The organism is Streptosporangium longisporum (assembly GCF_039534895.1).
Taxonomy (GTDB): Bacteria; Actinomycetota; Actinomycetes; order Streptosporangiales; family Streptosporangiaceae; genus Streptosporangium; species Streptosporangium longisporum.
In genome coordinates this window covers 572,846-740,245 of sequence record NZ_BAAAWD010000019.1, presented here as the reverse complement: position 1 = coordinate 740,245, position 167,400 = coordinate 572,846, and the positions used below count along the sequence as shown (strand labels likewise).

At 72.4% G+C, this 167,400-nt stretch carries 127 protein-coding genes, 1 tRNA gene and 3 pseudogenes (1 of these 131 running past the window's edge); 77 read left to right on the top strand and 54 right to left on the bottom strand.

Features of this window, described 5'->3' with window-relative positions:
• Positions 1-327 (top strand): HisA/HisF-related TIM barrel protein (locus ABD832_RS35010; RefSeq protein WP_344904421.1); only part of this gene is annotated, 327 nt, incomplete at its 5' end.
• A gap of 22 nt (positions 328-349) precedes the next feature.
• A pseudogene (gene hisF, locus ABD832_RS35005) lies at positions 350-1,121 on the top strand (imidazole glycerol phosphate synthase subunit HisF).
• A gap of 409 nt (positions 1,122-1,530) precedes the next feature.
• On the opposite strand, the gene ABD832_RS35000 reads toward hisF, so the two are convergent.
• Positions 1,531-2,784 carry an FG-GAP repeat domain-containing protein gene (locus ABD832_RS35000; RefSeq protein WP_344904418.1) on the bottom strand — a complete coding sequence of 418 codons (1,254 nt, stop codon included), beginning with the start codon at positions 2,782-2,784 and terminating at the stop codon, positions 1,531-1,533.
• A 331-nt stretch (positions 2,785-3,115) separates the two neighbouring features.
• Between ABD832_RS35000 and ABD832_RS34995 the strand changes: the two genes are divergently transcribed.
• The gene (locus ABD832_RS34995; RefSeq protein WP_344904415.1) at positions 3,116-3,718 is read left to right on the top strand and encodes an LGFP repeat-containing protein; all 603 of its coding nucleotides are present in this window, start codon (positions 3,116-3,118) and stop codon (positions 3,716-3,718) included.
• 182 nt (positions 3,719-3,900) lie between these two features.
• Here ABD832_RS34995 and ABD832_RS34990 read toward each other — a convergent pair whose 3' ends face one another.
• From ABD832_RS34990 to ABD832_RS34975, 4 genes are all read right to left on the bottom strand, one after another.
• Positions 3,901-4,290: a putative Ig domain-containing protein gene (locus ABD832_RS34990; protein WP_344904501.1), complete on the bottom strand. Its 390-nt coding sequence runs from the start codon at positions 4,288-4,290 to the stop codon at positions 3,901-3,903.
• A 635-nt stretch (positions 4,291-4,925) separates the two neighbouring features.
• Positions 4,926-5,087, bottom strand: a complete 162-nt coding sequence (locus ABD832_RS34985) for a hypothetical protein (RefSeq protein ID WP_344904412.1) — start codon at positions 5,085-5,087, stop codon at positions 4,926-4,928.
• A 339-nt stretch (positions 5,088-5,426) separates the two neighbouring features.
• Complete coding sequence (locus tag ABD832_RS34980; RefSeq protein WP_344904409.1) at positions 5,427-5,702, bottom strand: hypothetical protein; 276 nt, start codon at positions 5,700-5,702, stop codon at positions 5,427-5,429.
• A 63-nt stretch (positions 5,703-5,765) separates the two neighbouring features.
• A complete protein-coding gene (locus ABD832_RS34975) occupies positions 5,766-6,398 on the bottom strand; it encodes a TIGR03085 family metal-binding protein (RefSeq protein WP_344904406.1) in 633 nt (210 codons plus the stop codon).
• Between the two features lie 256 nt (positions 6,399-6,654).
• Here ABD832_RS34975 and ABD832_RS34970 point away from each other — a divergent pair, with 256 nt between their 5' ends.
• The 16 genes from ABD832_RS34970 to ABD832_RS34895 all read left to right on the top strand — a co-directional run bounded on the left by ABD832_RS34970 (position 6,655) and on the right by ABD832_RS34895 (position 22,352).
• A complete protein-coding gene (locus tag ABD832_RS34970) occupies positions 6,655-8,442 on the top strand; it encodes an ABC transporter ATP-binding protein (protein WP_344904497.1) in 1,788 nt (595 codons plus the stop codon).
• Positions 8,443-8,494: 52 nt separating this feature from the next.
• Positions 8,495-10,267, top strand: coding sequence for an ABC transporter ATP-binding protein (locus ABD832_RS34965; protein ID WP_344904403.1), 1,773 nt, complete (start codon positions 8,495-8,497; stop codon positions 10,265-10,267).
• Positions 10,268-10,518: 251 nt separating this feature from the next.
• The gene (ppk2, locus tag ABD832_RS34960) at positions 10,519-11,475 is read left to right on the top strand and encodes a polyphosphate kinase 2 (RefSeq protein WP_344904399.1); all 957 of its coding nucleotides are present in this window, start codon (positions 10,519-10,521) and stop codon (positions 11,473-11,475) included.
• Positions 11,476-11,672: 197 nt separating this feature from the next.
• Positions 11,673-12,020 carry a phosphoribosyl-AMP cyclohydrolase gene (hisI, locus tag ABD832_RS34955; RefSeq protein ID WP_344904396.1) on the top strand — a complete coding sequence of 116 codons (348 nt, stop codon included), beginning with the start codon at positions 11,673-11,675 and terminating at the stop codon, positions 12,018-12,020.
• Entirely contained in the window at positions 12,017-12,622 is a 606-nt protein-coding gene (locus ABD832_RS34950; protein WP_344904393.1) for a TIGR02234 family membrane protein, read from the top strand. Before hisI ends, ABD832_RS34950 begins: the two co-directional genes overlap by 4 nt.
• Positions 12,623-12,810: 188 nt before the next feature.
• A complete protein-coding gene (locus ABD832_RS34945) occupies positions 12,811-13,338 on the top strand; it encodes a DUF4190 domain-containing protein (protein ID WP_344904390.1) in 528 nt (175 codons plus the stop codon).
• 174 nt (positions 13,339-13,512) lie between these two features.
• Complete coding sequence (locus ABD832_RS34940; RefSeq protein ID WP_344904386.1) at positions 13,513-13,953, top strand: DUF2752 domain-containing protein; 441 nt, start codon at positions 13,513-13,515, stop codon at positions 13,951-13,953.
• 169 nt (positions 13,954-14,122) lie between these two features.
• Complete coding sequence (gene trpC, locus ABD832_RS34935; RefSeq protein WP_344904383.1) at positions 14,123-14,932, top strand: indole-3-glycerol phosphate synthase TrpC; 810 nt, start codon at positions 14,123-14,125, stop codon at positions 14,930-14,932.
• A 57-nt stretch (positions 14,933-14,989) separates the two neighbouring features.
• Positions 14,990-16,180 (top strand): tryptophan synthase subunit beta, encoded by a 1,191-nt coding sequence (gene trpB / locus ABD832_RS34930; RefSeq protein WP_344904494.1) that lies wholly within the window; start codon positions 14,990-14,992, stop codon positions 16,178-16,180.
• Between the two features lie 59 nt (positions 16,181-16,239).
• Complete coding sequence (gene trpA / locus ABD832_RS34925; RefSeq protein WP_344904380.1) at positions 16,240-17,034, top strand: tryptophan synthase subunit alpha; 795 nt, start codon at positions 16,240-16,242, stop codon at positions 17,032-17,034.
• 269 nt (positions 17,035-17,303) lie between these two features.
• On the top strand, positions 17,304-17,834 hold the full coding sequence (locus ABD832_RS34920; RefSeq protein WP_344904377.1) for a MauE/DoxX family redox-associated membrane protein: 531 nt from the start codon (positions 17,304-17,306) through the stop codon (positions 17,832-17,834).
• A complete protein-coding gene (locus ABD832_RS34915) occupies positions 17,834-18,598 on the top strand; it encodes a DsbA family protein (RefSeq protein WP_344904374.1) in 765 nt (254 codons plus the stop codon). The genes ABD832_RS34920 and ABD832_RS34915 overlap by 1 nt, the downstream gene beginning before the upstream one ends.
• A gap of 26 nt (positions 18,599-18,624) precedes the next feature.
• Positions 18,625-20,037 (top strand): prolipoprotein diacylglyceryl transferase, encoded by a 1,413-nt coding sequence (gene lgt / locus ABD832_RS34910; protein ID WP_344904371.1) that lies wholly within the window; start codon positions 18,625-18,627, stop codon positions 20,035-20,037.
• Between the two features lie 97 nt (positions 20,038-20,134).
• Positions 20,135-20,854, top strand: coding sequence for a VIT1/CCC1 transporter family protein (locus ABD832_RS34905; protein WP_344904367.1), 720 nt, complete (start codon positions 20,135-20,137; stop codon positions 20,852-20,854).
• Positions 20,851-21,690, top strand: a complete 840-nt coding sequence (locus tag ABD832_RS34900) for a hypothetical protein (protein WP_344904364.1) — start codon at positions 20,851-20,853, stop codon at positions 21,688-21,690. The genes ABD832_RS34905 and ABD832_RS34900 overlap by 4 nt, the downstream gene beginning before the upstream one ends.
• Before the next feature lie 38 nt (positions 21,691-21,728).
• Positions 21,729-22,352, top strand: coding sequence for a hypothetical protein (locus ABD832_RS34895; protein WP_344904361.1), 624 nt, complete (start codon positions 21,729-21,731; stop codon positions 22,350-22,352).
• Here ABD832_RS34895 and ABD832_RS34890 read toward each other — a convergent pair.
• A complete protein-coding gene (locus ABD832_RS34890) occupies positions 22,318-24,402 on the bottom strand; it encodes a bis-aminopropyl spermidine synthase family protein (protein ID WP_344904358.1) in 2,085 nt (694 codons plus the stop codon). The genes ABD832_RS34895 and ABD832_RS34890 overlap by 35 nt on opposite strands.
• A gap of 199 nt (positions 24,403-24,601) precedes the next feature.
• On the opposite strand from ABD832_RS34890, the gene gltB reads away from it, so the two are divergent.
• The 9 genes from gltB (at position 24,602) to ABD832_RS34845 (ending at position 42,048) form a co-directional block, all read left to right on the top strand.
• Positions 24,602-29,107: a glutamate synthase large subunit gene (gene gltB / locus ABD832_RS34885; protein ID WP_344904355.1), complete on the top strand. Its 4,506-nt coding sequence runs from the start codon at positions 24,602-24,604 to the stop codon at positions 29,105-29,107.
• A gap of 123 nt (positions 29,108-29,230) precedes the next feature.
• Positions 29,231-30,709: a glutamate synthase subunit beta gene (locus tag ABD832_RS34880; protein WP_344904352.1), complete on the top strand. Its 1,479-nt coding sequence runs from the start codon at positions 29,231-29,233 to the stop codon at positions 30,707-30,709.
• A 155-nt stretch (positions 30,710-30,864) separates the two neighbouring features.
• On the top strand, positions 30,865-32,607 hold the full coding sequence (locus ABD832_RS34875) for a S8 family peptidase (RefSeq protein ID WP_344904349.1): 1,743 nt from the start codon (positions 30,865-30,867) through the stop codon (positions 32,605-32,607).
• Positions 32,608-32,743: 136 nt separating this feature from the next.
• Positions 32,744-33,166: a hypothetical protein gene (locus ABD832_RS34870; protein WP_344904346.1), complete on the top strand. Its 423-nt coding sequence runs from the start codon at positions 32,744-32,746 to the stop codon at positions 33,164-33,166.
• Between the two features lie 275 nt (positions 33,167-33,441).
• On the top strand, positions 33,442-34,872 hold the full coding sequence (gene pyk, locus ABD832_RS34865) for a pyruvate kinase (RefSeq protein WP_344904343.1): 1,431 nt from the start codon (positions 33,442-33,444) through the stop codon (positions 34,870-34,872).
• 315 nt (positions 34,873-35,187) lie between these two features.
• Complete coding sequence (locus ABD832_RS34860; protein ID WP_344904340.1) at positions 35,188-35,475, top strand: acyl carrier protein; 288 nt, start codon at positions 35,188-35,190, stop codon at positions 35,473-35,475.
• Positions 35,472-40,223, top strand: a complete 4,752-nt coding sequence (locus tag ABD832_RS34855) for an amino acid adenylation domain-containing protein (RefSeq protein ID WP_344904337.1) — start codon at positions 35,472-35,474, stop codon at positions 40,221-40,223. Before ABD832_RS34860 ends, ABD832_RS34855 begins: the two co-directional genes overlap by 4 nt.
• Positions 40,220-41,032 (top strand): thioesterase II family protein, encoded by an 813-nt coding sequence (locus tag ABD832_RS34850; RefSeq protein ID WP_344904334.1) that lies wholly within the window; start codon positions 40,220-40,222, stop codon positions 41,030-41,032. Before ABD832_RS34855 ends, ABD832_RS34850 begins: the two co-directional genes overlap by 4 nt.
• Positions 41,011-42,048, top strand: coding sequence for an LLM class F420-dependent oxidoreductase (locus tag ABD832_RS34845; RefSeq protein ID WP_344904331.1), 1,038 nt, complete (start codon positions 41,011-41,013; stop codon positions 42,046-42,048). The genes ABD832_RS34850 and ABD832_RS34845 overlap by 22 nt, the downstream gene beginning before the upstream one ends.
• Positions 42,049-42,372: 324 nt before the next feature.
• On the opposite strand, the gene ABD832_RS34840 is transcribed toward ABD832_RS34845, so the two are convergent.
• From ABD832_RS34840 to ABD832_RS34830, 3 genes are all read right to left on the bottom strand, one after another.
• Complete coding sequence (locus ABD832_RS34840; RefSeq protein WP_344904328.1) at positions 42,373-43,725, bottom strand: DUF1996 domain-containing protein; 1,353 nt, start codon at positions 43,723-43,725, stop codon at positions 42,373-42,375.
• Between the two features lie 374 nt (positions 43,726-44,099).
• Complete coding sequence (locus ABD832_RS34835) at positions 44,100-44,762, bottom strand: DUF2306 domain-containing protein (protein WP_344904325.1); 663 nt, start codon at positions 44,760-44,762, stop codon at positions 44,100-44,102.
• Positions 44,759-45,151 carry a hypothetical protein gene (locus ABD832_RS34830; protein WP_344904323.1) on the bottom strand — a complete coding sequence of 131 codons (393 nt, stop codon included), beginning with the start codon at positions 45,149-45,151 and terminating at the stop codon, positions 44,759-44,761. The genes ABD832_RS34835 and ABD832_RS34830 overlap by 4 nt, the downstream gene beginning before the upstream one ends.
• 108 nt (positions 45,152-45,259) lie before the next feature.
• On the opposite strand from ABD832_RS34830, the gene ABD832_RS34825 reads away from it, so the two are divergent.
• Positions 45,260-46,369, top strand: coding sequence for a sensor histidine kinase (locus ABD832_RS34825; protein ID WP_344904320.1), 1,110 nt, complete (start codon positions 45,260-45,262; stop codon positions 46,367-46,369).
• Positions 46,366-47,019 (top strand): response regulator, encoded by a 654-nt coding sequence (locus ABD832_RS34820; RefSeq protein WP_344904317.1) that lies wholly within the window; start codon positions 46,366-46,368, stop codon positions 47,017-47,019. Before ABD832_RS34825 ends, ABD832_RS34820 begins: the two co-directional genes overlap by 4 nt.
• A 66-nt stretch (positions 47,020-47,085) precedes the next feature.
• Here the strand turns inward: ABD832_RS34820 and ABD832_RS34815 are convergent, their stop codons facing one another.
• Positions 47,086-47,949 carry a LysR family transcriptional regulator gene (locus ABD832_RS34815; protein WP_344904315.1) on the bottom strand — a complete coding sequence of 288 codons (864 nt, stop codon included), beginning with the start codon at positions 47,947-47,949 and terminating at the stop codon, positions 47,086-47,088.
• Positions 47,950-48,019: 70 nt separating this feature from the next.
• Between ABD832_RS34815 and ABD832_RS34810 the strand changes: the two genes are divergently transcribed.
• Complete coding sequence (locus tag ABD832_RS34810; protein WP_344904312.1) at positions 48,020-48,799, top strand: SDR family oxidoreductase; 780 nt, start codon at positions 48,020-48,022, stop codon at positions 48,797-48,799.
• A gap of 94 nt (positions 48,800-48,893) precedes the next feature.
• Here the strand turns inward: ABD832_RS34810 and ABD832_RS34805 are convergent, their stop codons facing one another.
• The 13 genes from ABD832_RS34805 to ABD832_RS34745 all read right to left on the bottom strand — a co-directional run bounded on the left by ABD832_RS34805 (position 48,894) and on the right by ABD832_RS34745 (position 88,613).
• Positions 48,894-49,703: a maleylpyruvate isomerase N-terminal domain-containing protein gene (locus ABD832_RS34805; protein WP_344904309.1), complete on the bottom strand. Its 810-nt coding sequence runs from the start codon at positions 49,701-49,703 to the stop codon at positions 48,894-48,896.
• Between the two features lie 223 nt (positions 49,704-49,926).
• Entirely contained in the window at positions 49,927-51,483 is a 1,557-nt protein-coding gene (locus ABD832_RS34800; protein WP_344904306.1) for an MFS transporter, read from the bottom strand.
• Complete coding sequence (locus ABD832_RS34795) at positions 51,464-55,621, bottom strand: AMP-binding protein (RefSeq protein ID WP_344904303.1); 4,158 nt, start codon at positions 55,619-55,621, stop codon at positions 51,464-51,466. Before ABD832_RS34795 ends, ABD832_RS34800 begins: the two co-directional genes overlap by 20 nt.
• Positions 55,618-62,772 (bottom strand): amino acid adenylation domain-containing protein, encoded by a 7,155-nt coding sequence (locus ABD832_RS34790; RefSeq protein ID WP_344904300.1) that lies wholly within the window; start codon positions 62,770-62,772, stop codon positions 55,618-55,620. The genes ABD832_RS34795 and ABD832_RS34790 overlap by 4 nt, the downstream gene beginning before the upstream one ends.
• The gene (locus tag ABD832_RS34785) at positions 62,765-66,025 is read right to left on the bottom strand and encodes a non-ribosomal peptide synthetase (RefSeq protein WP_344904298.1); all 3,261 of its coding nucleotides are present in this window, start codon (positions 66,023-66,025) and stop codon (positions 62,765-62,767) included. The genes ABD832_RS34790 and ABD832_RS34785 overlap by 8 nt, the downstream gene beginning before the upstream one ends.
• Positions 66,022-66,231 carry an MbtH family protein gene (locus tag ABD832_RS34780; RefSeq protein WP_344904295.1) on the bottom strand — a complete coding sequence of 70 codons (210 nt, stop codon included), beginning with the start codon at positions 66,229-66,231 and terminating at the stop codon, positions 66,022-66,024. The genes ABD832_RS34785 and ABD832_RS34780 overlap by 4 nt, the downstream gene beginning before the upstream one ends.
• Positions 66,228-71,801 carry a type I polyketide synthase gene (locus tag ABD832_RS34775; RefSeq protein ID WP_344904292.1) on the bottom strand — a complete coding sequence of 1,858 codons (5,574 nt, stop codon included), beginning with the start codon at positions 71,799-71,801 and terminating at the stop codon, positions 66,228-66,230. The genes ABD832_RS34780 and ABD832_RS34775 overlap by 4 nt, the downstream gene beginning before the upstream one ends.
• Positions 71,802-71,989: 188 nt before the next feature.
• Positions 71,990-75,583: a condensation domain-containing protein gene (locus ABD832_RS34770; RefSeq protein ID WP_344904289.1), complete on the bottom strand. Its 3,594-nt coding sequence runs from the start codon at positions 75,581-75,583 to the stop codon at positions 71,990-71,992.
• Between the two features lie 4 nt (positions 75,584-75,587).
• Positions 75,588-77,135 carry an amino acid adenylation domain-containing protein gene (locus ABD832_RS34765; protein WP_344904287.1) on the bottom strand — a complete coding sequence of 516 codons (1,548 nt, stop codon included), beginning with the start codon at positions 77,133-77,135 and terminating at the stop codon, positions 75,588-75,590.
• 371 nt (positions 77,136-77,506) lie between these two features.
• Entirely contained in the window at positions 77,507-80,707 is a 3,201-nt protein-coding gene (locus ABD832_RS34760; protein ID WP_344904285.1) for a non-ribosomal peptide synthetase, read from the bottom strand.
• Entirely contained in the window at positions 80,704-87,537 is a 6,834-nt protein-coding gene (locus ABD832_RS34755) for an amino acid adenylation domain-containing protein (RefSeq protein WP_344904283.1), read from the bottom strand. Before ABD832_RS34755 ends, ABD832_RS34760 begins: the two co-directional genes overlap by 4 nt.
• 210 nt (positions 87,538-87,747) lie before the next feature.
• Entirely contained in the window at positions 87,748-88,377 is a 630-nt protein-coding gene (locus tag ABD832_RS34750; RefSeq protein WP_344904281.1) for a GNAT family N-acetyltransferase, read from the bottom strand.
• A gap of 161 nt (positions 88,378-88,538) precedes the next feature.
• Positions 88,539-88,613, bottom strand: a tRNA-Leu gene (locus ABD832_RS34745).
• A 136-nt stretch (positions 88,614-88,749) separates the two neighbouring features.
• Between ABD832_RS34745 and ABD832_RS34740 the strand changes: the two are divergent.
• The 6 genes and pseudogenes from ABD832_RS34740 to ABD832_RS34715 all read left to right on the top strand — a co-directional run.
• Positions 88,750-89,292: pseudogene (locus ABD832_RS34740) on the top strand (ANTAR domain-containing response regulator); the annotation flags it as partial.
• 577 nt (positions 89,293-89,869) lie between these two features.
• Positions 89,870-91,048 (top strand): branched-chain amino acid ABC transporter substrate-binding protein, encoded by a 1,179-nt coding sequence (locus tag ABD832_RS34735; RefSeq protein WP_344904279.1) that lies wholly within the window; start codon positions 89,870-89,872, stop codon positions 91,046-91,048.
• Between the two features lie 160 nt (positions 91,049-91,208).
• Positions 91,209-92,177 carry a branched-chain amino acid ABC transporter permease gene (locus tag ABD832_RS34730; protein ID WP_344904277.1) on the top strand — a complete coding sequence of 323 codons (969 nt, stop codon included), beginning with the start codon at positions 91,209-91,211 and terminating at the stop codon, positions 92,175-92,177.
• Entirely contained in the window at positions 92,174-93,343 is a 1,170-nt protein-coding gene (locus ABD832_RS34725; protein ID WP_344904275.1) for a branched-chain amino acid ABC transporter permease, read from the top strand. Before ABD832_RS34730 ends, ABD832_RS34725 begins: the two co-directional genes overlap by 4 nt.
• Entirely contained in the window at positions 93,340-94,191 is an 852-nt protein-coding gene (locus ABD832_RS34720; RefSeq protein ID WP_413224875.1) for an ABC transporter ATP-binding protein, read from the top strand. The genes ABD832_RS34725 and ABD832_RS34720 overlap by 4 nt, the downstream gene beginning before the upstream one ends.
• Complete coding sequence (locus tag ABD832_RS34715; protein ID WP_344904273.1) at positions 94,181-95,017, top strand: ABC transporter ATP-binding protein; 837 nt, start codon at positions 94,181-94,183, stop codon at positions 95,015-95,017. The genes ABD832_RS34720 and ABD832_RS34715 overlap by 11 nt, the downstream gene beginning before the upstream one ends.
• 137 nt (positions 95,018-95,154) lie before the next feature.
• Here the strand turns inward: ABD832_RS34715 and ABD832_RS34710 are convergent, their stop codons facing one another.
• A complete protein-coding gene (locus ABD832_RS34710) occupies positions 95,155-95,721 on the bottom strand; it encodes a DUF4352 domain-containing protein (RefSeq protein ID WP_344904271.1) in 567 nt (188 codons plus the stop codon).
• Positions 95,722-96,008: 287 nt separating this feature from the next.
• Between ABD832_RS34710 and ABD832_RS34705 the strand changes: the two genes are divergently transcribed.
• From ABD832_RS34705 to ABD832_RS34695, 3 genes are read left to right on the top strand one after another with little or no spacing between them, the layout of a single operon-like run.
• Positions 96,009-96,827 carry an ABC transporter substrate-binding protein gene (locus ABD832_RS34705; protein ID WP_344904269.1) on the top strand — a complete coding sequence of 273 codons (819 nt, stop codon included), beginning with the start codon at positions 96,009-96,011 and terminating at the stop codon, positions 96,825-96,827.
• Between the two features lie 3 nt (positions 96,828-96,830).
• Entirely contained in the window at positions 96,831-97,679 is an 849-nt protein-coding gene (locus tag ABD832_RS34700) for an amino acid ABC transporter permease (protein WP_344904267.1), read from the top strand.
• Positions 97,680-97,684: 5 nt separating this feature from the next.
• Positions 97,685-98,449 (top strand): amino acid ABC transporter ATP-binding protein, encoded by a 765-nt coding sequence (locus ABD832_RS34695; protein ID WP_344904265.1) that lies wholly within the window; start codon positions 97,685-97,687, stop codon positions 98,447-98,449.
• A 404-nt stretch (positions 98,450-98,853) separates the two neighbouring features.
• Here ABD832_RS34695 and ABD832_RS34690 read toward each other — a convergent pair whose 3' ends face one another.
• Complete coding sequence (locus tag ABD832_RS34690) at positions 98,854-99,225, bottom strand: PaaI family thioesterase (protein WP_344904486.1); 372 nt, start codon at positions 99,223-99,225, stop codon at positions 98,854-98,856.
• Between the two features lie 119 nt (positions 99,226-99,344).
• On the opposite strand from ABD832_RS34690, the gene polA reads away from it, so the two are divergent.
• The 6 genes from polA to ABD832_RS34660 all read left to right on the top strand — a co-directional run bounded on the left by polA (position 99,345) and on the right by ABD832_RS34660 (position 108,252).
• On the top strand, positions 99,345-102,086 hold the full coding sequence (gene polA, locus ABD832_RS34685) for a DNA polymerase I (protein WP_344904263.1): 2,742 nt from the start codon (positions 99,345-99,347) through the stop codon (positions 102,084-102,086).
• Positions 102,087-102,365: 279 nt separating this feature from the next.
• Positions 102,366-103,490, top strand: coding sequence for a polysaccharide deacetylase family protein (locus tag ABD832_RS34680; protein ID WP_344904261.1), 1,125 nt, complete (start codon positions 102,366-102,368; stop codon positions 103,488-103,490).
• A 220-nt stretch (positions 103,491-103,710) separates the two neighbouring features.
• A complete protein-coding gene (rpsA, locus tag ABD832_RS34675; protein ID WP_344904259.1) occupies positions 103,711-105,219 on the top strand; it encodes a 30S ribosomal protein S1 in 1,509 nt (502 codons plus the stop codon).
• A gap of 184 nt (positions 105,220-105,403) precedes the next feature.
• Complete coding sequence (locus ABD832_RS34670) at positions 105,404-105,859, top strand: GNAT family N-acetyltransferase (protein ID WP_344904256.1); 456 nt, start codon at positions 105,404-105,406, stop codon at positions 105,857-105,859.
• A gap of 215 nt (positions 105,860-106,074) precedes the next feature.
• Positions 106,075-106,674 (top strand): dephospho-CoA kinase, encoded by a 600-nt coding sequence (coaE, locus tag ABD832_RS34665; RefSeq protein ID WP_344904253.1) that lies wholly within the window; start codon positions 106,075-106,077, stop codon positions 106,672-106,674.
• A 390-nt stretch (positions 106,675-107,064) separates the two neighbouring features.
• Entirely contained in the window at positions 107,065-108,252 is a 1,188-nt protein-coding gene (locus ABD832_RS34660; RefSeq protein WP_344904250.1) for an SLC13 family permease, read from the top strand.
• A 53-nt stretch (positions 108,253-108,305) separates the two neighbouring features.
• Here the strand turns inward: ABD832_RS34660 and ABD832_RS34655 are convergent, their stop codons facing one another.
• Together ABD832_RS34655 and ABD832_RS34650 are read right to left on the bottom strand one after the other, a co-directional pair.
• Positions 108,306-108,746, bottom strand: coding sequence for a PIN domain-containing protein (locus ABD832_RS34655; protein ID WP_344904247.1), 441 nt, complete (start codon positions 108,744-108,746; stop codon positions 108,306-108,308).
• Positions 108,743-108,991 (bottom strand): type II toxin-antitoxin system Phd/YefM family antitoxin, encoded by a 249-nt coding sequence (locus ABD832_RS34650; RefSeq protein WP_344904244.1) that lies wholly within the window; start codon positions 108,989-108,991, stop codon positions 108,743-108,745. Before ABD832_RS34650 ends, ABD832_RS34655 begins: the two co-directional genes overlap by 4 nt.
• A 364-nt stretch (positions 108,992-109,355) precedes the next feature.
• On the opposite strand from ABD832_RS34650, the gene ABD832_RS34645 reads away from it, so the two are divergent.
• A complete protein-coding gene (locus ABD832_RS34645) occupies positions 109,356-110,165 on the top strand; it encodes a hypothetical protein (protein WP_344904240.1) in 810 nt (269 codons plus the stop codon).
• A 364-nt stretch (positions 110,166-110,529) separates the two neighbouring features.
• Here ABD832_RS34645 and ABD832_RS34640 read toward each other — a convergent pair whose 3' ends face one another.
• Positions 110,530-110,847, bottom strand: coding sequence for a DUF4288 domain-containing protein (locus ABD832_RS34640; RefSeq protein WP_344904237.1), 318 nt, complete (start codon positions 110,845-110,847; stop codon positions 110,530-110,532).
• 170 nt (positions 110,848-111,017) lie between these two features.
• On the opposite strand from ABD832_RS34640, the gene ABD832_RS34635 reads away from it, so the two are divergent.
• Together ABD832_RS34635 and ABD832_RS34630 are read left to right on the top strand one after the other, a co-directional pair.
• On the top strand, positions 111,018-111,800 hold the full coding sequence (locus tag ABD832_RS34635) for a class I SAM-dependent methyltransferase (protein ID WP_344904232.1): 783 nt from the start codon (positions 111,018-111,020) through the stop codon (positions 111,798-111,800).
• A gap of 82 nt (positions 111,801-111,882) precedes the next feature.
• Positions 111,883-112,755 carry a GNAT family N-acetyltransferase gene (locus ABD832_RS34630; protein ID WP_344904229.1) on the top strand — a complete coding sequence of 291 codons (873 nt, stop codon included), beginning with the start codon at positions 111,883-111,885 and terminating at the stop codon, positions 112,753-112,755.
• A 195-nt stretch (positions 112,756-112,950) separates the two neighbouring features.
• On the opposite strand, the gene ABD832_RS34625 is transcribed toward ABD832_RS34630, so the two are convergent.
• From ABD832_RS34625 to ABD832_RS34605, 5 genes are all read right to left on the bottom strand, one after another.
• Positions 112,951-113,493, bottom strand: coding sequence for a dihydrofolate reductase family protein (locus ABD832_RS34625; RefSeq protein WP_344904226.1), 543 nt, complete (start codon positions 113,491-113,493; stop codon positions 112,951-112,953).
• A 63-nt stretch (positions 113,494-113,556) separates the two neighbouring features.
• Positions 113,557-114,639 carry a sigma-70 family RNA polymerase sigma factor gene (locus ABD832_RS34620; RefSeq protein WP_344904223.1) on the bottom strand — a complete coding sequence of 361 codons (1,083 nt, stop codon included), beginning with the start codon at positions 114,637-114,639 and terminating at the stop codon, positions 113,557-113,559.
• Between the two features lie 201 nt (positions 114,640-114,840).
• Positions 114,841-115,611, bottom strand: coding sequence for a sporulation protein (locus ABD832_RS34615; protein ID WP_344904220.1), 771 nt, complete (start codon positions 115,609-115,611; stop codon positions 114,841-114,843).
• Positions 115,612-115,667: 56 nt separating this feature from the next.
• On the bottom strand, positions 115,668-116,939 hold the full coding sequence (locus ABD832_RS34610) for an SPFH domain-containing protein (protein ID WP_344904217.1): 1,272 nt from the start codon (positions 116,937-116,939) through the stop codon (positions 115,668-115,670).
• Positions 116,936-118,603 (bottom strand): SPFH domain-containing protein, encoded by a 1,668-nt coding sequence (locus ABD832_RS34605; RefSeq protein ID WP_344904214.1) that lies wholly within the window; start codon positions 118,601-118,603, stop codon positions 116,936-116,938. The genes ABD832_RS34610 and ABD832_RS34605 overlap by 4 nt, the downstream gene beginning before the upstream one ends.
• Before the next feature lie 278 nt (positions 118,604-118,881).
• Between ABD832_RS34605 and uvrB the strand changes: the two genes are divergently transcribed.
• A complete protein-coding gene (gene uvrB / locus ABD832_RS34600; RefSeq protein WP_344904211.1) occupies positions 118,882-120,993 on the top strand; it encodes an excinuclease ABC subunit UvrB in 2,112 nt (703 codons plus the stop codon).
• A 236-nt stretch (positions 120,994-121,229) separates the two neighbouring features.
• Positions 121,230-121,787, top strand: coding sequence for a hypothetical protein (locus ABD832_RS34595; protein WP_344904208.1), 558 nt, complete (start codon positions 121,230-121,232; stop codon positions 121,785-121,787).
• Here ABD832_RS34595 and ABD832_RS34590 read toward each other — a convergent pair.
• From ABD832_RS34590 to ABD832_RS34575, 4 genes are all read right to left on the bottom strand, one after another.
• Complete coding sequence (locus ABD832_RS34590) at positions 121,774-122,295, bottom strand: Uma2 family endonuclease (protein ID WP_344904205.1); 522 nt, start codon at positions 122,293-122,295, stop codon at positions 121,774-121,776. The two genes, ABD832_RS34595 and ABD832_RS34590, sit on opposite strands and share 14 nt — an antisense overlap.
• A gap of 177 nt (positions 122,296-122,472) precedes the next feature.
• Positions 122,473-123,087: a hypothetical protein gene (locus ABD832_RS34585; RefSeq protein ID WP_344904200.1), complete on the bottom strand. Its 615-nt coding sequence runs from the start codon at positions 123,085-123,087 to the stop codon at positions 122,473-122,475.
• Positions 123,088-123,190: 103 nt separating this feature from the next.
• Entirely contained in the window at positions 123,191-123,778 is a 588-nt protein-coding gene (locus ABD832_RS34580; RefSeq protein WP_344904197.1) for a DUF4126 domain-containing protein, read from the bottom strand.
• Positions 123,779-123,856: 78 nt separating this feature from the next.
• Positions 123,857-124,786, bottom strand: coding sequence for an acyltransferase (locus ABD832_RS34575; RefSeq protein ID WP_344904194.1), 930 nt, complete (start codon positions 124,784-124,786; stop codon positions 123,857-123,859).
• 156 nt (positions 124,787-124,942) lie between these two features.
• On the opposite strand from ABD832_RS34575, the gene pyrG reads away from it, so the two are divergent.
• The 11 genes from pyrG (at position 124,943) to der (ending at position 136,660) form a co-directional block, all read left to right on the top strand.
• The gene (pyrG, locus tag ABD832_RS34570; protein ID WP_344904191.1) at positions 124,943-126,613 is read left to right on the top strand and encodes a CTP synthase; all 1,671 of its coding nucleotides are present in this window, start codon (positions 124,943-124,945) and stop codon (positions 126,611-126,613) included.
• 35 nt (positions 126,614-126,648) lie between these two features.
• Positions 126,649-127,287, top strand: a complete 639-nt coding sequence (locus ABD832_RS34565; RefSeq protein ID WP_413224879.1) for an NUDIX domain-containing protein — start codon at positions 126,649-126,651, stop codon at positions 127,285-127,287.
• Positions 127,244-128,227, top strand: coding sequence for a tyrosine recombinase (locus ABD832_RS34560; protein WP_344904188.1), 984 nt, complete (start codon positions 127,244-127,246; stop codon positions 128,225-128,227). The genes ABD832_RS34565 and ABD832_RS34560 overlap by 44 nt, the downstream gene beginning before the upstream one ends.
• 100 nt (positions 128,228-128,327) lie before the next feature.
• On the top strand, positions 128,328-129,275 hold the full coding sequence (locus tag ABD832_RS34555) for a ParA family protein (protein ID WP_344904185.1): 948 nt from the start codon (positions 128,328-128,330) through the stop codon (positions 129,273-129,275).
• Positions 129,276-129,320: 45 nt separating this feature from the next.
• Positions 129,321-130,148: a segregation and condensation protein A gene (locus ABD832_RS34550; RefSeq protein ID WP_344904182.1), complete on the top strand. Its 828-nt coding sequence runs from the start codon at positions 129,321-129,323 to the stop codon at positions 130,146-130,148.
• Positions 130,141-130,743, top strand: a complete 603-nt coding sequence (scpB, locus tag ABD832_RS34545; protein WP_344904179.1) for an SMC-Scp complex subunit ScpB — start codon at positions 130,141-130,143, stop codon at positions 130,741-130,743. Before ABD832_RS34550 ends, scpB begins: the two co-directional genes overlap by 8 nt.
• Complete coding sequence (locus tag ABD832_RS34540; protein ID WP_344904176.1) at positions 130,740-132,833, top strand: pseudouridine synthase; 2,094 nt, start codon at positions 130,740-130,742, stop codon at positions 132,831-132,833. Before scpB ends, ABD832_RS34540 begins: the two co-directional genes overlap by 4 nt.
• A 78-nt stretch (positions 132,834-132,911) precedes the next feature.
• The gene (aroH, locus tag ABD832_RS34535) at positions 132,912-133,271 is read left to right on the top strand and encodes a chorismate mutase (RefSeq protein ID WP_344904173.1); all 360 of its coding nucleotides are present in this window, start codon (positions 132,912-132,914) and stop codon (positions 133,269-133,271) included.
• 46 nt (positions 133,272-133,317) lie between these two features.
• Positions 133,318-134,391, top strand: coding sequence for a prephenate dehydrogenase (locus ABD832_RS34530; RefSeq protein ID WP_344904169.1), 1,074 nt, complete (start codon positions 133,318-133,320; stop codon positions 134,389-134,391).
• Positions 134,392-134,561: 170 nt separating this feature from the next.
• A complete protein-coding gene (gene cmk / locus ABD832_RS34525; RefSeq protein WP_344904166.1) occupies positions 134,562-135,218 on the top strand; it encodes a (d)CMP kinase in 657 nt (218 codons plus the stop codon).
• Positions 135,215-136,660 (top strand): ribosome biogenesis GTPase Der, encoded by a 1,446-nt coding sequence (gene der / locus ABD832_RS34520; RefSeq protein ID WP_344904163.1) that lies wholly within the window; start codon positions 135,215-135,217, stop codon positions 136,658-136,660. Before cmk ends, der begins: the two co-directional genes overlap by 4 nt.
• Positions 136,661-136,799: 139 nt before the next feature.
• Here the strand turns inward: der and ABD832_RS34515 are convergent, their stop codons facing one another.
• Genes ABD832_RS34515 through ABD832_RS34505 form a run of 3 tightly spaced genes read right to left on the bottom strand, consistent with a single transcriptional unit; the run spans position 136,800 to position 139,845 of the window.
• Complete coding sequence (locus ABD832_RS34515) at positions 136,800-138,509, bottom strand: MFS transporter (RefSeq protein WP_344904159.1); 1,710 nt, start codon at positions 138,507-138,509, stop codon at positions 136,800-136,802.
• Between the two features lie 2 nt (positions 138,510-138,511).
• Positions 138,512-139,195 (bottom strand): LppX_LprAFG lipoprotein, encoded by a 684-nt coding sequence (locus tag ABD832_RS34510; RefSeq protein WP_344904156.1) that lies wholly within the window; start codon positions 139,193-139,195, stop codon positions 138,512-138,514.
• Positions 139,196-139,254: 59 nt separating this feature from the next.
• On the bottom strand, positions 139,255-139,845 hold the full coding sequence (locus ABD832_RS34505; RefSeq protein WP_344904152.1) for a MarR family winged helix-turn-helix transcriptional regulator: 591 nt from the start codon (positions 139,843-139,845) through the stop codon (positions 139,255-139,257).
• A 203-nt stretch (positions 139,846-140,048) separates the two neighbouring features.
• On the opposite strand from ABD832_RS34505, the gene ABD832_RS34500 reads away from it, so the two are divergent.
• Complete coding sequence (locus tag ABD832_RS34500) at positions 140,049-141,152, top strand: cation diffusion facilitator family transporter (RefSeq protein WP_344904149.1); 1,104 nt, start codon at positions 140,049-140,051, stop codon at positions 141,150-141,152.
• Positions 141,153-141,408: 256 nt separating this feature from the next.
• Here the strand turns inward: ABD832_RS34500 and ABD832_RS34495 are convergent, their stop codons facing one another.
• The 6 genes from ABD832_RS34495 to ABD832_RS34470 all read right to left on the bottom strand — a co-directional run bounded on the left by ABD832_RS34495 (position 141,409) and on the right by ABD832_RS34470 (position 148,089).
• Positions 141,409-142,818 (bottom strand): aminopeptidase P family protein, encoded by a 1,410-nt coding sequence (locus ABD832_RS34495; protein WP_344904146.1) that lies wholly within the window; start codon positions 142,816-142,818, stop codon positions 141,409-141,411.
• A gap of 243 nt (positions 142,819-143,061) precedes the next feature.
• Positions 143,062-144,342 carry an ABC transporter substrate-binding protein gene (locus tag ABD832_RS34490; RefSeq protein WP_344904144.1) on the bottom strand — a complete coding sequence of 427 codons (1,281 nt, stop codon included), beginning with the start codon at positions 144,340-144,342 and terminating at the stop codon, positions 143,062-143,064.
• Between the two features lie 4 nt (positions 144,343-144,346).
• Complete coding sequence (locus ABD832_RS34485; RefSeq protein ID WP_344904141.1) at positions 144,347-145,474, bottom strand: branched-chain amino acid ABC transporter permease; 1,128 nt, start codon at positions 145,472-145,474, stop codon at positions 144,347-144,349.
• Positions 145,467-146,357, bottom strand: coding sequence for a branched-chain amino acid ABC transporter permease (locus tag ABD832_RS34480; RefSeq protein ID WP_344904138.1), 891 nt, complete (start codon positions 146,355-146,357; stop codon positions 145,467-145,469). Before ABD832_RS34480 ends, ABD832_RS34485 begins: the two co-directional genes overlap by 8 nt.
• Complete coding sequence (locus ABD832_RS34475) at positions 146,354-147,196, bottom strand: ABC transporter ATP-binding protein (protein WP_344904135.1); 843 nt, start codon at positions 147,194-147,196, stop codon at positions 146,354-146,356. The genes ABD832_RS34480 and ABD832_RS34475 overlap by 4 nt, the downstream gene beginning before the upstream one ends.
• 59 nt (positions 147,197-147,255) lie before the next feature.
• A complete protein-coding gene (locus ABD832_RS34470) occupies positions 147,256-148,089 on the bottom strand; it encodes an ABC transporter ATP-binding protein (protein ID WP_344904132.1) in 834 nt (277 codons plus the stop codon).
• A gap of 183 nt (positions 148,090-148,272) precedes the next feature.
• On the opposite strand from ABD832_RS34470, the gene ABD832_RS34465 reads away from it, so the two are divergent.
• Positions 148,273-149,472 carry a PucR family transcriptional regulator gene (locus tag ABD832_RS34465; protein WP_344904129.1) on the top strand — a complete coding sequence of 400 codons (1,200 nt, stop codon included), beginning with the start codon at positions 148,273-148,275 and terminating at the stop codon, positions 149,470-149,472.
• Between the two features lie 93 nt (positions 149,473-149,565).
• Positions 149,566-149,994 carry a CBS domain-containing protein gene (locus ABD832_RS34460; RefSeq protein WP_344904126.1) on the top strand — a complete coding sequence of 143 codons (429 nt, stop codon included), beginning with the start codon at positions 149,566-149,568 and terminating at the stop codon, positions 149,992-149,994.
• Positions 149,995-150,169: 175 nt separating this feature from the next.
• Here the strand turns inward: ABD832_RS34460 and ABD832_RS34455 are convergent, their stop codons facing one another.
• Positions 150,170-153,478 carry a S8 family serine peptidase gene (locus ABD832_RS34455; protein WP_344904123.1) on the bottom strand — a complete coding sequence of 1,103 codons (3,309 nt, stop codon included), beginning with the start codon at positions 153,476-153,478 and terminating at the stop codon, positions 150,170-150,172.
• Positions 153,479-154,131: 653 nt separating this feature from the next.
• Between ABD832_RS34455 and ABD832_RS34450 the strand changes: the two genes are divergently transcribed.
• Entirely contained in the window at positions 154,132-154,386 is a 255-nt protein-coding gene (locus tag ABD832_RS34450; RefSeq protein WP_326638573.1) for a Smr/MutS family protein, read from the top strand.
• A 150-nt stretch (positions 154,387-154,536) separates the two neighbouring features.
• On the opposite strand, the gene ABD832_RS34445 is transcribed toward ABD832_RS34450, so the two are convergent.
• The gene (locus tag ABD832_RS34445; protein WP_344904117.1) at positions 154,537-155,490 is read right to left on the bottom strand and encodes a helix-turn-helix transcriptional regulator; all 954 of its coding nucleotides are present in this window, start codon (positions 155,488-155,490) and stop codon (positions 154,537-154,539) included.
• 304 nt (positions 155,491-155,794) lie between these two features.
• Here ABD832_RS34445 and ABD832_RS34440 point away from each other — a divergent pair, with 304 nt between their 5' ends.
• Both ABD832_RS34440 and ABD832_RS34435 read left to right on the top strand, forming a co-directional pair.
• Complete coding sequence (locus tag ABD832_RS34440; RefSeq protein ID WP_344904114.1) at positions 155,795-156,544, top strand: dienelactone hydrolase family protein; 750 nt, start codon at positions 155,795-155,797, stop codon at positions 156,542-156,544.
• A gap of 1 nt (position 156,545) precedes the next feature.
• Positions 156,546-156,986 (top strand): carboxymuconolactone decarboxylase family protein, encoded by a 441-nt coding sequence (locus tag ABD832_RS34435; RefSeq protein ID WP_344904111.1) that lies wholly within the window; start codon positions 156,546-156,548, stop codon positions 156,984-156,986.
• A gap of 262 nt (positions 156,987-157,248) precedes the next feature.
• Here ABD832_RS34435 and ABD832_RS34430 read toward each other — a convergent pair whose 3' ends face one another.
• Both ABD832_RS34430 and ABD832_RS34425 read right to left on the bottom strand, forming a co-directional pair.
• Positions 157,249-157,557 (bottom strand): GNAT family N-acetyltransferase, encoded by a 309-nt coding sequence (locus ABD832_RS34430; RefSeq protein WP_344904108.1) that lies wholly within the window; start codon positions 157,555-157,557, stop codon positions 157,249-157,251.
• Positions 157,558-157,659: 102 nt separating this feature from the next.
• A complete protein-coding gene (locus ABD832_RS34425; RefSeq protein ID WP_344904105.1) occupies positions 157,660-158,088 on the bottom strand; it encodes a winged helix-turn-helix transcriptional regulator in 429 nt (142 codons plus the stop codon).
• A 79-nt stretch (positions 158,089-158,167) separates the two neighbouring features.
• Between ABD832_RS34425 and ABD832_RS34420 the strand changes: the two genes are divergently transcribed.
• From ABD832_RS34420 to ABD832_RS34410, 3 genes are all read left to right on the top strand, one after another.
• Entirely contained in the window at positions 158,168-159,112 is a 945-nt protein-coding gene (locus tag ABD832_RS34420; protein WP_344904102.1) for an NADP-dependent oxidoreductase, read from the top strand.
• Positions 159,113-159,240: 128 nt separating this feature from the next.
• On the top strand, positions 159,241-159,411 hold the full coding sequence (locus ABD832_RS34415; RefSeq protein ID WP_344904099.1) for a hypothetical protein: 171 nt from the start codon (positions 159,241-159,243) through the stop codon (positions 159,409-159,411).
• Between the two features lie 278 nt (positions 159,412-159,689).
• Positions 159,690-160,052, top strand: coding sequence for a hypothetical protein (locus ABD832_RS34410; RefSeq protein ID WP_344904096.1), 363 nt, complete (start codon positions 159,690-159,692; stop codon positions 160,050-160,052).
• 83 nt (positions 160,053-160,135) lie between these two features.
• On the opposite strand, the gene ABD832_RS34405 is transcribed toward ABD832_RS34410, so the two are convergent.
• From ABD832_RS34405 to dhaK, 3 genes are read right to left on the bottom strand one after another with little or no spacing between them, the layout of a single operon-like run.
• A complete protein-coding gene (locus ABD832_RS34405; RefSeq protein ID WP_344904093.1) occupies positions 160,136-160,507 on the bottom strand; it encodes a PTS-dependent dihydroxyacetone kinase phosphotransferase subunit DhaM in 372 nt (123 codons plus the stop codon).
• 43 nt (positions 160,508-160,550) lie between these two features.
• Complete coding sequence (gene dhaL, locus ABD832_RS34400) at positions 160,551-161,195, bottom strand: dihydroxyacetone kinase subunit DhaL (RefSeq protein WP_344904090.1); 645 nt, start codon at positions 161,193-161,195, stop codon at positions 160,551-160,553.
• Between the two features lies 1 nt (position 161,196).
• Complete coding sequence (dhaK, locus tag ABD832_RS34395) at positions 161,197-162,189, bottom strand: dihydroxyacetone kinase subunit DhaK (protein ID WP_344904087.1); 993 nt, start codon at positions 162,187-162,189, stop codon at positions 161,197-161,199.
• A 261-nt stretch (positions 162,190-162,450) separates the two neighbouring features.
• Here dhaK and ABD832_RS34390 point away from each other — a divergent pair, with 261 nt between their 5' ends.
• Together ABD832_RS34390 and ABD832_RS34385 are read left to right on the top strand one after the other, a co-directional pair.
• A complete protein-coding gene (locus ABD832_RS34390) occupies positions 162,451-163,224 on the top strand; it encodes a cyclase family protein (RefSeq protein ID WP_344904084.1) in 774 nt (257 codons plus the stop codon).
• Positions 163,221-163,475, top strand: a pseudogene (locus tag ABD832_RS34385) (thiamine pyrophosphate-binding protein); the annotation flags it as partial. The gene ABD832_RS34390 and the pseudogene ABD832_RS34385, both read left to right, overlap by 4 nt.
• Here ABD832_RS34385 and ABD832_RS34380 read toward each other — a convergent pair.
• The gene (locus ABD832_RS34380; protein WP_344904504.1) at positions 163,388-163,672 is read right to left on the bottom strand and encodes a hypothetical protein; all 285 of its coding nucleotides are present in this window, start codon (positions 163,670-163,672) and stop codon (positions 163,388-163,390) included. The pseudogene ABD832_RS34385 and the gene ABD832_RS34380 overlap by 88 nt on opposite strands.
• A gap of 176 nt (positions 163,673-163,848) precedes the next feature.
• On the opposite strand from ABD832_RS34380, the gene ABD832_RS34375 reads away from it, so the two are divergent.
• From ABD832_RS34375 to ABD832_RS34360, 4 genes are all read left to right on the top strand, one after another.
• Positions 163,849-164,937, top strand: coding sequence for a thiamine pyrophosphate-dependent enzyme (locus tag ABD832_RS34375; protein ID WP_344904081.1), 1,089 nt, complete (start codon positions 163,849-163,851; stop codon positions 164,935-164,937).
• A gap of 154 nt (positions 164,938-165,091) precedes the next feature.
• Entirely contained in the window at positions 165,092-165,844 is a 753-nt protein-coding gene (locus ABD832_RS34370) for a lysophospholipid acyltransferase family protein (protein WP_344904078.1), read from the top strand.
• Between the two features lie 131 nt (positions 165,845-165,975).
• The gene (locus ABD832_RS34365; RefSeq protein WP_344904076.1) at positions 165,976-166,521 is read left to right on the top strand and encodes a hypothetical protein; all 546 of its coding nucleotides are present in this window, start codon (positions 165,976-165,978) and stop codon (positions 166,519-166,521) included.
• Positions 166,522-166,792: 271 nt separating this feature from the next.
• Positions 166,793-167,400 carry the 5' portion of a hypothetical protein gene (locus ABD832_RS34360; protein WP_344904073.1) on the top strand. 283 nt of this gene lie beyond the right edge of the window, so the window shows 608 of its 891 coding nt (coding positions 1-608); the start codon lies at positions 166,793-166,795; its stop codon lies off the right edge, out of view.

The following is a 167,400-nucleotide window of genomic DNA, read 5'->3' as shown; positions in this document are numbered from 1 at the left end:
ACCACCCTGGCGGCCCGGGGCTGGACCCAGGATGCCGGTGACCTGTGGGAGGTCCTGGAGCGGCTGGAGGGCGACGGCTGCCCCCGCTACGTCGTCACCGACGTCACCAAGGACGGCACGCTGCGCGGCCCCAACCTGGACCTGCTCCGCGAGGTCTGCTCCCGTACGGACAAGCCCGTGGTCGCCAGCGGCGGCGTCTCGTCCCTGGACGACCTGCGTGCCCTGGCCTCGCTGGTCCCGATCGGCGTCGAGGGCGCCATCGTCGGCAAGGCGCTGTACGCGCAGGCCTTCACCCTTGAGGACGCCCTCGCGGCGGTACGTTCGTGATCTGCCTTTCGAGGAGCCTGTGATGAGTGTCGCGGTGCGCGTGATCCCCTGCCTGGACGTGGACGCCGGGCGGGTGGTCAAGGGCGTCAACTTCGAGAACATCAGGGACGCCGGGGACCCGGTGGAGCTGGCCCGCCGCTACGACGCGGAGGGGGCCGACGAGCTCACGTTCACTGGACATCACGGCCTCCAGCTCCGACCGGACGACCATGTACGACGTGGTCAGCCGGACCGCCGAGCAGGTGTTCATCCCGCTGTCGGTGGGCGGCGGGATACGTTCGGTGGACGATGTGAACAAGCTGCTGCGGGCGGGTGCGGACAAGGTCGTCCTGAACACCGCGGCCATCGCCAGGCCCGAGCTGCTGACCGAGGCGTCGCAGCGGTACGGGGCGCAGTGCATCGTCCTGTCGGTGGACGCCCGCCGGGTCGTCGACGGCCCGCCCACGGCCTCGGGGTTCGAGGTGACCACGCACGGCGGCCGCCGGGGCGCCGGCCTCGACGCGGTCGAGTGGGCGCGGCGGGGCGAGGAGCTCGGCGTGGGGGAGATCCTGCTCAACTCCATGGACGGCGACGGCACGCGTGACGGCTACGACCTGGAGCTGATCCGGCTCGTCCGGACCGCGGTGTCGGTCCCGGTCATCGCCAGCGGCGGCGCCGGGGAGCTGGAGCACTTCCCACCGGCGGTGGAGGCGGGGGCGGACGCGGTGCTGGCCGCCTCGGTGTTCCACTTCGGGCAGTTGAAGATCGGTGACGTCAAGGAGACGCTGCGGCTGGCGGGGCATCCGGTTCGCTGATCCCGGTTTTCCTGGATGTGGTGATTCTCAGGGTGGGGCGGCGTCCGGGGTGAGAGCGGGCGGGGTTCGCGCTGCGGCGGGCCGGTGCTCCGGGCGGCCGTCGTGGCGCGCTCCGGCGGTCAGGCCTCCGGCCTGTCGGGCGCGACGGTTACGCTTTCTTATACGCCGCCCGGAACACCGGCCCGCCTCCGCGCACCGCGATCCGGCCGTAGGGGGTGCAGGCCGTAGCCGCTCCGTCTCCGGCCGCCCAGGGTGCGCGCCGACGCTGAAGCCTCCCTGCGGGACGACCCGGGGGAGCCGCCGTAGCTGAAGCGCCCCTGCGGAAAGGAGCGCAGGGTCGGGCCTTTCGAGCGCAGGGCCGGGCCTTTCGGCGACGGTACAGCTCCTGTGACGCGGTGCGGCGCCGCGCTCACCAGCCGCCGGTGCCGAAGACGGTCTCGTCGCGGGTGCCGTCCGTGATCCACCACACCGACACTCCCCGCTCCCACCCCGATTCCTCGGAGTAGTAGGCGGACCAGGTCAGCGCCAGCTCGTCCCGGCCGTCGCCGTCGTAGTCGGCCGCCCCCTGCAGTTCTGCCCGGCGGTTCGAGCCGGACTCCTTCCGGCCGGTCGGGCTTGTGGCCGGCCCGAGCCGCTGGGTCGTCTTCCCGCTGCGACGCAGCCCGGAGCCTCCGCCGTGGAACAGCTCGACGCGGCCGGGGCCGCCGTCCTGGCCGAGGTCGACCGCGAGGTCGTCGTCCCCGTCGCCGTCGTAGTCTCCCGCCACCAGGTCCCGTGCGAACCTGATGTTCCTGAACACCTGTGGCGCACGTCGCGCCCCGCCGAAGGAGACGGTCATCACGCCGTCCACCTCGGGTGGCTCGGTCTCGTGCCCCGGTTCGCCGTGGCGTCCGCCGTCGTCGGCGACCACGACGTCGTCCCTGCCGTCCCCGTCGAAGTCGCCCACGGCCACGGTGCCGCCCTCGTTCAGTGTGGAAGGGGTGCGGGAGAGGCCGGTGGGGCCGCCCTTGAGGAGCCACGGCGCGTTCTGGCCCTCGATGCCCGAGATGTGCTCGACCAGGTCGGTGGCGCGGTGACGGCCGATCCTTCCCGCGATCATGGGGCCGGGCGCCTCTCCGTCGGGTGAGCGCCGGATGTCGTGACGCCGGGCGGTGCCGACCCAGGCGAACGGTCCGTAGAGCAGCGCCAGGTGGGTCGAGAAGAAGGGGGCCGGATTGTCCGTTTCCCGTGCCGGGATCGCCAGGTCGGCGTTGCCGTCGCCGTCGAAGTCCCCCGCGGTCCCCGCCTCCATGAGGGCGATAGAGGCCGAAAGGCTTCCGAGGGGGGTCGGTCTGACCGTGGGATCCACCCCCTTCGGGCCGCCCCACAGGATGTACGGCGCCTCCGGCTTCTTGAGCGTCTTCGCCGGACGGCCGTGGGCGAGGATGTCGGCGAAGCCGTCGCCGTTCAGATCGGCGGTGCTCGTCCCCAGGGTGAATTCCACGTGCGTGGAGGCCACCGTCGTCCGGGTCACGGGATTCAGCCCGTGCCGCGAGCCGTACACGATCACGAGATCGGGTGACCAGCGGTCGTGGGGCACGAGGAGGACCAGGTCGGCGAAGCCGTCGCCGTTGACGTCGCCGGGGTCGCGGCTGCCCTTTCCCTCGGGGGGCGGCAGTGCCACCTGCCTCTCCTGATCCGGCCGGGGGGACGACGACGGTGGTGGTGACGGCGGTTCGGGCAACAGCGCCGACGGGGTCACGTACGGCACCGGGGACGCGTCCCGCTCGGTGACGAGGGTGCATCCGCAGAGCAGCAGGGCGAGGGCCGGGAGTGTCAGGTTTCTCGTCTTTATTTTGACCTCCTATGTATTTATGGATATGTCGGGATATTAGGGCTTTGTAAGGTCGGATATGCGGCTTGCAAGTCATTCTCAAGGCGTGGATGCCGGGGTGAAAGCGGCTCATCGTACATATGAGGGGCAACAGCGAATCCCACCCGAAAGGACCACTTCCATGGGACGCGCCTCTCGTTCACTTCTCGGTCTCGCCGTCGCCGTCGCGGCGAGCGCCACCGTCCTCGCCGTGCCGACCGGCGCGCAGGCCTCGACCGCTCACAGCGCGTGCGACGCGTCACTGGTGGCACCCGAGGGCAGCCTGATCGGTGGTCTGTGGCGCTCCAACGGCGGCCAGGGCAGCGTCTACGGCTGCCCCACCAGCAAGGAGTTCGGCTACCCCGACAAGCGCGGTTCCTGGCAGACCTTCCGCAACGGCAAGATCGTCTGGTCTCCGAACCTGGGCAACGGCACCCTGGTGCGCGCGTACCAGAAGGGGAACAAAGTCGTCTTCAAATGGAGCGGCGTGGGGCGCGACTGGGACTTCTTCAACGTCCGCTGGAGCAAGGACGGCGGCCGGGCCACCCAGGTCAAGGTCGGCCGGCTGACCCCGTGGAGCGGCCAGTACGTCATGACGCCGTACTGCGACGGCGACGTGTGCAGCACCACCAACGGGCACGAGGTCAACAGGTTCGCCTTCGTCGTCCAGGGGTGCGACCGCGGCACGTTCAGCTCCGACTGCGGCCCCTGGAGCATCCCCACCTCCGTCCGTGTCGCGCACTGAGCCGTCGCGTCCGGCGAGCCGCGGGGGAGCAGGTGAGGGTCACGGCGCCGGGGGCGCTCGGGGGCGGGGTCGAGCCGGTCAGCAGGGGTGTTCGGCGGCGGGGTCGAGCCGGTCGGCGGGGGCGGGCTCGATCCCGTGGCCCGCACGGGCCGCTGACGGGCGGGATGTCGGTGGGGACGGGGTCAGGCGCCGGGGGCCTGCGGGGGCGGGGCCGCGCACCGGGGGGTGACGGTGATCGTGACCGTGCCGGTGGTGCAGCCTCCGGCCAGGGTGCACGCCTCGACCGGGACCGTCCAGGTGCCGGGCACCCGGGAGGCGCCGCCGAGCAGGCCGTCGGCGTCGATCGTGATCCCGGCGGGCAGCAGGGTGGGGTCGGGGACTCTGAAGCCGGGCGTCTCGCCTGCCGGGGCGGCCACGGTGATCCTGCCCCTCAGGGGTCGTCCGGCGGGGGCGCCGAAACGGCCGAGGACGGGGTGGGCCGCCGGGGGGCGGGGGACGGGCCGGGGGAGCGACCTGGGGAGGGATCGGGGGAGGGATCTGGGGCGCGACGTCGTCGGGGGCACTGGGGGCATCGGGGCCACGGTGGTCGGGGGGACCGGGGTGGCCGGGGAGCCGGGGAAGGGGAGGGGCGGGGCTGGATCTGGGGCGGGGACGGGGCGGGGGATGTCAAGGGGGGCCTTGAGGGGGAGCTGGAGGGCGGCGGGCCGGGCGGGGAGCGGGGGGTGGCCGGTGGCCGCAGGCGCGGTCGTCGCGGCGGCCGGGACGCTGTACGCCAGGACTCCGGCGATGATCATTCCGGCTCGGAAGAAAACCTGACTGCCCCGCATGGACGATCCCCCGTACGAGAAACGGACCTTGCCCTCACGATGCCGGAAAGATCATCAAGGGAGTGCCTCGATGTCCTCCGCGGTCAGCCATGATCGGGTCAGGGCGTTCGCCGTACGGGTGACGATGTCACGTCGAGCGAGGTGTGTCCGTACCGCTCTGTACGGCGGGGCCGCGCGGCTTCGGGCGGCGGAGGGGGGTGTGGCCTGATACCGGGGTCACCGGCCGGATTGCCGTCGTCGCGATGGCCGCGCGTCGTTTCCGGGAAGGGCTGGGCGATCGTGTGGCGGTCCGGGGGTCCGGGAGAGGTTCGCGCTCCCCCATGGATCGGCCGGGAGCGCGGTGACGATGGTTCAGGGCGGGGCCGGGCCTCGCCCGACGGTCAGTTGAGCACTCGGGTGACGAACAGAGCCAATCGATCCGCTCCGGTCACGATTCCATCGAAGACTCCGTTGACCGCACTCGCCGCTTCGGCGGGTTTGGTGAACAGATAGAAGACCACGAACGCTACCGCGAGGTAGGTGAGGACCTTCTTGACCTGCATGGGGGCCTCCTGGCAGTTCCAATCCCAGCCGTATATACCCGAATTTTATCGATCTTTGGCATCTGCGGCCCGGGTGGCTCCCGGATTTTGATGATCATACCCGGCCCACGGGGACGAGCCGTGGTCCGGTCGTGAGTCTGGCATAGGTCACACCCGCCATGGTGCGGTCGCGAGGCGATCCTGTCCAATGTTCACTGCCAGGTATACCGGTAGGGCTAGGCCTCCGGGGGATCGTGGCCGATCCGGGACGCTCGCGGGGGCTCCGGTGGCCCGCGCGGCTCCGGGTGGGGGCGGCGGGCCGGAGCCCGCCGCCCGGACGGTCCGTCGCGGGGGCAGGGGTCACGCGACGAAGCCGTGGAACCGCGTGACCTCCTGGTCGCGGTGGTGGACCACGACCTCCGTGGGGCCCATCAGGCTCTGGTGCACCTCGGCGCGGACGGCGGAACCGTCCGGCATGGTGCCCTTGAGGGTGAAGTCCCCGGCCGCCTTGGCGCTGTCGATCTCCCGGCCGTCGACCAGGAGGGCCCAGCGGGCGTGGACGGGACCGGTCTTGCCGGTCACCTCCACCGTGTGGCCGTCGATGTGGACGCTGTAGTCATCGCTCGTGAGGCTCATCGCCATCGATTTCCCGGGGGGCGGGGGTCCTAACGCGCATACCGGGATGCTTTCGCGGCGGTCTCAGACGCCCAGGGGGGCGTCCATCAGCCGGGCGACGGCCTCGTCGTCGCCGCTGACGTCGACCTTGGCGTGCGACTGGCGGCCGAAGCAGAACAGCAGCAGTTCCCCGGCCCGGCCGGTCACCTCGACCTGCTGGGTGGCGTCCCTGGGGCCGCCGATGGCGACGCCCCCGCCGATGCGGTGCAGGATCACGCGGACGGGGGAGCGGCGCAGGAACACCCGGATGCCCGCGCGCACCTGCTTCCAGAACCGTTCCTCGAGGTCGCCGGGGAGCTCGCGCGGCTCCCAGACCCGCTGGGCACGCCGTACGTCCTCGTGGTGGACGAAGTACTCCGTCGTGTTGACCACCCCGTCCAGGCCGGGCACCCGGTAGAGCCCGCCCGGTCCGGAGCGCACCAGGTCGACGAGGCCGGTGTAGCCCTTGGTGGACTTGAGAGCCTCCTGCACCCTGGCGGTGTGCCCGGCCAGCGGCTTGAGCAGGATGCCCCCGGCGGCGTCGGGGCGGCGTTCGCGGAGCACGAGGTGGGCGGCGAGGTCGAAGGTGGTCCACCCCTCGCACAGGGTGGGGGCGTCCGGGCCGAGCCGGGTGAACAGGTCGGCGAGCGCGGCGCGCTCGGAGCTGGCGTGGGACATCGGATACCTCCGTGGCGGTCCGGAGCGCGGGCTCCGGGGCTCGAACCCCCGCCTGCAGCAGTAGGGAGGAGGTCGATCGATCATTCTACCAACGCCGCCGCACGGGGTGCCGGGGCGCGGTCCCCCGGAACTTCCGGGACGGGTCCGGGAATAACCGCATGATCATCCGTGATAGGGACTTAGGTAGAAACAAGCGTGAAACAATCTTCTCCGAAGGGACATCCCCCGCGTGTCGAGCAAGGTGACCACCGCAGTCATGCGCCGGGGGCTCGGTGTCCTCGGGGTGGCCGTCCGCGCAGAGAGGTCGATCTTCACCGCGGCGGTCCTGTCCAGCGCCCTGTACGGCGTGATGACCGTCGCCGCGGCGTGGGCGCTCGGCTGGGCCACCGACCACGTCGTGCTCCCCGCCTTCCGCCAGGGGGACATCACCACCGGCACCCTCGTGGCCGGGACGCTCCTCATCCTGGGCGTGTCCCTGCTCAAGGCGCTGGGGGTGGCCGGCCGGCGCTACTTCGCCGGGGTCATGCAGTACCGGATGCAGGCCCGCTCCCGCCGCGACGTCACCCGCCAGTACCTGCGGCTCCCGCTGGCCTGGCACCACCGGCACCCGACCGGGCAGCTGCTGTCCAACGCCAGCTCCGACGTCGAGGCCGCCTGGGCGCCGCTGGCCCCGCTGCCGATGGCGGTCGGCGTGGTGGTGATGCTCGTCACCGCCGCGGTCGCGCTGGTGATCACCGATCCGGTCCTGGCCCTGGTGGGCTTCCTGGTCTTCCCGGCGATCGCCGTGCTCAACCTGGTCTACCAGCGCAGGCTCAACCCGCTGGCGACCCGCGCCCAGCAGCTGCGCGCCGAGGTCAGCGAGATCGCCCACGAGAGCTTCGACGGCGCCCTGGTCGTCAAGACCCTGGGCCGCGAGGACGAGGAGACCGCCAGGTTCACGGCCAAGGCCCACGAGCTGCGCGACGCCAACATCGCCGTCGGCCGGGTCCGCGGCCTGTTCGACCCGGTGCTGGAGGCACTGCCCACCCTGGGCGTGCTCGCCGTGCTGATGATCGGCGCGATGCGGCTGGAGAGCGGCGCGATCGGCTCCGGGGTGCTCGTCCAGGTCGCCTACCTGTTCACCCTGCTGGCCTTCCCGATCCGGGCGCTGGGCTGGGTGCTCGCCGAGCTGCCCCGCTCGGTGGTCGGCTACGAGCGGATCCGGGCCGTGCTGGACGCCAGCGGATCCATGGAGCACGGCACGGCCGACCTGCCCGGCACCGACCCGGCCCGGCTGGAGGTGCGCGAGCTGGCCTACGCCTACGGGGACGGTGACTTCCCCGTCCTGCACGAGGTGAGCCTGGAGGTCGAGCCCGGCCGGACCGTGGCCCTGGTGGGCCCCACCGGCTCGGGCAAGTCCACGCTCGCGCAGACCTTCGTCCGCCTGGTCGACCCGGCCTCGGGTGCCGTCCTGGTGGACGGCACCGACCTGCGCGAGGTCGCCAGGGGAGGCGTCAGCGGCGCGGTCGCCCTGGTGCCCCAGCAGACGTTCCTGTTCGACGACACCGTGCGCGGCAACGTCGCCCTGGGCCTGCCGGTCGCCGACGAGGAGATCTGGGCGGCCCTGCGGCTGGCCCAGGCCGACGGGTTCGTCAGCGCGCTGCCCTCGGCACTGGACACCATGGTCGGCGAGCGCGGCACCACCCTGTCCGGTGGCCAGCGCCAGCGGATCGCCCTGGCCCGCGCGCTGGTGCGCCGTCCCAGGCTGCTGATCCTGGACGACGCCACCTCCAGCGTCGACCCCCAGGTGGAGGCGCGGATCCTGTACGGGCTGCGGGACGCGGCCCAGGTCTCCACGGTCGTCGTGATCGCCTACCGGATGGCCACCATCGCCCTGGCCGACGAGGTCGTCTACCTCGACCACGGCCGGGTCACCGACCGGGGCTCGCACGAGGAGCTGCTCGCGCGCTGCGAGGGCTACCGCAACCTGGTCACCGCCTACGAACGTCAGGGCGCCGAGCGCGAGGCGCTCGCCGCGGAACACGAGGAAGAGGTCAGCGCGTGAGGGAGTACGACCGGGACCCGGCCGCCCACGGCCCGCGGGACGGGGGGCTCCGATGAGCGCGTTCCAGGGGATCGAGCGCTCCGGCCTGGCCACCGTCCGGCACGGGCTGTCGCTCACGCCGGAGTTCCGCCGGGGACTGGCCGGGACGCTCGCGCTGGCCGTGGTCGCCACGGTCGGCAAGATCATCGTGCCGATCGCCGTCCAGCAGACCATCGACACCGGGCTGGCCGGGCCCACCCCCGACCTGGCCTACGTCCGCACCACCGTGCTGATCTGCGCCGCCGCCGTGGTGCTCACCGCGCTGTGCGCGTACCTGATGAACGTGCGCCTGTATCGGGTCACCGAGTCCTCGCTGGCCACGCTGCGGGTGCGCGGCTTCCGGCACGTGCACGACCTGTCGGTGCTCACCCAGAACTCCGAGCGGCGCGGCGCGCTCGTCTCCCGGGTGACCGGCGACGTCGACCAGATCAGCACGTTCATGCAGTGGGGCGGGCTGATGATCATCATCGCCCTGGGGCAGCTGCTGGTCGCCACCGTGCTGATGTTCGTCTACTCCTGGCAGCTCGCCCTGGTGGTGTGGGCCTGCTTCCTGCCGCTCATGGTCGTCCTGCCGCGCTTCCAGCGGTGGCTGTCTGGCGCCTACACCCGGGTGCGCGAGCGCACCGGCGACATGCTGTCGGCCGTCAGCGAGGCCGTGGTCGGTGCCGCGGTGATCAGAGCGCACGGCTCGGAGGCCCGTACGGCCGAGCGGCTGGACGCCGCGATCGAGGCCAACAAGGCGGCCCAGGCCCGCACCCAGCGGATCGTGGCGACCGTGTTCCCGCTGACCGAGATCGTCGCGGCCGTCGCGCTGGCCGCGCTGGTGCTGGTCGGGGTCAGGATCGGGCTGGCGGGCGACATCAGCGAGGGGCGCCTGGTGGCCTTCCTGTTCCTGATCACGCTGTTCGTCTCGCCGATGCAGATGGCGACGGAGGTGCTCAACGAGGCGCAGAACGCCGTCGCCGGGTGGCGGCGCATCCTCGGCGTGCTCGACACCCCGGCCGACGTCGCCGACCCGGGAGACGACGGCGTCGACCTGCCGCGCGGCCCCATCTCGGTCTCCTTCGAGGACGTCGGCTTCTCCTACCCGGGCGGGGTCCCGGTGCTGCACGGGGTCTCGGCCGACATCACGCCGCGCTCGCGGATCGCCGTGGTGGGGGAGACCGGCTCGGGCAAGACGACCTTCGCCAAGCTGCTCACCCGCCTGATGGACCCGGTGTCGGGGCGGATCACGGTCGACGGCCACGACCTGCGCGACGTGCGGTTCTCCTCGCTGCGCCGCAGGATCGTCATGGTGCCCCAGGACGGGTTCCTGTTCGACGGGACCCTCGCGGAGAACATCGCCTTCGGCCGGCCCTCGGCGACCGAGACGGAGATCCGGCTGGCCCTCACCGAGCTGGGGCTCACCGACTGGCTGGAGGGGCTGCCCGCCGACCTGGAGACCAGGGTCGGCCAGCGCGGCGAGTCGCTGTCGGCGGGCGAGCGCCAGCTCGTCGCGCTGGCCCGCGCCTACCTGGCCGACCCGGACCTGCTCCTGCTGGACGAGGCCACCTCGGCGGTGGACCCGGCCACGGAGGTGCGGCTGGCCCGCGCCCTGGAGGGCGCCACCCGCGGGCGTACCGCCGTCTCCATCGCCCACCGGCTCTCCACCGCCGAGGCCGCGGACGAGGTGTTCGTCTTCGACCGCGGCCGGATCGTGCAGCGCGGCCCGCACGCCGAGCTGCTGCGGCAGCCCGGCGTCTACGCCGACCTGTACGCCTCCTGGGCCTCCTCGGCCCGTTCCTAGACGTCCCCTGGACGCCCCGCGGCCGGTCCCGGCCCCGGGACCGGCCGCGGGGGCACGACCGGTCCCGGTGGCGGGGTCACGGCCGGGACCGCTGATGGGGTCACGGCCGGTCCCGGTGACGGAGGCACGACCGGGACCGGTGGCGGGGTCACGGCCGGTCAAGACCGTCCCCGCGTCGAGGATTAGCCTGGTCACGGTGAGGTAGAGGCAGGGACGGACGGATCCCACGTTCCGTCCCGGGGAAGGGACCGATGACAGAGGTAATGGGCGAAGAGCCCATGGGCGGGCAACCGCCCGTCCCGGACGTCCGAGAGGTCATGGAACGCAGTGACCTGCTCGACGAGCTCGCGGACCTGCGGGTCGACGACGACGATGACGACGATCCCGTCCTGGTACGGGTGGACGGGTCTCCGGTCGACACCTGGCGGGAGAGGTATCCCTACTCCGAGCGGATGGACCGGGCCGAGTACGACCGGCTCAAGCGGCTGCTCCAGATCGAGCTGCTCAAGCTGCAGTACTGGATCAAGGACAACGGCGGCCGGCTGGTCGTCCTCTTCGAGGGGCGGGACGCGGCCGGCAAGGGCGGCACGATCAAGCGCTTCATGGAGCACCTCAACCCCCGCGGGGCCAACGTGGTGGCGCTGGAGAAGCCCAACGAGCGCGAGAGCACCCAGTGGTACTTCCAGCGCTACATCGCCCACCTGCCGGCCGCCGGGGAGATGGTCTTCTTCGACCGCTCCTGGTACAACCGCGCCGGCGTCGAGCGGGTGATGGGGTTCTGCACCCCCGAGGAGTACCTGGAGTTCCTGGAACAGGCTCCGGCCTTGGAGCGGATGCTCGTCCGCGACGGCGTCCACCTGGTGAAATTCTGGTTCTCGGTGTCGCGCTCGGAGCAGCGCACCCGGTTCGTGATCCGGCAGGTCGACCCGGTGCGGCAGTGGAAGCTCTCGCCGATGGACCTGAAGTCGCTCGACAAGTGGAACGACTACACCGAGGCCAAGGAGGACATGTTCGTCAACACCGACACGGAGGAGGCTCCGTGGACGGTGATCAAGAGCAATGACAAGAAGCGCGCCAGGATCGAGGCCATGCGGCACGTCCTGAGCCTGTTCGAGTACGACAACAAGGACCACAAGGTCGTCGGCAGCCCCGACCCGAAGATCGTGGTCCACGCCGCCGACGTGCTCGACGACGACCGCTCGAACTGAGCGTCCGCGCCTGCTGCTCGCCCGTACCGGGCCCCCACCCGGGGCGGGACGTGCGGTTCCTGGACGGATGGGCTGGGCCTCGGTCCGGGACGAAGGCGCCGGGTGACCGTCCGGGGGGCGGACGGGCCGGGACGGGCCGTGCCGGGACGGGCCGTGCCGGGCGCCGGGCAGCCCTGGCGGTGCGGCACAATTGCGGCATGCCCCTTGACCCCGTCATCGCCGCCCGGCTGAAGCGCACCGCAGACGGGCTCGTCCCCGCCGTGGTCCAGCAGTACGACACCGGCGAGGTGCTGATGCTCGCCTGGATGGACGACGAGGCGCTGCACCGCACGCTCACCACCGGCAGGGCCACCTACTGGTCGCGCAGCCGCGGCTCCTACTGGGTGAAGGGCGACACCTCCGGTCACGTCCAGCACGTGAGGTCCGCCGCGCTCGACTGCGACGGGGACACCCTTCTGCTCAAGGTCGACCAGGTGGGCGCCGCCTGCCACACCGGCGACCGGACCTGCTTCGATGCCGGAGAGCTGCCGGTGACCCGGGGATGACGGCCGGTTGCGGGCGGTGGATCTGGCCGGCGGCCTGCGTGGCGGGCGCCGTGCCGGTGCTGCTCGCCGCCGGACGCGACTGGTTCACCGTGACGTACGGCACCCGCCAGGTCGCCCTCTCCGCCGCCGAGCTGGTCCCCGCGCTGGGGCCCGCGGCCTGGGCGGCGCTCGCCGCCGCGGTCGCCGTGCTCGCGACGGCCGGCCTCTGGCGCGCCCTCGTCGGCGCGGTGCTGGCGCTCTGCGGCGCCGGGGTGATCGCCGCCTCCTGGTGGGGGAGCGGTACGGACGCCGCGTTGCGCCTCGCCGCCGAGCGGGCGCCGACGGCCGCGGGCACGGCCCCGCAGGTCGCCGCGGTCCCGGCCTGGCCGATCGTCGCCGCGGCCGGGGGAGCGCTCCTGCTGGTCGCGGGGCTGGTGGCGCTCCTGAGAGGTGGCCGCTGGCCGGGCATGTCCGGCCGCTACGACCGTCCGGGAACGGGCCCCGCCACCGGCCGTCCCGCCCCGGCCTCCTCGGCGCGCGGCGTCCCGAGCGAGCGGGCGCTCTGGGACGCCCTGGACGAGGGGACGGACCCGACGGCCGGCCCGGACCCCCGGGGAAGCTGAGGGGACGGACCCGACGGCCGGCCCGGACCCCCGGGAGAGCTGAGCGGGCGGTCCCGATCCGCGGGCCCGTTCCGGTACCCGAAGGCCATGACATGCTCACCGGCCGCTCGTCCTGTCGGCCGTACTCCGCCGTACCGAACGTATTTTGGCTAGTATTTCGCCCGCAACTCGGATAATCGGGAGTCGTTATGAGTTATGGCAATCAGTCCGGTGGTTATGGGCAGCCTCCGGAGAACGGCGGCTATGGCTCCCCGGACAAGGGTTCCTCCGGTTACGGCTCCACGGGCGGTTACGGTTCTCCGGGCGGATACGGTCCGGCCGGGGGATACGACTCCGCGGGCGGGTACGGGCCGGGCGGCTACGGATCGGGCGGTTACGGGCCCGGCGGGGAGTACGGGCCGGGCGGTTACGACCCCTACGGGAACCACGGCGGCTACGGCCCGCCGCCGCAGCGGGGCAACAACGGCATGGCCATCGCCGCGCTGGTCATGGGCATCGTCGGGCTGTTCTCCTGCGGCCTCCCCTCGATCGTGGGCGTCGTGCTCGGCCACATCTCGATGGGGCAGATCAAGCGGACCGGCGAGGAGGGGCGGGGCATGGCCGTCGCCGGGCTGGCGCTGTCCTACTTCGGGGTCGTGTGCTGGCTGGGCCTGGCCCTGCTGTGGCTGGTGCTGGTCGGCACGCTCGGCGGCGCCGCCCTGGTGAGCGGCGCCTGAGGCGGGACCCCATCGGGATCCCATCGGGTCCACGGCGCGGGCCCCGGCGCGGATCGGGGACGCGGCCGGGGGTCGCGGGCGCTTTCACGGGCGCCCCGGTTCACGGGCGCGGGGACCCCGCGCGGGTAGGCTGGCCGGCCGGGAGCCGATCACCGGTGGGAGGTGCTGAGGGGCGTGCCGACGAGCCGGACGGCGGGATCGCGCGCGGCCGTGGCCGCGGCGCTGGGGGTCGCGGCGCTGGCGGGTGCCGCGGTGGCCTTCGTGGCCGCGGTCGACCCCGGCGAGCCCGGTCACTATCCGCCCTGCCCGTTCCTCGTGCTGACCGGGCTGTACTGTCCCGGCTGCGGCGGGTTGCGGGCGGTGCACGCCCTCGCGCACGGCGATCCGCTGACGGCCCTGGGGTTCAACCCGCTGCTCGTGATCATGATTCCGGTGCTGGCCGCCCTCTGGGGACGCTGGACGTTGCGCGCCTGGCACGGTGGCGCCCCGGGCCCGACCGGCGGGCGGAATCCCGGAATGTCCGTGCGACCCGTGTACGCGTGGTCATTGCTCGCCGTGACCTTCGCATTTTGGATAGCACGAAATCTTCCTTTTGGGGAATTCCTAGCCCCATAGTCACCTATAGGTCTCACCCCGTGGCCGGGTGAGTGCGGCCGGGCCGATACCATCGGCGGGACAAGGGCAGTCGATCGGGAGGGGCCTTACTCGTGAGCGAGCGGAGCGAGCGAACCACGGACACGACGGCGTTCGCGAGCCTGGCCTCCGAGCTTCGCGGGGAGGGCAAGTGAACGTGCTCGAAGAGATCCTCGAGGGAGTCCGCGCCGACCTGGCCGAGCGGCAGGAGCGGGTGTCGCTGGCCGAGCTCAAGGAGCGGGCCGCGAAGGCGCCCGCCCCGCGCGACGCGTACGCGGCGCTGGGCGGCGACCAGGTGGCGGTCATCGCCGAGGTCAAGCGCTCCAGCCCGTCCAAGGGGGCCCTGGCGGCGATCGCCGACCCCGCCGCGCTGGCCGGTGACTACGAGTCGGGCGGCGCGCACGTCATCAGCGTGCTCACCGAGCGGCGCCGCTTCGGCGGCAGCCTCGACGACCTGGCGGCGGTACGCGCCGTCGTCGACATCCCGGTGCTGCGCAAGGACTTCATCGTCACCTCCTACCAGCTGTGGGAGGCCCGCGCCTACGGTGCCGACCTGGCGCTGCTGATCGTCGCGGCCCTGGACCAGAACGCGCTGGTCTCGCTCATCGAGCGGGCCGAGTCGATCGGGCTGGCCCCGCTGGTCGAGGTGCACACCGAGGAGGAGCTGGAGCGGGCGCTGGCCGCCGGTGCCCGGCTCATCGGTGTCAACGCGCGTGACCTCAAGACGCTCGAGGTGGACCGCGAGGTGTTCGCCAAGCTCGCCCCCAAGATCCCCGAGGGCATCATCAAGATCGCCGAGTCGGGCGTGCGCGGCCCCCACGACCTGCTCGCCTACGCCAGGGCCGGCGCCGACGCCGTCCTGGTCGGCGAGAGCCTGGTGACCGGCAAGGACCCGCGGGCCGCCGTGGTCGACCTGGTCACCGCCGGTGCCCATCCCGCATCCCGACCCGAGGGGCAGTAAGCAGTGACGACTCACGACGGAACCGTCCTCACCACCGCGGACCTCGCGGGCAACGGCGTGCACGGCGACGACCCCGACGTGCACGGCAAGTTCGGCATCTTCGGCGGGCGCTACGTGCCCGAGGCGCTGATCCCCGCCCTGGACGAGGTCGCCGCGGAGTACGACAGGGCCAAGAACGACGTGGCCTTCCTGCGGGAGTTCGACCACCTGCTGCGCACCTACGCCGGGCGTCCCACCACGCTGACCGAGGTGCCCCGCTTCGCCGAGCAGGCGGGCGGCGCGCGGATCATCCTCAAGCGCGAGGACCTGACCCACACCGGCGCCCACAAGATCAACAACGTGCTCGGCCAGGCCCTGCTGACCAAGCGGCTGGGCAAGACGCGGGTGATCGCCGAGACCGGTGCCGGGCAGCACGGCGTCGCCACCGCGACCGCCGCGGCCCTGATGGGCCTGGAGTGCGTGATCTACATGGGCGCCGTGGACTGCGAGCGCCAGGCGCTCAACGTCGCCCGGATGAAGCTGCTCGGCGCCACCGTCGTGCCGGTCACCAACGGCAGCCAGACCCTCAAGGACGCCATCAACGAGGCGTTCCGCGACTGGGTGGCCAACGTCGACCGCACCCACTACCTGTTCGGCACGATCGCCGGGCCGCACCCGTTCCCCGAGATCGTCCGCGACTTCGCCCGCATCATCGGCGTCGAGGCCCGCCGCCAGATGCTGGAGCTCACCGGCGCCCTGCCGGACGCGGTCGCCGCCGCGGTCGGCGGCGGCTCCAACGCCATCGGCATCTTCCACGCCTTCATCGGCGACCGCGACGTCCAGCTGCACGGCTACGAGGCGGGCGGGCGCGGCCTGGAGAGCGGCGAGCACGCCCTGACCCTCACCGAGGGCTCCGTCGGCGTGCTGCACGGCTCGCGCACGTACGTCCTCCAGGACGACGAGGGCCAGACGGTCGAGTCGCACTCGATCTCGGCCGGGCTCGACTACCCCGGCGTCGGCCCCGAGCACGCCTGGCTCAAGGACACCGGCCGCGCCACCTACCACGGCATCACCGACGCCGAGGCGATGGACGCCTTCTCGCTGCTGGCCCGTACCGAGGGCATCATCCCGGCGATCGAGTCCGCGCACGCACTCGCCGGCGCGCTCAAGCTCGGCCGCGAGATGGGCCCGGACGCCACCATCCTGGTCAACCTGTCGGGCCGGGGCGACAAGGACATGGGCACCGCCATGAAGTACTTCAACCTCTGACGACCGACCCTCTTCCCCTCCGCCACGGCCGGGGAGGACGACCCGCAACGGAAGCAACGATGACGACTCTCCAGACGGTGTTCGCCAAGGCCAAGGCGGACGACCGCGCCGCCCTCATCGGGTACCTCCCGGCGGGGTTCCCCAGCAAGGAGGGCGGCGTCTCCGTCGCCACCGCGATGGTGGAGGCGGGCTGCGACGTGATCGAGATCGGCCTGCCCTACTCCGACCCGCTCATGGACGGCCCGACGATCCAGGACGCGGTCCACCGGGCGCTGACCAACGGCACCCGCATCGCCGACGTGCTGCGCACGGTCGAGGGCGTCGCCAGGACGGGCGCCGCCACCCTGGTCATGACGTACTGGAACCCGATCGACCGCTACGGCGCCGAGCGCTTCGCCCGCGACCTGGCGAACGCGGGGGGGGTGGGCACCATCACGCCCGACCTGACCCCCGAGGAGGCCGGGCCCTGGCGCGAGGCCAGCGCCGCGGCCGGGATCGACACCGTCTTCCTGGTCGCGCCCAGCTCCACCGAGGCGCGCATCCAGGCCGTCGCCGACAGCTGCACCGGCTTCGTCTACGCGGCCTCGCTGATGGGCGTCACCGGAGCCCGCGACTCGGTCGGTGAGGCCGCCCAGGGCCTGGTCGAGCGCACCCGCCCGCACACCTCGCTCCCGGTCTGCGTCGGCCTGGGCGTCGGCACCGGCCGCCAGGCCGCCGAGGTCGCGGCCTACGCCGACGGCGTCATCGTGGGCTCGGCGTTCATCCGCCGCGTGCTGGACGCCCCCGACGAGGCCTCGGGCCTGGCGGCGGTCCGCGAGCTGGGCGCCGAGCTGGCGGCCGGCGTCCGCGGCTGACGGATCCGAAGGTCACGGGCGCGAGGCCCGGTCCCGCGCGTACGGCACCGGCCCCTCGCCCGAGGGCCCGCCGGTGCGGCGTCCGCGCGTGCGGACCGGGCCCTTGTCACGCTCCGTGTCCGTCGGGCAGGCTTATTCAACGCTTATCCGGTCCGTGATGAGGTTTTCCTCGGTACCGTGCGTTCGCCGGAGCCGTTCGTGCCCGGTCCCCGGAAAAGGAGAATGGTGGTCGTGACCGCAAACAGCCCGCGCCCAATAGGTCGCGTATCGTGATTTCAGCGCTACGCTGGGTGACGACCGTCTCGCGGCTGGTGCTGGCGGGCGTGCTGATCGTCGCGGGTTGGGGCAAGATCGGCACCCCGGCGCTCTCGGTCCAGGCGGTCGAGGCATACGAGCTGCTCCCTGAATCGCTCGCCACGGTGGTCGGCTACGGCCTGCCGATCCTGGAGATCGTCGTGGGGGTGTTGCTGGTTGTCGGGCTGCTCACCCGGACGGCGGCCGTCGTCTCGGCACTGCTGATGCTGGCGTTCGTCATCGGCATCGCCTCGGCGTGGGCGCGCGGGCTGCGCATCGACTGCGGCTGCTTCGGCGGCGGCGGCCGGCTGGCGGCCGGTGTGGAACCCGACTACCTGATCGACATCCTGCGTGACTTCGGTCTCTTCGCGCTCGGCGTGTTCGTCGCCTGGTTCCCACCGGGTCGCTTCGCGCTGGACTCCGTGCTGGGGCTGACCCCCGGCCAGGAACCGTACGACGACTTCGAGGGCGACGACGAGGAGCCCCACGAAAAGGAGACGGACTGATGGGCAAGGCCGCGCGGGAGCAGTCGGCGCGTGATCGCATCAAGTCACAGCGCGAGGAGCAGAGGAACAAGGAGCGGCGCAAGCGGGCGGTGACGGCCGGGACGGTGGCGGTCATCGCGCTGGCCGCGGTCGGCGGCGGCTGGTGGTTCGCCGCCCAGAGCAGCAGGTCCGAGCAGGTCGCCGCCGCGCTCGCGCCGGTCACCGTGGCCGCCGACGGCTCGGTGGTCATGGCCAGGCCGGGCGTGGAGAAGCCGGTCCTGGACGTCTACGAGGACTTCCAGTGCCCGGCCTGCAAGGCACTGGAGGAGACCAGCGGACCCACGATCAAGAACCTGGCGGCCGAGGGCAAGGCCAAGGTCGTCTTCCACCCGATCACGATCTTCCCGCAGCAGACCAACAAGGGCGTCACCCGGGCGAACTCGGTGCGCGCCGCCGCCGCGGCCCGCTGCGTCCCCGGGGGAGCCCCCTGGAGCGCGTTCCACGACAAGCTGTTCGAGGAGCAGCCCTCGGAGACCGCGGAGGGCTTCGCGATCCCGGACCTGATCGCCTGGGGCAAGGAGGCCGGCGTGACCGACGCCGGGTTCGACGCCTGCGTGACCAGCCAGGAGAAGGCCGCGGCGCACGCGGCCTACAGCACCAAGGTCATGGAGGGGCAGAAGCTCAGCGGCACGCCGACGCTGAAGCTCAACGGCAGCGAGGTGGACATCGAGGTCGCCTTCAAACCCGCCGAGCTACGCCAGGCCGTTCTGGATGCCGCCAAGTAGCGCGCGACACGGTAACGTCACCTGACATGCCCCTCGCCTCGATTCCCAGCCCCTCCCAGGGGGTCTGGCACCTTTTCGGCGTGGTCCCCATCCGGGCCTACGCACTGTGCATCGTGCTCGGCGTCGTCGTCGCGGTCGTCATCGGCGAACGCCGCTGGCGGGCCCGCGGCGGCCAGCCGGGAACGATCGTGGACCTCGCCGTCTGGGCCGTGCCGTTCGGCCTGGTCGGCGGGCGTATCTACCACGTCCTCACCGACTGGCAGCTCTACTTCGGGGCGGACGCGCCGAACGAGCCGTACGAGGCGCTGTTCATCTGGAACGGCGGCCTGGGCATCTGGGGCGCCGTCGCGCTGGGCGGCGTGGGCGTCTGGATCGCCTGCCGGAGGGCGGGCCTCTCGCTCACCGCGGTGGCCGACACCATCGCCCCCGGCATCGTGATCGCCCAGGGCATCGGCCGCTGGGGCAACTACTTCAACCAGGAGCTGTTCGGCAGCCCCACCGACCTGCCGTGGGGCCTGGAGATCGACCCCGACCGGCCGGGCACGGTGCCGGGCGAGGACACCTACCACCCGGCGTTCCTGTACGAGTCGATCTGGGACCTGGGCCTGGGGCTCATCCTCATCTGGGTGGGCAGCAGGTTCGCGCTCCGCCACGGGCGCCTGTTCGCGCTCTACGTCGCCGGCTACACCGTGGGCCGCTTCTGGATCGAGGGGCTGCGGGTCGACACCGCCCACAACATCCTCGGCCTGCGCCTCAACCAGTGGACCTCGATCATCGTGTTCATCGGGGCGATGATCTACTTCTGGTACGCCAGGAACAGGACCGACGACGAGCCGGTGCTCCCCGCGGGGACCGGCGGGGGCACCCCGGAGGGAGCCGTGGCGCCGGGCGAGGACCCCGGGGACCACGAGGACCACGGGAACCCCGAGGACCTCACCGCCGGCGGCGTCCGGGAGGGCGCCGGGGACGACACCCCCACGGGGACGCCCCCGGGAGGCACCACCACCGGCACCGCCACGAGCGCCACGGGCACGGCCCTGGCCGCTCCCGGTGAGGAGGGCCTCGTCGACCCGGCGCACCCCTCCGACCAGGCCGAGCCCGCCGAGAAGGCCGCGGGAGCGGCCCGGGAGGGGACGCCCGCGTCCGCTTCGAGCGCGTCCGTGCCGTCACCGGGCATGCTCGCCGGAGATGTCCCGGTCACCTCCGCCGATCCGGCGTCCGCGGATCCGGCCCACCCGGCCGACCAGGCGGAGGCCGCCGAGACCGACGGTTCCGCGAGGACCGGCGGGCCCGTCACGGTCGCGGATTCCACGGTGGCCGACGGTGCCGCCGGTTCCGGGGTGGCGCGCGGTGACGCCGTACCGGCCGTGGCCGGGGGCGACCGCGGCGAGCAGGGCGCGGCCGAGACCGTTCCCGAGGGCGGGAAAGAACGACGTTGACGTTCCGTCCAGCCATGGTCCGGGTCACCGGATCGCCCGGCGCGGGGACCTTCCCGTGCCGGGCACGGCACGGGCGCCCCGCACGCCGGAGGGCGGGATGAACGAGGAGGCCCCCCGGCAGGGCGCCGAGATGCACCACCAGCACCGTGACGTCAACGGCGGCTGGCTGCGTCCCTCGGTGTTCGGCGCGATGGACGGCCTGGTCTCGAACTTCGCCCTGATCGCCGGGGTCGCCGGCGGTGGTGCCGGCACCCGGGTCATCGTGCTGGCGGGCGTCGCGGGCCTGGCGGCGGGCGCGTTCTCCATGGCCGGAGGCGAGTACGTGTCGGTGGCCAGCCAGCGCGAGCTGGCCCTGGCCGAGATCGCCATCGAGCGGCGCGAGCTCGAACGCCACCCCGAGGCCGAGCAGGAGGAGCTGGCCAAGCTCTACCGGGACCGGGGCGTCGACCCGGCCGTGGCCGCCGAGGTGGCCCGGCAGATCTCGATGGACCCGGAGACGGCGCTGGAGGTGCACTCCGAGGCCGAGCTGGGGGTGACCTCCCGGGACCTGCCCTCGCCCAGGATCGCGGCCGTCTCCTCGTTCCTGTCGTTCGCCGTGGGCGCGCTCCTGCCGCTCCTGCCGTACCTGCTGGGCGTCACCAGCCTGGTGACCTCGGCGGTGATCTCCTGCCTGGCGCTGTTCGGCGCGGGCGCGCTCGTCTCCCGGGTCACCGCGCGCAGCTGGTGGTACAGCGGGCTGCGCCAGCTCGTGGTGGGTGTGGTCGCCGCGGCCCTGACCTTCGCCCTGGGCACCCTGCTGGGAGGAACCGGACTGTGAGCACCCCCGCGACCCCCCCTCCGGCCCCCGCCCGCAAGCGCCGCCGCTCCTCAGGCCCCGCGGAGTCGTGGAGCATCCCCCGGCTGGAGGAGTGGGGCCTGACCCGCACCCAGCAGCGGCTGCTGCTGATCCTCGGCTCGGTGGCGGGCGTGCTGATCGCCGCGGTCGCCCTCACCATGGGGATCTCCGCGATCGGCAACGACTTCGAGCCCGAGCGGGCCACCGCCTCGGTCATCGGCACCGAGGCACGGCCCGACGCCTACCGGGGCTGGCCCTCCTCGGCGGTGTTCGGGCCCATCGCGCAGAGCAAGGCCGACCCCCGGCCGCTGACGCTCAAGGAGCTCTTCCCGGCCCGGACCCTCAAGGAGGGCAGGACCACGCTGCGGCTGGCGGGCACCCGGCTGGAGAGCGGCTGCGCGGGCGCGGTCTGGGGGCAGGGGGTCGTCGACCTGCTCGCCCGGGGTGGCTGCACCCAGGTGGCCAGGGGCCTGTACGCCAGCGCCGACGGCCGCTACGTCGCCCAGTACACGCTGTTCAACCTCCGCGACGCCGCCTCGGCCGACGCGCTGGTGAACGGCCTGACCACCCTGCACCGGGGCGGCTGGGTACGGCCGCTGGAGTCGGCCAGGGCCGCCTTCCCCTCCGGTGGCCACACCGAGTCCAGCGGTCACGCCATGGGCCACTACGCCGGACTGGTCTGGTTCGGCCGGGTCGACGGCGCCGAGCCGACCCCCAGGGACGACTTCGTCTCCCTGGCCCTGACGGTCCGCGGCACCGAGAAGGCGATCTTCCGCCGGATCGTCGCGGTGGCCCCGGTCCCGGCTCCCTCCAGGTAGTCACCGGTGCACCGCGCGTCACAGTAGGCTCTGTCGTCATGCGCACGTGGATCACCGTCGTCGTCCTGGCCGTGGTCGCGGGGGCCGGGGTCTTCCTGTGGCTGAGGGACGAGCCCGCACCGCGCGCGGCCGTCCTGCGCGCCGAGACCGGCACCGCCCACTACGCGCCCATCGCCACCCGCGCCCTCGACCCCCGGCCGCTGACCGTCGCCGAGCTGTTCGACCGGCCGACGGTGTCGGCGGGCACCACCCGGCTCGCCCTCAAGGGCACCGAGGACCTCGCCGACTGCGCCGAGGCCGCCTGGGGAGGCGCGCGAGACGTGCTCGGCGGCTGCACCCAGGTGCTGCGGGCCCGGTACGAGACCCAGGACGGCACGGTCTGGGGCCAGTTCGTGATCTTCAATCTCGCCGACTCGGCCGCCGCGGACGCCCTGGTGGCGGCACTCGGGCGCGACGGCTTCGTCCGCCCGGCCCCCGGCGCGCCCGGTGGCCTGGACGGCGCGCACGGCTGGGCCCAGGTCCGTGCGCTGGGCCACTTCGTCACGGTGAGCTGGGTGGCCCCCGTGGCCCCGGTCGCCCCGGGGAAGCGGCCCGACCTCACCTACCCGCAGGTGGCGCTGGACGGCCTCAGCCTGGTGATCCAGCGACGGCTGGTGCGCTGAGGGAGTCCCGCACCGCGGCCGGGAGCTCCAGCAGCCGGTGGGCGGGCAGCTCCAGCACGGTGACGTCGGCCGCCCAGGGGGCGACGGCGGCGACGACCGCCCTGGCCTGCTTCTTCGTCAGGTCGCCCCGGGCGCCGATCAGGGCCTCGCGCCAGGTGTTGGCGAGCTTGCCGTGCGCGTTGTCCAGGATCCGGCGCAGGATCCGCTCGGCGTCCCCGGTCCGCGGAGGGTCCCCGGCCCGCGCGGTGTCTCCGGTCGGCGGGGTGTCCCCGGCCCGTTCGGTGTCCGTGGTCGGCTCGGTGTGCGCGGCCGGCTCGGTGTCCTGGGCTTGCCCGGTGTCCGGCGCGGTCGCGGCACCCCCGGGTTTTCCGGCTCCCGGGACGGGCTGCGTCACCCGTACGGCGCGGACGCCGGTGCCCTCGGCGGTGAGCCGGTAGACGGGGGAGAGCAGGTCGGCGGGGAGCTCGCGGGCGGCCGAGGCCAGGATGACGCGCACCTCCCGGGCCCGGGTGGCCAGCAGCAGCCGGGGCAGCGCGGCCTCCAGCCCGGCCGGGACGGAGATCGCCACCCGGGCCGGGTCGCTGGCGTACGGCTTGGCCAGCCAGGTCGTCAGGCGCGCCCGGGGGAGCCTGGGCAGCACGTCCCGCGGCCAGTCGCCCACCAGTACCTCCGGCACGAAACCGTCGTCCGCGCCGGGGCCCCGTTCGCCGGCAGCCGTGGCGGGGGAGGACGCGGACACCGACGCCGTGTCGGGGGAGGACGCGCCGGGGGAGCCGGCCGACTCCACCGACTGCGGGCCCCGGGTGTAGATCGCGGTGGCGGCGGCCTCGACGCGGGCCGCCACGGCGGGCCAGGTCTTCGTGGTGGGGCGCAGAACGTACAGGTCGGCGGCCGAGCCGATCGCCTCGGCGCCGAGGTAGCGGTTGAAGTCGGGGTAGATCGCCTCGTTGACGAGGTTGAGCCCGGACAGGGCCTGCTGCACCTTCAGTGCGAGCGCGGGGGTGCGCTCACTGGCCCCGTACGCCAGCAGGATCCGGCCGCGGTCGCGGTCGCGCAGCCCCTCGGCGCCGCGGGCGACGAACAGCGCGACCCCCTCGGGGGTGTAGGGCGGGTCGGTGATCGCCAGGTCGGCCCAGGCGTGCGCCGAGGCGGGCAGGCCCAGCCGCAGGTCGGCCCAGCGGGTCCGCACGGCCAGGCCCAGCCGGTCGGCCTGGTCGGAGATGTAGGCGAGGATGCGCTCGTCGATGTCGGCCACGGTCACCTCGACGCCCGGGTGCAGCAGGGCGGTGGCCAGCGAGGTCAGGTCGTGGTCGCCCACGCAGAGCAGCCGGGCGCCGTCCAGCCAGAACCGGGCGTCCAGCAGCAGGGCCCGCCGGACCACGGTCTCCCCGGTGGCGGCGACGTGATCCAGCGCGTGGCGGCCCCGGGGCGCCTTGGCGATCAGCTCGTCCATCAGCGTGACCAGGTCGGCGTGGCCGGGCAGGAGATGGGCCACCGGGTCCGCCGGGGAGACGGCGCCGGGCCCCGGCCCCTGCGCTCCCTGCGCTCTCGGCGTTCCCGCCGTCCCCGGGGTCCCGGACGGCGCGGGGGGGAGCCGGAAGCGGGTCCCGGACCTCTCCAGCCGCTCGTCCACCTCGCGCAGCAGCTCCTCGACGGTCCTCCGGGGCGTCGCGGTCTCCCTGACCAGGTCGGCGAGCGTCCACCAGCGACCGTCCGAGAGCGCCACCAGCGCGTTCCGCAGCCGCCTGCCGTCGATGCCCGCCCGCGCGACGAGCGCCATGGCCCCCTCGCCGGGCCCGGAGGCGCAGGGAGGTCCGGCGGAGGCGGAGGCCGCGAGGGCGGCGAGCGCCGGAGCGGGATCGGGTGAGGCGGAGGCTCGATCGGGATCGGAAGGGCGGCGGGTCTGGCCTGAACCGGACGCGGAGGCCCGATCGGGTGCGGGACCCGAGGCGGAGTCCGGGGCGTTCCCCGACACGCCCGAGGGGCCCGCGGTGGTGGTGGTTGTCAGATCGGCGGGGTCGCCCGACGGCACGGGGACGCTCGGTTCCATCAGGCCACCTTAGAGCCCCGACCTGGAATGTCGTGCCGCCGGAGCGCGTTCAATGAAACGGGCGAATCGCCCTTAATTCGCGCTACCAAGACCGGGTAGGCAGTTATCCGGCAGGGTACGGTAACCTCTACCCACCACGCAGCAGGGCCAACGTCGTCCCTTGCTTGTTCCAAAGAAGCAAGACGACGGGAGGGATTCAATGCCTGCTGCCCACCTCGGCTTTCCCGAGCCTCAGGGCCTGTACCACCCCTCGCACGAGCACGACGCCTGTGGCGTCGCCATGGTCGCCGACGTGGCCGGTCGCCGCAGTCACGACATCGTCGCGAAGGCCTTGACCGCGCTGTGCAATCTCGACCACCGGGGGGCCCAGGGTAGCGAGCCGGACACCGGGGACGGGGCCGGCATCCTCACGCAGATCCCGGACACCTTCCTGAGGGTGGTGGCGGGCTTCCCGCTGCCCGAGGCCGGTGCCTACGCGGTCGGCACGGCGTTCCTGCCCGCCGACGGCCAGGCCCGCGAGACCGCGGTGCGGCTGATCGAGGAGATCGCCGCCGAGGAGGGCCTGACGGTGCTCGGCTGGCGGGACCTGCCGACCACCCCCGACCTGCCTGGGCCGAGCGCCCGCGCGGTCATGCCCTTCTTCGCCCAGCTGTTCGTGACCTCACCGAACGGTGAGACCGGCCTGGAGCTCGACCGGCTGGTCTTCTGCCTGCGCAAGCGGGCCGAGCACGAGGCGGACGTCTACTTCCCCTCGCTGAGCTGCCGGACCGTCGTCTACAAGGGCATGCTCACCCCGCTGCAGGTGGAGCAGTTCTTCCCCGACCTGACCGACGAGCGGTACGAGTCCGCCATCGCGCTGGTCCACTCGCGTTTCTCCACCAACACCTTCCCCTCCTGGCCGCTGGCCCACCCGTACCGCTACGTCGCGCACAACGGTGAGATCAACACGGTCAAGGGCAACCGCAACTGGATGCGGGCCCGCGAGGCCATGCTGCAGACCGCGAACCTGCCGGGCGACCTGGCGCGGCTCTTCCCGATCTGCGACCCGGACGGCTCCGACACCGCCTCCTTCGACGAGACGCTGGAGCTGCTGCACCTGGCCGGTCGCCGGCTGCCGCACGCGGTGCTGATGATGATCCCGGAGGCGTGGGAGAACCACACCGAGATGGACCCGGCGCGCCGGGCGTTCTACGAGTTCCACTCCACGATGATGGAGGCCTGGGACGGCCCCGCCTCGATCACCTTCTCCGACGGCACCCTGGTCGGCGCGGTCCTCGACCGCAACGGCCTGCGCCCGGGACGGTTCTGGGTCACCGCCGACGGCCTGGTCGTGCTGGCCTCCGAGGCCGGTGTGCTCGACATCGCGCCGCAGGACGTGGTCCGCAAGGGCCGTCTGCAGCCCGGCCGGATGTTCCTGATCGACACCTCCCTCGGCAAGATCATCGAGGATGACGAGATCAAGGCCGAGCTCGCGGCCGAGCTGCCGTACGCGGACTGGCTGCACGCCGGGCTGGTCCGCTTCGAGGAGCTGCCGGTCCGCGCGCACGAGGTGCCCACGCACGAGGCGCTGATCAAGCGGCAGCAGACCTTCGGCTACACCGAGGAGGAGCTGCGGATCATCCTGGCGCCGATGGCGAAGGCGGGCGCCGAGCCGATCGGCTCGATGGGCACCGACACCCCCGTCGCGGTGCTCAGTGAGCGGCCCCGGCTGCTGTTCGACTACTTCAGCCAGCTGTTCGCGCAGGTCACCAACCCGCCGCTGGACGCCATCCGCGAGGAGCTCGTCACCTCCCTGGCCAGCACCATCGGCCCCGAGGGCAACCTGCTCGAACCCGGCCCGGCCTCCTGCCGCCAGCTCGTGCTGCCCTACCCGGTGATCGACAACGACGAGCTCGCGAAGATCATCCACATCAACGACGAGGGCGCGCTGCCGGGCTTCCACCCGCGTGTGATCTCCGGGCTGTACCCGGTCGCGGGCGGCGGCGAGGCGCTGCTGCACCGCCTGGAGGAGATCCGCGCCGAGGTCTCGGCGGCGATCGAGGGCGGGGCGCGGATCATCGTGCTCTCCGACCGCGGCTCGTCCGAGGCGCTCGCGCCGATCCCGTCGCTGCTGCTGACCGGCGCCGTGCACCACCACCTGATCGCCGAGAAGACCCGTACCCGGGTCGGCCTGGTCGTCGAGACCGGCGAGGCGCGCGAGGCGCACCACATGGCGCTGCTCATCGGCTACGGCGCGGGCGCGGTGAACCCGTACCTGGCCATCGAGACCGTCGAGGACATGGTCGACTCGGGCGTGCTCCAGGCCGACCGGCACAAGGCGGTGCGCAACCTGATCAAGGCGTACGGCAAGGGCGTGCTGAAGGTCATGTCCAAGATGGGCGTGTCCACGGTGGCCTCCTACACCGGCGCGCAGATCTTCGAGGCGCTCGGCCTGAGCCAGGAGGTCGTCGACGCCTGCTTCACCGGGACCACCTCCCGGCTGGGCGGCGTCGGCTTCGACGTCCTGGCCGAGGAGGCGGCGCTGCGGCACCGCCGCGCCTACCCCCGGGCGGAGAACGCCCACCGCCGCCTGGAGGTCGGCGGCGAGTACCAGTGGCGCCGCGAGGGCGAGCCGCACCTGTTCAACCCCGAGACCGTCTTCAAGCTGCAGCACGCCACCCGCTCGCGCCGTTATGAGATCTTCAAGGAGTACACCGGCCTGGTGGACTCCCAGGCGGAGAAGCTGATGACGCTGCGCGGCCTGTTCAGGCTCAGGGAGGGCGTCCGCGAGCCGGTCCCGATCGACGAGGTCGAGCCGGTCAGCGAGATCGTCAAGCGCTTCTCCACCGGCGCCATGTCGTACGGCTCCATCTCGATGGAGGCGCACGAGACCCTGGCCATCGCGATGAACCGGCTGGGCGGCAAGTCCAACACCGGTGAGGGCGGCGAGGACCCCGAGCGGCTGCACGACCCGGCCCGCCGCTCGGCCATCAAGCAGGTGGCCTCCGGCCGGTTCGGCGTGACCTCGGAGTACCTGGTCAACGCCGACGACGTGCAGATCAAGATGGCCCAGGGCGCCAAGCCCGGCGAGGGCGGCCAGCTGCCCGGCCACAAGGTCTACCCGTGGATCGCCAAGACCCGGCACTCCACCCCGGGCGTCGGCCTCATCTCGCCGCCGCCGCACCACGACATCTACTCCATCGAGGACCTCGCCCAGCTCATCCACGACCTGAAGAACGCCAACCCGTCCGCCCGCGTGCACGTCAAGCTGGTGGCCGAGGTCGGGGTCGGCACGGTCGCGGCGGGCGTGTCCAAGGCGCACGCCGACGTGGTGCTCATCTCCGGCCACGACGGCGGCACCGGCGCCTCCCCGCTGACCTCGCTCAAGCACGCGGGCTCGCCCTGGGAGCTCGGCCTGGCCGAGACCCAGCAGACGCTGCTGCTCAACGGGCTGCGCGACCGCATCACGGTGCAGGTCGACGGCCAGCTCAAGACCGGCCGCGACGTGGTCATCGCCGCCCTGCTGGGGGCGGAGGAGTACGGCTTCGCCACCGCCCCGCTGGTCGTCTCCGGCTGCGTGATGATGCGCGTCTGCCACCTGGACACCTGTCCGGTCGGCGTCGCCACCCAGAACCCCGAGCTGCGCCGGCGCTTCACCGGCAAGCCCGAGTTCGTGGTCAACTTCTTCGAGTTCGTCGCCCAGGAGATCCGCGAGTACCTGGCCGCGCTGGGCTTCCGCAGCCTGGAGGAGGCCGTCGGCCACGCCGAGCTGCTCGACACCACCCCGGCGGAGAACCACTGGAAGGCCGCCGGGCTGGACCTGGCGCCGATCCTGCACCAGCCGGAGCTGCCCGAGGGCGCCTCGCTGCGCCGTACGGTGGCCCAGGACCACGGGCTGGACCGGGCGCTGGACAACACGCTGATCCAGCTCGCCGAGGGAGCGCTCAAGACCGGCAGCAGGGTCACCCTCGACCTGCCCATCCGCAACGTCAACCGCACGGTCGGCACCATGCTCGGCCACGAGGTGACCAAGCGGTACGGCGGCGCGGGCCTGCCCGACAACACCATCGACGTCCGCTTCACCGGCTCGGCGGGCAACTCCTTCGGGGCCTTCCTGCCCCGGGGGATCACGCTGCGGCTGACCGGCGACACCAACGACTACGTGGGCAAGGGCCTGTCCGGCGGCCGGATCTCGGTCGCCCCGCACGACGTGGCCCCGCTGGAGGGCCACATCATCGCCGGGAACGTCGGCCTGTACGGGGCGACCTCCGGCGAGGCGTTCATCCGCGGCGTCGCGGGGGAGCGGTTCTGCGTCCGCAACTCCGGTGCCACCGCGGTGGTCGAGGGCGTCGGCGACCACGGCTGCGAGTACATGACCGGCGGCAAGGTGGTCGTGCTCGGCGCGACCGGACGCAACTTCGCGGCGGGCATGTCGGGCGGCGTCGCCTACCTGCTCGACCTCGACACCGACCGGGTCAACCGCGAGATGGTCGACGTCGAGGAGCTCGACGAGGCCGACTCCGAGGCGCTGCGCGAGATCGTCGAGGCGCACCTGACCGAGACCGGCTCCACCGTGGCCAAGGCGCTGCTGGCCGACTGGGACCCGTCCCGCTTCCGTAAGATCATGCCGACGGACTACAAGCGGGTCCTGCGGGCCGCCGAGTCCGCCCGGCTGGAGGGCCGCGACATCGACGAGGCCGTCATGACCGCCGCGGTGCAGGCATGAGGCCGGCACCGGGGCGGATCCGCCCCCTCGGCTCCGGACCGGCGAGGGGAGAGGCCGTGCGCGGCCGCTCCCGCCGGGTCCACATCGTCCAGCTCGAAAAGGGATATCGGGGAGGTACGACCGATGGCTGACCCCAAGGGTTTTCTCACTCACGGACGCGAGCTGCCGGCCCGCCGCCCGGTGGACGTCCGCATCCGCGACTGGCGGGAGGTCTACCAGGACTTCCCCAAGCCCGCGCTGGCCAAGCAGGCCGCGCGCTGCATGGACTGCGGCATCCCGTTCTGTCACAACGGCTGCCCGCTGGGCAACCTGATCCCCGAGTGGAACGACCTGGTCTACCGGGACGACTGGCGCGAGGCCATCGAGCGCCTGCACGCGACCAACAACTTCCCGGAGTTCACCGGGAGGCTGTGCCCGGCCCCGTGCGAGGCCGCGTGCGTGCTCGGCATCAACTCCGACCCGGTCGCGATCAAGCGGGTCGAGGTCGAGATCATCGACCGTGCCTTCGACGAGGGCTGGGTCACCCCCCAGCTCCCGGCGTCCAAGACCGGTAAGCGCGTCGCGGTCGTCGGCTCGGGCCCCGCGGGCCTGGCCGCCGCCCAGCAGCTCACCCGGGCCGGTCACGACGTGGTGGTGTTCGAGCGCGCCGACCGGATCGGGGGCCTGCTGCGCTACGGCATCCCCGAGTTCAAGATGGAGAAGCGTCACATCGACCGCCGCCTCGCCCAGATGCGGGCCGAGGGCACCGAGTTCCGTACCGGCGTCAACGTCGGCGTGGACATCACGGCGGCGCGGCTGCGTGAGGAGTTCGACGCGATCATCCTCGCCGGTGGCGCGACCCGGTGGCGGGACCTGCCGGTCGCCGGGCGCGACCTCAAGGGCGTCCACCAGGCGATGGAGTACCTGCCGCCGTCCAACAAGGTCCAGGAGGGCGACTTCCCGGTCTCGCCGATCAGCGCCGAGGGCAAGCACGTCGTGGTGATCGGCGGCGGTGACACCGGCGCCGACTGCATCGGCACCGCGATCCGCCAGGGGGCCGCCTCGGTCACCCAGCTGGAGATCATGCCCCGGCCCCCGGAGGCGCGTCCCGGCAGCCAGCCGTGGCCCACGTTCCCCATCCTGTTCAAGATGGAGAGCGCCCACGAGGAGCTGGCCGAGAGCGGTGGCGACCGGGTGTACGCGGTCTCCACCACCGAGTTCGTCGGCGACGCCGACGGCAACGTCCGGGCGCTGCGCCTGGTCGAGGTGGAGGGACCGGCGGCCGGGTTCAAGCCGGTGCCCGGCTCCGAGCGGGAGATCCCGGCCGAGCTGGTCACGCTCTCCATGGGCTTCGTCGGCCCGGAGCGCGGCGGCCTGCTGGACGAGCTCGCCGAGGCCGCCGGGGGAGAGTTCTTCGACGGCCGGGGCAACGTGGCCAGGGACAGGGGCTACATGTCCTCGGTCGACGGCGTCTTCGTCGCCGGTGACATGGGCCGGGGCCAGTCCCTGATCGTCTGGGCGATCGCGGAGGGACGCTCGGCGGCCTCGGCCGCCGACGGCTACCTCACCGGCCGTACGGCGCTGCCGGTGGCGATCCCGCCGACCGCGCGGCCGATGGTCTAGATCGTGCGGGGGCCGGTCCGCTCGCCGGGCCGGCCCCTCGCGCGTCCGGAGCGTCCCGACCACCCCGACGAAAGCGCGTAAAGTACGGCTTCCGCTATTTATGATGAATATGACGGAAAAATAAATACTTTGGTCGGGCCAGGTGCGGAGGACGGATGAAGCGCGGTATCAGAGGCCTGACGGGGGCGGCGACCACGCTGACCCTGGCGGCGACCCTCACGGCGGGAGCGCTGGGCGGCGGGGCCACGGCCGCGGCGGGCCAGACCCGCGACTACCTGGTCTTCTACGCCGACGGCGCCCGTGACGGCGCCGCCGCCGCGATCGCCGCGAACGGCGGCACGGTGCTGTCGGGCGACCCCAGGCTCGGCTACCTGGTGGCCGGCGGCCCGGGGACGCGCTTCGTGGAGGGGCTGGCGGCCGTCGACGCCGTCGAGGGCGTCTCCTCCGACCGCAGGATCGGCACCGCCACCGCGCTCACCACCGGGCTCACCCCCGCCACGTCCACCAAAACCTCCACGGCCGTCCCCGCGGCCTCCGGGGGCGGCGCGCCGCTGTCCTTCCCGCCGTCCGACATCCTCGGACAGGCGGGCACGCCCGGCGGCTCCACCTCGGCCGGCGCGCCGGAGCCGCTGGCCGGCCGCCAGTGGGACATGAAGCTGATCGGCGCCACCACCAGCGGGTCCTACGCCACCGCGCCGGGCAAGAAGGAGGTGCTGGTCGGCGTCATCGACACCGGCGTCGACGGCACCCACCCCGACATCGCGCCCAACTTCAACCGCGCCCTGAGCCGCAACTTCGTCACCGACCGGCCCAAGGACCCCAACGGCAAGGTCCTGGACGGGCCGTGCGAGGTCGCGAACTGCAAGGACCCGGTCGACCGGGACGACGACGGCCACGGCACCCACGTGGCCAGCACCATCGCCTCCCCGATCAACGGCGTGGGCATCGCCGGCGTCGCCCCCAAGGTCTCCCTGGTGAACCTGCGCGCGGGCCAGGACTCCGGGCTGTTCTTCCTCAAGCCCAGCATGGACGCGCTCACCTACGCCGCCGACAACGGCATCGACGTGGTCAACATGAGCTTCTACGTCGACCCGTGGCTGTTCAACTGCAAGGCCAACCCCGGCGACTCCAAGGCCGAGCAGGCCGAGCAGCGCGGCATCATCACCGGCATGCAGCGCGCCCTCGACTACGCCCGCAAGCGGGGCGTCACCCTGATCAGCGCCATCGGCAACGGCTCCACCGACCTGGGCAGGCCCAGCAAGGACACGACCAGCCCCGACTATCCCAAGGACACCGAGCGCACCCGCAAGGTCGACAACTCCTGCCTCAACGTCCCGGCCGAGTCCAAGGGCGTCATCTCGGTCTCCTCGGTCGGCCCGACCACGCGCAAGGCCTACTACTCCGACTACGGCCTGGAGCAGACCGACCTGTCGGCCCCCGGCGGGGACGAGTTCGACGGCGGCAGGAGCTACGACCCCGCCAAGGGCATCCTGGCCGCCGCGCCGAAGAACGCACTCCAGGCCAAGGGGCAGATCAGCGCCGACGGCACGCCCAAGGACGACTCGGTCCTCCGGGAGTGCGCGAACGGCACCTGCGCCTACTACCAGTACCTCGTCGGCACCTCCATGGCCGCCCCGCACGCCACCGGCGTCGCCGCCATCCTGATCAGCCGCTTCGGCAAGAAGGCCAAGGACGGCGTCACCATGGCCCCCGGGGACGTCCAGCGCCTGCTGTACTCCACCGCCACGGAGAAGGCCTGCCCCTCCCCGCGCGCCTACACGTACAAGATCGACCTGGTGAAGGACGAGACGCACCGGTGCGAGGGGCCGGCGACGCGCAACGGCTTCTACGGCCACGGCATCGTCAACGCCAAGGCAGCCGCCACCGTCGCCCGCTGAGTCCCAGAGGCGCGCGGGGCCGTCACCCCGCGCGCCCGGCGGGGACGCCAGGTTCAAGAGAGGACCAACAGGCGGATGCCCCGGACGTGAGCGGGAAGGACAACGGTTCCGGCTCCGTCTCGTCACTGGGGGACCCATGAGACTCCTGTCGCGCCCGCACCAGCTCCCGGCCAGGATCGCCGCCGGTGCGATCATCCTGAACTCCGGGCTGGCCAAACGCTCCGCCGGGCCGGAGGCCGCCGAGGGACTGCACGGCATGGCCGCGGGCACCTACCCCTTCCTGAAGGACCTGGAGCCGGCCAGGTTCGTGCGGCTGCTGTCCACCGCGGAGATCGCCCTCGGGGCCGCCCTGCTGGTCCCGGTGGTGCCGTCGCTGCTGGCGGGCGCCGCGCTGACCGCGTTCGCCGGAGGGCTGCTCGGCCTGTACCTGAGGACACCGGGCATGCGCGAGGAGGGCACCCTGCGCCCCTCCCAGCAGGGCCTGACGATCGCCAAGGACGTCTGGCTGCTGGGCATCGGCACCGGCCTGGTCGTGGAGGAGATCACCACCCGCGACTGACGCGCCCGGCACCGTCCCGCGTTCTTTTTCCGGGGTGCCCGGGTCCCCGCGCCCGCCACGGTCCCCGGGACGGGATGTTTCCCGCGGACGCCCCGGCTGTCGGCAGGGCCGGTCCACGCGGGGGTCCCGGCCCGCGTACGGGCAGGTCGCCCCCGGGGCCCGGCACCGATTCGCAACCTGGCGTTCACCGGCGGTAGCGTTATGTCACCGATTTTTTCATCGGCGCTCTGACCAACGTCACGACCAAGTGGTCTGTACCAATTAGGGTGGGATCCGTGACTCGTCGCGCGAAAATCGTCTGCACTCTCGGCCCTGCCACCTCCTCTCCCGAACGCCTACGCGAACTGATCGTGGCCGGGATGGACGTGGCCCGTTTCAACCTCAGCCACGGCAGCCACGAGCTGCACAAGGAGGTCTACGACCGGCTGAGGGAGGCCGCCGCCGAGCTCGGGCGGGGCGTGGGGCTGCTGGCCGACCTGCAGGGTCCCAAGATCCGGGTCGGCAAGTTCGAGGACGGCCCGGTCCGCCTCGGCTTCGGTGACGTCTTCACGATCACCACCGAGGAGGTCCCGGGCGACCGCGAGCAGGTGTCCACGTCCTACCAGGGGCTTTCCAAGGACGTCAGGCCCGGGGACAACATCCTGGTCGACGACGGCCGCGTCCGTCTCGAGGTGACCCGGGTCGACGGCCAGCGCGTGACCACCCGCGTGGTCGTCGGCGGCATGATCTCCGACAACAAGGGCCTCAACCTGCCCGGCGTCAACGTCAGCGCCCCGGTCCTGACCGACAAGGACGAGACCGACCTGCGCTGGGCCCTGCGCGCCGGCTTCGACCTGGTCGCCCTCTCCTTCGTCCGGCGCCCCTCGGACGCCGACGTGGTGCGCAACATCATGGAGCAGGAGGGCATCCGCCTCCCGCTGCTCGCCAAGATCGAGAAGCCGCAGGCCGTGGAGCGGCTCCCCGAGATCATCGAGGCCTTCGACGGCATCATGGTCGCCCGCGGCGACCTCGGCGTCGAGCTGCCGCTGGAGGAGGTGCCCATCGTGCAGAGGCGTGCCATCGAGCTCTGCCGCGAGAAGGCCCGCCCGGTCATCGTGGCCACCCAGATGCTCGAATCCATGATCACCGCCCCGCGTCCTACCCGCGCCGAGGCGTCCGACGTCGCCTACGCCGTCATGGACGGCGCCGACGCGGTGATGCTCTCCGGGGAGACCTCGGTCGGCAACTACCCCATCGAGGTCGTCGAGACGATGAGCCGCATCGCCACGACCGCGGAGAAGAGCTCGCTGCAGGCCACGCACAGCCTCGACCGGCTGCCGGAGACCACCGGCGGCGCCATCGCCCGTGCCGCGGCCGAGGTCGGCGCCATCGTCGGCGCCAAGGCGCTGGTGGCGTTCACCATGTCGGGCGAGACGGCCCGGCGCCTGGCCCGCTACCGCTCGCCGATCCCGCTGCTGGCCTTCACCTCCGCCCGTCACGTCCGCAACCAGCTCGCGCTGACCTGGGGCGTGGAGACCTTCGAGGTGCCGTTCGTGCACCACACCGACGACATGGTCCGCCAGGTGGAGGCCTCGCTGCTGGCCAACTCCCGCCTGGAGAAGGGCGACAAGGTCGTCATCGTCGCCGGCTCGCCTCCCGGCACCGCCGGTTCCACGAACGCCCTGCGTGTGCACACCATCGGGGCGGCGGTCTCCAACCCCGCCTGATTCCTCCCTGTCCGCTTCCGGCCTGTTTCCGGCCCGTACGGCCACCGCTTCGGCGGTGGCCGTACGCGTGTTCGAAGGCATCCGTCCGGTCACGATTCAAAAAGGCGAAAAATATACCCTTGTCGTGTCCGAATAGGTGTCAGAGGATCGGTCCATGGCGTGCCCTGAATCGGGCCGCCCCACGAACTGAACGAGAGGCACCGGATGATCCAGGGCAGTCGGCCGGGAGGAGCGGAGTCGCGACGCGAAGAGGCGGCGGGCAGACCGCCGGGCCTCCCCGGGCACCGCGTCTCGGCCGCCGACACGGTCGCGGAGATGATAGAGGCGCGCCTGGGACGGCCCGTCGACCCCGACGAGAACTTCTTCGAGGCCGGGCTGAACTCCATGGCGCTGGTCGAGCTGCACGCCGACCTCACGGGTGTGCTCGGCCTGGACTTCCCGGTCACGTCGATGTTCACCCGGCCCAACGTGCGGGCGCTGAGCCGCCTCGTCGAGGGCGCGCAGGAACCGGTGAAGAGCGAGCCCCCGCGCCTGCGTCCGGTCGGCGGCAGCCGCCGGGACGTGCGCTCCCGCATCCGCCGCGACGGCGGGTCGCCTCGGTGACGACCACTTCGCCGATCGCCGTGATCGGCACGGGCTCACACGCGTCGCTCCCCGCCTCCCCGGCCGAGGCCGTACGGGGCGCCGGGACGACGGGGGACACCGCGGCGGTACGGAACACAGAGGGCGGACAGGACGTCCGGGGGGCCGGTGGCGTCACGGGCGTCACCGGTGCCGGGAACGGGCCACAGAACGCTCCAGGGGTGCTGGACGCGGCCGTGGAGGCCGCCCTGGAGGACGCCGGGCACGACCCGGCCCGCCCGCCCGGCGTGTTCGCGCTGCACGACACCGCCGAGGCCGCCTGCCTGGCCCTGGCCTCGGGCGCCTGCGACCTCGCGGTGGCCCCGGCCGGGCCGCGCCTGCGCGGTGTCGCCGCACCGGGCGTCCGGATCGTGCTCCGGCGCCTGGACGACGCCCTGCTCGACGGCGACCTGGTACGCGCCGTGATCGACATCCCGGTCGACACCATGACCGGCTCCGGCTCCGGCTCCGCGGCAGGCTCCCCGACAGGCTCCGGTCCCGCCCGCAGCGGGCCCGGATCGCCCGGCCGGGAGCCGTCCGCGTCCGGGGTGTCGCCGGCGGTGCGGGACGGCTTCCCGCCGGTCCACCTGCCCGCCGACTCCCGGCCTCGCGTCGTGGTGTGGTCGGGCCGCACGGCCGAGGAGGCCGAGACCGTACGGGCCGGGCTGGCGGAGTTCTTCGCCGCCCTGCCGGCCGACCGGTTCGCCGACGCCGTGGCCGTCCTGCAGCGGGGCCGCACCGCGCACCCGGTACGGGGAGCGGTCGTGGCCGCGACCCCGGCCGAGGCCGCGCGGGCCCTGGCCTCGGCCTCCGCCGGGGTGGCGGACGGCGCGGCCGGTGCCGCCTTCGTGTTCCCCTCCGGCGGCGCCGGACGGCTGGGCGCCTCCCTCTACGGCACGGAGCGGCTGTTCAGCGAGGCCGTGGACGTCTGCCTGGAGGGCTTCGAGCGGCACGGCGTCGACCTCCACGACGCCTGGCTCGCCGGGGAACGCGACGACGACCCGGTGACGTTCGCGGTCACCCACGCGCTGGCGGCCACCCTGACCGGCTGGGGGATCACTCCCCTCGCCTGCTCGGGGGAGGGCGTCGGCGAGCTCACCGCCGCGGTCCTGTCCAGGGCCGTGGACCTGGACGAGGCGATCGCCCGCCTGGCCTCCTCCACGCCGGTCCCCGCGCCGGTTCCCGCGCCGGCCTCCGGGCCGGGGACCCCGGCCGCGGATCCGGTGCCGTCACCGTCCCTGCTGGTCGGGACGGCCGGGGAGCGCGCCGGACGGGCCGCCGCCGGGACGACCCTCGACTGCGGTGACGACCGGCACGGCCTGCTCGCGGCCGTCGCCCGGCTGTGGACCCTCGGCTGCCCGGTGGACTGGGTCGCGCTCGACCCCGACCACCCCCTGCAGCGCCTGCCCGTCCCCGGCCGGTACGGCACCGCCGCACCGGCCCCCGCCCGGCCGCGGGACCCCGTACCGGCCCGGGTGCCCGTCGCGGCACCGGAGACCGTCGCCCCCGCGCCCGCCCCGCCCGGCCGCGAGACCGGGGACGCGGGGACGGCCGGGGACTCCGGCCTGGAGCCGGGGGAGCGGGCCGCGGCGGCCGGGCTCCCGCTGCCCTCGCCCGAGGGCCTGCCCGAACCCGAGGAGCCGCTGCGCAGGCCCGAGGCGGTCCCGTACTCGTTCTGGGTGCTGGAGCAGCTCGCCGGGTCGAGCGGGGTGTCCAACCTCGCGGTGGCGTTCAGGACCCGCGAGCCGCTGCGCAGGCTCCCGCTGCAGATCGCGGTGAACCGGCTGCTCAAGCGGCACCCGGCGCTGCGCCTGCGGTTCCCCGAGGTGGACGGCGCGCCCGTGCGCCACCTCACCGCCCCCAAGGACGCGCAGATCAAGCTGGTCAACGCCGCCACCACCGAGGAGACGCTGGTCGCCGACCTGCAGGCGTTCCTGGACGTGCCCTTCGACCTGGACCGCGACCTGCTGCTGCGGGCGGGGCACTTCACGCTGCCCGACGGCGGCGGCAGCGTGGTCTGCCTGGTCGCGCACCACATCATCGTGGACGCCACCTCGATGCAGTTCCTCGTGGAGGAGCTGGGCGGCTTCTACGACGCGCAGACCAGCCAGGAGCCGCTCCCGGCCGCGCTCACCGGCACCGCGCCCATGCTGGAGCCGGGACGCGCCTCGCGCGGCTCGCTGGAGTACTGGCTGGACCGGCTCCGCGACGTCGACCCCGCCGCGATGGTGCTGCCCGGCAGCAGGCCCTCGCCCGCCCGGCCCACCTTCGCCGGGCACACCTGCTCGTGGGAGGTGGACGCCGACACCCGCCGGGCCCTCGACACGCTCCGGACGGGCCTGCGCACCACCGACAACATCGTGCTGGCGGCGGCGTTCATGCTCACCCTGCGCGCGCACGGCGCCGGCCCCGACCTGGTGGCCGCGATGCCCGTCACCACCCGCACGGCCGCGATGCGCGGGCACGTCGGCTACGGCGTCAGCACGCTGCCGATCCGGGTGCTCGCCGACCCGGACGAGGACTTCCCGGCCCTGGTCCGGCGGGTCGAGGACGCCTTCTTCGAGGCGGTCGAGCACGCCGACGCCTCGGTGGAGGCGGTACTGGTCGAGCGCGGGCACGACACCGGTGACTGGCGGGTGCCGCTGTTCCGGCACATGTTCAACTACCGGCCGTGGACCGACGAGCAGGTGAGCATCCAGGGCTCGGTCCCCGAGTACGTCGAGGACCTGTTCGACCGCAGCCGCCTGGACCTGCAGTGCATCGCGGTGCAGGAGCCCGGCAGGCTCACCATCCGCGTCTGGCACAGCACCGAGGTCCACGACGAGGCCGAGATCGCCGCGTTCGTCGCCAGGATGACCGCGCTGCTGCGCCGGGCCGCCGAGGAGGGCGGGCGCCCGCAGCGGGCGCTGGAGGCGATGGCCGCGTCCGACCGCGACCTGCTCGACCGGCTCAACGACACCGCGCGGACCTGGCAGGGTCCGCCCACGCTGCCGGAGAGGATCGCCGCCCGTACCGGGACCGCGATCCGCGACGGGGAGCGGGAGGTCGGCTACGACGAGCTGCTCGCCTGGGGGGTCACGGTCAGGGACACGCTGGTCGCGCACGGCGTCGGGCCCGGCGACATCGTGGCCCTCGGCCTGCCCCGCTCGGCGGAGACGGTCGCCGCCGTGCTGGGGGTCTGGGCGGCCGGAGCCGCCTACCTGCCGCTGGACCCGCGCCAGCCCGAGCTGCGCCTGGCCTACCAGGTGGAGGACTGCCGCGCCCGGCTGGTGATCTCCGACGCCGACGCTCCCTGGGCGGGGGAGGTCCCGGTGATCGCGATGCCCGCGTCCCCGGTGACCGGCGCCGGGGACGCGGGGGGTGCGAACGGCGCGTCCGCGCACCGGCCGGACCCGGCCGAGCTCGCCGCGGCGATCACCGGCGACTCCGTCGCGTACGTGATCTACACCTCGGGCTCCACCGGCCGTCCCAAGGGGGTCGCCGTCACCCACGGCAACCTGGCCAACCTCGTGCTGGACTTCGCCGACCGGCTCGGGGCCGGGGCGTCGGACGCGGTGCTGTGGTCCACCACCACCTCGTTCGACATCTCCGCGCTGGAGCTGATGCTGCCGCTGGTCGTCGGCGGGACCCTGGTCGTCGCCTCCGACGACGACCAGCTCCAGCCGCGCAGGTTCCTGGAGCTCATCGTGGCCCGGGACGTGCGGGTGGTGCAGGCCACCCCGACGGCGTGGCGGCTCATCGCCCCGGAGGCGGGCGACGAGCTGGACGGCAGGATCGTGCTCTGCGGCGGCGAACCCATGCCCGCCGCGCTCGCCGCCGACCTGCTCGGCCTGGGCTGCCGGCTGTTCAACGTCTACGGCCCGACCGAGACGACCATCTGGTCCACCGCCGCGGAGATCACCTCCCCGCCGTCCGACCCGGTGCCGATCGGGGTGCCGCTCGCCAACACGCGCCTGTTCATCCGGGACGCGGACGGGCGCGAGGCCCCGCCGGGGGTGCCGGGTGAGCTGTGCGTGGCCGGCGACGGGGTGAGCGCCGGGTACGTCAACCGGCCCGAGCTCACCGCGGAGCGGTTCGGGGAGCACCCCCGCCACGGGCGCTTCTACCGCACCGGGGACATGGCCCGGCTCAGGCACGACGGGGCCCTGGAACTGCTGGGCCGCGACGACCGCCAGATCAAGCTGCGCGGTCACCGGATCGAACTGGGCGAGATCGAGGCGGTGCTGCACCACCACGACACCGTCAAGGTCGCGGCCGTCATCGTGCACGACGAGCGGCTGGTGGCGTTCGTGCAGCCCACGTCCATGCCCGACGAGGAGACCGGCGCGGCCCTGCGCCAGGAGCTGTGGCGCTACGCCGGGACGCGGCTGCCGGACTACGCGGTGCCCTCGGGGATCGTGCTGGCCGGGGAGCTCCCCATGACGGCCAACGGCAAGATCGACCATCGGGCGCTGACCGTTCCCGAGGACGACTCGCCCGCCGCCCCGCAGGCCCCGGCGAGCTCGGAGCTCGCCGAGGGGGTGCTGCGGCTCTGGCGGGAGGCGTTGCGCCGCCCGAACCTGGGCGAGCACGACAACTTCTTCCTCAACGGGGGGCACTCGGTGCTCGCGGTGCGGCTCATCGCCCCCCTGGAGGACCTCGCCGGTCACCCGATCGGCGTGCGCGCGGTCTTCGACCATCCCACCCCGGCCGAGCTGGCCGCCTACATCCAGGAAGGGGCCAGGTCGTGACCTCCTCCCCGTGGTTCGTGCCGGTGGGGGAGCGGCGGGAGGGCCGCATCCGCCTGTACGCCTTCCCCAACGCGGGCAGCGGCCCGGCCTCGCTCACCGGCCTGGCCGAGCGCTTCCCCGACGAGGTCGAGGTGTGGGGGCTGAACCTGCCCGGCCGCCAGGCCAGGCTGGCCGAACCGCCGCCGGACGACCTCGACGCGCTCGTCGACGCGCTGGCCCGCGACCTGCTGGCGACGGCACGGGAGCCGTACGCGCTGTTCGGCTACTGCAGCGGCGCGCTGCTGGCCTACCTGGTCTGCCGCCGCCTGGCCGAGCTCGCGCCATCCCCTGGTTCAGGGCCGGGGCCGGGTTCGGTCTCCGGTGCGGCACCAGGTCCGGGTTCGGTGCCGGTGCGGCTGCTGGTGGGGTCCTTCGCCGCGCCGGACGTCACGCTCCTGCTGCGCAGGCTGCCGTCCCTGCCCTCCTGGCTGTTCTGGGACCAGCTCATCGAGCTGGGCGGGGTCCCGGCGGAGGTCGCCGAGCGCGAGGTGCTCCGGCCCCTCCTGGAGCCCGCCCTGCGGGCCGACTTCGGCATGCTCGCCGGGTACCGGCACCGCCCCGGGCCGCCGCTGCCCACCCCCATCACCGTCCTGTACGGCAGCCGCGACGGCTCGGTGTCGCGCGGCGGGCTGCTCGGCTGGCGCAGGCAGAGCGCCAGGCCGCTCTCGCTGCGCGAGCTGGAGGCGTCACACTGGCTGGCCGAGGAGGTCCCCGACCTGCTCGCCGCCGTCATAGCAGAGGAGATCGGATGCGTCTCGGTTACAGCATGAGCTACTGGGGCGGGGCCGGTCTCGGACCGGCCGACCACCTCGCCCTGGTCCGCGAGGCCGAGCGGCTGGGCTACGAGTCGGTGTGGGCCGCGGAGACCTACGGCACCGACCCGGCCAGCCTGATGGCCTGGATCGCCGGGCAGACCGAGCGGATCGGGCTCGGCACCGGCGTGCTGCAGATGTCGGGCCGCAAGCCCGTGGTGGCCGCGATGACGGCCGCCACCATCGACCAGGTCTCCGGCGGCCGGGCCCGCCTGGGCGTGGGCGTGTCCGGGCCGCAGGTGGTGGAGGGCTGGCACGGTGAGCGGTTCGACCGCCCGCTGGCCCGCGCCCGCGACTACCTGTCGGTGCTGCGCCTGGCCCTGGAGGGCCGTCCGGTGAGCTACGCGGGCGAGACGATGACGCTGCCGCTCCCCGGAGGCCAGGGCAAGGAGCTCTCGCTGGGCGTCTCCCCGGTCCAGAAGCGCCTTCCCGTCTACCTCGGCGCGATGGGCCCGGAGACGACCGCGCTGGCCGGGGAGCTGGCCGACGGCTGGCTGGCGATCCACTTCCCGCCCGAGCACCTGGCCGAGCGCACGGCGCACCTGCGCGCGGGTGCGGCCCGGGCCGGCCGCACCCTGGACGGCTTCGACGTCGCCCCGATGATCCTCACCCTCGTCGACGAGGACGAGGAGCTGGCCTTCGACATGATGCGGCCGATGCTCGCCCTCTACCTGGGCGGCATGGGCTCGCGCCGGACCAACTTCTACAACCGGCTGGCCCGCTCCCTGGGCTTCGAGAAGGAGGCCGAGGCGATCCAGGAGGCGTTCCTGGCCGGACGCCAGGGCGAGGCCATGTCGCTGCTCCCGGACGGCCTGGTCGACGCGATGACGATGTGCGGGCCGCCCGGCAAGCTCCGCGAGCGCGTCGCCGCCTACCGCGAGGCGGGGGCCACCAGCCTGGTCGTCGGCCTGGTCACCCCGACCCTGCGGCTGCGCATGGAACAGCTGGAACTGGTCGCCGACCTGGTGACCTGACGTTTTCCGGATCCCGTCGGGATCGTGCGACCTGTGGGCCGCGCGATCCCGGCGGATCACGAAGCGCCGGATGCTCCGCGTTCACCGGTCGTCGACCGTGTCCCACTTCGGGTTATGACGCGTACCACCCGGCGATACACCGGTACGCCGCTCGCCGTACCGGCTCTGCCCCACCGGCCGGCCGTCGCCTCGGTGCCGGGCCCGACGACGAGGCGGGCGGGGACGGTCCGGCTCCTCTACGGTGGATCGCCGGTCTCCGAGGGGGCCGCGGCCGGGGTCGGGACCCCGGCCGCGGGGTGGTTCAGAAGGTTTCCGCGAGGTGGTTCAGAAGGTTCCCGCGGTGTTGCACTTGGCGCTCTGCACGATGCAGTCCTTGACCCGGTGGCCGAGCGCGCTCTCGTTCCAGGCGTTGAAGAAGTCGCCGTGCATCGAGGAGGCCATCCCCGACGCCAGGCGGAAGCCGTCGGCGCCGCCCTTGGTCGGGTAGGAGATGACGAACGAGACCGAGGGGATGGCGACCGGGTGGTCTCCGCCGCACGCGCCGGTGTAGTTGTAGGCCACGTGCGACTTGTGGTTGGGGCTGTCCAGGTGCCTGCCGTCCCAGCAGTCGGGGAAGACGAGCTGGAACATCAGGTTGGCGGTCGGGGCGCACACCGGCCAGTTGCCGTCGGCGCTGCGCCCGATCTCGCCGCCCGGTCCGGCGCAGTAGAACTGGTTGACCGAGCCCTTGGGGGTGGGCACCTGCGACGTGGCGCTTCCGGCGATCATGCGGAAGCCCGTCGGGAACGGCACCGTCTTGGTCGCGTCCGGCAGGCGCGAGCCGTAGTAGACGATCACGTCCTTGGGCTCGATGGCCTTGCCACCCTCGTACAGGGTCGGGATCCAGTACGCCGACGGGTCCGCGGCCGGTGCGCAGCTCGTCGCGGTGTTGGCGAGCAGGCTCTGCGTGGTGGTGGAGGCGTCGGTGCCGCGGTTTCCCATGAAGGTGTGCATGTGGGAGGCACCGGGCAGGCCGGGGAAGATGATCGGGTCGTCGGGCCTGGAGTGGCTGTAGGCGCAGGTGGCGTTGAACTCCGGCACCCGCACCACGTGGCCGGGCACCGGGGCCGGGGTCATCGCCCTGAACGCCGCGAGCTGGACGTTCCACGCCGCCTGGTCGACGGCGACCCAGCCGTTGCCGGACGGGGCGCCGGTCTCGAAGGAGAACCAGTTGATGTTCACGAAGTCGCCGGCCGTGGTGTTGCGCATGACGGCGAACACCGTCTGCGCGCCGGCCGGGTGGGTGGCGGCGGTCGCGGTCGCGGTGACCCAGTTCTGCCAGCCGGCGTTCGTCGTGATCGGGAGGCTCGCCAGCAGCGGCCCGGTCAGGGACCCGGTGCGCAGCTCGACCGTGCCCGAGCCGACGGCGGAGGCGACGCGGGCGGAGACCGTCAGCGGACCGGTGCCCAGGTCGACGCCGTCGAAGCGCATCCAGTCACCGGAGGCGAGGTAGGCGGCGTTCTGGCCGCCGCCGGTGTCGGCGGTCGCCTCCACCTGCACGCCGGACTGGGCGGCGTACGACTCCGCCTGGACGACGGCGGTGGCGGCCTGCGCGGCGGGATGGGTGAGGGCGGCGGCGCCGCCGGCGGCGAGCACGACCGCCGCCAGGGTGCGCAACAGGACCTGTGGTCTTCGCACGGTGGGTTCCTTCCGGGCACGGGGGGTGAGGGGAGCGACCGGCATGCCCGCCGGTGGGGCGTGGCGAGTGGCGGCGGGACATCCCCCGGCCATGTATCACCACTTATTTTTAACCGTGAAAGAGCGCTCCCGCAGCAAGGATGATTGCGCTGACATCGGCTGTCAACCCTCCTTGCGCGCTTTCCGACCGGGCCGCCGAAACCGCCTCCGGGGAACGTCCCCCGCAGGCGGCACCGGTTCGCCACGCCGCGGGTGGTCGGGGGCTTCCGGCGGAGCGCGGACGTCGACGAGAGCCTCGAACGGCTGATCGCCCTCACCGGCCGGGGCCCGCGCTCCCCGGGAACGCCGCCGACGGCCGCACCCGTCGTGGCGCCCTAAGGCGTGTCCGGCGATCCGGTGTGGTGGCCGTCCCGCCGGCGGCGCCTGATGACGCTCTCCGCCACGACGAGGTCGACGATCCAGCCGAGGGTCTGGCCGACCGGGATCAGGGATCGGACGCGTTCCCCGATCGGTCCGGCGTCGCCGGAGACGAACGGAACCTGGGCCAGGAGCAGCAGCGGGGTGAGGACACGCGAGGTGACGGCGAGGAACGTCAGCGCGTAGTTGCGCGTCATCCAGTCCCGGTGGCCGGAGAAGTCCCGGCGGCGGGCGGCACGGTAGGCGAGTCCACCGGTGACCAGCCAGAGGACGGCTGCGGTGGTGAGGCCGATCTGGGTGACGATGCGGCCGGACCACAACGCGACCGGGATCGCGGTCACCGCGGAGGGCAGGACCCCGGCGACGAGGTAGACCCGGCCGATCGTGCGGTGCAGGGTCCGGCGCGCCCGCACCCCGGGCATGAACTGCAGCGGGCCGAGCACGATCGCGACCGCGGCCGTGAAGATGTGCACCACGAGCATGCGGTAGTGCAGGGTCCCGCTCACCTCCAGGCGGCTGTCGTCGATGTCGAGCCCCAGGTACGGGACGAGGAGGACGACACCGACGACGAGCGCGGCGGCGAACATCGGCCATGCGCCTCGCGGACGCGGCACGGTCATCGCCCGGCCCGGCGTTCCCGTCCGACGGCGATCGAACCGGCCACCAGGGCGACGGCGACACCGGCCAGCTGTGTCACGGTGCCGATCACCCCGCCGGCGCCCGCGTCGCCGGTCAGGTAACCGATGCCGGCCCCGCTGACCACGCTGGACAGGACGAACCCGGCGATCACGAACAGGCCCAGGAACGCGCCGACGCCCGGCGCCCAGGCCCGCTTCACCAGACCGACGAACGCGGCGCCGCCCGCCAGGATCAGCAGACCCGGTGGCGGGTAGAACGGGAACTCGACTCCCGACGCCCACAGCATCGCGATGCCGGCGGCGCCTGTGGCGAGCCCGCAGACCGTGAGCCTGCGGGGTGTGGTCGACGTGGTTGTCACTCGATCGGTCATCGACGCAGCATGCCGGGGCGCGGTGGCGCCGGCATCGGCTCGATCGCGTCGGTGGTCGTACGCAGAATCGCGTACGCGGCACGGTCGCCGGCCTGCCAGGATGACCGGATGGGGTGGATCCGTTCCTCGGCGGCGGACCTGGGCACGGCCGCCCTGCTCGCCGTCGCCGCCGTCGCCGGCAGCGCCGTGGCCGACGAGGTCGGCCGCCCGTCGGTACCGATGGGCACGTGGGGCCATGTCCTGGTGGTGATCGCGGCACTCGGCCTGGCGGCGCGCCGGCGCCGGCCGCTCGTGACGCTGACGACCGCGGCGGTCTGCACCGGCGTGTACCTCGCGCTGGGGTACGCCTACGGTCCCGTCATCCTGGTGCTCATGATCGCGGTGTACAGCGCGGCCAGGCATGCGCCTCCCCGGGCCTTCGCCTGGTGTGCGGCGGCGACGTCGGCGCTGCTCCTGGTCCATCTGCTCACCTCCGACCGCGCGCTGGGGTGGCTGGGCGTGGTGCCGACGGCCGCCTGGGTGGCCGTTCCCGGCGCCCTGGGACACAGCTTGCGCCTGCGGCACCAGGCCGACCGGCGGGCACGGGCCGAGGCGATACGGCAGGGGCTGAGCGACGAGCGTCTCCGCGTCGCCCAGGAGGTCCACGACGTCGTCGGGCACGGCCTGGCCGCCATCAAGATGCAGGCCGATGTCGCCCTGCACGTCATGTCCCGGCGGCCCGAGCAGGCCCGGGTGGCACTGGAGGCGATCAGCCGGAGCAGCGGGCAGGCGCTCGGCGAACTGCGCACCACACTGGCCGTCGTGCGGCACGCCGACGGCGACGACCACGCCCCCGCCGCGGGCCTCGGCCGCCTGGACGACCTGCGCGGGCGGATGGCCGACGCGGGCGTGACGGTACGCGTCGACACCACGGGGACGCGTTCCGGCGCCGTTCCCCCGCAGGTCGACCTGGCCGGGTACCGCATCGTGCAGGAATCGCTCACGAACGTGTTGCGGCACGGACGCTGCGAGCGGGCCGACGTCACCGTCCGGTACACCGCCGACAGTGTCACGATCACGGTCGTGAACCCGATCACCGGCATGCCCGCACCCGGCACCGGCACCGGCATCAGCGGGATGCGGGCACGGGTGGAGGCGCTGGGCGGTGACTTCGCCGCCGGACCGGTGGCCCGGCGGTTCGAGGTCCGCGCGCGGCTTCCCACCGGGGGCGGCACATGATCAGCATCCTGATCGCCGACGACCAGGACCTCGTCCGGCTCGGGCTGCGCACCCTCATCGCCGACGAGGACGGCCTCACCTGCGTCGGCGAGGCCGCCGACGGCCTCGCCGCGGTGGCGACGGCCGTCCGCACCAGACCGGACGTCGTGCTGATGGACATCCGCATGCCGGGCATCGACGGGCTGGAGGCGACCCGCAGGATCGTCGCCGACCCCCGCCTGAGCGAGACACGCGTCATCGTGCTCACCACCTTCGAACACGACCGGTACGTCTTCGACGCCCTGCGGAACGGAGCGAGCGGCTTCCTGCTCAAGGACACCACGCCTGCGGAGATTCTCCGCGCCATCCGCACCGTCGCCGACGGCGGCGCGCTGATGTCACCGTCGGTCACCCGCACACTGCTCCGGGAGTTCGCCACGCTCCGGCCCCGCACGAGGCTGCCCCACCCGGAACTGCACACCCTCACCGACCGGGAACGCGAGGTCATGGTGCTCGCCGCGGAGGGTCTCGCCAACGACGAGATCGGCAGGCGCCTTCGCATCAGCACCGCCACCGCCCGCACGCACGTGAGCCGCGCCATGGTCAAGCTCGGCGCCCGCGACCGCGCGCAACTCGTCGTGTTCGCCTACCGGTCCGGGCTCGTCGACTGAGGCGTGATCCTCTGAGCTCGCGGGCTGCCGCCGGACGTGATCCCGCCGCGAATCGCCGGGCACGTCTCAGAGAGCCGGCACCCTCCGGCCCACCGGGTCTGCGGCGGCGATCTCCGTGCTCGCCCGGACGAAGGCGGCCACCGCCCGCGACCGGGTCCGCTCGGGCCACGCCAGCAGGAGCGAGCTCCTCGGCGGGTCGAGCAGCGGCACGCACACCACCTCCGGCCGCAGGTGGCGCCGCGCCGAGCCGGGGACCACGGCGGTCATCTGGTTCAGGGCGATCAGCTGCACCAGCTGTCCCGGGTCGCGTACCTGCGGACCGTCCGCCTGCGGGCCGGTCCAGACGGGCACCGGGTCGTCGTCGAGGTCGGCCGGCGTCAGGACGGCGCGTCCGGCCAGCCGGTGGTGGCGCGACAGCACGGCCACGTGCTCCTCGGTCAGCAGCAGCTCGGTGTCGAACCCGTCGAGGTCGTCGTAGGGGGCGTGCAGGAAGGCGAGGTCGACGCGCCCGTCGCGCAGCATCCGCGCCTGCTCGCCGATCTCGCACACCACCACCTCGACCTCGACGGCGTCCGGATCCCGCCGGTAGAGGGGGATGATCCGCTCCAGCAGGCCCGCGTCCCCGTCGGACTTCATCGCCACCGTCAGCCGCGGCACCTCCCGTCCGGCCCGCTGTGCCCGGCGCATCGCGGCGGCGGCCGCGTCGAGCGCCTTGCGGCTCTCGGCGAGGAAGACCCTGCCCGCGGGCGTCAGGCTCACCGAGCGGCTGGTGCGCTCCAGCAGCGTCACGCCCATCCGCCGTTCGAGCCGCTGGACGGCCCGTGACAGCGGTGGCTGCGCCATGCCGAGCCGCCGGGCCGCGCGGCCGAAGTGCAGCTCCTCGGCGACGGCCACGAAATACGCGAGCTCCCGCGTCTCCGGTACGTCCATACCTCCAGGGTATCGGTCGATGTGGTATCGGTGTTGGCCCGTGCGGGCCGCCCCGTGGTGCCCTGGAGGCATGAACACCACCGACGACACCATGATCGCCCTGGTCACGGGCGCCAACAAGGGCATCGGCCGCGAGATCGCCGCCCGGCTCGCCGCCCTCGGGCACACCGTCGTGATCGCGGCCCGCGGCGCCGAGCCGGGGGAGAAGGCCGCTGCGGAGCTGCGCGCCACCGGCGCCGAGGCCACCTCCGTCGTGCTCGACGTGACCGACCCGGCCTCCGTCGCCGCGGCCGCGGCCGAGGTCGAGGCCCGGTACGGCAGGCTCGACGTGCTGGTCAACAACGCGGGCGTGGCGGCTCCTCCGGGGAGCGGCCTGGCCGACCAGCGGCCCCGGACCGCGAACCTCGACGTCCTGCGCAGCATCTTCGAGACCAACGTCTTCGGCGTCGTCACCGTCACCAACGCCCTGCTGCCGCTGCTGCGCCGATCGAGCGCCCCGCGCATCGTCAACGTCTCCAGCGGCGCCGGTTCGCTGGGCGCCATGACCGACCCACAGGTGGCCGCCGTCGTCTACGCCGGGCTCAGCGCCGACGACCTGCCCCTGGCCGTGGGCTACGTCCCGTCCAAGACCGCGCTCAACGCCCTGACCGTCCAGTACGCCAAGGACCTGGAGCCCGACGGCATCCTGGTCAACGCCGTCGACCCCGGTTACTGCGCCACCGACCTGAACGGCCACTCCGGCCACCGCACCCCCGCCCAGGGGGCCGTGGCCGCGGTCCGGATGGCCACCGTCCCCGCCGGTGGGCCCACCGGCACCTTCAGCGACGACAGGGGCCCCGTGCCCTGGTAGCAGCGGACCGGACCCCTCGGGACCCGGTCTCAGGACCCGGTCTCACGGGCCGGGCTCACGGGCCGGGCTCGGGGGCCGGGCTCGGGGGCCGGGCTCAGAAGCCCGGGAACACCCGGCGCAGGTCCTCCAGGGTGACCCCGTCGCCGGTCACCGTCACCGGCGCCGGGGTGTGCTCCGGTGCCAGCCTGCCGGTGAGCAGGCGGATCCACGCCTCGGCGGGCAGGGACAGCACCACGTCGGCCCGCTCGGGGGCCTCGCTGAAGCCGACGGTCTCGCCCAGGGTCAGGCCCAGCACGCGCTCGGGGCCGGTGGTCTCCACCCGCAGGGTGGTGGCCAGGCGCGGGTCCAGGGCGTCGGACCTGCCGATGAAACCGATGAGGAAGCCGAGCGGCCCGGCGTGCAGGTCGGTCAGCACCCCGGCGGTCTCCGGCGCCAGGGCGGCCGCGGGGTCGAAGGCGACCCGCACGTCCCAGGTGTGCAGGGCGGTCTCGTTCAGGCGCATCCCGGCCACCAGCGCGACGTCGCCGGGCTCGGGCAGGAAGCCCAGCTTGATCCGCAGCTCCTCGCGGGCGGTGGCGTCCAGGCTCTCGTACGCGGAGACGAGCTCGGCGTCCGCGGGCGCGAAGTCCTCGGCCTGCTCCTTGGGGCCCTTGGCGTTCCAGCGGTCCCAGACCGAGTTCATGAAGTCCGAGTCCGGGGCGTCCCGGCCCTCCTGTGCCGCGCGCAGCGTGGCCAGGCCGATCTCCGCGCCGCTGCCCAGGTGGCTGAGCACCTGGGCGACGGTCCACTCCGAGCAGCCCGAGGGCCGGGTGAGGTCGGCGGCGTCCAGATCACGGACGAAGGCGGTCAGGTCGTCATGGGTGGTGCGCAGGGCCGCGACGGTCCTGTCGGCGAGGGTGGTCATGGGTCTCCTGACGGGATGGCGCGGGGCACGGCGGCCGGGAAGGCCGAGCAGGCCGGGTCGTCCGGCCGCGTGCATCGTATCGGCCCACCGGCGCGTCGCCGGGACGACCGGCCGGTGAGGGGCCCTCCGCGGTGGGGACGACCGGCCGTGGATCGGCCCTCTCGCGACGGAGAGGACCGGCCGGTGACGGGCCCTCCCGCGGTGGGGGAGGGCCCGCGACCGGTCAGGTGCCGGGGATCTCCTTCACCTTCGGGATCGGGGAGAAGACCAGCAGCAGGATGGGCAGGATGGCCCCGGCGACGACCGCGAACAGGATGGCCGTACGCAGGCCGAGGGTCTCGCCGAGCAGGCCCGCGCCCAGGGCGCCGAGCGGCGCCGGGATCAGGCCGAGGGAGTAGATCGTGCCGATCACCCTGGCCTGCAGGTGCGGCGGCGTGATCGACTGGACCAGGGTCATGTTGCTGACGAAGAAGACCTGGTTGCTCGCCCAGACGACGAACTGGGAGAGGCCGAGCATCCCGGCGGCCAGCCAGACCGGTCCGGACGCGAACGGGATCAGCAGCAGCGCGCAGTTGCCGACGACCGTGCTCCACAGCAGTGTCGGGCCGATCCCGATGCCGCGCATGGTCCTCACCGACATGGTCGCGCCGAGGATGGCGCCGACACCGCCGGTCGCCATCACGATGCCCACCCACTCCGGGGGCAGGTTGGGCCCGCCCCGCAGCAGGAACAGCACGTAGATCGACTGCATCGCGCCCATGACGAAGAACGAGTACAGCCCGCTGGCGATGGCCAGCGGCCGGATCATCGGCTGGTCCATGATCCACTTGAAGCCCGCCCAGATCGCCCGGTGCACGCTCCCGGCCGTCTCCTCGTCGGGGACGGGGGCGTCCTCGCGCTTGCGGATGAGCATGATCGCGATCGCGGAGAACAGGTACGTGAGCACGTCGATCATGATGAGCAGCGGCGCGGCCACCACCTTGAGCAGTGCCGAGCCGACGCCCGGACCGGCCGTCTGCGCCAGCGACTCGCTCAGCTGCAGCTTGCCGTTGCCCTCGCCGAGCTGGTGCAGCGGGACGAGCAGCGGGAAGTAGGAGCGGTAGGCGACCTGGAACAGCACCGACAGCAGGCTCAGCAGGAACACGACGACGTACAGCACGCCGAGCGTGAGGGAGTCCATCACGTACATCAGCGGCACCAGGGCGAGCACCGCGGCCCGGCCCAGGTCCGACCAGATCAGCACCGGCCGCTTGCGCATCCGGTCGATGTAGACGCCGAACAGCAGGAAGCCCAGCATCGGCAGCCGGAGCAGCGCGCCGAGGATGCCCATCTCGGTCGAGCTCGCCCCCAGCGTGACGATGGCGATCAGCGGGATCACCAGGTAGGAGATCTGCGAGCCGAACTGGGAGAGGGTCTGGCCGGTCCACAGGCGGAGGAAGTCCTGGTTGCTCCAGAGGCTGCCGCCGCCCCCGCCCTGCCCGGGCCGTTCCCCCTCCCCGGCGTCCTTCGGGTCTCCGGGCTCGCCCGGGCCACCGGGGCCGCCGGAAACGCCGCCGTCGCCGAGCGCGGCGGGGTCCGTCGGTCCCGCGGCCTCCCCGGCGGGGCCGACGACCCCGGCGGGCGCGGCCGGTCCCGCGGGCTCCCCGGGAGGGCCGGTGACGGTCGCTGGCGCCGCCGACCCGGCGGACGGGACGCCGCCGGGGCTCTCGGCGCCGTCCGCGAGCCGGGGCGGCCCCGCGTTCCCGGCGCCCCGGGTGCTCTCAGTGTCCGGTGACACCATGGTCGATCCAACTCCTCAGCTTGGCGGCCGCCTCGGCGACCAGGGGTTCGAACAGGATGACCACGCGCTCGCCGGGGATCGCCTCGATCGCGAGGTTCCCCTTCACCACGTCGCGCCAGCCCAGGTCGGGCCGGTCCCCGGTGGGGGCGAACAGCGCCACGTCACCGTCGTACGGCTCGTGCCGGTAGCGGCCGACCGCGTGCGCGTTGGCCCGGAACACCCGCAGGAAGCGCCGGGCCTGCTCGACGTCGGCGGTGTCGGGGGCCAGCCGCTGCTCCCGGCTCGCCGCGGCGATGACGGCCACCAGCATCTCCTCCGGGCCGAGCCCGGCGAACTCGGCGGCGTCGGCCTCCAGCGGACCTCCGGCCAGCGCGTGGGTCATCAGGGAGGCGTCGTCCTCCAGCGAGCTGTTGATCACGGGCTCGTCGGCGTCGGAGTAGAACAGCACCAGCAGCGGGACCTCCTCGCCGAGGTCGCGCAGCCGCCGGGCCATCTCCATCGCGATGTTCCCGCCGATGCAGAAACCGCCCAGCACGTACGGGCCGTGCGGCCGGACGGCGCGCAGCCGATCGACGTAGTCCTCGACCATGTCGGCCATGGTGGTGTGCGGGTCCTCGCCCGGGGCCAGCCCGGCGGCGGCGATCGCGTAGACGGGCTGGTCGGGCCCGAGCCTGCGGGCCATCGGCTGGTAGCGGAAGACCTGCCCGCCCAGGGCGTGCACCAGGACGATCGGCGGGCGGTCCCCCTCGGCGTTGAGCGTCACCAGCCGCTGCTCGCTCAGGTCCTCCGGGCGGCGCAGCACGTCGGCCAGGCCCGCCACGGTCGGCGAGGCCAGCACGGTGGCCACCGGCAGGTCCCTGCCGAACTCCCGCCTGATCCGCACGGCCAGCCGCAGCGCCAGCAGCGAGTGCCCGCCCATGTCGAAGAAGTCGTCGAACACCCCGACCATGGGGACGTCGAACAGCTCCTCCCAGATCGCCGCGACCCGTCCCTCGACCGGGTCCCTGGGCGGCACCCGGAAGGCGTCGCCGCCCGCCCGCTCCGGCGCGGGCAGGGCCTTGCGGTCCAGCTTGCCGTTGTGGGTGAGGGGGAGCGCGTCCAGCGTCACCCAGGCCGAGGGGATCATGTGCTCGGGCAGCCGGGAACGCAGCCGGGAGCGCCAGTCGACGGTCTCGGCGGTCACCACGTAGCCGATCAGGCGGTCGCCCTCGGCGACGACGGCCGCCGCCCGGACCTCGGGTTCGGCCAGCAGCGCGGCCTCGATCTCGCCGGGTTCGACGCGCATTCCGCGGATCTTGGTCTGGGTGTCGAGGCGGCCGAGGTAGTCGAGTTCGCCGTCGGGTCGCCAGCGGGCGCGGTCTCCGGTGGCGTACAGGCGGGAGCCGGGGGGTCCGTAGGGGTCGGGCAGGAAGCGTTCGGCGGTCAGGGCGGGGCGGCCGAGGTAGCCGCGGGCCACCTGCACCCCGCCGATGAACAGCTGCCCGGGGGTTCCCACCGGGGCCCGGCCGAACCGCTCGTCGAGCACCTCCAGGCGGGTGTTGTCGACCGGGCGGCCGATCGGGACCGTCGGCTCGGACGGGTCGCACCGGTGCCAGGAGACGTCGACCGCGGCCTCGGTGGGGCCGTAGAGGTTGTACAGCTCCACCCCGGGCAGCCGCTCGGCGAAGCGCCGCACCAGGTCGGCGGGGAGCGCCTCGCCCGAGCACACCACCCGGCGCAGGCTGCCCGTACGGGCACCGGCCGGCTCGACCGGCTCGCCTGATTCATCCGATTCGTCCGGCGCGTCCGCGACGGACGCCTTGGCGATGTCCACCAGGAGCGCGGTCGCGGTCTCCGCAGCGTCCGCAGCGTCCCCGGTGTCCCCGGTGTCCCCGGTGTCCCGGGTGCCCGTGCCGTCGGCGGGGACGGGGTCCGCGACGAGGTCGGGCGTGTCGAGGAACGCGTCGAGCATGGACGGCACGAAGTGCGCCGTGGTGACCTTCTCGGTCTCGATGAGGTCGAGGAGGTGACCGGGCTCGTAGTGCCCGCCCGGCCGGGTCACCACCATGCCCGCGCCGGTGAGCAGCGGCCAGAACAGCTCCCACACCGACACGTCGAACGAGATCGGCGTCTTGTGCAGCACCCGGTCGGCCGCGGTGAGCCGGTAGGTCTCCTGCATCCAGCGCAGCCGGTTGACGATCGCCCGGTGCGAGACCCCGACGCCCTTGGGACGCCCGGTCGACCCGGACGTGAAGATCACGTACGCGAGCGCGTCCGGAAGGTCCTCGGCCAGGCCGGCGACGAGGTCGGCGGGGTCGGCGAGATCCGCGGCCCGGCCGGTCGCCGCGGGCGGCAGCACGACGACGCGCACCCCGTCCGGCGCCTCGTCGGCGAGGTCGGCGGAGGTCAGCAGGACCGAGGCCCCGGCGTCGTCGAGCATGCCGCGCATCCGGGCGACCGGGTGGCCCGGCTCCAGCGGCAGGTAGGCGCCCCCGGCCGCGAGCACGCCCAGCAGGGCGGCCGGCAGGTCCGCGCTCCGTTCGAGCAGCACCCCCACCGGCCGGTCGTGCGACACCCCGGCCCGGTACAGCTCGGCGGCGATCGCCGAGGCGCGAGCGGCCAGCTCGCGGTAGGTGACCCAGGAGCCCTCGAAGCCCACCGCCGGGGCGTCGGGGGTCAGCGCGGCCTGCGCGAAGAACAGTCCGTGCAGGGTGCCGCCCGCCGGGTGGGCACGGCCGGTGGCGTTCCACCGGTCGATCGTCTCGTTCTCCGCCGGGTCCGCGCCCGGCTCGCCGGTCAGCGCGTCGATCACCCGCCCGGCCAGGGACTCCATCTGCTCGCGCGGGAACTGCGAGGCGTCGTAGGACAGCGTGAGGGTCAGGCCGCCCCCGGGCAGGCGGACGAAGGCCACCGTGCACGGCATGTCGGTCTGCTCGAAGAACTCCTGCCCGGTGATGGCCACGCCGTCGGACGACCGGCCCCCGTACACGTGGAAGTCCCGGAAGTCGAACAGGGTGTCCAGCAGCGGCGAGCGCCCGGCGGCCTGCTGGATCTCGAACAGCGGGTAGTGCCGGTGGGGCACCGCGGCCACCTCGGCGTCGAACACCCGCCGGATCAGCCCGGCCCGGTCGCCCGCGTCGAGGCGCACCCGCAGCGGCAGCGTGTTGAGGAACAGCCCCAGCACCTCGCCGCCGCCCTCGTTCTCGGGACGGCCGTGGCCGAGGACACCGGCCATCACGTCCCGCTCCCCGGTGACGTGCCCCAGCGCCGTCAGGTAGGCCGTCAGCAGCGTGGTGCGCAGCGGCACCCGCAGCTCGCGGCTCTGCCGCTCCAGCTCCGCGACGGTCCCGTCCGGTACGGGCACGGCCACCACCTGCGCGGCGCGCGGGCCGCCGGTCGGGAACCCGGGCAGCCGGGGCAGCCGGCTCTCCGGGGCGTCCTCGACGCGCTCGCGCCAGAACTCCCGCGCCTGCGCCGAGGCCGTCGCCGCCCGCTCAGCCGCGACCAGGTCGCGGAACAGGGCCCGCGGCGGGGCCGGCTCGGGCGCGGGCGCGGAACCGTCCGCCTGCGCGCAGCCCGCGTCGTAGCGGCCCAGCAGCTCGGTGACCAGCGCCGCGACGCTCCAGCCGTCCAGGATCGCGTGGTGGAAGCTGAGGCTGAGCGCGAACTCCTCGTCGTCCAGCACGTGCGCGTACGCCCGCAGCAGCGGCGGGGACGACCAGTCGAACCCGTTGTGCTTCTCCACCTCCCGCCAGGCCGCCAGCCGCTCCCGCGGGCTCTTCCCGCCGACGCCCGTGCCGCCCGCGACGCCGGTGCCGCTCGCGTCGGCCGAGCCGGTGCCGGTGCCGTCCGTGCCGGGCGCGCCCGGGACGACCGTCGTCGCGGCGCCGTCACACAGGTCCACGACCTCCAGCGGGATCGTCACGACGTCGTGCACGAGCTGCAACGGCTCGCTGAACCCCGTCAGGTCGAAGGAGGTGCGCAGCACCGGATGCCGGGCCGCGACCCCGGCCAGTGCCCCGGTCAGCGCCGGGACGTTCAGGGCGCCGCGCAGCGTGACGGTCATCAGGTCGTGGTAGGTGGGGCTGCCGGGTTCGAGTTCGCTGTGATACAGCATCCCCGCCTGCAGCGCCGCCAGCGGGTACGCGTCCTCGATCATCGTTCGCCCTTCCTGAGCTTGGCCAGATCCGCGGCGCTGAGCAGGCCGAACGCCCCGGAGGGGGCCTCCGGCTCCGGCTCGGCGGCGGGTTCTGCGCCTGGTGTGTCCAGTACGGAGGCCAGCTCGGCCACGGTCTGGTGGGTGAACAGCCGCTGCAGGTCCAGCGTGTAGCCCCGGCGGCGCAGTCCGGCCACCACCGAGAGGCTGAGGATGGAGTCACCGCCGACGGCGAAGAAGCCGTCGTGGCGGCCCACCTTGTCCAGGCCGAGCACTCCCTGCCAGACCTCGGCCACGTCCTGCTCGGCGCCGGGACGCGGGGGTTCCCAGGCCGGGCCGCCGGAGTGCGGCGACGGCGACGGCAGCGCCGCCCGGTCGAGCTTGCCGTTCGGGGTGAGCGGCAGGGCCTCCAGCTCGACCCAGAGGGAGGGGATCATGTGCTCGGGCAGCTCCTCGCGGAGCAGGTCCCGGAGCCGTTCGTGCAGGTCCGGGTCCGCCCCGCCCGGTCCGCCGCCCGGTGCCCGCCCGGAGGGGGTGCCGTCGACGCCGGGGACGGGCCGGCGCACGACGTAGCCGACCAGCCGGGCCCCTCCGGGACCGTCGGTCACGCCGACCGCCGCGGCGGCCAGCTCCGGGTGACGGGCGAGCGCGGCCTCGATCTCGCCGGGTTCGACGCGCATTCCGCGGATCTTGGTCTGGGTGTCGAGGCGGCCGAGGTAGTCGAGTTCGCCGTCGGGTCGCCAGCGGGCGCGGTCTCCGGTGGCGTACAGGCGGGAGCCGGGGGGTCCGTAGGGGTCGGGCAGGAAGCGTTCGGCGGTCAGGGCGGGGCGGCCGAGGTAGCCGCGGGCCACCTGCACCCCGCCGATGAACAGCTCGCCCGGCATCCCCGCGGGCACCGGGCGCAGCGAGCCGTCCAGCACGTACAGGCGGGTGTTGGCCACCGGACGGCCGATCGGCACGGTCGGCTCGCCCGGCGCGTAGCGGTGCCAGGAGACGTCGACCGCGGCCTCGGTGGGGCCGTAGAGGTTGTGCAGCTCCACCCCGGGCAGCCGGCCGGTCAGCCGTTCCGCCGCCGCGGCGGTGAGCTCCTCGCCGCTGCAGATCACCCGGCGCAGCGAACGGCACTCCTCGATCCGCTCCTCGGCGGTGAAGGCCGCCAGCATCGACGGGACGAAGTGCATCGTGGTGATCGCCTGCGCGGTGACGAGGTCGCGCAGGTAGGCGGTGTCGCGGTGGCCGTCGGGACGGGCGAGCACCAGGCGCGCGCCGCTGATCAGCGGCCAGAAGAACTCCCACACCGACACGTCGAACCCGGCGGGGGTCTTCTGCAGCACCGCGTCACCGGCGTCCAGCCGGTAGGTCTCCTGCATCCAGCGCAGCCGGTTCACGATCGCCCGGTGCGAGACCCCGACGCCCTTGGGACGCCCGGTCGACCCGGACGTGAAGATCACGTACGCGAGCGCGTCCGGCGGGGTCCCCGCCCGGCCGTCCTCCTCCCCGGCGCCGGTGGGGCCGGTGGAGGCGGTGGGGTTGGGGGACCGGACGACGTGGTCGAGTTCCACGGCCCCGGCGTCGGCGAGCATGGCCTCCACCCGCCGGTCGGGCAGGCCCGGGTCGAGCGGGAGGTAGGCGGCCCCGGCCTTGAGCACGGCCAGCAGCCGCACCGGCAGGTCGAGCGAGCGCTCCGCCCGTACGGCGAACACCCCGGCGTTCCCGATGTTCCCGGTGCCGTCGGGGCCCGTCGTGGCGCGGAGCCGCGCGGCCAGGGCCTCGGCCCGGTCGTCCAGCTCGGCGTAGGTGAGCGTCTCCCCCTCGAAGACCACGGCGGGGGCACCGGGGGTGCGCGCCACCTGGGCCTCGATGAGGCCGTGCAACGTCTCCGGCGGCGGGTACGCGGTGCCGGTGGCGTTCCATCCGGTCAGCACCAGGTCCCGCTCCGCGGGGGAGAGGAGTTCCAGGTCGCCGACCCGGGTGTGCGGGGCGGCGACGGCCGAACGCAGGAACGTCTCGAAGGACGCGGCCATGCGCTCGACGGTCCCGGCCGCGAACAGGTCGCGGTCGTAGACGAACCTCGCGGCCAGGGCGCCCCCGGTCTCCGAGACGTAGAGCTCCAGGTCGAAGCGGGTGGAGGTGGTGTCGGGCGCGAACGGCTCGGTCACCGTCGCGGCCGTCGTCCCGGTCGTCGTCGTGGTCGGTGTCCCGGTCGTCGTCGCGGACGGTGTCACGGTCGGGACCGTGCCGCCCAGGTAGCTCTGCAGTGCGAAGAGGGCCTGCACCACGGGCGACCGGGTGGCGTCCCTGGCCAGGTCCAGCTCGGCGACGAGCTTCTCGAACGGCAGCTCCTGGTGGGCGTAGACCTCCAGGGCGGCGTCACGGGTACGGCCGAGCAGGTCGGCGAACGTGGGGTCGCCCTCCAGCCGGGCCCGGAGCGGGAGCAGGTTCACGAACAACCCGACCACGTCCTCGAACTCGGCCCGGTCCCGTCCGGCCACCGGCGAGCCCACCGCGAAGTCGCGCTGCCCCGACCAGCGGGAGAGCACGGCCTGGTAGGCGGCGAGCAGCACCATGTAGAGGGTGGCGCCGTTCTCGCGCGCCAGCGCGCCGAGGTCGCCGGTGAGCCCGGCGTCCAGCCGCAGGTCGTACCAGGCTCCCCGGTGACCCTGCCGGGCGGGCCTGGGCCGGTCGAGGGGGAGCTCCAGCGGGGGCAGCGCGGCCAGTTCCCGCCGCCAGAACTCCAGGTGCCCCTCCAGGCGTTCCCCGGTCAGGCGGTCCCGCTGCCAGAGCGCGTAGTCGCCGTACCCGACGGACGGGTCCGCGCGGCCGGTGCGGCCGGAGAGCAGCTCGTCCAGCAGGAGTTCCGCCGACCAGCCGTCGGCCACGATGTGGTGCACGGCGACCAGCAGCACGTGGTCGTCCGGGCCGAGCCTGACCAGGGTCGCCCGGAGCGGCGGGCCGTCGGCGAGGTCGAAGGGACGTGCCGCGTCGTCGCTGACGATCCGGCGCGCCTCGGCCTCGGCCCCGGTGCCGGTGGTCGTGCCCGCTCCGGCGTCGGCGTGGGTGCCGGTGCCGGTGGTCGTGCCCGCTCCGGGGTCGGCGTCGGGGGGCGTCCCCACTCCGGTCCCCACTCCGGTCCCCGTTCCGGCTACGGTCTCCGTCCCGGTTCCGGCCTTCGTTCCGGTTCCGGTCGCGGGGATCGCCTCGACGACGCGGAGCGTGACCCGCGCAGCGGGGTCGTCCGCGGGGACGATCCTCACCTCGGGCCGTCCGTCGGGGGCGGCGGGGAAACGCATCCGCAGGCTCTCGTGCCGCGTCACGGCCGCGTCCAGCCTCGCGGTCAGTGCCGCGAGGTCCAGCGGCCCGCGCAGCCGTGCCGCGGCGGGCAGCACGTAGGCGCTCGTGCCGGGGCTGAACTGCTCCATGAACCAGAGCCGTTCCTGCGCGAACGACAGCGGCGGTGCCGTCCCCTCCGGACGCCGGACCGGGCCGGGCCCCGCGGCGGTGCCAGGACCCTCCGAGGCCAGCTCGTCGAGCGCCTGAGCCAGCCGCCGTACGGACGAGTGGCTGAAGGCCAGCTTCAGCGGGACGTCCAGCCCGGTCGCGGCCGAGAGCCTGGCGATGGTCCTGGTCGCGAGCAGCGAGTGACCGCCGAGCTGGAAGAAGTCGTCGAGCACTCCGACCCGTTCGACGCCCAGCACCTCGGCCCAGACCGCGCAGACCAGCTCCTGCGTGGCGCTCTCCGGGGCCAGGTAGCCCTCGCCGGAGCGGTGTTCGGGGGCGGGCAGCGCCGCCTGGTCGACCTTCCCGCTCGGCGTGAGCGGGATGTGCGCGATCTCCACCACGGCGCTCGGCACCAGGTGCGGCGGCAGTTCCGCGGTGAGGTGCTCGCGCAGGTCCTCGCCACCGGGCCGCCCGCCGACCGGGGGAGCGGCCTTTTGCCCGGTCTGCGGGCCGTCCGTGCCCGGCGCGTCCGTGCCCGGCTCGCCCGTGACGGACTCGCCCGTGACGGACCCGTCAGGGACGGGCTCGGTGGTGACGAGGTCCCGGGGGACGACGTAGGCGACCAGGCGGCGGTCGCCGGGGGTGTCCTCCCTGACCGTCACGGTGGCCCGCGCCACCCGGGGGTGGGCCAGCAGCCGGGCCTCGATCTCACCGGGCTCCACGCGGTAGCCGCGGATCTTCACCTGGCGGTCGAGGCGGCCGAGGATCTCCAGGCGGCCGTCCGGCCGGAACCTGGCCCGGTCGCCGGTGCGGTAGAGACGTGCCCCGGCCGGGCCGTACGGGTCGGGCACGAAGCGCTCGGCCGTCAGCGCGGGCGAGCCCAGGTAACCGCGGGCGAGGCCGTCGCCGCCGATGCAGAGCTCACCCGGTACGCCGACCGGGACCGGTGCCCCGTCGCGGTCCAGCACGTGGACGCGGGTGGCGGAGAGCGGGTGGCCCACGGTGGGCCGCCTGGACGCCTCGGAGGGGTCGAGTTCCCCGGCGGTGGCGATGATCGTCGTCTCGGTCGGCCCGTAGCTGTTGACCAGGATGACGCGCTCGCCGTGCGTCTCGTACCAGGTGGCGAGCACCGGTGCGGGCAGCGGGTCGGCGCCCAGGATCAGCAGGCGCAGCGCCGGGGGCCAGGCGATCCGGGCCGCGACCAGCTCCTGCCAGTAGGAGGTGGGCAGGTCCATCACGGTCAGCGACGCGCCGGCCGGGGTCCGCAGGAAGTCGGGGAGCGGCTCGTCCGGGGCGAGCACCAGCTCCGCCCCCGAGGTGAGCGCGGGGTAGATCTCCTCGGCGTGGGTGTCGAAGCCCACCGAGGCGAACTGGAGCACCCGGTCGTCGGGCCCGACCCCGTACTCGGCGCGCATCCACGCCACCCGCGCGTCCAGCGCCCGCCGCTCGACCTGCACGCCCTTGGGACGGCCGGTCGAACCCGAGGTGTAGATCACGTACGCCAGATTGGCCGGGCGCGTGGAGCCCGCGGAGCTCGCGGAGCTCGGGGCCCGGAGGCCGGTGCCCGTGTCCCCGGTGGACGTCGTGGTGTCGTCGGACGGGCCGTCGGCGACGCCCTCCAGCGAGATCACCGCGCCGGTGCCCTGCCGGAGGTCGGCGCCGCCCTGCGAGCCTGGGCCGTCCTGTGAGCCGGAGCCGCTCTGCGAGCCGGGGCCACCGTGCGAGCCGGGGCCGTCCTGTGAGCCGTGGGAGCCGGGGGCGTCGTGGAGGCCGGGGTCGCCCTGGGAGAGCAGCAGCGCGGCACCGCTGTCGCGCAGCATCCAGCGCAGCCGCTCGGCCGGGTAGGCGGGGTCCAGCGGGAGGTAGGCGCCGCCCGCCTTGAGCACCGCGAGCAGTGCCACGACCAGTTCGAGACCGCGCCGGGCGCGTACGGCGACCACCGTCTCCGGCCCGGCCCCCGCGGCGGCCAGCCGCGCGGCCAGTCGTCCGGCGCGCTCGTCCAGCTCGGCGTAGCTCAGCCGCCGGTCCCCGTGGGTGACCGCAGGCGCGTCCGGCGCCAGCCGGGCCCGCTCCTCGAACAGCCCGACCACACCGGCGGTCCCGTCCGGAGGGCCGGCCACGGCCGTCGCACCGCCCGTACGGGTGCTCCCGTCCGGTGGCCCGGCTGCGGGCCCGGCCACCACGCCGGTCGGGGAGACCGGGGACGAGGAAGAAGAGGAGGGACGCGTGCTCGTGGACAGCGACGCGGTGACCGCGGGCAGCCGGTCCTCGGGGAGCAGCATCGCGGCGCGCAGGCGCGAGAGCGGGATGTCGGGGTCGGCGACCACGGCCTCCAGCGTGCGCTCGTACCGGCGCAGCATCCGGGCCATCGTGTCCGGCTCGAACAGGTCGGCGTTGTAGGACAGCAGCGCGTACAGCGAGTCCGAGCGCGGCGTCACGTCCAGCATCAGGTCGAACTTGGCCTGGCGCGCGCCCGGGTCGAAGACGCCGGTCTCCACGCCGGGGATGGTCAGTTCGGAGGCGTCCTTGTCCTGCATCACGAACATCGCCTGGAACAGCGGCGTGGTGCTCAGGTCCCGCTCCACGTGCAGCTCGTTCAGGAGCCGCTCGAAGGGGATGTCCTGATGGGCGAAGGCGTCCAGCACCGTCGACCGGACCCGGCCGAGCAGTTCCCGGAAGCCCGGGTCGCCCGACAGGTCGGCGCGCAGTGCCAGCGTGTTCGGGAAGAACCCGACGACGTGCTCCAGCTCGGGGTGTTCCCGTCCGGCGATCACCGATCCCACGCACACGTCGTCCTGCCCGGAGTGGGCGCCGAGCAGCGTGTGGAAGGCGGCCAGCAGCACCATGAACGGCGTGCAGCGCTCGTCCCTGGCCAGCCGGTCCAGGCGGGCGGTCAGCTCCCGCCCGATCCGGCGCGCCGCGTAGTCGCCGTTGGACGAGCGCACCGGCGACCGGGGCCGGTCGGCCGGGACGTCCAGCACCGGCACCCCGGCCAGCCGCTCGCCCCAGTAGTCGAGCTGGCGGCGCACGCTCTCCTCGTCCAGGCGCTCGCGCTGCCAGGCGGCGTAGTCGGCGTACTCCAGCACCGGCTCCGGCAGGTCGGCCTCGCGTCCCTCCAGGTGGGCGCCGTAGAAGGTCGCGAACTCGCCCAGCAGGACCTTCAGCGACCAGCCGTCGGCCACGATGTGGTGCAGCACCACGCAGAGCACGTGGTCGGCCTGCGACATGGTGATCAGGTGGACCCGCAGCAGCGGCCCGGCCGCCAGGTCGAACGGGCGGTTGGTGAGGTCGGCGACCAGCTCGGTCGCGCGGGCCTCCCGCTCGCCGGCCGGCAGGCCGGACAGGTCGATCAGGTCCGGCTCGACCGGCACAGGCGGCCCGATCTCCTGCACCGGGCTGCCCTCGCGCGCGGTGAAGCGGGCACGCAGCGTGGCGTGCCGCTCCACCAGGCGGCCCAGCGCATGCCGCAGGGCCTCGGCCGAGACCCGGCCGCGCAGCCGCTGGACCATGAACATGTTGTACGAGGCGTCGGCCGGGTCCAGCTGCTGCAGGAACCACAGCCGTTCCTGGCCGAAGGAGAGGGGCGGCGGCCCGTCGCCCGTGCGCCGGGGGATGCCCCGGGCACGCTGCGGCGACGGCTGCCGCCGCATCCTCTCCTCCAGCGCGGCGCGCTGTTCCGGGCTGAGCCGGGCCAGCCTCGCCCTCAGGTCACTCATTCGCGGGGTCCTCCAGCGACGCCAGCAGCGCCTCCATCTCCCCGTCGTCCTCGTCGAACTGCGACTCCAGGACGACCAGGGCGTGCTCGGCGACCGTGGTCGCCTCGAAGCAGCGCCGCAACGGCATCTCCACCCCGTAGGTCTCCCGGTAGCGGGTGACCAGCAGCACCGCCAGCAGCGAGTGGCCGCCGAGCTGGAAGAAGTCGTCGTCGACGCCGATCCGCTCGCGGCCCAGCAGCTCGCCCCACAAGGCGCACAGCTCGGTCTCCAGCGGGGTGCGCGGCTCGGCGTAGGGGGTGCCGAGGTCGGCGCGGCCCGAACCGGTGGGCGCGGGCAGCGCTCCCCGGTTCAGCTTGCCGCTCGGCCCCAGCGGGACGTGGTCGATCCCGACGAACGCCTGCGGGATGAGCGCGGCGGGCAGCTTCTTGGCCAGTGCCCTGCGCATCTCGGCGGTGAGCGCCGCCGGGTCTCCCGACCAGTCGACGTAGCCGACCAGGCCGCGTCCGCCCGGCGCGTCGTCGCGCAGCGCCACGATCGCCCGCCGCACCTTCGGGTGCTCTGCGATCACGGACTCGATCTCGCCGAGCTCGACCCGCCAGCCGTGCACCTTCACCTGGTCGTCCAGCCGCCCGAGGAACTCCAGGTTCCCGTCGGCGCGGACCCGGGCCAGGTCGCCGGTCGCGTACAGCCGCGAACCGGCGGGCCCGTACGGGTCGGGGACGAACCGCTCGGCGGTCAGCGCCGGGCGCCCGGCGTAGCCGCGCGCCACCTGGATCCCGCCGATGTGCAGGTGCCCGGGGACGCCGACCGGCAGCGGCCGGAGCGCGTCGTCCAGCACGTGCAGCCGGTTGCCCGGCATGGGCGTGCCGATGGGCAGCGTGTGCAGCTCCCGTACCGCGTCCGGGTTCTCGCCGGTCACCTGCCAGGCGGTCACGTCGACCGCGGCCTCGGTCGGCCCGTACAGGTTGTGCAGCTCCACGCCGGGCAGCCGCTCCATGAACCGGGCGGCGACCCGGGGCGGCAGCTCCTCACCGCTGCAGATCACCCGCTTGAGCGACCCGCACGACTCGATGCCGGTCTCCTCCAGGAACAGCGCCAGCATCGAGGGCACGAAGTGCACCGTGCTCACCGAGTGCGCCTTGATCAGGTCGCGCTGGTGGGTGGGGTCGCGGTGCCCGCCCGGCCGGACCGGCACCAGGGAGGCGCCGGTGACCAGCGGCCAGAAGAACTCCCAGACCGACACGTCGAAACTGGTCGGGGTCTTCTGCAGGACCGTCTCGCCGGAGGTCAGGCCGAACCGGCGCTGCATCCAGGCGAGCCGGTTGACGATGCCCCGGTGGGTGTTGACGACGCCCTTGGGACGGCCGGTCGACCCCGAGGTGTAGATCATGTAGGCGGCGTCGTCCGGGCCGGTGACCGGCGGCGGCGACCCCGCGGGCTGCGGCCCCCAGGACTCGGGGGCGTCCAGCAGCACCGGCTTGATCGCGCCCTCGGGGAGCAGGTCGCGCAGGTGGCGCTGGGTCAGCATGACCCGTGCGCCGCTGTCGGACAGCATGAACGCCAGCCGCGACGGCGGGTACTCCGGGTCCAGCGGGACGTAGGCGCCGCCCGCCTTGAGCACCCCGAGCAGCGCCACGACCAGTTCGGCCGAGCGCTCGGCGCAGACCGCGACCGGGCTGCCCCGCCGCACGCCGATCCTGCGCAGCCAGTGGGCCAGCGCACCGGCCCGCTCGTCCAGCTCCGCGTACGTCAGCGTGACGTCGCCCGCGACCACGGCCGGGGCGTCCGGCGTCCTGGCCACCTGCGCCTCGATCAGCGAGGTCAGCGTGACCTGCGAGTCCGGCACACCGCCGGTCCCCACGCCGGTGCCGCGCAGGTCCCGCAGGTCCTCCAGGTCCTCGCCCGTGCCGAGCGCGAGGACGCGCTCGCTCTCGGCCGGGCTCAGCAGCGGCAGCTCGGAGATCGGCGTGTTCGGGTCGGCGATCGCGGCCTCGACCACCGTCTCCAGGCAGGACGCGAACCGCTCCATGGTGGGCCGGTCGAACAGGTCCGTGCTGTACTCCAGGCGCAGGTGCAGCCGCCCGTCGCGCATGTTGATGTCGAGCTGCACGTCGACCTTGGCGGTCCCGTTGGCGATCTGGCCCTCGTTGGTGTCGACGGCCAGGTTGAACATCACCTGGTAGATCGGCGGCACGCTCAGGTCCCTGGTCGGCTGGAGCGCCTCCACCAGCCGCTCGAACGGCAGCTCCTGGTGGTCCAGGGCCTCGGCGACCGTGTTGCGCACCCGTCCGGTGGCCTCGGCGAACGTCGGGTCGCCGGACAGGTCCGAGCGCAGCGCCACCGCGTTGACGAACATGCCGATGACCGGCTCGGTCTCCGGCAGCAGCCGCCCCGCGATGGGGGTGCCCACCACCACGTCGTACTGCCCCGACCAGCGGGCCAGCACGGTCGTGAACGCGGTGAGCATGACGGTGAACAGCGTGGTGTTCAGGTCCTTGGCCAGCCGCTGCACGCCCGCCGAGGTCTCCGGGGAGAACGCGGCCAGGTGCATCTCGCCGCGGAAGCTGCGGCTGCGCGGCCGCGGCCGGTCGGCGGGCAGCGCCAGGTCGGCCGGGATGCCGGCCAGCTGCTCGCGCCAGTGCGCCAGCTCCTGCTCGACGAACTCGCCGGTCAGCCGTCCCCGCTGCCAGACGGCGAAGTCGGCGAACTGGATCGGGACCTCGCCGAGCTTGGGCTCGCGGCCCTCGCCGATCGCGTCGTAGCACTCCTCCAGCTCGTTGACGAAGATGTGGCTGGAGACGCCGTCGAACACCGTGTGGTCGAACACGCAGACCAGCCGCAGGTCGTTCTCGCCCATCCGCACGTGCCGCAGCCGCCACAGCGGCGCCTGGTCCAGCACGAACGGCGCGACGCCGTCGCTCTTGGCCAGCCGGGCGAGCTCGGCCTCACGCTCGTCCGGCGGCAGGTGGGTCAGGTCGGTCTCGGTCAGCCGCACCGGCGGGACCTTGCCGTCGACGATCTGCATCACCTGGCCGTCGCGGAACTCGAAGACGGTGCGCAGCACCTCGTGACGGCGCACCACCTGGGCGATGGCCGCCTCCAGGCGGCGCGGGTCGACCGGCTGGCGCGCGGTCATCGGGATGACCATGCCGATGTTGTAGACGGCGAGCTCGGGCTCGAAGCGGGCCAGGAACCACATGCGCTCCTGACCCGAGGAGGACGGGAAGACGTCCTCCACCTGTCCGGTGGTCATCCCGCGCCCCCGGCCTGCATCGCCTCGCGGAGGCTGCGCGGGCGCATGTCGGTCCAGACCTGCTCGATGTGGGCCAGGCACTCGTCCTTGGTGCCGGTGAAGCCCTCGTCGCGCCAGCCGGCCGGGTTCTCCCGGTCGGCGGGCCAGACGGAGTACTGCTCCTCGTCGTTGAGGACGACCTTGGTGTCGGGAAGGGAGTCGGTCACTGCTGCTCACTCCTGCGGGGGAGACGGGGGATGGCGGTCTGGTTCGCGGCCGGGGCGGTGGTCTCCGCCGCGGGCGCGGCGGCGCGTGCCTGCTCGATCAGCGAGGTGACCCCGGCCACCGTGGGCTCCTCGAAGAGGCTGCGCATCGGCAGCCGGACGCCCAGCTCCTTGCGGATGAGGGCGATGAGCTGCACGGCGATCAGCGAGTTGCCGCCAAGCTCGAAGAAGTCGTCGTCGGCGCCGATGCGCTCGCCGCCGAGCACCTCGCTCCAGAGCCGGGCGATGGCGGTCTCGACGTCGCCGCGGGGCGCGACGTAGTCGTCGCCGTGGCCGGGACGGGCCGGACGGTCGGACACGGCGGCCGGGTCCAGCTCCGTCTCCACCGTCTCCTGGGTGACCGACCCGACGCCCGACAGGTAGTCGGCCACCGGCGTCGCGGCGATCACCACCTGCGGGCCCAGGGGGGTGGCCAGCAGCCGGTGGAACGCCTCGGCCCCCTCGGCCGGGCGGATGCCGACCGCGTCGGGGCCACTGGCGACCGTCGCGACCGCGCCGCCCTGGTCGCCGGTGGCGACCGTGCCGGTCGGCTGGGCGCCGGCGTTGGCCGTCACCCCGGCCACCACCGACTCGGTGTTGATGCGCCGCAGCACGTAGTCGGAGATCTCGACCACGATCGCGCCGTCGTCGTCGATGAGCGTCACGTCGACCGCCAGCACCTCGTCGGTGCCGCTGTCGCGGAAGCGCATGTGGCTCCAGAACGTGCCGGGCAGCCGGTCGGCGACGGTGATGCGGCCGTAGCCGAGCGGCAGGTAGTGGCCGACGACGTCGATCCAGGTGAAGGAGGTCGCGCTGTCCAGCAGGGCCGGGTGCAGTCCCCAGCCGTCCAGGTCCTGCGAGAGCTCCTCGGGCAGTTCGAACCGTCCCAGGGCCTCGTTCTGGCCGATGTACCACTCCTGCATGTGGCCCCAGTGCGGGCCGAGCGTGAGCAGCCCGGACAGCGGCACGCCGCCCTGCTCCTCGGTGGCGGGGGTGCAGCGCTCGATGATCGCCGTCACGTCGGCCTGCCGGCCGGCCGGGGCGTCGACCTTGGCGGCGGTGCCGCGCGCGTGGGTGCGCTGCTGGCCGCCGATGACGCTCTGCACCTGGAACTCCGCGCCGTCGGCCTCGGGGCTGAACATCACCCGCACCTCGGCGTAGGCGCCGTCGGCCACCGAGAGCGGCTCGACGAACACCACGTCGCGCAGTTCCACCGCGCCGGTGCCGGGCAGTCCCGCCTCGACGGCGGTACGCGCCAGCTCCAGGTGACCGGTGCCGGGCAGCACCGGCACCCCGGAGATCCGGTGACCGTCCAGCGCCCAGTGCGTGTCGGGCGACAGGCCGCCACCGGCCCAGCCGAGGCCCTCGCCGTCGGCCTCGTGCCAGGCCGCCAGCACCGGGTGGTCGATGGCCCTGATCCGGTCGCCGCGCTGCAGCGCCACGAACCCGGCCGGGGCGGTGACCTCCGCCGCCATGCCGACCTCGAGCCACTTGCCCCAGTTGGCCGAGACGACGGTGGCCGCGCGCCAGCCGTGCTCGCCCCTGGCGTGCGCGTCCAGGAAGTTGTTGGCCGCGCAGTAGTCGACCTGGCCGAAGCCGCCCGCCACCGCGGTGATCGACGAGCAGAGCACCACGGCCTGCAGGTCGAGGTCGCCGAAGGCGTCGCGCAGCGCGAGCGTGCCGGCCACCTTGGGCGCCAGCACCTGCTCGGCCGCGGCCCGCTCCTTGATCTCGGCCATGCCGCCGCCGGGCAGTCCGGCGGCGTGCACGATCACGTCCACCCGGCCGAAGGCGGCCAGCGTCTCCTCCCTGACCCGGCGCATGTCGGCGGGGGAGGTGACGTCGGCGGCCAGCACCAGGACCTCGGCCCCGGCCTGCTCCATCGTGCGGATCGCGGCGATCGCCCGTCCCTGGCGGCCGCCCGGGTGCGCGTCCCAGGCCGACCGCTCCGGCAGCCCGCTCCGCGAGAGCAGCACCAGCCGCACCCGGGCCCGTGCCGCCAGGTCCTCGGCGAGGGAGATGCCGATGCCGCCCAGGCCACCGGTGATCACGTAGACCTGACCGTCCACCGGACCGGCCTGGCCGGTGACCGCCAGGGCCGTCTCGTCCTGGCCGGGGCCCGCGTGGCCCGCCTCGGCCGGCGCCGTCCCGTCCGCCACGGCCTCGACCGCGGGGACCTCCAGCTGCTCGTACCGCTGCGACCAGCGCCGCCCGCCGCGGATGCTGACCGTGGTCAGCAGCCCGGCCTCGTCCGTCTCGGGCCTGCGGCCCAGCTCGGCCGCGGCGTGCCTGACCCAGTCGCGGGCCTCCACGTCGACGTGCCGCACCCGCAGCCACGGGGTCTCCAGCGGCACCACCCGGGGGAACCCGGCCAGCGTCGCGTGCTCGGGGCGGATCAGGTCGCCGCCGACGACGTCCTGCGCGCCGGAGGTGAGCAGGGACAGCTCCACCCCGTCGGCGGGCTGCACCGCGGTCAGCGCCTGCACCAGCGCCAGCACGCTGAAGAAGCCCAGGTCCTGGGCCTTCCAGGTCTCGTCGACACCGGCGGCGGGCTCGGCGGAGACGGTCCAGGCGTGGACCACCCGGCCGGGCACCTCGCCGACGGCCGCCAGCAGCGCGTCGTAGTCGGCGCGCTCGGCCGGGCGCACGGTGTAGCCCTCGCCCGAGGAGGCGAACTCCGTACCGGGCCTGACCTCGATCACCTCGGTGCCGCCGGCGCGCAGCGCGTCCACCAGACCGGCCGAGCCCTCGTCGGCCAGGACCAGCGCCCGGGTGACCGGCGACAGCGGTGCCGGGCCGGGCGGGGTCTGACGCCACACCGGGACGCTGAACCAGCGGTCCAGCGGCAGGTCCTCCTCGACCGGCGCGGGGTTGGCCACGCCGCCGACGAACGCGCCGTGCGGGTCGGGGTCGATCCAGGCGCGCTGGCGCTCCCACGGGTAGGTGGGCAGCGAGACGCGGCGGCCCTCCTGGCCGAACGCCTCCAGGGCGATGCCGTGCGCCCACAGCGTGCCGTACGCGGCCGACAGCACCCGCACGTCACCGCCGTCGTCCTTGGGACCGGGCAGCGACGGCAGCGGCGCGACCGCGCCCGGCGGGTTCTGCGCCCGCGCCAGCCCGGAGAGCTGCTTGCCGGGACCGCACTCGATCATGATCCAGTCGCCGTCGGCGAGCAGGGCCGCCACGCAGTCGCCGAACAGTACCGGCTCGCGCATGTGCCGGGCCCAGTACGACGGGTCCGTCGCCTCGGCCGCGGTGATCCAGGTGCCGGTCACGTTCGACAGGAACGGCAGGCTCGGCGCCGACCGCTCGACACCGGCCACCAGCTCCCGGAACTCGCCCAGGATCGGGTCCATCATCTCCGAGTGGAAGGCGTGCGAGGTGCGCAGCTCCATCCGGCCGACGCCCTCCTCCTCCAGCATCGCGGACAGCTCGGCGATCGCGTCCGGCGGGCCGGCCACCACGCAGGTGCCCGGGCCGTTGACGGTCGCCACCGACACGCCGTCGGGCAGCAGCGGCCCGATCTCGTCGGGCGCGAGCTGCACGGCGAGCATGGCCCCGGGGGGCATGCCCTGCACCAGGCGGCCCCGGGCCGCCACCAGCCGCAGCGCGTCCGGCAGGCTGAACACCCCGGCCACGGTCGCCGCGACGTACTCGCCGATGCTGTGGCCGATCATGCCGGCCGGCTCGACGCCCAGCGAGCGCCAGAGCGTGGCCAGCGCGTACTCCACGGTGAACAGGGCCGGCTGGGTCAGCGAGGTCTGCCGCAGCCGCTCGTCGGCCTCCTCGCCACGGGCGAAGATCAGGTCGCGCAGGTCCTCGCCGAGCTCGGCGCGCAGGATCTCGGCGCACTCGTCGACCGCGTCCCTGAAGACCGGCTCGGTGCGGTACAGCTCGGCGCCCATGCCCGCGTACTGCGAGCCCTGCCCGGAGAACAGGAACGCCGGGCGCGGGGTGCGGCGCGAGGTGGCGCCGCTGATGAGGCGCTTGGGGTCGCGCAGCGCGGCGACGGCGTCGGCGACGCCGGAGGCCACCACCGCGGTCCTGCGCGACAGCTCCCTGCGCCCCACCCGCAGGGTGTGGGCGACGTCGGCCAGGTCGGCCTCGGGGTTGGCGTCCAGGTGCGCGGCCAGCTGCTCGGCGGCGGCGGCCAGCGCCGAGTCGGTCCTTGCCGACAGGCGCAGCAGGTGCGCCGGGCGCGGGTCGCGCTCCTCGCGGGCCGCCCTGGGCGCCTCCTCCAGCACGATGTGCGCGTTGGTGCCGCCGATGCCGAACGAGCTGACGCCCGCCCGCCGCGGGAAGCCGTTCGGCTCCCACTTGGTCGCCGACGCCGTCACGTAGAACGGGCTCTGCGCGAAGTCGATCTTGGGGTTGGGGCTCTCGTAGTGCAGCGTGGGCGGGATCAGCCCGTTCTCCAGGGCCAGCACGGCCTTGATGATGCTGGCGATGCCCGCCGACTGGCCCAGGTGGCCGATGTTGCTCTTGACCGAGCCGATGCCGCACCACTGGGTGTCGTCGGTGTCCTGGCGGAACACGCTGCTCAGCGCCGCGACCTCGATCGGGTCGCCCAGCGCGGTGCCGGTGCCGTGCGCCTCGACGTAGGTGATGGTGCGCGGGTCGACCCCGCCGACCCCGAGCGCCTGGGCGACGACCGCGGCCTGCCCGTCCATGCTGGGCGCGGAGAAGCCCACCTTGCTGGCGCCGTCGTTGTTGATCGCGTTGCCCAGGATGACGGCCCGGACGTTGTCGCCGTCCTCGATCGCCTCCGACAGCCGCTTCAGCACGACCACGCCGCCGCCGCTGCCCCAGATCGTGCCGGCGGCCTTGGCGTCGAAGGCGCGGCAGTGCCCGTCGGGGGAGACGATGCCGTCCTCGTCGTAGACGTACCCCTGGCCCTGCGGCAGGTCCAGCATGGCGCTGCCGGCCAGGGCCATGTCGCACTCGCCGTTGCGCAGCGCCTCGGCGGCGACGTGGATCGCGACCAGCGAGGTCGAGCACGCCGTGTGCAGCGTGTAGCTGGGACCGCGCAGGTCCAGCTTGTACGACGACAGGGTGGCGCAGTAGTCGACGTGGTTGCCGACCATGACGGCCAGCCAGCCCGCGTTGGCGTGGGCCTGCGCGTTGCTCCTGATGTTGATCCACTGGTAGAAGTCCGAGCCGGAGCCGGCGTAGACGCCGATCTCGCCCGGGTACCTGAACGAGTCGTAGCCCGCGTCCTCCAGGGCGGTGTGCGACAGTTCGAGGAAGAGCCGGTGCTGCGGGTCCCGGATCTCCGCCTCCCTGATCGACATGCCGAAGAACGCGGCGTCGAACCCCTGGTGGTCGTCGAGCATCATCGCGGCCGGCACGAAGTCCGGGTCGTCGAGGATGTGGTCGGGCACGCCGAGCGCCCTTTGCTCCTCGCGGGTGAAGTGGGTCAGCGACTCCACTCCGTCGGAGAGGTTGCGCCAGAACTGCCTGGCGTCTCCTGCTCCCGGCACCCTGCACGAGAGGCCGATGATCGCGATCGGTTCGACGGTGGGCTCCTCGGCCATGCGGGGGTCCCTTTCTTCCTTGCTGGGCGCGGTCGGCGCCGATGCGGGGGGTCTGGCTGTACGGGACGTCGTGTCCGCCGGTGACGCCGGGGACGTTCCCGGTGTCGGTGGCGTGGTGGACGTCGTGGTCCGGGACTCCGGGCCGATCGGTCGTCGGCCCGGATCCGGTCTCGGAGGCGGCAGGGGTTTCAGCTCGGTTTCCGTGAGCGGTCCTTGAGGCGGTCTCGTCGCACGGCGAGCCGCCGGGCGGCGCGGTCGAGGCCGGGGGTGGGGCCTCCACCGTCCAGGTGCGCGGCGAGCGCGCGGATGGTCGGATGGCGGAACAGGTCGACGATCGGGATCTCCCTGCCGAGCGCCGAGCCCAGGCGGGCCTGGACCGCGGCGATGGCCAGCGAGTGACCGCCGATCTCGAAGAAGTTGTCGGCGGCGCCGACCCGCGGGACGCCGAGCACGGCCCGCCACACCTCGGCCACGGCCCGCTCGGTCGGGCCCGACACCTCCCCGCCCGCCCCGTCGCCCTGGCGGGGGGCGGGGCGGCGCAGCGCGGTGCGGTCGACCTTGCCGTTGGGGGTCAGCGGCAGCGCGGGCACCACGATCACCTCGGCGGGCACCGCGTGCTCGGGCAGCACCGAGCGCAGGTGCTCCAGCAGCCGCTGCGGGGCCAGACCGGGCCTGCGGGGCACCGCGTAGGCGTGCAGCACGGTCTCGCGCCCCTCGCCCCGGTCGGCCACCGCGACGGCGGCGCGGACCTCGGGATGGGCGGTCAGCGCGGCCTCGACCTCGCCCGGCTCCACCCGGAAGCCGCGGACCTTGATCTGGTCGTCGCGGCGCCCGGCGATCGTCACCGTCCCGTCCGGGTTGAGCCGGCCGAGGTCGCCGGTGGCGAAGGAGTCCCCGGTGAAGCGGAGCCGGGTCAGCTCGGCGTCGAGGTAGCCGGTCGCCAGGTTGGCGCTGCGCACCACCACCTCGCCGAGCTCGCCCACCCCGGCGCGGGCACCGCGCGAGTCGACGACGACCAGCTCGCTGCCCTCGATGCCGCGCCCGGCCGGGACGGGCTCGGCGCTCTCGCGCACCCGGTGCGGGATCTCGTACCAGGCGTGCGCCTGCGGGGTCTCGGTGGTGCCGTAGAAGGCGACCAGCCGGGCGGACGGGACCAGCCGGCGCAGCCGCGCGGCGTCGGCGTGGGTGAGGCGGTCGCCGCCGGTCGCGACGAGCCGGACGTCGGGCAGCACCGCCCCGGTCCCGCAGAGCATCCTGGCCAGCTGCGGGGTCAGGTGCAGGACGCCGACGCGGTGCTCGCGCAGCCATCCGGCCAGCCGGGCGGGGTCGCGCAGCAGGTCCTGCTCGGGCATGCACAGCCGGGCGCCGGTCGCCAGCGGCACGAACAGGTCGCGCAGCGCCGGGTCGTGCGCCAGGCCCGAGAGCAGGGCGAACCGGTCGTCGGGGGTCACCTCGAAGGTGTCCGCGTACCAGGCGACGAAGTGGGCCAGCGGGCCCTCGCCGGTCAGCACCGGCTTGGGGTCGCCGGTGGTCCCGGAGGTGAGCGAGAGGTAACCGCGCCCCGTCCCCGTCGTCCCCGTCGTCCCCGCCGTTCCCGCCGCGACGGCCTCCGCCGAGGCGTCCTCCGTCGGCACGGTCTCCGGAAGGGTGATCTCCGGCAGTCCTGGCAGGGGCGGCGTCCCCGGGCAGCGCAGCACGGCCACGGCCCCGGCGGCAACGGCCTGGCGGGCCAGCACCGGCTCCGGATGGGCCGGGTCGAGGATCACCCAGCGGGCCCCGGAGGCCAGCACCCCCAGCAGCAGCCCCGGAAGCTCGGGCACCCGTGCCCCGAGCACCGCGACCGCCCGGCCGGGCTCGACCCCGGCCGCGCGCAGCGCCGCGGTCGTGCGGCGGCGCAGCGCGGTCAGCTCCTCATGTCCCAGGCTCCGGCCCGCGCCCTCCACCACGACGCGCGGGTGCAGGGTCTCCAGCGGCCCGGGACCGTCCCAGACCGGCAGCGCGGCGGGAGGCTCCGGCTCGGACAGCCGGACCCGGCGCGCCGCCTCGTCGGGACGCTCCAGCAGGCCGGCCAGCAGGTGCCGGTAGGAGGCCAGCAGGGACTCCATCCTGGCGGCCGAGAACAGGTCGGGGTTGTAGACCAGCTGCAGCGCGTACCCGTCGCCGTGCTCGCTGACGTACATCGTCAGGTCGAACAGCGCGCCCGGCAGCCCGGCCGCCAGCGCCTCGGTCTCGCACCCGGGCAGGTCGAGCTTGGGCTCGGCGAAGTTGTACATGTTGAACATGACCTGCGTCACCGGGTTGCGGCCCAGGTCGCGCGGGACGCGCAGCGCGTCCACGACACGCTCCAGCGGCACCTCGCCGTGCGCCACCACCTCGGCCAGCTCGTCCCGGCAGCGGGCCACGTGCTCCTCGAAGGAGGACTCCGCGTCCTGGCGCAGCCGCAGCGGCAGCACCCGCACGCACATGCCGACCAGCGACTCGAACGCCACGTGCCCCCGGTCGGCGTACGGGGCGCCGACCACCAGGTCGTCCTGCCCGGACAGCCGGGCCAGCAGCTCGGCGAACGCGGCCAGCAGCACCGGGTACGGGGTGACCCCCATCCGCAGCGCCAGCTCCCTGACGTGGCCTCCGACGGATCCGTCAAGCTCGTCTGTTAGGAGCGCTCCAAAAAAGGTCTGCACCGGAGGGCGGGGGGCGTCCCTGGGCAGGTCGAGGACCATGGGGGCGTCCCGCAGGTGCTCGCGCCACCAGTCGACGGCCCCGCCGTTCGAACGCTCCCTGGACCAGGCCACGTAGTCGCCGAGGGACGCGCCGGCCGGTCCCGGCCCGTCGCCCCGGTAGGCGGCGCTCAGGTCGCGGTAGAAGACGTCCTGCGACCAGCCGTCGAAGACGACGTGGTGCACGGTCACCGCGAGCACGTGGTCGTCGACGGCCAGCCGCACCAGCCGGGCCCGCAGCAGCGGCCCGGTCTCCAGGTCGAAGCGCGTCCGGGCCTCGTCCTGCAGCAGAGCCCGCAGGGCGGCCTCGGGGTCGGGGGCCGCCGAGAGGTCGTCGAGCGGCAGCGGCACCTCGCCGGCGGGGGCGACCGTGACGTACGGCGCGCCGTCGCGGGAGGGGATGCGCCAGCGCAACGCCTCGTGCCGGGTCACCACGACCTCCAGGGCACGCCGGAGCGCGTCGTGGTCGAGCGGGCCGCGGACCCGTTCGGCCATCGCGATGTTGTGGGCGGGCGTCTCCGGGGCGAGCCGCTCGACGAACCACATGCGCCGCTGCGCGGGGGAGAGCGACGGCCCCTCGCCACCGGCCGTGCCCGGGGTGCCGGACGCGCCGGACGTGCTGCCGAGGGCGTCCCCGGTGCCGCACGGGGGAGCCTGCTCGACGCCGGACGACAGGGCGCCGTAGGTACGGGCCGTGTAGACGTCCTCGACCGAGATGTCCCGGCCGAGCTCGGCACGGACGGCCGAGACCAGCCGCATCGCCCGCAGCGAGTGCCCGCCGCGCTCGAAGAAGTCGTCGTCGGGACGGGGGGCAGGGGTGTCCAGCACCCGGGCCCAGATGCCCGCCAGGCCGGGGGCCGCGGCGGGGGAGGAGGTGTCAGGGGTGCCGGGGGCCTCCCCGGACAGGGCCCGCAGGGCGGCGAGGTCGACCTTGCCGGAGGAGTTCAGCGGCAGGACCGGGACGTGCACCACCCGGGTGGGCAGCATGTACACCGGCAGCCGCCGCGCGCAGTGCTCGCGCAGCTCGGCCTGCCCGGGCGCGTCCAGCGGCGCGACGTAGGCCACCAGCTCACCGGGGGGCGTCGACCACCGCCTGCTTCACGCCGGGGTGGGCGCGGACGACCGACTCGACCTCGCCGATCTCGACCCGCTGTCCCTGGATCTTCACCTGCCGGTCCAGCCGCCCCATGAAGGCGATCCGGCCGTCGGGCTGCCAGGCCACGTGGTCGCCGGTGCGGTAGAGCCGAGCCCCGGGCGTCGCCGAGAACGGGTCGGGCACGAACCGCCCGGCCGTCATGCCGGGCAGGCCCAGGTAGCCGCGGCTGACCTGCGGGCCGCCGATGTACAGCTCGCCCGGGACGCCGACGGGGCACTCGCGCATGTCCTCGTCCAGGATGTGCGCCCGGCAGCCGCGCAGCGGGAACCCGATCGGCAACGACCGCTCCCAGGTGCCCGACAGCTCGGTGCCGACGACGCACACGGTCGTCTCGGTGGGGCCGTACCAGTTGTGGAAACGGGTCCGCGCCGACCAGCGCTCCACCTGCTCCGGGCCGGGCGGCTCGCCCGCGGTGACCAGGTCGCGCAGGTGCGGCAGCCCGGCCGGGTCGACCAGCGGCAGCAGCGCCGGGGGGATGAACCCCCAGGTGACGTCGTGCGCCTCCAGGAAACGCTGCAGGCGGGCCGGGTCGGTCCTGTCCTCGTCCGGCACCAGCTGCACGCACCCGCCGGAGGCCAGCGGGGTGAACATGTCGAGCACCGAGACGTCGAAGCCGAGCGCGGAGAAGGCGATCGACCGGCAGGTGCCGTCCAGGCCGAAGTGGGCCGCCGAGGCGGTGACGAAGGCCACCGCCGAGGAGTGGTTCACGACCACTCCCTTGGGGCGGCCGGTCGATCCCGAGGTGTACAGCACGTAGGCGGCGTTCCCGGGCCGGGGCACGGCGCCGGTGCCCGCGAGGGAGGCCGCGGTGATCTCGTCCCCGGTGCTCGCGGTGTTCCCGGTGTCTCCGGTGCCCGCGACGTCCCCGGTTCCGGTCGTGCCGCCGGTTCCGGACGTCGTATCACCGGTTTCGGACGCGGTGACGGCGGTGGTGCCGGTCAGGGGTGCGACGGTTGTGACGGCCGAGGCCCCGAGGAGGGTATCGGCGGTAATTTCGGACACGGTTTGGGAGGCCGTATCGATTTCCGGCTCCACCAGGACGCGCCCGGAGCCGTCGAGCAGCTCGCGGCCGCGCCGGTCGGTCACCACCACCGTGATGCCGGCGTCGTCGAGCACCTCGTCCAGCCGCCGGCGCGGGTGCGCCGGGTCCAGCGGGACGTACGCGCCACCGGCCAGCATGATGCCGAGGGCGGCCACGGGCATCACCGGAGTGCGCGCGGAGCAGAGCCCCACCCGGTCCTCCGGCCCCACGCCCAGGTCGCGTAACCGCAGCGCAAGGGCGGTGGCCGCGTCCATCAGCCCGCGGTAGGTCAGACGAGTCTCCCACTGCCGGACCGCGGGCGCGAACGGAGTCCGTGCCGCCTGGGCGGCGATGAGGTCGCACAGGAGCGCCTCCGGAGCGGTGTGCGCCGGGCCGGTCGTCCAGGAGGCGGGAGCGGGAGCCGCCGGCGGCTCAGGCACGGTGAACGGCCCCCCGGTCACCGATGCGGACGACGAGTCCTCCCGCGTCGCTTCGAGCATCCACCCCCCATTGCCCCAAACAGGGTTTTTGCCCTGTCAAGTATTCACAAGTCTCAAGCCAGATCATTCCTAATGTTTACGTCACTGAGCAGTCAAGGGTTGAAAGTTAAACCTGTGTCGGAATGCCGGTTTCGGCTGTCCCCCAAGATCGCCGAGGGGGTTGACGACCCGGAATCACCGCAGGTCACCGTGATCGGTTAGACGGAAGGTGACCGTCCACTTCCCTCTGTCGCGAAGCACGGTGACCCAGCATCACGTGACGTAATGACGCGTTGACCAACAGCAAATGTCCTAAATACGTGTTTCGGTCGTCAGTTCATCACGCTGTCATCCCGGTCGTAGTCACCGGCGATCCGCTCGGCCTCCTCGTCGGTCAGCCGGTCGATCTCCGCGGCCAGCGCCTCCTCCACCACCAGGGCGAGACGGCGGACCGTGCGCGTGTCGAACAGGGCGTTGAGCGGCAGGTCCACGCCCACCGCCGAGCAGATCCTGGCGATCACCTTGGTGCCGAGCAGCGAGTGACCGCCCACCTCGAAGAAGTCGTCGTCGACGCCGAAGCCGTTCCTGCCCAGCACCTCGCACCAGATCTCGTGCACCAGCTCCTCGCTCGCCGTGCCCGGGGCGGCGGGCGGCGCCGTCGCGTCCGGCGCGGCGGCGGCCGGGGAGGGCAGCGCGGAGCGGTCGAGCTTCCCGTTGGGCAGCCGGGGCACCGGCCCCAGCGGCACGAAGAGGCTCGGCACCATCGTGGCGGGCAGCCGCGACGACAGGAACGCCCGCAGCCGCCCGGCGGGCACCCCCGCGCCGACCCCGTCCCCGTCGGCCGCGCCGTCCCCGTCGGCGGCACCGTCCGTGCCGGTGCCGGGGTCCATGTCCACGTACGCCACCAGCGCCCGGCCGCCGGGGGCGTCGTCGCGGACCGCGGCGACCACCCGGCGCACCCCCGGGCAGGCCGCCAGCGCCGCCTCCACCTCGCCCAGCTCGATCCGCACCCCCCGCACCTTCACCTGCTCGTCGGCGCGTCCCAGGAACTCCAGGGTGCCGTCGGCCGACCGCCGCACCAGGTCGCCGGTCCGGTACAGCCGCCCCCCGGGCGTGCCGGAGAAGGGGTCGGGGACGAAGCGCTCCGCGGTCAGCCCCGGCCGTCCCCGGTAGCCGCGGGTCACCCCGTCGCCCCCCAGGAACAGCTCCCCGGCCACCCCGACCGGCACCGGCTCCATGTGCCCGTCCAGCACGTACGCCGTGGTGCCCGCGACCGGCACGCCGATCGACATCGACTCCGCGTCCCGCGGCACCCGGTGCGCCAGCGACCAGATCGTCGTCTCGGTGGGCCCGTAGAGGTTCCACAGCTCACCGGCGACCCGGTGGATCCGGGTGGCGAGCGCCACCGGGAGCGGTTCCCCGCCGCTGAACACCCGTGGCAGCCCGGCCGGCAGCCGTTCGGTGATCTCCTCCAGCACCGACGGCGGCGCCTGCACCGTCGTCACCCCCGCCCGCGCCACCAGCTCGCCCAGGGCCCCGTTGCCGTACGGGGGGGCGAGCACCACCGCGCCCCCCGCGGTCAGCGGCCCGAAGATCTCCAGCGCCGCGATGTCGAACGAGAGCGAGGTCAGCAGCAGCATCCGCTCCCGCTCGGTGAAACCGAACCCGGTGACCAGGTTCACCACCCCCCGGTGCGGCACCACCACGCCCTTGGGCCGTCCCGTCGACCCCGACGTGTAGATCACGTACGCGGGCGCGTCCGGGGAGAGCGGCTCCGGCTCCAGGACGGGCCCGCCGTTCATGGGCAGCGCGTCCAGCAGGATCGCCGGGGGGTGCTCCGGAGGCAGCCGCTCCACCATCGTCGAGCGGGTCAGCAGCAGCGGGGTGCCCGAGTCGGAGAGCATGAACGCCAGCCGGTCCGCCGGGTAGTCCGGGTCCAGCGGCACGTACGCGCCGCCCGCCTTGAGCACCGCGAGCAGCGCCACGATCAGCTCCACGCCGCGCGGCAGGCAGACCGCGACCGGGGTCTCGGCCCGCACGCCGCGCTCGCGCAGCCTCCGGGCCAGCGTGCCCGCACGCCGCTCCAGCTCCCCGTAGGTCAGCTCGCCCTCACCCCAGACGACCGCCGTCGCGTCCGGCGCCCGCCCGGCCCGCTCGGCGATCAGCTCGTGCAGGCAGCGCTCGGGGTAGGAGGCCGCGGGGCCGTGCCAGGACGACAGCACCCGCTCCCGCTCCGCGCCGTCCATCAGCGGCAGCCGGGACAGCGGCAGCTCCGGGTCGGCCACGGCCGCGCCGAGCAGCGTCAGGAACCCCGACACCAGGCGGCGGACGGTCGCCTCGTCGTACAGGTCGGTGCTGTACTCGACCCAGCCCTCCAGGGAGCCCTCGGGGTTGTGCAGCTCCATCGTCAGGTCGGTCTGGGAGGTGCCGTTGCCGAACCGGCCGCGCCCGTCCACCGCGACCTGGTTGAACCCCGCCTGGAACAGCGGCGTCCTGCCGGCGTCGCGCGGCGGGTCCACGGCCTCCACCAGCTTGGCGAACGGCACGTTCTGGTGGTCGAACGCCTCCAGCACGGTCGTGCGGACCCGGTCCAGCGCCTCGGCGAACGACGGGTCGCCCCCCAGGTCGGTCCGGAGCGGCAGCGTGTTGACGAACATGCCGATCAGGCCGTCCAGCTCGGGCAGCTCGCGCCCGGCGACCGGGGAGCCCACCACGACGTCCGTCCGCCCGCTCCAGCGCGCCAGCAGCGCCGAGAACGCCGTCAGCAGCACCATGAACGGGGTCGTGCTCCGTGCCCTGGCCAGCGCGCCCACCCGCTCCGACAGCTCCTCGGGCACCGTGAAGTCCAGCACGTCGCCCAGGTGGCTCAGCCGCGCCGGGCGCGGCCGGTCACCCGGCAGCTCCAGCGGGACGCTGCCGCGCAGCCGCTCCTTCCAGTAGGCCAGGTCGGCGTCGAGCTCGCCGCCGCCCAGCCGGTCGCGCTGCCAGGCCGCGTAGTCGGCGTACTGGATCGGCAGCTCGGGCAGCACGGGCTCGCGGCCCTCGCGCAGCGCGAGGTAGGTCTCGCCCAGCTCCCGCGAGAACACGCCGGACGACCACGCGTCGAAGACCGCGTGATGCATGATCCCCACCAGCCGCCACTCGCCGCCGCCCAGCGTCACCAGCCGTGCCCGCCACAGCGGCGCGGTCTCCAGCCGGAAGGGCCGCCGCGCGTCCTCGGCCGCGATCCGCTCGAACTCCGCCCTGGCCGCCTCGGGCGCCAGGTGCGACAGGTCGGTCCGCTCCAGCGTGACGGGCACCCGGTCCGCGATCGTCTGCACGACCTGCTCGTCGCGCAGCTCGAACGCGGTCCGCAGCGACTCGTGCCGGCCGGCCAGCCTCGCCAGCGTCCGCTCCAGCAGCTCCGGATCCACCGGCCGCAGGGCGGCCAGCTCCGAGGACCAGGCGATGTTGTAGACCGCCAGGTCCGGCATGAGCTCGTGCAGGAACCAGATCCGCTCCTGGGCGAACGAGGCGGGGAAGACGTCTGTCACACTCTCTCCTTCAGGCATTCGCGAAGCTGTTCGGTGATCGCGGGCAGGGCGGCCGTCTCGCCCAGGGTGGCCAGCCAGTGCCACTGCTCCAGGGCGTGGCAGAGCAGGTAGAAGGCCAGGCGCTCGGCCTGGTCGTCCGGCAGGTCGCCGTAGCCCTCCAGCAGGTGCCGCCGCCGCTCCGCGTCGCCCCTGACCGCGAAGTACTCGGTGCGCGCCAGGTCCATCAGCGGGTCGCCGCCCAGCGCGTTCTCCATGTCGATCACACCGGTCATCCGCAGCGCGCCGTCCCGCGTCTCGACCATCACGTTGCGCTCGTGGAAGTCGTTGTGGCACAGCACCGGGACGGTGCAGCGCGCCAGCAGGTGGCGGTCGCGCTCGATCCGGCCGGTCAGCTCCGCGTGCAGCGCGGGGTCGCCGCCGAAGTCGACGAACTGCGCCAGCAGCGTCTCCAGCCGCGCGCCCAGGTAGGCGTCGTTGGAGGGCTCCTGGGGCCCCTCCATCGGCCCGAAGCCCTCCACGCGCACCCCGTGGATCGCCCGCAGCGTCCGCCCCATCTCCCGGTACAGCGGCGCGATCTCCTCGGCCGACAGCCCGGCGGAGACCTCCGACAGCGGCCGTCCCGCCACCTTCGTCATCACCGAGTACGGGTGCGGCAGCTCGCGCCGCGAATCGTCCCAGTGCACCACCTCGGGGCACCGGGCGCCGCTGCCGCGCAGCAGCTCGTAGACGCGCACCTCCTTGTGCAGCCGGGCCGCCAGCACGTTCGGGTAGATCTTCACGATCAGGTCCCGGTCGGCGCACCCGACCTCGTACACCGCGCTGATCTCACCGCCGGTCCGCAGCGTCACCCGGCGCACCTCCACGTCCGGGAACGGCACGCGCAGCAGCGCCCGCGCCCGCTCGGGCGGCAGCGGCATGGTGATCGCCTTGGCGAACGCCGGCGCGGTCCACGACACGCTCACCCGGTTGCCCGCCCGCTCGCGCAGGATCTGCGCGCCCACCAGGTCGTCGGGCTGGGCGTCGGGCATCTCGTCGTCGAACGTGGACAGCACCCGGGTGCGCATCGAGATCAGCACGTGCACCGCGATGCCCACGCCCAGCAGGATGTACATCAGCGCGACCCCGCGGCCGGGACCGACCCCGATCACCGAGCCCACCGTAGCCGCCAGCGCCCCCTCGGGCATCAGCAGCGGGTTGAGCAGCCGCTCGCCCATCGGCGCCACCACCGCCATGCCGATCGGCAGCGTCGACCACGACACCATCTGGTTGAGCGACTGCACCCGGCCGTGGAAGCGCTGCGGCACCTTGGTGTGGATGATCGTCAGGAAGGTCCCGTTGACGATCGACAGGCAGCCCCACAGGCCGAACGCGCCGATCCCCACCACCAGGGGGGACGGGTGCAACCCGGTGATCACCGCGAACACCGACAGCGCCAGCGTCGCCAGCAGCACCCCGCGCATCCGCCGCCGCCGCGGCCCGCCCCACAGCGCGATCACCAGGCCGCCCAGCGCCCCGCCCAGACCGCCGACGAAGGAGATCTGACCGGCGACCGTCAGCGTGGAGAACGACAGCACCAGCGGCGTGATCGACAGCAGCAGCGCGGCGAGCATCACGTTGAGCGTCGCGAAGTAGATCATCGCCGCCCGCAGGTGGCGGTTGCCGATCGACATCCGCAGGCCCTGCGCGATCTCCTTGGAGAGCGGCTCCCTGGGGGAGTGCGCCATCGTGTCCGGGAAGCGGATCAGCAGCAGGGCGCCCAGCACCAGCGCGAAGCTCGCCACGTCGATCACGAGGATGCCGCCCAGGCCGATCGAGGAGAGCAGCGCCACCGCCAGCAGCGGCGCCGCGAACTGCGCGGTGCCGATCACCATCTGGACCACCCCGGCCGCGTGCCCCATGTACTCCTTGGGGACCAGCTGGGGGAGCGCCGTGGTGAAGCCCAGCCGCTGGAAGATCAGGGCGATCGACAGGCACGCCGTCAGCGGGTAGATGTGCCAGATCTCCAGCGCGCCCGTCCAGAACAGCGCGCCCAGGACCAGCTGGGTGCCCCCGGCCATGCAGTTGCCGAGGATCATCATGGCGCGCCGGCTCGACCGGTCCACCACGGCTCCGGCCAGTGGCGCGATCAGCACGCCCGGCATGATGGACAGGGCCACGAACAGGGCGAAGTCCACCAGCGAGCCGGTGGTCAGGTAGATCCACACCGGGATCGCGAAGTCGGTGATCGCGGTGCCCACCATCGACACGAGCTGGAACGCCGCCACGATCAGGAACCGCCGCAGGCTGGGCGGAGGCGCCTTCCCGGCCGTGGCTGCGGGAGCCGTGCGCGCGGGAGTCGTGCGCGCGGGGGCGCTCCTCGCCGTCCGCGCGGGTGCCGTCGTCGTCACCGGCGACGGTCTCACGGGTACGGCCGTGCCGGTCGCCGGCATCGGTGGCGGGGGCGCCGGATCGGCGCGTCCGGGTTCCGTCTCCGGGGAGGGTTCCGCCTGCGGGGTCTCCGTCTCCGGGGAGCGGACCGAGACCTCCTCGACCCACCAGCCCGCCCCCGGCCCCCGGGACGCCCGGTCCAGGGTGTGCGCGGCCTCGTACCCGATGGCGATGTGCGTGTTGGTGAGGATCTCCGACAGCTCAGCCGCCCGATATTTCAGGAAATAGTGGCCTGCTTCATCCAGGATCACCAGCGCCGCGGTGTCGCTCAGGAAGTGCCACTCGCGGTAGCGCTCCATGTAGTAGTCGGTCGTCGGGTCCTGCTCGCCCACCACCGAGACCACCGGCGCCCGCAGCCGCTCCACCTGCTCCGCCAGCGCCTTGGTGAAGATCTCCTCCGCGATCAGCGTGTCCCGCCGCTGGTTGCGCACCATGAACCGGATCTGCTCGTCGTCCAGCCCGGAGATGTCGGTCCCCATGGACTTCATCCGGTTCTCGTACACCCGGTCGCCGCGCAGCCGGTCGTAGCGGGTCAGCCGCGCCAGCGGCCCCGCGATCCGTCCCCGGGGCCGGGCGAACGGGAAGATCGCCCCGATGTACACCGCCTCCAGCGCGCGTCCCCGCGCCTCCAGCCGGCGCGCCACCTCCACCACCAGCGCCCCGCCGATGCCGCAGTGCCCGTACAGCGCCAGCGGGCCCTCCACCTGCGACAGGATCTCCTCCACGCACAGGTCCGCGACCTCCTCGAACGGCCGCGTCTCCTCGTCAGGCAGCCCCGGGTCGTGCCCGGGGAAGGCCAGCGCGTGCAGCGCGCACCCGTCCGGCAGCGCGTCGGCCAGCGGCTGGAAGATCAGCGGGCTGCCGCCGCCGTAGGGCACGCACACGTACGTCATCAGGCGCGGCCCCGGCGCGGTCAGCTCGTACAGCAGGCTCCGCGGCCCCGACGGGCCCGCGGGCCGCTCCACCAGCGCGGCCAGCTCGCGCACCGTCGGGTGCTTGAACAGGTCCATCACCCCGACCGCCCGGCCCCCGGTCACCGGCAGCGCCTTGCGCATCCGCGCCACCGCCTGGATCGCGACCAGCGAGTGACCCCCCAGCTCGAAGAAGTCACCGTCGGCGCCGACCGACTCCACCCCCAGCAGCTCCCGCCAGATGTCGGCGATCGCCCGCTCCACCGGCGTCCGCGGCTCGGCCCCGGCCCCGGCCGGCTCGGCGGGACGGCCCGGCGCGGGCAGCGCGCCGCGGTCCAGCTTGCCGTTCGGGCTCAGCGGCAGCGCGTCCAGCACCACGAACGCCGAGGGCACCATGTGCTCGGGCAGCGTCAGCTTCAGCGCCCGCCGCAGCTCCGCCCCGTCCGTCGCAGCGCCCGCCCCGCTCGCCGCACCGTTCGCCGTCCCGTTCCCTGTTCCGTTCCCCGCCTCCGCCGCGCCGCCCTCCGGGACCACGTACGCCACCAGCCGCCGGTCGCCCGGCGCGCCGTCCTCGCGCACCGTGACCACCGCCTCGCGCACCCCGGGCAGCTCGCGCAGCGCCGCCTCGATCTCGCCCGGCTCGATCCGCTGTCCGCGGATCTTCACCTGGTGGTCGATCCGCCCCAGGAACTCGACGGCACCGTCACGGCGGAACCGCGCCAGGTCGCCGGTCCGGTACAGCCGTGCCCCGGCCTCGCCGAACGGGTCGGGCACGAACCGCTCCGCCGTCAGGCCGGGCCGGGCGTGGTAGCCCATCGCCACCTGCACCCCGCCGATGTGCAGCTCCCCGGGCACCCCGAACGGCACCGGGCGCAGGTGCCCGTCCAGCACGTACAGGGAGGTGTTCTGCACCGGATGCCCGATCGGGATCCTGTCCTCGCCCGGGCGGCACCGCCACAGGCTCACGTCGATCGCCGCCTCCGTCGGCCCGTACAGGTTGTACAGTTCCGCTCCCGGTAATCGGTCGAAGAACCGCGCGGCCACGTGCGGGGCCAGCTCCTCACCGCTGCACACCACCCGCCGCAGCGACGACCCGCACGCCTCGACGCCCTCCTCCTCCAGGAACGCCGCCAGCATCGAGGGCACGAAGTGCGTCGTCGTCACCCCCCGGTGCACGATCAGGTCACGCAGGTACGCCGCGTCCCGGTGCCCGCCGGGACGGGCCAGCACCAGCCGCGCGCCGGTCACCAGCGGCCAGAAGAACTCCCACACCGACACGTCGAACCCCGCCGGGGTCTTCTGCAGCACCACGTCGTCACCGGTCAGCCGGTAGACCTCCTGCATCCAGCCCAGCCGGTTACGGATGCCCGCGTGCGTGTTCGGCACCCCCTTGGGCCGGCCCGTCGACCCCGAGGTGTAGATCATGTACGCCGCGTCCGACGGCGTCGCCGAGGGCTCCACCGGCGTGCCGGGCCCGTCCAGCGGATCGTCCAGCACCACCGTCACCACCCGGCCGGCCCCCACGCCGGTACCCGCGCCGTCCGTGCCGTTCTCCGGGCCCGTGCCGTCCCGCAGTCCGGGGAGCGTCTCCAGCACCGCCCGCTGCGCCAGCAGCACCGGCACGTCCGCGTCGGCCAGCATGAACGCCAGCCGCTCCGGCGGGTAGTCCGGGTCCAGCGGCACGTACGCCCCGCCCGCCTTGACCACGCCCAGCAGCGCCACCACCAGCTCGACCGACCGCTCGGCGCACACCGCCACCAGCGAGCCGCGCCGCACCCCCAGCTCCCGCAGCCGGTGCGCCAGCCGGTTGGCCCGCGTCTCCAGCTCCGCGTACGTCAGGCGCTCGCCCTCGAACTCCACCGCCACCGCCCCGGGCGTCCGCGCCACCTGCGCCTCGAACATCCCGCCCAGCGTCGCCCCGTCCCGGTACGGCTCACCCGGGCCTGCCGCGCACGCCAGCACCCGCTCGCGCTCGCCGGCCGACAGCAGCTCCAGCTCCGAGATCCGTGCCCCGGGGGTGGCCACCGCCGCCTCCAGCAGCGTCACCAGCTGCGTGACCATCCCCTCCACCGTGGCCGCGTCGAACAGGTCGCGGTTGTAGACGAACAGCCCGCCCATCCCGCCCGGCTGCTCGGTCAGGAACAGCTCCAGGTCGAAACGCGTCGCCCTGGCCTCGAACTCGAACGGCTCCACCTCCAGGCCCGGCCAGCGCGTCCCCTTCCTGCTCCCGTAGCTCTGCAGCGCGAAGACCGTCTGGAACACCGGCGAGCGGCTCACGTCCCGCTCCACGCCCAGCTCCCCGACCAGCTGCTCGAACGGCAGTTCCTGGTGCTCGTACGCCTCCACGGTGGTCCGCCTGACCCGCGCCAGCAGCTGTGCGAACGTCGGGTCCCCCGACAGGTCGGCCCGCATGGCCAGCACGTTCACGAACATGCCGATCACGCTCTCCAGCTCCTTGCGGGGCCGCCCGCCCACCGGGGAGCCGACCGCGAAGTCCTCCTGGCGCGCGTAGCGGCCCAGCAGCACCTGGTAGGCCGCGAGCAGCACCATGTACAGCGTCGCGTCGGACTCCCGTGCCAGCCGCGTCAGCCGTTCCGTCAGCCCGGCGCTCAGCGAGAACCCCTTCGAGGCGCCCGCGAACGTCTGCTCGCCGCGCCGCCGCCCGTCCAGCGGAAGCTCCAGCGGCGCCACCCCGGTCAGCCGCGACCGCCAGTACGACAGGCTCGCCTCCGAGGCCGGCCGCTCCCGCTGCCAGAGCGCGTAGTCGCCGTACTGCAGGGCGGGCCCGTCCGGTTCCGTCCCCGCGTAGCAGGCTCCCAGCTCCTCGGCCAGGATGTCGGCGGACCAGCCGTCACCGCAGATGTGGTGCAGGGCCACCAGCAGCACGTGCTCCTCGGCGCCGTCCGTATCCCCGGCGTCCCCGGCGTCCACCGCACCGTCCGTGTCCCCGGCGTCCTTGATGTCCGCCGCGCCGTCTGTGCTCCCGGCGTTCCCGGGGCCGTCCTCGCCCACCCGTACCAGCAGCACCCGCAGCAGCGGCCCCCGCGCCAGGTCGAACGGCGTCGCCGCCGCGTCGCTCACCAGGCGCAGCGCCGTCGTCACGTCGGCCGCCCGGGCCCGCTCCAGCGGGATCTCCACCCGCTCCTGGACCACCGCCGACGGGCGCCCGTCCTCGTCGGAGGGGAAGAGGGTCCGCAGGCTCTCGTGCCGGGCGACCACCTTCGCGACCGCCCGCTCCAGCGCCGCGACGTCCAGCCGGCCCCTCAGCCGCAGCGTCATCGGGATCGTGTACGCGGCGGTGCCCGGAGCGAACCGGTCCATGAACCACAGCCGCTCCTGCCCGAACGAGAGCGGCGCCTCCCGGCCCGGCTCCCGGCGGGGAATCGTGAACGCCGGATCGGGCGCGCGGCGGCGCAACCGTTTCTCCAGTAGTGCTCGCTTGGCCTCGGAAAGCTGGGCGGTGCTCGGGGACGGGCCAGGCGAGGACGTCACACGGATCTCACTTTCCGCAGGAAACGGGCATGCTCCGCGGATGGGGCGCCGGATCGCTACACGAACGCTTCCCTTTCCGTGGAATCAATGACATTCATGCATATCCGTCGAACCGAGTCGAGATCAACCGTAATCAAGATTAAAGACAGGGTTTGTTCACCGCGCGTTCCCGGGACGTTCCGTACCTCCCGCCCGTCTCATGCGTGTCCCCTATGTGCGCAGACCGGATCCCTCGTACTCCCATGTCCGTAATGCCACCGGCCGTCCCTTCTCCTCGGTGGGCACCGGCGGGGCGTCCGTCAGGCGGTACCCGGCCGCGCGGGCCACCGCCACGCTCGCGGTGTTGCCGTCCTCGATCTCCAGCAGCAGCCGCGCCACCCCGACCGTCTCGCGGGCGAACTCCGTCATCAGCCGGACCGCCGCCGACGCCAGCCCGCGCCCGCGCCAGGCGGCCCCCAGGCTGTAGCCGATCTCGGCCACGTCCAGGCCCAGCCCGCTCAGCATCAGCAGCACCTCACCGGCGGGCTCGCCCCCGTCGACGGTGATCGCCAGCTGAACGCGTTCCCCGGCCGCCCGGCGCTGCCGGGACCGCTCCAGGTAGGTCCGTGCCGCCTGCGGGCCGAACGGCGAGGCCAGCGGCGTCCAGTAGGCCACCTCGGGATCGTCGAACAGCCTCACCATCGCGTCGAGGTCGTCGTCGTCCCACTCGCGCAGCACCACCCCGTGCCCGCTCAGCCTCACCCGCCCGGGAAGACGCGACCGGCTCCGGTACGGGTCCTGCCCGCCCTCCGGCACGGTGCGTCCGTCCCGCTCCTCCCGGCCGTCCTCCACGACCTCCACGCAGCCACCTCCCGTTACGGCACCTTCCGGGGACCCCCGGCCCTCCTGGCAACCTACTCGCCGGTGGGCCGTCGCCGTCGTCGCCGCCCGCGCGGGAGGCGGTGCCGTTCGTCTCCGGGAACGAGAAAACCGCCCGGCTGGGAAGCCGGGCGGTCGACATGTGCCCCGGGTGGGACTCGAACCCACACTGTACGGGTTTTGAATCCGCTCCCTCATGCCAATTGGGGTACCGGGGCAGGAATTCGAACGTGTCCGAATTTATCCAAAACGCTTGCCGTGCAGCCTAGCCGATGACGATCCCTTGACCGGTACCGGCGTGGTCCCAATCTAGCGGACGTCGGTACTCTCTTGCTCGTGAGTACGCAGCGGCGAGTGGTGATCGCGGAAGACGAGGCTCTGATCCGCCTCGACCTCAAGGAGATGCTGGAGGAGGAGGGGTATGCGGTCGTCGCGGAGGCCGGTGACGGGGAGTCGGCGGTCACGCTGGCGCTGGAGCACCGGCCGGATCTGGTGATCCTGGATGTGAAGATGCCCATCCTGGACGGGATCTCCGCGGCCGAGCGGATCGTGTCGCAGCGGGTCGCCCCCTGCCTGATCCTCACCGCCTTCTCGCAGCGCGACCTGGTCGAGCGGGCCAGGGACGCCGGCGCGATGGCGTACCTGGTGAAGCCGTTCACCAAGTCCGACCTGGTGCCGGCGATCGAGATGGCGGTCAGCAGGCACCAGGAGATGGCCGCGCTGGAGCGCGAGGTGGGGACCCTCTCCGAGCGGCTGGAGACGCGCAAGCTGGTCGAGCGGGCCAAGGGCCTGCTGATGGAGCGGCACGGCTGGAGCGAGCCGCAGGCCTTCCGGTGGATCCAGAAGGCCTCGATGGACCGGCGGCTGAGCATGAAGCAGGTGGCGCAGATCGTGGTGGCGGACGCGGCCACGACCGCCGCGCCCGCGGCGGGGGAGACGGGCCAGGACGCGGCGCCCGGATCCGGCGCGGCGGGGGCCGGACCGGCCCCGGCGGGAGGGTCCGGCACGGCGGCCGGACCGGGGAGCGCGGCACCCGGGCCGGGCACGGCCGTGCCGGGTGGCGCGGGGCCCGGCGCGGCGTCCCCGGACGCCTGATCGATCTTTTCGGTCTTTCCGGCCCTTTTCGGTTGGGGCGGGCGATGATGGCCGTGACGTGCCCGGAGAGGCCCCCGGGGGACGCGCGTGACGCGGCACCAGGGGTGTGACATGGGGTTCCCGGTGCTCAAGGTGATCTCCAGGTGGCCGTAAGGTTGCCAGTGACCACGGCTTTTGCATCTGATAGCCGAAAAGGATCGGTGCTGTAACGAAGCGGTAACGGCGGGCCGTACTGTATCGACCCGTGACATCCGCTGGTTGTACTAACCGACACAACCCCTGGCCACCCGCCAGGGAGGGCATCTGTGAACCCGGGCCCGACGAAGGGCCGGGCGAAAGGAAGGCAACCTTGCGGCCTAAGACTGCACGCCTCGGTGGAGTGCTTGCCGCCAGTGTGGCGCTCACCCTCGGTCTCGCTGCCTGCGGCGGGAGTGACACTGGTGCGGGGACCACGCCGGCCGAGGGCGGCTCCAGTGCTGCCGCCCCTGGTACCGTCAAGATCGGCTTCATGGGTGACCTGACCGGCGCCAACGCCGGAATCGTCATTCCCCCGCGGAACGGCGCGAAGCTCGCCATTGACGAGTACAACAAGACCAACCCGGCCACGAAGATCGAGCTGGTCGAGTACGACAGCCAGGGAGACCCCTCCAAGGCCGTCGCCCTGGCCCAGCAGGCCATCAAGACCGACAAGATCGTCGCGATGGTCGGCCCTGCCTTCTCCGGTGAGTCCGCCCAGGTGGCGCCGGTGCTGGAAGAGGCGAAGCTGCCGAGCATCTCGCCCTCGGCCACCAACGCCGCTCTGTCGACGAACGGCTGGAAGTTCTGGCACCGGGTGCTGCCGAGCGACAGCATCCAGGGCCCCGGCATCGGCGAGTTCATCGCCGCCGGCGTCGCCGCGAAGAACGTCTTCGTCATCGACGACAAGTCCGAGTACGGCAAGCCCCTGGCCGACGCGGTCCGCAAGACCCTCGGCGACAAGGGCGTGAAGGTCACCAACGACTCGCTCGACCCGGCCGAGAGCGACTTCTCCTCGGTCGTCAACAAGGTCGCGGCGGCCAAGCCCGACGCGGTCTTCTTCGGCGGCTACTACGCCGCGGGCGGCAACCTGCTCAAGCAGCTGCGCGACAAGGGCGTCAAGGACACCAGGTTCCTCTCCGGCGACGGCTCGCTGGACAAGGGCCTGATCGACGGCGCCGGCGCCGCGAACGCCGAGGGTGCCCTGGTCGGCTGCCCGTGCTACATCGCCACCCCCGACGTGACCGACGAGAAGGTCAAGTCCTTCGCCGACGCCTACAAGGCCGCCTACAGCGCCGACCCGGCGATCTACGCGGCCGAGGGCTACGACGCGGGCACGGTCTACGTCAACGCGGTCAAGTCCGGCGCGGTCACCCCCGAGAAGATCAACGAGTTCATCGCCACGGTGGACTTCAGCGGGGTGTCCAAGCAGGTCAAGTTCGAGGCCAACGGTGAGGTCTCGGCCAAGGACATCTACATCTACCAGGTCAAGGACGGCGTCATCGGCCTTCTGGGCAAGTCCGCCGAGGCCAAGGTGGGGTAGTCCGACGCGCTAAGAAGAGTAGGTAGTCGACGCGCCGGGAGCGGGAACGCCGCGTGCGTTCCCGCTCCCGTCGTACTTTCGGCAGGATCCACGAGGTTCTGCAGGAGGTGTCGTCCTACCCGGACAGTGCAGGCGACCCCCGCTAGAAGTGGTAACCCTAGTGCTCAATGACTTCATCAATCAGTTCTGGCCGGCGACGATCGACGGCCTGGCCTTCGGCTCGATCTATGCCCTGATCGCGCTCGGCTACACCATGGTGTACGGCGTGCTCAGGTTGATCAACTTCGCGCACTCCGAAGTTTTCATGATCGGCACCTTCGGCGCGATGCTCGTGCCGTTCGTGTTCGGCATCAACTCGCCACTGACCGGCATCGCGCTGGTCGGCCTGATCGTGGCGATGATCGTGGCCGGCATGCTCGCCTCGGCGGGCACCGCGGTCGCCCTGGAGCGCATCGCCTACCGGCCGCTGCGCCAGCGCGGCGCGTCCCGGCTGGCGGCGCTGATCTCCGCGATCGGTGCCTCGATCTTCCTCCAGGAGCTCTTCGCGCTCCTGGTGATCCCCACCGTGTTCAACCGTCCCGAGCAGGGCCGGATCCAGATGGGCCTGCCCCGCATCATGGAGCGGAGCGAGCTCTTCTCGGTCTTCGGCTATCCGGTCCGGGTCGACCAGGTGTTCGTCATCGTGGCCGCGATCGCCATGATGATCGTCCTGGACGCCCTGGTGAACCGGACGAAGATCGGCCGAGGCATCCGCGCCACCGCGCAGAACCCCGAGGCCGCCGTCCTGATGGGCGTGGACATCAACAGGATCGTCCGGATGACCTTCCTCATCGGCGGTGGCATGGCCGGTGTGGCGGGCGCGCTCTACCTGATCTCGTACGAGAACACGAACTACTACATCGGATTCCTCTTCGGTATCAAGGCGTTCACCGCGGCGGTCCTGGGTGGCATCGGTAACCTGCGGGGAGCCCTGGTCGGTGGAATCACCCTCGGGCTGGTGGAGAACTACGGGGCCATCTTCTTCGGTTCCGACTGGAAGCATGTGATCTCCTTCAGCATCCTCGTCTTGGTCCTGATGTTCCGCCCCACCGGAATCCTCGGTGAATCACTCCAGCAGGCGCGCGCATGAACCAGAAGAAACTCCCGACGGGCCTCCGCAGCGGTCTCGGCACCTTCGGTGACACCATGCACGAACGCTGGCTGAAGACGCCCGGCTGGCAACGTTGGATCCTGTACGTGGCTCTGATCATCGGGGCGCTGCTGCTGCCCTCGGAGAGCCTCGCACCCGTCATGTCGCCCTACACCGACTGGGCGAGCATCCTGTTCTTCCCGATCGGGACGTACGTGGTCCTGGCGATCGGCCTGAACGTGGTGGTCGGCCAGGCGGGCCTGCTCGACCTGGGCTTCGTCGCGTTCTACGCGGTCGGCGGCTACGCCATGGCGCTGCTGGGCACCCGGCTGGGATGGAACTTCTGGGTCATCCTGCTGGTCGGCATCGGCATCTGTGCCCTGTCGGGCATCACGCTGGGTGCCCCGACGCTGCGGCTGCGCGGTGACTACCTGGCCATCGTCACGCTGGGCTTCGGTGAGATCATCCGCATCACGGCCCGCAACACCGACGAGATCGGCGGCCCGAACGGCGTCCGCGGCATCCCGCACCCGCCGAGCGTCGAGGACTTCCAGCTGTTTGGGATCAACTTCTCCGAGGTGTTCGGGGTCGATCCCTTCAAGTACGGGGTGCTGGACCCTCGGCCCTACTACTACCTGCTGGTCGCATTGGCCGTCATCGTGATCATCCTGGTGAAGCGCTGGGAGAAGAGCCGCGTCGGGCGTGCCTGGGCGGCGATCCGGGAGGACGAGGACGCGGCCGAGGTCATGGGCGTGCCGACGTTCCGCTTCAAGATGCTCGCCTTCGCCATCGGCGCCTCCATCGGCGGCGCGATGGGCGTGCTCTGGGCGGCCAAGGCGATCTCGATCAACCCGAACGACTTCCAGTTCCTGCTCTCGGCGACGATCCTGGCCGCGGTGGTCATGGGCGGCGCCGGCAACCTGCCCGGCGTCATGCTGGGCGCGTTCGTGGTGGCCTGGCTGCCCGAGCGCTTCCGGGGTCTGCAGGAGTACCGCATGCTGATCTTCGGTGCGGTGCTGATGGCGTTGATGATCTTCCGTCCGGAGGGCCTGCTCCCGTCGCGCCAGCGCAAGGCGGAGCTGCAGGAGGGAACGGGCGGGATGGGTACGCTCGGAGCCGAGGTTCCCGGGCCCGAGTCGCACGGTGAGGAGGTGGCTTCCAAATGAGCGCCGACGTCAACCCCGGCGGTACGACCGCAGAGCCGACCGGGACGGAATCGTCCCCGTCGCCGGTGCGTCCCGGCCGCGACATGCTGGAGCTGAAGAGCCTCGTCATGCGGTTCGGCGGTGTCACGGCGCTGCGCGACGTGAACCTGACCATCAAGGAGGGCGAGATCTTCGCCCTGATCGGCCCGAACGGCGCGGGCAAGACCACGGTCTTCAACGTGGTGACCGGCGTCTACCAGCCGACCGAGGGCGAGGTCCGCTTCCTGGGGGAGCGGATCAGCGGCGTCAAGCGCTTCAAGATCACCAAGCGCGGCATCGCCCGGACGTTCCAGAACATCCGGCTGTTCCACAACATGACGGCGATCGAGAACGTCATGGTGGGCGCGGACGCGCACCACAGGTCCGGCATGGTCAGCGTGGCGCTGGGGCTTCCCTGGCACCGCAAGGCCGAGCGGGACGGGCGCAGGCTGGCGATGGAGCTGCTCGACTTCGTGGGCATCTCGCACCGCGCGGACGACCACGCCAAGAACCTGCCCTACGGTGACCAGCGCCGTCTGGAGATCGCCAGGGCACTGGCGACGAACCCGAAGCTGCTGCTGCTGGACGAGCCCGCCGCCGGTATGAACCCGGCGGAGAAGGTGGCCCTGCAGCAGCTGATCCGGGACATCCGCGACGCCGGACGGACGATTCTGATCATCGAGCACGACATGAGCCTCATCATGGGCATCAGCGACCGCATCGCGGTGCTGGACTTCGGCCAGAAGATCGCCGATGGCCTGCCGGACGAGGTGCGGACCGACCCCCGGGTCGTCGAGGCGTATTTGGGAGCTCCCGCCGATGCTTCTTGAGGTCAAGGACATCCGTGTCCACTACGGCAAGATCGAGGCGCTCAAGGGCATCTCGGTCGAGGTGAACCAGGGCGAGATCGTCACGCTCATCGGGGCGAACGGGGCCGGCAAGACCACGACCCTGAAGACGATCTCGGGCCTGCGCGGCCTCTCCTCGGGGAGTGTCATCTTCGACGGCCAGGACATCAGCAAGATGCCCGGTCACAAGCGGGTCATCGCGGGTCTGGGGCAGGCGCCCGAGGGCCGGGGCGTGTTCCCCGGCATGACGGTGTACGACAACCTGCTCATGGGCGCCTACACGCGCTCGGGTGACCTGTCGGCGGACCTGGACGAGGTGTTCGAGCTCTTCCCCCGCCTGGCGGAGCGCAGGACGCAGATGGGCGGCACGATGTCCGGAGGCGAGCAGCAGATGCTCGCCATCGGCCGCGCGCTGATGGCCAAGCCCAAGGTGCTGCTGCTGGACGAGCCGTCGATGGGCCTGGCCCCGCTGATGGTCCAGCAGATCTTCTCGATCATCGAGGAGATCAACCGCCGCGGCACCACGGTGCTGCTGGTGGAGCAGAACGCCCAGCAGGCGCTGAAGCTGGCCCACCGCGCCTACGTCCTGGAGACCGGGACGGTGGTCAAGAGCGCGGACGCCGACCAGCTGCTCAACGACCCCGCGGTGCAGGCCGCCTACCTGGGCGGCAGCGTGTCGGCCGCCCCTGCCGGGGAGACGGTCACGCCCACGGCGGCTCCCACCGGCGGGACGGGTGCCACACCGGCCCCCGCCCCGGCTCCCGCGCCCGCCCCGGGTGAGCGGGACGTCCCGGGGGAGCGGAGCTGATCCGCGCCTCGGTGCCTTCGGCGCCCTCGGTGTGACGGGGGCGGGCCCGCCGTCCGGCGGCCCGCCCTCCCGGGCCCATCCCACAGCGGGTCCGGTTCCGGACGGGTGCGGGGACCGGACCCGTCCGGGACGGGGGCTCAGGGCAACGGCACCTGTGCCCCGTCGGTGCCGCCGGTCACGCCCAGCGGCGGGTCGCCGAACAGCCGGATCGCCGAGACCTTCGCCTCCTCGGGGATGTCGTACCAGAGATCCATCTCCACCCTGACCTGGGCACCGAGCGAGAGCGTGTCGGGCTGGCGCTTGATGGCCTGCGCGAACTTGTTCGGCGCGTGGGAGGTGCCGTCGGCGGCGACGAGTTTCTGCCGCTTGGCGTCGAAGTGCGCGGTGGTGCGGGCGAGGTTCTCCACCACGACCCGCACGACCACGTACTGGCCCTTGGCCCGCCACTCGGCGTGGCTGCCGAAGAAGCCGTCGAGGCCCTTCTGCAGCCCGATCACCTGGAACCGGGTCTCGCCGTCGGTCACCGGGGCGGCCCTGACCGGGATCTCACCGGGCCGTACCGGCCGGGGCGGGAGCTCGTAGGTCGGGGTGGGGGAGGGGACGGCCCGGGGGGCCGCGGTCTTCCCCGGATCCGTCCCGGTGCAGCCGGCCGTCACGGCGGCGGCGAGAACCGCACCGGTCAACACGATTAGGGGGTTGCGCACACCGGGCAACGTAACGGAGATGACTCCCGAAGTTCAACGGCTCGCCCGTGTGGCATCGACGATCCGGCAGATGCCCCGCCGCCGGGATGTCGCGGGGGCAGGGTATTGACTCCGGGGGTTCCGACTGCAGTTGTTGTCCGAATTGTGTCGTAGTGGTGATCTGCATGGTTATGCAGGTGATGCAGCATCACCTGCACTGAGGTATCCATACAAGACGTGACATTGACCGTAAGGAGGCCTTCGTGGGCCTGAGTTTTGTATCCCGACGCGCACTCTCGGTAGGCGCCATGGTCGTCGCCGGCGCGCTCGGCCTGTCGGCCTGCGGGAGTGGCGAGCCCACCACCGCGAGCCCGGCCGGCGGTGCCTCGGCCAGCGCCCCGGCGGCCGCCTCCGGCGCGAAGGTGATCAGTGCCGGCAAGCTGACCACCTGCACCAACCTGCCCTACGAGCCCTTCCAGTTCAAGGAGGGCGACAAGGTCGTCGGTTTCGACGTCGACATCGTCGACCTTGCGGCCAAGAAGCTCGGCCTGACGCAGGAGATCGTCGACATCGACTTCGCCATCATCAAGAGCGGCGCGGCGATGGCCGCCGGCAAGTGCGACGTGGCCGCCGCCGGTATGACGATCACCGACGAGCGCAAGGCCAACATCGATTTCTCCGAGCCCTACTTCGACGCCACGCAGGCCCTGCTGGCCAAGAAGGGCGCCGGCGTGAAGACCCTGGACGAGGTCAAGGCCAAGGGCCTCAAGCTCGGCGCCCAGGCCTCGACCACCGGCCTGGACTACGTCAAGGAGAAGGGCCTCGACCCCAAGGAGTTCGCGGACTCCCCCAAGGAGCTGCTCGGCCTGCAGTCCGGCCAGGTCGACGTGATCGTCCAGGACCTCCCGGTCGTCCTGACCTGGCTGAAGAAGCCCGAGATCGCCGAGAAGTTCGAGCTGGTCGCCAGCCTCGACACCGGTGAGCAGTACGGCATCGGCCTCAAGAAGGGCGCCGACCCGGTCCTGCTCAAGGCGATCAACGACTCCATCGCCACCGCCAAGTCCGACGGCACCTACGAGCAGATCTTCGTCAAGTGGTTCGGTAAGAAGCCCGGCGAGCTCGGTTAATCGATGACCGACCAGCCAAAGACGGCGGGACCCGCTCCTGACGGGGTCACCCCCCTCAGGAGCGGGCTCAGTCCCCGCAAGAGGCAGCAGATCAGCCGGGCCGTGCAGTACGTCGTGCTCGCCGCCGTGGTCGTCTTCCTCGCCCTGACCATCGAGTGGGGCAAGCTCGGGGAGAACTTCACCAAGGGCGAGGTGGCGGCCGAGACGCTGCCCGCGCTGTTCACGATCGCCCTGAAGAACACGATCATCTACTCGGTCGGCGGCTTCGTCTTCGCCTTCCTGTTCGGCCTGCTGTTCGCGCTGATGCGGATGTCGTCGGTGCGGCCCTACCGGTGGATCGCGGTCACCTACATCGAGATCTTCCGCGGCCTGCCCGCCGTGCTGATCTTCCTGTTCATCCTGTTCCTGCCGCTGGCCCTGCCGGGCTTCGAGGTACCCGGGGGCACCTACGGCCAGGGCATCCTGGGCCTGGCGGTCGTCGGCTCGGCGTACATGGCCGAGACGCTCCGCGCCGGGCTGCAGGCCGTGCCCAAGGGACAGATGGAGGCGGCGCGCTCGCTGGGCATGTCGCACACCCGCTCGATGGTGAGCATCGTCATCCCGCAGGCCATCCGCATCGTCATCCCGCCGACCACGAACCAGTTCGTGGCCCTGCTCAAGGACTCCTCGCTGGTGCTGTTCCTGGGAGTCTCCGGCGAGTACGTCGAGCTGACCAAGTTCGGCAACGACATGGCCTCCACCTTTGCCAACGCCACGCCCATCCTGGTCGTGGGAGTGACGTATCTCCTGGTCACCATCCCGCTGGGCTATCTCGCGTCCCGGCTGGAGAAGCGCCAGGCGAGGGGACGGTGACTCCGGTGAGCCAAGCGGTGAACCACGCGGTCGAGATCCGCGACCTGCACAAGAGCTTCGGCAAGCTGCAGGTGCTCAAGGGCATCGACTTCGCCGTCGACCCCGGTCAGGTGGTCTGCGTCATCGGCCCCTCCGGGTCGGGCAAGTCCACCCTGCTCAGGTGCGTCAACCTGCTGGAGGAGCCCACCTCGGGCAGGGTGGTCGTCAACGGCGTCGAGCTGACCCACCGCGACGTCGACATCGACGCCGCCCGGCGCGGTGTCGGGATGGTCTTCCAGCAGTTCAACCTGTTCCCGCACATGACCGCGCTGCAGAACGTGATGATCGCGCAGCGCCGGGTCCTGAAGCGGGACAAGGCCGAGGCCGAGCGCATCGCCAGGGAGAACCTGGAGAAGGTCGGCATCGCGGAGAAGTGCGACTCCTATCCGGCACAGCTCTCCGGCGGGCAGCAGCAGCGGGTGGCCATCGCCAGGGCCCTGGCGATGAGCCCGGCGCTGATGCTCTTCGACGAGCCCACCTCGGCGCTCGACCCCGAGCTGGTCGGCGACGTGCTCACGGTCATGCGCAAGCTCGCCGAGGAGGGGATGACCATGCTCGTGGTCACCCACGAGATGGCGTTCGCCCGCGACGTGGCCGACCGGGTCGTGTTCATGGACGGCGGCGTGATCGTGGAGGACGGCACCCCCGAGCAGGTGATCGGCGCCCCGCGCAACGAGCGCACGCAGACCTTCCTGCGCCGCGTGCTCGACCCGACGCACACCGACGTCTGAGCCTGCGGGCACACCGTCCGGGGTCCGGGAACCCCGGTCTCCCGGCCCCTGGGGGCCACCGGGGGCCACCCGGGCCCTGGGTCCGCCCGGCCCGGTCCACCGGTCCGCGCCCGTCCGGCGCGGCCCGGTGGCCGGAAGGGGCCGGATGGATCCCGGCCGCCCCACGGACCCGGCGAGCCCGGGGGAGACCTTTGGCGCCATACGGAGCTTCCCCGACCCCGTACGTTTTCTACTCGGTCCCCCCACGGACATCACCGTCACCCACCGTAGCGGACCGGTTGCTCCACGAGGGCAAAAAGGCGGTCCGAATATGATCGAGTACGAGATGTGATCAGACGTCCGCCGGGCACCTCCGGGTCATGACGGGAAGACGCCGGCCGGGACCCGGGACGGGGCCGGGCGCCTCAGGTGTCGCGAAGCATGCACGTCAGGCGCGAGCTGCACACCCTGCGGCCCCGGTCGTCGGTGATCTCGATCTCGTACGTGGCCAGCGTCCGGCCGCCGTGCACCCGGGTGGCGACCCCGGTGACCAGGCCCGAGGTGGCCGAGCGGTGGTGGGTGGCGCTGATCTCGACGCCCACCGCGATGCGGCCGGGCCCGGCGTGCAGCGCCGCGCCGGTCGAGCCCAGGGTCTCGGCCAGCACGCAGGAGGCACCGCCGTGCAGCAGGCCGTAGGGCTGAATGTTGCCCTCGACGGGCATCGTGCCGACCACCCGCTCGGGGGAGGCCTCGGTGATCTCGATGCCCATCCGGTCCACGAGCGTGTTCCGGTGCATGACGCCCACCTGCTCCTGAAGGGACCGCGCGGACTCGTCGGGGTCTGTCATGGTCAAGGGGGCGTCTCCTGTCGAGCGAGGCCAGGCGTTCTGTCGTAGGAGGAGACTAGGCTTTCGCTGTGCCGAAGAGCGAAGCGACCCCCACTCGTCCGTGTCTCCTGCTGCTGGACGGTCATTCACTGGCCTACAGGGCTTTCTACGCCCTCCCCGAGGAGAACTTCTCCACCTCCACGGGCCAGACGACCAACGCCGTCTACGGGTTCACCTCGATGCTGGTCAACGTGCTCAGGGACGAGCGGCCCACCCACGTGGCGGTCTGCTTCGACCGCTCCGAGCCCACGTTCCGCCACGAGGAGTACGCCGACTACAAGGCCGGCCGGAGCGCGACCCCCGACAGCTTCCGCAGCCAGATGAGCCTGATCCACGAGATGCTCGACGCGCTGGCCGTGCCGCACCTGTCGCTGGCCGGGTACGAGGCCGACGACCTGATCGCGACCCTGGCCACCCGCGCCTCCGCGCAGGGCATGAGCGTGCTGATCGTCACCGGCGACCGCGACGCGCTGCAGCTCGTGGACGAGCACGTCACCGTGCTGATGACCCGCGTCGGCATCAGCAACATGACCCGCTTCACCCCCGAGGCGGTCCTGGAGAAGTACGAGCTGACCCCCGCGCAGTATCCCGACTTCGCCGCCATCCGCGGCGACTCCAGCGACAACCTCAAGAACATCCCCGGCGTGGGCGAGAAGACCGCGGCCAAGTGGATCCGCGAGTTCGGCTCGCTGGAGGCGCTGGTCGACCGGATCGACGAGGTCAAGGGCAAGGTCGGCGACAAGCTCCGCGACCACCTCGACCAGGTCCTGATGAACCGGCGCCTGACCCAGCTCATCCGCGACGTCCCGGTGGACCGCGACGTCACCGGCCTGGCGCTCGGCAGGCCGCACCGCGAGGAGATCGACAAGATCCTCGACACGCTGGAGTTCCGCGGCGAGATCCGCGACCGGGTGCTCAAGACGATCGCCTCGCCCCAGGGCGGCGCCGGGGCCGAGGCCGAGGACGGCTTCGCGGTCGAGGCCGTCACCCTGGGCCCCGACGAGGTCGGCCCCTGGCTGCGGGCCCTGCCCCCCGGCCGCGCCGGCCTGGCCTTCAGGGGCGCCTACGGCAGCGGCACCGGTCGCGTCGACGGCATCGCCGTCGCGGCGGCCGGGACGCCGGCCGGGGACGGGGCCGAGAAGGCCTCGGGCGGGCGGGCGGCGTTCGTCGACCCGGCCACGCTGACCGAGGCGGACGAGGCGGCCCTGCGCGAGTGGCTGGCCGACCCCTCGATCCCCAAGGCCGTGCACGACGCCAAGGGGTCGATGCTCGCCCTGTGGGCCCAGGGCATGGAACTGTGCGGCCTGAACTGCGACACCGCCCTGGCGGCCTACCTGGCCACGCCGGGGCAGCGCTCGTTCCCGCTGGAGGACCTGGTCCGCGTCTACCTCAGGCGCGAGCTGCGCAGCGAGACCGACAACGGCGGCCAGGCCAGCCTCTTCGACGACACCGACGCCGACGGCGCCCGGGAGCTGGCCCTGCGGGCGCTGGCGGTCGGCGAGCTGGCCGACGCGCTGGAGGCGTTCCTGGAGCCGCTGGGCGCCATCCACCTGCTGCGCGACGTGGAGCTCCCGCTCGTCACCGTCCTGGCCGAGCTGGAGCGGGCCGGCATCGCCGCCGACCGCGACCACCTCGAGGCGCTGGAGGCCGAGTTCGGCGCCGCGGTCAAGCAGGCCGTCGAGGCCGCGCACGCCTCCATGGGCGGCGAGCAGTTCAACCTGGGCTCGCCCAAGCAGCTCCAGGACATCCTGTTCGTGCGGCTCAACCTGCCCAAGACCAAGAAGACCAAGACCGGCTACACCACCGACGCCTCCGCGCTGGCCTGGCTGGCCACCCAGACCGAGCACGAGCTGCCGACGATCATGCTGCGCCACCGCGACCAGGCCAAGCTCAAGGTCACGGTCGAGGGCCTGATCAAGGAGATCGCCGACGACGGCCGCATCCACACCACGTTCAACCAGATCGTGGCGGTCACCGGCCGGCTCAGCTCCGAGAAGCCCAACCTGCAGAACATCCCGATCCGCACCGCCGAGGGCCGCAGGATCCGCCAGGGCTTCACGGTCGGCAAGGGCTTCGAGACCCTGCTGACCGCCGACTACAGCCAGATCGAGCTGCGCATCATGGCGCACCTGTCCGGCGACGAGGCGCTGATCGCCTCCTTCGAGTCCGGCCACGACTTCCACAAGGCCACCGCGGCCCGGGTCTTCGACACCGACCCCGAGAAGGTCACCGGGGAGATGCGGGCCAAGATCAAGGCGATGAACTACGGCCTCGCCTACGGCCTGTCCGACTTCGGGCTCTCGGAGCAGCTCGGCATCCCGGTCTCCGAGGCCAGGGCGCTCAAGGAGGAGTACTTCGAGGAGTTCGGCGGCGTCCGCGACTTCCTCAACGCGATCGTCGCCCAGGCCAGGAACGACGGCTACACCGAGACCATCATGGGCCGGCGCCGCTACCTGCCCGACCTCAACAGCGACAACCGCCAGCGCCGCGAGATCGCCGAGCGGATGGCGCTCAACGCGCCCATCCAGGGGTCGGCGGCCGACATCATCAAGATCGCCATGCTGGGCGTGCAGGGCGCGCTCAAGGAGGCCGCCCTCGGCTCCCGGATGCTGCTCCAGGTCCACGACGAGCTCGTGTTCGAGGTGGCCCCCGGCGAGCTGGAGACCCTGCGCGAGCTGGTCACCGACCGGATGAACGCCGCCTACTCCCTGCGGGTCCCGCTGGCCGTCTCGGTGGGCGTCGGACGCACCTGGGAGGACGCGGGGCACTGACCCGGACTTGAGAGACCGGCCCCGGATCCCCGGGGCCGTCTCCGCGGTCCTCAGTCAGTCTCCAGGGCCTTCCACGCGGGGCGTCCACGTGGAGGCGAGGCCGTGCGCGCGTCCGCCCACGGCCGTTTCCGGGCTCTCCGCGTGACCGTCCACGGGGCGTACGCAAGGGTGCCCGCGGGGGCGTCCGAGGGGGTCCGTCCCCTGGTGATTGGCCAGGCCTGTCCGAGTCTGTTCTAGGGTGGTGGCCCAGCCGATAAGCTCGACGGGCACGGGAGTTTTGTGCTGAGTTCAATCCCCCTGACGCGGATCATCATGCTGGCCAACGTGCTGGTCGTCACGGTGGCGGTGGTGGTGCTCCTCACGCTCCCCACCCCGCCCGCCCGGCCCGGCGCGTCAGGCTCCGGCGGCCCCACCCGCGGGCCGTCCCAGCCGCCGCGGCCGTCCGCCTCGCCCACGCCGGACCCGGGCCTGCCCTCGGCCGAGCTGCCACCGCCGATCACCGCCTCGCCGGAGTTCGCCCGGCAGGTCAAGGCCAACGAGGCGGGCGTGGTCCCGATCCTGATGTACCACCGGATCACCCACAGGCGGCTGGCCTCGATCGACCGTACGCCGGCCCAGGTCCGCAAGGAGCTGGAGAGGCTCGCCCGGGACGGCTACGTGCCGGTCACCGCGCGCGAGTTCGCCACCGGGCGGATGGACGTCCCCGCGGGCAAGCACCCGGTGGTGCTCACCTTCGACGACGGCCACCACAGCCACTTCTCGCTCCAGGCGGACGGCACACCGGCGAAGAACAGCGCGGTCGGCATCATCTACCAGGTCGCCAGGAAGTACCCCGGCTTCCGGCCGGTGGCCACCTTCTGGGTCAACCGGTACCCGTTCGGCCTGCAGGAGCGGCGCGACCAGGAACGGGCCGTGCGCTGGCTCGTCGGGCGGGGCTTCGAGGTGGCCAACCACACCTGGAGCCACCCCTACCTGCCCGGCCTGGGGAAGAAGGCGATCGCCGGGCAGCTCGCCCGGGTCGAGCGGATGCTGAAGAGGCTCGGCGTGCCCCCGTCGGAGACCATGGCGCTGCCGTTCGGGGCGATGCCGCGCAAGCGCTCCACCGTGCAGTCCGGGAAGTGGCAGGGCGTCCCGTACCGCTTCAGGGGGGTCTTCCTGGCCGGGGCCGAGCCGTCGGTCTCGCCGTTCGCCAGGCGCTACGACCACCGCTCCATCCAGCGCATCCAAAGCAACGGTAAAAAGGGCGAATGCCGGAAATGGTGTTCGCAGTACTGGCTGGAGTGGCTGGACAGGCATCCGCGCGAGCGCTACACCGCGGACGGCGACCCGGACCGCATCTCCGTCCCACGCGGGCTTCGGGGTAAGATCAGGAGCGATCGGAAGCAATTGATCAACGCATACTGAGCGAGATCGTCGACCTCGTGACCGGTGGTCGCGTAGGGTCGTCGGATTGACCATACCCGTCTGGTCTCATATGCTGATCGCTGCGCTGTGGGCTCGCGCGTGTCTCGGACGGAGTGGGCTCGCGCTCGATCATGTCGACGTCAATTCTTCGGCTGACGGTAAGAGGCCTGCCGCGCGTTCGCCACATCGACATCTGTCCGCGTTCGGAGCAACTCCACACATGACGAGCAGCACTGAGGCCACCTCGAGCACCCCGCAGGTAGCGGTCAACGACATCGGCTCTGAGGAAGAGTTCCTCGCAGCGATCGACCTGACCATCAAGTACTTCAACGACGGCGACATCGTCGAGGGCACCGTCGTCAAGGTCGATCGAGACGAAGTTTTGCTCGACATCGGCTACAAGACCGAGGGTGTCATCCCCTCGCGCGAGCTCTCGATCAAGCACGATGTCGACCCGGCGGATGTCGTCGAGGTTGGCGAGCACGTCGAGGCCCTGGTCCTCCAGAAGGAGGACAAGGAAGGCCGCCTGATCCTGTCCAAGAAGCGCGCTCAGTACGAGCGGGCCTGGGGCACGATCGAGAAGATCAAGGACGAGGACGGCATCGTCACCGGCACCGTCATCGAGGTCGTCAAGGGTGGTCTCATCCTCGACATCGGCCTGCGAGGCTTCCTGCCGGCGTCCCTGGTCGAGATGCGGCGCGTCCGCGACCTCCAGCCGTACGTGGGCCGCGAGCTCGAAGCCAAGATCATCGAGCTGGACAAGAACCGCAACAACGTGGTCCTGTCCCGCCGTGCCTGGCTCGAGCAGACGCAGTCCGAGGTTCGCCAGACGTTCCTCAACACCCTGCAGAAGGGTCAGGTCCGCAAGGGCGTCGTCTCCTCGATCGTCAACTTCGGTGCGTTCGTCGACCTCGGCGGCGTCGACGGTCTGGTCCACGTCTCCGAGCTCTCCTGGAAGCACATCGACCACCCCTCCGAGGTCGTCGAGGTCGGCCAGGAGGTCACCGTCGAGGTGCTCGACGTCGACATGGAGCGCGAGCGCGTCTCCCTGTCGCTCAAGGCGACGCAGGAAGACCCCTGGCAGCAGTTCGCCCGTACCCACCAGATCGGTCAGGTCGTCCCGGGTCGCGTCACCAAGCTGGTGCCGTTCGGTGCGTTCGTCCGCGTCGAGGAGGGCATCGAGGGCCTGGTGCACATCTCCGAGCTGGCCGAGCGCCACGTCGAGATCCCCGAGCAGGTCGTCCAGGTGGGTGACGAGATCTTCGTGAAGATCATCGACATCGACCTGGAGCGCCGCCGGATCTCGCTGTCGCTCAAGCAGGCGAACGAGGGTGCGATGGGCGCCGACGTCGAGTTCGACCCCACGCTGTACGGCATGGCGGCGACCTACGACGACTCGGGCAACTACATCTACCCCGAGGGTTTCGACTCCGAGACCGGCGAGTGGCTCGAGGGCTTCGACAAGCAGCGCGAGGAGTGGGAGCGGCAGTACGCCGAGGCCCAGACCCGCTTCGAGGCGCACAAGAAGCAGGTCGAGGAGGCCCGCAAGGCCGAGGCCGAGGCGGGCGAGGCTGCCCCCACGTCCTACTCCGGCGAGACCCCGCCGGCCGGTGGCTCCACCGGTGCCGCCAGCAGCAGCAGTGGCTCCTCCGCTCCGGCGGGTGGCGCCCTGGCCTCCGACGAGGCTCTCGCGGCTCTGCGCGAGAAGCTCGCGGGCGGTCAGAACTGATCACGCGGTAGACGTTCCACGGAAGGGCCCCGCTCCGGCGGGGCCCTTTCCGCGTTCCGGGCCCGGCTCGGCCCGGTCCCACCGCACTTGCACCTCGGGCCCGAACCCCATGGGCTTCTCCACCCCTGGCCGTTCCCGTGCCCTGGCTCTCCGCTCCCTCCCGCGGCCCGGCTAAGGTGACGCCGTGACCGTGATCGAGTACGCGAAGCCCGAGGACGCCGGCGAGATCCTGACCGTGCAGCGCGCCGCCTACGTGGGGGAGGCACAGCTCTACGGCGACCCGTTCATCCCGCCCCTGGTGGAGTCGGCCGACCAGGTCCGCCAGGCCGTCAAGACGGCCATCGTGCTCGTCGCCAGGGACGGGAGCAGGATCGTGGGGGCGGTACGCGGCCGGATGTCCGGCACGACCTGCCTGGTCGGCCGTCTGGTGGTCGCCCCGGACCGGCAGGGGGCCGGCATCGGGGGCTCCCTGCTGACCGCCCTGCACACCGAGGCCGCCACGGCCCTCGCCTTCGACCTCTTCACCGGCCACCTGTCCGAGGCCAACCTGCGCCTGTACCGTCGTCAGGGCTACCGGGAGACCGGCAGGGAACGGATGAGCGACCACCTGACGCTGGTGCACCTGCGCAGGGAGCCGTAGAGGCCGTCCCGGGTTCAGGAGGGCCTGAGAGCGCCTCACAGGCGAGCGACGGCCTTCGTCTATCGGAAACCCCGTCGCACACCCTGGCCGTGACACGGGCGGCGTCAGGGCGTACACGAGACCGCAGGGGTAAGGCTGGCCCTCACCGGCACATCAGGTGAAGATCCGAGGCCGGAGACGGTGCGGTGCGGCCCGTACCGCGTATGCTGCGGATCATGTTCAAGGTGGGGCTTACCGGCGGCATCGGGTCCGGCAAGAGCGAGGTCTCCAAGCGGCTGGCCGCCCGAGGGGCCATGGTCATCGACGCGGACAAGATCGCCCGCGAGGTGGTGGAGCCGGGGACCCCCGGCCTGGCGCGCGTCGTCGGCGTCTTCGGCACCGGGATCCTCCGCGAGGACGGCTCCCTCGACCGGGAGAAGCTCGGCTCGATCGTCTTCACCGACTCCGAGAAGCTGGCCTCGCTCAACGCCATCGTCCACCCGCTCGTCGGCGCCCGGATCGCCGAGCTCCAGGAACAGGCCCCCACCGGCGGCATCGTGGTCTACGACGTGCCGCTGCTGGCCGAGAACGGCCTCGCGGGCATGTACGAGATCGTGGTCGTCGTGGACACCCCCGACGACGTCCGCCTCGCCCGGCTGATCGAACTGCGCGGCATGACCGAACAGGACGCGCGGGCCAGGATCGCCGCCCAGGCGACCCGCGAGGAACGCCTGAAGATCGCAGACATCGTCGTACGGAACGACGGCACGCTGGAGGAGCTGGAGACCCGGATGGACGACCTCTGGTCCGACCTCACCGCCCGCGCCACCGCCTGAACCGTCCGTTCTTCGGGTCGAACCGCCTGAGCCGTCTGTTCTCCGGTTCGAACCGCCTGAGCCGTCCGCCCTGCCCTCTTCCTGGTTCGTACCGCCCGTACCGTTCGCTCCCCGGTCCGAACGGTCTGTGCCGCTGTCTTCTCCCTGACCTGAATCCCGCACGCGTCCGTCCTCCGGTCCAAATCGCCCGAGCCATCGGCGGCTCCCGGGCCTGGACCTCTCACCGCTCACTCTCCGCCCGGAACCGCCCGCACGGTCGGCCCCAGGGCCTGGGGCACTCACCATCCGCCCTCCGGTCCGATCGGCCCGCGTCGTCGGCCCCGGTCTGAACCGCCCACCCTTCGCCCCCCGGGGGAATCGTGGCAGGCCAGGCATGCCATTCTGGCCGATGTGCCGCGCAGACCGAGTGCCCTGGACCTCATCCGCCTCGCCCTCCTGGGGCTCGGCCTGCTGTTCGTCGCCACCGGCCTGCTCCCCGCCCGCGAGGCATGGGCCCAGATGGAGCGGATCGCGCCGATCCTGCTCTTCCTCGCCGCGGTGATTGTCATGGCGGAGCTCGTCAAGGAGGCCCAGGTCTTCGACGTGGTCGCGACCCGGCTGGCGGTGCTCGGCCGAGGGAACCACCTGGCGCTCTTCCTGATGTGCGTCGCCTTCGCCTCACTGGTCACCATGTTCCTGAACCTGGACACCACGGTGGTGCTGCTGACGCCCGTCATGCTCGCCCTCGCGGCCAGGACCGGAATCGCCGCGCTGCCACCGGCCATGACCACCCTCTGGCTCGCCAACACCGCAGCCCTGCTCCTGCCGGTCTCGAACCTGACGAACCTGCTGGCCGTGGACCGGCTCGGCATGTCCGCCCGCGAGTTCGCCGGACGGCTGTGGTTCCCCCAGCTCGTGTCCATCACGGTCACCGCGGTCCTGCTGTGGGTGTTCTTCTGGCGCCGGGGCCGGCGCGGAACCGACCGCTACAGGCCTCCGACGGCCGAGGCGGTCGCCGACCCGCTGCTGTTCAGGATCGCGACCGGAGCGTGCGTGCTGTTCGTCGCCACGATCCTGCTGGAGGTGCCGATCCAGCTCGCTGCCCTGGCCGGAGCGGCCCTGATGCTCGCCGCCTTCGCCTGGCGCGACCGCTCGAAGCTCACCCTCGCGCTGTTCCCCTGGCAGCTGCTGGTCTTCGTCGTCGGCCTGTTCCTGGTCGTGCCCACCCTGAGCCGGTACGGCCTGGCCTCGGTGATGAGCTCCCTCGCCGGGACCTCCGGAGGATCGGGAGGCGACGGGGCCTACCGCGTCGCGGCCGTCGGCGCGGTGCTGTCCAACCTGATCAACAACCTGCCCGCCTACACGGTGGTGGAGCACGTCATCCCCGCGGGAGAGCGCGACCTGCTGCTCGCCCTGCTCATCGGCACCAACATCGGCCCGGTGATCACCCCCTGGGCGTCCCTCGCCACCCTGCTGTGGTTCGAGTGGTGCCGCCGCAGGGGAGTGCGGGTCCCGATGCTGACGTTCGTGCTGACGGGAACGGTACTGGTGGTGGCCTGCGTGACCGCGACGGTGGGAGCACTGGTGCTCACCGCTTGAACGATGACCGTGCGCTTGGCGGCGCCGGTCGCGGTTCGCATCGCTCGGGCCTGTCAGATGTCGTCGGGCAGCAACCGGAAGCACTCGTGGCCGGTAAGCGGGCGGATCGCGCGGAAGTGCTCGCGATCCAGTGTGAAGACGGCGTCGGTACGGAACTCGGCCGCCAGAGCCGCGTTCATCGCGTCGGTCAGGCCGATGTTCATCGTCCGGTAGCGGGTCATGAGCGCGCCGGCGGTGCGCAGGTGCGGTGACACCTCGGGGACCTCGTACCGTTTGACGTCGATCCTGCCCATGATGTGGTCGAGGACCGCGAAGGCGGCCTGCTGGCCGATCCTGCTCGTGATCAGATAGTCGAGCTCGGCGAGGACGAGGGGGGATATGACCAGGTGGCCGACCTGAGCTCGGGCTTTGACGCATGCGTCATGTTCTGCGTCCTGGCGGTTGAAGGTCGCCAGCAGAGCCGAGGTGTCAGCGATGACCACAGGGACGTTCACCGACCAAAACCTCCGGCCAGGAACTCATCGGTCCGCGCCGACAGATCGGCGGGCCCGTCGAACAAGGGAAGATCGTCGTCGCCCATGGGGTCAGTGGGAAACGGGAGCGGCGGCTCGGCCTGGTGAGCGGGCACCAAGGTTGCGATATGGCGGCCGTTCTTGGTGACCGCGATCGTCTCGCCCTGTTCTGCCGCGGCGAGGATGCGAGCGGACTGCTGGTTGAACTCCCGGGCTGTGGCTTCCATATGGTCATGGTACTACTTATGTACTACACGCGGACGGCACTTCGGGTGAGTGAAGACCGTGGTGAAGTACCTGTACCTCTGTCCGGCCACCGGGCGGCCGGGTATGTGATCACCAGTCGAGAGTGACTCTGACCGCACGCTCCGGTCGAGCCGCCGAGAGCGGCCGCATCGGCGAAGCGAAGTGATCCGGCTTCAGCACCTTCACTGAGAATTCCCTGGTCGAGGCGGCTGACGGATTTAAAGTCCGTAGGGTAAGTGCTCATGATGAAAGTGATCTGTATACACTTCGGTATTCAATCCAGGGAGAAGAGAGCAGCTTGGAGTGAATGATATCCAGTCGCCCTGTCGTGGCCTGCTTGGAGGGATGGCTGTCCTGGCTCTTCTGCTCGCCGGATGTACGTCATCAGAAGTCGACCACTACGAAGATGATCGACGCTTCAGAGAGTTCGCCATCAGTGCTCTTTCCGTCGCTCGTCCTGACTACAGCTTCGGGCCGCTTCCTACAAGCGTCAGGACCGCGGACGGTGTGGTGGTGACGTTGTCCGCCCGTCCTGTTGGGGCAGAAAGTTCAGAGGAGATCCCCGTCACCGTGACGTTCGGTCAGGGTGTGACGGTGGACGTGTCCCCGCTGCCTGAAACTCGCCTAGGTGGGGTACTGAAGGAATTCGGCACCTCGAACGAGAGCGACGAGGATGTGCGGGACACGCAAGAGTTGCTCTCGGAAATAGGGCGTGGCGTCGGAGTGGTGGCCGTCGCCGAACTCGCTGAGCCGATGCCGGAGGCCAAGGTTCTAGGAGAGGAAGAGGGACTGTCCCAGCCTGAAGGAGTGCTCCTGTCATCGGGAGGCGACCGGCCCCTTGGTAACAGTCTCTATTGCGGCCACATGTGTAGAAGAGGCTCGTGGCAGCAGTCGTACACGACCACCTTTCAGGAATGGATATCCACCCTGCGATCACAGGACCGGGCCGTCCTGCAGGCGTTCGGGTTGAATTTGGAACACCTGAGAGCGACCTCACGGCAAGGTAGGATCCACGGCCTCATCTACGAGAACTACGATGCGCGAATGATGCTGGAGATTTCTAAGAACCCGAAGGTGAAAGCCTTGTACGTGGCGGACGTCAACCTCAGGTGCGCTTCCGAAGCAGGAGGGACTTGTCGACCGACGGGTGACTGAGCCAAAGGTCACGAGGCTTCGCTGGGGACCTGTGAGGCGCGTTCATGGTCGGCTATCCAGATAGGCCGGGATCTCTGGCCACAAGCGCCATGGGGTCTGGTTCACCGGGTTGCCTTGTCCTGGGAATGCGATGAGGACGATGCGGGCCAGGTCCTGTGATGCCGGGTGGTGCGGCTGTGACCGGCGCCCGAGCATAGGTGGCGCCGTCCTTCAGGACGACTACCGCCTTGATCGCCCGGTACGGCAGGTGTCGGCTCATCTGCCGGGCGACCGGAACGGCTCGCGAGCAGCACGGTCACGGTCTTCGGTGCCGGACTCAGGCTTCTTGACCGCCAAGTGACGAGAAAGAGAAGAGGTCGCCGTATCACGAGAGATCGTCGAAGCTTCGTGAATAGAGGCTCGTGTCCGATTCGAGGTCGTCGTACAGGGCCTCGCGGACGTCCGCGACGCCCATGAACGTCCACGTCACGGTCTCACCGAATTCGTTCAGGTAAGCGGCCTCGTCGGCCTTTCCCGTGGCCTCCGCCCGCCTTCTCGCACCTTCGATCGAGCGCTCATGGATGAGGACGGTGTCCTCGGTGTAACGAGCGGGTGCGTACCCGCCCTCCACGACCACCCTGTGGACGAGAAGCGCGATATAGGGCCGTCGCTCCGCGGTGTCGTCCGGCTGCTTTTCCGGCACGCTCGGTCTCCGTTCCGCCGTGGTCGAGCCCGCTGTGGTAAAGCGTTGAGTATCACATGTCTCACCCGAGTTTTTCCTGCCTTTTCTCGCCCGGACGGTTCCGTCCATTCGCTCGACGGGGTAATTCGTTTGCCCCTTCACCAGGGGCGAAGACATCATCGAGCATGGAGATGACACCGGAACTCCTCGCCCACTACGGGCTGGACAGGGAACACGACAGGCTCCGTACCGGACGCGGACGGCTGGAGTTGTGGCGGACGCAGGAGGTGCTGCGCGCGGCGCTGCCCGGTGCCCCGGCCAGGGTGCTGGACGTGGGCGGCGGCACCGGGGTGCACGCCGAGTGGCTGGCCGCCGACGGGTACGAGGTCGAGCTGATCGACCTGATACCGCTGCACGTGGAGCGGGCGGCGCGGCTGGCCGGGATCACCGCGCGGCAGGGGGACGCCAGGCATCTGCCGGTGCCCGACGAGAGCGTGGACGCGGTGCTGCTGCTGGGCCCGCTCTACCACCTGTCCGACCGCGCCGACCGGGTCCGCGCGCTGGCCGAGGCGGTACGGGTGGTACGGCCCGGAGGCCTGGTTGCCGCTGCGACGATCAACCGCTCCGCGGCCGTGCACGACATGATCCACCTGGAGCTGTACCTGCGGCCGGAGATGCGGAAGGTGGCGCTCTCGGCCCTGGTGGACGGGGACCTGCGCCACGCGCACGAAGGCTTCACCGCTTACATGCACGACCCGGACGACGTCCCGGCCGAGTTCGCCGACGCAGGGCTTCCCGGCGCCACCCGCCACGGCCTGGAGGGAGCCTTCTGGCTGTACCGCGACATCAACGGCTGGCTCGACGACCCCGAGCGCCGCGCCCTGGTGCTCGACGCCCAGCGCCGCCTGGAGTCGGTCCCCTCCCTGCTGGGCGTCAGCGGTCATATGCTCACACTCGCCCGTAAGGCATCCTGAGCGGTGACGCGCGGGCCGGACCCCATCACGGGGACACGCCCGGCCGTTCGAGCGTCCGAGCAGGCACCACGATGGAGAGACCGTGTCGATTCAGATCGTCCCGCTGGCCGACCCCCACCCGAACGCGTCCAGCCGCCGCCTGGTGTGGCTGGCCGTCGGCGGTGACGGGGTCCCCCTCGGGTCGGCGTTCCTGCGCCTGTTCGACACCGAGGGTCAGGACCACCTGGCCGAGCTGGAACTGAGCGTGCATCCCGTGGAGCGGCGCAGGGGGGTCGGCTCCGAACTGCTGGCGCGGGCGGTGGCGGGCGTCGTGGGGGAGGGGCGGCGCTGCGTGCTCGCCCAGGCCGGGGCCGGCACGCCGGGTGACCACTTCCTGGCCGACCGCGGCTTCCGCAGGGTGCTCACCCTGACGTACACCAGGCTCGTCCTGGCCCACACCGTCGCGGGCACGGTCGCCGGGCGGCCGGTCGCCGGGTACCGGCTGCGGTCCTGGGAGGGGACGGTGCCGGACGAGCTCGCCGTCACCTTCACCGCCTCCCGCCGGGCCATGGACGACATGCCGATGGACGACACCGACTACGGCGTCGTGGTCTGGGACGTCGAGCGGGTCAGGGCGGCGGCCAGGGCCGTCGAGGACCGTGGCGAACGGCTGTACACGGTCGCCGCCGTCGACGAGTCCGACGGCTCGATCGCCGGGTTCACCGAGCTGGTCGTCCCCGGTGACGGCAAGGGCGACGGCCAGCACTACGGCACGGGCGTCCTGCCGGAGCACCGGGGACGTGGCCTGGCCTGGTGGATGAAGGCCGAGATGATCCGGCAGGTCCGCGAGCGCCACCCGGACCTGACCGGGCTGCTGGCGGACACGGCCGAGAGCAACACCCGCATGCGGGCCGTCAACGACGCGCTCGGCTACCGGCCCACCCACAGGACGTTCCAGTACCAGCTCGACCTCTGACCTCCTTTCGAACGACCGGGGACCCGGGTGACCGGGTGACAGAGGGACAGGGACGCCCCGCGGCGTGGTGGCGGGCCGGACCGGTGGTCACCGGGCGACCCGCCAGCGCGCGACCCGCCACGGCGCGACCCGCCATCGGGCGACCTTCCACCGCGCGACCTTCCACCGCGCGACCCGCCACCGCGCCGGGACGGCTCATCCGATGACGCGGAACCAGACGCTCGTGGCGTGCGGCGACCGGGCCACGTCGACGTGCTCCAGCCTGACGTGGGTCCCGCCCGGGTGGTCGAACAGCCGGACGCCGTCGCCCAGCATCACGGGCGCGACGAACACGAGGATCTCGTCGAGCACACCCGCCGCCAGGCACTGCCGGGCGACGTCGGCGCCGAGGATGTTGACGTACTTCCCACCCGCGGCGGCCTTGGCCGCGGCGACGCCGCCGTCCAGGTCGCCGACGAAGGTGACGCCCGGCACCGGTGTGTCCGGGATGTGGTGGGTGAGGATGAACTGCGGCCCGGTCCAGTCGCCGCCGAACGGCTTCTCCTCCTTGTCGGTGCCCCGGTGGGGGTCGTCACCGCGGAAGGTGCGGTTGCCGACGAGAAGCGCGCCGATCTCGCCGATGAGCCCGTCCACCACCGGGTCGGGCCCGAGGTACGGGGTCAGCCAGGACATGTCGCCGCCCGGCCCGGCGATGAAGCCGTCCAGCGACATGGTGACCGAATACAGCATCCTGCTCATGAGGTGTCTCCGTCGGGGTCGATTTCGTATGACCCGCGTTGAGACGGTGGGTCGCGCCAGAACTCATCGATGCGCCGCCGACGGCCTCGCGGGAGGCGCCCCGGGGGCCGCGGGCAGCGTCATGGGCAGGCCGAACGCCGGGAACAGGCGGGGGTCGTGGAAGGCGGTGGCCTCGGCGATCCGGTCGTCCTCGATCCGCAGCACGGAGATCGCGAGGGCACCGTACGCGGGCTCGTCCGGGCGCCGCACGTAGGCCGCCACGGCCGGCTGCCGGTTGGCACCGACGGGGACCATCCGGAACCGTCCCACATGGTCGGGTGAGCCGGGGTCCCAGCTCGCCGCCAGGGACGCCACGACCGTGTCGCGGCCCTGGTACCACACCGACCACGGCGGCATCTGCGTCCGTACGTCCTCGGCCAGCAGGTCGGCGACCGCGGTCAGGTCGGCGCGTTCCATCGCGTCCATGTACCGCCGCAGCACCGACCGCTCCCGCTCGGTGGGCTCGGTCGTCGGTGCCCAGTCCGTGCGGCGTTCGGGAAGGTGCTCCCTCAGCGTGGCGCGGGCGCGCTGCAGGGCGCTGTTGACCGAGGCCACGCTGCCCTCCAGCAGGGTCGCGGTCTGCCTGGCGGGCCAGCCGAGCACGTCCCGCAGGATCAGCACCGCCCGCTGCCGGGGCGGCAGGTGCTGGAGCGCGGCCAGGAACGCCAGCTCGATCGTCTCCCTGGTGACGGCCACGGAGTCCGGCTCGGTCTCACCGGGCGCGGCCGGCTCCCACGACCGGTCGGGGAACGGCTGCAGCCACGCGATGTCGGTGCGGGACACCAGCGCGGCGCCCGGATCCGACGACCCGGCCAGATGCTGCGGGAGCACCCGGTGCGCGCGGCCGTCGAGGGCGTCCAGGCAGGCGTTCGTGGCGATCCGGTACAGCCAGGCCCGGAACGTCGAGCGCCCCTCGAAACCGCCGAGACCCCTCCACGCGCGCAGGAACGTCTCCTGCGTCAGGTCCTCGGCCTCGTCGAACGAGCCCAGCATCCGGTAGCAGTGCACCCTCAGCTCACCCCGGTGACGCTCGACGAGCGCCGCGAACGCGGACTCGTCGCCCGCCTGTGCCGCGGCCACCGTCGCGTCGCCCTCACCCGCGCCCACCAGGCCCCCTCCGTCCCGTCCCGCCCCCGGCCGGACCTGGCAGGCACCCTACAGAGCGGGTACGACAGAGCGGGTACGACGGAACGGCGAGCCGGGCGGGGAAGGCCAGGGCGGGCCGCCGGAGTGACGGGCCGGCCCCATGAGATGGAACGAGGAACGGGTGTGCCCCGGAGAGCGGAGCACACCCGTACGGGAGTAAGTCTAGAACCAGCCGCGCTTCTGGGCCATGGCCTGCAGGGCGCCGCGCAGCGACTGCTCGACCTGGCCGGGGTGGTCGCCGTAGTGGACCGTGAAACGGCTGTAGCTGTCGTGGCTGGAGCCGAAGCTGCCGCGCTTGTCGGCCTCCAGGATGATGTCCATCGCCTGCGGGCCCGCGATGAACGTGAGCTCCAGCTCGTTGAAGTGGCGGCGGTACTCGGGACCCGCGTAGTACTCGATCTCCTGGAAGAACGGCATCCGCGAGCCCTGCAGCGTGCCGCGCTCCAGGTCGGCCTTCTTGAAGCCGAAGCCCATGTTACCCAGCGCGCCGAGCACGTGGTCCTGGGCGGGCAGCGGGTTGACGAACAGCGCGTCGAGGTCGCCCTTGTCGAGCGCGCCGGCCAGGGCCAGCTCGGTGGAGACGCCCAGCTGCATGCCGCGCAGCGGGTGGCCGGCGACGGCGCTGATCGGGGTCTCCCACGGCACCTGGATCTCGAAGGGGGCCGACTGCGGGGCGCCCGCGGCCAGCTGGAAGGAGCCGGTGATCTGCTGGCGCAGGAAGCTGTAGGTCGACTTGTACTCGTTGTCGCCGCTCTCGACCTCGACGACGGCGGTGAAGTCGATGAAGATGCCCTCCACCTTGTAGTCGGAGCCGCCACCGCGGAAGTTGACCTGCCCGCGCAGCACCTCGCCGGGCCGGACGTGCGAGTTCTGCAGGACCGTGTCGACCTCGACACCGGCCCCGAACGCGGCCATCAGCTTGCGGAACACCATTTGATCTCTCCTAGGGGAACTGCCGCCTTCTGCGGCGGGGAATCGGTGGAGGTCTGTCAGGGGGTGTGGTTCTGCGGTCCGGCCTGCCCGCCGGCGCCGTTCACGCCGTTGGCGCCGTCGTTCAGCCGGGGCAGCAGCTGAGCGAGCAGCAGTGTGGACAACGCGGAGGTGTCGCCGGAGGTTCCTGAGGTGCGCACGACGACCGGCCGCGGGGCACTCTCGGCGAGCCTGGCGCCCACGTCCAGGCGGCGGCGGGCCAGCTCGTACTGCAGGACGGCGCGGTTGTCGCGGTAGGAGTCGGCCAGCCTGCGCAGCCCCTTGGCCTCGTTCTCGGCCGAGGTCAGCTCGGCCCGGCCCTTGGCCTCGATCTCCCAGCGCACCCGCTGCGCCTCGGTCTCGTGCTCCTCCAGCATGCGGGCGACGTCCTTGCGGGCCGTGTTGGCGGCGGCCCGCACCTCGACGATGCGCGCGTCACGGGTCTTCTTGGAGCGTTCGATCTCCATCAGCAGGGTGTCGATGCGGCGCTTGCGGGTCAGCTCCCACTCGCGCTCGAACGCCGACAGCTCCTTGGCGACCTTCTCGCGGGTGGCCAGGTGCTGCTGGTACTGGTCGGGCAGCTGCACGTCGGGGATGTTGGCGCCGGTGATGCGCACCCCGTACCGGCCGAGCTGGCGGGTGAGCAGCTCCTGCATGTCGCCGACGTCGGACCCGCGCAGGTCGTACGCGCGCTCGGTGTGCACCTGGCGGCTGCGCTGGCGGATGGCGTCCTGTACGGCGCTGCTGAGCACGAGGTCGAAGTTACCGGCCCCGATGGTCCGGACGAAGGCGACCGGGTCGACGATGCGGAACTTCAGGAAGAACTCGATCGACTTGAGCGGGACGTTCTCCGCCGTCGGGCAGGCCGCGATCGGCGCGGAGTAGGGGATCTCGGTGGAGGTGTCGACCACCGCGTCCACCCGGTCCCAGGGCAGCCACAGGTAGTGCCGTCCGGGCGGCAGGGTGCCCACGATGGCGCCCCAGCGGCTGCGCACGCCCGTGGTGCCCTCCTCGATCTCGATGATGGCCCGGCGCCAGAGCCAGACGGCCGCCGCGACCAGGGTGAGCACGGACGCGGCCGCGGCCAGCAGGGACAGGGCGCCGTCGGCGAACACCGCGGTGCCGGCCAGGTAGAGGGCGGCCAGCAGCAGCCCGACCCAGGCGAAGCCCCGGCGGTCCTTGGGGATGACCACCGGCACGAGCTGGCCCGACTCGCCGCCGCGCAGCAGCTGGCGGATCTCCGACCAGGAGGCCAGCGATTCCTTGATCTTGGAGAACTCTCTGCCGCTCATCGGACCTCCTCCTGTACGGCGGTCGCCGCGTCGTCGCCGCTGGTCGAGCCCACGGCCGTGACCGGGGCCGTGCTCGGGGTCGCCTGGGTCGCCGTCGAGGACGGGACGGGGACGACGACGTCGGCCGGGGCGTTGAGCAGGGCGGCGATCTCCGCCCCACGCTCCTCGACGCGCCCGCCGATCTCACCCGTACGGGCCCTGATCGCGGCCATGTCCGCCTCGGAGAACAGCTGTGCCTCGTGGCCGCCGACGAGCTGTCCGGCCAGGGCGAGCAGGTCGACGTCGGCGATCTCGCCGACCTGGACCAGGCGGGGCAGGTACGGGGCGACGGACTCGAGCTTGTCGAGCAGGTCCTGCTGGAAGCGGTACCCGAGGATCTCCGGGGCCTGGGCGGCGCTCAGCGCGCGGATGTCCAGCGCCTGGGCCTCCAGCAGCGCGGCGTTGGCCTTGGCGGTGGACTCGGCCTCCACCAGCCGCTGGCCGCCGGCGGCCTTGGCCTGGTGGGAGGCGCGCTCCAGCGCGGTGTCGATCCTGGCCTGGTGGCCGGCGATCTCGGCGTGGATGGCCGAGAGCTGCTCCTGCAGCCCGGCGAGCTCCTTGATCAGGTCACCCTCGTTCTGCTCCTTGCGCAGCTGGAGCTCGTACTCGTAGGTGTACGCCTCCTTGGCGACCCTGATCATCTCCGGGGCGGCCAGGTCCATCCGGTACTCCTGGCTGGTCGGCTCGGCGTGCGTGATGTTGACGTCGGTGAGCCGTACCGCGGGCAGGAACTGCTGGTTGAGGTTGTCCAGCATGCCCATGGTGCTCTCGCCGACCAGGTCGTAGATCTCCTCGGCGCGCTGGGCGTAGATCAGCGAGCGGGTGACCTCGCTGATGGCGTTCTGTAGCTTGGCCTGGAAGCCGCCGACCGAGCCGAGCACGAAGATGAACTCGGCCGGGTCCTCGATGCGGAACTGCAGGAACAGGTCGACGCTGGCCTTGACGCCCTGCTGGGTGGGGGCCTCGCTGATGGGCGCGTTGAAGGGGTACTCGCGGGTGGTGTTGACGATGTAGCTGACCCGCTTCCACGGGTTGAACAGCGTCACCCGGCCCGGATCGGCGATCTGCACGAGCTTGCCGAACTTGGTGATCAGGGCCTTGCAGCCCTCGGGCACCATGACCACGCTGCGCCGCCACCACAGGAACGCCGCGGCCAGCACCAGGACGACCCAGTAGTGCGGGCCGAACAGCACCCGGGCGCCCTCCGGCAGCCCGGTGGCCACCAGGCCGACCACGCCGAGACCGGCCAGCACGACCAGCGGGACGATCACCCTGGCGGTGGTGCTCCTGGGGATGACCACCGGGGAGATGACGTGGACCGGTTCGCCGTTCGGGCCCTGGCCGCTGAAGCTGCGGTTGACGATCTCGCCGGCCTCGTTCAGCGGTGCGCTGCGGGCCTCGATGACCGTCCCCACGGACGCGCCCTGGTCGCGGGCCGCGGTGAAGTCGGAGGGGGTGAGCGCGAAGCCCATGGCCGCCCCGGGACCGCCCTGCCCGCCGCCCTGACCCTGGCCGGTGAACCGGTCCTGGACCTGACCGGCGAACTGCTGGGCGGCCTGGCCGACCACCTGGCGCATGTCGCCGCCCTGGCCCATCGTCTGGGCCGCGGTCCTGGCGTACTGCATGGCTTCCCTTGGCCGGGACATCACACCTCCGGATTGTTCACAACTGGAAAGGCCCATATATCACGCTTTGTGATCGTGCGCACTCCGGACAGTAAAGGGGAACCCGCTTGCGAACCGCTTGCCGGGCGATTGACGTGGCCGCGCGGGGATCGTACGGGGCCCATGAGGCCGTCCGGGAAAGGGACGCGGTCGCCGGGACGAAGAGCGGGGGTCCGTCCGGGCCGGGCGGGGGGACGTTCGGGGGAGAACTGTCGGTGGCGCCGCCTACAGTGAGACAGGTGAGGCCGGTAACAGATTTGCAGCGCAAGGTGGCCCCCTTCGAGGTCGTCACCGACATGATCCCTTCGGGTGACCAGCCCGCCGCGATCGCCGAGCTCGAACGGCGCGTCAAGGGTGGTGACAGGGACAACGTCCTGCTGGGCGCCACGGGCACGGGCAAGACCGCCACGGTCGCCTGGCTGATCGAGCGCCTCCAGCGGCCGACCCTGGTCATCCAGCCGAACAAGACACTCGCCGCCCAGTTCGCCAACGAACTGCGCGAGATGATGCCCAACAACGCCGTCGAGTACTTCGTCTCCTACTACGACTACTACCAGCCCGAGGCGTACGTCCCGCAGAGCGACACCTACATCGAGAAGGACTCCTCGATCAACGAGGAGGTCGAGCGGCTCCGCCACTCGGCGACCAACTCGCTGCTGACCCGGCGCGACACCATCGTGGTGGCCTCGGTGTCGTGCATCTACGGCCTGGGCACCCCCCAGGAGTACGTCGACCGCATGACCAGGCTCAAGGTCGGCCAGGAGATCGAGCGCGACGTCCTGCTGCGCCGCCTCGTCGACATGCAGTACACCCGCAACGACATGGCCTTCACCCGGGGCACCTTCCGGGTGCGCGGCGACACCGTCGAGATCATCCCCAAGTACGAAGAGCTCGCCGTGCGGATCGAGATGTTCGGCGACGAGATCGAGAAGCTCTCGACCATGCACCCGCTGACCGGCGAGGTGATCACCGAGGACGACGAGCTCTACATCTTCCCGGCCTCGCACTACGTCGCGGGCCCCGAGCGGATGGAGCGCGCCGTCCGCAGCATCGAGGCCGAGCTGGCCGAGAGCCTGGAGACGATGGAGCGCCAGGGCAAGCTCCTGGAGGCCCAGCGGCTGCGCATGCGCACCACCTACGACCTGGAGATGATGCGCCAGATCGGCAGCTGCTCCGGCATCGAGAACTACTCGCGCCACATGGACGGCCGGGCCCCGGGCAGCGCCCCCAACACCCTGCTCGACTACTTCCCCGAGGACTTCCTCCTCGTCCTGGACGAGTCCCACCAGACCGTCCCGCAGATCGGCGCGATGTACGAGGGCGACGCCTCCCGCAAGCGCACCCTGGTCGACCACGGCTTCCGCCTGCCGTCGGCGATGGACAACCGCCCGCTGAAGTGGGAGGAGTTCCTGGAGCGGATCGGCCAGACGGTCTACCTGTCGGCCACCCCCGGCACCTACGAGCTCGGCCGCTCCAAGGGCGACGTGGTCGAGCAGGTCATCCGGCCGACCGGCCTGATCGACCCCGAGGTGATCGTCAAGCCGACCAAGTCGCAGATCGACGATCTGATCCACGAGATCCGCGTCCGCACCGAGCGGGACGAGCGGGTCCTGGTCACCACGCTGACCAAGAAGATGTCCGAGGACCTCACCGACTACCTGCTGGAGCTCGGCATCCGGGTCCGCTACCTGCACAGCGAGGTCGACACCCTGCGCCGCATCGAGCTCCTGCGCGAGCTGCGGATGGGCGAGTTCGACGTGCTGGTCGGCATCAACCTGCTCCGCGAGGGCCTGGACCTGCCCGAGGTGTCGCTGGTGGCCATCCTCGACGCCGACAAGGAGGGCTTCCTGCGCTCGGAGACCTCCCTGATCCAGACCATCGGCCGCGCGGCCCGGAACGTCTCCGGCCAGGTGCACATGTACGCCGACCGGATCACCCCCTCGATGGAGCGGGCGATCGACGAGACCAACCGCCGCCGGGCCAAGCAGATCGCCTACAACGAGGCCCACGGCATCGACCCGCAGCCGCTCCGCAAGAAGATCGCCGACATCCTCGACTCGCTCAACCGCGAGGACGCCGACACCGAGCAGCTTCTCGGCGGCAGCGGCCGTCAGCAGTCGCGCGGCAAGGCCCCGGTGCCCGGCTTCGCGCTCAAGCAGGCGGGCCAGCACGCCAAGGCGATCGCCGGTGAGATGCCCAGGGCACAGCTGGAGGCGCTGATGGAGTCGCTCACCGCGCAGATGCACCAGGCCGCCACCGACCTCCAGTTCGAGGTCGCCGCCCGGCTCCGCGACGAGATCAAGGAGCTCAAGCGGGAGGTACGCGACATGCGCGAGGCCGGCGTCTCCTGACCGGCCACCCCGGCCGCCCCGGCCGCCCCGGCCGCCCCGGCCACCCTGGCCACCTCGGCCGCCGACCACGCGATCCCGGGCCCTCACGGAAGGGCCCGGGCCTTCGGACGCGGGACACGCGGGGGAGCCTTCGGGTGCGGGACTCGCGGGGGAGCAGGACCCGGCCGGTGGCGACCGGCCCACCCCGGCCGTGAAACGGCTGGCCGCTCTCCGGGGGCCGCGGATACGGTCGGGGGATGCGACGGTGCGCCGGATGCGGCTGCTGGGAGTACGGCGGGGCGCCGGGCTGTGACAGGTGCGCGGCGCTGGTCGACCGGATCGTCGAGGACGGCTGGCGGGAGTTCCTGCGGGAGCGCTTCGGCCCGGACGGGCCGTCTCCCGAGGACGAATCGGTCATCGCCGAGATGGTCGCGGACGAGCCCGACCGGCACGGCTGGCGGGTCGTCGACGCCGCTCTCGACCGGATCGTCTGCCGTGAATGCCGGGGCCCGCTGAGCAGGGGGCCCCGGGGCTGCCCGCCGTGCGACCTCGCCGACGGCTTCCGCTACTCGGCCGTCGAGATCGATCGTCCCCGCGTACCGCCCGGCAACGAGCACGCGATCAGGGTCGGCGTCTCGGTGGTCCGCGCAGGGCACCGGCAGTCGCCGCGAGCCCTGCTCAGCTGGAGACTCTGCCTGCCCGCCCTGCTGGACGGCTTCCTGCCCAGCACCCCCCAGGCCCAGGCGCTGCGCGCCCGGATCAACGCCGGAGCCACCTACGACGACCTCGCCGACCTCGCGATCATGGGCCGATGAAACTGCTCAGGTCCAGGTCGATGTCGACCGGGAAACCGATGTCCGTCGTCAGCCGATCGCGATGGATGCCCGTGGGGACGTACGCCCTGACGGCGGGCTCCAGCTCGAAGGTGTAGACGACCGGCCTGTCGTTCTCCTGCTCCACGCGCCACAGGTGCCTGATCCCGGCGCCGGAGTACTTGACGGGCTTGGTGGTGCGGTCTCGCTCCAGCGACTCGGGAGAGACCACCTCGACCACCAGGTGCACGTCCTCGGGCCTGAACGAGGTCGTTCTCAGGTTCGTCAGCGCGGACCTCGACACCACCATGATGTCGGGCTCGGGCCGCTGCCGGATCCCCAGGGTCACGGTCATCTCCCGGACGACGGCAAGGTGTTCAGGAGGTAGGAGTCCTCTTTCGAAGACTCTGAGCATGAACATGTGGAAAGCGGTCTGGGGAGGCCTCATGATGAGCGACCCGTCGATCAGTTCGACATGCCGGGGCGCGTCCGCAGGGAGGTCGTCGAGCATGTCGGCGGTCCACCCGCCGGCCGGTCCCGGGTAGAACCACTCGGGAAAACGGCTGCCATCAGAGAACCTCCTTCGCCGGCACCCTGGAACGTTATCCGACGGAGTCATGATGTCACTCTCCGTGCCCGGCGCACGGGCCGTTCGGGCCGTCGTGCCGCCGGGGCGCGGAGCGGAGGGTCAGCGGGCGTCGTCCGGACGGGAGCGGTTGATCATCGTGCGGTTGTAGAGCTCGTCGATCTCGTCCAGCGGGTCGGGCGCGCGGCGACGGGCCTCGATCTCCAGATCGGTACGACCCTGGATCTGGTCGATGTTCCCGGCCGCGTGCTCCATCTGGTCGTTGCGCAGGTCGGCCCTGATCCGGGCGCAGGACGTGGTCAGCTTGGAGTGGTGCTCGCGCAGCCTGCTCAGGGCCGTGTGGTCGACGTAGGGCGACACCCGGCGTTCCTGGGCGTAGTGGGCGAGCTGGGCGTCCAGCTGGTCGGCGTGCACCGAGATCTCGGCCACCAGGTGGGGCAGGTCGCCCAGGCCCCAGCCGCCGCGCAGCGCGTGCTCCACGGCCTGGCGGGTCAGCGACACCTCGCGCCGCAGGTCGAGCCGCATCCGCTCGGTCTCGGCGGCGTCGCCGGTGCCCATCGCCGCCATGTGCGAGGTGACCCGTTCGGTCACCTTCCTGGCCTTCTTGCTGGCCTTCTTACCGACCTGGACCAGCAGGTAGATCCCGACGCCTCCCAGGAGAAGCAGGAACAGCAGGATCACCAGCAGGACGATGAGGAAATCGCCGATCGGAGCCACCTCCCGGCAGGGGTTGGACGGGGTGTTTCGAGCATAGCCCGCGCCGGCGCCCCCGCGAGGGCGCCGGACGCGGCGGAACCGGCAGGTGCCGGGTGGAGTGTCGTCATCCCAGGCTCGGCTGGGCGGCGCGCCGTCGTATCCGCCGGGTCGCCAGCCAGGCCAGCACCGCGAGCATCGCCACCACCACGACGACCAGGACCGGGAGGAAGATCGCCACCAGGCTGAGGCCCAGGGATCCGGCGTCCTCCACCGTGCTGACCACGGGCGCTCCCACCCCGGCCGTGGTGGCGTTCACCACCGGCCTGGTGGCCGCCTTCATGGTGTGCACGGCCAGCGCGATCCCGATGCCCAGAACCCAGCTGAGCCAGGGGTTGTGGCTCATCCAGGTCGAGCCGTCCAGCCGGGCCGCCGCCTCGGTGGCGCTGAAGACCACGCCACCGGAGGCCGGGCGGACGACGGTCTGGATCATGTCGTTGACGCTGTCGACCACCGGGACCTTGTCGAGCACGAACTCCGCCAGGAGCAGCACCCCGATGATCCCGAGCACCCAGCCGTTGGTGAGCCAGGCGAACTCCTGCGGCAGCCGTACCTGGTCGGTGAAGTTGGCGAGCAGGCCGACCACCAACAGCGGGATGTAGGCGTTGAGCCCGGCCGCGGTGGAGAGTCCGAGGCCTGTCAGTGCCGCGAGCATCGCACCTCCGTAGTGTTCTCTGCGGGGTTCAACGGTCACCGCCCGCCGAACGATCCCGATCGGCCGCCTCGGTGGATATCACTCCGGTATCGGCGGGCGTCCCCGTGCCGCTCGCGGTCCCGCGCTCTCGGCCGCGTTCACCAGATCCGCCCCGATATCCGCATCAAGGTCCGCTCCGACGCCCGCGCCGAGGTCCGCTCCGATGCCCGAGCCGAGGTCGGCTCCGGCGTCCGCCCCGATGCCCGAGCGGAGGTTCGCCCCGAGGTCGGTGCCGACGCCTGTGCCGACGACCGCCGCGACGTCCACGCTCGTGACGTCCGCGCCCGTGACGTCCACGCCCGCGGCGATGCCCGTCCCGGCGTCGGTGCCGTCGGGGTGGGGCGGCAGCCAGCCCCGGCCGGGCACGTAGTGGCGCACCACCCTGGCCGGGATGCCGGCGATCACGCTGTGGTCGGGGAACTCCCCGCGCACCACGGCCCCGCCCGCCACCACGCACTGCCTGCCGATCCTGGTACCGGGCAGGATGATCGCGCCGGTGCCCAGCCACGAGCCCGGCCCGATGGAGACCGGGTTGTTGCGCGGCCACTGGCGGCCGATCGGCGCCTCGGGGTCGTCGTAGACGTGGTTCTGGTCGGTGATGTAGACGTACGGGCCGGTGAAGACGTCGTCGCCGATGTCGATCGACTGGTGGCCCACGATGTGGCTGCCCCGGCCGATGGAACAGCTCCGGCCGATCCGCACGATCGAGTCCGGGCCCAGGTCGACCCCCGGGCCCATGCCCGCGGAGATGGAGACCCGCTCGCCGATCAGGGAGTGCTCGCCGATCTCGATCCAGGCCTCGCCGAAGATCGCCCCGACCGGGAACGACAGGCACGCGCCCTCGCCCAGCCGGCGGAAGCGGTAACCGCCGGGACTGGCCGGAGTGACCGTACCGGCCTCGCGGGCGGCGGCCCAGAGCCGGTGAACGAGGCTGCCGGCGGCACGCCGCACCACACCACGAAGTGACATGACGGAACAAGTTACCGCTCGGTCGGGGACCTTCGGCATGCGGGTCGAGATCGTCCGGGCCGTCCGCCTGCGCCGTTTGATATTCTGAGAGCCCGTGGACCTGTAGGCCATTCATAAGGGTGCGCCGACTGATCTGTAACGACCACGGGAGCCTTCTTGCGCAGCGCCGCACACACCAAACATCTGTTCGTCACCGGCGGCGTCGCCTCCAGCCTGGGAAAGGGACTGACGGCCTCCAGCCTCGGACGCCTTCTCAAGCTGCGCGGCCTGCGGGTCACCATGCAGAAGCTCGACCCCTACCTCAACGTCGACCCCGGCACCATGAACCCGTTCCAGCACGGTGAGGTGTTCGTCACCGACGACGGGGCCGAGACCGACCTGGACGTCGGCCACTACGAGCGGTTCCTCGACACCGAGCTGCACGGCTCGGCGAATGTGACCACCGGCCAGGTCTACTCCAACGTCATCGCCAAGGAGCGCCGCGGCGAGTACCTCGGTGACACCGTGCAGGTCATCCCGCACATCACCAACGAGATCAAGGACCGCATCCGGTCCATGGCCGGGCCCGAGGTGGACGTGGTGATCACCGAGGTCGGCGGCACCGTGGGCGACATCGAGTCGCTGCCCTTCCTGGAGGCCGTCCGCCAGGTCCGTCACGAGGTCGGCCGCGACAACGTGTTCTTCCTGCACGTCTCGCTGCTGCCGTACATCGGCCCGAGCGGCGAGCTGAAGACCAAGCCGACCCAGCACTCGGTGGCCGCGCTGCGCAGCATCGGCATCCAGCCCGACGCGATCGTCCTGCGCTCCGACCGCCCCGTCACGAACGCGATCAAGCGCAAGATCAGCCTCATGTGCGACGTGGACGAGGACGCGGTCGTCTCCGCCATCGACGCCGCCAGCATCTACGACATCCCCAAGGTGCTGCATTCGGAGGGGCTGGACGCCTACGTGGTGCGCCGCCTGGGCCTGCCCTTCAGGGACGTGGACTGGAAGGAGTGGGAGCAGCTGCTGCGCCGGGTGCACCGCCCGGCCAACGAGGTCACGATCGCGCTCGTCGGCAAGTACATCGACCTGCCCGACGCCTACCTGTCGGTCACCGAGGCGCTGCGCGCGGGCGGCTTCGCCAACGATGCCCGCGTCAACATCCGCTGGGTCAAGAGCGACGACTGCGAGACCCCCGAGGGCGCCGCCCGCGAGCTGGACGGCGTCGACGGCGTGCTGATCCCCGGCGGCTTCGGCGTGCGCGGCATCGAGGGCAAGGTCGGCGCGATCCGGCACGCCAGGGAGAACAAGGTCCCGCTGCTGGGCATCTGCCTGGGCATGCAGTGCATGGTCATCGACGCCGCCCGCCACCTGGCCGGCATCGAGGACGCGGGCAGCACCGAGTTCGACGCCGAGACCACCCACCCGGTCATCTCCACCATGGCCGACCAGCAGGACGTCGTCTCCGGCGAGCGCGACATGGGCGGCACCATGCGGCTGGGCCTGTACCCGGCCAGGCTCGCCGAGGAGTCGCTGGCCCGCAGGCTGTACGGGATGGCCAAGGTGGACGAGCGCCACCGCCACCGCTACGAGGTCAACAACTCCTACCGCGAGCAGCTGGAGAAGGTCGGCATGGTCTTCTCCGGGCTCTCGCCCGACGGCCGCCTGGTGGAGTACGCCGAGCTGCCCGGTGACGTCCACCCCTTCTTCATCGGCACCCAGGCGCACCCGGAGTTCCGCTCCCGCCCCACCCGTGCCCACCCGCTGTTCAAGGGCCTGATCGCCGCCTCCCTGACGTACGCCGACATCCGCGGCACCGCCGCAAAGGCCGGGCGGGGCAAGTGAGCGGCACCGCAGAGGGCACCGGCTCCGCAGACCGGATCGAGTTCGTCGGGGGACCGGAGGGCCTGGAGGTCCGGGACGTGCCCGAGGAGTGGAAGGTCGACTCCAGCACCGAGCACTTCCGCGCCCGGGTGATCACCGGCGTCACCGACGCCGTGGTGATGCCGGACGGCGAGATCGTCAACCGCGACTACGTGGTCCATCCCGGCTCGGTGGCGGTCGTCGCGCTGGACGAGCAGGACCGGATCCTGCTGCTGCGCCAGTACCGCCATCCCGTACGGCGGCTGCTGTGGGAGCTGCCCGCGGGGCTGCGCGACGTGGACGGCGAGCCCCTGCACGTCGGGGCGGCCCGCGAGCTCGCCGAGGAGACCGGCTACCGGGCCGGGACCTGGCACGTCCTGGTCGACGCCTTCACCTCGCCGGGCATGGCGAACGAGCGCACCCGGATCTTCCTGGCCAGGGATCTGGCCCTGCTGCCCGAGGGAGAACTGGACTTCGTCCGGCGGCACGAGGAGGCCGACATGCCGCTGGCCTGGATTCCCCTGTCCGACGCGGTTCGGCGTGCCATGGCGGGAATGATCCACAATTCCCAAGCCGTGGCCGGTATTCTCGCCGCATACGCCGCTTCGGCGGATGGATTCGCCTCGCTGCGGCCCGCCGACGCACCGGAGGCATGATCAGGAGGACACCCTGAGCGAGACGGAGGCCGTCCTGTCCAGCTACCTCGCTCACCTGGCGGTGGAGCGGGGCCTGGCCGCCAACACCCTGGCCTCCTACCGCCGTGACCTCCTGCGTTACCTGGAACATCTGAAGAGCCGCGGTCACGTCACCTTCGGCGGGGTCGCCGAGGGCGACGTCGCCGCGTTCGTGGCGGCGCTCAGGGAGGGCGACGAGGCGCACCAGGCCCTCGTCGCCGCCTCGGCGGCGCGGGCCGTCTCCGCCGTGCGGGGCCTGCACCGTTTCGCGCTGACCCAGGGCGTCTGCCGGCACGACCCCGCCCACCAGGTACGCCCGCCCCGCCAGCTGCGGCGGCTGCCCAAGGCGATCAGCGTCCGCGACGTGGAACGGCTGATCGCCGCCTGCGGTTCCGACGGCGCCCCCCTGACGCTGCGCAACCGGGCCCTGCTGGGGCTGCTGTACGGCACCGGCGCGCGCATCTCCGAGGCCGTGGGGCTCTGCGTGGACGACGTCGACCTGGAGACCGGCGCCTGGCGGGTGCGGCTGCGCGGCAAGGGCGGGCGTGCCCGGCTGGTGCCGCTGGGCGGCTTCGCCGGGGAGGCCCTGCGCGCCTACCTCGCCCGTGCCCGCCCCCGTATCGTCTCCCAGGGACGCGGCGGACCAGGGCTGTTCCTCAACGCCCGGGGCGGCCGGCTGACCCGTCAGGGGGCCTGGGAGGTCCTCCGGGGCGCCGCGGAACGCGGCGGGCTGGACGGCGTGTCGCCACATATGTTGCGACATTCGTTCGCAACCCACCTCCTCGACGGGGGTGCGGACGTTAGGCTGGTCCAGGAACTACTCGGCCATGCCTCGGTGACCACCACCCAGGTGTACACCCAGGTGACGGTCGACAAGCTCCGAGGGGTCTGTGCCGCTGCTCGTCCGCGCACGCGGGATTGACCTTGCTTATGTCCGGGCGTGCCGCCTTGCCGCATACGTGTTGACGCCATAGTGTCCGTCCGGACGGTTCCGGTTAGAGGCCGTCAGGGAGGTTCGACTGGTGACTGTGACCACCGACGGTTCTATCCGGGGTGCTACTCCGGCAAACCCCGAGAATCCCTGGGGCGACACCAAGACCGCCGGGACCCCTCGCAGCGGGGGAGTCCTCGGCCCGACCGGGCGTCCCCGGCCGGTCTTTCCCGACCCGCCCCCTCGTACGGTGCACGGGCCGGCGAGGGTCGTCGCCATGGTCAACCAGAAGGGCGGGGTCGGCAAGACGACCACGACCATCAACCTGGGAGCCGCGCTGGCGGAGGCCGGGCTGAGGGTGCTGCTCGTCGACTTCGACCCGCAGGGCGCCCTGTCGGTCGGCCTGGGCATCAACCCCCTCCAGCTCGACCTGACGGTCTACAACCTCCTGATGGAGCGGCAGATCACCGCCAGGGACGTGCTGCTGGAGACCGGCGTCGAACGCATGGACCTGCTGCCCAGCAACATCGACCTGTCGGCCGCCGAGGTCCAGCTCGTCACCGAGGTCGCCCGCGAGCAGGTGCTCGGCCGGGTCATCAAACCCCTGCTGCCCGAGTACGACGTGTGCCTGATCGACTGCCAGCCGTCCCTGGGCCTGCTCACGATCAACGCGCTGGCCTGCGCGCACGGCGTCATGGTGCCGCTGGAGTGCGAGTTCTTCGCGCTGCGCGGCGTGGCGCTGCTGATGGACACGATCATCAAGGTCCAGGAGCGCATCAACGACGAGCTGGTCATCGAGGGTCTGCTGGCCACCATGTACGACGCGCGCACCCTGCACGGCCGCGAGGTGCTGGCCCGGGTCGTGGAGGCGTTCGACGACAAGGTCTACCACACGGTGATCAACCGGACCGTGCGCTTCCCGGACGCGACCGTGGCCGGTGAGCCCATCACCAGCTTCGACTCGTCCTCGCTCGGCGCCAGCGCCTACCGGGAGCTCGCCAGGGAGGTCCTCTCCAGGTGGGCCGCGCTGGAGCAGTGATCCCTCCTGCGGGCAGGGGACGGCCGGGTACGGGACACTGGGGGGATGACCGAGCAGCCGCGAGCCGTGGATGACGCCTTCACGGTGCATCTGGAGGTCTTCGAGGGCCCGTTCGACCTGCTGCTCGGTCTGATCTCCAAGCACAAGCTGGACATCACCGAGGTCTCGCTCAGCCAGGTCACCGACGAGTTCATCTCCTACATCCGGGCCAGAGGCCCGGAGTGGGACCTGGACCAGACGAGCCACTTCCTGCTCGTCGCGGCCACCCTGCTCGACCTCAAGGCCGCCCGGCTGCTGCCGTCCGGGGAGGTCGACGACGAGGAGGACCTGGCCCTGCTGGAGGCCCGGGACCTGCTCTTCGCCCGCCTGCTGCAGTACCGGGCCTACAAGGAGGTCGTGAAGGTCTTCTCCGCCCGGATGGCCGAGGAGGCGCTGCGCTTCCCCCGTACGGTGCCGATGGAGGCCCGGTTCGCGAGCCTGCTGCCCGCTTTGGTGCTGGGCGTCGGCCCCGACCGGCTGGCGGAGATCGCCCGGCGGGCCTTCGCGCCCAGGACGCCGCCGTCGGTCTCGACGGCCCACATCTACCAACCGCTCGCCAATGTCCGCGAGCAGGCGGCTATCCTGGTCGAGCGGCTGCGCCGGGTACGGCGGGCGACCTTCCGGGCCCTCACCTCCGACTGCACCGGCACCTTCGAGGTCGTGGCGCGTTTCCTGGCCGTCCTGGAGCTCTACCGGGAGGCGGCCGTCTCCTTCGAGCAGGTGGAGCCTCTCGGGGACCTGCACGTGACCTGGACCGGCAGCGACGACGGCGACGTCGCCGTGGCCGACGACTACGACGAGACCACCGCGAAGAGAGAGCCTGCCGATGAGTGACGTGGCGCCCGGACCGGGCCTGATCGCGGGCTTCGTCCCGGACACGGCCTCGGAGCCGGGACTGCGCGCCGGGCTGGAGGCGATCCTGCTGGTGGTGGACGAGCCCGTCGCCGAGATCACGCTCGCCCAGGTCCTGGACCGGCCCGTCGCCGAGATCGCCCGGGTGATCCGGGAGCTCTCGGCGGAATACACGAGGGCCGGACGGGGTTTCGACCTCAGAGAGGTCGCGGGCGGCTGGCGGTTCTACACGCGGGCCGAGTGCGCTCCTCTCGTCGAGCGGTTCGTCCGCGACGGCCAGCAGACGCGCCTGACCCAGGCCGCCCTGGAGACCCTGGCCGTGGTCGCCTACCGGCAGCCGGTGAGCCGGGCCCGGGTGGCGGCCATCCGCGGTGTCAACAGCGATGGCGTCATGCGCACGCTGGTGACCAGGGGGCTGGTCGAAGAGGCCGGCACCGAACCGGAGAGCCAAGCCGTGCTCTACCGGACGAGTTCGTATTTTCTCGAGCGGATGGGCCTGCGGGAGCTCGACGAGCTTCCCGAACTGGCGCCCTTCCTGCCCGAAGACATGGAATCCCTAGAGGAGCAGAAGCAGTGAACAACAGGCGCAGTACCCCGTCCGGTGATGGACGCGGTCAAGGCCGTGGCGGAGCCCCGCGCGGCGGTTCCCGCGGAGGGTCGCAGTCCGGTGGATTCCGGGGTGGATCATCCCGGGGCGGATCGTCCTCGGGCGGTTCCCGGGGCGGGGCCTCGGGAGGTTCCCGCGGTGGTTCGTCGGGCGGTTCCCGCGCTGGTTCGTCGGGCGGTTTCCGCTCCGACGCTCCGCGCCGTGACGACCGCGGTGGCTTCCGCGCGGAGCGCGACGGCTCGCGGAGCCGGTTCGGCGGTTCCTCCGGTGGTCAGGGTGGTGGTTTCCGTTCGGACGGGCCGCGCCGTGACGACCGGGGCGGCCCCTCCGGCAGGCCCCAGGGCGGTTCGCAGGGCGGTTTCCGCTCCGACGGCCCGCGCCGCGACGACCGGGGCGGTTCCTCCGACGGCCCACGCCGTGACGACCGGGGTGGTTCCTCCTTCGGCCCGCGCCGTGACGACCGCGGCGGCCAGGGCCCGGGCGACCGAGGCGGTTTCCGCTCCGACGCTCCGCGCCGTGACGACCGCGGTGGCTTCCGCGCCGAGCGCGACGGCTCGCGGAGCCGGTTCGGCGGTTCCTCCGGTGGTCAGGGTGATGGTTTCCGTTCGGACGGGCCGCGCCGTGACGACCGGGGCGGCCCCTCCGGCAGGCCCCAGGGCGGTTCGCAGAGCGGTTTCCGTTCCGACGGCCCGCGCCGCGACGACCGTGGCGGTTCCTCCTTCGGCCCGCGCCGCGACGACCGCGGCGGTCCCTCCTTCGGTGGATCGCGTGACGGTGACACGCGGAGCCGGTTCGGCGGTTCCTCCGGTGGTCAGGGTGGAGGTTTCCGTTCCGACGGTCCGCGTCGCGACGACAGGGGCGGCTACCGCGCCGACGGTCCCGGCCGCGACGACCGGGGCGACAGGGGCGGTTCCTCCTTCGGCGGGTCCCGCGACGGCTCGCGGGGCGGCTTCCGTTCCGACAGTCCGCGCGGGGACGACCGGGGCGGCTTCCGTGCCGATCGGGACGGATCCCGGGGACGGCCCGGCTCCGACCGCCGGGGCGGCGCGCCCGCCGGTGGCTCCCGCGGCCGGTTCGGCAGGAACGACCGCCGCGACGGCGTCCAGACGATCGGCGGTGATCGCGCCGACGCGTACGGCGACCGCCGCCCCTCCGACCGCAACCCGGCGGGCCGGTCCTCCACGGGCCGTACCACCGGGCGGGCTCCCGCGGCCAAGGCGCCGCTGCGGCCCGGCACGATCGCGAACGACCGGTTCAAGACCGCCCGCCAGCCCAAGCGCGACTCCGACTTCTACGACCGCGACTACGTCGACGAGCGCGACACCACCGAGGTCCCGGACGGCGTCCGGCTGCAGAAGGTCCTCGCCCAGGCGGGCGTGGCCAGCCGCCGGGCCTGCGAGGACATGATCGGTGAGGGCCGGGTGACCGTCGACGGCCAGGTGGTGCGCCGCTTCGGCGCCCGGGTCGACCCGGCCAGGCAGATCATCCACGTCGACGGCAAGCGCCTGCCGACCATGCCCGACCTGGTCTATCTGGCGATCAACAAGCCGATCGGCGTGGTCAGCACCATGTCCGACCCGGACGGGCGGCCCTCGCTGGCCGACTTCGTGGCGGACCGCACCGAGCGCCTGTTCCACGTGGGCCGTCTCGACACCGAGACCGAGGGGCTGATCCTGCTCACCAACGACGGCGAGCTGGCCAACCGGCTGACCCACCCGAGCTACGGCGTGCAGAAGAAGTACTGGGCCAAGGTGCCCGGCCGGATCGAGCGCGACCTCGGCCGGCGCCTGAAGAAGGGCGTCGAGCTGGAGGACGGCCTGGCCAAGGCCGACTCCTTCACCCTGGTCCAGGAGCACGGCCAGCAGGCCCTGGTCGAGATCGTGTTGCACGAGGGCCGCAAGCACATCGTCCGCCGGATGCTGGAGGAGGTCGGCCACCCCGTGATCGACCTGGCCCGCATCGAGTTCGGCCCGGTCAAGCTGGGCCGCCTCAAGCCGGGCACGGTCCGCGCGCTGACCCTCACCGAGGTCGGGGAGCTCTACGCGGCCGTCGGGCTGTAACCTTCCTGATACGCGAGTCAGAACACGCCGGATCACCCCTCGGGGTGGTCCGGCGTGGGTCGATATGGAGGAACGGCGATGGTGCGGGCGATCCGCGGTGCGATCCAGGTCGAGGCCAACGACCGGGACGAGATCCTGTCCGGGGTCACCGAACTGGTCACCGAGGTGATGGGCCGGAACAGGCTCACCACCGACGACGTGATCAGCGTCATCTTCACGGCCACGACCGACCTCACCGCCGAGTTCCCCGCCCTCGCCGCCCGCAAGCTCGGCTTCCACGACGTCCCGCTGATCTGCGCCTCCGAGATCGACGTCCCGGGCTCGCTGCCCCGCGTGGTGCGGCTGATGGCCCACGTCGACGTCGACCGCCCCCGCCACGAGATCCAGCACGTCTACCTGCGCGGGGCCGTCGCCCTGCGCGTGGACATCGCCCAGTGACCCCGGTGACCTCCTCGTACGTCGTCACCACCCCCGAGGAGCGCGCGTGAGCGGTCTCGAGAGCGTCCTGATCGTCGGCACCGGGCTGATCGGCACCTCGATCGCCCTGGCGCTGCGCGAGCACGGCGTCACCGTCCACCTGGCCGACCGCGACGCCGCGTCCCTGCGGCTGGCGCGGGAGCTCGGCGCGGGCGTGGAGTGGGACGAGGGGACGCGGGTGGACGTCGCGGTCATCGCGATCCCGCCGCACGCGGTCGCGGAGCGGCTCTCCGCCCTCCAGAAGGCCGGGGCGGCCCGGTTCTACACCGACGTGGCCAGCGTCAAGGTGCTCCCGCTCGGCCGGGCGGCCGAGCTGGGCTGCGACCTGACGACCTACGTGGCCGGGCATCCGCTCGCCGGCCGCGAGCGCTCCGGGCCCGCCGCGGCGCGGGCCGACCTGTTCCTCGGGCGTCCCTGGGCGCTCTGCCCGACCGAGGAGACCTCGGCCGACGCGGTGGAGACCCTGCACGGGCTCGTCAAGCTCTGCGGCGGCGAGGCCGTCAGGATCGGCGCCGAGGAGCACGACCGGGCCGTCGCGGTGGTCTCGCACGCCCCCCACGTGGCCGCCTCCGCGGTGGCCGCCCGCCTCGCGGACGCCCCGGCCGCCGCGCTCGGCCTGGCCGGGCCGGGGGTGCGGGACGTGACCCGCATCGCGGCGAGCGACCCGGCCCTGTGGACCGGGATCCTGTCGGGCAACGCGCTGCCGGTGGCCGAGGTGCTGGAGGCGGTGGCGGCCGACCTGGCGGCCGCGGCGGCCTCGCTCCGGTCGGCCGCCGACCCCGCCGCCATGGCGTCCGTCACCGAGCTGCTGCACCGCGGCGTCGCGGGCACCGGCCGCATCCCCGGCAAGCACGGAGGCCCCCCGCGGGCCTACTCCACCGTCCAGGTGATCATCGGTGACCGTCCCGGTGAGCTGGCCAGGCTCTTCAAGGTGGCCGAGGCGGTGGGCGTCAACATCGAGGACGTGCGGCTGGAGCACGCCCCGGGCCTGCCGCTGGGAGCGGCCGAGCTCTGGGTGCAGCCCCAGGCGGTGCCCACGCTGAGCGAGGCCCTGCGCGAGCACGGCTGGCACCTGCCCTGAGGGCGGCCCGGGCTCCCCGACGAGAAGGGCCCGGGTTCCCCCCGGGAGCGGCCGTGCGAGGGGCTGACGCCGCCGTCCCCGGACGGGGACGGGCGCTCGATGCGCGCTTCCTTCCCGGCTCCCGGTAGCCTCGTACGGACAACTGAAGCGGGCTGCAAGGGAGAGGCGTCGTGACCGGACTGGTCGTCGCCATGGACGGTCCTTCGGGATCGGGCAAGTCGAGCGCGTCACGAGGGGTGGCGCGGGCCCTTGGGCTGCGTTATCTCGATACCGGTGCGATGTACCGGGCGATCACCTGGTGGATGCTCCAGCAGGGCGTCGACCTGGCCGACCCCGGCGCGATCGCCGCGCGGGCGCTCGACCCGGTCCTCACGCTGGGCACCGACCCGGACGCCCCCGCGGTGGCCGTCGACGGCGCCGACGCCGCCGGGCCGATCCGTACCGCTGAGGTCACCGCGGCCGTCTCGGCGGTCAGCGCGGTGCCCGAGGTACGGCGCCGCCTGGTGGCCCAGCAGCGTGAGATCATCGGCACGGGCGGCATCGTCGTCGAGGGCCGTGACATCGGCACGGTCGTGGCGCCCGACGCCGCGGTCAAGATCTACCTGACCGCGAGCGCGGACGCCAGGGCGCTGCGTCGTACGGCGGAGCTGAACGACACCACGGTGGAGGCGCAGCGGACCGCGATGGCCCGCCGCGACACCCTCGACTCGACCCGCGCGACGGCCCCGCTGGCCAAGGCGGACGACGCCGTCGAGCTCGACACCACGGCGCTGAACCTCGAAGAGGTCATCGCCGAAATACTGCGTGTGATTAAGGAAAAGGCGTGACCGGGGAATACGACGACGACAACGGCTGGATCGACGCGGAGCTCGCCGATCCGGGGACCGACGACAGCTCGAGGAACAACGGGAGCGACGGGGACGAGGCGTACGACAACGCCCCGCAGCCCGTCGTGGCCGTGGTGGGCCGCCCCAACGTGGGCAAGTCCACCCTGGTCAACCGGATCATCGGCCGCCGCGAGGCGGTCGTGGAGGACGTGCCGGGGGTGACCCGCGACCGTGTCACCTACGACGCCACCTGGCGGGGACGCCGCTTCACGGTGGTCGACACCGGAGGCTGGGACCCGGACGCGACCGGCATGGCACTGAAGATCGCCGAGCAGGCGCAGGTGGCGGCCGAGCTGGCCGACGTGATCCTGTTCGTGGTGGACGCCGTCGTGGGCGTGACCGACGCGGACGAGATCGTCGGCCACGTGCTGCGCGGGTCCGGCAAGCCGGTCATCCTGGCCGCCAACAAGGTCGACAACCAGCAGATGGAGCTGGAGGCCGCCGGTCTCTGGTCCCTGGGCCTGGGCGAGCCGCAGCCGGTCTCCGCGCTGCACGGCCGTTCCAGCGGTGACCTGCTGGACGTGATCCTGGAGAAGCTGCCCGAGACGCCGGAGCAGCGCTTCGGTGCCGAACGCGGCCCGCGCAGGGTCGCCCTGGTCGGCAAGCCGAACGTGGGCAAGTCCTCGCTGCTGAACAAGCTGGCCGGCTCCGAGCGGGTGCTGGTCGACCCCATGGCGGGCACCACCCGTGACCCGGTCGACGAGCTGATCGAGCTCGGCGGCAAGACCTGGCGGTTCATCGACACCGCCGGCATCCGGCGGCGCGACCGCGAGCTCAAGGGCGCCGACTTCTACGCGAGCATGCGCACCCGGGGGGCCCTGGAGCGCTCGGAGATCGCGGTGGTGCTCATCGACGCCAGCGAGGTGCTGACCGAGCAGGACCTGCGGATCATCTCGCTGGTGATCGAGTCCGGCCGGTGCATGGTGGTGGCGTTCAACAAGTGGGATCTGCTGGACGAGGACCGCCGCTACTACCTGGAGAAGGAGATCGACCGCCAGCTCGTCCGCGTACCGTGGGCGCTGCGGATCAACATCTCCGCCAAGAACGGCTGGCACGTCGACCGGCTCGTCCCGGCGATCGAGAAGGCGCTGGACTCCTGGTCGACCCGGGTGCCCACGGCCCGCCTGAACGCCTTCCTGACCGACCTGGTGGCGGCCACCCCGCCGCCGGTCCGCAGCGGCAAGCAGCCCAAGATCCTCTTCGCCACCCAGGCGTCGACGGAGCCGCCGAAGTTCGTGCTGTTCACCTCGGGCTTCCTGGAGGAGACCTACCGCCGCTTCATCGAGCGCCGGATCCGCGAGGAGTTCGGCTTCGCCGGCTCGCCCATCGAGGTGACGATGAAGATCCGCGAGAAGCGCCAGCCGCAGGGCAAGCGGAAGTAGGCCCCTTCCGGTACGGGACGATCCCGCGAACGAACGAACGACCCGGCACGTGCCGGGTCGTTCGTCGTCTCCGGATGATCCGCCGGTGCCCGCCGGTCGGTGGTCCGTCGCCCGGTGGCCTTCGAAGCGAGGCGTCAGGCTACCTTCCGGGGGTCTGGCGCACCGGCCCGGAGCCGGGCAGCAGCAGCGCGGTCAGCGCGCCCACCCCGCACAGGACGGCGGTGATCAGGAAGATCTCGCTGTACTCGGTGTGCAGCGCCGCCTTGATCGCCGCCTGGTACTCGGCCAGCCGGGTGGCGTACACGGCCGCGTCCACCCCGAACGGCAGGGGGGTGTCCAGGTCGGCGGTGAGGGACTGGAATCGGTGGAACCCCCAGGCGGACAGGGCCGCGACACCGAGCAGCATGCCCATCATCCGGGCCACGACCACCGCGGCCGAGGACACCCCGTGCTGGGCGGCGGGGACGACGCGCAGCACCGCCGAGGAGATCGGCGCGATCACCAGGCCGAGGCCCAGACCGGCGACGACGAGGTCGACGTCCATCCGGTACCCGGCCGAGGCCAGGTCCAGCGGCCACTGGCCGATCCGCACGTACCCGGCCGCGGCCACCGCGAGCCCCGCCACGCACACCGCGCGCTCGCCGTACCGGCGGGAGAGGAACCCGCCCGCCACCGCGGCCACGGAGAGGGCGATCAGGAAGCGTGAGAGCACCAGGGCGCCGTCCAGGGCCGGCAGGTTGAGCAGCGTCTGCGCCGAGAGCTGCACGTCGACCAGGGTGACCAGCAGCGCCGCGCCGGTCACGAAGGCGACCCCGAGCGTGGCGAAGAACGGGCGGCGCAGCGCCCCGGTCAGGTCGATCAGCCGGGTCCTGGCGCGCGCCTCCCAGGCGGCGAACGCGACACCGGACACCACCCCGGCGGCGATGGCGGGCAGGCCCCACGGCGGAAGGACGGCCCCGCCCGGGTCGGGGTTGTACAGCCCGACCACCAGCAGGCCCAGCGCGAGCGCCAGCAGCAGGCCGCCGACGACGTCGACGCGCTCTGCCCGGTCGGCGCCGTGGCGGGCCCGGTCGCGGGCGGGCGGCGGCACCGACCGCTGCACGGCGATCGCGGCCAGGGCCACCAGCGGAAGGTTCAGCCAGAAGATCGACCGCCAGCCGCCGAGCTGCACACCGCCGAGCTGGAGGGTGGACGGGACCAGCGCGGCCAGCGCGGCGCCGTACAGCGGGCCCAGCACGCTGCCGAGCTCCTGGGCCGAGCCCACCGCGCCGAGCGCCACCGGACGCTCGTCCTCCTCCCACAGGTCCCCGATCAGGGCCATGGTGATCGGCAGCAGCGCACCGCCCGCGACGCCCTGCAGGGCCCGTCCAGCGACCAGCCAGGGCACGGTCTCGCCCAGCGCGGTGACGACCGAGCCCACGGCGAACCCGGCCAGGCAGAGCTGGATGAGCGGGCGCCTGCCGTACCGGTCGGAGAGCCGGCCGAGCAGCGGCATGGCCGCGATGTAGCCGAGCAGGAAGCCGGTGACGATCGGGGTGGCCCGCTCCAGGTGGTTGAGCGGGACATCGACGTCCCTGGCGATGTCGACGAGGACGGTGACCACGACGTACGCGTCCAGGGCGGCCAGCAGGACGGCGGTGCCGCCGACGCCGAGGGCGACCCGCCGCCTGGCCGCGGAGCCACGGCCCGGGGAGGCCGGGGAGGTGGAAAGGTCGCCTTCGGAACCGTCGGCGGCACCCCCGGACAGGGCGGAGCCGGTGAGAGGCCCCCCGGAGGCGGCGGAGGGGGAGTCGGGGTCCGGGTGACGGTCCCCGGGGGCTCCGGGGGCCCCGGGGGCGAGGTGGGACACCGTCACCCCGCCGGGGCGGTGATCTTGACCGGTACGTCGTAGTCGCCGAAGCCCACGATCACCTTGCCGCCGGTCAGCGGCAGGTCCGCCTTGATCAGCCGGGCGGTGGCCCGGTCCATCCAGAGCGTGGCGTCGACGTTCTGCGCGATGCCGGGCACCATCGTGGCGAGCACCTGCTGGGAGAGGGTGGCCGTCACCCGGTAGACGTCGGCGCCGTCCAGGGTCTCGGCCGCATGCGTCTTCGGGTTCTGCGCGGTGCCCAGGAGCTGCACCACGCCCCGGTCGGGGTCGAGGATGGCCGACGGGTCGTAGATCGCCGCCAGCTGGCTCCGCGACATCTTCTGGAAGCCGCCGGTCGCGCCCTTGAAGTGGACGGTCTCCCCGAGCAGCACGAAACTGATCTCCTGCAGGGTGCCCAGCACGTCGACCTGGAGGGTGCCGTCCGCGTCACCGGTTCCGGTGAGACGGCCGGAGGCCTTCTTGACCTGTACCGGCGGGGTGCCCTCGGTCTCCATCGAGAAGGTGACGGACTTCGCGGCGCGTGCCGCCTCCGCGGACTTCTTGACCAGTTCGGCGCCGCTGGGAAGGGGCGCGGCCGTACCGCCCGCTCCGCCTCCCCCGCTGCATGCGGTGATCAGGGAGAGCGCGGCGATCACCGCGGCGATGAGGATCCGGCGAGCAGGCATGGCCGGATCGTAGCCACCCCCCGGTCTACTCGTGGAGAACGGGGGGTATCGGTTTTGCGTCAGCGAATGCCCTTGAGGTGCTTGACCACGGGGGCGTACGCCGTCTCCAGCTCGATGAGCTGATCGTCGGTGAGCAGGTCGATGAAGTGCCGGCGCACGCTGCCGACGTGGTGCGGCGCGACCTTCTGGATGGTGGCCCAGCCGTGTTCGGTGAGCACGGCGAAGGTGCCGCGCCGGTCGTCGGCGCACGTCTCCCTGGCGACCAGGCCGGCGCTCTCCATCCGCGAGATCTGGTGCGACAGCCGGCTTCGGGACTGGATCGTGGCCTCGGCCAGATCGCTCATCCGCATGCGGCGGTCGGCGATCTCCGACAGGTTCACCAGGATCTCGTAGTCGTTCAGGGAGAGCCCGAAGGGCTGTAACTCCCGGTCGAGGCGGTGTTCGAGAAGTTTGTGGGCGGCCAGATGGGCGCGCCATGCCCCCTGCTCGATCGGGGAGAGCCAGTGGGTCTCCTCACCGTCCACCGGTCGTTCACCCCTCTCGTCCACCGCTCCCGTGGCGCCGGTGGCCTCGCCGGCCCCGGTGCTCTCGGTGGTCTCATCCCCCGGCCGACCACTCCGCTCGCCGGGTGAGGCTTGCTTCACGGTCATAGATCAGAATCTACCTCACAGGATGCCGATCTTTCGTGGTCGCCGACATGGTGTTCCGGCGTCGATCATGTCAAGGATCACCGGATCCCACCGGGTTCCGTCCTGTCCGCTCGTGTCGTGTCATGTACAGATACGGATGGCGCCTCGCGGCGGTTCACGGCGCCGCCGCCGGACGGGTCACCGGGCGCACGTAGGGTGACCGCATGGAGGAGAACGCGGCGGCGGGTACGAGTGCCGGGGCGGACGCCGGGGGCGGGGCGGCGTCGGAGAGCCTGATCACGGTGGTGGTGGCGGGCCTGGCCAACCTGGCGATCGCCGTCGCCAAGCTGGTCGCCGGGCTGATCAGCGGCTCCTCGGCGATGCTGTCCGAGGCCGCGCACTCCGCCGCCGACACCCTCACCGAGGTGCTGCTGTACGTCGCGGTGCGCAGGGGCGGGCAGCCCGCCGACGTACGGCACCCGTTCGGGCACGGCAGGGCCGGGTTCTTCTGGGGACTGATGGCGGCCTTCGCCACCCTCGTCGGCGGGGCCGGGTTCTCCATCACCCACGGCGTGCACGAGATCGGCGCGGGCGAGAGGCTCAGCGATCTGACGATCTCGTACGTGGTCCTCGCGGTCTCCTTCCTGATCGAGGGGGTGTCGTTCCTGCGGGCCCTGGCGCAGGTGCGCGGCCAGGCCCGCCGGTACGAGGTGAGCCCCCGGCGGTACGTCACGAAGACCTCCGACACCGCGCTGAAGGCCGTGCTCTTCGAGGACGCCGCGGCCCTGGCCGGGCTGCTGATCGCCGGTGCGGGCCTGCTGGCCGCCCAGCTGACCGGCTCGTCCGTCTGGGACGGCGTCGCCTCCGTGCTGATCGGCCTGCTGCTCCTGTGGGTCGCGATCAACCTGATCCGGACCAACGTCTCGCTGCTGATCGGCCAGGCCGCGCCCGCGTCGATCGCCGAACGGATCGGCGAGGAGATCCGGGCCATGCCCGAGGTCGAGAACGTGGTGGAGCTGCTGACCATGATGATGGGCCCCGGGGAGATCCTGGTCGCGGCCCGGATCGACTTCGTGGACGAGGCCACGGGAGCGAGCCTGGAACGGGCCGCCGACCGGGTGGAGCGCACGCTCAAGGAACACTTCCCGCAGATCGTGCAGGTGTTCCTGGACCCCACCCCCGGCCTGGGCGCCCGGGAGGACCCGGACGCCGGAGACGGCTCGGAAACGCGCGACCGTCCGGGTGACGGCCGTGACGGGCGGGACGATCCGGAGAGCGGCGACGCCCCCGCGGACCCCACGCCTCCGACCACGGACCGGCAACCCTGATGACAGTCATCCCGATGAGTCGATGCTCTCAAGACGCTTCGACGAAAGGGACGACCCCCGCCCGAGGACGTCTCAGCCCCTCACCCTTTCCACGCCCCACGAGGCCGCACCGGCAACTGGCCCGTGAGGCCGCGCCGGTGACTGGACCGAGGAGCGAAGGAGCGAAGCGGATGAGTGACGAGGGAAGGAGGCGGGTCTAAGCGGCCTCACCGCGACGCGCAGCGTCGCCATAAGCAGGGCGTCGCCATGAATCACGTCAGCGGCGCAACCACTTTTCGATCTCGTCCGGGTGCCTGGGAAGGCCCGAGGACAGCATGTGGGCGCCGTCGGCGGTGATGACGAGGTCGTCCTCGATGCGTACCCCGATGCCGCGCAGTTCCGGCGGGAGCGTCAGGTCGTCGGGCTGGAGGTAGAGACCGGGTTCGACGGTCAGCACCTGCCCCTCCTCCAGTACGCCGTCCAGGTAGACCTCGGAGCGGGCCCTGGCGCAGTCGTGCACGTCCATCCCGAGCATGTGGCCGCTGCTGCAGAGCGTGTAGCGCCGGTACAGGCCGCTGCCGGGCTCCATGGCCTCGTCCGCGCTGATCTTCAGTACGCCCCAGTCGTGCAGTCCCTCCGCGATGACCCGCATGGCCGCGCGGTGGAAGTCGCGGAAGCGCGCGCCGGGCCGCAGGGTGGCGATCGCCGCCTCCTGGGCCTCGTACACCAGCTCGTAGACCTGGCGCTGGACCGGGTCGAAGCGGCCGGACAGCGGCAGGGTCCTGGTGATGTCGGCGGTGTAGAGGTGGTCGGTCTCCACGCCCGCGTCCAGGAGCAGCAGCTCGTTCTCGTTCAGCCGCCCGTCGTTGCGGATCCAGTGCAGCACGCAGGCGTTGGCGCCGGAGGCCACGATGCTGTCGTAGCCGACCGCGTTGCCCTCCAGGCGGGAGCGGAGCCCGAAGACCCCCTCCAGGTAGCGTTCGCCGCGCCGGTGCTCCAGGGCCGCGGGCAGCGCCCGTGCCACGTCCTCGAACCCCCGGACGGTCGCCTCCACCGCGAACCGGAGCTCGGCGATCTCCCACTCGTCCTTGATCAGCCGCATCTCGGACAGGAACGTCTCCAGTTCGGCGTCCCCGTCGTGGGGGGCGACGCGCCCGTCGACCGAGGCGTCCACCCCGCGCAGCACCCGCGCGGGCCCGCCGAGCACGTCGTCCAGCCGGTCGATCGGCGCGCAGGTGATCTGCAGGAGCGCCTCGGCCTCCGCCAGGTCGGGGCGCCGTCCCACCCAGAACTCGCCGTAGCGGCGGTCGCGGTAGAACTCCTGGCCGGCCTCGCCGGGCGCCGAGCGCGGCGAGCGGGGGCGCAGGAACAGCACGGCCTCCCCGGAGGGCTCGACGACCAGCACGTCGTCGGGCTCCTGGCCACCGGTGAGGTAGGCGAACGCGGTGTGCGCCCGGAACCGGTGGTCGGAGTCGTTGCTGCGCGTCGTGAGCGTGCCGGAGGGGATGACGAGCCGTTCGCCGGGGAACCGGGCGGCGAGCGCGGCGCGGCGCTTGGCGGTGTAGGAGACCTGCGGCAGCGGTGCCAGGTCGTCGCGGTGGGTGTCGGCCCAGCCGGTCGTCATGAACGCGGCGAGCGCGTCGGAGACCGGCAGGTCATGGCTACCGATATTGAGCTTTTGCGTCATTTTGTCCCCGGGAGCGAAGGTCTGCGTGCGCCGTCCACGCTAACCGGAGCGCCGCGGCCGCGCATCCCCGGTGATGCACGGCCGCGACGCGGCCCGTTCCCCGATCCGTACCGGACGGCCCGTTCCCGACCCGGACACGCACCCGGACACGCACCCGGACCCGTGCCCGGCCGGTGCCCGTCCGGCGGCCTGGTCGGCCGGTCCGATCGGTGCCCGGCCGGTGCCCGGTCCGTGGCCCGCCGGTCAGCCGACCGGGACCTGGTACTCCTTGGCCAGGTCGGAGGTGGCGGCCTCCTTGAAGATCTTCGCGCCGCCCAGGGCCTCCTTGTCGGGCTTGACGACGTACGACAGCAGCGAGGCGGGCTTGTCGAACGAGGTGAAGTCCATCTCGGTGCCGAACTCCGCACCCCAGGCCGCCTGGCTGCGGTGCGCGGCCACCACGCCGGCCCGGCTCAGGTCCTTGTTCTCGCAGGCCTTCCTGAGCGCGTCGACCACGATCGCCGCCGACGAGTAACCGGCGGCCACGCCGCTGTCGATCGCGGTGTCGGGGTACTTCGCGGCGTAGTCGGCGGCCAGCTTCTTCATGGCGGCGTTGTCGGCGCTGATCGGCGTGCCCGCGGTCATGAAGTAGAAGTCCTTCAGCAGCGCGGGCCCGGCCGGGGTGGGCAGCAGTTGCGGGGAGTAGGCCGAGTTGCTGCCGACGAACGGGACGTCCATGCCCTTGGCCAGTGAGACGCCGACGAGCGAGGCGGTCTGCCGGGGCCCGACCGAGACCAGGATGGCCTTGACGCCCTCGGCCTTGAACGCCGCGACCTGGGCGCTCATGTCCTGGTCGGTGGCCTTGATCTTCTGCTCCACCAGGGTGAGCCCGAGCTTGCCGGTGGCGAACTTGGACCCGTTCAGCGCGCTCTCGCCGTAGTCGCCCTCGAAGTACAGGTGACCGATCTTGTCCCCGGACTTGACGCCCTTCTCCTTGGTCAGGAAGTCGACCGCGTTGATCATGTCGATGTCGTACGTCGTCCCGGTGACCTGGATGGGCTTGCTGCCCAGCAGCGCGGTCGCCCAGGCCTGCGGGATGGTGAGCATCTGGTCGGCCTCGAGGCGCTGCTTGATGGCGTTGACCATCGGCGAGCCCACGACGTGGGCCAGCGCCACCGTCCTGGGGGCGATCTCGGTGTAGGTCGCGACCGCCTTCTGCGCGTCGTAGCCGTGGTCGCGCACCAGGGCCTCCAGCTGCCGCCCGCACACGCCCCCGGCCGCGTTCGCCTGCTCGAAGTACAGCTGCTGGGACTGGGTCAGGCTCTTGCCGAACGAGGCGTAGGGGCCGGTGAGGTCGGTCATCAGACCGAGGGTGATCGTGTCCGCGGTGACGCCGGGACCGGTCTTCACACCGTCCCCCCCGACGGCGGAGGGGGCGGCGCCTCCGCTGCCCCCGGTGGCCTTCTCGCTGGCGCACGCGGTGACGGCCAGGGCCAGGACGGCGAGCGCCGCCATGCGCCGGACCGGGGTTCTCGAGTTTCGCATGTGATCAGTTCCTTGGGTCGGGGGACGGGGCGGGAGAGGGGGACAGCGGGGTCTGCCTCGCGGGTGCGGCGGGGGTGGCCCGCCCCCGCAGGGCGAGACCGGCCCGCCTGGCGAGGCCGAACAGCCCGCCGGGCAGGAAGAGCACGATGACGACGACGGCGGCGCCGTACAGGATGCGGGCCGCCTCGGCGGGGGAGACGCCGCCGGATCCGGGCTCGGCCACCAGCGGCAGGGCGTCGCTGTAGCGGCTGAGCACCTGCGGGAGCATCGAGATGAAGAAGGCGCCGATGACCGCGCCCGCGACCGAGCCGAGCCCGCCGATGATGATCATCGCGAGGTAGTCGAGGGAGAGCAGCAGGCCGAAGTAGTCCGGTACGGTCCGCTGGAAGACCAGGGCGACCAGCACCCCGGCCAGCCCGGCGTACATCGACGAGAGCACGAACACCCCGGCGCGGTAGCGCGCCACCGGCACGCCCATCACCCCGGCGGCGATCTCGTGGTCGCGGATGGTGTTCATGGCCCGTCCGGGCCGGCCGCGCAGCACGCCGCGGGCGAACAGCGCCGCGCCGGTCAGCAGGACCAGCCCCAGGAACCAGAGCCGTTCCAGCGCCCCGAACGGCACCTGGGCGATCACCAGCTCGGGGGTGTCGGCGAAGACGAGCCCGAACAGCTCCATCGGCGGCACCGGGCGCCCGTTGTAGCCTCCCGTCACGGGTTCGGCGTTGAACAGCACGTGCTGGCCGACGAAGATCAGCGCCAGGGTCGCGATGCCCAGGTAGGCGCCCTTCAGGCGACCGGCGATCGGGCTGAACAGCCCGCCGGCCGCGCCCGCGGCCACCACCGCGAGCAGCGCGGCCAGGGGGGTGGGCAGGCCCAGGCCGCCGAGGGCGTGCGCGCCGCCCTCGGGCTCGGAGGAGAAGTAGACGTAGGCGTACGCGCCGACCGCGAGGAAGAACGCGTGCCCCATGGACAGCTGTCCGGTGGCACCCGTCAGCAGGTTGATGCCGATCGCCCCGATCGCCGCCGACATCGCGAAGAGCCCGGCCTGCAGCCAGAAGCCCTCCAGGTAGAACGGCACGGCGACCGCCACCGCGGCCAGCGCGAGACAGGCGAGGATGACCTTCTTAGACACGCGCCAGCTCCCTCGTCCCGAACAGCCCCGCGGGGCGGATGAGCAGGACCACGATCATCACGAGGAACGGGGCGACGTCGCCGATGCCCCGTCCCAGGAAGGCCAGGTCGTTCTGGTAGCCGCTCATCATGGCCTCGGTGACGCCGATGATGAGCCCGCCGGCCAGCGCCCCGGTGGTGGAGTCCAGGCCGCCGAGGATCGCTGCGGGGAACGCCTTCATCGCCGCGAACGTGGTGCTGCGGTCCAGCCCGGGGGTGGGAAAGACGCACAGGAAGAGCGCGGCGACCGCGGCGAGCGCGCCGGCCACGGCCCAGGCCCCCATCGAGACCCGCCCGCGCCGCACGCCCATCAGCGCGGCGGTCTCGGAGTCCTCGGCGGTGGCCCGCATGGCGATGCCCCAGTTGGTGTACTTGAAGGCCAGCAGGAACGCGGTGATCAGGGCGGCGGCCACTCCCAGGGCGACCACCCGCGTTTGCGCCACGCTGACCTCTCCCAGGTGCAGCACCCGGTCGCGCCACGGGTCGCCCAGGGCGAGCACGTCGGTGCCGATCCGCCGGGTCAGCTCGGTGACGAGCACGATGTCGACGCCGATCGTCACGATCGCCAGGACGCTGTGCGAGGTGACGTTCGCCCGGCGGATGATGAGGAACTCGATCAGCGCGCCCACCGCGGCCGCCACGGTGACGCCCAGCGCCAGGGCCGCCCAGAAACCGATCGACGGGTGCAGCTTGGCGACCACGAAGCCGCCGACCAGCAGCAGCGAGGCGTGCGCGAAGTTCACCACCTCGGTCGCCTTGAAGATGATGACGAAGCCCAGGGCGATCAGCGCGTAGACGGCCCCGACGGAGATCCCGTTCACCAGGAGCTCAAGAAAAGTGATCATGAAGTGACCCCTCCGGTCCCGGCCCCGCCGTCGATGCCGTCGATGCCGTCGATGGTGACGCTCTCGGCCGCCGCGCCCAGGTAGGCGCGGACGACGCCGGGGTCGTTCTGCACCTCGGCGGGCGTCCCGTCGGCGATGCGCCTGCCGAAGTCCAGGACGGTCACCGCGTCGGCGAGCCGCATGACCATCCCCATGTCGTGCTCGACCAGCAGGATCGAGATGCCGAGGCTCTCGCGCACCGCCATGATCAGCTCGGCCATGTCGCGCCGCTCGCCGCCGTTCATCCCGGCCACCGGCTCGTCCAGCAGCAGCAGCCGCGGCTCCATGCACAGGGCCCGGGCCAGCTCCACGCGTTTCTGCACCCCGTACGGCAGGAGCCCGACCGGGGTGGCGAGCCGCTCGGCGAGCCCGACGAACGTGGCGATCTCGGTCACCCGTTCGCCGTGCGCGGCGGCCTCGCGGCGGGCCGACGGCAGCCGCAGCCCGGCCGAGACGAACCCGGCGCGGGTCAGCCGGTGGCGGCCGAGCATGAGGTTGTCGCGTACCGACAGGTGCGCGGAGAGCGCGATGTTCTGGAAGGTGCGCGCCACGCCCAGGGCGGCGATGCGGTGCGGGGCCAGCGCGGTCAGCTCGGCGTCGCCGAACCGCACACTGCCCGAGGTGGCGCGGTAGACGCCCGACAGCACGTTGAAGCAGGTCGACTTGCCCGCCCCGTTGGGCCCGATCACCGCGTGCACGCTGCCCGGCTCGACGGTGAAGCCGACCGCGTCCAGCGCGGTGAGCCCGGCGAACCGCACCGTGACGTCGCGGACCTCCAGCCGGGGGACGGAGTCGTCCATACCGCCTGGTTGGTATGTCGTGCTCACGCCGGTTCCGTCGCCCGTCCCGGTCGCCCCGGTCACGACGACCACCTCGCCAGGACCGGGCGGGACGACGCGGCGGCCCGCCCGGTCGCGGCCAGGTCCCCGGGGGCGTCCTCGATGCCCAGGTAACGGCGGCGCACCTCGTCGCTGGCGGCGAGCTCGGCGGCCGGTCCGGAGAGCACCACCTCGCCCACCTCCAGCACGTAGGCGTGCGAGGCGAGCGTCAGGGCCATCGCGGCGTTCTGCTCGACCAGCAGGACCGTGGTGCCCCGGGCGTTGATCTCGCGGACGGTGTCGGCGATCCGGGCGGCCATCATCGGGGCCAGGCCGAGGGTGGGCTCGTCCAGCAGGAGCATCCTGGGGGAGGCCATCAGCGCCCGGCCGATGGCGAGCATCTGCTGCTCACCGCCGGACAGCAGCCCCGCGCGCTGCCCGGCACGCTCGGCCAGGACCGGGAAGAGCGTGAGCACCTCCCGCCTGGCCTCGGCCGCGGCGCGCCGGTCGGGCGCGCCGAGCGCACCGGCCCGCAGGTTCTCCTCCACGGTCATCCGGGCGAACACCCGCCGTCCCTCGGGGACCTGGACGACGCCGCCGGCCACCACCGCCGAGGTGGCGGCCCCGGACAGGCGCTTCCCGCCGAAGGCGATGTCGCCGGAGGTGATCCCGCCCCGGTGGAACCTCAGGGTGCCCGACACCGCGCGCAGCAGGGTGGACTTCCCCGCGCCGTTGCCGCCGAGCACCGCGACGACCGAGCCGCGCGGGACGTCCAGCGAGACACCCCGCAGGGCAAGGACCGGGCCGTAGCTCACCGCCAGATCCCTGACGACCAGCCCGGAGTCCCCGGGCGGGCGAGGGTCGTGCACGTCCATGTTCTGCCTCCTGACAGCCGATGAACGCACCCAACCGAGGCGGTTCACCGGCGTCCAGAGGCGGGCGTGAAGTCGGGGCGGGTGCCCAGGCCGGACGGGTGCGGGTTGTGCACCGGCACAACCCCTCATCACGAAACAGAACAGAACCTTGTTCCGTACGTGTTCTGCTGACACCATCACCGGATGGGGACCCGGCCCGTCACCGACGACGAAGTACGCAGGATCATGCGGCTGGCCGCTCGCAGGCTGCTGCTGAGACTTCCCGAGCTGACCGACGAACTCGTCGCGAAGATCCGCGACACCGACGAGGCCTACCGCCGGATGGTACCGACCGACGACCACTGGCAGAGCGTGTACGAGGCGATGCGCGACGGCATCGGAGCCATTCTGCTCCCCAGGCCGGAACGGCGCGACCTGCCCCAGGCGGAGAAGACCGCCCGCCGCAGGGCCGAGCAGGGCCTGCCCATGGACTCCCTGCTGCGCAGCTACCGGCTCTCGGCGCAGGTGATGTGGGACGGCCTCATCGACGTCGTCGCCGAGGAGGACTCCGACAGCCTGCCCGTGCTCATCCGCAGCGCCACCAAGGTCTGGCACGCCATCGACCGGCAGGCCATCGCCGCCGCCGAGGCCTATCGAAGACGGGAGGCCGAGATGTTCGGCCGCACAGCCGAAAGGGTCCAGTCCCTGCTGGACGCGCTCCTGGAGGACCGGGCCGACGCCGCCCTGGTCCGCAGCGCCGCCGCCGCGCTCGACCTGCCCGAGCTGGGCCGGTACGCCGTCGTCATCACCCGGCTGCCCGGCCGGCACGACCACGGCGACGACGAGCCGCGGCCGACCTCGCTGGGCACGATGCGGCTGCTGTGGCGGATGCGCCCGGACTACGAGGTCTCGGTGGTGCTGCTGCACGAGGCCGGCATGGACGACCTGGCAGGGGAGCTGCGCCCGCACGTCACCGGATGCGCCGGGATCAGCCCGGTCGTCGAGGGGCTGGCCGAGCTCGGCCGCGCCCGGCGGCTCGCCGAGCTGGCCCTGCGGACCTGCGTGGGCGACGGCCCGGAGATCGCCCGGCTGGAGGACCGGCTGCCCGCCGCGCTCGTGGTCAGCCAGCCCGAGCTCGCTGGCCACCTCAGCGGGGCCGTGCTCAGCCCCATCCTCGCCCTCGACCAGGCCGACCGCGAGGTGCTGCTCGGCACCCTGGAGGCGTGGCTGCGCTGCGAGGGCTCGGCCATGCGCGCGGCCGGGCAGCTCTACTGCCACCGCAACACGGTCTTCAACCGCATCCGCCGCATCGAGCAGCTCACCGGGCGCTCGCTGGCACGCCCCCTGGACATCGTGGAGCTGACCCTGGCCCTCGACGCGGTACGGCTGCTACCCGTAACCTAGCAATTACCCTCTTTGCTCTTTCGGGTGCTTAGCCCGAGGCCCGATTGGGCAAAGGAGAGGGATACCCGCGCCAGGCGAACCGAGGTGGTGTCGATGCTGATCGGTACGATTCTGCAAGGCAAGGGAACGCAGGTGGCGACCGTGCGCCCGGAGGCGACGGTCACCGAGCTCCTGGCCGTTCTGGCCGAGAGCAACATCGGCGCCGTGGTGGTGTCCGAGGACGGCGAGTCGATCGCCGGCATCGTCTCCGAGCGCGACGTGGTGCGGCGGCTGCACGACCGCGGCGCGGGCGTGCTGGACGACGCGGTCTCGTCCATCATGACGACCGAGGTCCGTACCTGCCCTTCGGACGCCGACGTCGACGACCTGCGCCAGACCATGACCACGCACCGCATCCGGCACGTGCCGGTCGTCGACTCCGGCCGGCTGGCCGGGATCGTGAGCATCGGCGACGTGGTCAAGAGCTCGATCGAGGCCCTGGAGACCGAGAAGGCCTACCTGGTCGACTACCTGCAGCACTGATCCCGCGGCCCGTCACGCCCGTCCCGGGCACGACCGGCCGGGACGGGTCCGCGAGCGGTCCACGACGCGGGCCCGGGAGTGGTCCGCCGCAGGACCCGGAAGGCCATCGGGGACACGGAGACGACGAACGGGCCCGGCGCATCGCGCCGGGCCCGTCGCACGTGCTGCTCCGCCCCTACTGCACGGTGATCCTGTCGACCTCGATGGTCACGCCCTTGACCTGCGGTGTCGACGTGCCCGTCGTCACCGTCCCGGCCCCGGGACTGACCCCCTTGATCTTCATCGTGTAGCTCAGGGTGCCGCCCGGGGCGCCGGGCGTGCTGGCCACCCGGAGGTCCTGGGTCGGCGGGCCGCTGATCTGGCCGCCGGCCGTGCCCTCGGCGTTCTCGGCGCCCACGGTCAGGCCGTAGCCCGCCGGGGGGTCACCGGGCAGGTTCTCCGGGTCGTAGGTGTAGGTGATGTCCTCGGTCCCGTTGAGCCCGATCCACTGCTGGAACACCTTGGTGTCGGTGGTGCCGTACGGGTTGACCCGCCACTCGACGACGAGCCAGTCGCTCACGCCGTCGGTGAGGGTCCCGACGTAGACGCCCGGCGTGCCGGTGCCGTCCAGGTCGGTCCAGTACGGGGCCAGCACGTTGTTCGGGGTCGCCGGATCGGGGAGGGTCTGCGGCTGGAACGAGATGTCGGTCGAGCCCGCGCTGCCTCCGGCGATCGTGTACCCGTTGGAGACGACGCCGAGCCTGGTGTAGGTCCTGCCCGCGTACTGGAAGGCGGGAACGGTGAAGTTGAGCGCCTGCTCGTCACCGATCGGCGTCGGGGCGATGCCGAAGGCGTCGAGCGGCAGGTACGGGGCGGGTCCGGTGCCCGGGGCGATGCCCGGCCTGTCCGGCTGCCTGGCCGCCAGGGTGGTCTTGGCCGTCGCGATCTGGGTGCCGATCTTGGCGGCGCCGGTGACCGAGTTCAGCCGCAGCTTGGAGTCCAGCGTGCTGACCGCGGTGACCTCGGCGTTCTCGAGGGTGTCGTTCTTCACGGTGACCGTGCAGGTGGACTCGCCGGTGTTGCGCGCGATGGTGGCCGGGACGCAGGTCTGGTCCACCGGGATGGCGCCTTCCTTGCGGAAGAACGCGACCGGCAGGTGCAGCCTGCGGGAGCCGCCGACCTGCTTGAGGTCCACCTGGCCGAAGTACTGGCCCTCGGGCAGGTCAGGAGCGGTGATGACCACCTTGAACGTGGCGGTCTTGCCCGGCTTCACGCTCAGCAGCGGCGGCAGCACCGTGATGTTGGCGCCGCTGACGGTCGTGCCGGTGGCGGTGAAGATGAGCGTCTTGTTCGTGACGTTGGTGACCTTCCGCTCGGCGGTGATGAGACCCGGCATGATCGGGGCGTTCACCGACGGCAGGTTCAGGTCGATGCGGTTCAGCGGGTCGGCGGCCGAGGCCGCGAAGTTCGCGCCGGTCTCGTCCAGGGTGAGCCCGGGGTCGCCGGCCTTGGTCAGGTCGATGCGGCCGCCGCCGGTGTCGAACGGGTCGGCCGGGGTGACGCGGTCCTGCTTGGTGACCGAGGTCTTGGCCGTCGTCTCCAGCGCGGACTTCACCTGGCCCGGGGTCCAGTCCGGGTGCAGCGCGAACAGCAGCGCCGCCGAGCCGGCCACGTGCGGCGACGACATCGACGTACCGGAGATGACCTGGTACAGGTTGCCCTGCGGGCCACCGGCCGGGCCCTCCAGCGTCGGCGTCTGACCGGCCACGATGTGCAGGCCGGGAGCGGTGACGTCCGGCTTGAGGAAGTCGCCGCCGGGGCCGCGGGAGGAGAACGTGGTGATCGCGTCGCCCTGCCAGGTCGTCTTGGTGCCCTGGGTGAACGAGGCCGTCGCTCCGGGGTTGGCCGTCAGGAACGCCAGCAGCGCGTCCCCCTCGGGCTTGTCGATGTGCACCGACGGGAGCCAGTGGTTGTCGGTCATCACGTCGAGCGGGCTGGAGTTGTACAGGATCATCCCGGCCGCGCCGCCCTGCTTGACGTTGTAGCCCTTCATGACCCGGCCCGGGCCGCGCTCGCAGACGACGATCTTCCCGGTGAACAGCCCGGCGGGCGCCGGGGCCTCACAGAGCGGGTCGGAGTACGGCGGTGCCGAGGCGAGTACCAGCGGCAGCGGCGTGGGCAGGCCGGGCGTGATGGAGGCGCCCTTGAGCGTGGCCGTCGCACCGCCGGAACCGGCCAGCGTGATGGTCGACTGGAAGGTCCTGGTCTGGGAGGAGGCGGCCACCGTCGTCACCCAGGGGGAGACGTGGTTGACCGTCGTCGCGCCCGGCCCGGCGTTGCCCGCCGAGGCCGACACGAGCACGCCCGCCGCGTACGCGTCCAGGAAGGCCAGCTCCACCGGGTCGCTGTAGGGGGAGGTGCCGCCGGAGATCGAGAAGTTGATCACGCGGACGCCGTCGAGGATGGCCCGGCCGACCGCCTGGGCGGAGTCGGAGGGGAAGCAGCCCTCGACGCCGCAGACCTTGTAGACCGACACGTGCGCCGCCGGGGCGATGCCGTGGATCGGTCCGCGGCTGATGCCCAGCGGGTTGGCGTCGGCCACCGGGCCGCCCGCCGAGGTGGTCGCGGTGTGGGTGCCGTGGCCGTTGGAGTCGCGGGCGCTGTCGGGGTAGACCTCGCCGGGGTAGATCGCGTTGTAGGTCTCCAGGAACGGCGCGCCGCCGATGACCTTCCGGTTACAGGCGAACGGGTCGGCCGCGGGGGTCAGCGGGTTGTCGCCGAAGTCGCAGACGCGCGGGGTGCCGTCCTTGGTCGGCGGCGCGGCGGGAAGCGTGCCCGGGTCGGCGAACTGGGGGTGCTCCGGCCAGGCGCCGGAGTCCAGGATGCCGACGACCACGCCCTTGCCGGACGAGGAGCTGCCGCCCAGCTTGTTGTAGATCGAGGGGGCGCCGATGAACTCCGGGCTGGAGTCGGTCAGCAGCTGCTCGGGCTTGTCCTCCTGGACCGCGGCCACGCCGGGAAGCCTGAGCAGGGCCGCCGCCTTGTTGGCGGGCAGGCGCAGCGCGATGCCGCCGTAGACGGTCCGCAGCTTCTGGCCCGCCTTGGCCGTGGGAACGTTCCTCGACAGCGCGGCCAGGAAGTCGTTCTCCACGTCCTCGATGTGCTTCTGGTACTTCTTGGCGTCGCCGCTCTTGACGTCGAGTGCCCTCCCGGTCTTGGCCGGGCTCGTCGCCGGAAGTCCCTCCAGGCCACCCTGGTAGGCGGCGAAGGAGTCGTAGTCGAGCTTCACCATCACGTTGACCGTGGCGCCCGAGGTGGACTTCAGCAGCCCCTCGTCACTCCGGGCGAGCCTGCCGGTCGGGGACTTCGCGCCCTGTACCGGCTCACCCCCGGTCACGGGGGTCGCCGTCCACTTGGTGGACGGCGTGGGGGTGGGGGTGGGATCGGCGTTCGCCGGCGGCGCCATCGCCGCGACGAGCCCGACGCCTGCGGCGAGCACCGCCACGCGCCTGATCCTCGGTAAGTGGGGCTTCCTGGTCAACGGACCTCCCTGTTGGAACGTGAACAGCTCACGCGGCAGGGAGGGGGACGGTCACCCGCGTGCCCGGGGCAGGGCATGCCTGGCAAGGCCTCGACCCTCCCCGTCGGGTGACGCGTGACCGGCCGCCCACGAGGAGCGGCCGATCATCAGAGGGAGCCTAACGAGAGAGGATTTATTTGCCTAGATCGTGAAATTGACACAATCAACAAATTAATTGGTCAGATTTCAGTGCAGACTCCTTGGGGGTTCCGGGAGAACGTGTTCGGGTTCGGCAAGAACTCTTTATGTCGCTTTTGTCCGAGTGTGCGCTTGTACTGTGATTTCGGCCTGGTTCCGCGTTTCGCGTCCTGCACCGGACGCGCGGCCGACGTCCTGCATGCACGGGACGCGCGGTCCACGGCGACCGGGAAGGCCCCCACCCCTGTGAGAGCCCACCGCTGGAGGGCCCGTCGCGCCGCCCGCGTCCATGCCCTCGGGCCCGTCCCCGTCCGCGCCGGTCCCGCGGGCCGTACGCCACCTGTCCGTGACGGCTCGCAGGCCGTACCCTGGAGGGCGCCGGTCTTCCGCCGGCATCGGTGTCACGTCCGGCCCCCGGGCCCGGCGGTGAAGGGGACGGTGTGAAGCTCAAGCTGGATCTGCACCCCATCTACAACCGGGGCGGGGAGATCGACAAGGCGTTGCGGGGCGTCATCGACGAGGCCATCAGGAAGAAGGCCACCGAGGTCGAGATCATCCCCGGTAAGGGCTCGGGCCAGCTCAAGAAGAAGGTCCTGCGTTTCCTGGAGCAGAAGGAGATCAAGGCCCTCTACCACCGCATCGACAAGGACGCCAAGAACCACGGCAGGCTCTTCGTCTACTTCCGCTACAAGTAGGCCGGCGAGCGCGACGGGCGTCTCCACCGGTGCGGTTCCGGCGGACGGTCGTTCGGTACGGTGCTCCTTCGCGCGGGAATCGGGCCCCCGGAGATCGGGTGCCCCCGGAACGGGTCGTCTCCGCACCTCACCGTGACGGTGGACCCTCGTTCATGCGTCGAGCCGGGCCTCCGGGCGGATGCCGAGGTCGCCATCCGGACCGCCGGCGGCCGGCGATGTGATCGGCCCGAGGCCGGCGTCCAGTGACCGTGACCATCGGCCGATCAGGTCCAGGGCGTTCTCCGCCTCCGTACCGGGATCGGCCGAAAAGATGATCACCCTGTGCTCGTGGTCCCCGGCCCGGGCGCGGGGCAGATCGAGGTTCTCGAAGCGCAGCGAGAAATCGCCGGCCGCCGGGTGCCGGAACCGCTTGATCCCGTTGGTGCGCAGTCGTACGTCCCGGCCGTTCCAGAAGTCGCGGAACTCCGCGCTCTTCATGGTCAGCTCGCCGATCAGCCGCGCCAGCCCGGGGTCGTCGGGGTGACGGCCGGCCGCGAGACGCAACTGGCCGACGGTGGTGCGCCCGACGTCCTCCCAGTCGGGAAAGCGTTCACGGGCCTGCTCGTGGAGGAAGCCGAATCTGGCCAGATTCCGGTCCACGGGGGCCAGCGCGGCGAAGTCGACGATCAGCTCGGCCGCCATGTCGTTCCACGCCAGGACGTCCATCCGGTGGTCGTAGATCATGGCTGGGGTGCGTTCCATCAGCGTGAGCAGGTGGGCGAGCTCGGGACGCACGCCCCCGCGCGTCCTGGTCGCTCCGCGACCGGCCGTCAGCGACTCGCGCTTGGAGGCCGCGGCGGCGAGATCCACGAGGTGGGCGTGCTCGACGTCGTCGAGCCCGAGGGCACGCGACAGGGCGTTCAGCACCGAGGACGACGGGTTGCGGGCGCGACCCTGCTCCAGCCGGACGTAGTACTCGGCGCTCACCCCCGCCAGTGCGGCGACCTCTTCACGGCGCAGCCCGCTCACCCGCCGGCGTCCGGTGACGTCCGGCGCCTGCCCCGGCGGTTCGACCCGCGACCGTCGTGACCGCAGGAACCGTCCCAGTTCCCGTGTCGTGTCCATCCTCCGATTCTGCGCGATGGCGCCTCCCTCCTGCTACCCGCACCGGGCTCGATGGGTGGTCCTGCCGGTACCGGTAACGGCCGGATCTGGAACCGCCCAGGGAACACCGGGAGATTGGTGGCACACGGACAAGGGCGCTTTCACGAGAGCGCCCCGGCCGTGGCCCGCCCCCGATCCGTCGGCGGCCGGTGGTCCTCGCCGGTACCGGCAAGGACCGGGAGCCCGCCACGGAACGGAAACGAAAGCCCGGTCCGGACGCGACCCCTCGGCGGTCCGCCGACCATCCCAGGAAAGGAAACACCCCGTGTGTCACGAGACGGACAGCCGCCCGCCCGCGTTCGGTGAGTCAGGACGGATAACCGAACAGGGCGCCCTGGTGCTCACCGCCGGCGACGGCACGCGATTCTCGGCCCTGCACGCGTTCACCGCGGCCACCGGCGATCCCGCGGGCGTGATCATCCTGCCCGACGCGCGTGGCACGCACCCGTACTACGACGCCCTGGCGCGGCGCTTCGCCGCGAACGGCTTCAACGCCGTCGTCGTCGACTACTACGGACGCACCGCCGGGCCGGGTGCCAGGGACGCCGACTTCCCATGGCGCGAGCATTTCCCCCACCTCGATCCGGCCGACGTGACCCAGGACGTCCGCGCGGCGCACGACTTCCTCCGGGCACACGGCGACGGCCCGGTCGTCGTCGTGGGATTCTGCTACGGCGGAGGCCAGTCGTGGATGCTCGCCGCCGGCGACCTCGAACTCGCCGGATGCGTCGGCTTCTACGGGCTGCCCGCCTTCGCGGCCGGGGTCGTCGACGAGATCCACGTGCCGCTGCTGCTCCTGCTCGCCGGAGAGGACGTCGCCACCGGCCCGGCGGAGTTCGACGCGTTCACCGCTCGGCTGGACGCCGCCGGCAAGGACTACGAGAAGCACGTGTACGCCGGAGCTCCGCACTCGTTCTTCGACGCGGCCTACGACGAGTGGCAGGACGCCTGCCGCGACGCCTGGTCCAGGACGCTGGACTTCATCCAGCGCCGCACCTCCGCCGTCGGGGCCTGACATGCGCCGAGATCCCGTCCCCGAGCGGAGCGAACGTTTTCTCCGCGGCGCCGCCCGGCTCTCGGAGATGGGCGGGGACATCGCCGACATCGGCGAGGCACTCGCGGACATCGCACCGGACGTGGCCGTCTACATAGGTGAGTTCGCCTTCGGCGACCTCTACTGCCGCCCGGGGCTGAGTCTGCGCGAGCGACAGATCGCGACCATCGCCGCCCTGACCACGCTCGGCGACACCGGTCGCCAGCTACGGTTCCACACCGGCGCCGCGCTCAACACCGGAGTCACTCCCGCGGAGATCGTCGAGGTCGTCGTCCAGATGCTCGCCTTCGCGGGAAGTCCTCGTGTCTTCAACGCGATGCTCGCGGTTCGCGAGGCGCTGGCCGACCGGGACCTTCTCCCGGTGTCACCGGGGCGGCCCGCGGACGGCCCGGACCGCTCGTGAACCACCGGCGGGCACGGTTCCGGTGAGTCTCACCGGCCGGGGGTGCGGTGAGACTCACCGGCCGGGGGTGACCCGTTCCCCGAACCGGCCACCCTCGGTACCCGCGTCGCCGCCGGCCTGTTCCACCAGTGCGCCCGCGACCTGATGGCCGCCACCCGCGGATGACCGGCCCGGGCCTGCGGCCCGTCCCCGCAGGCGGTCGGTGCCGCATCACGGCTGCATGGGCACAGGCCGCCGGCTCGCCCATCACGTCCGTCGAGGCTCAGGGGATGTACACCTCGTAGTCCGGGCCGAGCCGGGCGGACAGCGCCGTCCGGGCCGAGGTCGGCAGCTTCATCACGGTGGCGACGACCGTCACGCCGTCGTCGATCGGGGGCCGTTCACCGGCGATCGCCGCGTCGAAGCGCCGCTCGACGTCACCCCGGGGCTGGGGACCACCGATGTACGCCTGGACCTCGGGATCGGTGTGGAGCTCGACGAATCCCTCCCGGTCGGCCTCGTGCAACGTCCTGCGAAGCAGGAGCCGTTCCGAAAGGATCTCCGTGGCGGACAGCGTGCGCAACCGGCTCATGGGCCCAGAAGCATAGAAGAGGCAATCCTCGCCGGAGCCGCCGCAGGGCGGTGGCCGTACCGGAGCGGCCGGGCGGGACGAGCCGGACGCCGCCCCGGGCGGTCAGGGGCGGGGCGTGGCCCGCGGCGGGTCCTGTCCCTCGGCCGTGTCGTAGAGGTCGCGGGCGTGGTGGACGGCCTCGATGTGGGTCTCCGCCCAGGTCTTGATGGCCCGCTGGATCGGGAGCAGGCTGTGGCCCAGCGGGGTGAGCTCGTAGTCGACGCGCGGCGGGATCGAGGCGGTGACGGTGCGGCCGACCAGGCCGTCGCGTTCGAGCTTGCGCAGGGTCTGGGTGAGCATCTTCTGGCTGGCCCCGGCGACGATCCGCGCGAGCTCGGCGTGCCGGAGCGGCCCGTCGGCCAGCGCGTCGACGATCAGCGTCACCCACTTGTCGCTCAGCGTCGCGAGCACCTCGTGACCGGGGCACTCGGCGAGGTTGGCGTTGTACTCCTGCCGCGTGATCTCGCGCTTCTGCGCGGCGCTCAGCGTCACGGTGGGTTCCTCCGGGTACTCCAGGCACTCGCAAGTGCCTTCTTCCCGGGGCCAACCACCGCTGCCTAGCGTTCATTCCGTGAACAACTCCATGACATCGATCGTCGTCCGCACGCCCGGGGGTCCCGAGGTCCTCGAACTGGCCGAGGGCCCGATTCCCGAGCCCGGGCCGCGTCAGGTGCTGGTGCGGGTCGAGGCGTCCTCGCTCAACCCCATCGACCTGTCCGCCCGCGCGGGACGCCTCACCGCCGCGGGCCTGATGCCGCCGATGCCCCGGTTCGGGCTCGGCTGGGACGTCGCCGGGCACGTCGACGCCACCGGGCCGGGAGCCACCCGCTTCCGGACGGGGGACCCGGTCGTCGGGCTGCGGGACCTGCTGTTCGCCGGGGGCGCGCACGCCGGGTACGTGGTGCTGGACGAGCCGGCCCTGGCGCCCGCCCCGGTGTCCGTCCCGCTCACGGACGCGGCCACCCTCCCGCTGAACGCGCTGACCGCGGACCGCGCCCTTGACCTGACCGGCCTGGAACCGGGCTCGACGCTCCTGGTCACCGGTGCCTCCGGCGGCGTCGGCGGCTTCGCGCTCCAGCTCGCGGCGCTGCGCGGGCTGCGCACGATCGCGCTCGCCCGCCCGCACGACGCCGACCGGGTCCGCGGCCTGGTCACCGGCGAGGTCGTCACCTCCTCCGACGACCTCGGCCCCGCGGTGCGCGAGATCGTGCCCGGCGGGGTGGACGCGGTGATCGACGCCGCGATCCTCGGCATCACGGCGCACCAGGCGCTGCGCGGCGGGGGCGTCTTCGTCGCGCTCGTCGCCCCGTTCGCGCCGCCCCCGATCCGTGGCACCCGTGTCGTCGTCCAGGAGGTCCTGGCCGACGGGGACCGGCTCGCCGAACTGGCCAAGCACGTCGACGACGGCGCCCTCACCCTCCGCGTCGCGCACACGCTCCCGCTGGAGCGCTCGCGTGAGGCCCACGAACTCCTGGAGAAGGGCGGCGTCGGCGGCCGCATCGTCCTCACCCCGTGACCGGCGGACCGGCCGGTCCTGGCCAAGCCCGGCCCTCCCCATGATCCGGACATGGCGGACGACCGCGTGAAGCCGGCCCGAAAGGGGAATGCTCACAGGGATCCCCAGCCGAACCGAGGAGGCTCACTGTGGTATGGGTTCTGCTGCTCATGCTGGGCGCGATCGTCCTCGGGGCGATCGCCATCGTGGTCAAGGCCCTGAAATGGCTGCTGATCATCGCCGCCGTCATGTTCGTCGCCGGTCTGGTGGCCGGCTGGGCGCAGCGGCGCACGAGGGGTGATCGAGGCGGTCTCGCCTGAGCGGACGTCCCGGCCGGGCACGCCGGGCGTTTCCGGGGTCCGGCGCCTCTGAGCGGTGAGGACGCCACTTTTGCGGATCGACGGCGGGCCTGGTCGTACGGCACCATTATGTGACGCATGACGGCAATGTCCTCTCCGGTGATCGGTACGGCCGATCGGCAGGTCACGCAGCGCGGCGGGATCCTCCGGCCGGGGGACGGCCCGACCCTCGCGTGGACACGCCCGTGAAGACCATCGCCTTCGCGCAATACCCTCACGGCTCCTCTGAAAGGCCCCCTATGACCGATCTCAATGCACTTCTCGCCCAGCGCGCCGAACTGGACCGCCAGATCGAGGAGCTCCAGTCCGGCGACCTCAAGGAGCGCGAGAACACGCTCGGCGGGATCCTGACGGCCACCGCCGAGTGGGCGACCTCGCGCGGCCACGAGGCGCTGCGCCGGGAGCTCAAGAACTGGGAGTACGTCACCTTCGCCGGCATCGAGGTCGGCGTGGGCCACGACGGCGGCGAGCGCTGGGGGCTGCCGCTGAACTCGGTCACCGTGATGGACTCCGTCAGCGGCACCGACGTGGAGTTCGGCACCACGCCCCCGCCGATCCAGGCCGTCCTGGGCCTGCTGGAGGGCCTGCTGGCCACCCGCTAGCCTCGCGGCGGACGGTCCGGCCCGTCCGCCGCTCCCGTACGGCCCGGTACCCCGACCTCCGCGGAGGCGAGGGTGCCGGGCCGTCAGAGCTTGCGGAAGGTCCTGGCCTCCTCGGCCGCCGCGAGCACCTCGGGCAGGGCGGCGCCCGTGCCCGCGGACACGACGGCCGAGATCGCCCCCTCCACGAACGGCACGTCGGCGATCACCACCCGCTCGTCCGCGAAGAGCCGGGCGGTGAGCACCGAGCTGCCCAGGTCCGGGATGAGGATCACCCCGTCCCCCCGGTCGGCCGCCTCGATCGCCGCCGCCACCAGGTCGGGGGAGGTGCCGAGACCACCGTCCTCGGTACCCCCGGCGGCGGCCAGCGGGACCTCCGAGCCGCCGATCTGCGAGGCCAGCAGCGCGACCTCGGCGGCCAGCGGCCCGCTGTGCGAGATCAGGACGATGCCTACCATCGGCGCACCCGCCCCGTCCGGCTCGTCCGGCCCACCGGGCGGGTCATCGGGTCGCCACCGCGTGCAGGGCGGCCAGGATGAGCGCGGTGGAGGCGGCGCCCGGGTCCTCGTGGCCCACGCTGCGGGGCCCGAGATAGCTGGCCCGGCCCTTGCGCGCCTGGAGCGGGATCGTCGACTCGGCCCCGGTGCGGGCCGCCGCCGCCGCGGCGCCGATCGCCTCCGCAGCATCGGTCGGATCGGCCGGGTCGCCGCCGTCCCGTACGGCCTCCTCCAGGGCCCGTACCGCCGGGGCCAGGGCGTCCACCATGGTCTTGTCCCCCTCGGCGGCCGAGCCCAGCGCCCGCACCCCGGCGAGCCCGGCCTGCAGGGCGGTGTGCAGCCGTGCGACGGACACCTCGGCGTCGTCCCCCAGCGCCTTGCCGGTCTCCCGGAAGAACGTGCCGTACAGCGGGCCGGACGCCCCGCCGACCTTGCGGATCAGCGTGGTGCCCACCAGCGTCAGCAGCGCCCCGGGGGTGGCCGGATCGGCCGTGCCCAGCGCGTGGGCGACCGCGGTGAAGCCCCGGTCGAGGTTGGTCCCGTGGTCGGCGTCACCGATCGCCGCGTCCAGCGCGGTCAGCCGCTCCCTGTCGGACGAGACGGTCCTGGCGGCCTCCTCGATCCAGGAGGCGAAGAAGGCGACGTCCATCTCAGCGGCCCCAGCGCAGGGCGGGGGTCTCCACGGGAGCGTCCCACAGGCCGGTGAGCTCGTCGTCCAGACGGCAGACGCTGACCGAGAAGCCCTGCATGTCGAGGCTGGTGACGTAGTTGCCGACCAGGCAGCGCGCCGCCCGCGCGCCCCTGCCGGCCAGGTGGTCGGCGACGGCGGCGTAGGCGATGTACAGCTCGATCAGCGGGGTGCCGCCCATGCCGTTCACCATGACCAGCAGGTCGCCCGACAGCGGCAGGTCCTCGTGGAGGGCGTCCATCGCCAGGTCCACCAGCTCGCGGGCCGGTCGCAGGGCCGAGCGCGTCCGGCCGGGCTCGCCGTGGATGCCGATGCCCAGCTCCACCTCGGTGTCGGAGAGCTCGAAGGTGGGCCTGCCCGCGGCCGGGGTGGTACAGGAGCTCAGCGCGATCCCGAAGGAACGGCTGCGCGCGTTGACCTCCCGCGCCACCCGGGCGACCTCGGCCAGCGGAGCCCCGGTCTCGGCCAGCGCTCCGGCGATCTTCTCGACGAACAGGGTGGCGCCGGTGCCCCTGCGGCCGGCCGTGTAGAGGGAGTCGCGCACGGCCACGTCGTCGTCGACGAGCACGCTCTCCACCCGCACACCCTCCTCGGCGCTCAGCTCGGCCGCCATCCGGAAGTTCAGCACGTCGCCGGTGTAGTTCTTCACGATGTGCAGCACCCCCGCCCCGCCGTCGACCGCGGAGGTGGCCTCGATCATCTGGTCGGGGACGGGCGAGGTGAAGACCTCACCCGCGCACGCCGCGTCGAGCATGCCGTACCCGACGAACCCGCCGTGCAACGGCTCGTGCCCCGACCCGCCGCCGGACACCAGCCCCACCTTGCCCGTACGCGGACCCGAGGCCCGGAACACGATCTGGTTGTCCACGTCCACCCGGAGCCCCGGATGGGCCGCCGCGACACCGCGCAGCGCGTCGGGAACGACCGTCCCGGCGTCGTTGATGAGCTTCTTCACGGTGTCCAACCTCGCCCCGTTCGCGCGCGATGGCAAGAACCGGACGCGCGAAGCCGGGGATCGGGTGCACGACGGACGAGGAGCGGCCGTGCGGTGGGGAAGGTCCGGCCGTGCGTGGACGAGGTCCGGCTGGGCGGTGGAGGAGGATCGGCCGCGTGACGGCGGCCGGATCCGGCCCGGGACGAGGGGACGGCGAAGGTGGCGGCGGCGGGTGCCGCTGTAGGAGGATCTGCGCAGGTCCCGTCCCATACAGGAGGCGTCATGTCGGTGCTGCGCGATCTGGTGGAGAGCATCCGGAACGGCGGGATCGAGGTGATCGACCTGACGGCACCGCTCTCACCGCAGACGCCGATCCTGCGGCTGCCGGAGCCGTTCGGCAACACCGTCCCGTTCTCCCTGCGGGAGATCAGCCGCTACGACGACCGCGGCCCGGCCTGGTACTGGAACGACATCGTCACCGGCGAGCACACCGGCACCCACTTCGACGCGCCCGTCCACTGGGTCACCGGCAGGGACGGCGACGACGTCTCGCAGGTGCCGCCGGAACGGCTCATCGCCCCGGCCGCGGTCCTCGACCTCGCCGACGAGGCCGCGAAGGACCCGGACTTCCTGCTGGAGATCGCGCACGTCAGGGCGTGGGAGCAGGCCAACGGACCGCTGCCCGAGGGCGGCTGGCTGCTCTACCGCACCGGCTGGGACGCCCGCTCCCACGACCAGGAGAGCTTCCTGAACGCGAACGAGACCGGCCCGCACACCCCCGGCATCTCGGTCGAGTGCGCCCGCTGGCTCGCCGAGGAGAGCCCGATCGCCGGGCTGGGCGTGGAGACCGTGGGCACCGACGCGGGCGCCGCGCACGGCTTCGACCCGGCCTTCCCGTGCCACTCGTTCCTGCTGGGCGCCGGGAAGTACGGCCTGACCCAGCTGCGCAACCTCGACCGGCTCCCGGTGACCGGCGCGGTGGTCGTCGCCCCGCCGCTGCCCATCGTCGGGGGGTCGGGCAGCCCGCTGCGGGTGCTGGCCCTGGTCGAGAGGTGAACGTCGCCGAGGTCGTGGGCGCGACGCTGGCCGCGCTGGGCGTGGAGGTCGCCTTCGGCGTGGTCGGCAGCGGCAACTTCCACGTGACCAACGCCCTGGTCGCGCACGGCGTGCGCTACGTCGCCGCCCGTCACGAGGGCGGCGCGGCGACCATGGCCGACGCCTACGCGCGCCTCAGCGGCCGGGTCGGCGTGCTCAGCGTCCACCAGGGGCCGGGACTCACCAACGCGATGACCGGCGTCACCGAGGCCGCCAAGAGCCGTACCCCGCTCGTCGTGCTGGCGGGGGAGGTGACCGAGCGGCGCTCCAACTTCTTCGTCGACCAGGCCGCGCTGGCCGAGGCGGTGGGCGCGGTCCCGCTGCGGATCGCCTCCGCGCGGACCGCCGCCGCCGAGGTGACCGAGGCCTTCCGCGTCGCCCGCGACGAGCGGCGGACGGTCCTGCTCAACCTCCCGCTGGCGGTGCAGGCACTGGACGTCCCAGCGGGGGCCGGTGTGACGGAGGCCCTGAGGGGGGCGGACCCGGGCAGGCCGGGGGCGGGGGCCGGGGGGGACGGGCGCTCCGTCGCCCGGGGAGGCCGCCCGGCTGGCGGAGGTCCTCTCGGCGGCGCGCCGTCCCGTCTTCGTGGCCGGGCGGGGTGCCCGGGCGGCCCGGCGGGAGCTGGAGGAGCTGGCGGACCTGACCGGGGCGTTGCTGGCCACCTCCGCGGTGGCCCGGGGCCTGTTCCGGGGCAGCCCGTGGGACCTGGACGTCAGCGGCGGCTTCGCCTCACCGCTGACGGCCGAGCTCGTCCGCGGCGCCGACGTGCTGGTGGGCTGGGGGTGCGCGTTCACCATGTGGACCACCCGGCACGGCACGCTGATCGGCCCCGACACCGTCGTCGTCCAGGTCGACCTGGACGAGGACGCGCTCGGCGCGCACCGTCCCGTCCACCTGGGGGTGACCGGTGACGTGGCCCGCACCGCGCGGGCGGTCACCCGGCTCCTCGGCGGCCACCGCGACGGGGCCGGTGGTGACGGGGACGCAGACGGAGCCCGTGGTGACGGGGACGCCGCCGGTTACCGTTCGGCGGCGCTGGCCGCGCGGATCGCCGGGGAGGGCCGCTGGCGGGACGTCCCGTACGAGGACGAGGGCGGCAACGGCAGGATCGACCCCAGGACGCTGACCATCGGGCTGGACGACCTGCTGCCCGCCGAGCGCGTCGTCGCCGTCGATTCCGGAAATTTCATGGGATATCCGTCGATGTTCCTCGACGTCCCGGACGAGCGGGGATTCTGCTTCACCCAGGCGTTCCAGTCCGTCGGCCTCGGCCTGGCCACCGCGATCGGCGCCGCCCTGGCCCGGCCGGACCGCCTCGCGGTGGCCGCCCTCGGCGACGGCGGCGCGCTGATGGGCGTCTCCGAGCTGGAGACGGTCGTACGGCTGGGGATCCCGATGGTGATCGTGGTGTACGACGACGACGGCTACGGGGCCGAGGTGCACCACTTCGGCCCGGACGGGCACCCCCTGGACACCGTGACCTTCCCGCCCGCGGACATCGCCGCGATCGCCCGCGGCTTCGGCTGCGACGCGGTGACCGTACGGGACGTGGCGGACCTCGCCGAGGTCGCCCGGCTGCTCGACGGCGCCGGGGACCGGCCCCTGCTGGTCCATGCCCGGGTCGCCCGCTCCCGGGGAGCGTGGTGGCTGGAGGAGGCGTTCCGGGGCCACTGAGGGGACACCGAGGGACCCCAAGGGACCCAGAGGGGACCCAGAGGGACACCGCGACGGGACGCGGACGGGACGCTCATGACGGCATCGAAGGGGACGCCGGGAGGGGCGCGGTCACCGGTCCGGGCCCGGGGCGGAGCTGAGGTACGGTTCAGCCATGGCTGAGATCGTGTACCCCCCGGTCGTCGGGGCGGCGTTGACCGTGTTCCGCGCGCTGGACCTCAAGATCCGCATCGAGGGTGCCGAGAACATCCCGCGGACCGGCGGGGCCGTGCTGGTCAGCAACCACATCAGCTACCTGGACTTCATCTTCGCGGGCCTGGCCGCGCGCCCGGCCGGGCGCCTGGTGCGCTTCATGGCGAAGAAGGAGGTCTTCGACCACCGGATCTCCGGCCCGCTGATGCGCGGCATGCACCACATCCCGGTCGACCGCGCGGCCGGGGCCGCCGCGTTCGGCGCGGCCCTGAAGGCGCTCCGGGACGGCGAGGTCGTCGGCGTGTTCGCCGAGGCCACGATCAGCAGGTCCTTCACGGTCAAGGAGATCAAGAACGGCGCGGTCCGGATGGCCGTCGGCGCCAAGGTGCCGATGATCCCGGTCTCCCTGTGGGGCACCCAGCGGCTGTGGACCAAGGGCCGCCCCCGGAACCTGCTCCAGCGGCACGTGCCGATCACCATCCTGGTGGGCGAGCCCATGCACCCCAAGCGCGGTGACGACTACGACGCCGTCACCGCCGACCTGCACGGGCGGATGGGCGAGATGCTCGACCGGGCGCAGCGCGGCTACCCGGAGATCCCGCAGGGCGTCTGGTGGCAGCCCCGCCACCTCGGCGGCACCGCGCCCACCCCGGAGGAGGCCGCCAAGCTCGACGCCGCCGAGGCCGCGGAGAGGGCGACGCGCCACGGGGCATGACGCGCCGTCATCGGTGACGGCCCGTCACGGGCGTTCCATGAAGGCGGCGTCCGGGGACGGAAGGCGACGTCCGGGGACGCGTACAAGTGCGGGGCAGGTCGTTCACAAGTGGGATGTCCCATCCTGTCCGCATGAGCGATGCGTTCGACACCCTGACCGATGTCCTCCCGCCGGTCCCCGGTCCCGGCCGTACACCGGGCCGGATCGGCATGTCGATCCTGATGATCCTCTGGGCCGGGCTGGCGGTGCTGTGCTTCGTCTCCGCGGTGCCCGGGTGGAGGCTCGCCACGGGGGCCGTCGGCGTCCCCGGCACCCTCACGGTCCTGTCGTGCGAGGACCTGGGGGAGGGGCGCTACGACTGCAAGGGCCGCTTCACGCCCGACGGCGGTGGCACCGCGATCGCGGTCGACGCCTCGCCCGACTCCGACGCCGGTGACGTCACGCGGGCCCGGCTCGCCCCGGAGGGCGACCGCGCCGTGCCGACCGGCACCACCGGGGTCCTGGCCGCGCTGACCATGCCGTTCCTCGGCGTCGGCGTGCCGGCCTTCCTGCCGTACGTGCTCCTCCACGTCTTCGGGGTACGGCGCGGCAGGCGGGGGGCGGTGATCGCAGGTTCCGTCCTGACGTGCGTCTCGCTCACCGGCGTCCTCGTCGGGCTGGTGGCCGCCTCGCTCTGACCGGCCGCCCGCACGCGGGACGGGGCCGTCCGGCGTGCTCTCGCGGTGGACGTTCGAATTCGTGAAAGTCGCCGATGAGCTGCGAGAGGATCGCCTGACAGCGTACTCCCACAAATTTCGTCCGCATGTGTCCGGAGAAAGCGGGAAGTCTCCTCCGCGCCCTTCGACGGAGGATCACAGCCGGGCACGTGGCCCTCCGTCTCGGTGGCGGGCGCACGCACCCTCGCGCCATATCGCCGCCGGTTTCGGATCGAGCCAGCTGGAGGACAAGGTGACGCGAACGAACCCGGACAGGCCAGACGAGATCCTGCCGAGCGCATCGGGCGGATCAGGCGGGCCGCGCCGGCGCGTCTCACGGCCCGTGGTCTTCGGTGCCGCCCTGGCGCTGGCGGTGTCGAGCGGGGTGGCGGTGTCCGCGGCGGCGTCGGCGACACCGGCGCCCGTCCCCGGAGCGACGGACACGCCGACCCCCACGCCGTCGGTGACGATGAGCGAGACCCCCGCTCCCACCGTGACGGTGACCCAGACCGTGGAACCGTCGCCCAGCCCCACCGTCAAGCCGGTGCCCCGCGTACCGCCGCTGGCCTTCCCCGGCACACTGCACGGCGAGCTCGTCCTGCCGGACCGGGAGGGCTGCGGCTTCACCGTGTTCGCCCAGACCGGAAAGGCCGTCGCCCTGGCGGAGGACTCGATCACCGTCCGCAGCCAGGACGGCTTCGAGAAGGCGTACGCGATCACCGACTCCACCCGGACCGTGGCGGGCCGGCGGGGCAACGAGATCAGGCAGGGCGACTGGGTGTCGCTGACCGCGACGAACGTGGGCGAGACGCCGACGGCCGCCTACGTCTTCGACCTGACGCGTCCCAAGAAGAACCTCTG

Bases quoted from the DNA above. Each gene is read 5' to 3' on its own strand.
- ABD832_RS34995 (WP_344904415.1), top strand. From the start codon at position 3,116: ATGGGACGCGCCTCTCGTTCACTTCTCGGTCTCGCCGTCGCCGTCGCG.
- ABD832_RS34990 (WP_344904501.1), bottom strand. From the start codon at position 4,290: ATGCCCCCAGTGCCCCCGACGACGTCGCGCCCCAGATCCCTCCCCCGA.
- ABD832_RS34985 (WP_344904412.1), bottom strand. From the start codon at position 5,087: ATGCAGGTCAAGAAGGTCCTCACCTACCTCGCGGTAGCGTTCGTGGTC.
- ABD832_RS34980 (WP_344904409.1), bottom strand. From the start codon at position 5,702: ATGAGCCTCACGAGCGATGACTACAGCGTCCACATCGACGGCCACACG.
- ABD832_RS34975 (WP_344904406.1), bottom strand. From the start codon at position 6,398: ATGTCCCACGCCAGCTCCGAGCGCGCCGCGCTCGCCGACCTGTTCACC.
- ABD832_RS34970 (WP_344904497.1), top strand. From the start codon at position 6,655: ATGCGCCGGGGGCTCGGTGTCCTCGGGGTGGCCGTCCGCGCAGAGAGG.
- ABD832_RS34965 (WP_344904403.1), top strand. From the start codon at position 8,495: ATGAGCGCGTTCCAGGGGATCGAGCGCTCCGGCCTGGCCACCGTCCGG.
- ppk2 (WP_344904399.1), top strand. From the start codon at position 10,519: ATGACAGAGGTAATGGGCGAAGAGCCCATGGGCGGGCAACCGCCCGTC.
- hisI (WP_344904396.1), top strand. From the start codon at position 11,673: ATGCCCCTTGACCCCGTCATCGCCGCCCGGCTGAAGCGCACCGCAGAC.
- ABD832_RS34950 (WP_344904393.1), top strand. From the start codon at position 12,017: ATGACGGCCGGTTGCGGGCGGTGGATCTGGCCGGCGGCCTGCGTGGCG.
- ABD832_RS34945 (WP_344904390.1), top strand. From the start codon at position 12,811: ATGAGTTATGGCAATCAGTCCGGTGGTTATGGGCAGCCTCCGGAGAAC.
- trpA (WP_344904380.1), top strand. From the start codon at position 16,240: ATGACGACTCTCCAGACGGTGTTCGCCAAGGCCAAGGCGGACGACCGC.
- ABD832_RS34915 (WP_344904374.1), top strand. From the start codon at position 17,834: ATGGGCAAGGCCGCGCGGGAGCAGTCGGCGCGTGATCGCATCAAGTCA.
- lgt (WP_344904371.1), top strand. From the start codon at position 18,625: ATGCCCCTCGCCTCGATTCCCAGCCCCTCCCAGGGGGTCTGGCACCTT.
- ABD832_RS34905 (WP_344904367.1), top strand. From the start codon at position 20,135: ATGAACGAGGAGGCCCCCCGGCAGGGCGCCGAGATGCACCACCAGCAC.
- ABD832_RS34895 (WP_344904361.1), top strand. From the start codon at position 21,729: ATGCGCACGTGGATCACCGTCGTCGTCCTGGCCGTGGTCGCGGGGGCC.
- ABD832_RS34890 (WP_344904358.1), bottom strand. From the start codon at position 24,402: ATGGAACCGAGCGTCCCCGTGCCGTCGGGCGACCCCGCCGATCTGACA.
- gltB (WP_344904355.1), top strand. From the start codon at position 24,602: ATGCCTGCTGCCCACCTCGGCTTTCCCGAGCCTCAGGGCCTGTACCAC.
- ABD832_RS34880 (WP_344904352.1), top strand. From the start codon at position 29,231: ATGGCTGACCCCAAGGGTTTTCTCACTCACGGACGCGAGCTGCCGGCC.
- ABD832_RS34875 (WP_344904349.1), top strand. From the start codon at position 30,865: ATGAAGCGCGGTATCAGAGGCCTGACGGGGGCGGCGACCACGCTGACC.
- ABD832_RS34870 (WP_344904346.1), top strand. From the start codon at position 32,744: ATGAGACTCCTGTCGCGCCCGCACCAGCTCCCGGCCAGGATCGCCGCC.
- ABD832_RS34860 (WP_344904340.1), top strand. From the start codon at position 35,188: ATGATAGAGGCGCGCCTGGGACGGCCCGTCGACCCCGACGAGAACTTC.
- ABD832_RS34845 (WP_344904331.1), top strand. From the start codon at position 41,011: ATGCGTCTCGGTTACAGCATGAGCTACTGGGGCGGGGCCGGTCTCGGA.
- ABD832_RS34835 (WP_344904325.1), bottom strand. From the start codon at position 44,762: ATGACCGTGCCGCGTCCGCGAGGCGCATGGCCGATGTTCGCCGCCGCG.
- ABD832_RS34830 (WP_344904323.1), bottom strand. From the start codon at position 45,151: ATGACCGATCGAGTGACAACCACGTCGACCACACCCCGCAGGCTCACG.
- ABD832_RS34825 (WP_344904320.1), top strand. From the start codon at position 45,260: ATGGGGTGGATCCGTTCCTCGGCGGCGGACCTGGGCACGGCCGCCCTG.
- ABD832_RS34820 (WP_344904317.1), top strand. From the start codon at position 46,366: ATGATCAGCATCCTGATCGCCGACGACCAGGACCTCGTCCGGCTCGGG.
- ABD832_RS34815 (WP_344904315.1), bottom strand. From the start codon at position 47,949: ATGGACGTACCGGAGACGCGGGAGCTCGCGTATTTCGTGGCCGTCGCC.
- ABD832_RS34810 (WP_344904312.1), top strand. From the start codon at position 48,020: ATGAACACCACCGACGACACCATGATCGCCCTGGTCACGGGCGCCAAC.
- ABD832_RS34805 (WP_344904309.1), bottom strand. From the start codon at position 49,703: ATGACCACCCTCGCCGACAGGACCGTCGCGGCCCTGCGCACCACCCAT.
- ABD832_RS34800 (WP_344904306.1), bottom strand. From the start codon at position 51,483: ATGGTGTCACCGGACACTGAGAGCACCCGGGGCGCCGGGAACGCGGGG.
- ABD832_RS34795 (WP_344904303.1), bottom strand. From the start codon at position 55,621: ATGATCGAGGACGCGTACCCGCTGGCGGCGCTGCAGGCGGGGATGCTG.
- ABD832_RS34790 (WP_344904300.1), bottom strand. From the start codon at position 62,772: ATGAGTGACCTGAGGGCGAGGCTGGCCCGGCTCAGCCCGGAACAGCGC.
- ABD832_RS34785 (WP_344904298.1), bottom strand. From the start codon at position 66,025: ATGACCACCGGACAGGTGGAGGACGTCTTCCCGTCCTCCTCGGGTCAG.
- ABD832_RS34775 (WP_344904292.1), bottom strand. From the start codon at position 71,801: ATGGCCGAGGAGCCCACCGTCGAACCGATCGCGATCATCGGCCTCTCG.
- ABD832_RS34725 (WP_344904275.1), top strand. From the start codon at position 92,174: ATGAACCAGAAGAAACTCCCGACGGGCCTCCGCAGCGGTCTCGGCACC.
- ABD832_RS34720 (WP_413224875.1), top strand. From the start codon at position 93,340: ATGAGCGCCGACGTCAACCCCGGCGGTACGACCGCAGAGCCGACCGGG.
- ABD832_RS34715 (WP_344904273.1), top strand. From the start codon at position 94,181: ATGCTTCTTGAGGTCAAGGACATCCGTGTCCACTACGGCAAGATCGAG.
- ABD832_RS34705 (WP_344904269.1), top strand. From the start codon at position 96,009: ATGGTCGTCGCCGGCGCGCTCGGCCTGTCGGCCTGCGGGAGTGGCGAG.
- ABD832_RS34700 (WP_344904267.1), top strand. From the start codon at position 96,831: ATGACCGACCAGCCAAAGACGGCGGGACCCGCTCCTGACGGGGTCACC.
- ABD832_RS34690 (WP_344904486.1), bottom strand. From the start codon at position 99,225: ATGCACCGGAACACGCTCGTGGACCGGATGGGCATCGAGATCACCGAG.
- rpsA (WP_344904259.1), top strand. From the start codon at position 103,711: ATGACGAGCAGCACTGAGGCCACCTCGAGCACCCCGCAGGTAGCGGTC.
- coaE (WP_344904253.1), top strand. From the start codon at position 106,075: ATGTTCAAGGTGGGGCTTACCGGCGGCATCGGGTCCGGCAAGAGCGAG.
- ABD832_RS34650 (WP_344904244.1), bottom strand. From the start codon at position 108,991: ATGGAAGCCACAGCCCGGGAGTTCAACCAGCAGTCCGCTCGCATCCTC.
- ABD832_RS34645 (WP_344904240.1), top strand. From the start codon at position 109,356: ATGGCTGTCCTGGCTCTTCTGCTCGCCGGATGTACGTCATCAGAAGTC.
- ABD832_RS34635 (WP_344904232.1), top strand. From the start codon at position 111,018: ATGACACCGGAACTCCTCGCCCACTACGGGCTGGACAGGGAACACGAC.
- ABD832_RS34625 (WP_344904226.1), bottom strand. From the start codon at position 113,493: ATGAGCAGGATGCTGTATTCGGTCACCATGTCGCTGGACGGCTTCATC.
- ABD832_RS34615 (WP_344904220.1), bottom strand. From the start codon at position 115,611: ATGGTGTTCCGCAAGCTGATGGCCGCGTTCGGGGCCGGTGTCGAGGTC.
- ABD832_RS34610 (WP_344904217.1), bottom strand. From the start codon at position 116,939: ATGAGCGGCAGAGAGTTCTCCAAGATCAAGGAATCGCTGGCCTCCTGG.
- ABD832_RS34605 (WP_344904214.1), bottom strand. From the start codon at position 118,603: ATGCAGTACGCCAGGACCGCGGCCCAGACGATGGGCCAGGGCGGCGAC.
- ABD832_RS34595 (WP_344904208.1), top strand. From the start codon at position 121,230: ATGCGACGGTGCGCCGGATGCGGCTGCTGGGAGTACGGCGGGGCGCCG.
- ABD832_RS34590 (WP_344904205.1), bottom strand. From the start codon at position 122,295: ATGCTCGACGACCTCCCTGCGGACGCGCCCCGGCATGTCGAACTGATC.
- ABD832_RS34580 (WP_344904197.1), bottom strand. From the start codon at position 123,778: ATGCTCGCGGCACTGACAGGCCTCGGACTCTCCACCGCGGCCGGGCTC.
- ABD832_RS34575 (WP_344904194.1), bottom strand. From the start codon at position 124,786: ATGTCACTTCGTGGTGTGGTGCGGCGTGCCGCCGGCAGCCTCGTTCAC.
- ABD832_RS34560 (WP_344904188.1), top strand. From the start codon at position 127,244: ATGGATTCGCCTCGCTGCGGCCCGCCGACGCACCGGAGGCATGATCAG.
- ABD832_RS34550 (WP_344904182.1), top strand. From the start codon at position 129,321: ATGACCGAGCAGCCGCGAGCCGTGGATGACGCCTTCACGGTGCATCTG.
- scpB (WP_344904179.1), top strand. From the start codon at position 130,141: ATGAGTGACGTGGCGCCCGGACCGGGCCTGATCGCGGGCTTCGTCCCG.
- aroH (WP_344904173.1), top strand. From the start codon at position 132,912: ATGGTGCGGGCGATCCGCGGTGCGATCCAGGTCGAGGCCAACGACCGG.
- ABD832_RS34510 (WP_344904156.1), bottom strand. From the start codon at position 139,195: ATGCCTGCTCGCCGGATCCTCATCGCCGCGGTGATCGCCGCGCTCTCC.
- ABD832_RS34505 (WP_344904152.1), bottom strand. From the start codon at position 139,845: ATGACCGTGAAGCAAGCCTCACCCGGCGAGCGGAGTGGTCGGCCGGGG.
- ABD832_RS34500 (WP_344904149.1), top strand. From the start codon at position 140,049: ATGGAGGAGAACGCGGCGGCGGGTACGAGTGCCGGGGCGGACGCCGGG.
- ABD832_RS34495 (WP_344904146.1), bottom strand. From the start codon at position 142,818: ATGACGCAAAAGCTCAATATCGGTAGCCATGACCTGCCGGTCTCCGAC.
- ABD832_RS34490 (WP_344904144.1), bottom strand. From the start codon at position 144,342: ATGCGAAACTCGAGAACCCCGGTCCGGCGCATGGCGGCGCTCGCCGTC.
- ABD832_RS34480 (WP_344904138.1), bottom strand. From the start codon at position 146,357: ATGATCACTTTTCTTGAGCTCCTGGTGAACGGGATCTCCGTCGGGGCC.
- ABD832_RS34475 (WP_344904135.1), bottom strand. From the start codon at position 147,196: ATGGACGACTCCGTCCCCCGGCTGGAGGTCCGCGACGTCACGGTGCGG.
- ABD832_RS34470 (WP_344904132.1), bottom strand. From the start codon at position 148,089: ATGGACGTGCACGACCCTCGCCCGCCCGGGGACTCCGGGCTGGTCGTC.
- ABD832_RS34465 (WP_344904129.1), top strand. From the start codon at position 148,273: ATGGGGACCCGGCCCGTCACCGACGACGAAGTACGCAGGATCATGCGG.
- ABD832_RS34460 (WP_344904126.1), top strand. From the start codon at position 149,566: ATGCTGATCGGTACGATTCTGCAAGGCAAGGGAACGCAGGTGGCGACC.
- ABD832_RS34445 (WP_344904117.1), bottom strand. From the start codon at position 155,490: ATGGACACGACACGGGAACTGGGACGGTTCCTGCGGTCACGACGGTCG.
- ABD832_RS34435 (WP_344904111.1), top strand. From the start codon at position 156,546: ATGCGCCGAGATCCCGTCCCCGAGCGGAGCGAACGTTTTCTCCGCGGC.
- ABD832_RS34430 (WP_344904108.1), bottom strand. From the start codon at position 157,557: ATGAGCCGGTTGCGCACGCTGTCCGCCACGGAGATCCTTTCGGAACGG.
- ABD832_RS34410 (WP_344904096.1), top strand. From the start codon at position 159,690: ATGACCGATCTCAATGCACTTCTCGCCCAGCGCGCCGAACTGGACCGC.
- ABD832_RS34405 (WP_344904093.1), bottom strand. From the start codon at position 160,507: ATGGTAGGCATCGTCCTGATCTCGCACAGCGGGCCGCTGGCCGCCGAG.
- dhaL (WP_344904090.1), bottom strand. From the start codon at position 161,195: ATGGACGTCGCCTTCTTCGCCTCCTGGATCGAGGAGGCCGCCAGGACC.
- ABD832_RS34390 (WP_344904084.1), top strand. From the start codon at position 162,451: ATGTCGGTGCTGCGCGATCTGGTGGAGAGCATCCGGAACGGCGGGATC.
- ABD832_RS34370 (WP_344904078.1), top strand. From the start codon at position 165,092: ATGGCTGAGATCGTGTACCCCCCGGTCGTCGGGGCGGCGTTGACCGTG.
- ABD832_RS34365 (WP_344904076.1), top strand. From the start codon at position 165,976: ATGAGCGATGCGTTCGACACCCTGACCGATGTCCTCCCGCCGGTCCCC.